General features: G+C 69.6%; 193 protein-coding genes and 13 pseudogenes (1 of these 206 cut by a window edge). 94 read left to right on the plus strand and 112 right to left on the minus strand.

Annotation, left to right across the window (positions count from 1 at the left end; genetic code table 11):
• Positions 1-265: 265 nt before the first annotated feature.
• Positions 266-754 (minus strand): Uma2 family endonuclease, encoded by a 489-nt coding sequence (locus tag ACIRRY_RS18505; protein ID WP_403973670.1) that lies wholly within the window; start codon positions 752-754, stop codon positions 266-268.
• 567 nt (positions 755-1,321) lie between these two features.
• On the opposite strand from ACIRRY_RS18505, the gene ACIRRY_RS18510 reads away from it, so the two are divergent.
• Positions 1,322-3,664, plus strand: a complete 2,343-nt coding sequence (locus tag ACIRRY_RS18510) for an alpha-L-fucosidase (protein WP_403973673.1) — start codon at positions 1,322-1,324, stop codon at positions 3,662-3,664.
• 129 nt (positions 3,665-3,793) lie between these two features.
• On the opposite strand, the gene ACIRRY_RS18515 is transcribed toward ACIRRY_RS18510, so the two are convergent.
• Positions 3,794-4,669 (minus strand): transposase, encoded by an 876-nt coding sequence (locus ACIRRY_RS18515; RefSeq protein WP_403973676.1) that lies wholly within the window; start codon positions 4,667-4,669, stop codon positions 3,794-3,796.
• Positions 4,670-5,056: 387 nt separating this feature from the next.
• On the opposite strand from ACIRRY_RS18515, the gene ACIRRY_RS18520 reads away from it, so the two are divergent.
• The gene (locus ACIRRY_RS18520; RefSeq protein WP_403973678.1) at positions 5,057-5,266 is read left to right on the plus strand and encodes a hypothetical protein; all 210 of its coding nucleotides are present in this window, start codon (positions 5,057-5,059) and stop codon (positions 5,264-5,266) included.
• Positions 5,267-5,402: 136 nt separating this feature from the next.
• Here ACIRRY_RS18520 and ACIRRY_RS18525 read toward each other — a convergent pair whose 3' ends face one another.
• Entirely contained in the window at positions 5,403-5,558 is a 156-nt protein-coding gene (locus tag ACIRRY_RS18525; RefSeq protein ID WP_403974610.1) for a hypothetical protein, read from the minus strand.
• A gap of 81 nt (positions 5,559-5,639) precedes the next feature.
• A pseudogene (locus ACIRRY_RS18530) lies at positions 5,640-5,792 on the minus strand (hypothetical protein); the annotation flags it as partial.
• Between the two features lie 90 nt (positions 5,793-5,882).
• Here ACIRRY_RS18530 and ACIRRY_RS18535 point away from each other — a divergent pair.
• Positions 5,883-6,593, plus strand: a complete 711-nt coding sequence (locus ACIRRY_RS18535; protein ID WP_403973681.1) for an SDR family oxidoreductase — start codon at positions 5,883-5,885, stop codon at positions 6,591-6,593.
• A 921-nt stretch (positions 6,594-7,514) separates the two neighbouring features.
• Here ACIRRY_RS18535 and ACIRRY_RS18540 read toward each other — a convergent pair.
• Positions 7,515-10,715: an NACHT domain-containing protein gene (locus tag ACIRRY_RS18540; RefSeq protein ID WP_403973683.1), complete on the minus strand. Its 3,201-nt coding sequence runs from the start codon at positions 10,713-10,715 to the stop codon at positions 7,515-7,517.
• Positions 10,716-10,725: 10 nt separating this feature from the next.
• Positions 10,726-11,025 carry a trypco2 family protein gene (locus ACIRRY_RS18545; RefSeq protein ID WP_403973686.1) on the minus strand — a complete coding sequence of 100 codons (300 nt, stop codon included), beginning with the start codon at positions 11,023-11,025 and terminating at the stop codon, positions 10,726-10,728.
• A gap of 647 nt (positions 11,026-11,672) precedes the next feature.
• On the opposite strand from ACIRRY_RS18545, the gene ACIRRY_RS18550 reads away from it, so the two are divergent.
• A complete protein-coding gene (locus tag ACIRRY_RS18550) occupies positions 11,673-11,966 on the plus strand; it encodes a hypothetical protein (protein WP_403973688.1) in 294 nt (97 codons plus the stop codon).
• A gap of 849 nt (positions 11,967-12,815) precedes the next feature.
• On the opposite strand, the gene ACIRRY_RS18555 is transcribed toward ACIRRY_RS18550, so the two are convergent.
• The gene (locus ACIRRY_RS18555) at positions 12,816-13,373 is read right to left on the minus strand and encodes a TetR/AcrR family transcriptional regulator (RefSeq protein ID WP_403973690.1); all 558 of its coding nucleotides are present in this window, start codon (positions 13,371-13,373) and stop codon (positions 12,816-12,818) included.
• 214 nt (positions 13,374-13,587) lie between these two features.
• On the opposite strand from ACIRRY_RS18555, the gene ACIRRY_RS18560 reads away from it, so the two are divergent.
• From ACIRRY_RS18560 to ACIRRY_RS18575, 4 genes are all read left to right on the plus strand, one after another.
• On the plus strand, positions 13,588-14,583 hold the full coding sequence (locus ACIRRY_RS18560) for an NADP-dependent oxidoreductase (protein WP_403974568.1): 996 nt from the start codon (positions 13,588-13,590) through the stop codon (positions 14,581-14,583).
• Positions 14,584-14,633: 50 nt separating this feature from the next.
• Complete coding sequence (locus ACIRRY_RS18565; protein WP_403973693.1) at positions 14,634-15,497, plus strand: alpha/beta fold hydrolase; 864 nt, start codon at positions 14,634-14,636, stop codon at positions 15,495-15,497.
• Between the two features lie 352 nt (positions 15,498-15,849).
• Entirely contained in the window at positions 15,850-16,680 is an 831-nt protein-coding gene (locus ACIRRY_RS18570; protein WP_403973696.1) for an enoyl-CoA hydratase/isomerase family protein, read from the plus strand.
• A 100-nt stretch (positions 16,681-16,780) separates the two neighbouring features.
• On the plus strand, positions 16,781-17,527 hold the full coding sequence (locus tag ACIRRY_RS18575; RefSeq protein ID WP_403973699.1) for a haloacid dehalogenase type II: 747 nt from the start codon (positions 16,781-16,783) through the stop codon (positions 17,525-17,527).
• Between the two features lie 273 nt (positions 17,528-17,800).
• On the opposite strand, the gene ACIRRY_RS18580 is transcribed toward ACIRRY_RS18575, so the two are convergent.
• Entirely contained in the window at positions 17,801-18,514 is a 714-nt protein-coding gene (locus tag ACIRRY_RS18580; protein WP_403973701.1) for an SDR family oxidoreductase, read from the minus strand.
• 167 nt (positions 18,515-18,681) lie between these two features.
• Here ACIRRY_RS18580 and ACIRRY_RS18585 point away from each other — a divergent pair, with 167 nt between their 5' ends.
• Positions 18,682-19,284: a TetR/AcrR family transcriptional regulator gene (locus ACIRRY_RS18585; RefSeq protein ID WP_403973704.1), complete on the plus strand. Its 603-nt coding sequence runs from the start codon at positions 18,682-18,684 to the stop codon at positions 19,282-19,284.
• Positions 19,285-19,825: 541 nt separating this feature from the next.
• Here ACIRRY_RS18585 and add read toward each other — a convergent pair.
• The 6 genes and pseudogenes from add to ACIRRY_RS18615 form a co-directional block, all read right to left on the minus strand.
• Complete coding sequence (gene add, locus ACIRRY_RS18590; RefSeq protein WP_403973707.1) at positions 19,826-20,851, minus strand: adenosine deaminase; 1,026 nt, start codon at positions 20,849-20,851, stop codon at positions 19,826-19,828.
• A gap of 72 nt (positions 20,852-20,923) precedes the next feature.
• Positions 20,924-21,382, minus strand: a pseudogene (locus ACIRRY_RS18595) (2-oxoglutarate and iron-dependent oxygenase domain-containing protein); the annotation flags it as partial.
• A 93-nt stretch (positions 21,383-21,475) separates the two neighbouring features.
• Positions 21,476-22,366, minus strand: a complete 891-nt coding sequence (gene mmuM, locus ACIRRY_RS18600; RefSeq protein ID WP_403973710.1) for a homocysteine S-methyltransferase — start codon at positions 22,364-22,366, stop codon at positions 21,476-21,478.
• On the minus strand, positions 22,363-23,112 hold the full coding sequence (locus ACIRRY_RS18605; RefSeq protein ID WP_403974570.1) for an amino acid ABC transporter ATP-binding protein: 750 nt from the start codon (positions 23,110-23,112) through the stop codon (positions 22,363-22,365). The genes mmuM and ACIRRY_RS18605 overlap by 4 nt, the downstream gene beginning before the upstream one ends.
• The gene (locus ACIRRY_RS18610; protein ID WP_403974573.1) at positions 23,112-23,939 is read right to left on the minus strand and encodes an amino acid ABC transporter permease; all 828 of its coding nucleotides are present in this window, start codon (positions 23,937-23,939) and stop codon (positions 23,112-23,114) included. Before ACIRRY_RS18610 ends, ACIRRY_RS18605 begins: the two co-directional genes overlap by 1 nt.
• Positions 23,939-24,844 (minus strand): ABC transporter substrate-binding protein, encoded by a 906-nt coding sequence (locus ACIRRY_RS18615; protein ID WP_403973713.1) that lies wholly within the window; start codon positions 24,842-24,844, stop codon positions 23,939-23,941. Before ACIRRY_RS18615 ends, ACIRRY_RS18610 begins: the two co-directional genes overlap by 1 nt.
• A 170-nt stretch (positions 24,845-25,014) precedes the next feature.
• On the opposite strand from ACIRRY_RS18615, the gene ACIRRY_RS18620 reads away from it, so the two are divergent.
• The gene (locus ACIRRY_RS18620) at positions 25,015-25,785 is read left to right on the plus strand and encodes an IclR family transcriptional regulator (RefSeq protein ID WP_403973715.1); all 771 of its coding nucleotides are present in this window, start codon (positions 25,015-25,017) and stop codon (positions 25,783-25,785) included.
• A gap of 264 nt (positions 25,786-26,049) precedes the next feature.
• Here the strand turns inward: ACIRRY_RS18620 and ACIRRY_RS18625 are convergent, their stop codons facing one another.
• Together ACIRRY_RS18625 and ACIRRY_RS18630 are read right to left on the minus strand one after the other, a co-directional pair.
• Positions 26,050-27,255: an IclR family transcriptional regulator C-terminal domain-containing protein gene (locus ACIRRY_RS18625; RefSeq protein ID WP_403973718.1), complete on the minus strand. Its 1,206-nt coding sequence runs from the start codon at positions 27,253-27,255 to the stop codon at positions 26,050-26,052.
• 271 nt (positions 27,256-27,526) lie between these two features.
• On the minus strand, positions 27,527-28,222 hold the full coding sequence (locus ACIRRY_RS18630; protein WP_403974575.1) for a DUF4142 domain-containing protein: 696 nt from the start codon (positions 28,220-28,222) through the stop codon (positions 27,527-27,529).
• Between the two features lie 294 nt (positions 28,223-28,516).
• Between ACIRRY_RS18630 and ACIRRY_RS18635 the strand changes: the two genes are divergently transcribed.
• From ACIRRY_RS18635 to ACIRRY_RS18650, 4 genes are all read left to right on the plus strand, one after another.
• A complete protein-coding gene (locus tag ACIRRY_RS18635) occupies positions 28,517-28,801 on the plus strand; it encodes a cellulase-like family protein (RefSeq protein WP_403973721.1) in 285 nt (94 codons plus the stop codon).
• An 86-nt stretch (positions 28,802-28,887) separates the two neighbouring features.
• A complete protein-coding gene (locus ACIRRY_RS18640; RefSeq protein WP_403973723.1) occupies positions 28,888-30,921 on the plus strand; it encodes a fibronectin type III domain-containing protein in 2,034 nt (677 codons plus the stop codon).
• 297 nt (positions 30,922-31,218) lie between these two features.
• Positions 31,219-32,034, plus strand: a complete 816-nt coding sequence (locus tag ACIRRY_RS18645; protein WP_403973725.1) for a pectate lyase — start codon at positions 31,219-31,221, stop codon at positions 32,032-32,034.
• Between the two features lie 11 nt (positions 32,035-32,045).
• Entirely contained in the window at positions 32,046-32,852 is an 807-nt protein-coding gene (locus ACIRRY_RS18650; protein WP_403973728.1) for an endo-1,4-beta-glucanase, read from the plus strand.
• Between the two features lie 704 nt (positions 32,853-33,556).
• Here ACIRRY_RS18650 and ACIRRY_RS18655 read toward each other — a convergent pair.
• The gene (locus tag ACIRRY_RS18655; RefSeq protein WP_403973730.1) at positions 33,557-34,489 is read right to left on the minus strand and encodes an aldo/keto reductase; all 933 of its coding nucleotides are present in this window, start codon (positions 34,487-34,489) and stop codon (positions 33,557-33,559) included.
• Between the two features lie 85 nt (positions 34,490-34,574).
• Between ACIRRY_RS18655 and ACIRRY_RS18660 the strand changes: the two genes are divergently transcribed.
• The gene (locus tag ACIRRY_RS18660; RefSeq protein WP_403973732.1) at positions 34,575-35,198 is read left to right on the plus strand and encodes a TetR/AcrR family transcriptional regulator; all 624 of its coding nucleotides are present in this window, start codon (positions 34,575-34,577) and stop codon (positions 35,196-35,198) included.
• Positions 35,199-35,742: 544 nt separating this feature from the next.
• On the opposite strand, the gene ACIRRY_RS18665 is transcribed toward ACIRRY_RS18660, so the two are convergent.
• Both ACIRRY_RS18665 and ACIRRY_RS18670 read right to left on the minus strand, forming a co-directional pair.
• Positions 35,743-36,909: an acyl-CoA dehydrogenase family protein gene (locus ACIRRY_RS18665; protein ID WP_403973734.1), complete on the minus strand. Its 1,167-nt coding sequence runs from the start codon at positions 36,907-36,909 to the stop codon at positions 35,743-35,745.
• Positions 36,910-36,952: 43 nt separating this feature from the next.
• Entirely contained in the window at positions 36,953-38,143 is a 1,191-nt protein-coding gene (locus ACIRRY_RS18670; RefSeq protein WP_403973737.1) for a CaiB/BaiF CoA transferase family protein, read from the minus strand.
• A gap of 147 nt (positions 38,144-38,290) precedes the next feature.
• Between ACIRRY_RS18670 and ACIRRY_RS18675 the strand changes: the two genes are divergently transcribed.
• The 3 genes from ACIRRY_RS18675 to ACIRRY_RS18685 all read left to right on the plus strand — a co-directional run bounded on the left by ACIRRY_RS18675 (position 38,291) and on the right by ACIRRY_RS18685 (position 41,113).
• On the plus strand, positions 38,291-39,244 hold the full coding sequence (locus ACIRRY_RS18675) for a LysR family transcriptional regulator (protein ID WP_403973739.1): 954 nt from the start codon (positions 38,291-38,293) through the stop codon (positions 39,242-39,244).
• A 163-nt stretch (positions 39,245-39,407) separates the two neighbouring features.
• Positions 39,408-40,277 (plus strand): MaoC family dehydratase N-terminal domain-containing protein, encoded by an 870-nt coding sequence (locus ACIRRY_RS18680; protein WP_403973741.1) that lies wholly within the window; start codon positions 39,408-39,410, stop codon positions 40,275-40,277.
• Positions 40,274-41,113 (plus strand): HpcH/HpaI aldolase/citrate lyase family protein, encoded by an 840-nt coding sequence (locus ACIRRY_RS18685; RefSeq protein ID WP_403973743.1) that lies wholly within the window; start codon positions 40,274-40,276, stop codon positions 41,111-41,113. Before ACIRRY_RS18680 ends, ACIRRY_RS18685 begins: the two co-directional genes overlap by 4 nt.
• A gap of 36 nt (positions 41,114-41,149) precedes the next feature.
• On the opposite strand, the gene ACIRRY_RS18690 is transcribed toward ACIRRY_RS18685, so the two are convergent.
• The 4 genes and pseudogenes from ACIRRY_RS18690 to ACIRRY_RS18705 all read right to left on the minus strand — a co-directional run bounded on the left by ACIRRY_RS18690 (position 41,150) and on the right by ACIRRY_RS18705 (position 44,457).
• On the minus strand, positions 41,150-41,899 hold the full coding sequence (locus ACIRRY_RS18690; RefSeq protein ID WP_403973745.1) for a hypothetical protein: 750 nt from the start codon (positions 41,897-41,899) through the stop codon (positions 41,150-41,152).
• 3 nt (positions 41,900-41,902) lie between these two features.
• Positions 41,903-42,565 (minus strand): transposase, encoded by a 663-nt coding sequence (locus tag ACIRRY_RS18695; protein ID WP_403973747.1) that lies wholly within the window; start codon positions 42,563-42,565, stop codon positions 41,903-41,905.
• A 300-nt stretch (positions 42,566-42,865) separates the two neighbouring features.
• A pseudogene (locus tag ACIRRY_RS18700) lies at positions 42,866-43,053 on the minus strand (ferredoxin); the annotation flags it as partial.
• Between the two features lie 171 nt (positions 43,054-43,224).
• Positions 43,225-44,457, minus strand: coding sequence for a cytochrome P450 (locus tag ACIRRY_RS18705; RefSeq protein ID WP_403973749.1), 1,233 nt, complete (start codon positions 44,455-44,457; stop codon positions 43,225-43,227).
• A 906-nt stretch (positions 44,458-45,363) separates the two neighbouring features.
• Between ACIRRY_RS18705 and ACIRRY_RS18710 the strand changes: the two genes are divergently transcribed.
• The 4 genes from ACIRRY_RS18710 (at position 45,364) to ACIRRY_RS18725 (ending at position 47,822) form a co-directional block, all read left to right on the plus strand.
• A complete protein-coding gene (locus ACIRRY_RS18710; RefSeq protein ID WP_403973752.1) occupies positions 45,364-45,972 on the plus strand; it encodes a TetR/AcrR family transcriptional regulator in 609 nt (202 codons plus the stop codon).
• 289 nt (positions 45,973-46,261) lie between these two features.
• Entirely contained in the window at positions 46,262-46,450 is a 189-nt protein-coding gene (locus ACIRRY_RS18715; protein ID WP_403973755.1) for a hypothetical protein, read from the plus strand.
• Positions 46,451-46,695: 245 nt separating this feature from the next.
• Positions 46,696-47,271, plus strand: a complete 576-nt coding sequence (locus ACIRRY_RS18720) for a helix-turn-helix domain-containing protein (RefSeq protein ID WP_403973757.1) — start codon at positions 46,696-46,698, stop codon at positions 47,269-47,271.
• Positions 47,268-47,822 carry a transposase gene (locus ACIRRY_RS18725; protein WP_403973760.1) on the plus strand — a complete coding sequence of 185 codons (555 nt, stop codon included), beginning with the start codon at positions 47,268-47,270 and terminating at the stop codon, positions 47,820-47,822. Before ACIRRY_RS18720 ends, ACIRRY_RS18725 begins: the two co-directional genes overlap by 4 nt.
• A 575-nt stretch (positions 47,823-48,397) precedes the next feature.
• Here the strand turns inward: ACIRRY_RS18725 and ACIRRY_RS18730 are convergent.
• Complete coding sequence (locus tag ACIRRY_RS18730; protein ID WP_403973763.1) at positions 48,398-49,177, minus strand: DUF3050 domain-containing protein; 780 nt, start codon at positions 49,175-49,177, stop codon at positions 48,398-48,400.
• A 208-nt stretch (positions 49,178-49,385) separates the two neighbouring features.
• Between ACIRRY_RS18730 and ACIRRY_RS18735 the strand changes: the two genes are divergently transcribed.
• From ACIRRY_RS18735 to ACIRRY_RS18760, 6 genes are read left to right on the plus strand one after another with little or no spacing between them, the layout of a single operon-like run.
• A complete protein-coding gene (locus ACIRRY_RS18735; RefSeq protein ID WP_403973765.1) occupies positions 49,386-49,964 on the plus strand; it encodes a hypothetical protein in 579 nt (192 codons plus the stop codon).
• 29 nt (positions 49,965-49,993) lie between these two features.
• Positions 49,994-52,183: an aminodeoxychorismate synthase component I gene (pabB, locus tag ACIRRY_RS18740; protein ID WP_403973768.1), complete on the plus strand. Its 2,190-nt coding sequence runs from the start codon at positions 49,994-49,996 to the stop codon at positions 52,181-52,183.
• Complete coding sequence (locus ACIRRY_RS18745) at positions 52,180-53,703, plus strand: benzoate-CoA ligase family protein (protein WP_403973771.1); 1,524 nt, start codon at positions 52,180-52,182, stop codon at positions 53,701-53,703. The genes pabB and ACIRRY_RS18745 overlap by 4 nt, the downstream gene beginning before the upstream one ends.
• A 23-nt stretch (positions 53,704-53,726) precedes the next feature.
• Entirely contained in the window at positions 53,727-55,289 is a 1,563-nt protein-coding gene (locus ACIRRY_RS18750) for a class I adenylate-forming enzyme family protein (RefSeq protein ID WP_403973773.1), read from the plus strand.
• The gene (locus ACIRRY_RS18755; RefSeq protein WP_403973775.1) at positions 55,286-56,455 is read left to right on the plus strand and encodes an FAD-dependent monooxygenase; all 1,170 of its coding nucleotides are present in this window, start codon (positions 55,286-55,288) and stop codon (positions 56,453-56,455) included. Before ACIRRY_RS18750 ends, ACIRRY_RS18755 begins: the two co-directional genes overlap by 4 nt.
• Positions 56,456-56,472: 17 nt before the next feature.
• The gene (locus tag ACIRRY_RS18760; RefSeq protein WP_403973777.1) at positions 56,473-57,267 is read left to right on the plus strand and encodes an aminotransferase class IV; all 795 of its coding nucleotides are present in this window, start codon (positions 56,473-56,475) and stop codon (positions 57,265-57,267) included.
• A gap of 67 nt (positions 57,268-57,334) precedes the next feature.
• Here the strand turns inward: ACIRRY_RS18760 and ACIRRY_RS18765 are convergent, their stop codons facing one another.
• From ACIRRY_RS18765 to ACIRRY_RS18785, 5 genes are all read right to left on the minus strand, one after another.
• A complete protein-coding gene (locus ACIRRY_RS18765; protein WP_403973780.1) occupies positions 57,335-57,820 on the minus strand; it encodes a carboxymuconolactone decarboxylase family protein in 486 nt (161 codons plus the stop codon).
• Between the two features lie 315 nt (positions 57,821-58,135).
• Positions 58,136-58,549 (minus strand): cupin domain-containing protein, encoded by a 414-nt coding sequence (locus tag ACIRRY_RS18770; RefSeq protein ID WP_403973783.1) that lies wholly within the window; start codon positions 58,547-58,549, stop codon positions 58,136-58,138.
• A 17-nt stretch (positions 58,550-58,566) separates the two neighbouring features.
• Positions 58,567-58,968 carry a PPOX class F420-dependent oxidoreductase gene (locus ACIRRY_RS18775; RefSeq protein WP_403973785.1) on the minus strand — a complete coding sequence of 134 codons (402 nt, stop codon included), beginning with the start codon at positions 58,966-58,968 and terminating at the stop codon, positions 58,567-58,569.
• 60 nt (positions 58,969-59,028) lie between these two features.
• A complete protein-coding gene (locus tag ACIRRY_RS18780) occupies positions 59,029-60,186 on the minus strand; it encodes an epoxide hydrolase family protein (RefSeq protein WP_403973788.1) in 1,158 nt (385 codons plus the stop codon).
• Between the two features lie 77 nt (positions 60,187-60,263).
• Positions 60,264-60,839, minus strand: a complete 576-nt coding sequence (locus ACIRRY_RS18785) for a PadR family transcriptional regulator (protein WP_403973791.1) — start codon at positions 60,837-60,839, stop codon at positions 60,264-60,266.
• A gap of 242 nt (positions 60,840-61,081) precedes the next feature.
• Between ACIRRY_RS18785 and ACIRRY_RS18790 the strand changes: the two are divergent.
• Positions 61,082-61,311 (plus strand): annotated as a pseudogene (locus ACIRRY_RS18790) (hypothetical protein); the annotation flags it as partial.
• Positions 61,312-61,449: 138 nt separating this feature from the next.
• Positions 61,450-62,072: pseudogene (locus ACIRRY_RS18795) on the plus strand (transposase family protein); the annotation flags it as partial.
• Between the two features lie 505 nt (positions 62,073-62,577).
• On the opposite strand, the gene ACIRRY_RS18800 reads toward ACIRRY_RS18795, so the two are convergent.
• Entirely contained in the window at positions 62,578-64,050 is a 1,473-nt protein-coding gene (locus ACIRRY_RS18800) for a sensor histidine kinase (protein WP_403973793.1), read from the minus strand.
• Positions 64,037-64,717: a response regulator transcription factor gene (locus ACIRRY_RS18805; protein ID WP_403973794.1), complete on the minus strand. Its 681-nt coding sequence runs from the start codon at positions 64,715-64,717 to the stop codon at positions 64,037-64,039. The genes ACIRRY_RS18800 and ACIRRY_RS18805 overlap by 14 nt, the downstream gene beginning before the upstream one ends.
• A 128-nt stretch (positions 64,718-64,845) precedes the next feature.
• Between ACIRRY_RS18805 and ACIRRY_RS18810 the strand changes: the two genes are divergently transcribed.
• The 3 genes from ACIRRY_RS18810 to ACIRRY_RS18820 all read left to right on the plus strand — a co-directional run bounded on the left by ACIRRY_RS18810 (position 64,846) and on the right by ACIRRY_RS18820 (position 67,467).
• A complete protein-coding gene (locus tag ACIRRY_RS18810) occupies positions 64,846-66,372 on the plus strand; it encodes a glycosyltransferase family 39 protein (protein ID WP_403973796.1) in 1,527 nt (508 codons plus the stop codon).
• A gap of 120 nt (positions 66,373-66,492) precedes the next feature.
• A complete protein-coding gene (locus ACIRRY_RS18815; RefSeq protein WP_403973799.1) occupies positions 66,493-66,945 on the plus strand; it encodes a hypothetical protein in 453 nt (150 codons plus the stop codon).
• A gap of 162 nt (positions 66,946-67,107) precedes the next feature.
• Entirely contained in the window at positions 67,108-67,467 is a 360-nt protein-coding gene (locus tag ACIRRY_RS18820) for an SDR family NAD(P)-dependent oxidoreductase (RefSeq protein ID WP_403973801.1), read from the plus strand.
• 181 nt (positions 67,468-67,648) lie between these two features.
• On the opposite strand, the gene ACIRRY_RS18825 is transcribed toward ACIRRY_RS18820, so the two are convergent.
• From ACIRRY_RS18825 to ACIRRY_RS18855, 7 genes are all read right to left on the minus strand, one after another.
• Positions 67,649-68,314 (minus strand): response regulator, encoded by a 666-nt coding sequence (locus ACIRRY_RS18825; protein ID WP_403973803.1) that lies wholly within the window; start codon positions 68,312-68,314, stop codon positions 67,649-67,651.
• Positions 68,311-68,670 carry a sensor histidine kinase gene (locus ACIRRY_RS18830; RefSeq protein WP_403973806.1) on the minus strand — a complete coding sequence of 120 codons (360 nt, stop codon included), beginning with the start codon at positions 68,668-68,670 and terminating at the stop codon, positions 68,311-68,313. The genes ACIRRY_RS18825 and ACIRRY_RS18830 overlap by 4 nt, the downstream gene beginning before the upstream one ends.
• Before the next feature lie 25 nt (positions 68,671-68,695).
• Entirely contained in the window at positions 68,696-69,367 is a 672-nt protein-coding gene (locus ACIRRY_RS18835; protein ID WP_403973808.1) for an ABC transporter permease, read from the minus strand.
• The gene (locus ACIRRY_RS18840; protein ID WP_403973810.1) at positions 69,364-70,287 is read right to left on the minus strand and encodes an ABC transporter ATP-binding protein; all 924 of its coding nucleotides are present in this window, start codon (positions 70,285-70,287) and stop codon (positions 69,364-69,366) included. Before ACIRRY_RS18840 ends, ACIRRY_RS18835 begins: the two co-directional genes overlap by 4 nt.
• A gap of 148 nt (positions 70,288-70,435) precedes the next feature.
• Complete coding sequence (locus tag ACIRRY_RS18845) at positions 70,436-71,428, minus strand: TAXI family TRAP transporter solute-binding subunit (protein ID WP_403973812.1); 993 nt, start codon at positions 71,426-71,428, stop codon at positions 70,436-70,438.
• 73 nt (positions 71,429-71,501) lie between these two features.
• Complete coding sequence (locus tag ACIRRY_RS18850) at positions 71,502-72,932, minus strand: sensor histidine kinase (RefSeq protein WP_403973815.1); 1,431 nt, start codon at positions 72,930-72,932, stop codon at positions 71,502-71,504.
• Between the two features lie 11 nt (positions 72,933-72,943).
• A complete protein-coding gene (locus ACIRRY_RS18855; RefSeq protein WP_403973818.1) occupies positions 72,944-73,612 on the minus strand; it encodes a response regulator transcription factor in 669 nt (222 codons plus the stop codon).
• A 176-nt stretch (positions 73,613-73,788) separates the two neighbouring features.
• Between ACIRRY_RS18855 and ACIRRY_RS18860 the strand changes: the two genes are divergently transcribed.
• The 5 genes and pseudogenes from ACIRRY_RS18860 (at position 73,789) to ACIRRY_RS18880 (ending at position 78,434) form a co-directional block, all read left to right on the plus strand.
• On the plus strand, positions 73,789-74,814 hold the full coding sequence (locus tag ACIRRY_RS18860; protein WP_403973820.1) for an amidohydrolase family protein: 1,026 nt from the start codon (positions 73,789-73,791) through the stop codon (positions 74,812-74,814).
• 5 nt (positions 74,815-74,819) lie between these two features.
• Positions 74,820-75,740 (plus strand): amidohydrolase family protein, encoded by a 921-nt coding sequence (locus ACIRRY_RS18865; protein ID WP_403973822.1) that lies wholly within the window; start codon positions 74,820-74,822, stop codon positions 75,738-75,740.
• Between the two features lie 46 nt (positions 75,741-75,786).
• Positions 75,787-77,145 carry an MFS transporter gene (locus ACIRRY_RS18870; RefSeq protein WP_403973825.1) on the plus strand — a complete coding sequence of 453 codons (1,359 nt, stop codon included), beginning with the start codon at positions 75,787-75,789 and terminating at the stop codon, positions 77,143-77,145.
• 609 nt (positions 77,146-77,754) lie between these two features.
• Positions 77,755-78,072, plus strand: a pseudogene (locus ACIRRY_RS18875) (IS256 family transposase); the annotation flags it as partial.
• Complete coding sequence (locus ACIRRY_RS18880) at positions 78,072-78,434, plus strand: hypothetical protein (RefSeq protein WP_403973827.1); 363 nt, start codon at positions 78,072-78,074, stop codon at positions 78,432-78,434. The pseudogene ACIRRY_RS18875 and the gene ACIRRY_RS18880, both read left to right, overlap by 1 nt.
• Positions 78,435-78,489: 55 nt before the next feature.
• Here the strand turns inward: ACIRRY_RS18880 and ACIRRY_RS18885 are convergent, their stop codons facing one another.
• The 4 genes from ACIRRY_RS18885 to ACIRRY_RS18900 all read right to left on the minus strand — a co-directional run bounded on the left by ACIRRY_RS18885 (position 78,490) and on the right by ACIRRY_RS18900 (position 82,046).
• Positions 78,490-79,431 (minus strand): SMP-30/gluconolactonase/LRE family protein, encoded by a 942-nt coding sequence (locus ACIRRY_RS18885; protein ID WP_403973830.1) that lies wholly within the window; start codon positions 79,429-79,431, stop codon positions 78,490-78,492.
• An 84-nt stretch (positions 79,432-79,515) separates the two neighbouring features.
• Complete coding sequence (locus ACIRRY_RS18890) at positions 79,516-80,166, minus strand: NADPH-dependent F420 reductase (protein WP_403973833.1); 651 nt, start codon at positions 80,164-80,166, stop codon at positions 79,516-79,518.
• 36 nt (positions 80,167-80,202) lie between these two features.
• Complete coding sequence (locus tag ACIRRY_RS18895) at positions 80,203-81,216, minus strand: SMP-30/gluconolactonase/LRE family protein (RefSeq protein ID WP_403973835.1); 1,014 nt, start codon at positions 81,214-81,216, stop codon at positions 80,203-80,205.
• Positions 81,217-81,266: 50 nt separating this feature from the next.
• Complete coding sequence (locus ACIRRY_RS18900; RefSeq protein WP_403973837.1) at positions 81,267-82,046, minus strand: MBL fold metallo-hydrolase; 780 nt, start codon at positions 82,044-82,046, stop codon at positions 81,267-81,269.
• A gap of 129 nt (positions 82,047-82,175) precedes the next feature.
• On the opposite strand from ACIRRY_RS18900, the gene ACIRRY_RS18905 reads away from it, so the two are divergent.
• A complete protein-coding gene (locus ACIRRY_RS18905) occupies positions 82,176-83,084 on the plus strand; it encodes an AraC family transcriptional regulator (protein ID WP_403973840.1) in 909 nt (302 codons plus the stop codon).
• Positions 83,085-83,173: 89 nt separating this feature from the next.
• On the opposite strand, the gene ACIRRY_RS18910 is transcribed toward ACIRRY_RS18905, so the two are convergent.
• Positions 83,174-84,520, minus strand: coding sequence for a jacalin-like lectin (locus ACIRRY_RS18910; protein WP_403973842.1), 1,347 nt, complete (start codon positions 84,518-84,520; stop codon positions 83,174-83,176).
• A gap of 277 nt (positions 84,521-84,797) precedes the next feature.
• Here ACIRRY_RS18910 and ACIRRY_RS18915 point away from each other — a divergent pair.
• Positions 84,798-85,604: pseudogene (locus tag ACIRRY_RS18915) on the plus strand (MBL fold metallo-hydrolase).
• Position 85,605: 1 nt separating this feature from the next.
• The gene (locus ACIRRY_RS18920) at positions 85,606-86,016 is read left to right on the plus strand and encodes a nuclear transport factor 2 family protein (RefSeq protein WP_403973845.1); all 411 of its coding nucleotides are present in this window, start codon (positions 85,606-85,608) and stop codon (positions 86,014-86,016) included.
• Positions 86,017-86,207: 191 nt separating this feature from the next.
• Here ACIRRY_RS18920 and ACIRRY_RS18925 read toward each other — a convergent pair whose 3' ends face one another.
• On the minus strand, positions 86,208-87,038 hold the full coding sequence (locus tag ACIRRY_RS18925; protein WP_403974577.1) for an oxidoreductase: 831 nt from the start codon (positions 87,036-87,038) through the stop codon (positions 86,208-86,210).
• Between the two features lie 101 nt (positions 87,039-87,139).
• On the opposite strand from ACIRRY_RS18925, the gene ACIRRY_RS18930 reads away from it, so the two are divergent.
• The gene (locus ACIRRY_RS18930) at positions 87,140-87,739 is read left to right on the plus strand and encodes a TetR/AcrR family transcriptional regulator (RefSeq protein WP_403973847.1); all 600 of its coding nucleotides are present in this window, start codon (positions 87,140-87,142) and stop codon (positions 87,737-87,739) included.
• 144 nt (positions 87,740-87,883) lie between these two features.
• Here the strand turns inward: ACIRRY_RS18930 and ACIRRY_RS18935 are convergent, their stop codons facing one another.
• The 3 genes and pseudogenes from ACIRRY_RS18935 to ACIRRY_RS18945 all read right to left on the minus strand — a co-directional run.
• Positions 87,884-88,279: a hypothetical protein gene (locus ACIRRY_RS18935; protein ID WP_403974613.1), complete on the minus strand. Its 396-nt coding sequence runs from the start codon at positions 88,277-88,279 to the stop codon at positions 87,884-87,886.
• 87 nt (positions 88,280-88,366) lie between these two features.
• Positions 88,367-88,621: pseudogene (locus tag ACIRRY_RS18940) on the minus strand (ATP-binding protein); the annotation flags it as partial.
• A gap of 29 nt (positions 88,622-88,650) precedes the next feature.
• Positions 88,651-88,794: pseudogene (locus ACIRRY_RS18945) on the minus strand (Mu transposase domain-containing protein); the annotation flags it as partial.
• Positions 88,795-89,043: 249 nt separating this feature from the next.
• Between ACIRRY_RS18945 and ACIRRY_RS18950 the strand changes: the two are divergent.
• From ACIRRY_RS18950 to ACIRRY_RS18960, 3 genes and pseudogenes are all read left to right on the plus strand, one after another.
• Entirely contained in the window at positions 89,044-89,880 is an 837-nt protein-coding gene (locus tag ACIRRY_RS18950; RefSeq protein WP_403973850.1) for an FkbM family methyltransferase, read from the plus strand.
• Positions 89,881-90,458: 578 nt separating this feature from the next.
• Positions 90,459-90,602, plus strand: a pseudogene (locus ACIRRY_RS18955) (IS5/IS1182 family transposase); the annotation flags it as partial.
• 201 nt (positions 90,603-90,803) lie between these two features.
• Positions 90,804-91,025 carry a hypothetical protein gene (locus ACIRRY_RS18960; protein ID WP_403973852.1) on the plus strand — a complete coding sequence of 74 codons (222 nt, stop codon included), beginning with the start codon at positions 90,804-90,806 and terminating at the stop codon, positions 91,023-91,025.
• A gap of 566 nt (positions 91,026-91,591) precedes the next feature.
• On the opposite strand, the gene ACIRRY_RS18965 is transcribed toward ACIRRY_RS18960, so the two are convergent.
• On the minus strand, positions 91,592-92,608 hold the full coding sequence (locus ACIRRY_RS18965) for an LD-carboxypeptidase (protein WP_403973855.1): 1,017 nt from the start codon (positions 92,606-92,608) through the stop codon (positions 91,592-91,594).
• A gap of 272 nt (positions 92,609-92,880) precedes the next feature.
• Here ACIRRY_RS18965 and ACIRRY_RS18970 point away from each other — a divergent pair, with 272 nt between their 5' ends.
• Entirely contained in the window at positions 92,881-93,900 is a 1,020-nt protein-coding gene (locus ACIRRY_RS18970) for a DNA-directed RNA polymerase subunit alpha (protein WP_403973857.1), read from the plus strand.
• Positions 93,901-94,108: 208 nt separating this feature from the next.
• Here ACIRRY_RS18970 and ACIRRY_RS18975 read toward each other — a convergent pair whose 3' ends face one another.
• From ACIRRY_RS18975 to ACIRRY_RS18985, 3 genes and pseudogenes are all read right to left on the minus strand, one after another.
• Positions 94,109-94,327 carry a hypothetical protein gene (locus ACIRRY_RS18975; RefSeq protein ID WP_403973859.1) on the minus strand — a complete coding sequence of 73 codons (219 nt, stop codon included), beginning with the start codon at positions 94,325-94,327 and terminating at the stop codon, positions 94,109-94,111.
• Positions 94,328-94,667: 340 nt separating this feature from the next.
• Positions 94,668-94,820: a hypothetical protein gene (locus ACIRRY_RS18980; RefSeq protein WP_403973861.1), complete on the minus strand. Its 153-nt coding sequence runs from the start codon at positions 94,818-94,820 to the stop codon at positions 94,668-94,670.
• 323 nt (positions 94,821-95,143) lie between these two features.
• Positions 95,144-96,109: pseudogene (locus ACIRRY_RS18985) on the minus strand (ion transporter).
• Positions 96,110-96,273: 164 nt separating this feature from the next.
• Between ACIRRY_RS18985 and ACIRRY_RS18990 the strand changes: the two are divergent.
• Positions 96,274-96,432 carry a twin-arginine translocase TatA/TatE family subunit gene (locus ACIRRY_RS18990; RefSeq protein WP_403973863.1) on the plus strand — a complete coding sequence of 53 codons (159 nt, stop codon included), beginning with the start codon at positions 96,274-96,276 and terminating at the stop codon, positions 96,430-96,432.
• Between the two features lie 89 nt (positions 96,433-96,521).
• Here the strand turns inward: ACIRRY_RS18990 and ACIRRY_RS18995 are convergent, their stop codons facing one another.
• Positions 96,522-97,754, minus strand: coding sequence for a cation:proton antiporter (locus tag ACIRRY_RS18995; protein ID WP_403973864.1), 1,233 nt, complete (start codon positions 97,752-97,754; stop codon positions 96,522-96,524).
• 5 nt (positions 97,755-97,759) lie between these two features.
• A complete protein-coding gene (locus ACIRRY_RS19000; RefSeq protein ID WP_403973865.1) occupies positions 97,760-98,245 on the minus strand; it encodes a cation:proton antiporter regulatory subunit in 486 nt (161 codons plus the stop codon).
• 515 nt (positions 98,246-98,760) lie between these two features.
• Here ACIRRY_RS19000 and ACIRRY_RS19005 point away from each other — a divergent pair.
• Complete coding sequence (locus ACIRRY_RS19005) at positions 98,761-99,114, plus strand: hypothetical protein (RefSeq protein ID WP_403973867.1); 354 nt, start codon at positions 98,761-98,763, stop codon at positions 99,112-99,114.
• A 67-nt stretch (positions 99,115-99,181) separates the two neighbouring features.
• Complete coding sequence (locus ACIRRY_RS19010) at positions 99,182-99,670, plus strand: hypothetical protein (protein ID WP_403973868.1); 489 nt, start codon at positions 99,182-99,184, stop codon at positions 99,668-99,670.
• A 114-nt stretch (positions 99,671-99,784) separates the two neighbouring features.
• On the opposite strand, the gene ACIRRY_RS19015 is transcribed toward ACIRRY_RS19010, so the two are convergent.
• The 3 genes from ACIRRY_RS19015 to ACIRRY_RS19025 form a co-directional block, all read right to left on the minus strand.
• Positions 99,785-100,225 (minus strand): SRPBCC family protein, encoded by a 441-nt coding sequence (locus tag ACIRRY_RS19015; RefSeq protein WP_403973870.1) that lies wholly within the window; start codon positions 100,223-100,225, stop codon positions 99,785-99,787.
• A gap of 113 nt (positions 100,226-100,338) precedes the next feature.
• Entirely contained in the window at positions 100,339-100,959 is a 621-nt protein-coding gene (locus ACIRRY_RS19020) for a TetR-like C-terminal domain-containing protein (RefSeq protein WP_403973871.1), read from the minus strand.
• Complete coding sequence (locus tag ACIRRY_RS19025) at positions 100,952-101,788, minus strand: alpha/beta fold hydrolase (protein WP_403973873.1); 837 nt, start codon at positions 101,786-101,788, stop codon at positions 100,952-100,954. Before ACIRRY_RS19025 ends, ACIRRY_RS19020 begins: the two co-directional genes overlap by 8 nt.
• 182 nt (positions 101,789-101,970) lie before the next feature.
• On the opposite strand from ACIRRY_RS19025, the gene ACIRRY_RS19030 reads away from it, so the two are divergent.
• Positions 101,971-103,671, plus strand: a complete 1,701-nt coding sequence (locus ACIRRY_RS19030) for a molybdopterin-dependent oxidoreductase (protein ID WP_403973875.1) — start codon at positions 101,971-101,973, stop codon at positions 103,669-103,671.
• Positions 103,672-105,037: 1,366 nt separating this feature from the next.
• Here the strand turns inward: ACIRRY_RS19030 and ACIRRY_RS19035 are convergent.
• The 6 genes from ACIRRY_RS19035 to ACIRRY_RS19060 form a co-directional block, all read right to left on the minus strand.
• Positions 105,038-105,364, minus strand: a complete 327-nt coding sequence (locus ACIRRY_RS19035) for an XRE family transcriptional regulator (RefSeq protein ID WP_403973877.1) — start codon at positions 105,362-105,364, stop codon at positions 105,038-105,040.
• A 187-nt stretch (positions 105,365-105,551) separates the two neighbouring features.
• Positions 105,552-106,232, minus strand: coding sequence for a hypothetical protein (locus ACIRRY_RS19040; RefSeq protein WP_403973880.1), 681 nt, complete (start codon positions 106,230-106,232; stop codon positions 105,552-105,554).
• Positions 106,229-106,753: a SigE family RNA polymerase sigma factor gene (locus ACIRRY_RS19045; protein ID WP_403973882.1), complete on the minus strand. Its 525-nt coding sequence runs from the start codon at positions 106,751-106,753 to the stop codon at positions 106,229-106,231. Before ACIRRY_RS19045 ends, ACIRRY_RS19040 begins: the two co-directional genes overlap by 4 nt.
• A gap of 101 nt (positions 106,754-106,854) precedes the next feature.
• Positions 106,855-108,741: a Xaa-Pro dipeptidyl-peptidase gene (locus ACIRRY_RS19050; RefSeq protein WP_403973884.1), complete on the minus strand. Its 1,887-nt coding sequence runs from the start codon at positions 108,739-108,741 to the stop codon at positions 106,855-106,857.
• 1,162 nt (positions 108,742-109,903) lie between these two features.
• Positions 109,904-110,593 carry a response regulator gene (locus ACIRRY_RS19055; protein WP_403973886.1) on the minus strand — a complete coding sequence of 230 codons (690 nt, stop codon included), beginning with the start codon at positions 110,591-110,593 and terminating at the stop codon, positions 109,904-109,906.
• Positions 110,590-112,254 (minus strand): ATP-binding protein, encoded by a 1,665-nt coding sequence (locus ACIRRY_RS19060; protein ID WP_403973888.1) that lies wholly within the window; start codon positions 112,252-112,254, stop codon positions 110,590-110,592. Before ACIRRY_RS19060 ends, ACIRRY_RS19055 begins: the two co-directional genes overlap by 4 nt.
• A gap of 245 nt (positions 112,255-112,499) precedes the next feature.
• Between ACIRRY_RS19060 and ACIRRY_RS19065 the strand changes: the two genes are divergently transcribed.
• Genes ACIRRY_RS19065 through ACIRRY_RS19075 form a run of 3 tightly spaced genes read left to right on the plus strand, consistent with a single transcriptional unit; the run spans position 112,500 to position 115,383 of the window.
• On the plus strand, positions 112,500-113,360 hold the full coding sequence (locus ACIRRY_RS19065; RefSeq protein WP_403973892.1) for an ABC transporter ATP-binding protein: 861 nt from the start codon (positions 112,500-112,502) through the stop codon (positions 113,358-113,360).
• Positions 113,357-114,235: an ABC transporter permease gene (locus ACIRRY_RS19070; protein WP_403973894.1), complete on the plus strand. Its 879-nt coding sequence runs from the start codon at positions 113,357-113,359 to the stop codon at positions 114,233-114,235. Before ACIRRY_RS19065 ends, ACIRRY_RS19070 begins: the two co-directional genes overlap by 4 nt.
• Before the next feature lie 59 nt (positions 114,236-114,294).
• Entirely contained in the window at positions 114,295-115,383 is a 1,089-nt protein-coding gene (locus tag ACIRRY_RS19075) for an ABC transporter substrate-binding protein (protein ID WP_403973897.1), read from the plus strand.
• A gap of 72 nt (positions 115,384-115,455) precedes the next feature.
• Here ACIRRY_RS19075 and ACIRRY_RS19080 read toward each other — a convergent pair whose 3' ends face one another.
• Positions 115,456-117,105 (minus strand): alkaline phosphatase family protein, encoded by a 1,650-nt coding sequence (locus tag ACIRRY_RS19080; RefSeq protein WP_403973900.1) that lies wholly within the window; start codon positions 117,103-117,105, stop codon positions 115,456-115,458.
• Positions 117,106-117,427: 322 nt separating this feature from the next.
• Here ACIRRY_RS19080 and ACIRRY_RS19085 point away from each other — a divergent pair, with 322 nt between their 5' ends.
• Positions 117,428-119,179: a hypothetical protein gene (locus ACIRRY_RS19085; protein ID WP_403974579.1), complete on the plus strand. Its 1,752-nt coding sequence runs from the start codon at positions 117,428-117,430 to the stop codon at positions 119,177-119,179.
• A gap of 228 nt (positions 119,180-119,407) precedes the next feature.
• Complete coding sequence (locus ACIRRY_RS19090; RefSeq protein WP_403973903.1) at positions 119,408-120,475, plus strand: sodium-dependent transporter; 1,068 nt, start codon at positions 119,408-119,410, stop codon at positions 120,473-120,475.
• Positions 120,476-120,519: 44 nt separating this feature from the next.
• Here the strand turns inward: ACIRRY_RS19090 and ACIRRY_RS19095 are convergent, their stop codons facing one another.
• Positions 120,520-122,259 (minus strand): phosphatidylglycerol lysyltransferase domain-containing protein, encoded by a 1,740-nt coding sequence (locus ACIRRY_RS19095; protein ID WP_403974582.1) that lies wholly within the window; start codon positions 122,257-122,259, stop codon positions 120,520-120,522.
• Positions 122,260-122,637: 378 nt separating this feature from the next.
• Positions 122,638-123,075 carry a hypothetical protein gene (locus ACIRRY_RS19100; RefSeq protein ID WP_403973905.1) on the minus strand — a complete coding sequence of 146 codons (438 nt, stop codon included), beginning with the start codon at positions 123,073-123,075 and terminating at the stop codon, positions 122,638-122,640.
• An 82-nt stretch (positions 123,076-123,157) separates the two neighbouring features.
• Here ACIRRY_RS19100 and ACIRRY_RS19105 point away from each other — a divergent pair, with 82 nt between their 5' ends.
• Positions 123,158-124,651, plus strand: coding sequence for a hypothetical protein (locus tag ACIRRY_RS19105; RefSeq protein WP_403973907.1), 1,494 nt, complete (start codon positions 123,158-123,160; stop codon positions 124,649-124,651).
• Positions 124,652-124,687: 36 nt separating this feature from the next.
• On the opposite strand, the gene ACIRRY_RS19110 is transcribed toward ACIRRY_RS19105, so the two are convergent.
• Together ACIRRY_RS19110 and ACIRRY_RS19115 are read right to left on the minus strand one after the other, a co-directional pair.
• Complete coding sequence (locus ACIRRY_RS19110) at positions 124,688-125,098, minus strand: GtrA family protein (protein WP_403974585.1); 411 nt, start codon at positions 125,096-125,098, stop codon at positions 124,688-124,690.
• 491 nt (positions 125,099-125,589) lie between these two features.
• Positions 125,590-126,912 (minus strand): sensor histidine kinase, encoded by a 1,323-nt coding sequence (locus tag ACIRRY_RS19115; RefSeq protein WP_403973910.1) that lies wholly within the window; start codon positions 126,910-126,912, stop codon positions 125,590-125,592.
• Positions 126,913-127,067: 155 nt separating this feature from the next.
• Here ACIRRY_RS19115 and ACIRRY_RS19120 point away from each other — a divergent pair, with 155 nt between their 5' ends.
• From ACIRRY_RS19120 to ACIRRY_RS19150, 7 genes and pseudogenes are all read left to right on the plus strand, one after another.
• Positions 127,068-127,703: a hypothetical protein gene (locus tag ACIRRY_RS19120; protein ID WP_403973912.1), complete on the plus strand. Its 636-nt coding sequence runs from the start codon at positions 127,068-127,070 to the stop codon at positions 127,701-127,703.
• Positions 127,704-127,708: 5 nt separating this feature from the next.
• Positions 127,709-128,413, plus strand: coding sequence for an ABC transporter ATP-binding protein (locus ACIRRY_RS19125; protein WP_403973915.1), 705 nt, complete (start codon positions 127,709-127,711; stop codon positions 128,411-128,413).
• Positions 128,400-128,570 (plus strand): hypothetical protein, encoded by a 171-nt coding sequence (locus ACIRRY_RS19130; protein ID WP_403973918.1) that lies wholly within the window; start codon positions 128,400-128,402, stop codon positions 128,568-128,570. Before ACIRRY_RS19125 ends, ACIRRY_RS19130 begins: the two co-directional genes overlap by 14 nt.
• Entirely contained in the window at positions 128,557-129,219 is a 663-nt protein-coding gene (locus tag ACIRRY_RS19135) for an ABC transporter ATP-binding protein (RefSeq protein ID WP_403973920.1), read from the plus strand. The genes ACIRRY_RS19130 and ACIRRY_RS19135 overlap by 14 nt, the downstream gene beginning before the upstream one ends.
• Entirely contained in the window at positions 129,216-131,864 is a 2,649-nt protein-coding gene (locus ACIRRY_RS19140; RefSeq protein ID WP_403973922.1) for an ABC transporter permease, read from the plus strand. Before ACIRRY_RS19135 ends, ACIRRY_RS19140 begins: the two co-directional genes overlap by 4 nt.
• A gap of 56 nt (positions 131,865-131,920) precedes the next feature.
• Positions 131,921-132,649: a response regulator transcription factor gene (locus tag ACIRRY_RS19145; protein WP_403973925.1), complete on the plus strand. Its 729-nt coding sequence runs from the start codon at positions 131,921-131,923 to the stop codon at positions 132,647-132,649.
• 507 nt (positions 132,650-133,156) lie between these two features.
• Positions 133,157-134,035, plus strand: a pseudogene (locus tag ACIRRY_RS19150) (ABC transporter permease).
• 363 nt (positions 134,036-134,398) lie between these two features.
• Here the strand turns inward: ACIRRY_RS19150 and ACIRRY_RS19155 are convergent.
• The 3 genes from ACIRRY_RS19155 to ACIRRY_RS19165 form a co-directional block, all read right to left on the minus strand.
• On the minus strand, positions 134,399-135,328 hold the full coding sequence (locus tag ACIRRY_RS19155; RefSeq protein ID WP_403973928.1) for a M48 family metalloprotease: 930 nt from the start codon (positions 135,326-135,328) through the stop codon (positions 134,399-134,401).
• Positions 135,325-135,687 carry a BlaI/MecI/CopY family transcriptional regulator gene (locus ACIRRY_RS19160; protein ID WP_403973930.1) on the minus strand — a complete coding sequence of 121 codons (363 nt, stop codon included), beginning with the start codon at positions 135,685-135,687 and terminating at the stop codon, positions 135,325-135,327. The genes ACIRRY_RS19155 and ACIRRY_RS19160 overlap by 4 nt, the downstream gene beginning before the upstream one ends.
• 196 nt (positions 135,688-135,883) lie before the next feature.
• Entirely contained in the window at positions 135,884-136,684 is an 801-nt protein-coding gene (locus ACIRRY_RS19165) for a hypothetical protein (protein WP_403973932.1), read from the minus strand.
• Positions 136,685-136,801: 117 nt separating this feature from the next.
• On the opposite strand from ACIRRY_RS19165, the gene ACIRRY_RS19170 reads away from it, so the two are divergent.
• Positions 136,802-137,965 carry a sensor histidine kinase gene (locus tag ACIRRY_RS19170; protein ID WP_403973935.1) on the plus strand — a complete coding sequence of 388 codons (1,164 nt, stop codon included), beginning with the start codon at positions 136,802-136,804 and terminating at the stop codon, positions 137,963-137,965.
• Complete coding sequence (locus tag ACIRRY_RS19175) at positions 137,962-138,624, plus strand: response regulator (protein ID WP_403973937.1); 663 nt, start codon at positions 137,962-137,964, stop codon at positions 138,622-138,624. Before ACIRRY_RS19170 ends, ACIRRY_RS19175 begins: the two co-directional genes overlap by 4 nt.
• 688 nt (positions 138,625-139,312) lie before the next feature.
• On the opposite strand, the gene ACIRRY_RS19180 is transcribed toward ACIRRY_RS19175, so the two are convergent.
• Positions 139,313-139,756, minus strand: a complete 444-nt coding sequence (locus tag ACIRRY_RS19180) for a hypothetical protein (protein ID WP_403973939.1) — start codon at positions 139,754-139,756, stop codon at positions 139,313-139,315.
• A 340-nt stretch (positions 139,757-140,096) separates the two neighbouring features.
• Between ACIRRY_RS19180 and ACIRRY_RS19185 the strand changes: the two genes are divergently transcribed.
• Entirely contained in the window at positions 140,097-140,759 is a 663-nt protein-coding gene (locus tag ACIRRY_RS19185) for a response regulator transcription factor (protein ID WP_403973941.1), read from the plus strand.
• 209 nt (positions 140,760-140,968) lie between these two features.
• Here ACIRRY_RS19185 and ACIRRY_RS19190 read toward each other — a convergent pair whose 3' ends face one another.
• From ACIRRY_RS19190 to ACIRRY_RS19200, 3 genes are read right to left on the minus strand one after another with little or no spacing between them, the layout of a single operon-like run.
• Positions 140,969-142,249, minus strand: coding sequence for a hypothetical protein (locus ACIRRY_RS19190; RefSeq protein WP_403973943.1), 1,281 nt, complete (start codon positions 142,247-142,249; stop codon positions 140,969-140,971).
• Positions 142,250-142,287: 38 nt separating this feature from the next.
• Positions 142,288-143,556, minus strand: a complete 1,269-nt coding sequence (locus ACIRRY_RS19195) for a sensor histidine kinase (RefSeq protein ID WP_403973945.1) — start codon at positions 143,554-143,556, stop codon at positions 142,288-142,290.
• A complete protein-coding gene (locus ACIRRY_RS19200) occupies positions 143,547-144,200 on the minus strand; it encodes a response regulator transcription factor (RefSeq protein ID WP_019065258.1) in 654 nt (217 codons plus the stop codon). The genes ACIRRY_RS19195 and ACIRRY_RS19200 overlap by 10 nt, the downstream gene beginning before the upstream one ends.
• A gap of 118 nt (positions 144,201-144,318) precedes the next feature.
• Between ACIRRY_RS19200 and ACIRRY_RS19205 the strand changes: the two genes are divergently transcribed.
• The gene (locus ACIRRY_RS19205; protein WP_403973948.1) at positions 144,319-144,558 is read left to right on the plus strand and encodes a hypothetical protein; all 240 of its coding nucleotides are present in this window, start codon (positions 144,319-144,321) and stop codon (positions 144,556-144,558) included.
• 952 nt (positions 144,559-145,510) lie between these two features.
• Here ACIRRY_RS19205 and ACIRRY_RS19210 read toward each other — a convergent pair.
• Together ACIRRY_RS19210 and ACIRRY_RS19215 are read right to left on the minus strand one after the other, a co-directional pair.
• Positions 145,511-145,804 carry a DUF1330 domain-containing protein gene (locus ACIRRY_RS19210; RefSeq protein WP_403973950.1) on the minus strand — a complete coding sequence of 98 codons (294 nt, stop codon included), beginning with the start codon at positions 145,802-145,804 and terminating at the stop codon, positions 145,511-145,513.
• 190 nt (positions 145,805-145,994) lie between these two features.
• Positions 145,995-146,669, minus strand: coding sequence for an NADPH-dependent F420 reductase (locus ACIRRY_RS19215; protein ID WP_403973952.1), 675 nt, complete (start codon positions 146,667-146,669; stop codon positions 145,995-145,997).
• Positions 146,670-146,796: 127 nt separating this feature from the next.
• On the opposite strand from ACIRRY_RS19215, the gene ACIRRY_RS19220 reads away from it, so the two are divergent.
• The 5 genes from ACIRRY_RS19220 to ACIRRY_RS19240 all read left to right on the plus strand — a co-directional run bounded on the left by ACIRRY_RS19220 (position 146,797) and on the right by ACIRRY_RS19240 (position 151,735).
• A complete protein-coding gene (locus ACIRRY_RS19220) occupies positions 146,797-147,840 on the plus strand; it encodes a GlxA family transcriptional regulator (RefSeq protein ID WP_403973954.1) in 1,044 nt (347 codons plus the stop codon).
• Between the two features lie 518 nt (positions 147,841-148,358).
• Entirely contained in the window at positions 148,359-148,556 is a 198-nt protein-coding gene (locus tag ACIRRY_RS19225) for a hypothetical protein (RefSeq protein ID WP_403973956.1), read from the plus strand.
• 117 nt (positions 148,557-148,673) lie between these two features.
• The gene (locus tag ACIRRY_RS19230) at positions 148,674-149,036 is read left to right on the plus strand and encodes a winged helix-turn-helix transcriptional regulator (RefSeq protein ID WP_403973958.1); all 363 of its coding nucleotides are present in this window, start codon (positions 148,674-148,676) and stop codon (positions 149,034-149,036) included.
• Between the two features lie 420 nt (positions 149,037-149,456).
• Complete coding sequence (locus ACIRRY_RS19235; protein WP_403973960.1) at positions 149,457-150,212, plus strand: SDR family oxidoreductase; 756 nt, start codon at positions 149,457-149,459, stop codon at positions 150,210-150,212.
• Positions 150,213-150,802: 590 nt separating this feature from the next.
• Positions 150,803-151,735, plus strand: coding sequence for an alpha/beta fold hydrolase (locus ACIRRY_RS19240; RefSeq protein WP_403973963.1), 933 nt, complete (start codon positions 150,803-150,805; stop codon positions 151,733-151,735).
• Positions 151,736-152,144: 409 nt separating this feature from the next.
• On the opposite strand, the gene ACIRRY_RS19245 is transcribed toward ACIRRY_RS19240, so the two are convergent.
• Positions 152,145-152,339 (minus strand): hypothetical protein, encoded by a 195-nt coding sequence (locus ACIRRY_RS19245; RefSeq protein WP_403973965.1) that lies wholly within the window; start codon positions 152,337-152,339, stop codon positions 152,145-152,147.
• A 1,184-nt stretch (positions 152,340-153,523) separates the two neighbouring features.
• A complete protein-coding gene (locus ACIRRY_RS19250) occupies positions 153,524-154,366 on the minus strand; it encodes a DUF6461 domain-containing protein (protein ID WP_403973968.1) in 843 nt (280 codons plus the stop codon).
• A 205-nt stretch (positions 154,367-154,571) separates the two neighbouring features.
• Here ACIRRY_RS19250 and ACIRRY_RS19255 point away from each other — a divergent pair, with 205 nt between their 5' ends.
• Positions 154,572-154,907 (plus strand): DUF3455 domain-containing protein, encoded by a 336-nt coding sequence (locus ACIRRY_RS19255; RefSeq protein ID WP_403973970.1) that lies wholly within the window; start codon positions 154,572-154,574, stop codon positions 154,905-154,907.
• Positions 154,908-155,184: 277 nt separating this feature from the next.
• On the opposite strand, the gene ACIRRY_RS19260 is transcribed toward ACIRRY_RS19255, so the two are convergent.
• Positions 155,185-156,084, minus strand: a complete 900-nt coding sequence (locus ACIRRY_RS19260) for an NAD-dependent protein deacetylase (RefSeq protein WP_403973973.1) — start codon at positions 156,082-156,084, stop codon at positions 155,185-155,187.
• A 226-nt stretch (positions 156,085-156,310) separates the two neighbouring features.
• On the opposite strand from ACIRRY_RS19260, the gene ACIRRY_RS19265 reads away from it, so the two are divergent.
• Positions 156,311-156,853, plus strand: a complete 543-nt coding sequence (locus ACIRRY_RS19265) for an EF-hand domain-containing protein (protein WP_403973976.1) — start codon at positions 156,311-156,313, stop codon at positions 156,851-156,853.
• Between the two features lie 182 nt (positions 156,854-157,035).
• Here ACIRRY_RS19265 and ACIRRY_RS19270 read toward each other — a convergent pair whose 3' ends face one another.
• Together ACIRRY_RS19270 and ACIRRY_RS19275 are read right to left on the minus strand one after the other, a co-directional pair.
• Positions 157,036-159,582, minus strand: coding sequence for a discoidin domain-containing protein (locus ACIRRY_RS19270; RefSeq protein ID WP_403973978.1), 2,547 nt, complete (start codon positions 159,580-159,582; stop codon positions 157,036-157,038).
• Between the two features lie 271 nt (positions 159,583-159,853).
• A complete protein-coding gene (locus tag ACIRRY_RS19275) occupies positions 159,854-160,162 on the minus strand; it encodes a hypothetical protein (RefSeq protein ID WP_403973981.1) in 309 nt (102 codons plus the stop codon).
• A gap of 971 nt (positions 160,163-161,133) precedes the next feature.
• Here ACIRRY_RS19275 and ACIRRY_RS19280 point away from each other — a divergent pair.
• Complete coding sequence (locus ACIRRY_RS19280; protein WP_403973984.1) at positions 161,134-162,468, plus strand: glycoside hydrolase family 16 protein; 1,335 nt, start codon at positions 161,134-161,136, stop codon at positions 162,466-162,468.
• Positions 162,469-162,543: 75 nt separating this feature from the next.
• On the opposite strand, the gene ACIRRY_RS19285 is transcribed toward ACIRRY_RS19280, so the two are convergent.
• From ACIRRY_RS19285 to ACIRRY_RS19295, 3 genes are all read right to left on the minus strand, one after another.
• Entirely contained in the window at positions 162,544-163,401 is an 858-nt protein-coding gene (locus tag ACIRRY_RS19285; protein ID WP_403973987.1) for an endo alpha-1,4 polygalactosaminidase, read from the minus strand.
• Between the two features lie 597 nt (positions 163,402-163,998).
• Positions 163,999-165,135, minus strand: a complete 1,137-nt coding sequence (locus ACIRRY_RS19290) for a serine hydrolase domain-containing protein (protein WP_403973990.1) — start codon at positions 165,133-165,135, stop codon at positions 163,999-164,001.
• Between the two features lie 93 nt (positions 165,136-165,228).
• Positions 165,229-166,677 (minus strand): amidohydrolase family protein, encoded by a 1,449-nt coding sequence (locus tag ACIRRY_RS19295; protein ID WP_403973992.1) that lies wholly within the window; start codon positions 166,675-166,677, stop codon positions 165,229-165,231.
• 271 nt (positions 166,678-166,948) lie between these two features.
• On the opposite strand from ACIRRY_RS19295, the gene ACIRRY_RS19300 reads away from it, so the two are divergent.
• From ACIRRY_RS19300 to ACIRRY_RS19315, 4 genes are all read left to right on the plus strand, one after another.
• Positions 166,949-167,770, plus strand: coding sequence for an IclR family transcriptional regulator C-terminal domain-containing protein (locus ACIRRY_RS19300; protein WP_403973994.1), 822 nt, complete (start codon positions 166,949-166,951; stop codon positions 167,768-167,770).
• 80 nt (positions 167,771-167,850) lie between these two features.
• The gene (locus ACIRRY_RS19305; RefSeq protein ID WP_403973997.1) at positions 167,851-169,041 is read left to right on the plus strand and encodes a CaiB/BaiF CoA transferase family protein; all 1,191 of its coding nucleotides are present in this window, start codon (positions 167,851-167,853) and stop codon (positions 169,039-169,041) included.
• The gene (locus ACIRRY_RS19310) at positions 169,034-169,876 is read left to right on the plus strand and encodes a citryl-CoA lyase (protein WP_403973999.1); all 843 of its coding nucleotides are present in this window, start codon (positions 169,034-169,036) and stop codon (positions 169,874-169,876) included. Before ACIRRY_RS19305 ends, ACIRRY_RS19310 begins: the two co-directional genes overlap by 8 nt.
• A gap of 63 nt (positions 169,877-169,939) precedes the next feature.
• A complete protein-coding gene (locus ACIRRY_RS19315) occupies positions 169,940-170,797 on the plus strand; it encodes a dioxygenase (protein WP_403974001.1) in 858 nt (285 codons plus the stop codon).
• A 128-nt stretch (positions 170,798-170,925) separates the two neighbouring features.
• Here the strand turns inward: ACIRRY_RS19315 and ACIRRY_RS19320 are convergent, their stop codons facing one another.
• Positions 170,926-171,714: a TetR/AcrR family transcriptional regulator gene (locus ACIRRY_RS19320; RefSeq protein ID WP_403974003.1), complete on the minus strand. Its 789-nt coding sequence runs from the start codon at positions 171,712-171,714 to the stop codon at positions 170,926-170,928.
• A 205-nt stretch (positions 171,715-171,919) separates the two neighbouring features.
• Between ACIRRY_RS19320 and ACIRRY_RS19325 the strand changes: the two genes are divergently transcribed.
• Positions 171,920-173,632: an MFS transporter gene (locus tag ACIRRY_RS19325; protein WP_403974005.1), complete on the plus strand. Its 1,713-nt coding sequence runs from the start codon at positions 171,920-171,922 to the stop codon at positions 173,630-173,632.
• 540 nt (positions 173,633-174,172) lie between these two features.
• Entirely contained in the window at positions 174,173-175,285 is a 1,113-nt protein-coding gene (locus tag ACIRRY_RS19330) for an aminotransferase class V-fold PLP-dependent enzyme (protein ID WP_403974007.1), read from the plus strand.
• 178 nt (positions 175,286-175,463) lie between these two features.
• On the opposite strand, the gene ACIRRY_RS19335 is transcribed toward ACIRRY_RS19330, so the two are convergent.
• From ACIRRY_RS19335 to ACIRRY_RS19355, 5 genes are all read right to left on the minus strand, one after another.
• Positions 175,464-187,448, minus strand: a complete 11,985-nt coding sequence (locus tag ACIRRY_RS19335) for a hypothetical protein (protein ID WP_403974009.1) — start codon at positions 187,446-187,448, stop codon at positions 175,464-175,466.
• A gap of 1 nt (position 187,449) precedes the next feature.
• On the minus strand, positions 187,450-187,785 hold the full coding sequence (locus tag ACIRRY_RS19340) for a hypothetical protein (RefSeq protein ID WP_403974011.1): 336 nt from the start codon (positions 187,783-187,785) through the stop codon (positions 187,450-187,452).
• Positions 187,782-188,273, minus strand: coding sequence for a YbaB/EbfC family nucleoid-associated protein (locus ACIRRY_RS19345; protein WP_403974013.1), 492 nt, complete (start codon positions 188,271-188,273; stop codon positions 187,782-187,784). Before ACIRRY_RS19345 ends, ACIRRY_RS19340 begins: the two co-directional genes overlap by 4 nt.
• A 409-nt stretch (positions 188,274-188,682) precedes the next feature.
• The gene (locus ACIRRY_RS19350; RefSeq protein WP_403974016.1) at positions 188,683-189,639 is read right to left on the minus strand and encodes an ornithine cyclodeaminase family protein; all 957 of its coding nucleotides are present in this window, start codon (positions 189,637-189,639) and stop codon (positions 188,683-188,685) included.
• Positions 189,636-190,397 carry an IclR family transcriptional regulator gene (locus ACIRRY_RS19355; RefSeq protein WP_403974018.1) on the minus strand — a complete coding sequence of 254 codons (762 nt, stop codon included), beginning with the start codon at positions 190,395-190,397 and terminating at the stop codon, positions 189,636-189,638. The genes ACIRRY_RS19350 and ACIRRY_RS19355 overlap by 4 nt, the downstream gene beginning before the upstream one ends.
• Positions 190,398-190,527: 130 nt before the next feature.
• Between ACIRRY_RS19355 and ACIRRY_RS19360 the strand changes: the two genes are divergently transcribed.
• Positions 190,528-191,841, plus strand: a complete 1,314-nt coding sequence (locus tag ACIRRY_RS19360) for an amidohydrolase family protein (RefSeq protein WP_403974021.1) — start codon at positions 190,528-190,530, stop codon at positions 191,839-191,841.
• Positions 191,838-192,923, plus strand: a complete 1,086-nt coding sequence (locus ACIRRY_RS19365; protein ID WP_403974023.1) for a dipeptidase — start codon at positions 191,838-191,840, stop codon at positions 192,921-192,923. Before ACIRRY_RS19360 ends, ACIRRY_RS19365 begins: the two co-directional genes overlap by 4 nt.
• Here ACIRRY_RS19365 and ACIRRY_RS19370 read toward each other — a convergent pair.
• Both ACIRRY_RS19370 and ACIRRY_RS19375 read right to left on the minus strand, forming a co-directional pair.
• Positions 192,896-194,134: an MFS transporter gene (locus ACIRRY_RS19370; RefSeq protein WP_403974025.1), complete on the minus strand. Its 1,239-nt coding sequence runs from the start codon at positions 194,132-194,134 to the stop codon at positions 192,896-192,898. The genes ACIRRY_RS19365 and ACIRRY_RS19370 overlap by 28 nt on opposite strands.
• 266 nt (positions 194,135-194,400) lie before the next feature.
• The gene (locus ACIRRY_RS19375) at positions 194,401-195,282 is read right to left on the minus strand and encodes a GyrI-like domain-containing protein (RefSeq protein WP_403974028.1); all 882 of its coding nucleotides are present in this window, start codon (positions 195,280-195,282) and stop codon (positions 194,401-194,403) included.
• A gap of 134 nt (positions 195,283-195,416) precedes the next feature.
• Between ACIRRY_RS19375 and ACIRRY_RS19380 the strand changes: the two genes are divergently transcribed.
• Both ACIRRY_RS19380 and ACIRRY_RS19385 read left to right on the plus strand, forming a co-directional pair.
• A complete protein-coding gene (locus ACIRRY_RS19380) occupies positions 195,417-196,532 on the plus strand; it encodes a serine hydrolase domain-containing protein (RefSeq protein ID WP_403974030.1) in 1,116 nt (371 codons plus the stop codon).
• A gap of 300 nt (positions 196,533-196,832) precedes the next feature.
• A complete protein-coding gene (locus ACIRRY_RS19385; protein ID WP_403974032.1) occupies positions 196,833-198,455 on the plus strand; it encodes a cellulose binding domain-containing protein in 1,623 nt (540 codons plus the stop codon).
• A gap of 167 nt (positions 198,456-198,622) precedes the next feature.
• Here the strand turns inward: ACIRRY_RS19385 and ACIRRY_RS19390 are convergent, their stop codons facing one another.
• Entirely contained in the window at positions 198,623-199,078 is a 456-nt protein-coding gene (locus ACIRRY_RS19390) for a hypothetical protein (protein ID WP_403974034.1), read from the minus strand.
• A gap of 280 nt (positions 199,079-199,358) precedes the next feature.
• On the opposite strand from ACIRRY_RS19390, the gene ACIRRY_RS19395 reads away from it, so the two are divergent.
• Entirely contained in the window at positions 199,359-201,380 is a 2,022-nt protein-coding gene (locus tag ACIRRY_RS19395) for an ATP-binding protein (RefSeq protein ID WP_403974036.1), read from the plus strand.
• Here the strand turns inward: ACIRRY_RS19395 and ACIRRY_RS19400 are convergent.
• Positions 201,296-202,081, minus strand: a pseudogene (locus ACIRRY_RS19400) (methyltransferase); the annotation flags it as partial. The gene ACIRRY_RS19395 and the pseudogene ACIRRY_RS19400 overlap by 85 nt on opposite strands.
• 74 nt (positions 202,082-202,155) lie before the next feature.
• Between ACIRRY_RS19400 and ACIRRY_RS19405 the strand changes: the two are divergent.
• Positions 202,156-203,079 carry an alpha/beta fold hydrolase gene (locus ACIRRY_RS19405; protein ID WP_403974038.1) on the plus strand — a complete coding sequence of 308 codons (924 nt, stop codon included), beginning with the start codon at positions 202,156-202,158 and terminating at the stop codon, positions 203,077-203,079.
• On the opposite strand, the gene ACIRRY_RS19410 is transcribed toward ACIRRY_RS19405, so the two are convergent.
• The 5 genes from ACIRRY_RS19410 to ACIRRY_RS19430 all read right to left on the minus strand — a co-directional run bounded on the left by ACIRRY_RS19410 (position 203,052) and on the right by ACIRRY_RS19430 (position 209,386).
• Positions 203,052-203,696 (minus strand): LysE family translocator, encoded by a 645-nt coding sequence (locus tag ACIRRY_RS19410; protein ID WP_403974041.1) that lies wholly within the window; start codon positions 203,694-203,696, stop codon positions 203,052-203,054. The genes ACIRRY_RS19405 and ACIRRY_RS19410 overlap by 28 nt on opposite strands.
• The gene (locus tag ACIRRY_RS19415; protein WP_403974043.1) at positions 203,693-205,444 is read right to left on the minus strand and encodes an FAD-binding protein; all 1,752 of its coding nucleotides are present in this window, start codon (positions 205,442-205,444) and stop codon (positions 203,693-203,695) included. Before ACIRRY_RS19415 ends, ACIRRY_RS19410 begins: the two co-directional genes overlap by 4 nt.
• A 196-nt stretch (positions 205,445-205,640) precedes the next feature.
• The gene (locus ACIRRY_RS19420; RefSeq protein ID WP_403974045.1) at positions 205,641-207,131 is read right to left on the minus strand and encodes a B12-binding domain-containing radical SAM protein; all 1,491 of its coding nucleotides are present in this window, start codon (positions 207,129-207,131) and stop codon (positions 205,641-205,643) included.
• Between the two features lie 387 nt (positions 207,132-207,518).
• A complete protein-coding gene (locus ACIRRY_RS19425; RefSeq protein ID WP_403974047.1) occupies positions 207,519-208,199 on the minus strand; it encodes a response regulator in 681 nt (226 codons plus the stop codon).
• On the minus strand, positions 208,196-209,386 hold the full coding sequence (locus ACIRRY_RS19430; protein WP_403974049.1) for a sensor histidine kinase: 1,191 nt from the start codon (positions 209,384-209,386) through the stop codon (positions 208,196-208,198). Before ACIRRY_RS19430 ends, ACIRRY_RS19425 begins: the two co-directional genes overlap by 4 nt.
• Positions 209,387-209,533: 147 nt before the next feature.
• Between ACIRRY_RS19430 and ACIRRY_RS19435 the strand changes: the two genes are divergently transcribed.
• Positions 209,534-211,138, plus strand: a complete 1,605-nt coding sequence (locus ACIRRY_RS19435; protein WP_403974051.1) for a multicopper oxidase family protein — start codon at positions 209,534-209,536, stop codon at positions 211,136-211,138.
• Between the two features lie 10 nt (positions 211,139-211,148).
• Positions 211,149-213,278, plus strand: coding sequence for an MMPL family transporter (locus ACIRRY_RS19440; RefSeq protein ID WP_403974053.1), 2,130 nt, complete (start codon positions 211,149-211,151; stop codon positions 213,276-213,278).
• Here ACIRRY_RS19440 and ACIRRY_RS19445 read toward each other — a convergent pair.
• From ACIRRY_RS19445 to rutA, 3 genes are read right to left on the minus strand one after another with little or no spacing between them, the layout of a single operon-like run.
• A complete protein-coding gene (locus tag ACIRRY_RS19445; RefSeq protein WP_403974056.1) occupies positions 213,251-213,880 on the minus strand; it encodes an isochorismatase family protein in 630 nt (209 codons plus the stop codon). The genes ACIRRY_RS19440 and ACIRRY_RS19445 overlap by 28 nt on opposite strands.
• Positions 213,877-215,388, minus strand: coding sequence for an MFS transporter (locus ACIRRY_RS19450; protein WP_403974059.1), 1,512 nt, complete (start codon positions 215,386-215,388; stop codon positions 213,877-213,879). The genes ACIRRY_RS19445 and ACIRRY_RS19450 overlap by 4 nt, the downstream gene beginning before the upstream one ends.
• A gap of 31 nt (positions 215,389-215,419) precedes the next feature.
• Entirely contained in the window at positions 215,420-216,493 is a 1,074-nt protein-coding gene (gene rutA, locus ACIRRY_RS19455) for a pyrimidine utilization protein A (RefSeq protein ID WP_403974061.1), read from the minus strand.
• Between the two features lie 264 nt (positions 216,494-216,757).
• On the opposite strand from rutA, the gene ACIRRY_RS19460 reads away from it, so the two are divergent.
• Positions 216,758-219,694, plus strand: coding sequence for a SpoIIE family protein phosphatase (locus tag ACIRRY_RS19460; RefSeq protein WP_403974063.1), 2,937 nt, complete (start codon positions 216,758-216,760; stop codon positions 219,692-219,694).
• A gap of 43 nt (positions 219,695-219,737) precedes the next feature.
• On the opposite strand, the gene ACIRRY_RS19465 is transcribed toward ACIRRY_RS19460, so the two are convergent.
• From ACIRRY_RS19465 to ACIRRY_RS19495, 7 genes are all read right to left on the minus strand, one after another.
• Positions 219,738-221,000 (minus strand): hypothetical protein, encoded by a 1,263-nt coding sequence (locus ACIRRY_RS19465; RefSeq protein ID WP_403974065.1) that lies wholly within the window; start codon positions 220,998-221,000, stop codon positions 219,738-219,740.
• 122 nt (positions 221,001-221,122) lie between these two features.
• A complete protein-coding gene (locus tag ACIRRY_RS19470; RefSeq protein ID WP_403974068.1) occupies positions 221,123-221,827 on the minus strand; it encodes a TetR/AcrR family transcriptional regulator in 705 nt (234 codons plus the stop codon).
• A gap of 109 nt (positions 221,828-221,936) precedes the next feature.
• A complete protein-coding gene (locus ACIRRY_RS19475) occupies positions 221,937-222,782 on the minus strand; it encodes a mycofactocin-coupled SDR family oxidoreductase (protein WP_403974070.1) in 846 nt (281 codons plus the stop codon).
• Positions 222,779-223,198 (minus strand): hypothetical protein, encoded by a 420-nt coding sequence (locus ACIRRY_RS19480; RefSeq protein ID WP_403974072.1) that lies wholly within the window; start codon positions 223,196-223,198, stop codon positions 222,779-222,781. Before ACIRRY_RS19480 ends, ACIRRY_RS19475 begins: the two co-directional genes overlap by 4 nt.
• 4 nt (positions 223,199-223,202) lie before the next feature.
• Positions 223,203-224,036: an IclR family transcriptional regulator gene (locus tag ACIRRY_RS19485; RefSeq protein WP_403974074.1), complete on the minus strand. Its 834-nt coding sequence runs from the start codon at positions 224,034-224,036 to the stop codon at positions 223,203-223,205.
• 120 nt (positions 224,037-224,156) lie between these two features.
• On the minus strand, positions 224,157-224,729 hold the full coding sequence (locus ACIRRY_RS19490) for an SDR family NAD(P)-dependent oxidoreductase (RefSeq protein ID WP_403974076.1): 573 nt from the start codon (positions 224,727-224,729) through the stop codon (positions 224,157-224,159).
• Between the two features lie 74 nt (positions 224,730-224,803).
• Positions 224,804-225,826, minus strand: coding sequence for an SGNH/GDSL hydrolase family protein (locus tag ACIRRY_RS19495; protein ID WP_403974079.1), 1,023 nt, complete (start codon positions 225,824-225,826; stop codon positions 224,804-224,806).
• A 278-nt stretch (positions 225,827-226,104) separates the two neighbouring features.
• Between ACIRRY_RS19495 and ACIRRY_RS19500 the strand changes: the two genes are divergently transcribed.
• Entirely contained in the window at positions 226,105-226,926 is an 822-nt protein-coding gene (locus ACIRRY_RS19500) for an SDR family NAD(P)-dependent oxidoreductase (protein WP_403974080.1), read from the plus strand.
• Positions 226,927-227,124: 198 nt separating this feature from the next.
• Here ACIRRY_RS19500 and ACIRRY_RS19505 read toward each other — a convergent pair whose 3' ends face one another.
• The 3 genes from ACIRRY_RS19505 to ACIRRY_RS19515 all read right to left on the minus strand — a co-directional run bounded on the left by ACIRRY_RS19505 (position 227,125) and on the right by ACIRRY_RS19515 (position 228,972).
• Positions 227,125-227,592: a hypothetical protein gene (locus ACIRRY_RS19505; RefSeq protein WP_403974083.1), complete on the minus strand. Its 468-nt coding sequence runs from the start codon at positions 227,590-227,592 to the stop codon at positions 227,125-227,127.
• Between the two features lie 12 nt (positions 227,593-227,604).
• Positions 227,605-227,874 carry a hypothetical protein gene (locus tag ACIRRY_RS19510; RefSeq protein WP_403974085.1) on the minus strand — a complete coding sequence of 90 codons (270 nt, stop codon included), beginning with the start codon at positions 227,872-227,874 and terminating at the stop codon, positions 227,605-227,607.
• A gap of 303 nt (positions 227,875-228,177) precedes the next feature.
• Positions 228,178-228,972, minus strand: a complete 795-nt coding sequence (locus ACIRRY_RS19515; protein ID WP_403974087.1) for a FadR/GntR family transcriptional regulator — start codon at positions 228,970-228,972, stop codon at positions 228,178-228,180.
• 160 nt (positions 228,973-229,132) lie between these two features.
• On the opposite strand from ACIRRY_RS19515, the gene ACIRRY_RS19520 reads away from it, so the two are divergent.
• The 3 genes from ACIRRY_RS19520 to ACIRRY_RS19530 form a co-directional block, all read left to right on the plus strand.
• Positions 229,133-230,071 (plus strand): cyclase family protein, encoded by a 939-nt coding sequence (locus tag ACIRRY_RS19520; protein ID WP_403974090.1) that lies wholly within the window; start codon positions 229,133-229,135, stop codon positions 230,069-230,071.
• A gap of 139 nt (positions 230,072-230,210) precedes the next feature.
• Positions 230,211-230,564, plus strand: a complete 354-nt coding sequence (locus tag ACIRRY_RS19525) for a carboxymuconolactone decarboxylase family protein (protein WP_403974092.1) — start codon at positions 230,211-230,213, stop codon at positions 230,562-230,564.
• A gap of 43 nt (positions 230,565-230,607) precedes the next feature.
• Positions 230,608-230,686, plus strand: the 5' end (the start) of a protein-coding gene (locus ACIRRY_RS19530; protein WP_403974094.1) for an SDR family NAD(P)-dependent oxidoreductase. 650 nt of this gene lie beyond the right edge of the window; 79 of the gene's 729 nt are visible here — the first part of the coding sequence; its start codon is at positions 230,608-230,610; its stop codon lies beyond the right edge, outside the window.

Below are 230,686 nucleotides of genomic sequence, written 5' to 3' on the forward strand. Positions count from 1 at the left end.
CCGCCTGGTCATCGGCGGTCGCGGACTTGGTCACGGTGTCAGTCACTTGATGTCTCTTCCATGATCATCAATTACACCGGTGAGCGTACAGACCCCGTCCCGGAGAGTTCGGCCAGCCGTGTCTGGGACATGCCTCGCTGCTGGCGCCAGGACCGCACCAGAACGGCGGTGTCGTTCACCGTCCGGCGTCCGCGGTGTAGCGAGGGAGAGCAGCGGTGTCGATCTTCCAGCCCGTGATGGTGACGGTGTCTCCGAAGGCGTAGTGCTACCTATTGTCGTACGTGGGTTCGCCATTGCGGCGCACAGGCGCCCAGTGATGGACAGCGGTCCCGTCCCGGGGGTCGACGATCAGGTAGTGCGGTACGCCCATGGCCGGATAGTCGCGCAGCTTGCCCTCGTAGTCGTTGCCCGGGTTGGACCGAGAAACGATCTCGATCACCAGGTGGCAACGGCGCGGATCGATGGCATCAGTGTCGGCCGTGGCCTCTTCCTCGTCGATCACGACAAGGTCGGGAACCCGCAGGATGCCAAGCCCCACATCCTCCATGTCGGTTTCGAGCATGAGGACCAGATCCGCGTCCAACTGAGGTTCCAACTGGGTACGCAGGCGATGGGCAACGAGCTGGTGCTGCTTCTTCGAGCTCATCGTCATCAGCAGCTGGCCATGACTGATCTCCGGCCAGGCCAGCGGCTCAGGCTTGTCGAAAGCCTCACGGAACTCACGAAGATGCCCGTAAATACGCTGCTCCGTCACACCATCACCCCATATGACGAAATCGTCATGCCCATATGAATTCCCATCACCCCGACTCGCCAGGCACACACCGCATCCGCAGACTCGTAAGGGAACCTGCACGACGGTTCCCACGAGGCGACGCTGCGCCCGCGCACGTGCCCGCTGACCACCTACGACTGCCACACCGGCTGGTCCTCTCTGGAGTCACTGCCGTTGTACGACGTTTCCGCGGGCAGTGTCCCGGAGCGGATGCCGTCCACCCGAGCCACCACGACACACATCGCCTTCCGCCTCCGCCCCCTCATTCAATCCGGCGTGCGGCCAGCGGGCCGCTCCTGAAGAGATGACAGAACTCTTCCATCGCCAGAGGCGGATCCGGAGGGGAACGGCCCGGTCCAACTCGCGAGGATGCAGGGCCTTCCGCCATGGCGCGCGGTGATACGCCCGAGATCCACCAGAAACCGACCGAGCAGGACATGCAGTCGAGTCATCCTATGAATCTCTCCAACTTCCCTCGCTGTCCGCACCATTGACAGTATCGCGGCCCCATTCAATCATCAGACATCCGAGGAATTGGAGCCGCTCATGAGTACGTATCCGAGACGTCAGGTCCTGGGCACCGCGGCCGGAGTCGCCGCAGCAGCAGCCCTTCCCCTCACTTCAGCCACCGCCGCACACGCCGCCGAACTCGTCGCCACCGCGTCCGGACCATGGGTCCCCGTCCCCGAGCCGGTCCCCGTCCCGCTCGACGGCCTCTACGACAACGACGGCATCGACACCGCCTCCGCGCGCGGCGGCGACTTCGACGGCTCGGGCTACACCTTCCCGGGCGAGGAACTCCCCACCGGCCGCGTCGAGGTCGGCGGCATCCCCTTCCTCTTCCCCTCCTCGGCCGCGGGCGCCAAGAACAACGTCGTCGCGATGGGCCAGCGCGTCGAACTGCCCCAGGGGCGCTACCTGTCGGCCGTCTTCCTCACCTCGGGCAGCTACGGCAACGTCTCCGGCAACGCCACCGTCCACTACGCCGACGGCTCCACCACGACCGGCGGTCTCGGCGGCGCCGACTGGTACGCGGCCGGCGGCTCGCTCTTCGCCCCGTACCGCTACCGGCCGGACGGCACAAAGGACCAGCACAGCGTCGGCATCGGGACCTCGGAGGTCTGGCTCGACCCGCAGCGCGAGGCCGTCGCCCTCACCCTCCCGGTCACCAACCCGGCCGAGGCGGGCCGTACTTCCCTGCACGTCTTCGCCCTCTCCCTCCAACCCGCGGCCCAGGGAAGGGCGTTGGCCCTGCGCGACGCCCACTCCACCAACTCACTGCTGGAGTCGTCCGGCGCGCAGAGCATCGAGGCGACGGTCGTGAACGCCGGTACCGTCGCGATCCTCGCGGGCGACGGAGTGTCCGTGCGCGTCGACGCCGAGGGTGCCCGTACGGTCGAGCCCGCCCGCGTCCGTCGACTCGACCCCGGTGAGCAGGCCCGCGTCCGCGTCGGCATCCGCAGCGGTGCCAAGCCCGGCACCGTGCGGGACGGCACGGTGACCGTGACCGGACGCGGAGCCCAAGCGGCGGTCTCCCACGAGCAGTTGACCCTCGGCGTCGCCGACTACCAGCCCACCGAGACCTCCCTCGCCGGCCACCAGGCGCCGTACTGGTTCCAGGGCGCCAAGTTCGGCATCTTCATCCACTGGGGCGTGTACTCGGTGCCCGCCTGGGCGCCGGTCGGGCAGCAGTACGCCGAGTGGTACTGGGACCAGATGCAGGACCCGAACAACCCGACGTACGCCTACCACCGGGACACCTACGGCGAGGGCTTCGCGTACGACGACTTCATCCCGCGCTTCACCGCCGAGAAGTTCGATCCGCGGGCCTGGGTGGAACTGTTCCGGGACGCGGGCGCCCAGTACCACGTGCTCACCTCGAAGCACCACGAGGGCTTCGCGCTGTGGGACACCAAGGTCTCCGACCGCAACGCCGTGAAGATGGGCCCGAAGAGGGATCTGGTCAAAGAACTCTTCGACGCCTCACGCCGTCACACGCCCGAACTCCACCGCGGGCTCTACTTCTCGATGCCGGAGTGGTTCAACCCCGACAACCCGTGGATGGGCCACGCCCCGCGCAATCCGTACACCCTGGAGCCGGTGCCGTACACCGGATACACCGCGGGCAAGGACTTCGTCACGGAGTATCAGGCCCCGCAGATGCTCGAACTCATCCACGGCTACGACCCCGAGCTCATCTGGTGCGACATCGGCGGCGCCAACGACAGCCTCGATGTGCTGGCGGAGTACTTCAACCACGCCAGGAACCGCCGCCGTCCGATCGACGTGACCGTCAACGACCGTTCGGGAATCGCCTTCCACGACTTCACCACGCCCGAGTACACGACGTACGAGAACACGGTCGTCGCCAAGTGGGAGTCCAGCCGAGGCCTCGACCCGTTCAGCTACGGCTACAACCGGGCGACCCCCGACGACGGCTACATGACGGCCGAAGAGGTCGTGCGCAACCTCGTCGACATCGTGTCGAAGAACGGCAACTTCCTTCTCGACATCGGTCCTCGGGCCGACGGCACGATCCCCGAGATCATGCAGGCCCGGCTGCACGAGACCGGCCGCTGGCTGCGCGTCAACGGCGAGGCGATCTACGACACGACGTACTGGTCGAGGATGGCTCAGCTCGGCGACGACCTGAGGTTCACGGTCCGCCCCGACGAGGCCTTCTACATCCACTCGCTGGCGAAACCCGGCGCGAAGCTCACCGTCGAAGCGCCGATCCCGATCCGAACCGGCGACAAGGTGACGATGCTCGGCCACGGCCGCCCTTTGACATGGACGCTCAGTAACGGGGCCCTGGTGATCGACGTCCCCGAGGCTGCGCGCAAGGCGGGGCAGTACGCGTGGGTGTTCAAAGTGCATTGGCGTGCCTGAGACCCGACGGACACCCGGGCACGACCGGTGGTCGCGAAGGCATGACGCCGTTCGCGACACCGACGGGCACAGGTCCTACAAGGCAGGGGCGTAGTTGTCAGGGAAACGCGGTCACACCGCCTGCCGTGCTCAGGGACAGTAGGCGGTGGATCTGGACGGCCGACGATCCGAACCGGTCGTCGTGGCGTGGGCGCCGTCATGGAAGGAGCCGGCACGGTCGCGGCAGACGATCTCGACCTCAGGGTGCTCGCGAAGCCAGGCCGCGAAGGTGCACGCGGTGCGGTCCGCGAGGACGTCGACGGGACGGTGGGTGTTCATGTCGACGAGGATCGTCGCGTAGGTCCGACCGCGGCGCACGGCGAACTCATCCGCGCCCGGACACGGGACGGATTCCGGCGCCGGGACGGACGGTGCGCGCAGCAGGCGGAGCAGTGTGTCCTTGCTGGTGGTTACCGCCAGGCGCCCATGCAGATCGGCTCCCGCTCGTCCGCCCAGAAACAAGGCGATGTCGGTGAGTTGAGTGGTGAGCGCGTTTGTGCGGCGGGCATGTCGACGCGTCAGGTCCGGTATCTGCTCGGCGACCGTCCGACGCCCGCAGCTGCCGTGACCGCACACGAGACGGCGTGCCCGCAGATCGAGTCGCACCTGACGGCCGGCGACGGGACGCTCCGCCAGACACCGCTGGTAATAGCAGTGCAGACGCGAGGATCTCCATCCACATCCCGGACAGGCGGCCGACCCCACCGTCGACCGCACGGTAAGCCGGACCGCGGTGTCCCCAAGAACGACTGCATCGGCAGACGCCCAACCCCCGGAAGAAGAAGGTCGGCGAGGCGAACCACATCCCCCACGCCCAGGTGATGCCCACCTCCTCTTGATCGCCACCACCTCCAGATCAGCGACAGAGCCTCCTCGCGGACTTCGCTCGCCACGGTGTCGTACACCGTGGCGAGCACCTCCGAGTTGCGCACCCGCACTGCGCGGGCGTGCCGATCCACACACCATGACCGAAATGGCCGACTTGGTCCCCGCCTGCCGTCCGGTTCGAGGATCAGCAGCCCCTGCTCCACGCGCCCGCGGGGAGCATCTCCCGGTCGTACGCAGCCGCTACGACAACGTCTTCTGCTCTCCGCACCCATCTGGGCAGTCTCGATGTCGGGCGCTTCCGGCGTGCTGAAGCGCAGGTCCTCTCTGTGGAAGCAGATTCGACAGCAATGTGATCCGTGGCGCGCGGCCCCTTGTGTCAGTTCCCCGTTTCGCGGGTGCGGGTGGTCAGCCCGGAGGTGACCAGGGTGAGCCGGCGGGCGCGAGGTGCTGTCGAACCTCGTGAACAAGGCCAGGACGGGCTGATGCGGCGGCACGGCAGGTGAACTGTCGGCGGGATCACGGGAGTTGACGGGAGGACGGGGTGCGGACCCGGTACCGGAGGCTTCCGGGAGGAGACAGGAACCGAACGACGCGCAGGTCACGCGCATCGACGCGGCCGGCAACGTAGTCACCACCGCGACCACCGGCGAGAACGGCAGCTACGCCTTCACCGACCTGGACGGCGGCGAGTGCACGGTCATGGCGGCCGACCGCCCCCGAAGGCCACCAACCTGACCGTGCGCGGCTCGGGCGTGCAGAGCCACGGCATCGGCCTCTCCCACCCGAGCGGGTGACAGACACCGGGCCGGACGCGCCGGAGGGGAAGGGCCGGGCGACAAGCACTGCCGCACGCCTGGGGAAGGCGCGCTGCTCAACGAGAGCAGGGCCGGCCCGCACTCCTGGCCGTGGCTGCCGTGGTGGTGATGGCGTCGAGCCGGTCCCGGGTTTTCACAAGAATGCCGATGCCGACCTGCGCGTCGATGCGGTCCCGCTCGGCCGACAGCCGGTCGAGCAGTTCAGGGGGCACGTCACCGGTCTCGACACACGGCAGCCGCTCCAGGATCGCCCTGCTCGACAGTCCTGCGGAGTACAGCTGCCGAATCAGCTGGACTCGGTCGACCGCGCTGTCCGGGTACCTCCGCCGGCCGCTGGGGCTGCGAGGCCAGCAAGGTTCTGCTCTTCCTAGCAGCGCAGTGCCCGCACGCTCACGCCCACCCTTGAGGCCAGCTCGCCGATGCGCATCCCCCGTGACCTGGATCACATCACTTGCCTCTGACGTCAATGTCAGGTTCTAGCGTGGCCCGCGAACAACCCGCACAGGAATCACCTCAACACCGCCAGGAGACTCCCCATGAAGATCACCGGTTCCGTCGCCCTCGTCACCGGCGCCAACCGCGGCATCGGCAGGCACTTCGCCCAACAACTCCTGCACCGGGGCGCCACCAAGGTCTACGCGACCGCGCGCACCCCCCACCTCGTCGACCTCCCCGGTGCGGAAGTACTGCGGCTCGACATCACCGATCCGGCTTCGGTCGCCGCCGCGGCGGGCGCGGCCTCGGACGTCACCCTCCTGATCAACAATGCCGGCGTCTTCACCCAGCAGAACCTCGTCACCGGAGATCCCGAGAAGATCCGGCTGGAGATGGACACCAACTACTTCGGCACCCTCAACATGGTCCGCGCGTTCACCCCCGTCCTGGCCGCCAACGGCGGCGGGGCCATCCTCAACGTCCTGTCGGCGATGTCCTGGCTCGCCTACGACGGGGCCAACGCCTACAGCGCGGCGAAGGCGGCGGCGTGGAGCCTCACCAACGGCATCCGCCTCGAACTCGCGGGCCAGGGAACCACGGTGACGGGCCTGCACCTGGCCAGCACCGACACCGACATGATGGCCGGGTGGGACGTGGAGAAGAACGACCCCGCCGACGTCGTGCGCGCCGCCCTCGACGGTATCGAGGCCGGGAAGATGGAGATCCTCGCCGACAACAACAGCGTCCAGCTCAAGGCGGCCCTGTCCGCCGACCCCAGCGTGCTCTATCCGCAGGCGGTTCCCGCCACCTGACCCGTCAGCAGCCGCCCGCCCGGCACGGGGCATGACTGCGTCCTCATGGCCAAGGTGCTGCCGAAAGTAACTGCGGTGGAGCTCCATTCGGCTCTTCCGACCGCTGCTTCACTCACCTCGCCACGGAGACACGGCAGTTGGCGGGGACAGGACGCCTCCTGCGGCGTGCCAGTCGGGTTGCCCTCGACGTGACCGGCGACCAGGAACCGTGGTGATCGCGCCGGCAGTACAGGGCGTCCGCGGTGACCGTGCCGCCGGTCAGGTCGTCGGGCGCCAACGAGGCGTCGAAACAGGTGATTTCATTCGTCTCATGCGGCACCCGCACCTGGATGACGGTGAGGCCGGCGCCTGTGACCGCGGCCAGCAGGTGTGCGGCCGGGACATCCCCGTGGCGCGAGCCGCAGGCGCAATTGCCGTCCGCCTCGAGGGTGTCGCCCAGCCGGATCCGCGCCGAGCAGATCGGCCAGCCCGTCGGGGCAGGCGGCGTTCAGGACCCGGCGGAAGGTCGCCGCACTCGGCACGATGCACACATGGAAGACCGTCGTGGCGCGGGTGCCGAGCCGGGCGAGAGTGTCCTGCAGGGCACTCGCTGCCCATGGGCCGATCGCGGCGAAGGATCAGGCTCCGGTCGGCACCGCCGAGCAGGCCACCAGCCGCGCACTGACGAACTAGTGATGTTGTCCGCGCCGGTGCCGGGGCGGACAGGGTCAACGGTCCGGTCAACCGGTGCTGACGGGTGAGCGACTTGATCGGTCACCGGCATGGACCAGAGCTCCGTCGTTCAGGGACCGGGCCGACCACGCACCGCCATACCGACGTGGCCTGCACACTCATGCGATCACCAGGACCTTGAAACCGCCCTGGGGGTCCGGATCGGACGGCGGAACGCACGAAACGCACGGACTGACGCAGCCGTACGCCTCAGTCCGTCGTCGGGCGCACGGCCGGGCAGACCGTGGTCCGGATGCCGGGAAGCGTGGGGACGGAAGTGCCCGGCGGAACCTGGCGCAGGACGAGTCGGCGCAGGTCCGGCAGGGTTGCGGTCATGGCCGGCAGGTCCGCTTCCGGCGACCAGTCGAGGACGACCGAGCGGACGCCGTCCACCTCGTCGAACCGGACACTTCGCGCACCGGACACCAGGCTCAGATGACGTACCCTCAGCCCGGCCGGGAGGCGGGCCAGGTCGCGCGGGCGTGATTCCAGGCGCAGGCTGTCCAGCCGTACGCCGGACAGACCGGCGAGGTCCAGGCGGGTGGTGATGCCTGCGATGACGAGCCGGGAGAGCCGCAGTTCGCGCAGCGGGGACAGGTCCACGGGCAGGGCACCGGCGTTCCTGGCGCACCGGTCCAGGACGAGGACCCGGAGCGAGCGGCATCCGGACAGGGGGCGCAGGAAGGTCATGTCGTTGTCGCGCAGGGTGAGGCGTCGCAGGTCCGGCAGGGCGGTGAGCGGGGTCAGATCGAAGACGCTGTTGCGCAGGGTCAGAGTGACGATGGACTTCAGGTGGTTGATGTGGTCGATGCGTCGGCCGTTCTGCAGCTCGACGTCGAACCGGCTGAAGTCGATCTCACTGAGCACGTCACGCGCGTATGCCTCGTAGTCCCCGTGCCTGCCCCACGCCTCCAGCAGTTCGTTGATCATCCGTCTCGGGGCGCCGGCCACGGTGTACTGCAGGATCTTCTCCACGGCGCCGGGCGGATTCTCCCAGCGGGCCGCGATCCGGGCCGCCGCGCGCACCACCAGTACGGCCTGCTCGTCATTGACGTTTCTCGGGTCGGGCAGCAGGTCGAGAACGAACGGCCCGGCCGCGGCGAGCTGGTCGGCGGCGGGCCGGTCGCGGGGCGGGATCAGCTCGGCCAGGTCCTCGTTGACCTGGTCGCGTACATCGGGCGAGTCGCCGTCCTGCTGCGGGAGGACGTCGGTCTGCTCCAGGATGGCGGCCGCGAGCAGGAAGAGGGCGTCCTTGTGGGCGGGTTCGGTCCGGCCCCGTTCCAGCAACTGCCGCAGCAGCCAGATCCGTTCGGAGGGGCGTGCGTGCGCGCCCGCCATGACCGCCACGTCGTGCCAGTGCGGCTTGTCGGCGCTGTCCACCAGCAGCGGCAGGTTGTCCTCCTCGACGACCTCCTTCGCCGCGAGGTGGTCCCGGAAGGTCCGGTGGACGAACTCCAGTGAGCCGTCCGGCAGTTCGCGTACGACGCCGCTCTGGTGGGCCAGGTACTGCAACACCTGTTCCGGGTCGCCGTCGCCGCGCAGGCCGAGCATGGACGACTCGACGCGGCGTCGGGCGAGCGCGGGAGTCAGCACCAGCTGGCGGTTGGTGACCAGCCAGAACGCGATCCGCTGGAGGAGTTTCGTCATCCCCTCACCGCGCAGCGGGGGTTCGGGGTCGGTCTCCGGCGCGAACCCGGAACCGGGCCGCTCGCTGTCGTCCGCCGCGCGGTGCCGGCGCCGCAGATGCGGCCAGCGCACCAGGAGCAGGTCGAGCGCGGCGTCGTAGACCTGCTTGCGGTTCTCCGGCAGGTGCTCGGCGCGTTCCAGGTGCAGTGCACACAGCAGTCCGCACAGCAGGGGGTTGGCGCTCATGCCGCGCAGGGCGGGGCGGTTGGAGAGAGTGATGAGCAACTGGCGTTCGCAGCGCGTCAGTTCTCTGCGCACCTCGTCGCCGAGGGCGGTGGCGGGCTGGTCCTCGCGGGCGGCGTCGTGCCAGGAGTGGACGTACTGGTCGATGCTGTGGCGACTCATCGGCAGCAGGTCGTAGCGCTGGAAACCGCGGTCCGCCCACCACTGTTCGGCCACGACGGAGGGGCGGGTGGTGACGATGCACCGGGTGCCGGGGTGCGCGTCCACGTGCTCGTCGACCCAGTCCTCGACGTGCACCCGTTCCCGCGGAGGTATCTCGTCCAGGCCGTCCAGGAGCAGCACCACGCGGCCGGCCGTCAGCATGCGCCGTACCCAGCCGGCCGGCATCTCCGGGCGCAGCACGGGGGCGATCAACTGGTCCAGGGAGGGCGGCCGGCCGCCGCCGAACCGGGCCAGTTCGAGGACGAACGGCACGGGTGCCCGGTCGCCCGTGTCGCCCGTGTCGTCGGCGGGCCGCGCGGCCCGCACGCCCAGCCAGCGCAGCAGTGTGCTCTTGCCCGAGCCGGCCACCCCGCGCACCAGGGCACGCTCCTGGTCGCCGAGGGCCTGGTCGGCGCGGACTCCGGCGGACACGGCGTTCTTCGGCTCGTCGCCGGTGTCCCGCGGGCTCACCGTCAGGGGGACGTAGCCCGTCGCGAAGGTGTGACGGCGCGGTATGCCGCGCGGGTCGACGCCGAAGAACTCGAAGCGGTTCAGGGTACGGGCCATGAAGGCGCGGTACCTGGCCGCGAACTCCTCGTCCGCCCGGTCGGCGGCGGGTAGGACGTCGGGCAGTTGGGTGGACCGCTCGGGGACCGGCAGCAACTGCCGTATTCCGGGGGCGAGTCCGTCCAGCGCGAGGTCGAACCGCGCGGCGGTCAGGACACCCAGGTCGTCCCCCGGGTGGTGCTTGGTGACCACGCCGACGATCCGGTCCTCCGCCCACAGCGCGGCTCCGGACATGCCTTCCCACGGCGACACCGCGCCGCCCGTCCCGGGGGCGAGGAGGGCGGGCCGGGCGGTGACGACGATCTCCAGGGTCCGCTCCCGCCAGTGCGACAGGAGCGCCACCGACCCGACGACGTGCGCGCTGTCCCGGAACCAGGTCGCCGCGGCGGGTCCCGTCGGCCCTGTGACTCCCGCTCCGGTGTTCCCGCGCAGCTTCCACCGGGGGAACCCCACTGCCTGCACCGGAAGTTGAGCGGCCCGCGTCCCGATCCGCCCGAACCGGGCAGCCACCGGCGGCGGTTCGCCCGGACGGGGCGCGATGGTCACCACGGCGATGTCCGAGGCGGCGTCCACAGACCAGGACAGCGCGTCCGCGGTCCACTCCCCCGGCAGGTCGGGCTCGAACCGTACCTGCACGGATGCGGCGCCCTCCAGTACGTGAGCGGCGGTCAGCACCACGTCCACGGTGACCCGGTAACCCGAGCCGCGCCGCCTGCCCGCGTGGGTCACCAGCAACTCGGCGACGCGGGCACGGTCGAGGCCCTCGGAACTCATACGCCCGCGCTCATCGCTCGCCGTCGACTTCCTCGCCGGAGATCAGCGGTCTGCGATCCGGCACGCCGGCCTGCCGGGGATCCAGCACCAGCTTGATCCGCTGGGTAGAGATGCGGGACGCCTTGCCCTCGGCGCCGAGTTCCGCGACCCAGAACCTGACCTTGCCCCCGGCCCCGCCCTCCTTGGCCACGGAGAGGGCCAACTCGAGCTCGACCGGGCCGAGTTCGAACCGCAGCCCGGCGTTCTCACCGGCCCGCATGGCCTCGGTCAGCTCCGCCCGCAACTGTGCTATCAATTCCGCCAGTTCCACGCCCGCCATCACAACCATCCCCGTTCCCAGCAGTGTTGAGCTTGACGCGTCACCATGGGCCCGAATTCAACGTACAACAATCCGCCGTCGGACACCGGTGATCGTCCATCCAGCTTTCGGGAGGGGTCCCGCGAGACGCTCATGACGCACCTCGCGCCACAGCGAACGACACCTCCGCGCAGGCAAGGCGTACGGCCAGATCGCCGCACCGATCTCCTCGGGCGTGCCGGGGCAGTCGGCAGCCGGTCGATGACCGTGCCCAGGACAGCGCCCACCAGGAGGACATCGACCGCGTCGTGGGGGTGTCGATGGCGTGGCCGACTCCGGCGGGCGGGGGCTCGTCGGCCAGGCCGCGGGGCACGGCATACGGCGTGGCCGTGCGCCCTGGCGGCGAGTTCGGCGCCTCGGGCGAGAGGCATCCGCGGTTACCGTACGGTGCCGCCACGGAGTCCATCACCGAGGGCGTCCGCCGTCCGGCGCACGGTCTCGCGGCCCTCCGGTGAACACCGCCGCCACGCAAACCGGGCGTCAACCCATGCGCGGTGACACCCAGCGCAATCGCAGGCAACTCATCGCGGCCGCCGCGGAGTTGTTCGAGATCTCGCCGACCCTGGTGAGCCTGGCCGACATCACCAAACGCGCCGAGGGTGTCCACCGCCACCACCGCCGCCGCCTACCGACACTTCTCCCCCGTCGAGGAGGTCCTGCACGCCTTCCGGGCCCAAGTCGGCTCCGAACTGCGCGACTTCAGCGCCGCGCAGACCACACGCGGCATGCAGCGGCTGGAGACGGTGTCCCGCTACTTCGACCCCTGCGACATCCTCGACCTCATCAAGAGCGGACGCACCGAGGACGACACCGCCTCCCGCCTGGTGGCCGCCTCTAGGCACGGGGCCCGAGCGGGCCGAGTGGTTGCAGTACAGAATGTGCCGTCGCGATGAGGCTTGCCCGAGTGGGCCCGCCCCGCCGACTTTCGAGTCGATGCCACCGGCTGCGGCGTGCTTGACGGCGACTGGTGCGCTGGGTGACCGTTCACACACGAGGGCGGCCACCGACAACGCCCCGCACGTCATGCGGAAGGGCCATCCACGCAGCACTCTCCCGAAATCCCAGATCCGGGCCGGGCGACACCCTGGCCCAGCAGGCAGACCGGCCATGTTCACACCGCGAGTGTGTCAAATGTGTGCTCAATTCTGTCCGCTTCGCCTCGCCTGTCGACCGCGATGAGCTGGCCCTCGAAGGCGAATCGGAACGCAGGTCGGCGACGAGTGACTTCCTTGAGGGCCGTGGTTTCACCGGGTCGATGGCGTTCGGATTGAAAACTGAGTGGTGGACGGCGAGTTGGTGAGCCTCTGGGTCGATCAGGGCATTCTGCGCCTTCATCTTCCACGCAACACACCACCGCACGAGGCGTGGCGGTAGCCGGCCTCACTGCTGGACTGAACTGGGGTCACCCTCCGACGAGCCGCACCTTCCCCAACTCCTGCTGCAACACCGCGGCCAGTACCCCGGCACAGGTCTCCGCCTTGCGGCTCTCGTCGCGGTAGACGAACCTGTCGCCGACGACCATCTGGGCAATGTCCCGAGCATGGGCACAGCTAGGGCTTGGGGTCGATCACGGTGGCACCGGCACGGAGTGCGCCCTGCCGGTTGGCCTCCCGTCGACGGATCCAGGGGCCTTGACCCAAGGCCCGATCGCGGGGACCCGCTCGCCCGGACCGAAGACGACATCGTTGCGTTCAGGCGTTTCCTCTCCAGGGTGCTCGACAGTTCGCTCGTGGAACGAGTGGTCATGCGGCACGGTGGCAGGGCGACAGGGTGGCGCGGATCTGGTCGCGGATGTCGGCGAGGACGACTTCGTCGCTGCGGTGCAGGTACACGGTGGCGGTGGTGCTGATGTGGATGATCGCGGTGATCACCCGTGCCAGCGTTGCCGCGTCGGCGGCATCGATGTAGCCGTCGCGAGTGAGCAGGCCGGTGATGCCGTCCTCGAGGCGGCCGGCAAGGGCGAGACCCGCATGCCGGTAGGGCTCGGCGGGGTCGCCGAAGACGAGTTCGTGCAGGTATGTGCGGCCGTTCTCGATGTGCTCCCTCAGGCACTCCACCACAGGGCGGATGAGAGCGGCGACTGGCTTCAGCACGTCATGCCCGACTGCGGCGTTCGCGGCGGTGAGGCCGTCGTCGATGGCGGCGGCGAACTTCTCGTTCTGCACCATGATCAGCAACTCGGCCTTCGTGGACGCATACAGGTAAAGGGTGCCGATCGCGACATCGGCCCGGTCGGCGATCTGCCGCGTCGTGACCCCGTTGACGCCGTGTTCGACGAACAGTTCGCGGGCTGCGGTCATGATGCGCTCACGCTTGGCCCGTTTTGCCTGCTCGCGGCGCCCGACTGGCATGTGACCGCGCCTCACTGGGACCTCCCTTGACAATATTTCTGAGTGCACTCATGATTGAGTCTACTCGGATTAAATGAGTGAGGCGAGACCCCAGGTACCCGCAGAATTGGCTGATCTGTTGACAAACCTGGATAACCAGGATGAAGGCAAGGAGCGACGCCCCATGAGAGCGTTCGTCGTCACCAAGTACAAGGAGCCGCTGCAGAAGGCGGACGTCCGCGAGCCCACTGTGGGCGAGCACGACGTGCTCGTGCGGGTGGAGGCAGCCGGGCTGAACCCGCTGGACGAGAAGATCCGCGCCGGTGAGTTCAAGCAGATCCTGCCCTACGAGCTGCCGCTGATCCTGGGCCACGATGTCGCGGGCACCGTCATCAGCGTCGGGACGGCAGTTCGAGGCTTCAAGCCCGGCGATGAGGTCTACGCCCGGCCCGGCAAGGACCACATCGGCACGTTCGCCGAGCGCATCGCCGTCCCGGAGAGCGACCTGGCGCTCAAGCCGACGTCGATCAGCATGGAAGAGGCGGGCTCGCTGCCGCTGGTGGCGCTCACGGCGTGGCAGGCGCTGGTGGAACGCGGGAAGGTGCGGCCGGGGCAGAAGGTCCTCATCCACTCCGGTGCCGGCGGGGTCGGTTCGATCGCGATCCAGCTCGCCGCGCACCTCGGTGCGAGCGTCGCCACGACCGCCGGCGCTTCCAACGCGGACTTCGTGCGCGCGCTCGGCGCGGACACGGTGATCGATTACCGCACCCAGGACTTCGAGCAGCTCCTCACCGGCTATGACCTGGTGTTGGACAGCCTCGGCGGGGCGAATCTCGAGAAGTCTCTGAGCGTGCTGAGGCCCGGCGGCAAGGCCATCGGGATCGCCGGTCCCCCGGACCCCGCGTTCGCCCGCGAGGCCGGCCTGAACCCGCTCCTGCGCCTGGCGATCGCAGGCCTGAGCGGCAAGATCCGCAAGCAGGCCAAGAAGCTCGGCGTGACCTATGAATTCCTGTTCATGCGCGCCAGCGGCGACCAGCTCCGCCAGATCACCACCCTCGTCGACCAGGGCGTTGTGCGCCCGTTCGTGGGGAAGGTGGTCGGCTTCGACCAGACCCCACAGGCGCTGCAGTCCCTGTCCCAGGGCGGCATCCGCGGCAAGGCCGTCATCGGCAACAGCTGACCCGCCGCGACCGCGACGGGCGACACAAAGACACCCAAGGAGAACCCATCATGAGCAGCACCACCCCGAACGAAGCCGTCGTCACCTCCTACGCGAAGGCCCCGGCCCGCACCGTCAGCGCCGGTGGCGTCACCTACGCCTACCGCGAGCTGGGACCGCAGGGAGGCATCCCCGTCGTCTTCTTCGTCCACCTCGCCGCGACCCTGGACAACTGGGATCCGCGCATCATCGACCCCATCGCGAAGGGCCGTCATGTCATCGCCTTCGACAACCGCGGTGTCGGGGCGTCCACCGGCCAGGTGCCGGACAGCGTCGAAGCGATGGCCGACGACGCCTACACCTTCATCAAGGCCCTCGAGTACGACAGGATCGACGTCTTCTCCTTCTCTCTCGGCGGCATGATCGCCCAGGCCCTGGTGGTCAAGCACCCCGAACTCGTCCGCAAGCTCGTCCTCACCGGCACCGGCCCCAAGGGCGGCAAGGACATCGACAAGGTCGCCGGCACCACCTACTGGGACATGCTGCGCGCCACCTTGACCCGGTCGGACCCCAAGGAGTTCCTGTTCTTCAACCGCAACGCCGCCGGCAAGCCCGCCGCGCGTGCATTCGTGAACCGACTCGAGGAGCGCACCGCCGACCGCGACGCGAAGATCAAGGTCAAGGCGTTCCGGACACAGCTGAAGGCGATCAAGAAGTGGGGTCGCTCGGCCCCCGACGACCTGTCGGCGATCACCCATCCCACACTGATCGCCAACGGCGACAACGACCGCATGGTGCCCTCGGTCCTGTCGGAGGATCTGCACCGGCGCATCAAGGGCAGCAAGGTGATCATCTACCCCGACTCCGGTCACGGCGGCATCTTCCAGTACCACGAGGAGTTCGCTCCCGTGGCGGTCGAGTTCCTCGCTCGATGACCACGGCCTGACCAGGAGATCGCTCCCGCGCCCCCTGGCACCTGAGTGCTGAAGGAACCGCGTACACAGAGCATCCCGTCCTGGATCGAAAGGTCGCCGACACCCCTGACCTCGACTACGAAAACCCCCACGACCAGCGCTTCCATGCCTCGGTCAGCCTCGGGTTCACGTCACCGGCACCCTCACCTGCGCCAACGGCGACAGCCTCCCGCTCGACCACGAGTGAGCAGGGCGGGTGGGGCGGGTGGGAAGCGGGACCGCCAGTCCCCCTTGGCACTCCCTCCATCCCAGCATCCCGACCCTACTCACGCCGCCGTCGCCATCCGATACCCATCGCATCTGGAGCCAGACCATGAGCGAGCAGAGCACCATCCACTACGAGCGCACCACGCCGCAGATCGCGAAGATCACCTTCGCCAATCCGCCCGTCAACCTCATCGTCGGCGAGACCGTCCTGCGCCTCACCGAGATCGTCGAGGAACTGGCCACCGACCCTGACATCCAGGTCGTCCTGTTCGACAGCGCCACCCCTGACTTCTTCTACAACCACTTCGACCTCGCCGCCGCCGCGGACTTCCCCGCGCCCGAGGACCAGGACGCGGTGCCGGCATGGACGAATCTGGTCCTGACACTCTCCAGGGCGCCCTACATCACCGTCACGGCCATCCGTGGACGCACCCGCGGCGGCGGCAACGAGCTCGCCCTCGCCCTCGATCTGCGCTACGCAAGCCGGGAGAAGGCGATCTTCGGTCAGCCCGAGGTCGGTAGCGGACTGCTGCCCGGCGGCGGTGGGACCGAACGTCTCCCCCGCGCCATCGGACGCGACCGCGCCCTGGAAGTCATCCTCACCAGCGACGACTACGATGCCGACACCGCCGAACGCTGGGGCTGGATCACCCGGGCCCTTCCCGACGGCGAACTCGACGCCTTCGTCGGCAACGTTGTCACCCGGCTCGCCTCCTTCGACCGCACCTCACTCGCCTCGGCCAAAGCCCAGATCAACCGGGCGTCTCTGCCCCCGGACGCGGATCTGGTCGCCGCGTACGGCGAGTTCGCCCACTCCCTCACCCTTCCCGGTTTCCTCACCCGCGCCGCCGGCACGCAGGCCGTCGCCGAACAGGCGGGCATCGACTTCGAATACCGTCTCGGGCACTACATCGGCTCCGCCAACCAGCAACGCTGACACGCGTCAGGAAGCGATCACGAACGCAGCGGCCGTGCTCGTTTGCCGCAGCGTCCACCTGGTTCGTCGTCGTATCCGTGCCCGACAGGAGAGAGGAACAATGGCGCGAAGCCCTGCCACGACCGAAGACGGCCGGCGGATCGGCGCCGGTGTGGACGCGGTGGTGTTCGACGTCTTCGGCACCGTGGTCGACTGGCGCACCGGCGTCGCGAGCGAATTCCAGCGCGTCGGCTCCCGCGTCGGGGCACAGGCCGACTGGCCAGGACTCACCACCCAGTGGCGCAGCCTGTATCCGCCGACGCTGCTACGGGTGGTGTCGGGTGAAGTGCCCTGGCGATCGCTGGACGAACTTCACCGGATGACGCTCGACACGGTGCTCGCCGAGCACGGCCTGTCCGGGTTCACCGACACCGACCGGGCCGAACTCGTCGGTGCCTGGCACCGCCTGAGCCCCTGGCCCGACAGCCGCGACGGTCTGGCTCGGCTGCGCGAAACCCATGTCACGGCAACCCTGTCCAATGGCAGCACCGCGCTTCTCATCCGTCTTGCCCGTGCGGGCGGACTGCCGTTCGACACCATCCTGTCCGCCGAGCTGATCCACAGCTACAAGCCCGACCCGAAGGTGTACCTGATGGCCGCCGAACTACTCGAAGTCGCACCGCGACGGCTGCTGATGACCGCCTGCCATCTCGATGATCTGCGTGCTGCCGCAGACGCCGGACTGCGCACCGCATACATCCCGCGCCCGCTGGAGTGGGGCCCCGACCACCCGGCGCCACCGGCGCCGGACTGGGTCGACCTCATCGCCACGGACATCCCCGACCTGGCCCGGCAACTCACTCCGTAGCGGCCGATTCGCCGCGGTCGGCCAATTCTCGGAATCGCGGTCCGAGGAAGTTCCCTGCCGGCCAGATCGGCGATATGCCGTCCATCGGTGCGGATGTGCTCTGGGCCGTCGACCTCAACCACGGCGGTGCGGTACTGCCAGGCCGACCGTCGACATCGCCGACGGCTCGACGACCGCGACGGCGCACGCCTCCTCGACGCCGGCCAACCCTTCGACCGCCATGGATCGCGCGGTTGCGACGTGAAGCGATCACGTCGGAACCGCGCAACCAGTTCAGACGTTCGTGCTGGGCAGGTCCGGGTAGAGCGCCTCGACCGGGCCGCTCAGGGTCGCCTTGACCTGCGCGGTCAGCTCGTCGGCCAAGACCTCGTACGCACCCGCCTCGACGGCGTCGTAGACCGTCGTCACCAGCTGCGCCGGCAGCATCTTGGGTCCGTCAGCGTGAGCGGCCATACGGGTGTCGACGTAGCCCATGTGCACACCCGTCACGTGGACACCCTTGGGCGCGAGCTCGACGCGCAGCGAGTTGGTGGCCGACCACAGTGCCGCCTTGGCCGCACTGTAGATGCCGCCGAAGGCGTACCAACTGGCAACGGAGTGCACGTCGACGAGGATCGATCCCTGCTGGGCGGCGAGGATCGGTGCGAAGGCTCGGGCGAGGAAGACCGGTCCGAAGAAGTTCGTCTCCATGTTCGCCCGGATGTCCGCCTCGGTGATGTCCAGCAGGCTCGCGCTCGGTGGGTTGGCACCCGCGTTGTTGATGAGCACGGTGACATCCGCCGCGGCGGCGACGGCCGCGTCGATCGACGCGGACTCGGTGACATCCAGAGTCAGGAGGACGATGCGTTCATCGTCCCAGGTGCGGGGAGAACGGGCGGTGGCGTAGACCTTGGCGGCGCCGCGTGCCAGGGCTTCGTGGACGAAGTGGGTGCCGATACCGCCATTGGCACCGGTGACGAGGACGACTGAGCCATCGAGAGAGGGCATTGGTGTTCCTTCTTGTCAGGAGGATGTGAAGTGCGTGGCTTGCACGGATGGAGCAATGGCTCCTCGCCCCGCCATGGGAGAATGAGCGGAGCCACATCCGAGCCCACACGGTAACGACTGCCATCATAACTGAGTACAGTCATATTTCATTCCTGGAGGACACCGCCATGCCTGTCGCCTCCCAGCCGGTCGGACGGCGCGAGCGGAACAAGCAGGAAAAGCTCGACCGCATCGTCGCCGCTGCCGGCGAGCTGTTCGCCGAACACGGCGTCGACGAGGTCACGACCCAGCAGATCGCCGACAAGGCCGACATCGGCACCGGGACCCTGTTCCTTTACGCCAAGACCAAGGGCGAACTGCTCCTGCTTGTCCAGAACGTCAAGTACGCCGAAGCTCTCGAGCAGGGCCGGGCGGACGCCGAGACCGTTCCATGCGTACTCGACGCCGTGCTGGCCATCATCCGGCCGATCGTGGAGTGCAACCGGGCGCAGATCGACAACGGACGCACCTACCTGCGCGAGATGGCCTTCGGTGACCCCGAAGAGCCCCGGCACAGCGAAGCACTGGCCATCGTCGCGCAGTCCGAGGAGGCCATCGCCGCCGTACTGCGCCGAGACGAGCGGGTCACGGAGGGCGACGCCGCGACGCTGGCACATATCGTGTCCGCCGTGATGTTCCTCAGCATGGCGGCGAGCGTGAACATCGCCCTGAGCGTCGAGGAGACCACACAGGACATCCGGGGGCAGGTTGCCGTCCTACTGCGTCGCTGAAGCGCCGTCCAGCTTCACGCCCCATACGACCACCAGGGTGGTCTTCGGCTGCGTCATGACTCTGATCCTGGCTGCGGCGAGTCATGTCTCCTTGACCGGCGGCGGCTGTTCTCCGCTGTTTGCGATGCCTGTCCCGGCTGCCGTGCGGCGGGTTTCGTTCCTGTGCCGGTGGGCGATTCCGGTGATGACGTCGCGTCCGCCTTCCATGACGTCGATCAGGACGAGGCATCGACGGCACCCATGGGAGGTCGGTCCCGGACACCCCCCGTGGTCCGGGCCTGCCACGGCTGTTCCCCGCTTGGTGCGGTTGATGATCCGAGGGGTGGTGCCACCGGGCCCGAAGACATCGACGTCTTCCTCGGCCCGGACGCCGGGCAAGGGCGAACACCACGCCACCGCCGTCACACCCGCGGGAAGACGGCCTTCGAGAAGCGGCTGCCCAACGCCGGACCCGAACCCCGCTAGCACTTGGCGAAACCTCAGGCTGAAGATCGGTCCCCAGTATCTGGCCGCCTGTGCCCGGGGGCTGCCTACGGGTGCGTCAGTCGCCACACTCCTTGGAGCGAGGAGGCATCGCCCGGTCGGGGGTGTGCAGCCATTCCTCGATGCGTGTGGCCGCGTCTTCCATGGTCGCGCGCGGGGCGCCGGAGGATTCGACCGAGGTGAGGGCTATCGCGGCGAGTTGGAGGTCGGTGAGGGCGAAGGTCGTGCGGGCTGTCTCGTACTCGTCCAGCAGGCCAGGGCCGAACAGGAGAGGGTCGTCGGCGTTGAGGGTGCACCGGACGCCGGCTTGCAGCAGCAGCGGGAGGGGGTGGACGGACAGGGATTCCACGACGCCGAGGGCGACGTTGGAGCTGGGGCAGACGTCGAGGACCACGCCTTCCGCGGCCAGGCGGGCGACGAGAGCCGGGTCCTCAACCGCCCGTACGCCGTGGGCGATCCGTCGCGCGCCGAGTACGTCGAGTGCGGCGCGTACACCGGCCGGGCCGGCGAACTCCCCGGCGTGCGGGGCCGGAATCAGTCCGGCGTCACGGGCGACGGTGAACGCCTGGGCGAACGGCTCAGGAGCATATTGAGCCTCGTCCCCGGCCAAGCCGAAGGAAACCACTCCGTTGCCTGCCCGCCGGGCCGCGAGGCGGGCGGTCCGGACCGCTTCCAACGGGTCCGCGTTGCGCCGGGCGTACACCAGGACGCCGAAGCCGATGCCTAACCGCGCAGCAGTGCGGCGGCCCTCGTCGATCACCGTGTCCAGCAGGTCGAGCGCGGCGCCCGGATCGTCCTCGTAGGTCAGGGGGTTCACCTGCGGCTCGACCCATACCGCTCCGTCCGCCGCGGCATCCTCGACCACTTCGCGCACCAGCCGCAGAAGGTTCTCCCGCGGACCCTCGCGCACCAGCCGGGCAGCGACGCGATACGAGGACATGAAGTCCTCGAACGAGTTGAAGCCGCCGAATTCCGGCGGTTGCTCGCCATGCTCGCCTGTTAGTTCCGCGAGCGTGGCGGGGCGCATGGCGCCTTCGAGATGAAGATGGAGATGCGCCTTCGGCAGTCGGGCCAGGCTTCGCATGCCGCATCACTCTACGGCGAGCCCTGTGACGGTCCTTCGGAGATACAAGGATCGCAACGCGGCTGATCCGATGCCGGTGAACGCGAGCAGTTCGTGCAGCAGCCGGTGGGCGACGGTGCTGAGCCGGTCCATCCACTCCAGCGAGACCTGCCGCAACTCGGGCAGGGCCGTGGGCCACTGGTTCGGGCCCTCCAGCCACCAGTACGGCGGCTCGCCCGAGGCGGGGGCATGACGGGGAAGCTCGTTGCTGATGTCGAGTTGGTCGCGCCAGTCGCGGCGGCCCCGGGTCCGCTCGTTGCCGATGCGGGTGTAGCCGCGGAAGTGCGGGGAGTTGAGGTTGTCGATCGCGTGGCGATCGGCCTCGGGCAGGGCGAAGAAGGCGCGGGTGGCGCCGAGCAGCCGGGCCTGCTCGGCGGGGGTGATGCCGTGGCCGACCAAGTGGAAGAAGCCGACGTCGCGGGCGGCCCGGTGCAGCGCGTCGCGGTCCAGGGCAGCGAGGTCGATCACCGGGAGTGAGGTGAGTTGATCCATGGATGGCGTTTCCTGAGTGGAGTGTGCGGGAGAAGGGAGCGGGGCCGGCGGTCGGCCGTGGTGCGGTGCCCGGTGCCCACGATGGGCGGGGGCTCAGCCTGCCGTTGAGGCGCTGAGGCGGGCGGCCAGTCTCTTGATCTCGGCGGGGCCGACCCGGCAGCAGCCGCCGATGAGGGACGCGCCGGCGCCGAGCCAGGAGGGGGCCAGGTCCGCGATCTCGTCCTCGGCGCCCAGCCAACGGCGCGCCTCGGGCTCCCAGACCCCACCACCGTTCGGATAGGCGACGCCGGGGAGACCGGTGACCAGGGCGAGGGCCCGGGCCGTGTCGGCGGCAGGGGCGCAGTTGACTCCTGTGGCGACGACGGCGTCGCTGCTGCGGGCCAGGGCGAAGGCCTCGGTCAGGGGCTGGCCAGCGCTGGTGGTCGTACCGCGGACGCTGTAGGAGAGCCAGGCCGGGATGCCCAGGCCGTCCAGGGCGTTCAGTACGGCTTCCGCCTCCCGCAGGTCGGGGATGGTCTCGATGGCGAAGACGTCGGGGGCGGCCTCGGCCAGAGCCTCCAGCCTGGGGCGGTGGAAACGGGTGAGTTCGGCCACGGTGAGGCCGTAGTCGCCTCGGTATTCGGAGCCGTCGGCCAGCATGGCGCCGTAGGGACCCACGGATGCCGCGACCCAGCCGGTCCCGGCCGCGGCCTCGCGGGCGAGCCGAACGCTGCGGTGCAGGAGTTCCGTGGTCTCGGCGCGGGTGATGCCGATGCGGGCGAAGCCGTCGTAGGTGGCCTGGTAGCTGGCGGTGATGGCGACCTGCGCGCCTGCCGCGTAGTAGGCGCGGTGGACGGCCGCGATCGCGTCGGGGGCGTCGCGCAGGAGGCGGGCGGACCAGAGCGTGCCGCCGAGGTCGTGGCCCTGGGCTTCGAGTTCGTTGGACATGCCGCCGTCCAGGACGAGGGGCCCGGCGGCGAGGGCGTCGCGGAAGGTGGTCGTCACAGCACTCTCGTCACGAAGTCGCGGGTTCGGGGATGCTCGGGGGCGGTCAGGACGCGGGCGGGCGGCCCTGATTCCAGGACGCGGCCGTCGTCGAAGAAGACGATCTCGTCGGCGACTTCGCGGGCGAAGCCCAGTTCGTGGGTGACGACGAGCATGGTCATGCCGTCGGCGGCGAGGTCGCGCATGACGTCCAGGACCTCGCCGACGAGTTCCGGGTCGAGGGCCGAGGTCGGTTCGTCGAACAGCATGAGCTTCGGCCGCATCGCCAGGGCGCGGGCGATGGCGACGCGTTGCTGCTGGCCGCCGGACAGTTGGGCGGGGTAGGCGTCGCGCTTGCCGGCCAGGCCGACCCGGTCCAGCAGGGCCATGGCCTCGTCGGTGGCCTCGGCGCGGGGACGGCCGGCACCGACCGGTCCCTCGACGACGTTCGCCAGTGCCGTCAGGTGCGGGAAGAGGTGGAAGCGCTGGAAGACCATGCCGATCCGGCGGCGTTGCCGGGCCAGGTCGCGGGGGCGCAGCTCACGCAGCCCCTTGCCGTGCACCTCGTACCCGATCGGTGAGCCGTCCACCAGGATCCGGCCGCCGTCGGGCCGCTCCAGGTGGTTGACGCAACGCAGGAAGGTGGACTTCCCGGACCCTGACGGGCCGATCACACAGGTGACCGTCCCGCGCGCTACGGACAGGTCGATGCCGCGCAGCACCTCGTTCCCCGCGAAGGACTTGCGGACCCCGGTGGCCTGGACCATCATCGGCGGCTTCCTTTCGCGAAGTGGCGCTCCAAATGGTGCTGGCCGATGTTGAGGAGGGTCGTGACGGCGAGGTACCAGATGCTGGCGACGATCAGCAGCGGGATCGTCTGATAGGTGCGGGAGTACACGATCTGCACGGAGTACAGCAGCTCCGCGTAGGCCAGCACGCTCACGAGTGACGTCGTCTTGAGCATGGAGATGGTCTCGTTGCCGACGGGCGGGATGATCACGCGCATCGCCTGGGGCAGGATGATCCGGCGCAGGGTCCTGGCCCGGGACAGGCCCAGTGCCTCCGCGGCCTCGGTCTGTCCCTCGTCGACCGAGACGATCCCGGCCCGGATGATCTCGGCGAGGTAGGCGGCCTCGTTGAGGCCGAGGCCGAGCAGGGCCGCGGTGAAGGTCGTGACGACGGAGTTCGCGGGGACGTCGCCGATCGCCGGCAGGAAGGGCAGGTGCAGCGACAGCGTCGGGTACAGCGCCGAGATGAACCCCCAGAACAGCAGCTGGACCAGCAGCGGTGTCCCCCTGAAGAGCCAGATGTACGCCCAACTGACAGTTCTGGCAACGGTGTTGTCCGACAGACGCATCAGCGCCAGGGCGATGCCCAGCGCGAGCCCGATCACCATGGCCGCGGCGGTGAGCTCCAGGGTGGCGAGCAGGCCGCTCAGCACGGTCCGGCTGAACAGCCACGCGCCGACCGTGTCCCAGCCGAAGTGCGGGTTGGTGACCAGCGACCGCACCAGGGCCGAGGCCAGCAGCACGACCACCAGGGTCAGGATCCACTGGCCGGGCCGGCGGCGCCGGAGTATCGGCAACTCCTCCATCACGAGGCCGCGTTGATCTCGAACGTGTCGAGAGCCCCGGACTCCAGACCCCACTTGGCGAGGATCTGCCGGTAGCCGCCGCTCGCCTTGAGCTCGGCCAGGGCCGACTTCAGCAGACCGGTCAGCTCACTGTTCTTCGGTACGGCGATGCCGAACGGCGCGTCGCCGTAGGAGTCGCCGGCGACGTCGAGCTTGCCGCCGGACTGCTTGGCGGCGTAGGCGGCGACCGGTGAGTCGGCCAGGGCGGCGTCGGCACGGCCACTGGTGACGGCGAGGTTCACGCCGGTGCCGTCCGGATACGTACTGACCTTGATCGGGGTCTTGCAGGTCTTGGCGCGGGCCGGCAGGTCTACGAGCGCCTGGGTGGAGCCCTTCGCCACGGCGACGGTCCGGCCGCACAGGGAGTCGCCCTCGGCCTTGAGCGCCTCGGGGTTGCCCGCCGGGACCAGCAGGGACGTACCCGCGTTGAAGTAGGTGACGAAGTCGACGACCTTCTCCCGCTCGGCGGTGTCGGTGAACGAGGAGACGCCGAGCTGGTACTTGCCCGCCTGGAGCCCCGGGATGATCGAGTCGAAGGGCACGTTGGTGATGGTGACCTTGACGCCGAGGACCGTCCCGAGAGCCTTGTCGAGGTCGGCCTCGGCCCCGATGACCGTCTTGTTGTCGGAGGCGAAGAAGTCCATCGGGGGATAGCTGACGTCGCTGGCGACCGTGATCCCGCTCGCTTTCACCGCGGCCGGGACTTTGGCGGAGAGTGCAGGGTTCTCCGCGATCGGGGCGGCGGAGGCACCGGCTGACGCGGACGAGGAACCGGACGAGGAACCGGTCGTCGTGGAGGGGTCGGCGCAACCCGCCAGGAGCAGCGTCGCGGAGCCGAGGAGTACGAGCGGGCGCAGAGCGGGCAAGGGGAACTCCTGAAGAACCTGATTTCTGAAGGATTGGCTGGAGACTATCCAGTGGTGCGTAATAAACAAGTCCTGTTGTCCATGATGCACGAGTGCTGCCACGAACCTGCAATGTTTCCGCAACGAACGCGCGGGATGGCACCGACGCCCGGCGCTAAGCTCGGCACGCGATGACCACCGACAGCAGCCTCAAACGCGGCCTGGCCGTACTCAGCCTCTTCGCCCGGCACCCACCGCAGGATCCGCGCGGCCACACCGCGGCCGAGGTCGCCGTACTGCTGGGCCGGGAGCGCAGCCAGGTCTCCCGCATACTGCGGAGCCTGGAGGCCGCCCGGTTCCTGCGCCGCGACCGCGCGTCGCTGCGCTACTCCGTTGCCTGGGAGCAGTACGCGCAGGCTCAGCAGATCACCGAGGCGCGGCTGCGCCGGGACGGCCGGACCGCGCTGGAGGGCATCGCCGCCGACACCGGGGAATGCGCCTATCTGGGAGTCCTGCGAGGCGCCAGCTCCGTGACGGTCCTCGAGTCGATGCCGCCGGCCCTGTCGTCGTTCGTGTCCTGGGTGGGCCGTGGTTATCCGGCGTACTGCAGCGACGCCGGGCAGGCCCTGCTCTTCGACGCCGACGACACCGAGATCGCGGCCGTCTTCTCCCGCACGGCCTTCGTCCGGCACGGCCCCAACACCCCGGCCGACCTCGGCGACTTCCTGTCCCGGCTCGACGCCGCCCGCAAGCGGGGCTACTCCATCGTCGACCAGGAAGCCGAGCCCGGCCTCTACTCGCTCGCCGCCCCGGTCAGGGACTTCCGCGGCGAGATCGTCGCCGCCGTCCAGGTCGTCGGCCCCCGCCACCGCATCGAGCCCGCGACCGCGGCCTGCGCCGAATCGGTGGTCCGCTGGAGCGACTGGCTCACCGCTGCGCTGTGTTCGGCGGGCGAGGAGTGAGGACTCTGCCCGGCGGGTGGGGCAACCGGCTTACCGGCGCGGTGCGTTCGGCGAGCCAGGAGTGAAGGGTCCGCCCAGCGGTCGGAGCAACTGGCTCACGGCTGCGCTGTGTTCGGCGGGCGAGGAGTGAGGACTCTGCCCGGCGGGTGGGGCAACCGGCTTGCCGGCGCGGTGCGTTCGGCGAGCCAGGAGTGAAGGGTCCGTCCAGCGGTCGGAGCAACTGGCTCACGGCTGCGCTGTGTTCGGCCGACCAGGGCTGAACGCTCAGCCCAGCAGACGCTCCAACCGCGACGCCGCGTCACCGATCGCGGCGACGAGCTCGTCCCGGTCGTCCCGGGCCGCCGCGTGCGGCACTACCGCGCTGACCGCCGCCACGATGTCCCCGCGCGGATCCCGCACCGGCGCGGCGACCTCCAGCACGTCCTCGTCGTACTCGCTCTCACACACCGCGACGCCTCGCGCGGCGTCGGCGGTGACCCGCAGCAGCAGATCGTCCACCGTCCGCGGCGCGTAGGGGCCGCCCGCGCCGATGAAGTCCTCGCCACCGAGGAGCTCGGTGATTCCCTCTCGGGACTGACCGAACAACAGGGCCCGTCCCGCTCCGGTGCACCAGACCGGCGTCAGCCGCCCCGCCCGCGCCCAGGAGAACTCGGCCCAGGCCGCCAGTTCGGCACGCACCGAGAGCACCATCGCTCCGCGGAGCACATCCACGTAGGCACACGCCCCGAACCGGATCACCAGCTCCCGCAGCAACGCCCGGCTCTCCACCCCCCACGGCCCCGCCTCGGCCGCGACGGCCAGCAGTTCCGCGCCGGCGCGGAACTCATGCCCCTCCCGGACCAGCACCCCGGACTCGACCAGATCCCGCAGCAGCCGCGACGCCTGCCCCTTGTCCAGCCCGCCCTCCTCCGCCAGCCGGACCACACCGGGCCCGCCTCGGGGATCCAACTCCCCGCGGACAACCCGCTCCACCAGCCCGAGCCCTCGGGGCAGCGCCCCCATCACCACGTCCACCTGGCGGATGCTACAGATTCCGGGCTGGATCTTCAGGACCCGCAGCCGGGTGCAGTCGTCGATCGCTGTGAACTGGTAGTACCTATTGCGGCCGCCGCGCCGGCCTTGCGGCATGGAAGCGAGAGGTTCGATGAACCTCACGTCGATCTGCACGCGGTGGCCGGGCAGTTGCTTCCCATAACGCTTCCCTCTGCGGTCGTGGCGCTGATTGCCCTGTAAGGCGGGCAGGCGGCCCATGTCCCGGCGCTTGAGTATCCGCCACATGCCCGACTTGCTGATCGTGACGTCGTGGTACCGCTTGAGGTACATCGCGATCTCCTCGGGTCCGAAGGGGTAATTCTGGCGGAGGTAAATGATCTTCCCTACGACCTCGACGTGCGCATCGTTCGGGCTGCGCTTGAGCGCCTTCGAGCGAGTGCGCAGCACCTCGATGCCTCGGCTTGAGAGTGGCGACACCAGAGGCAGTAAGCCTGCCGACTGATGCCGAATTACCGGGCAACCCGTGGCGACGTGCCGGCGGCCTCCGACATGACGTAAGTGATCGGAGACACAGGTGTCAACGATGATCGGCAGTTTTAGATGGCACAGCTCGGACTCTTTGGACAGACGCGGGTCGCCATAACCCGCAACAACCAGCTTGAAATGTCTCAGAATAAACCGGTCATGGCGCTGTTACAGGCTCTCAGATTTTGGGCGAGGTCGAGCTGGGACCTTCCCCAAGCCCGACTCAGCCGATTGCATCGATGTCTACCGGAGTGGAAGTGGCGCTAGGCGGCGGGGTGAGGACCGTCATCGACTGACCAAGGGCCGGAGGCGGTGGGGTCAGGTCGTACGAAGGCAGATTAGGCGGAGTGGTCTGCCGCAAGAGGGTCTGGTCGAAGTTGACCAGGCCCGTTCTTTCCATAACCGTGATGTGATCAAGAACAGTGTCGTTGGCCTGATCGGCCAGGGCGCGAACGAGTGTGTTCTTCGTGGTAGAGCGGATTTTCGCCACCGTGTTGAAAATCGATCCGTGAGTCATTCGCAGAATGTTGGCAAAGTCCGAATCAAACTGCTCGCGAGTGTCTGCCGTCAGTGAGGAAACAAAGCCTTGCTGCTGAGGGCTCGCAACATTGGGCAGCATGATGTTCAACATCGGCGCTATCTTGCGGCAGGTAGAGTCCAGCGCGGAGTGCCCGTCAATGAGGTGCCGACTCGCGATGACCACGGCCTGTGTTGTGCCTTTCTGCAGGCCGAGCTGGCCTACAGGGTATTCCCACAGCCCGGCCGCGCGGACCTTCACAACGAAGTCCCGGTCCGACTCGGTCAGAGGGCCCCACGGTGTTTGCGCAATGATGATGTCGTGCGAGGCGGGGACAGCACTGGCACCCGATGTGCCCGGGTAGACGAGAGCCGCGACCGTAAGACTCACGGCGCCGCCGATAATGAAGGCCCCCGTCATGTTCCACGAGAAACGCACTGTACCTCCTGCAGGTCGTAGATCCGTCCACGGACGGCTGCAACCAGCGGTACGCACGTAACACGCACGTGACTCGACGACTTTGGCAAAAAATTTGCGGATTCTGGCTGAAGTTGGTGCCGTGCTCTGGCGGCGTGTGCACCCTGGCGCCTGGCCGCCACCGGAATCCCCCGCGAACTGTTCTACGCCCACGACTGGGTCGACCCCGACCGCTGGGACCTGTGGCTCTACGAGAACTATCCGACGCACCGACAGGCCATGCGCGAGACGCTTGCCCGGTGGGTCGACTCCGTCGCCGAGTTCGCCCGCCACCGCGGCATCCCCGCCGTCCTCGGCGAGAGCGCCGTCGGCTACACCCCCCTCCTCACCCGCTTCGAGGAGGACGCCGTCGGCAAGGACATCGCGGAGTACGTCGTCGACCGCTGCCTCGCCGCAGGCTTCCACGGCGTCGTACTCACCTCCAACGCGGCCCCGCACCACCCCATGTGGCACACCGACCGGGACTGGATGCGGCGCGTCAACGCCCGCATCACCGGAGCCTGAACGCAGCTCGACAGCCTGAGCAATTGATCCGATGTCTTGCCGTCGCTTTCATTGACGTCTCATCTCAACACCCCTACCTTTCCAGCATGTTTCCCACAAGAGAGCGTGCGCACGTCACGAGACTCGCGAAGAAACTCCGGTTATTCATCGGGTCTTACCGTGTCATCGCGGCCTTCGTCTGCGCCCTTCTGCCCATCGGGGTGCTGACCCTGCCCGCGCACGCGGCGACCGCGGTCACCTACTTCGTCTCGCCGAGCGGCAGCGACGACAACGCGGGGACCAGCGCCGCCGCCCCCTTCCGGACGCTCACCAAGGCGCAGACGTCGGTCCGGGCGATCGACACATCGACGTCCGGCCCGATCACCGTGACCCTGGCCGGCGGCGTCTACCGGCTGACCAAGACGCTGACCTTCACCGCCGCGGACTCAGGCGGCGGTACGGCCGGCACCATCTGGTGGAAGGCGGCGCCAGGACAGACCCCGGTCGTCAGCGGGGGCGCCCACATCACCGGCTGGGCCAAAACCAGTACGAACAGCGACATCTGGTCCGCTCCGGCCCCCACCGGCCTGGACACCCGGCAGTTGTACGTGGACGGCGCGCGCGCCCAGCGCGCGACGGGCACCCTGCCGGTGTCGGTGACGCAGACGGCAACCGGGTACACCACAGCGTCCGGTGACCCCATGGCCGGCTGGCGCAACCCGTCGGCGATCGAGTTCGTCTACCGGGGCGGCCTGGGACTGTGGACCGAGCCGCGTTGCCCGGTCGCCTCGGTGACGAGTACGGCCATCACCATGGCCCAGCCCTGCTGGAACAACTCGACCCAGCGGGTCATGCGTACCGACGACTCCGGCCGCACCTACAACCTGGTTGGCCGCAAGTCCATCACCGAGAAGCCGACGGCGGTGGAGAACGCCTACGAACTCCTCGACAAAGCGGGCGAGTTCTACCTGGACAAGAGCGAGCACCGGTTCTACTACATCCCGCGTTCCGGGGAGAACCTGACCACCGCTGACGTCGAGGCGCCTTCACTCGACACGCTGGTGGCGTCCTCCGGCAAGGCCTCGGACACACCCAGCCATGTCGGCTTCCAGGGCATCCAGTTCAGCTACGCGAACTACACCACCTCCAACACCGGCACCGGCTTCTCCGAGATCCAGGCCACCTACCAGGTCACCGGCACCAAGGGGTACGCCACCCAGGGCCTGTGCGACTTCGTCTCCGGCGGCACCTGCCCCTACGGCAACTGGACCAAGATGCCCGGCGCGGTGCGCTTCACCTACGACAAGAGCATCCACTTCGACCACGACTACTTCGTCCACCTCGGCGCGGCCGGACTGGACCTCGGCGACGGCTCACAGAACGCCACGGTCACCGCCTGCGTGTTCACCGACATCTCCGGCAACGGCCTCGACCTGGGCGGCGTGGACATCCCCCAGCCCAGCAGCGCCGCCCAGCACACCAGCGGGATCACCGTAAAGGACAGCCACTTCTACAACACCGCCGCCGAATACCGCGGCGGGATCGCCATCGACGCCGGCTACATCGAAACCTCGACCATCACCCACAACCAGATCGACCATGTCCCCTACACGGCGATCTCCATCGGCTGGGGCGGCTGGCCCGACAAGGTGAGCCTGCCCGCACAGCCCAACTACTCCCACAGCAACACCATCTCCAACAACCTGATCTACGACCACATGTCACTCCTCGGCGACGGCGGAGCCGTCTACACGAACGGCATCACCGGCACCTCCATGGCCACCGGTGAACACGTCAGCGGCAACGTGGTCCACGACCAGCTCAACACCTCCGGCGGCCACGTCCTGTACACCGACAACGGCGCCACCTACGTGTCCATCGTCGGCAACGCCGTATGGAACATCAACGTCTCCCCCTGGGGCAGCAAACACGGCAACTACACCGCAGGCGACGGGACATACGACCCCACGGACATCGAAGGCAACTACTGGCCGAGCGGCCCCTCGGACTACAACAGCAAGGGCGTCCTGATCCAGGACAACCACAACATCACCGCAGCGGACCAGGTTCCGTCGGGCATCCTCGCGGCCGGCGGCATCGAGGCGCAGTACCAGGCAATCCTCTCCTGGCAGCCGGCCTGACCTGAGAACGTCCCGGCTGGGGCCATGCGCCGGGCACCGCTCAGTTGCAGGGCCCCAGTCGTCCGGGTGCGGCGGCGGTCGGCGATCACTTCGAGGCTGCCACCGAACGGGACGGCCCAGTTCGGCCACTCCCCCGGCCATCGCGCGGTGCTCGTACTCCAGGTACATCGACCATGCCAGGGCGCCACGCCCTGTTCACACCACCAGCGTACGATCAGGCGTCCGTTCGAGGGTGACGGCCATACGTTCGGACGACACCGCGCGCGCCGGGACCGGACGTCTGCCAACGATCCAACCATGCAGAGCAGAAAACGCATCCTCATGCCTCTCGCCGTCTTCGCGGCGGCGGCCCTCGTCCCCTCCCTCCCGACCACCGTCGCGGCGGCCGACCGCCCGGCCGCCGCCGACTCCGCGCGGCCTACTGCCGACTGGCCCGCCGCGAAACGCGTCCAGCCGGTGTCCGCCACGATCAAGGTGACCGGCAACCGGGACTTCGACTTCACCCGCTTCGTCGGCACCGGCGCACTCGGCGGCGGGGACCAGACCGAGAACCAGCCACCGATCCTGGAACTCGCCGACAAGGCCACCGTCTCGAACGTGATCATCGGCTCCCCCGCTGCCGACGGCATCCACTGCCGGGGCACCTGCACGCTGAAGAACGTTTGGTGGGAGGACGTCGGAGAGGACGCGGCCACCTTCAAGGGCACCGCCGCGAACCAGACCATGACGATCGACGGCGGCGGCGCCCGCAAGGCCGCCGACAAGGTGTTCCAGCAGAACGGCCCCGGCACGTTCGTCATCAAGAACTTCACGGTCGAGAACTTCGGCAAGCTCTACCGCTCCTGCGGCAACTGCAAGACGCAGTACCAGCGGCACGTGGTGCTCGACAACGTCACCGTGAAATCCCCCGGCCTCGACGTCGTCGGCATCAACTCGACACCGTACGGCGACACCGCGCGCCTGACCCGCATCACCATCCAGGGCGACCCGGCACGCAAGATCGTGGTCTGCCAGAAGTTCCGCGGGGTCACCTCGGGTGAACCCGCGAAGGTCGGATCCGGACCCGACGGCCGCAACTGCATCTACAAATCCTCCGACATCACCTACAAGTAGGAGCACTCACGATGTCCACCCTCAGAACCTTCACCGCCGCGGTCGCGGCCGCCGTCGCCGCACCGCTCCTGCTCATCCCCTCCACTGCGCAGGCCGCCGACAACTGCACCGCCTTCAACACCATCAAGGCGTCCCCGTACTACCTCAACAACAACGTCTGGGGCGCCAGCGGCGCCACTGGCAAGCAGTGCACCTGGCTCAACTCCCACCAGGGCGGCAAGGTCAACTGGGAGACGTCCTTCGACTGGTCCGGCGGCAACCCGACCGGCGTGAAGGCCTACGGCAGCATCGTGCTCGGCTGGCACTGGGGCTGGAAGGACACCACCACCAAGCTGCCCGTCCAGCTCAACAGCCGCCGCAAGATCACCTCCAACTGGACCTTCGGCATCACCCAGAACACTCCCTCCGTCCTGAACGTCTCCTACGACGTCTGGTTCCACCAGAAGTCCAACCCGGACTGGAAGGACCAGCCCCACGACGAGATGATGATCTGGCTCAACCGCCAAGGCGGGGCAGGCCCGTTGGGCACCAAGCGGGAGCGGGTCACGGTCGGCGGCACCGCCTGGGACCTGTACGTCGGACAGATCGTCAACAAGGACACTGCGGGCAAGGTCGTCAGTAGCTGGAACGTCTACTCCTACGTCCGCGTCGCCAACACCAACTCCGCGACCACCGACATCACCGCCATGGCCGACGCCCTGGTCCAGCGCAGGCTGCTGGCCAACAACGCGTATCTGACGAGTGTGGAGGCCGGCACCGAAGTCTTCCGAGGAAAGGGCAAGTTGAGCAGCAGTTCATACTCGGTGAACGTCGGCTGATCCCAACGGCTTGACGGATAGCGCCGATGGCGGTTTCCGGGTGCGGGGAGGGCGTCCGACAGCAGGCTGCGACGACCGGAGCGGACACCCTCCTGCACTGCATGTGCACGCTCACGACCATCTGATTGGGCGGTTGGCAGTCGAGAGCGTGAAGCTCACCCAAGTACCCAAAGGTGCCAGGGTGATCGGGTACCCGGTCTATTCCGTCGACGACACCGACGGATACATCCTGGACAACCAGGACGGGATCAAGGACCCGCGCGACATGACCAAAACGCCCAACTACGCGGGCAAGCCCATCACGGTCGAACCGCACAAGAGAACAGTGCTGTGGCGCCATCGTCACGAGGGTCCTGGCCACGAACTCCGTGGGGACACGGGCGTGGCGCATGCCCTCAAAGCCACGCACGCCGCGGACCGACTGACATCGTCATGCTGTCGCGATCGGCAGGTTCAGGTGACCGCGGCTTTGCCATCGCCCTGCCGCAGTAGTGCGGGAAGTCCAAAGCCGATGCGACGTCCCGGTGCGTGTCCGCTTCCGCAGTCCACCGACTTGGCCGTCGTGATCGCCCAACCAGGCAGTGGCCTCCTCCAGCAGACTCCGGCGCCAGCACGGAGTGACGAACGAATCCGTCATCAGGCGTAAGGCGAGGTCGTCGGAAAGGTCGGCGTCACGTGGAAGGGGTCGGGCCGGCCGGGGCTTGTCAGGACTCGATGTCGCCGGCGCGTGTGGGGACGGCGTCGAGCGCGGCGAGCGTCGCCTCGTCGAGGGTGATCGCGCCCGCGCCGACGTTGGCCCGCAGGTGGTCCGCATCGGCGGTGCCGGGGATGAGAAGGGTGTGGGGGGTGTGGTGGAGCAGCCAGGCCAGGCCGATCTGCGCGGTGGGAATGGTCAGTGCCTGCGCCGCGGCGATGACGGCGGGCTCATCGGTGACCTTCGGCAGGCCGGCATAGGCACCGCCGAGCGGGAAGTACGGCACCCAGGCGATGCCCTCGGCCAGGCAGAGCCGCACCATGTCCTCGTCGTCGCGTGCCACCAGGTTGTAGGCGTTCTGCACGCAGGCGATGCCCGCCGGAAGGGCCTGGCGCAGTCCGTCGAGAGAGACGCCGCTGAGACCGATGGCACCGATCTTGCCCTCGTCACGCAGGTCGGTCATCACGGCGAGCTGGTCGTCGAGGTCGACGATCTGGTCACCCTCGGGGCGCAGGCCAGGGCCGTGGTCGGCCCGGCGAAGGTCGACGAGGGGAAGTTGTTCGAGTCCGAGGCTCTTGAGGTTGTCCTCGACGCCGGCCCGCAGCTGTTCGGGGCGTTGGGCGAGGCGCAGCGGGATGGGCCCGGTGAGGTCGGGTTCGGCGCCGACCTTGGTGACGACCAGGACGTCGTCCTCGGGACGGAGTGCGGCGGCGATCACCTCGTTGACGAAGCCGTTGCCATAGAAGTAGGCGGTGTCGACGTGATCGACTCCAAGGTCGACGGCGTGGCGCAGCAGCGAGATCGCGGCGTCGCGGTCCAGGCGCCGCAGTTGCATGGCGCCGTAGCCGACACGGGAGACAGTGCGGCCCGACAGTGCGCCGGGCCCGCCGGGTCGTGCCACTCCGCCGGCAGTGAGCTGGTCGGATCGGATGGTGGACGGCATGACGGGCTCGCTTTCATGAGACGATGGAGGTAAACGGAGGGACTCCGTTAATGACCACCGTAGCACTAACCGGAGGGCCTCCGTTTTGAGTGTGTCCGACTCTCCCACTCCCGGCCGATCAGAGAAAACGGCCGGACGCCCGGCCCGTGCAGATGCACAGCGCAACCGCGAACGGCTGCTCGGCGTAGCCATCGACGCCTTCGCCGCGACTGACGGCAAGGCCACCCTCGACGCCATCGCCCGCGAGGCCGGCGTCGGGATCGGCACGCTCTACCGCCACTTCCCCACCCGCGAAGCACTCGTCGAAGCCATCTACGCCGCCGAACTCGACGCCGTCGTCACCAGCGCCCCCGCACTGCTTTCCGAGCTACCACCCGAGGCCGCGCTGCGGGCATGGATGGACCGCTACGCGGCGTTCGTCGCGGTCAAGCGCGGCATCGCCGACACTCTGCGCGCGGGGTGGGCCACGGGCACCATCGCCACACCTGCCACCCGAGAGCGGATCACCGCGGCGATCGCGGAGATCCTCGACGCCGGAGCCAAGACCGGCTCCCTCCGGGCGGACGTGGAACCGGAGGCAGTCACCATGATGCTGCTCGGCGTATTCATGTCGACGACGGCCGGCAACAGCCCGGAGCTGACAGAACGGCTGCTGGATCTCGTGGCGGATGCGCTGCGGCCGACAACGGACAGACGACCGCTGGACTGACCCACCCAGGCCGTTCCTGATGGTTCTTGGGCGGTGTCTCGGAGCCGGATGGCGATCGCGGTGGGCGGAGCCAGGGCGCGGCTCCGCGCGGGTGGGGCCCGGCGGGCACGGGCATGTGGGCCCATCACGTGATTCCCCTCACACACTCTTGGAACGCGTCGCCACCGCAGCCGACCGGCGCTGCCGCCCGATGGTGTTCATCCTGGTCCCCGGGCAGGCCGCCGACAGCCCCCGGTTCGTCGGCAAACACGACATCAAGGCCGTCATCCCGTACATGAAGGCCCCACGACCCCGACCGCGGCGCGGTCGGGCGCGCGATCAACAAGATGTCCGCTGGATCCGCAACCTCGGAGCCACATCGTGATCGCGACCAAAGACAGGCACTGGCAGCGAGGAACCGCTTGCCGAAGCCCTGTAACTGTCGCACTCGACTCGAATCCGTCGGACAGGGGGCGGGATGCGGCGCGTGGCCATCGCCCTTCGGCCTTCGGTGAAGTGCCGGTCGCCCGGAGTGTCGGGCACGTGCTTCAGCGAACGACGGTCCTCATGCGTCAAGTCCTCCCCGTTTCACCAACTGGCTCGCGATGACGTTCCGCTGGATCTCGTTGGTGCCCTCACCGACGATCATCAGCGGGGCGTCACGGTAGTAGCGTTCGACGTCGAACTCCGTCGAGTAGCCGTAACCGCCGTGGATGCGCACCGCGTTGAGGGCGATCTGCATGGCTGTCTCCGAAGCGAACAGCTTCGCCATTCCGGCCTCCATGTCCACCCGGCGGCCCGCCTCCGCCTCCCGGGCCGCGTGCAGGGTCAGTTGGCGGGCCGCGGTCAGTGATGTCGCCATGTCGGCCAGGTAGTTGCCGATGGACTGGTGCTGCCAGATCGGCTTGCCGAACGACTCTCGCTCCTGGGCGTAGGCGAGGGAGTCCTCCAGCGCGGCCCTGCCGACGCCGAGGGCACGTGCCGCGACCTGCAGACGGCCGGTTTCCAGGCCCCTCATCATCTGCCCGAAACCCTCCCCCGCGGTCCCGCCGAGCACGGCATCGACCGGAGCGCGGTAGTCCTCGAAGGATAGTTCGCAGCTTTCCACGCCCTTGTAACCGAGCTTGGGCAGGTCGCGCGAGACGGTGAGCCCTTGCCCGTGTTCGACCAGCAGGATCGACATTCCCCGGTGCGAGGGGCTTGCGGCCGGGTCGGTCTTGCACAGAAGTGCGATCAGCTGTGAGCGACGCACGTTGGTGATCCACGTCTTCGCACCGTTCACGACGTAACCCTCCGCGTCCCTGCGAGCGGTGGTCAGCATGGCCTGCAGATCCGAGCCGCCGCCCGGCTCGGTCAGCGCCATGGTCGCCCGGATCTCCCCCGTGGCCATGCGCGGCAGGTAACGGCGTTTCTGTTCCTCCGTACCGAAGCACAGCAGCAGTTTGGCGACCACGGTGTGGCCGCCCATGGCACCGGCCAGGCTCATCCAGCCGCGTGCCAGTTCCTCGGTGATCAGGACGTAGCAGGGCATGGAGACGGGGGTGCCCCCGTATTCCTCGGGGACGGCGAGGCCGAAGATGCCGAGGCCCTTCATCTGTTCGATCAAGGTCTCCGGGTAGGTGTTGGTGTGTTCCAGCTCCCGGGCTACGGGTTTCACGTCCTTGTCGACGAAGTCGTGCACGGTGCGGACGATGAACCGCTCGTCCTCGGCCAGCGTGTCGAGAGTGCTCATGCGCGGCGTTCCCTCCGGGGTGGCGGCGTGGCCGCCGGTTGGTTCAGATGGCGTGCTGGTCCCGCAGGGCGTCGATGTCGGCGGCTCCGTATCCGAGTTCCGCCAGGACGCTGAGGGTGTGCTGCCCCGCCGCGGGGACGGCGTCCATGCGCGGGACCGTGCCCGCCAGGCCGACCGGCGGCAACAGGCTGGACACGGCCGTCCCGTCGGGCAGGGAGACGTCCTGCCAACGGCCGCGGGCCTGGAGCACAGGGTGGGCCAGGAACTCCTGGATGTCGTAGACCTCCGCGTTGGCTATGCCTGCCCGCTCCAGGTGTGCCAGTGCCTCTTGGCTGTCGAGTTCACCGAAGCGGGCGGTGATGATCTCGTTCAGCTCCCGGCGGTGGGCCACGCGGTCGGAGCTCGTGGCGAAGCGAGGGTCCTCGACCAGGTCGGGCCGCCGGAGGAACTGCTCGCACAGAGATGCCCACTCGCGCTCGTTCTGCACCGTGAGCAGGACGTCCCTGCCGTCGGACGCCGTATAGGCGCCGTACGGTGCGATCGTGGCGTGCTGGGTGCCGATGCGCGGTGGCTGAGTGCCGCTGTGCCGTGTGTAGTGGGCGGGCTGGCTGACCCACTCGGCCAGCGCCTCGAACAGCGAGACCTCGACGGCCCGGGCGACACCGGTGGTGGCCCGGGTGTAGAGGGCCGTGAGGATCCCGGAGTAGGCGTACATGCCGGCGGCGATGTCGGCGACGGACACCCCGACGCGGGCGCTGCCGTGCTCGTTGCCGGTGAGGGAGACCAGGCCGGTCTGGCACTGCACCAGCAGGTCGTAGGCCTTGCGGTCGGCCCACGGCCCGGTGGACCCGTAGCCGGTGACGGAACAGGGGATCAGAGTGGGGAAGCGTTCCGCCAGGGCCTCGGCGCCGAGGCCCAGTCGCTCGGCCGCGCCCGGCGCCAGGTTCTCCACGAACACGTCGGCCGTGGGGAGCAGTCGCTCCAGGACTGTTCGGCCCGCGGGTGTCTTCAGGTCGAGCGTCACGGACTCCTTGGAGCGGTTGAGCCACACATAGTAGCTGGATTCCCCGTGCACGGTCGTGTCGTACCTACGGGCGAAGTCGCCGCCTCCGGGGCGTTCCACCTTGATGACGCGCGCACCGAGGTCGGCCAGTTGGCGAGTGGCGAAGGGTGCGGCCACGGCCTGCTCGACGCTGACGACGGTGATGCCGGAGAGCGGCAGAGGTTCGGCCATGCGGATGCCTCCAGGGGATGGGTGTCCCGAGCCGGAGGTTCCATCATGGATAGTTATTCGGTGGGAGGTGAAATACTATTTCGTGATGGCCCCATACACACTGCGGATGTGGGCCGTGCGCACGGGAGCGGGAAGAGGCGGACCTTCATGGATCTCAAGCAACTCAGGGCCGTCGTCATGGTGACCGAGGTGGGTAGTGTCACGCGCGCCGCGGAGCTGCTGCGCCTGGTCCAGCCCGCCGTCACCCGGCAGATCAGGAGCCTCGAACAGGAACTGGGTGTCGACCTCTTCGAACGCACCGGGCAGGGGATGCGGCCCACGGAGGCCGGCACGGTGATCGCGGACCGTGCCCGGCGCGCCCTGAACGAGTTGGAACGGGCCCGCGCCGAGGTGCAGCCGCCCCCGGGCCAGGTGGCCGGCATCGTCACCGTGGGTCTGCTGGAGAGCACCGGCGACCTGCTCGCCGAGCGACTGGTGACGGCCCTGGCCCGCGACCATCTCGGTGTCGAACTGCGGTTGACGATCGCCTACTCGGGTCATCTTCAGCAGTGGCTCGACGACGGTGACCTGGATCTGGCCCTGCTCTACGACCTGGAGAGCGTGCCGCCGCTCAGCGTCCGCCCGCTGCTGCGGGAACGTCTGTGGGCGGTGGCCCCGGCGGCGGCCGGTCTGCGTGCCGACCGGCCGGTGCCGTTCGCGCGGGTGGCCGCGCATCCTCTCGTGCTGCCGACACCGGGGCACGCGCTCAGGCGGCTGATCGACACCACGGCGGCACGCGCCACATGTGTCATGAACGTGGTCGCGCAGACCAACTCCATGCGCGTGCAGCAGCAGTTGGTGCGGGCGGGGCACGGCTGGACCGTCCTGCCCGGCGTCGGTATCACCGACGAGGTCACCCGGGGTGCCCTGAGTGCGGCACCGCTGAGCGAGCCCGACGTGTGGCAGTCCATCGCCCTCGGCACCGCACGGTACGGACGAACGCCTCCCGCCGTGGAATCCGTCGCCCAGGAGCTGATGCGCCAGGTCAGGACGGCCGTTGCCCGGGGCGAATGGCCTTCCGCGCAGTGGGAGGGCGCGGGAGGAACGGCTGAAACCGGATGACCACCGGCGCCCCCCGACCCTCCGCGGGCCGCCGCGTCCGACGGAGTCATGCGTGACCTGCATGCCGGTATCACATATCTCTATTTCTTCCGCCCTCCCATGACCCTCCATGATGAAGAGGAAGAGGCCAGTCGAGCAGCATCCCGCACATCAAGGACAGAACATGCCTTCCTCTCCCCTCCCGCTCGGCTCGTACGTCGGTTCCTGGGCCCCCGGGCCGGTCACCGCCGTCGACGATCTGCCGGCCGGCCCCGTGGCGGCGCTCTCGGCAGTACTCGATCTGCCCGGCGCGGCTGCCGAATCCGGCGCCGCCCTTCCCCCGCTGTGGCAGTGGCTCTACTTCCTGGCCTGGCCGCCGCACCAGGCTCTGGGCGTCGACGGACACCCCGCTCACGGCCACTTCATGCCGCCCCTGCCCGATCGACAGCGCATGTGGGCCGGTGGCCGGTGTGAGTTCGTCCACCCGCTCCGGCTCGGCGACGCCGCCGAACGCGTCAGCAGCCTCAAGTCGGCCACCGTCAAGGAAGGGCGCACCGGCGAGATGCTGTTGGTCACCGAGCAGCACGAGTTCCGCCAGCACGGACGCCTCTGCGTCGTCGAGGAGCAGGACATCGTCTACCGGTCCGGACGCGCCGCAGGACAGCACCCCGCCGGTCCCGACGCCACCACCATTCCCTCCCCCGCCGATCCCTGGCAACTGCCGCTGCAACCGGATCCCGCCCTGCTGTTCCGCTTCAGCGCCCTGACCGCGAACGCGCACCGCATCCACTACGACAGCCCGTACGCCCAGCACGAGGAGGGGTACCCCGCACCCGTCGTCCACGGTCCTCTGCTGGCCCTGCTGATGCTCGAACTGCCCCGCCGCCACGTCCCGGGCTCCCGGGTGCGTGCTCTGTCCTACCGGCTACGGCGGCCGGTGTTCGCCGGTGAACACCTGGCGGTCTGCGGCACCCCGGCCGACTCTCGGGCCGACCTGCGGGTCGCCACCGGGCGGGAGCAACGCCACGCCACGGCGAAGGTGACCTACGCGTGAGAACCGGCATCGAGCGCGTCGCCGCGGCCAGGAGTCTCCTCTTCGTCCCGGGCGACCGGCCCGACCGCTTCGGCAAGGCCGCCACCTCCGGCGCCGATCTCGTCATCATCGATCTGGAGGACGCGGTCGCTCACCCGGACAAGGACCGGGCGCGGGACAATGCCGGCGCGTGGCTCGCCTCGGGCAACCAGGCGGTCGTACGGATCAACCCGCCCGGCACCCCCTGGGCCGAGGCCGATCTGCGGATGGCGGCCGAGGACGCCAGCCCGGTGCTGGTTCCCAAATCCGAGGACCCCGCCGCCCTCGCAGACCTCGTCGCCGACGCGAGCGGACGGTGCACGCTCCTCCCGCTCACCGAGACGGCACTCGGCGTGGAGCGGGCTCATGCCGTGTGCGCCGTGCCCGACGTCACCCGGGCCGCGTTCGGCAACGTCGACCTCGCCGCCCAACTCGGCGTCGCTCACGACGACTTGACGGCGCCGATCTACGCCCGGTCCAGACTGGTCGTCGCGTCGGCCGCAGCGGGCATCACCCCACCCGTCGACGGCGTCACCACCGCCGTACGCGCTACGGCGGTCCTGAGCACCGACACGGCACACGCGCGCCGTCTGGGATTCACCGGGAAACTCTGCGTCCACCCGGCCCAACTCGCCGTGGTCGCCGAGGGTTTCGCCCCCTCCGAACAGGATCTGCACTGGGCCCGTGCCGTCCTGGGCGCCGGTGACTCCGTCACCACGGTCGACGGACAGATGGTCGACAAGCCGGTGCTGGAGCGCGCCCGGCGCCTCCTCGCAGCCGACACCGGTTCCCGGTCCGCCAAGAGAAAATGCGTCTAGCGGTGGTTTGTTGACGGCGGATCGGGACGGTAGAGGTCAAGTGGTCTGCCGGTGGCGACGGCGTCGATCAGTGCCTGGAGTTCGCTGGGTGGAGGCTGGGCTGTCCAGGCCTGCCAGCAGCGTTGCAGCATGTTCCAGGGCACCAGCCAGCCACGGACGGCCCGTATTGCCCGGGGCCAGCAGGGCAGTTGGGGCGGATGGTGTTCTGTCCCGCCCCCTCTCTGCCGATCCAGATGGTGTGTCAGGATCGGGTACTGGGTCGGCCGATGCCGGTGGCGGTGGGGCGAACCAGGTGTTCCAGCAGAAGCTGAACGCGCAGTTGACGAGGGTCTGGTGGCGTCGGATGGCGGTGTCGGAGCGGACCTGGAAGTCGGCCTGGCCGAGTTCGTCCTTGCCCTGTTTGCAGCTCTGCTCGACCCAGTGCCGCAGTCCGTAGATCCGCACGGTCTCGACGAGGTCGGCGGGCTGGTAGGGCGAGTCGGCGACGCGCGGGGAGCCGGGTCGGGGCAGGTCGGTGACCAGGTACCAGGTCGCCTTCGTCGGCAGGGTGGCCGGGTCGGTGGTGGCCACGACCAGGCGGACGTTCCCGTCCGGGCCCCACCAGCCGAGCCGGGCCTCAGCCGCCCACCAGGTGGCAGTGTGTCCGTCGCGGAAGGTGCGCTCGATACGTGTCCAGTCCCCGGAACGGTCGGCATCGGCCCAGGTCAGGCCGCGGGCGGCATCGACGGGGGTGTACGCGCCGGTGCCGTAGGACCAGGTACCGTGCCGGGGTTTGAGGGCTATCACGAACTACAGGCCGGCTGCGTGGAGGCCGGCACGGAAGCTGTCGTGGTCGCCGTAGGCGCAGTCGGCGGCCACCGCCCTACAGGAGAGCCCGGCCGCCTTGGCCTGGGCGGCCAGGGCCACCGCGATCTGCAGTTTGGACCGGAAGCCCGGGTCCGTCTTTCCCAGTGGGAAGTGGTGAGCAGGGGTGTAGGGGCAGGCGTGCACGGGATAGTAGACGCGCTCGTCCGCCCAGCAGGTGGTCACGGTGACCACCCCGCGGTCGATCTTCCCGACCGAGCCCAGGTACTGCTTGCCCACGTGCGCGGTCGCCGTCCCTGACGTGCGGTCCCCGGAATCATCGATCACCAGCTCCCCGCTCCCGTGCGGCGCGGTCGCCGGATCGGCCAGCAGCAGCTCCAGGCGACGCCCATTGACCTGATGGTGGTCCCAGGTCGACTCCGAGAGGAAGAACTGCAGCCGCTGCACCGCCGCATGCTGGGCACCGACCACCGGCTCGGTACCTGCCAGGCAGGTCAGCGTCTTGTTCCGGTCCCGCGGAAGCAGCAGCCCGGCCAGATACTCACGAAACCCACGCCGCTGCGCCAGCGTCTCGAAGAGATCATCGAAACAGGCGGCGTAGGCTTCCAGCGGACCGGGCGCGGGCGGGCAGGGCAGCCGCTTCGTCATCTCAGGCTCCACGAAGCCCAGTTGAAACTCTCACCTCCGGCGTACTACCGCCCCGACCCGCCGTCAACAAACCACCGCTAGCTGATCGTTTCGAACCTGCTGACGGCTACCGACGCGGCTGCTCAACTCGCCAAGTGGAGAGCTCAGTCACAGCATCCCGCAGCAGGGTGGATGGCCCTGCTGCGCTGGGTCATGGCGCTGCCGGATCCGCAGTCCACCGCGCAGCGGGTGTACGGGCTGACCGCAGGGAATCAGGTCCCTGGTCGAGAGCCCTGCGGTCGCTATCTGTCGCATCGTCACCATGAGCCGGATCGCGGCGGCCTGACAAGCGGTCACGATCTCTCGTACCCCGTCGATCATCTATTTGCGAGGGCATCCATCCAGCAAGAAGGCGTGGCCGGCTTCGTCCCGCTCATCAAAGACCTGGGGGCGGCAATGACGCACTGCCCCGACGCCACGCACTTCGGCTCTTCCCGTTCCACGCGCATGGGAGCACCCGTTGCCTTTTGGGGGTGCCCCAGCGAATCGATTACGCGTCCTGCGCCGCCGGTTGCCCGGACCGGGCAGACAGTTCCCCATTCGCGATGTCGTGTTGGGAAACCCTCTGCCCGCTCCTGTTATGCGGCACCGATCCGCGTTCGGCACCAGAATCGGCGGCGTTACCAGGTGACCGGCAGCTCGTAAACGCCGTAGACAAGGCCGTCGTTCTTGAACGGGAGTTTCTCCATCTCGGTGGCCAGGCGCAGTGTCGGGATACGGCGGAAGAGCGTCTGGTACGCGATCTGGAGTTCCAGGCGGGCCAGTGGCTGTCCCAGGCACTGGTGGATACCGAAGCCGAAGGCCATGTGGCGGCGGGCGTCCCGGGTGACGTCGAGCCGGTCGGGGTCGGGGAACTGGTCGGCCTCCCAGTTGCCGGTGGCTCCCGGGATGATGACACCCTCGCCTGCACGGATGAGCTGTCCGCCGACCTCAACGTCCTCCAGAGCGAGACGGCGCTGGCCCATGTGCACGATGGTCAGGTAGCGCAGCATCTCCTCCGACGCATTCGCGAGCACTTTCGGATCGTCGGTGTCGCGGATGATCGCGAGCTGGTCGGGGTGCTCCAGGAGTGCGAGGACACCCAACGCGATCATGTTGGCAGAGGTCTCGTGTCCCGCGCCGAGGAGCAGGACGCCGAGCATGGAGGCTTCCGAGCGGGTGAGGTCACCGGCGTCCATCCTGGCCGCGATGTCGGAGAGCATATCGTCGGCGGGGGTGACGACTTTCGCGTCGAGCTGGCGTTCCAGGTATGCGAGTTGCGCCATGGTGGCGGCCCGCACCTCCTCCGGTTTCACATCCCGGCGCAGCCCCACCGAGCTGTTCTCCTGGAAGAAGTCGTGGTCCTCGTACGGCACCCCGAGCAACGCGCAGATCACCAGCGATGGCAGCGGCAGCGAGAATGCCTCCACCAGGTTGGCCGGCTTGGGCCCGTCCAGCATCGCGTCGATCAGGCTGTCGGTCATCGCCTGGATCGCAGGGCGCAGGGCCTCGATCCGCTTGATGGCGAACGGGGCGGTCACCATGCGGCGAATCCGCGCATGGTCCGGGTCGTCCATGTTGAGGAAGGACGGTGGGGCCTTGATGACGCTATTACGGAAGGCCTCGTTCGCGTACGGAAAGCCCTGCCTGCTGGTGTCGACGCTGAGGCGCTGGTCGCCGTACAACGCCTTCTGATCGTCGTAGCGGGTGACGAGCCAGTGCACGCTCCCGTCCCAGAGCCGAACTTTGGAGACAGGCTTCTCGGCGTGCAGTTTCAGCATCTCGGGGGGCGGGGCGAACGGACACCCCGCTGCCCGGGGCATCGGAAAGTCTGGAAGGGTCTCGTCCGATGTGCCGGCAAGAGCGTTGGTCATGCCACTCCTCGTTGTGGGGGAAGATCCGTTGGATTCATGGAGCGCGGCGAGTCAGCCAGGCGGGGCTGGTGACGGCGGGTCAGCAACTGTCTTGGGAGCGGTGCAGACGAGGCGAGTCTGCGAGATCTCCCGCATCTCCTTCTCTGCTCGCCAGCCGCCGCGCGCGATCGGAGTACTCGTGCGCGTACGGTGTCGGCGCCGTCCTGGCAACGTCTGGGTCACCGACGTGGTGTAGCAACGTGTCGACGCCGAGGAAGGGAACGAGTTCGAGTTCAGGAACTCGGTCGGCCACAGCCGGTGCTCACATGTCGCCACGGATATCGCCGATGCCAGGTGTCGCCAGGTCAGCGGGCTCGCCGACGCCGGTCAGCCACTGGTGCAGAGGTCAACCCGGCCTGCCGCGATTGCGGGGCGACCGACTGGTCACCCGTCCGCCGTGACCACCGCCGTACACAAGGAGGCCGGCGCGACACTCCCCTAGGCTGGCGCCGGCTCTCCCCGGTTCCTGTGCCAAAGTCCGGGATGCCCACTTCCGGTGGACAGGGCGAGATAAGGGGCCAATCAAACGAGTCGAGCAGAGGACGAGTTGCCCTGTCTCCGGTCTGGAGACATCTTCGGGCAGAAGGCCCGCACGGCCCGCACGGCTCGGTTCGCGTTCGCATCCGTCGTGTCCACACTCAACGTGCTGGTCATCGCTTCTCCGACTCCTCAGCGTCTTCGGCCGGTACCACCGTTCAACCACTCAGTCCCGCCCATCAGATTCCGCGGCCCGTCCACCTGAACAACGGAAACCAGAGCTCCGGTCCCCGGGCGGTCGACTGCGCGTCATCAGCCTCACAAATTGATGCCCATTGCGCAAGTTTTCCCGTTGGGCAATTTTTCTCGTCCCGCGTATGCTCGCTGGCGATGACTACTGGCCTGCGTGAACGCAAGAAGGCAGCCACTCGCGAGGCGCTGCACGCCGCCGCGGTGCGCCTCGTCCTGGCTCACGGCATCGAGAACCTCACGGTCGAGGCGATTGCCGACGAGGCCTTCGTCTCCCGACGTACCTTCTCCAACTACTTCGCCAGCAAGGAGCAGGCGCTGATGCACCACGACCGGACGCGCGCCGTCCGGCTGGTGGAACTCGTCCGCGCCCGCCCCGCCGAGGAGGCCCCAAGGACCGCGCTCATCCGTGCCGCCGAGGAGCTTCACGCGGAGTACGCCGAGGTGCGCGAGGTGCAATATCGCGCGCTGCGTCTCCACCCCACGCTGCTTCCCGAACTCGCCGCCGCCTACACGGCTGTCGAACGGCACCTCGCCGACGCCGTCGAGCAGCGGTTGCCGGACCGGCCCGATCGGACCCTGCGTGCCCAGGTACTGGCCGCGACTTTTCTCGTCGCCCTGCGCATCGCCGGGCAGACCGTCCTCGAAAACCCCGGGCGGGACTTCATGGACCTGACTCGCCAGGCCGTCGCCTTCGCCTGTGAGGATTTGCGCCAGGAGACGCAGCAGACTGGGGACGTAACTCGGTAGCAACCGATAGCGACGCCGACTGTTCAAGCTATCGCTTCCTGTTCTCGAGGCAAGCAGGAACGAAGCACAGCGACTCCTGGGGGACCGACACGGTGGCTGTGCCACTCCCGGCGGACGGTTGTCGCTGCGGATCGGCTGCATTGCACACCGGCCACGGGGGTGGAGCCTGCTACACCATCAGTTGGGGAGAGCACTCCCTCGTTGTGTCGTGCCGATCCCGGGATCGTTGATCTCACAAGGTCAACGGCTCCCCGTCAGGGAGTTACCTCCCCAAGAAAGGCACTCTCCCGTGAAGGCGCTGCTCTCCTCCCGGCCCGTCCTGTGGTTCCTGTTCCTGTTCAACCTGACAGTCGCCCTGGCCGCGCCGCTCATCGACGACAGCGCCAAGGGAATCGCGACCAGCATCGGCATGGCCGTCGTCTCCCTCGGCGCCGGAATCGCCTTGTACAAGGACGGCGCGACAACTCGCCAATCCTGACGGGGTCGGCCAGACCGAGCCCTCATCACCTTGCGGATGAGGACTCGGCATCCGTCCGGGGCGTCGATGTCGAGCACCGTGCCGTACAGCCGGTCCACATTCATGTGGGTGACCAACCGGCGCTCGGCAACCAGCTCGTCCAAGAGCGCAGCTTCGTCCTGGGGCCTAGTGCTGGGTTCCTCTTTCGCTGGGTGTATGTCCTGGTGGCGGGGTAGTTGATGGTGCTCGGGGGCGGGTGCTGAGCGATGGTTTTACGGGCACGACGGGGGCGTGACGAGGACGAACGGGCCGTCGTTCGCCGGTTGTCGCGGGCACGGAAGGCTCCGCGGGATGCAGTGACGCGGGCCCGGATGATCGAGCTGAGCTGGTCGGGGCTACGGGTGCCGGCGATCGCCGTGGAACTGGACTGCAGCCAGAAAACGGTCCGCTGCCGGCTGCACCGCTTCAACCGCTCGGGCCTGGAAGGGCTGGAGGATCTGGGCGGGCAGGGCCGCAAGCGACGGATCACCGAGGAGGAACGCTCCACGATCATCGCCCTGGTCAAGACCGTGCCGCCCGGGCGGCTGCGGTGGGAACCCGTCGGGGAGCTGTGGGCCTTCGACGAGTCCGGTCCGCCCGAGTGGACTCTGGACTCCCTGGCCGCGGCAGCGCGGGCCGAAGGGATCGAGGTGGGCCGTTCACAGGTCCGCCGCATCCTGCTCACCGAGGGTGTGCGCAGGCGCCGCACCCGGTCCTGGACGCGCTCGAAAGACCCGGACTTCGTCCCAAAAGGACAAGGATCATCGGCCTCTACACCCACCCGCCCGACGACGCGACGGTGATCTGCGCCGACGAGCTGGGGCCGGTGATCCCGCGGACCTTCCCGCCCGCACCCGCCTGGTCACCGGACGGGCACCGGATCAAAGCGGAACTCGACTACAGCCGCGGACCCGAGAAAACCTGGGTCTACGGGGCCTTACGCGTCCGGGACGGCCAGCAGATCACCATGGCCGCATCCTCCCGCAACAGCGTCTTCTACCAGCAGTTCCTGCAACTGGTCGAGGACGCCAACCCGACCGGGGAGATCTGGATCGTGACCGACAACCTGTCCTCCCACAACAGCCTGTCCACCCGCACCTGGCTGGAGGACCACCCCCGGATCCGCCACGCGTTCATCCCGGTCGGGGCGTGCTGGCTGAACCTGCAGGAAGGCTGGTGGCGTATCTTCCGCAAGACCGCCCTGGCCGGGCGGTCCTTCGCCAACCCCGACGACATCACCCAGGCCACGGCCCTGACCACCCGGCAGCTCAACGCCCGTGCCAGGCCCTGGATCTGGGGCCGCCCTGCCCCGCCCACCCGCCAACTACGACGCCGATACGTGTACATCCAATGACGAACCCAGCACTACTCGGTCGTGAACGGTGCGGTGACCGTCCCCGTGAGCGAGGAAACCTGCGGCGCATACCAGTTGGTCCTCACCGCCCAGTGAACCGATCCGGGGGCCGCTGATCAGCGCGCTGCCGTGAAGGCCGCGAGGTGCGCTTCGACTCGGTTCGACCGACTCGTCCGCCGAACCACGGGACAGTCTTAGTTTCGTCCCCGTCGCGGAGTCTGATGACGATGGCGCCTTCACGGGAGAGCTGGGCCAGACGCAGGGCGGTGCACTCGCGATCGTGGCGTAGCCCGGCTTCGTCGTCGCACTCCCAGCGTCGGCCCGGACCACAGGACGGTGCGGGCACCGGCAAGGTTACGGCGAGGGAGGCCTCACCACGGATGCCGCACAGCGAACTCACCACACGGTGGCGGCAGTTCATACGCCGCGTGCGCCACTCCAAACGGCGGCCCGGCATCCGAATCAGATGGGGTGCGACGGGCTGAAGGCGAAACGGGCCGCGACGATCACCGCAGAGACGGCGATCAGGGTGCGGCTGAGAGGCGTGCCGGTCGGGCCGGGTACGGCCGTCACCCTCACCCCATCGCCGCCAGAATGCCGTCCCACAGCCGGGACCGCGCCTCCAGTGCCAGCGTCGCCGTCTCCACCGCCTCCTGCCATCGCGTGTCGTCCGTGCCACACAGGTCGGCGACCATCTGCATCGCCATGGGGGTGTGTTCCTCGCCGTCCACCTCGATATGACGGGCGAGGTAGTCGCAGAACAGCGGAAAACGTTCCGTACCCTCTTTCTTGATCACCTGGTCGAACATGTCCGGGATCAGGTCCTCGCGGGAGAAGGCGAAGGCGGCGGCTCGGCAGTGCAGCGGGCGGTTCTCGATGATGCCGAAAGTGGTGCGGACGAACTCGGAGGCGGGGTCCGGGACTTGGGCCCCGCGCAGCGCCGCCGGCACACCGTGCCCCTCGATCAGCAGCGCGAGAAACGCGTCGATCCGGGTCGTGTCGGCCCCGGCCTCGGTCATGCCGGCGCGGTACAACTCGAAGTGACTCGTGAAACCGCCGTTCAGTTCGTCGCTCTCCTCGACCAGCACGATGTCGTTGATGAGCCGTCGGCTGACCTCCGAGCCGCGCGGTGTCCAGGGGACGTCGACACAGGTCAGTTCACGTTGCAGGGACTTCAGCAAGGACATGAAGTCCCATACCGCGAAGACGTGGTGCGCCATGAACGTCGCCATGTTCTCGCGGCTGTCGATGCGCTGGTAAATCGGGTGCGCGGTCACTTCTTTCCGCGCAGATTCGATCGCCGAGCGAGCCCTGTCGATTCCCTCGTGCCGCATATCCCAGTCGTACCTGGACATGATTCTCCTTCGATCGGGAGAGCGATCGTGCAGCCATTGAAGACCGGCCCGCAAGCGCTTCCCGGGATTTAGCGAAAGTTACCCCGAGTACGGTTTGACAGAGTGCACGAAGGCGGGCAAAAGGCCGATAAAGGGTCACGATACGGGCAATCAAAAAAGACATCGTTAATATTTGAACGTGTCGTGAAGGTTCTGCGTACCTGTCCGTGTGACCAGTAATCACGTCACCGTCACCATGGCCTATCAAGTGGTGCCGGGCCGCGGGCCCGACTTCCAACCGTGGGCGTGGGCGATGTTGAACGCGAGTGCCCGGCAACCAGGTTTCCTGGGAGGCGGCGTACTTGTCGACGGAGAGGCGGAGTGGCATGTCGTCTATCGCTTCGCCAGTGAGGGAACCGTCCGGGCCTGGGAGGACTCCACCGCACGGGCCCAGTGGGACGTACAGGCCGCGGACTTCGCCCGGCAGACCGGGCGCAGGAGCGTGCGGGGTTCCAAGGTGTGGTTCGACTCGCAGACCGCCGCACCGAAGACCCCCACTCCGCCGGCGAAATGGAAACTGTGGTTCGTGAACATGAGCGCGGTGTTTCCGCCGGTCCTCCTGTTCAATCTGATCATTCTTCCTTATCTTGGCGGCCTCAATCCGCTCGTCCGCACGTTCCTGTTGTGCCTCTGTGTGACGGCTCTCGTCACCTGGATTCTCATGCCGCGACTCCAGCGTTTCCTCAAGAAATGGCTGTATCCGCCGCTCCAGGCATTTCGTGGACGACATAAGAGACGGACCGCATAGGTCCGCCGCGAACCAAGGGAGGTGGGCGGGTGAAGACCCTGCTCATCGACAATTACGACTCGTACACGTACAACCTGTTCCAGCTGATCGCCGAGGTCAACGGCGTGGAACCCCTCGTGATCCGCAACGACGCCCCGGGCGGGATTCCGGATCTCGCGGAATTCGATAATGTCGTGGTCTCGCCCGGCCCCGGGCACCCGGGCGAGCCGCGTGACTTCGGCATCGCCTCCGCTGTACTCGCCGACTGTCCGCTCCCCGTACTCGGTGTCTGCCTGGGCCACCAGGGCATCGCGCTCGGCGAGGGCGCCCTGGTGACGGCCGCGCCGCAGCCTCGGCACGGGCATCTGTCCCGGGTCCGGCACGACGGGCGCGACCTGTTCCGCGGGTTGCCGCAGGACTTCACCGCGGTCCGCTACCACTCGCTGGCCGTGCCCGAGCCGCTGCCGGACACCCTGGAGGCCACCGCGTGGGCCGAGGACGGTGTCCTGATGGGGCTGAAGCACCGCAGCCGGCCGCTGTGGGGCGTGCAGTTCCACCCGGAGTCCGTGCTGACCGAGTACGGCCACCGCATGCTCGTCAACTTCCGCAATCTCACGGCGGAACGGGCCGGCAGACCCCGTACGAAGAACACCGCCGTCACGCGGGCCGGCGCGGCGATGCCCCGTCCCCGGCAAGCGCCCCTCCCCGCCTACCGGCTGCACACCCGACGCATCGCCGGCGCGCTCGACACGGAGGCCGCCTTCACCCGCATGTACGGGGCGTCCCACCGGGCCTTCTGGCTGGACAGCGCCCTTGTCGAGGAGGGCCTCGCGCGATTCTCGTTCTTCGGCGACGACAGCGGTCCGCTCGCGGAGTTCGTGCGCTACGACGTCGAGGCCGGAACCTGCGAGATCGAGAGGTCGGGACGACCGACGCGCAAGGTCACGGCGAGCGTCTTCGACTACCTGAAAAGGCAGTTGACCATGCGCCAGGTTGACGCGGGAGACCTGCCCTTCGACTTCACCGGTGGGTACGTCGGCTACTTCGGCTACGAGACCAAGGCCGACTGCGGGTCACCGAACCGGCATTCGTCCGACATACCGGACGCCTGCTGGCTGTTCGCGGACCGGCTGATCGCGGTGGACCATCTGAAGGGGTTCACGTACGCGGTCTGTGTCGCCGAGGACACCCCTTCCGCCACATGGGAGGCCACCGATTGGCTGGACAGCGCGCTGGCCCAGCTCAGCTTCGTCGCCCCCGAGACCGAACGCCCGTCGCTGCCCACCCGGACCGAGGCCGACCCCGGTGACGCCGAGCCGTGGCTGGTGCGGGACCGGGAGAGGTATTTCGCGGACATCGAGTCCTGTCAGCGGGAGTTGCGGGCGGGCACCAGCTACGAGATCTGTCTGACGAACGCGGCCCGTTTGCCCGCGCCGCCGGACCCCTTCGCCTTCTACCGCGAGTTGCGTCGGATCAACCCGGCACCGTACTCCGCCTTCCTGCGGCTGGGTGTCGTGGACGTGGCCGGTTCATCCCCCGAGCGGTTCCTGCGGATCACCCGCGACGGCATCGCGGAGGCCCGCCCCATCAAGGGCACCGCGCCACGCGGCGACGGACCGGAGGAGGACGCCCGGCTGCGGGACGCACTCGCCGCCGACGCCAAGACGCGTGCCGAGAACCTGATGATCGTCGATCTGCTCCGCAACGACCTGGGCCAGGTCTGCCGGACCGGGTCGGTGCGCGTGACCCGGCTCATGGCCACGGAGACGTACGCGACCGTGCATCAGCTGGTGTCGACCGTGGAGGGTCGGCTGCGGGAGGGCACGAACGCGGTGGACTGTGTGCAGGCCTGTTTTCCCGGCGGTTCGATGACGGGGGCACCGAAGCTGCGCACCCTGGAGATCATCGACCGACTGGAGACCGAGGCCCGCGGTGCCTACTCCGGTGCCCTCGGCTATCTGGGGTGCAGCGGCGGCGCGGATCTCAACATCGTCATCCGTACGGCCGTCCTCGCCGACGGCTTGATGCACCTGGGGGCCGGGGGCGCGATCGTGCTCGACTCCGACCCGGTCGACGAGTACGACGAGATGCTGCTGAAGACGGCGGCCCAGATGCGAGCCCTGCGCCGATACACCGGAGACCGGATCCGTGAGCAGCGGGACGATTCGGCGGCCCGAGCAGCCCTCCGCGCGGAGCCTGCCCGCGGCGAGCACACCGCCACAGAGGAGCCCGTGCGATGACGACTCCGCAGACCGTGCTCACGCCGGCCGAAGCCGACGCCCCCGGCAACCTCGCCGCCCAGCTCGCCGGGCTGGCCGAGCGGCGCGGGTGGTCCAGGCGGGCCGCCTTCCACCAGGGCCATCGAACCTGGACCCACGGTGAGGTGCACGCACTCGCCACCCGGGCCGCCACAGTGCTCGCCAGTCACGGGGTACGGCCGGGTGACCGGGTGCTGCTGGTGCTGCCCGACGGCATCGCGTGGGTGACGGCGTTCCTCGCGACCGCCCGGCTCGGAGCCGTCGCCGTGTTGGTCAATCCCGAACTCCCGGCGGCCGACCAGGAGTTCATGGCTGCGGACGCCGAGGCGGTGCTCTGCGTGACCGGACCGGGCCTGGAGAACCGTTTCCCCGACCGATCCTGCCTGGGTGCCGACCAGCTGCTCGCACTCACTGCCGCAGCCGGGCCGACTCTCGCCCACCCGGTGGACGCGCACGCGCCGCTGTACGTGCAGTACACCTCCGGCACCACGGGCCGTCCCAAGGGCGCTGTTCACACGCACGGCGACCCGAAGGCCTACCACGACCTCATCGGGCGCCGACTGCTGCGGATCACCGTGGACGACGTCACCCTGTCGGTGTCCAAGCTGTACTTCGCCTACGGCTTCGGCAACGCCTTCGTCTTCCCGCTCTTCTCCGGCTCCTCCGCCGTCCTGGTGGACCGACGCCCCACCCCGGCGGCCGTCGACGAGCTGGTGACCCGGCACCGCGTGACCATCCTCTACTCCGTGCCGTCCGCATACGCCGCACTGGTCGCCGACCGAGGCAGCGGGCACCGGACCTGTTTCGCCTCGGTACGTGCCGCGGTGTCGGCGGGCGAGGGCCTTCCGGAGCAACTCGGCGCACAGATTGCCGAGTTGCTCGGCGCACCGGTGCTGGAGCAGATCGGCTCCACCGAGGCCGGACACGCCTTCTGCGCCAACAGCTTCGGGCACAACCACCCCGGAACCGTCGGCCGGCCCGTGCCCGGCTTCGAGGTGGAACTGCGCGACCGCGCGGGCCGCCCGGTGCCGGACGGCACCGAGGGCGAGCTGTGGGTGCGCGGCCCGACCGTCACCCCCGGCTATCTGAACCGGCCCGAGGAGAGTGAACGCACCCTGGTGGGCGGCTGGTTGGCCACCCACGACCGGGCGGTCCGCGAGCCGGACGGCGCCTTCCGGCACCTGGGCCGCGCCGACGACATGGAGATGGTCGGCGGCATCACCGTCTCCCCGCTGGAGGTGGAGGCCGTCCTGCGCACCCACCCGGCGGTGCGGGAGGTCGCGGTCGCGGCCGTCACCGACGGGACCGGGGCCGGCCGGCTGCGTGCCTTCGTCGTCCCCGTCACCCGGGCCCCCGAGGGCCTCCAGGACGAGCTGCTCCGACTGGTCCGCGACCGGCTCGCCGCCTTCAAGGTGCCGCGCAGCGTGAGCTTCGTCCCCTCCCTCCCCCGCACCCCGACCGGCAAGCTCCGCCGCCACCTGGTCCGCCGGGGCGCCTGGTGACCACGACAGAAAGGAACGGCCAGATGCGCGAGCAGTACTCCCCGCTCACCGACCGCGGCTTCTACCTGGGCCCGCTCTTCCGGCGCGCGGCCGAGCGCCACGGAGCCGTCCACGTCACCCTGGACCGCCCGCTGGACACCCATCCCGACCTTGGCGTCGACCTCACCTACTCGGCTCTCGCCGACGTCGTCGAGGAGTTGTCGGGCCTGCTGTGGGAGGCGGGGGTACGGCCCTCGGAGCGGGTGGCCGTACACAAGACGGACAACGTCGACATCGTGCTGCTGACCTGCGCGATCTCCCGGATCGGCGCGGTACCGGCGCTGCTCTCCCCCGGACTGGCCGGACCGGTCGTCGCGGAATTGGTGGGCCGACTGCGTCGGCCGTGGCTGATCACCGACCGGGCCAAGCTGGACGGCCCGCTCAAGGAGACGGAGCTCCCGGTGCGGGGTGTCCTGTCGGTGGACGAGGCGCCCGGGGCCGAACCCCTCGCGAAGTACGCCGGCGGTGAGCGTCCCGCGGCCGTGCGTCTGCATCCCCGCGAGCCCGCCCTGATCACGCACAGTTCGGGTACCACCGGCGTCCCCAAGCTCGCCGTGCACTGCGCGAACACCATGTGGAACCGGCTGATCCCGCAGCAGGCGATGGGCTGGCCCACGCGCGGCGAAACGGCGGCCCTGCACATGTCGTTCGTGCACTCACGCTTCTACCACCTGCTCGGCGTGCTGCTGCGCTTCGGCAGCCCGCTGGTACTCATCACCGACCCCGACCCGGCCGCGGTGGCACCGTTGTTGGCCCACCACCGCCCCGGCATCGTCGAGACCCACCCCAACACCTTCGTCCTGTGGGAGGAGTTGGCCGACGCGCCCGGCGCCCCGCTGTCGCGGGTGCGGTCGTACGGCTCGACGTTCGACGCGATCCATCCGCGCACGGTACGACGACTGCTGGACGCCTCCCGGCGCCGCACTCCGTGGCTGCTCCAGCTCTACGGGCAGAGCGAGACGGGTCCTGTCGCCTTCCAGTGGTTCACCCGGCGCAGCGCCGCGCGGGCCGACGGGCGACGGATCGGCATCGGGATACCGGGCTTCACCCGCGTCCGGATCACCGGCACCGACGGCCGCCCCGCGACACCCGGGACACCCGGCCGGATCGAGGCCCGCACCCGCGGCCGCATCCTCACCTACCTCGGCATGCAGGACCGCTACGACCGTCAGGTCCACGACGGCTGGTGGGAGATGGGCGACATGGGCTACCGCAGCCGGCTGGGCGCGCTGTACCTGATCGACCGCGAGATCGACCAGATCGACTCCGTGCACAGCAATCTGGAGGTCGAGGACGTCCTCATGGACCGGCTGGAGGAGCTGCGCGAGGTGGTCATCGTGCCCGGCGCGGACCGGGAGCCCGTGCCCGTGGTGTGCGTGCGCGGTGAGCGCCCCCTGGACGCCGAGCGCTGGCGGCGGGCCACGGCCGATCTGCCCGCGATGGCCGAGCCCCGGCAGTGGCGGTTCGAGGAACTGCCGATGACCGCGACCTGGAAGGTGAAGCGGGTCGAGATCACCCGGATGCTGGCGACGGGCGTGCGCGCGTGAACCCGGTCGTGGTGGTCGGCGCGGGACCGGTCGGTCTCTCGGCCGCGCTCGCGCTACGGGCGCGCGAACTGCCGGTCGTGCTGCTGGAGGCCGACGCGAAGAACCGTGAACGCCCCGGCAGCCGCGCCCTGTTCGTGCACCGGGAGACCCTCGCGCTGCTCGACGGCATGCAGCCGGGGCTCGCCGCCGAGATCAGCTCCTACGGGCGGACCTGGCACACGAGACGGACCCTGTACCGGGGCCGCGAGGTGTACTCCCGTACCTTCCCGCCTCCGTCCGGCCCACCGCCCTTCACCAGCCTGCGCCAGGTGGACACCGAACGCTTCCTGCGGGCCGCCTGCGAGCGGGCCGGGGTGGAGTTCGCGTGGAACGCGCGCGTGAGCGACGTCCGCACGACGCCGACGGGCGTCTCGCTGAGCTGCGCGGACGGACGGGAGTGGAACTGCGGCTACGCGGTCGCCGCGGACGGGGCCCGCTCCACGGTCCGGGGCTCGTTGGGCATCGCCATGGAGGGCAGCCGGGGCGAGGGCTTCCATGTGGTCGTGGACGTGGCCGATGTCCCGGGCGCCGAACTGCCATTGGAGCGGGTCTTCCACTACGAGCATCCGGGCGTCGGCGGCCGTAGCGTGATGCGGGTGCCGTTCACCGGGGGCTTCCAGGTCGACCTGCAGTGCCGGGACGACGACGCCCAGGAGGAGTTCGGAACCGAGGAGGCCGTACGGAGGTGGCTGCCGTCGATCGTGGGCGACGGGTACGACGAACGTGTCCTGTGGGTGTCGACGTACCACTTCCTGCGCAAGGTCGCCGCCACGTTCACCGATCCGCACCAGCGGGTGCTGCTCATCGGCGAGGCGGCCCACCTCTTCCCGCCGTTCGGGGCACGCGGCATGAACAGCGGGATCGCGGACGCGGCGGCAGCAGCCGAGGCGGTCGCCACCGGATCGGTCGAGCCGTTCGCCGAAGTACGGCGCTCCGCCGCGCTGTTCAACAGTGAGGCGGCCGGAGCCGCCCTTGACCACCTGCGACCGCGGCGCGGGATCGTCCGGGTCAGGCAGCGCACGGCGGCGGCGCTGGCGCCTCTGCTGCCGTGGTGCGGGTCATGGCTGGAGCACGCGCCGTACGGGCCGCGGCACGGCGCGCCGGCCGTCGCGGGCCACAAGTACTGAACAGATAAGGGGTAGTTGTGACTCAACCGGTCATCATCGAGGGGTTGTCGGCGTGGTCTCCGGATCGGGGACTGACCCCTGTCGGGGCATCTGAGGGAAAGCTGCTCGTCGCGGACTCCTGGCTGGTGCGGGACGGCAGGGTGCGCGGCCTCGAACGGCACCAAGAGCGGTTCCTGCGCTCCTGCGGTGAGGTCGGCGGACCGCCACCGCACCACCTGCTGAAGTTCTGGCGGGACATGACCGACGCGCTGCCGCGCACCGGCGAGTGGTTCCCGCGGGTGGAACTCGCCGCCGACTCCATGGAGTTGCGCCTCCTGATGCGGCAGGCACCCCCGCTGGACACCGGTGTGCGGGTCTGGGCCACAGGTCAGTCCGATCCCCGGGTCGTTCCCCGTCGCAAGGGACCAGACCTGGACACCCTCGCCAAAGTCCGCCGACGCGCCTCACACGAGGGAGCGGAGGAAGCAGTACTCGTCACACCCACCGGCGTCGTATTGGAGGCAGCCACCGCGAGCGTGCTGTGGTGGGAGGACGACACCCTGTGCCTGCCTTCCCCCATACTGCCCGTCCTGCCCGGAGTGACCCTCGCCCTCCTCCAGGAACAGGCCCTGCACACCGGCATCCGCGTCGCCCACCGCGAGCGAACCGTGACCGAGCTGGACGGCCACGAAGTGTGGCTGGTGAACGCGCTGCACGGCATCCGCCCCGTGACGGCATGGATGGGTGGGCTGCTCCGCGCAGCGCCGGCGGAACGCGCACCGGAATGGCGGGCATGGCTGGAGAAAATAATGGAATCACTGCCGGACAATTAACGCACCAAGGACAGCGGCAAAAGAATGCGGGCATCGGCCGCTGTAGCCGATGCCCGCATTCCGCACGCTACTTCTTCACCGGCTGATACCCACCCGGCGCCATCCGCGTCGCGATGGCGATCCGGTTGTAGGCGTTGATCACGGTCGCCGCCCAGATCAGCGCGGCAATCTGAGCCTCGTCAAAGACTTCCGCGGCCTCGGCGTAGACCGCGTCCGGCACATGCCCGTCGTGCACCAGGGTCACGGCCTCGGTCAACGCCAGTGCCGCACGCTCGCGTTCGGTGAAGAAGGGGGTCTCGCGCCAGGCATTCAGGGCGTAGATGCGCTGTTCGGTCTCGCCCGCGGCGCGCGCGTCTTTGGTGTGCATGTCGAGGCAGAAGGCACAACCGTTGAGCTGCGAGGCACGAATCCTGAGCAGTTCCAGGATTTCCGTCTCGACCTTGGCGTCCTGGGCCGCGGTCACGGCGGCGGCGTGCAGAGAGCCCATTGCCGCGGATACATCGGGGGTTGTCTTCTTCAGGGCCACACGGGATATGGAATGGTCATTGCTCATGAGACGACTCTATCCGGCCCGCTCTATTCATGAATGACAATCAGTACGATTGGGGGTGCCACATTCGGACCGGCATGACAAGTGACACTGGCCACCAGGATGCCTGGCGTACGAGCAGGCCAACGGCCACGGCAACTCACAGCCACCCACGAGACAGGAAAAGGTGAGCGTGCATCAAGAGTTGGCAGCACCCGACGGAATGATCCTCACCCGTGCGAGGGGGCGGCCCGGACCACCGTGAACGGCGAGGACGGCGACGTGCACTCTGCGCGCCGAGCCCACTGTTTTCATCACATACAGCCAATCCGAGGCAAGTTATGTGGACTGATCACCTTTGCACGAACTGCTGAGGTGTCGACGAGCAGAGCAGGTGGCGGGAGGCTTCTGACGAATCGGTGGGGCATCGGGCACCCGCGAGCCTGTCGAGTCCCTGACCGAACTCGGGCAGAGGATGTCGCTGCCGGGTCCGGCCGGGATCTCCTCGTCTCCGACGGTGAACACGAAATCACCATCGAGGACGAAGAACGCCTCTTCCTCCTTGTCGTGGACGTGCGGTGGGGCGACGAGTCCTTGCGGACACAGTTCCTCGAACGTGCAGGACCGGCCGTCGGTCTCGCTGCCGTCGGCGAGCACTCTCCCGTACGTGGCGACGTTCCAGTAGGCCGGGGACTGGTCCGGCGCCCAGACATAGGGGCGGGCGGTGCCGGCGCTGTGGGGGAAGTTGGTCATGACCGTCCCCTTGGTCTTCAGTGCATGGGGGAATGGATGACGGAGTCGACGGTGATGGTCAGCAGGAGCCGGGTCTGGCCCGGGCCGCCGTACGAGGCGTAGGGGCGGCCTGTGTACTTCTGGGCAAGGTGTTCGATGCTCTCGGCGGCGCCGTCGGTCGTGGCGCTGGTGACGCGTCCCCGTACGGAGAAGTAGCGGGAGGTGTCATCCGGGTCGGCGATGCTGACGGCCACACGGGGGTCGCGTTGAACGTTTTTGGTTTTGCGGTAGCCCGCGACGGTGTTGATGAGGATGTGTTCACCATCGGTGTCGACCCAGGTCTGGGTGAGCTGAGGCGAGCCGTCCGGCATGGTGGTGGCGATGAAGCAAGGGCTGGGCCGGTTCAGCAGTTTGAGGAGTTCGCCGGGCAGGGGTGTCATGAGGTATCGCCCTTCCTGGGGGGGAGCTGTCGGTCGGAGGTGCCGATGCCGGCGGTGCGCTCAGCGCAGGGAACGGAAGGTGGTCCGGACTTCGTCAACGAAGAGTGCCGGTTGTTCCAGGGCCGCGAAGTGCCCGCCCACCTCAAGCTCGTTGAAGTGGACGACGTTGCTGTAGCGGCGTTCCACCCAGCGCCGGGACTTCCGGACGTGCTCCTCCGGGAACATGCTGAATCCGGTGGGCAGTGTGATCGGTGCGGCGGCGTTCGGCGCGGAGGGCCGTGCCGACCGTGCCATTTCCCAGTAGGTCCGCGCAGCGGACGTCCCGGTGTTGGGAAGCCAATAGAGCATGATGTCGTCGAGCAGCTCGTCCAGGGTGAAAGATGCTTCCGCGTCCCCCGGCGTGCCGCAGGTGTCCTGGAACATCGCGTAGATCCAGGCAGCCAGGCCGATGGGGGACTCCGCGAGCGAGTAGCCAATGGTCTGAGGGCGAGTCGCCTGCTCCTTGGCGTAGCCTGAGAGGTTCTCCCAGAAGTAGGCGGCGCTGTCGAGCATTGCCTGCTCATGCTCGGTGGCGTCCCGGATCTCGTCGGGCGTTGGCGGGAACATGGCGAAGTTGAGGTGCAGCCCGACGCATCCGTCGGGGGCCTTGCGGCCGATCTCGTCGGTGACCGCGCATCCGAGGTCGCCGCCCTGGGCGCCCCATCGCCGGTAGCCGAGCCGGTCCATCAGCGTGATCCAGGCATCGGCGACCCGGGAGAATCCCCAGCCGGGTTCCGTAGGCCGGTCGGAGAACCCGAATCCCGGCAGCGACGGCACCACGAGATGGAAGGCGTCCCGCGGGTCACCGCCGTGGGCCGCGGGATCGGTCAGTGGGCCGATGACCTTGTGGAAATCGAGGACGGAGCTGGGCCATCCGTGGGTCATGACCAGCGGGAGGGCGTCCGGCTCAGGCGAGCGCACATGGAGGAAGTGAATGCCCAGACCGTCGATGACGGTGCGGGACTGGCCGAAGGAGTTGAGGCTCTTCTCGCACCGCCGCCAGTCGTAGGTGTTGAGCCAGTAGTCGTGCAGCGCGCGGAGCTTCGCCAGCCGGGGTCCCTGGCTGGTGTCCGGAACGGTCTCTGGATCGGGCCACCGGGTGCGGGAGAGCCGCTCACGCAGGTCGGTCAGCTGTTCCTCCGGCACGGACAGGGTGAAGGGTTCGATGAGTTCGGACATGGGGCGTGCTCCTTGCCGGGCGATACCGCGCCGACCGCGACGCGGGTGGATTCAAGGCGGGGGCGGAATCCGGTGATTCAGAAGGTGTCGGGCTTACGGGTCCGTTCATCGATGACAATCTCGGGCACCGCGTCCAGAACCTCCTGGAGCCAGGCGATCTCGGCGCGCAGCCTGTGCGCACCGTGACTGACCGCCAGCGCCTCACTCACCGTCAGGTAGCCGCCGTCGATGGCGTTGGCGTTCAGCGCCTCGGTGTCCGAGAGCATGGAGGCGAGTTCATCCAGCCGGGATGCGATCACCGTGTGGAGCTCGTCCAGCTTCTCCGGGTCCAGGCGGGTGAGGGCCAGGTCGAACGGGTCCGACTTCATCCAGATGTGGCGCAGACTCTCGGACTGGAGCTCCTTGAGACGCAGCCGCCCTTCGCCGGTGATGCCGTACACCTGGCGCTCGGGCAGATTGCCCTCCTTCTCGGTCCTGACCTCTTCGAGCAAGCCCTCAGCCAGCAGGCGCTTGATCGCCTGGTACAGGCTGCCCACGGACACGTCCGTCCACAGGTGCAGATGTTCCCGCTCGGCCTGGAGACGCACCCTGTGCCCGTGCATCTCGCCGTTCCTCGCGAACGTGTCGAGGATGAACAACCTGATCGATGACATGCGACTACTCTTGCATGAGTACTCGCCCGTAGGCAACCGGCCGATGTGCTGAACATCGGCTCCGGGAGCGACCGCGTCGAGGTCACGAACGGGATTCATCGCCGATGTCACCGCCGTGACTGAACGGTGAGCGATTTCCAGCATCCCGATGCCGACCACACGTTGGACGCCCCTGCGCAACGACAAAACTCCTGGTAGACGGGTTGTAGACCAAGATCACCCGTGCCTGCCAGGAGCTTCGCATGCTTGTCCGCTCATCCTCGATCGATCTGTCCAGCCGAACCCTGCGGTTCCTTACCGGTCAACTGGCCGCGCGACGGGCGAAGATCGGTACACGGTGGCGACGTCTGGCCGTCGGCCGCCAGGCTCTGCTCGCCCTCGCGCGCCTGCGGTGCGGTTATACCTGCGCCCAGCTCGCTGGGTCGTGTCCCGCGTCGTGGTGTAGGGGATCAAGCGTGACGCATTCCGGTACGGGGCTCCTGACGATCTCTGCCGACGCAGTGGTCCACGAAGCGCCCTGCTGAGGCGAGTTGAACACGCGACCGGACTGAGCCACCGCCCCCGACCTGCGGATTCCGACGCCTTGATCGGCTACACCACTCGGCGGGACGCCACCGCTCGCTGCCGGATTCGACATCGGGATCGCTACGGTCTACCGCTGTATACGCGAAGTTGTAGAGGCCCTGGCCGCGCTCGCGCCTTCACTCGCCGAGGCGACGCGGACGATCCGCGAGAAAGCGTTCGTGATCCTGGACGGCACTCTGCTGCCGATCGACTGGGGGCACCTCCCGGCCGAAGGCTGGGGGAGATCGCTGCGGACTCCCCGTACCACTCCGGGAAACACAAGCGCCACGGCATGAAGAACATCCAGGTCCTCGCCGATCCGTTCGGACGCCTGCTCTGGGCCTCGCCCGCCCTGCCCGGATCGACCCACGACCTCACTGCTGCCCGACACCACGGAATCATCGACGCGCTCACCGAGGCGGGCCTGAAGTGCTGGGCGGACAAGGCGTATCAAGGCGCCGGCGGGCCTGTTCGAGTCCGTTCCGCGGTCGCCGTCCGAAGGGGTGGAAGCGCCGCCACAAGACCAGTCACGCCAAGATCCGATGCGTCGGCGAACGAGCTATGACCACGCTCAAGGACTGGCGTCTTCTGCGGAAGCTCCGCTGCAGCACCAATCGGATCACCGACATGGTGAAGGCCGTCCTCGTCCTTCACCACGCGTCAACGTGAGGTTGGAAAACGCTCAGTGCCGCGCGCGATCCTCACCTCGGAAGTAGGCACTCAGTAAGGAGGCTGGGTGGCGACGGGACGCCCGCGCAAGGATCCACGTGATCCGGCTGGGCAACATCGCTGCGGGCAGGCAGGGCGGCCGCTACTGCTCAGGCACGGCGCCGATTCCTCCGGAGGAGGCGGTGGCGTTGATGCGCTCGGCAGCCCTGGAACCGCTAGAGCCGTATCCGGGGGCGACACCCCCTTGGCCCAGGGGCCGCTCTCTCCTGCGGGACGCTCTCAACTCCGGTCGGGAATCCGGTCCTTGAGCAGCTGCTCGAAGTCGTCGAGTTGCCTCGTGATCCGCGCCGTCCTGGTGCGGCACGCCCTCGCACCATCCGCGGGCAACCGCACAGGTCAGCCGGGTGGCGGGTTAAGTGGATGAACGCTTCTGTGGCAGTGGCGGTGGGCGGCCGTCGTCATCGGTTGGTCTGCCGGTCGCGAAGGGCTTCCGCAGTGAAGCGCGTCATTTCTCGGCCGGGGTCGGGGTTCGGGGAAGACGTAGCTGGAAGCATGCTCCGAGGGTCCGCGGGGTGAGGGTGAGGGTGCCTCGGTGGCGGTGGGCCAGGTCGCGGGCGATGGCGAGACCCAGGCCTGTGCCGCCGTGGTCGCGGGAGCGGGCGTCGTCGAGCCGGACGAAGCGTTCGAAGATGCGCTCGGCGTCCTCGGTGGGCACGCCCGGTCCGTCGTCGTGCACGGTGAGGACGATCCAGTCGTCCTCGTTCCGGATGGTGATCTGGATGCGGTGTACGGCGTGGCGGGCGGCGTTGTCGACGAGGTTGCGCAGCAGTCGTTCGAATTCGTCGGCGTTTCCGTGTGCGGGTGCGGGCGCGGTGCTGTCACAGGTGAGGGTCAACGGTCGTTCGGTGAGGGGGTATTGCTCGGTCAGCTGAGAGGCGAGGGCTGTCAGGTCGACGGTTTCGGGACTGGTCGTGGGGGTGCGGGTGTCGAGGCGGGCGAGGAGCAGCAGGTCTTCGGCGAGTGCCTGGAGGCGGCGGGTCTGTCGTGCGGCGGTGGTTGCCGCGGCGGGCCAGTCGGTGCGCTGCGGGTAGGCGAGCGCGACTTCCAGGCTGGCCAGCAGTGTGGTGAGGGGGCTGCGTAGTTCGTGGGCGGCGTCCGCGACGAAGCGGCGTTGCTGGGCGGCGGCGTTGTCGAGGCGTTGGAGGGTGGTGTTGATGGTGGTGGCCAGGGCGGTGATCTCGTGTCCCGTGGCGGGGACGGTGACGCGTTCGCGGGGATGGCTCGCGGTGACCGAGGCGGTCAGGACGCGGATGGCTTCGACCGGCCGCAGCGCGATGCGGACGGCGAAGTAGGTGACGGCGGCGATCAGTACGAGGCTGACGAGCCCGGCCCGCAGCAGCAGGAGGTCGGTGGTCCTGGCCATTGCCTCGGCCGTGTGCGGGAGCACCACCGCATAGACCCGCAGGTCGGCGTCGGCGGCCACACCCAGAGCGGCGACTTTGTCACTGCTGAGCTGATCGGCGCTGATGTCGGCGAACATGACCGTGTAGGTGTGGCCGGCCATATCGGATCTGTCCCCGGTGGGGTTGTCGCGCACCGGTATACGGCGGGGAACGATGGTCAGGGTTCCGGGCTCCCTGGCCTCCGACGGGGCGGGCAGCACGTGGCGGGTGCCGGGATCGAGGGCTTCCATGCCTCCGCCGTAGGCGACAGCGGCGCGTCGGCCGGTCGCGACGACCTCGTACGGCACCGGGTTTCGCTCAACGGGAACCACTCCCCCGTTCAGCTGATCCACGAGAGTCCAGAGCTGTTGCTCGGTCTGTCCTTCGGTGATCTGCGTCCCCTGGCGGTAGACGTCACTGTGCATCCACCAGCCGATGCCGACCATGACGACGGCAGCGGTCAAGGCGGCGGCCAGGGCCGCGCGGGCCCGTACCGAACGCGGCCACCAGCTGCGTCGTACCTCAGTCGCGTTCACGGTCGTCCACCAGCCGGTAGCCGGTACCCCGTACGGTCTGCAGGGACTGCCGGCCGAACGCGGCGTCCACCTTCTTGCGCAGTGCGCTCACGCGCGCCTCCACCAGGTTGGGATCCAGCGCCTCGTCGGGCCACGCGTGATAGAGCAGATCCGCTTTGGAGACCGCCTGGCCAGCCCGGCGGGCCAGTAGTTCAAGGACGGCGAACTCCCGGGGGGTGAGTTCCACCCGGGCCCCGGCCCGGCGGCAGACCCGGCCGGCGACGTCCAAGGAGAGGTCGCCCACGGCAAGGACGGGCGGGGCGACCGTGGCGGCTCGTCTGACCAAGGCCCGCAGCCGTGCGACGAGCACCATGTAGGAGAAGGGTTTGGCCAGGTAGTCGTCGGCCCCCGTGTCCAGGGCCTCTGCCTGGTCCCAGTCGCCGTCCTTGGCGGTGAGTACCAGGATGGGCGTCGCGTTGCCCTCCCGGCGCAACTGGGCGCAGACCTTGTAGCCGTTGAGTCCGGGCAGCATCAAGTCCAGTACCACCAGGGCGTATTCGCCGCTCCGGGCCATCCACAGTCCGCGCCGGCCGTCATGGGCGAGGTCAACGCTGTAGCCCTCGGCGGTCAGACCGGTGTGCAGGGTGTGGGCAAGGTCGACCTCGTCTTCGACCACCAGGATGCGCATGCGGTGCAGCTTCGCACAGCGTCGGCCCGCCTTCCTGATCGGCCGGTCAGGTTGGGTCAGCCTCCGGTCAACGAGGTCCGGGCACGCTGACGGCGCTTCTCCGTCGCTGCTGAAAGGCCCTGTCGCCGATGTCCGTTGATGAACGTGCCCCCGCCGTGGCCGGGACGGTCGCCCCTCCCGTACTCGCCCCTCGGCAGTCCCCCGGCCCGGCCAAGGCCGTTGTCGTCGTCGCGCCCTTGGCGCTGAGTATCGCTCTGGGGCTCTGGGGCATCCGCAGGAAGAACACCATGTGGGGGGACGAGGCCGTCACCTGCCAGCTCGCGCACCGCGACCTTTCGCGGATATGGCTCACCGCTCAGCATGTCGATCTGGTCCACGCCCTCTACTACGCCGTGATGCACGAGGTCTTCGCACTCTTCGGCGGAGGGCTGCTGACGTTGCGGCTGCCGTCCGTGCTGGCCATGTCCGTGGCGGCGAGCGGAGTCGGGCTTCTGGGGCTACGGCTCGCGGGACCCCGTGCCGGGCTGCTGGCCGGGCTGGTGTTCGCGCTTCTCCCCCAGGTACAGAAGTACGCGCAGGAAGGCCGCTCCTATGCCATGGTCTGTGCCCTGGTCACCTGGGCCACCTATGCGCTCGTGGCCGGCGTCCCGCATCGCGCCCGGTGGCGGTGGGCGGTCTACGGCTCCACCATGCTGCTGGCCTGTCTGCTCCACGAGTTCGCGGTCCTCGCCCTGGTCGCACACGGCGTCACACTGGTCGTCTCCCGTGCTCCACGACCGGTGCTGAGGGCCTGGAGTGCTGCTGCCGCGTGCGTGGTCGCCGGACTGTTGCCGCTGGCGATCCGCAGTGCGGGGCAGTCGGGACAACTGTCCTGGATCGACGGACCGGTGCGGCTTCCCCGATTCCTGGCCACGGCGGTCGTGGGCGTGGCGTGTGCCCTGGCACCCCTGGGAACCAGAGGACCCGTGCGGCTCTCCGCGCTGGCTGTACCGATGGTTGTGCTCCCGGGGCTTCTGCTGCTGATCGCCTCGCTGGTCAAGCCCGTTTTCGTCGACCGGTACGTGCTCTACAGCAGTACCGGAATCGCTTTGCTGCTGGGCGCCTGGATGGATCGTTTCCTCCGGCGGCAGCGGTCTTTCCGCTACGTGTGGATCGCGGCGGTTGTGGTGCTGGCCGTGCTCGTCCCGACGAGCGTTTCGCTGCGGACGCCCCAGAGCCGGAGCAATGACGTCACCGCCATCGGCGCCGCCATACGGACAGAGGGTCGTCCCGGCGACGGGCTGCTCTATCTCTCCGACCAGTACCGGGCCTGGACAGCGGCCGACCCCGTAGACACCCGCTTCCTGACAGATCTCGCCCTGACACAGGACCCCGTTTCGTCGAACACACTCGCAGGTGTCGAGCTTCCCGCCCAGGACATAGCGGCACGCATGCTGGAATTCGACCGGATCATCGCGGTCCGCGACCCGGCGGGCGCGCACGCGCCGACCAACCCGCGGGAGGAAGCCAAAACAAGCACCCTGCGACGCCACTTCCGCGCGTACGGAACAAGCCAGGTCAGCGGGGCGCGAGTCACCGTCTACGTCCGAGACCACGACCCGTCTCCGAGGCCGGACCTTGATCCGGCAACCCGGGAGCGAACGGTGGGGCGATGAGGTGACCGCGACAGGTGCCCGCCGGCACCACCGCCTCACGCGGGTGGCAGCGTCGTCCTGACCGACGGATCGCTGACACCCGCCCAGCGCCGCACCGCACCGCGCCGCACCGGCCACCCGATGAGACGCCGCTGGCCGGCCAAGCACAAACGGCACGAGCTGCTCGTCATCGCCCTGACCGATGCCAAGGGGTGGCTGCTGCGGACATCCATCACCCGACCCGTGCGCGGCTCGGGGATCACCACCTGCCGCCACGACGACATGGTCGGCCGACTCCCCGCGGCCGGCCTGGCCGCGATCGCCGACCTTGGCTTCGTCGGCCTCGACGGTGACGGCGCCGACAGCAGCGACCCGGCAATCACCACCGGCTGCGAGAAGCCCAACGGCAAGAAGCCCCCAGCCGCGAAGAATCAGGTCACCCAGCTGATCACCGCGGAACGAGCCGTCTGCGCATACGCCTTCGCACATCTGGAGAATCGGCGCGTACTGACCCGGCTCCACCCCGACGTCACATGGGCCACCCGGCTCGTCCGCGCGCCGATGGTCCTCGACCCGCACGAGATCGCCCGCTGATGGACGACCCTCACCGCAGACAACTACCGCCGCCCAGCACGAACATGGCCTCATCCACCCATGCCACCCTGCGCGTCCTTGACCGGGGAGAGAGTCTGAGTGAGCGGTCCGTGAATCTACGACTGGTTCTGGTGTCGCCTGAGGCTGGACCAGGTGGAAGCCATGAGCGGACGGGCCGACGCCACGATCGTCAACATCTCGTCGTCCGCGGCCTACGCGAACCGCAATGCCTACGCCGTGTCCAAGCTGGCCGTCCGTGGCCTGACCGTGGCGTTCGCGCGCGAGTTCGCGGGTGACGGCATCCGGGTGAACGCGATAGCGCCCGGACTCGTCCTCACCGACACGATCCGAACCGAACTGCCTCGTGCCGAGTTAGAACGCGCGCTGGGCGAGCAACTCGTCCAACGCGAGGGTAGGGAGCGGGACATCATCGGGACCTTGCTCTACCTTGCCTCGCCGAAGGCGTCCTTCCTCACCGGGGAGACACTGCGTGTGACAGGCGGCTTCGGACTGTCCGTCTAGCACTCCAGCACGACCCCGGATTCATTCACGACTGCGGACTGCGGATGGACGGCCGCACCGTGCTTGTCGACCCGTCCCCGCGCAACGGCCGTACGGGCAGAGGGCCTTACTTCGACGGACCGGACGCGCCCTACCTGGACCGGCTCGCGGCTGCGAGCGTGACGTCTTAAAAGGGCGGCGCTCACTGCCGGGGAGCGACCAGTCCCGCGTCGTAGGCGAGGATGACCGCCTGGATACGGTCCCGGGCACCGACCTTGGCCAGCACCCGGCCCACATGCTTCTTCACGGTGGACTCGGTCAGCACGAAGCGTTCGGCGATCTCGGCGTTCGTCCAGCCCGTACCGATGGCCACGAGCACCTCGTGCTCGCGTTCGGTGAGCGCCGCCAGCCGTGGGTCCTTACGAGGCCCGGCATCCGGGGCCAGGACGTCATGGGCGTGGGCGTCGAGCAGGCGGCGGGTGAGCCGGGGGGCCACGACGGCGTCGCCGGTCGCGACCGCCTGGATCCCGGCGAGGAGTTCCTCCGGCCTGGCGTCCTTGAGCAGGAAGCCGCTGGCCCCGGCGCGCAGTCCGGCGTAGGCGTACTCGTCGAGGTCGAAGGTGGTCAGGATGAGCACGCGGGTACGGCCGCCCGTCGCCACGATGCGGCGGGTCGCCTCGATGCCGTCGAGACCCGGCATCCGTACGTCCATCAGGACCACGTCGGGGCTCAGTTCGGCCGCCATGCGCACGGCCTGCGCGCCGTTGTCGGCCTCGCCGACCACGCTCACGCCGGGGGTGCCGTCGAGCAGCATCCGGAAGCCCATGCGGGGCAGCGGCTGGTCGTCGGCGATCAGGACGGTGGTCATGGCGCGGTCTCTCCGGAGGTGGCGGGGGCGGACAGTTCCAGCAGGACGTCTACGATCCAGCCCCGGCCGTCGGTACGCGGTCCGAGGGTGACGGTGCCGCCGTAGAGCGCGGCCCGCTGGCGGATGCCGACCAGGCCGTGCCCGCTGTCCGGGCGGTGAGCCGTGGCCGGTCTCCGCGCGAGTGAGCCGGTGTCGGCGATCCGGACGCGCAGCAGCTCGTCCTCGACCGTGAGCGTGACCTCGGCCGTGGTGCCGGGGCCGGCGTGCTTGAGGGTGTTGGTCAACGCTTCCTGCACCACCCGGAACGCCGTGAGCTGCACGCCCCGGCCCGAGTGACCCGGCTTTGTGTGATCCATCGGCTCCATCCTCGCGGACGGCCCCTCAGACGTCACTGCGACGCAACCGGTAAGCGGCACCAGCCACCAGCACTACGGCCCACACCAGCAACGCCGTCAGGCCCGCCCCCGGGCCCACCAGGGAGTCACTGGACTCGTGCAGGGTCATCACCGACTGCCCCGCATTACTGGGCAGATAGCGGCTCACCGTGTCACCCAGCGAACTGGGCAACAGCCCCGTCAGGCCGGGCAGGACGAGCACCGCGCCCGCCAGGATCGCGATACCCCCGGCGTTGTTGCGCACGATCAACCCGACCGTCACGCCGTACACACCCACCAGACCCAGATACACACCCGCACCCAGCAGACACCGGAAGACCCCGGCATCCCCCAGGGACAGGGCGATCCTCTCCCCGTGCAGCGCGGCGCTCCCCAGCAGGAAGGAGACCAGCGCGCCGACGGCCAGGGCCGCGAGGTTGGTGCCGGCCAGCGCCAGGGTCAGCGCGGCACCGGACGCCGCGTCCTTGCCGCCCAGCGGGCCGTCCGGAGTGTAGACAGCGGCGGCGATCACCCCGATCGCCACCAGGAACAGCACGGCCACCCCCAGCGTGATCCAACTGGAGCGCAGCGACCAGAACTTGGACCACTCCGAGCGGACCACCCGCCGGCCGGTCACCCGGTACGTCGGTGGGGTGGCGGTAAGGGTGCTCGCGGTCATGAGGCGGCCCTCCGCACGTCGCTGCTCTGGTACTCCACCGCGTCCTGGGTCAGATGCATGAACGCCTCCTCCAACGACACCGACTCGGCGGCCAGTTCGTACAACGGCACCCGGTGCTCGGCCGCCACCTCCCCGATCCGGCGGGTGTCCAGACCGGAGACGACCAGCCGCTCGGCGCCCGTCGAGGTGACGGTGACACCGGGAGCGGCCAACAGCGCGCGCAGCCGGGCGGGTTCGCCCGTGGCCACCCGCACACCCTTGTCCGCCGACCGCTCCACCAGCGCGTCGACAGTCGTCTCCGCCAACAGCCGCCCCCGCCCCACGACCACCAGACGGTCCGCGGTCTGCGCCATCTCGCTCATCAGATGCGAGGACAGCATCACCGTGCGCCCCTCGGCGGCCAGCCCGCGCAGCAACTCCCGCACCCAGCGCACGCCTTCGGGATCCAGGCCGTTGACCGGCTCGTCCAGCATCACGACCGCGGGGTCACCGAGGAGCGCCGCGGCGATGCCCAGCCGCTGGCCCATCCCCAGCGAGAACGCCCCGACCCGCTTGTGCGCCACCGCGTGCAGACCGGCCAGATCGATGACCTCCTCCACCCGCCGCTTCGGCACACCATGGGTGTACGCCAACGCCATCAGATGGTTGAAGGCCGAGCGCCCCGGATGCACCGCCTTCGCCTCCAGCAGCACCCCCAACTCCTGCAAAGGCGCCCGGTGCTGGGCATAGCGCCTGCCGTTGACCAGGGCCGTGCCGGCGGTCGGCGCGTCCAGACCCACGATCATCCGCATGGTGGTGGACTTGCCCGCCCCGTTCGGCCCCAGGAACCCGGTCACCTGCCCGGGCGGGGCAGTGAACGTCAGGTCGTCCACCGCCGTCCTGTCCCCGTACCGCTTGGTCAGCCCGCGCACTTCGATCACTGTGCCGCTCCCCGCTCGTGCCCTGCCCGGCAGCCCGCCGGGTCACTGCTTCGAGGCTAGGAGCGGCTACGGCGCGACCCGTGGGCCCGCAGGGGACAAACCCCGCTGGTCACTGGTACCGGGGTACACCGGCAAGGTCGTCCCGGGCTCAGCCGTGCAGCGCGCGGTATGCCGCGACCGCCCCTGGGTGGAGCGGGACGGCGCCCGTCCCGATGAGGCTGCGGACGTCGAGGAACTGGGTGCCGACAGCGTTGCGGGGAACGAGTTCGGTCGCGCGCAGAACCAGCAGGCGGGTGATCGCCTCGGCCACACCGCGGGGCAGTTCGGGGCGGCACACCAGCAGGTTGGACACCCCGATGGTGGCGACCCCGCCCGCCGCCCGGTACGCGCCCTGCGGCAGGGAGACCTCTTCCAGGCCCGAGGCCGCCTGGCCGCCCGGTCCGCCGAGCCGGGGCAGCAGACCGGCCAGCGGCAGGAACCGCAGACCGAACCGGTCGTCGAGTTCGGACAGAACCGGCAGCGGTACGCCGCCGGCCACCAGCAGAGCGTCGACCGAGCCCGTCCGCAGGGCATCGGCCGCGTCGGCCAGCGGGAGATGGCGTACGACGGTATCGGTACCGGGCGACAGACCCGCGGCATGCAGGATCTGCTCGCCGAGTACGGCCGCGCCCGATCCGGCCGCGCCGAGCGACACGGTGCGTCCGGACAGGTCGGCCACCATACGCACGGATGAGTCGGCGCGGACGACGAACTGGAGGTAGGTCTCGTACAGCCTGCCGATCGCGCGCAGGGGCACAGGGTGCGGGAAAAGAGCGGTGCCCTGGGCCGCCCGCGCGGTGTCGGTGAGGACGAGCGCGAGGTCGGCGCGGTGGTCGCGGAGCAGTTCGATATTGGTGAGGCTGCCCGGTGTGGTGCGGACGCGGCAGCGCAGGCGCGGGTACGCCGCCGTGAGTTCGGCGGCGAGGAGACGGCCGAACGCCTCGTAGAAGGCGGTGGGTTCTCCGGTCGCGAAGCGCAGGACACCGCTCGGTCCGGGCCGCTGCCCGGAGACGTCGCCCGTGAGCGCGCCGCCGAGAACGGCGGCGGTCGTCGCGCCGAGGGCGGCGTGGAGAAGGGTGCGGCGGGCGACAGGGCGGGTCATCGTGCACCGCCGCGCGGATCACGGCGGACCGCGGTCACCTCGTGCGGCGCGCGACGGGAATTGCCGTGGCCGTTCATCCGGCCCCGCCGGCGCCGCGGTCGGCCGCGTCGGTCACGGCGCACGGCAGGAGCGCGGTGGCCCGCAGTCCTCGTGGTCGCGCGGGCTCCAGTTCCAGTCGGCCTTCCCGGCCCGCCAGCAGTTGTTCGACGATGGCCAGCCCCAGGCCCGTTCCCGCCGTCCCGTCCTGCCGTTGCCGGCCGGAGCGCCAGAATCTCGTGGTGGCCTGGGCGATTTCCTCCGAGGTCAGACCGGGTCCGTCGTCCGTCACCGTGAGGGCGGCGTGCCGGCCTTCGACGGTGCAGCGCAGGGAGATCTCGGCGTCCGGGCCCGCGTACTTGATGGCGTTGTCCAGGAGGATGTCCGTGATCTGGGCTAGCTCGTGGTCCGTGCAGGCGGCCATGACCGGGGTCGCGGCGGCGTCGAGGGTGAGGCGGGCGCCGGCGCGGTGGGCGACCGGCTCCCACAGCCGGTACTGGGCGGTCGCGACCGCCGTGGCGTCGCAGTGGGCGCCGGAGTCGTCGGTCACGGCGAGTTCCCCGGCGCGGTGTTCCGCGGTGGCGAGGGTCAGCATGTCGTCGAGCAGGGTCTCCAGGCGGTCGAGTTCGGTGGTCACGCCGGTGTACGTGCGGTCGGCGGACGAGGGCAGGTGGCGGTGCAGGGCGTCGACGCGCAGCCGTAGCGCGGCCATGGGGTTGCGCATCTGGTGGGAGGTGTCGGCGACGAGCCGGCGCTGCTGTTCCAGGGCCGCCGTGACCGTACGCGCCATGCGGTTGAAGCCGGTCGCGAGCTGGCGCAGTTCCGGTGGGCCGCCGGCCCTGGTCTGTTCGGGCGGGAGTCCCGCGGCGAGTTGTCCGACCGCGCGGTCCAGACGGCGCAGCGGGCTGACCACCCACCGCGTGGCGGCCCGGGCGAGGACCGTGCAGGCGACGGCGACCAGGGCGGTTCCCGCGATGACGGCGGCCCAGCGCCGGGTGACGTCCTCCGCCGCGGTCTCGACCGAGGCCCGCAGCACGACGGCACCGGAGACCCGGGTCCCGGTGCCCGCGGGCTCGGCGAACATCCGGGACCCCTTCGACCAGGGACGCAGCGCGCCCGAGGGATGCGCGGTCTGGTTGCGCAGCGCCGCGTCGAGCAACCGGCCTACGGCGGGGTCGGCGGCCCGCATCCCGCCGGTCTGCACGATCGGGCGCCGGCGGGTGTCGGTGACGACGAGCGGTTCGCCGTACAGCTGGGTGTAGCGGCGGGCCTCGGCGGTGACGGCCGAGGTGTCGCCGGTCTGCGCGGCCTGGTCCATGAGGGAGGCGAAGCGGTCGAGGTCCGCGCTGCGGGCGAGGACGAGTTGCTGGGTGCGGTCGGACGCGGTGAACAGCAGCAGCGGTACGGCGAACGCGGCCACCGTGATCACGACGAACAGCAGCATGGCGGCCTGGACCCGGGTGCGCACGCGTCGGTTCCTCAGTTCCCGAGGTCCCCGAAGCGGTAGCCGAAGCCCCGGATCGTGGTGAGCAGTTCGGGGCGGGCGAGCTTGGCACGCAACTGGGTGAGGTGGACGTCGAGCGACCGGGACACGGCGTGGTAGGCGTCGCCCCACACCTCGTCCAGGAGCTGTTCACGGCTGACCGCGGTGCCCGCCCGTCCCGCGAGCACGGCGAGGATGTCGAACTCCTTGGTGGTCAGCTCGACCTCGGCCCCGCCGACCCGGACCCGGCGCGCGTCCAGATCCACCTCGACGTCACCGGCACGGACCGTCCGTACCGTGGAGCCGCCCCGCGCCGCGGTCCGCCGGGTGACGGCGTCGATCCGCGCGAGCAGTTCGGCGAGGCGTACCGGCTTGACGAGGTAGTCGTCGGCTCCGAGCCGCAGTCCGCGCACGACCGAGCGTTCGTCGCCGCGGGCGGTGAGCACCACGACCGACATGTCACTGACCGCGCGCAGGGCGCGCAGCACGTCCAGGCCGTCGGTGTCGGGCAGGCCCAGGTCGAGAAGGAGCAGGTCGGAGCTGCGGTGGTAGGTCAGGACGTCCCGGCCGTAACGGACGCGTCGGGTGACGTGGCCGTGGTCGTAGAGGACCTCCACGAGCGCCGCGGCGACCCCGTCGTCGTCCTCGGCCAGCAGTATCTGCACTCCGCCCACCTCCTTTCGGCCACTTCGATGACTCCGTCCAGCCGAATGTAGACCACACCGACCGGCTGCTCGCCGGAGTGTTAAGGGGAGGTTAGTTCTGTGTTCGGCCCTCTCGTCCGCCGGTGCGGGGCGGGGCCAGGCTGCACGGCACCCAGCAGCCTGAGAAGGACGCCGTAATGATCATTGACTGTCACGGTCACTACACGACCGCCCCGCCGGCCCTGGAGGCATGGCGCAAGCGGCAGACCGCCGCCCTCACCGATCCGTCGGCGGCCCCCGCCCGCGCGGATCTGCGCATCGGGGACGACGAGCTGCGCGAGAGTGTCGAGCCGAACCAGTTGCGGCTGATGGACGAGCGCGGCATCGACATGACGGTCTTCTCGCCGCGCGCGTCGTTCATGGCGCACCACGTCGGAGACTTCGAGACCTCCGCCGCCTGGGCGGCCATCTGCAACGAACTCTGCTTCCGCGTCAGCCAGTTGTATCCGGAGCGCTTCGTGCCCGCCGCGATGCTCCCGCAGTCGCCCGGGGTCGACCCGGCCACCTGCGTACCCGAACTCACGCGCTGCGTGGAGGAGTTGGGCGCCGTCGCGGTCAACCTCAACCCCGACCCCTCGGGCGGCCACTGGACCGCCCCACCCCTCACCGACCGCTCGTGGTACCCGCTCTACGAGAAGATGGTGGAGTACGACATCCCGGCGATGGTCCACGTCAGCACGAGCGTCAACCCGGCCTTCCACACCACCGGCGCGCACTATCTCAACGCCGACACCACGGCGTTCATGCAACTGGTCCAGGGCGACCTGTTCGCCGACTTCCCGACCCTGCGCATCGTCATCCCGCACGGCGGCGGGGCGGTGCCGTACCACTGGGGCCGCTTCCGTGGCCTCGCGATGGCACTCGGGAAGCCGCCGCTGGAGCAACACGTCCTGGGCAACGTCTACTTCGACACCTGCGTGTACCACCAGCCCGGCTCCGACCTCCTCTACGACGTCATCCCGGCCCGCAACATCCTCTTCGCCTCGGAGATGATCGGCGCCGTGCGGGACATCGACCCGTGCACCGGCCACCACTTCGACGACACCCGGCGCTACGCGGAGGCGGCCAAGCTGCCCGCGGACGACCTGGCAGCGGTCCAGGAATACAACGCCCGCGCCGTGTACCCCCGCCTCGACGCGCTGCTCAAGCGCCAGGGCCGGTGACGCGCATGAGCGCCCTCTCCCCCAAGTCCCCCGGCTGGCTGGACTGGTACGAGAACCCGTCCGAACCGGCCTTCCGACTGCCGCCGGGCACCGTCGACACCCACTGCCATGTCTTCGGCCCGCAGGCCGAGTTCCCCTTCGCGCCAGAACGCAAGTACACGCCCTGCGACGGCGGCAAGGACGAACTCTTCGCGCTCCGCGACCAGTTGGGCATCGCCCGCAACGTCATCGTGCAGGCCACCTGCCACGGTGCGGACAACAGCGCCATGGTCGACGCCGTCCGGGCGGCGGACGGCCGGGCACGCGGCATCGCGACCGTACGACCCGACATCGACGAGAGCGAACTGCTCGCACTCGACGCGGCGGGCGTGCGCGGTGTGCGCTTCAACTTCGTACGCCGCCTGGTCGACGCCTCGCCGGAGGACGACCTCCAGACGATCGCCAAGAAGGTCGCCCCACTGGGCTGGCACGTCGTCCTCTACTTCGAGAGCGTCGATCTGGCCCAACTGGAGGGATTCTTCAAGTCGTTGCCCGTGCCGTTGGTGGTGGACCACATGGGCCGCCCGGATGTGACGCGACCGGTGGACGGGCCGGAGTTCACCCGGTTCCTGAGCTTCGTCGAGGACAACGACGTCTGGGTGAAGGTGACTTGCCCCGAGCGCCTCAGTGTCACGGGGCCGGCCGCCCTCAACGGCGAACATCACGCGTACACCGACGTCGCCCCCTTCGCCCGCCGCGTCGTGGAGGAGTTCCCCGACCGGGTCCTGTGGGGCACCGACTGGCCCCACCCCAACCTCACCGACCACATGCCGGACGACGGCCTCCTCGTCGACCACGTCCCGCATGTCGCAGTCACCGAAGAACAGCGCCACAAGCTCCTCGTCGCCAACCCGATGCGCCTGTACTGGCCCGGCGAGGACTCCTGACTCCCCAACTCCCCTCTCCGCTATCCGACTTCGACAAGGGCCGCTCATGCAACACGCCAACGCACTGAACCGGCTGGACCGGCTTCCCATCTCCCGCTTCCACAAAGTCACCCTGCTCGCCGTCGCGTTCGCGTACTTCTTCGAGTTCGCGGACATCAACAGCTTCGCCACCACCGCGCCGAAACTGATCAAGCTGTGGGGCGTGACGGTCGACCAGATCGCCTACGTCACCTCGCTCTCGTTCGTCGGCATGTTCATCGGCGCGATCGTCGCCGGATCCATCGCCGACCGCTGGGGCCGCAAACGCGCCCTGCTGTGGACGACGCTCTTCTTCGGCATCTCCTCGTTCGCCGCGGTGTTCTCCTGGGACCTCGTGTCCCTGGGCGTCTTCCGCGTCCTGACCTCGGCCGGCCTGTCGGCGATGACCGTCGTGGGGGTCGTCTACGTCAACGAGATGTACCCGTCGGCGACCCGCGGGAAGTACCAGGCGTACGCCATCGCCATCGGCATCTGCGGCACACCCGTCACCAACCTCATCGCCAGCGCGGTCGTACCGCTCAACGACTGGTCGTGGCGGCTGGTCTACCTCTGGGGCTCCCTGGGCATCCTGCTGGTCCTGTTCACCCGGCACCTCAAGGAGTCACCGCGCTGGCTCGAAAGCAGGGGGGACCACGCGGCGGCGGACGCGATCCTGCGGGAGATAGAGACACGCGTCGCCGCCGAGAAGGGCCCGCTTCTCGAACCCGCTCCCCCGGTCGACGAAAAGCCGTCGGCAAAGGCACCGCTGCGACTGCTCCTCCAGCGCAAGTACCTGCTCCCGACGCTCCTGCTCACCGCGCTGTGGATGACCCAGACCATCGGCTTCTTCGGCTACTCCAGCTGGGCACCCACCCTGCTGGCCAAGGAGGGCTTCAGCGTCGAGAAGTCCGTGTTCTACGTCGCCCTCACCACCGTCGGCGCACCACTCGGCTGCTACCTGGCGTCCCTGGTCACCGACCGCTTCGAGCGCAAATGGTGCCTGGTCGCCTTCGGCACGGTGATCGCGGTCTGCGGCCTGCTGTACGGCCTCACCTTCAACCCCGTCCTCATCGTCGTGTTCGGCTTCCTGGTGAACCTCTTCGAACGCGGCTACACCGCCCTCGCCTACGCCTACTCCCCCGAACTCTTCGACACCCGCAGCCGCTCCCTGGGCACAAGCGTCTCCTACGGCCTCGGCCGCCTGTCCAACGCCGCCGGCCCCCTGATCGTCGCCGCGCTCTACAACGGGCACGGCTACCAGAGCGTCTTCTACTTCATCGCCGGCACCTGGCTGCTCGGCGCGATGATCCTGGCCGCCTTCGGCACCCGGACACGCTCGGCGCGCCTCGCGGAGGCGGAACGGCAACGGGTGAGCGTCCCGGCCTGACCAGGGCCGACACAACCGACAGCCACGCAGATCGGCGTGCGCAGTCGCGACGGCGCCTCGACGGCGGGAGAGGAAGGCGGCATGCCCTGTCGGAAACGCGTCACGCACGACCGACCGGCAGCGGCACGTACCACGACGACCACGAAAGCGAGTTCGTCGCCTTCGGCCGCACGCAGGGGTCCTTGGCGCCGATGCCGCCACACGAAGCGGGTGTGGGGCGAAAAGCCGAGCTACTCGGCCGTGTCCTGCACGTTCAGGAACGCTCTGCCAGTGGTGGCGCCCCGGTCGGGTGCCGCGAAGCGATCAGATGGCGAGCGTGCGGACATGGGTGGCTCCTTGACGATGAAGGTGGATGAGCGCCCGGGATATAGAAGGCCGGGCCAACGGGCAGTCCAGGACGAAGGTCGACCAGCCGTGTCGGGCAGTGGGACCGCGCCACAGAGGGGCGCCGACGACAAGGACGCTGATCACGTGACGGCTTCGTTGGGGTGAGGACCACCGGGAGCAATGCTCAAGACCCGTGCTGAACGGCTCCCTGATCGACGATATGGTCCGTGAGGGCGCCTGGCGGATGCCGGCCGACGCGCTGGAAGCGGAAGTGAGCAGGTGGAACACCCAAAGGTCGTGAAACGGATCACGGACGACGAGGACGGGCTGCCGGCGTTCTTCGGCTTCACCGCCGAGCACGGGATCCACCTGCGGACCACGAACCCGATCGAGTCGACCTCCGCGACCGTGCGGCTTCGGACCAAAGTCACCCAGGGCGCGGGCAGCCGCGAAGCCGGACTGGCCATGGTCGTCAAGCTCATCGAGTCAGCCCAGGCCCGCCGGCGAACCGTGAACGCGCCCCACCTCGTCGCCCTCGTCCGTGCCGGAACCCGAATCGAACGCGGTCAGCTCGTTGAGCGCGAGGAGCAGGCAACCTGATGGACACACCCAATCCCCTGACTGACGAGGAACTCTCCAACATCGAGGAGCTTGCCCGTGCTGCGACTCCCGGCCCCTGGCACATGCGCCAACTGGACGACGACTTCGCCATGAGCCTCGTAGCCATCAGCACTGTCCCCGACACCGGGGCCGGCGAACGCTGGCCGGACTTCGACCACCGCCACATCGTGGCCGCCACCCTGGTCCAGCAGCCACGATACGTCGACGTCGCGGACGAACGCTGGGACGAGAACGCCCACTTCATCGCCAACGCCCGCCAGGACGTCCCCCGCCTGATCGCCGAGATCCGACGTCTCCGCCGCCTCCTCGCAGCCAAGGAGCAGAAGCCCGAGGGAGGCTGAACGGCACCGCGGATCCACGGGAATTGACAATTACTCGTCGTCCTTCGGCTCCCGGTCAGCGGTCGAGGTGGGCGAGGAGCAGGTTGGGGTCGTTGTCCGTGAGGTAGGCGGCGCTGGGGACGTACACCGTGCGGTCGTGGACCGCGATCGAGGTCGGGGTCCGCAGGCCGTCCTTCGCGGTGAGCACGGTGATGTGGGTGCCGTCCGGGCGGACGAGGTCGACCTCGTTGTCGCCGCGGGCGGCGAGGAGGGTGTCGCCGCGGCCGGTGAAGGCGAAGTCGTCGATGGAGGGCATTCCGGTGGCGCGGACCTGGATCCTTCCTGCCGTACCGCGTGCGGTGAGGGGAATGCGCAGGACGGTGCCCTTGTCGAGGTTGGTGGCCCAGACGGCGCCGTTGTGCAGCTTCAGACCGTTGGCCCCGGCGAACGTGCTGGGCCGGAGGGCCTCGCCCTTGGCCCACACGGTGGCCTTGCCACCGCGCGCGGGGACGCGGTAGACGACGCCGTGCACGGAGTCGGTGGCGTAGAGGCGGCCGGTGTGCTGGTCCAGGGCGAGGCCGTTGGGCAGTCCGTCGGCGGGCAGGGCGGCGACGCGGTGCGGGTGGCCGCCTGGCGGCAGGGCCCAGATGCCGGTGAGGTCGGCGGTGCCGGTGGCGTAGGTGACGTAGAGGGTGCCGTCGTCGGCGCGGGCGGTGCCGCCGACGAACGCCTTGCCCAGGTTGGGGGTGTTGGCCTTGGCCGGGGCCGGGAGGGTGGCCAGCACGCGCGTCCGGCCGCCGGGGGTGAGCCGGACGATCTGCCGGGCGAAGGAGAAGGTCAGGTACGCCGTTCCGGTGCGGTCGACGGTGATGTTCTCGGGCTGCTGCGAGGCGGACAGGTCGAAGTGGGCGGCGATGCGGGGCGCGGAGAGCGGGGTGGTCGCGGCGGTGGCGGTGGACGCGGAGATCAGCAGAGCGGCGGTGGCCGCGAGCGTAGTGAGGGTGGTGCGCACGTGCATGGGGTGCTTCTCCAGGTGGGGAATCGGTGAACGGCCGTTGCGCGGCCGACGGGCTGCGCGGCGAGGGGGCTCTGTCCGCGTGGCTCAGGGGGTGACGATCTTGATCGTGCTCGCCCAGCCGTGGCCGCCCTCCCTGATCTGGAGTGCCATGTGGAGGAGTTGGAAGCCCTCCAGTTGGCGCGCGTGTCTGAGCGCGCCGACATCGACGGGGTTGAGGCCGCCGGAGGTGACGAGGTCGGCGACCTGTTTGCGCGCGGTCTCGTCGTCTCCGGCGATGAAGACGTCCAGCGGTATGCCGTCCACCTGTCCGGCGGCCAGGGTGGTGGCGAACGTGGTGTTGAACGCCTTGACCACTCTCACGTCCGGTGCGGCGGACTCGGCGATCTGCTCGGCGGCGGAGGTCCCCGGCGTGACGACGAGTTCGTCGAGGGAGGCGTCGACGGGATTGCTGATGTCGACCAGCACCTTGCCGCTCAGCCGCGTTCCGTAGGAGGCGGCGAGTTGCCTGGCCGCGTCGAAGGGCACCGCGAGGACCACGAGTTCGGCGGTGTCCACGGCCGAGTCGTCGGCGGCACCGATGAGGCCACCGCGGTGGTCGCGGGTGCGGAGTTCGTCGACAAGTCCGACGGCCTTGCCGGCGTCTTTGGCGGTGACGGTGACCGTGTGCCCGCCGAGCAGGGCGCGGGTGGCGATGCCTCGGGCCATGTTGCCGGCGCCGACGATGGTGATCTGCATGGGGGATGTCGTCCTTCCTTGCGCTGTGCCCGGTCGCTACCAGGCGTGGACGCGTACGACGTTGAACGGCAGGTGCGGGTCGACGATCTGGAACTGGAAGTTGACGATCAGGAGGTCACGGCCGTCGACGGCGGCCGTGGACGGGCTGTGCATGCCATGGCCGTGCACGGTGCGCACGAGGCGGGCCCTGGTGTAGTCGTGGCTCAGTTCGAGGGTGCTGAGCTGCCCTTCGGGGTGGTCGAGTTCGGTGACGGCGGTGAGGGTGCGGCCCCGCAGCAGCAGTCCGTCGCCGGAGACGCCCCTCGCGCCGCCGAGGTCGATGCGGACGACCTGGTGGGTGCGGACGTCGACGCGGTAGAAGGCGTAGTCGTTGTAGTCGGCGAGCAGGACATAGCGTCCGTCGCCGGTGACGACCAGGCCGTTGCCGTTGAACCCGGCGTCGTAGACCATCGGGGAGCGGCTCAGGTCCACACCGACGCGCAGGGGCTGCTGGACGTGCTTGCTCTTCAGCTCCGCGGCGGTGATGTGCCACAGCGCGGGGTGGGTGGAGTCGGAGATGTAGGCGTCGCCGTCGGGGGCCAGGGCGACGTCGTTGAGGAAGACATCGGTGCGGCCGGTGTCGAAGACGTGGAGCAGGGCGCGGGTACGGGTGTCGTAGACGAAGACCTTGCCGGTGGCGCCGCCCGCGACGATGAGCCGTCCGGCGGGGTCGGTCTTCATGCCCGCGACGGAGGTGCGCCCGTCCTGGCCGCCCGGCAGGAACACCGTGGTCGCGCTCTGGTGGACGTCGCCGCGGTAGACGGTGCCGTCGCTCGTGCTGCCGACGTAGAAGAAAGGTGCGCCCTGCTGGCGGGCGATGCCCTCGGGGTAGGTGTTGCTGCCGGGAATCGTGTAACTGGTGGGCAGGGGTGTGCGGTGGCGTGCAGAGGCGACGGTGGGCTTCCCGCTCGCGTGCGGCGTGGCGAGAGCCGGGGCGGCGGCGCCCGTCACGAACAGCGAGGCCACCGCGACGGCCGTGACGCGGGGGTGGCGCAGACGAACTGACGGCATGACAAGTCCTTCTGGATGGACGGAAGTTGGAGGAAGAGGAAGGCGGGCGCTCAGTTGCCGGCGGGGAAGAGGGACCGGTTGGCGATGTCGATGATGAACGGGCCGACGTGGGAGGGATAGCGGTCCACGATCGCCTTCTTGTACGCCTGGCCGTCGTCGCCGAGCAGTTCGCGGGCGTCGTCGAGGTAGCGGTGCACCTGCGCGTAGACCTCCGGCCCGGTGGGCAGCCCGTGGCCGGCGAGGATCGTGTCGTAGCCGGACTCGGCGGCCAGCGCGTCGACGGCCTGCTGCCAGCCCGTGATGTCGTTGTTGCCCAGGTAGAGGTGGACGTCGTTGTAGACGAGGTCCTGGGCGATAAGGACGCCCTGCTCGGACAGCTTGACGAGGAGTTCGTCGGCGGCCTCGCCGCCGGAGACGGCCTCGAAGACGAACGGGACGCCGTCGATGACCTCGGTACCCGGGACGAGGGCCACGTCCGGGGTGAAGTCAGTGACCGGGATGACCTGGCCGGTGGGCAGATGGCTGTCGCCGCGCGCGAGGATCTGCTCCCGTACTTGGGCCAGCGCGTGCACGGGGACGCCGAAGCGGGCGGCGCCGTTGTAGTGGTCCGGGTGGGCGTGGGTGACGATCAGCCGGTCCAGCGGCTTGCCGAGTCCCTTGGCGTAGGCGACGGCCTCGTCCGCGTAGGCGGGCAGGAGCTGGGCGTCGATCGCGATGATCCGGGTCGGCGTCTCGATCAGCTGGGTGGTGGTGTGGAAGGTGTCGGCCGGGGACATGTAGCTGTGGATCCGCACCGTGCCCTTGTCGAGGACCGTGACCGTGCCGTTCATGGGAATGCTCCTTGCGGTGGATGACGGTCTTTCGCCGTCTCGATCTCCTCCACTCTTGCCGTAAAGCCGCAGGCAGGCGAGATACCATGAAGACACGGCATGGTAATTCGAGGACATGTGGAGATCGCGATGTTTCCCGCGGACCCTGACACGGCCGATCTGCCGGGAGCCGGTGCCATCCTCCGGCTCGACTTCAATCCGCCCGAGGAGCGCGTCCCCGGCTTCGAGATCATCGATCTCGCGACCCTCCACGAACGGCGGCGGATCCGTCGCACGCGGCCCGACCTGGTGCACCGGGTCGACTTCCACACCCTCACCCTCGTCACCGAGGGCAGCGGCGAACACGCCATCGACTTCGTGACCTACCCCTGCCGCCCCGGCACCCTGTTGTGGGTCCGCCCCGGTCAGGTCCAGAGCTTCGTACGGCCGGGCACCACCGACGGCACGCACCTGCTGTTCACGCCGGCCTTCCCGTCCCACACCAGCAGCGCCGACCGGCTGGTGAACGAGTGGTACGGGCCGTCGTGCCGACAACTGGGCGCGGGCCCCGCCTACGCCGTACTGTCCACCCTGCTGGGCCAGTTGCGCGCCGAGTACGACCGGCCGGAGCAGACCGTTTCGGCGGAGATCCTGCAACTCCTGCTGGCCACCGTGCTGTTGCAGATCGACCGGCTGCCGCAGCCCGACAGCGGCGCCGACCCGCACGCGGGCGGCGAGGTCTACGCCCGCTTCCGCGCCGAACTGGAACTCCGCTACGCCGCCACCCGCCGCGCCGCCGACTACGCGCACCGCCTCGGATACACCGTCAAGACCCTCACTCGCGCCTGCTCCGCCGCCACCGGTCAGCCCGTCAAGCACGTCATCGACGGCCGCGTCGCCCTGGAGGCCCAGCGCCTGCTCGCCCACACCGACGAACCGGTGGCGACCATCGCCCGCCGCCTCGGCTTCCCCGAACCCACCAACTTCGGCAAGTTCTTCACCCGGCACACCGGTGTCACCCCCGGTACGTTCCGTCAGGCGCATCGGAGTCAGCCGTGACGGCGGTGGCGCGCACGGTGATCTCCAGGGCCACCGTGCGGCGACGGCCCTGAGGCCGCCGCCGCACGGTCGGTACCGGGTGGGGCGGGTCAGCGCTTCGTGTAGATGAAGCCGAGCTTGTCGATCTCGTCACCGGAGCGTCCGTGGAAACCGGCGATCTGCCAGCCGGACGGGGCGGTGCGGGTCACGCAGTCCGACGTGGTGGATCCACCGGCCAGGGTGTTGCCGAGGTTGGTGGTGAACCTGGCGTAGAAGATCCGGGTGTGGCCGCTCTTCTCGCCCTGGCACAGCTGGGCGGATGTGACGTACTCGCCGCTGCCCAGCGCCAGGGACGACGCCGTGCCGCCGGTGCCGCCATGGGTGAGGACCGTGCCGTTGCCGAGTGTCAGGCCGACGGCGTCGACGCGGGAGCCGCTGCGCAGCGAGAGGCCGACCGGACGTGCGGCCGAGGGTACGGCGTCGATGTCGGTGTAGTAGTCGCCGTGCGGGCCGCCGAACTGGTCGCTGAGCTGGAAGTCCGGGTTGCGCGACCAGGTGAAGTCGACCGTGACCGGGTCGTGGTCGGAGAGCATCTGCCCGTCGTCCGTGAGGAACTTGGCGTGCTCGTTGTTGTACGACGTCGCGTTCAGGGACACCAGCTTGCTGCTGCGGTAGAGGACCTTGTCCACGACCTCGCAGGTGTTGGGCACGGTGGTCCCGGTCTGGTCGCACACCAGCGCGTCGCTGCCCTTGACCGGCGCGACGCCGCCGCGGATCAGCTTGACCCAGGCGTCGGTGAGTCCGTTGGCCGCGCCGAACTCCGCGATGGTGTCGGCGGATCGGGTGTAGCGGGTGTTGGTGTCGCCCATGACGACGACCGCGTTGCCCGCGGAGTGCGACTGGATGAACGAGGTCAACTGGCTGAGGTTGTCGGCGCGGGAGGCTTCGTCGCCGTCGTTGGTACCGGCGTTGGTGTGCAGGTTGTAGAAGTCGACGTACACGCCCTCCGCCAGCCGCTCACGCATGAACGTGAACCCCTTGGGGGTCAGGCAGTCCCCCGAGTCGAGCTGGCAGGAGTTCCAGTGGACGCGCTCGAAGTCGTCAGTGTCGTAAGGGAGTTTGGACAGGGTGTTGAGTCCGCTGCCGATGCCCGCGCCGCCGCTGGTGGGGGTGCGGTAGGGGTGCGCGGTGTCGCCCGCGTAGAGATAGGCGTGGTAGTTGAAGTCCTCCTCGACGTTGACGATGTCATAGGGCGCGATGCGCTGGCCGATGGTGGTGGTGCTGGACTCGCGGGGCGTGGAGGCGCTGGAGAGGATCTCCGGCAGGCCCGCAACGTTGTAGGTCAGGGTGCTGAAGGACCCGGAGGACGGGTCCGCGGCGGCGGCCGGGAACACGCTCGCGACGAACCCGCCGCAGGTGATGGCCGCGGCCGTGAGGCACGCGAAGAGACGGCGCATGTAGCGGAACTCCTGTGAAGTGGGGTGGGGCAGCGGGAACTTACCGCCGGTAACCCGCTTCTGCCCCCGGCCCGGACCGAGGAGATCGAAACTTGACCGCGTGGTCCAGGCCAGGGAGCTCCGCGCGGGGCCACTGCCGGCACGCATGTCGCCGTTTAACCATGCGGAGTCGCCCTTTCACCTTGCTGGCAGGGACCTGCGTGGCAAGAGTGACCATGTCACCGACTCCCCCTGCCTTGCCCTTGTCGCAGCCTCCGACCTCTCCAAGAAACCACCGATGAGCACCCTCTCCTTCACCGTCTTCGATCTGGACTTCCCGGCCGGCAGCAGGAACAAGACCGCGACACTGGTCACCGGCGAGAAGGAGGCGCTGCTGGTGGACGCCGGCTTCACCCGTGCGGACGGCCACCGCCTGGCCGCCGAGATCCTGGACGCGGGCAAGACGCTCACCACCGTGTTCGTCTCCCATGCCGACCCGGACTTCTACTTCGGCGCCGAGGTCATCGCCGACACCTTCCCCGAAGCGCGCTTCGTCGCCACCCCGATCGTCATCGAGCACATCGCCCACTCCTACGAGGGCAAGCTCACGGCGTGAGACGCCCTGGGACCGAACCTGCCCACCCGCCTGATCGACTTCGAGCCGCTGACCGGGGACCTGGTCCTGGAGGGACACCGCTTCGAACTCAGGGGCGGCCAGGCCGAGTTGCCCGACCGCCACTATCTATGGCAGGCCGAGCACCGCGCCCTGCTCGGCGGAGTGCTGCTGTTCCAACAGGAGCACGTGTGGGTGGCCGACACGCCGACGCCCGGCGACCGCGCCTCCTGGATCGGCCTGCTCGACGAAATGGCCGCGCTGCGGCCGGAGTTGGTGGTGCCCGGACATCGGCTGCCCGGTACGGCGGCGGATGTCTCCGCCATTGCCGCCACCCGCGACTACCTGCTCGCCTTCGAGGAGGAACTGGCCAAGGCGGCCGACGGGGCGGCCCTGACCGGCGCGCTGGTGGCGCGCTACCCGGATCACGGCATGCTGATCGCCGCGCAGATCGGAGCCAAGGCCGCCAAGGGCGAGATGAAGTGGGGCTGACATGAACGAGTTCGCCACCTCCACCGCGCCCGCCGACGTGGTCCGACGCCAGTATCTGGCCTCGGCCGCAGGTGATCTGCAAGCCCTGCGCGCGACTCTCGCCCCGGACGTGGAGTGGACGGAGATGGCCGGCTTCCCGCTGGCCGGCACCTACCGCGCCCCGGAAGGGGTCACGGCCAACGTCATGGAGAAACTCGGCCAGGACTGGGACGACTGGACCGCGCACGACGACACCTACGTCGTCGACGGCGAGAACGTCGTCGTCCTGGCCCGCTACACCGCGGTCAACAAGGCCACGGGAAAATCCGTCGACGCCCGCGTGGCCCACCGCTTCGTGGTCCGTGGCGGTCTGGTCGTCCGCTTCGAGCAGTTCGTCGACACCGCCCTCGTCCGCGACGCCATGAGTGACTGAGCCGCCCGCATCCGCGGGTCCTTCCGAGGAGCCCACCGTCGCGTTGGTGCACGAAGCGATGCACACTCCGTGGATCTTCGACCCGGTGCGCGCGGCTCGCCGCCCGCGATGTCGCTACGTCGGCGCGGCACTTGGGCCAGTTCCGGAAGCCGTGACCATTGGCGGCGCGGACCCTCGGGATCGGCGCAGGTTCAGCGGGGCAGGCCGGTGGCGCGGGAGATGACGGTGTCGAAGGCCCGGTCGGAGACGACGCGGCGCAGGGCGATGAGGGGGCGGGCGCCGAAGCCGGTGGCATAACGGGTCCTGGGGCGGCGGGTGGTGACGGCCTTGCCGATCGCGTCGGCGATGACCTGGGGCGGGGAGTTGCGTTTGGTGTTGGCCTCGGAGCGCAGGGAGGAGGCCACGGCGTCGGCCTGGTCGGCGTAGGCGCCGGCGGTGGAGGACTTCTCCAGTTGGTCGGCGGCGATGGCGCCCCACTCGGTGGCGATGCCGCCGGGTTCGATGACGACGACGTCGATGCCGAAGGGCTTGGCCTCCAGGCGCAGGCAGTCGCTGAGGGCTTCGAGGGCGAACTTGGTGCCGTGGTACCAGCCTCCGAGCGGGGTGTAGATCTTCCCGCCCATGGAGGTGATGTTGACGATCGTGCCGGAGTGCTGGGCGCGCATGTGCGGCAGGGCGAGCTGGGCCAGGCGCATGGCGCCGAAGACGTTGACCTCGAACTGGCGGCGGGCCTCCTCCATCGGTACGTCCTCGATGGCGCCGTAGGAGCCGTAGCCGGCGTTGTTGACCAGCACGTCGATGCGGCCGGTCTCGGCGACGATCCGTTCGATGCCGGCGCGCATGGAGTCGTCGTCGGTGACGTCCATGGCCAGTGGCCGGACGCCGCGGTCGGCCAGGGCCTGGAGACGGTCGGTGCGGCGGGCGGCGCCGTAGACGGTGTAGCCGATGGACTGGAGCTTGACGGCGGTGGCCTCGCCGATGCCGGAGGAGGCACCGGTGACGAGAGCGGTCTTGGGGGGCACGGCGGGCATGGCGGAGTCCTCACGAGTAAGATGAACGGTGGTTCATTATTTATAGTGAACCATGGTTCATCTTGATGCAAGCGGAAGGGCAGACACCTCTCGTGACCCCGGACAGGGCACCGCGCGCCGACGCGGTCCGCAATCGGAAGAAGATCCTCGACGCCGCCGGCGAGCAGATCACCGCGCACGGTCCCGAGGTGGGCATGGACGAGATCGCCGCCGCGGCGGGCGTGGCCGTGGGCACCCTCTACCGGCACTTCCCCACCAAGACCGACCTGGTCGCGGCCGTCGTCGCCGCGTACGTCGCCCGTGTCGCCGACGACGCCGAGACCGCGCTCGGCCGTGCCGAGGCCGGGGCCCGCGCCGTGGACGAACTGACCGCCTTCCTCGGCCGTGTCGTCGAGGCGTCCGTGACCGACCGCGCCGTCAAGGCCGCCGCCCAGACCCTCGGCGCGGACCCGGACGACCGCGCGGACGAGGACCGCGCCGGTGCCGCTGTCTCCGCCCTCATCCGGGCCGGCCAGGCCGACGGCGACATCCACCCCGACGTCGCCGTCAGCGACATCTACCTGCTGTTCTCCACCGCGCCCACCGACCAGCCACCGGCGGCCCGCGCCCGCTGGCTCGCCCTGGTCACCCCCGGGCTGACCACCCGCACCCGGGAAGCAGGGAACTTCGGATCTCGCGACCAGAGCCGGTGAGGCCAACGGCAGGTGCGGCCGGTCGTCGATTGCAGCGCTGGAACGCTGCCCGGCTCACCGCGAAGCCACCATGATCTACCTGTCCGACGGCGTCGACGAGACCCGCTTGTCAGGGTGGGAGACGACCAACGGACCGATCGATGGTCAGAGCTCGTAGGGGTGGAGAGCGATCTTCTCCCGTTCGATGAAGAGCTCAACCCAAGTGCCGGCAACGCCTTCGGGCATCGGATCGGCAAAGTCCAGCAGGACAGTGGTGCCGTCCAGGTCCAGCAGGGCGGCACCATCCTCCGTGAGGCTGAGCCGGCCCTGCAGGACAACGCAATGCCCGCCAGTTCGAACCCCAGGGCCGATACGAACAGCCGGCTTGGCGTTCCGCCCCCAGACGATGTCCTCGTCGATCGTCCACCTGACGTGGTACTCGCCAGGCTCTGCGGCCAGGTCCCCGCACCAGCGGACTGCGGTGTGACCAACCGAGGTTCGGACATCAGCCGGCCAGGAGGTTCCGGGAAATCTCGCGACCTTCACCAGTTCGATCAGCACGGGTCGATCATGCAGCATCCCCGGAGCCACCGAACCTGCGAAGTTTGGGCGCTGCCTGGCACAGGTCCACCGGAACATTTGCACTTGCCCGAACGATTCGTTGAAGGCGATGGCGACGCTGCTCTTCTCCTCGCGCTCGGTCAGGACCTGGAACAGCAACTCGGTGCCGCGCCGCTCCAGTTCCAGGTGGCTGAGTTCATCGATGCACAAAAGTTCGACGCGACCGTAGCGGGTGATGGTCTTGTTCAGCTGCTTCTCGTCGGCGGCCTAGACCAGCTCGTCCACCAGCTTCGTGGCGAGCGTGCAGCGGACCCGGTAGCCGTCCGTCGCGGCCTCGGTGCCACTTCCCCGTTCCTGTCGTGAACCACGAGGTGAGAGGCGTGCAGTATCACCCTGACCCGCTTGCCGATCAGCCTCACCAGCACCGAGTAGTGGTTGGTGCGGACCGCGATCCGGCTGTAGCGGTCGACGCGCGGTGCGCCGGGCACGCACCGAAGCGACTCCTCGCTCGTCACAGTCGGTGGTTCGCCATGACCGGGCTGCCTTACAGGTCATCCGCTTTCCGAACGTGACGGGTCGGTTCGGGCCGGGCGAGCATGAACTCTGGTCGGTGGCGGGAGAGATGGGCGTGATTCGTCCCAGTCGTCCGCTCCCTGTGCCCACTGCGGTCGACCGGTGACGACCACGATCCACGGCCGCGGCCGAAGTGAAAAGTACGGGCTGGATTGTTGGCTCCGACCCTGATAAATCACCTTGTCATGGCCATGAGTGCGATGGAACTGCACAGCATCAATCGCTGGGAGGCGTCCTTCCTCCGCGAAGAGGTGGACGGCTACTTCACCCACGGCATCGAGTGCACGCCGGGCGCGACAGTACTCGACGTGGGCGCCAACATCGGTGTGTTCTCGGCCGCCGTCTACGAACGGCTGGACGGAGACGTACGGATCTACGCCTTCGAACCGCTGCCGCCGCTCCACGCGACACTCGAACGCAACGCTCGCGAGTTCTTCAACGGACATCTGACCGCGCTCCCCTACGGCCTGGCGTCCCAGGAGGCCGAGCTCGACTTCAGCTACATTCCGGCCGCCACGATCTTCTCGTCCTCCGCGCGGGATCAGGGGAACATCGAGGACGAGCGGCGCCGGGTCACCGCGAGCGTTGTCGAAATGATCCGCCAGGGTGGCCTGGGACCGGTTCTGCGCCGCGTACCAGCCCCAGTCCTCACTCTTCTCATCAGCCGAAAGCTGCGGGTGCTGCGCCAACTCGAGACGCACCGGGTGAAGGTCAGGCCCCTGTCATCGGTGCTCGACGAACAGGGGATCGACCACATCGACCTGCTCAAGGTCGATGTGGAAGGCGCCGAACTTGAGGTACTCAGAGGCATCGAGGAACGGCACTGGCCACTGGTCCGCCAGGCCGTCGTCGAGGTGGAGCGCTGGCAGCACAACCGCGCCACGGTCTGCGAGATGCTCCGCACACACGGCCTGACAGTCAGCACCGAGCAGAACTCGGTGCAGCAGGCCGGCGACATCGGCATGGTGTTCGCGGTCAGGACGTCACCACACGCAGCACCCGGCACTCGAGGCGGCACCAACGACTGACGCAAAGAGTTGGATCGGTCCTGATGGGTGTGTCCGGGGCGGGAGTTGGGCGTTCGGTCCGATGTGGGAGCGTCGCCGTGGATCGTGTCGGATGATGTGTGGCAGCGTCTCGAGCCGTTGCCGCCCATCCACAACCGGGATGTCCAAACCGGATGGGTGCGCCGCTTCTGAAGTGACTTGCCGGCTGGTGTAGTTGTGGGTCGGCCATCTGCGATGGCGCTCCAACAACACTCATCTCGGTTGGATGCAGATCCCCTCGGGGGATGGATTGAGCTGGAAGGAATGCCCTTCCGTAGACGGGTGCGGATCCTCTGGAGGGGTGATCAGCAAGCCCTTTCCAACCTCAGCTTGAGCAGCTGACGTGGCTGGGACGGCTGCCGCCGGTGTCGCGGCACTTGCTGTGTCCCGCGCAGGTCGTGTCGCTTACGGGCGGGCCGAGCCTTGACGCCGTGTCGCGTTGCCGTAAGCCATCGTGTTCCCTTCCCGGCCCTTCTTGTGACTGACGTCACCCGGTGGGTGTCGGGTGGAAGGGGCTTCCACATGCGGATTCCGAATCTGACCATACGTTCGTGGACCGCTACCGGCGGCTGGTCCGCGACTACGAACACCGCCCGGCCTCCTCCGCCTCACGCGTCTACTGGGCCATGACCCACGTGATGGCCCGCCGACTCACTGACGCGAACACGCTCACCTGGCGCGATCCACAAGTGGCCGGCGCATGAACCTCAGCCCCTCCTCCAGGCACTCAACCTTCAGGAAGACGCCGCCCGGGCCCTGGCCGACGATCTCCGCAACCGGATCGACGCCCCGCAGACCCAACTGCACGAGGCCGAACTGCGTCTGGAGCACCTCCCCATCACCGGCCTCTCAGACATGCGCCGATTGTGCCTGCCCGGTACGACAGGCGTCCGCACGAGGTGTCGGTGCCCGCCGATTCCACGGTGAACAGGGCTGGGGGCAGGCCATGCCTGACCGGGATACCGGCTCCCGCTCAGCGAATCGAGGTCGGTGAACCCGGTGGGCAGGTCCACGCTGCCGTCGGCCTTGAGTTCATCGAGCACCCCAGGGCCGCCGAGCGCGACGCGCTCACCCAGCAGCTCGCCGACTGCCCCGACCTGCCGGTCACCGTCACTCACGCCCGCTGAACGCGACTCCGGCCCGCCGCTACGGGGGGAAGCGACGGGCCGGAGGACTCTACCGTGCCACAGTCGCGGGCCGGACGTACGGTGTGCCGGCGAAACTGGCCGACGGGCAGACATGGTTCACGGCGTCGGACGCAAAACGGTCTTCGTCCCCGCACAGTGTGGGGGGACGAAGACCGTTGTTCGAGCGCCGGGCAGGCCTTGCACCTGCATTTCCCCACAGGAAGCGGGGCGTCTTTCCTTGGACCACCAACGCAGCGCCAGCCGACCGGAGTTGCGGCGACCAGCTCAAGATCCACTATAGCCGATGGAAGGTCGGCGAGAAACTGGAGCCGGACGCCGCCGGGTTCCGAATCTCTTCCCGAATCCGGAGGGAGCTTGCGAAAGCGCCTCGGCGCCCGGCCCGGGCCACCGCCTTGGTCCAGCTTGCTCAGGACATGACTCCGGCCGTCCTCCCGCCCCTGCTCTGCCTCCACCTCCGCACTGTCGCGCGATAGCGCTCCCGCGCCGTCACCGGACTGGACCGCCTACCCCGCTGCCCGAGCCGGCGACCGCAGCACCACCGTCCCTCACACCCCGGCGCCACGCAGCGGGCGTACCGCCGGCTCAAGCAGCGACAATGTCCGCTGATGCGCGTCGAGGTCGACACGGATGCCGACCGGCATCGGCAGATTCGGGCCGGTGTGTCCGAACTCGACGTTTCCCAGGACCGGGATGTCACGGTCGCCGAGGACGTCGAGGACTAGCTCTTGCAGGGTCGGGGACGCGTCGGGCGAAGCGAGTCCGTCGATCGCGGCCGGGATGCCCACGACCATGCCGGCGATCCGGTCAAGGATGCCGGCGTGCCGCAGTACCTGCAGATAGCCCCATACATGCGAGGTGTGGCAGCCCGCCTCCTCCCAGAACAGCACCGCGCCGTCGAACCGTTCGGGCGGCAGCGCGTACGACGTAGCCTGCGCCAGCACGATGCGATTGAGCAGCCCGCCGATCAGCCGGCCGTCGGCGTGACCGGCACGCCAGCATTCCCACGACGTGGTGGCCGGCAGCCCGCCGATCGGCTCCGTACCTGTCAGGAGCCTCAAGTAGAGCTTCTCCAGCACCGTTTGGTGTGCTGCGGGTGCCGCCTGCCAGTGTCCGCCGAGCCCTGAGGTGGCCACATCGGCGTGGAACCCGACCAGACCTGTGCGCGCGTGGAGCACCAGGTGCAGCAGCGAGATGTCGCTGTAGCCGAGGATCGGCTTGGGGTCGGCAGTGACCGCTTCGATGTCGATCAGGTCGAGGTAGCCGAGGACTGTCTGGCCGCCGTCATGGGCGATGATCGCGCGCACCTCGGGGTCACGCAGAAGAGCGTTGAATTCCCTGGCGATCTCGGCCGGTGCAGCCGCGCTCCACCAGTGGTGCCGTCCTGCTTCGAGGAGCGGTGCCCGACGCACGCGGAATCCCATCCGCTCGAGCACGGCCACGGCCTGCTTGAGGCCGGGCTCGTACACGGCATGGAGCGGCCCGGACAGCGATGCGATCACAACGAGATCTCCGGGCCTCAGGGCAGAAGGTCGAAGCGGTTGAGGCAGTGCGGGCCGGGTCACCGAGCGAGTATCCCGACACCCCTCAGCGACATGCGACACATTTACCGACCGACCAGCCGTGGCCGTATGCCCGCGCTGCACCCGAGATTTGGGCGCTGCCAAAGCAGAAACGGCCGTGGGGGCTACCGCAGGAGGGAGGCCCGAAGTCTCCTCGCCGGGTTGGAGTCGGGCGACTCGGCCGATGCGGAGACCGCATCGCCTCGCGGCGCCCCGTACCCTTAGTAGTGTCTACGGCGTCAAATAGCGGGCGCCCAAAATGGAGGCAACACCCCGTGCTCATCGCTCAGCGTCCGTCCCTGACCGAAGAGGTCGTCGACGAATTCCGCTCCCGGTTCGTGATCGAGCCGCTGGAGCCGGGCTTCGGCTACACCCTCGGCAACTCCCTTCGCCGTACGCTCCTCTCCTCGATCCCCGGTGCGGCGGTCACGTCCGTCCGGATCGACGGCGTCCTGCACGAGTTCACCACCGTGCCGGGTGTCAAGGAGGACGTCACCGACCTGATCCTCAACATCAAGCAGCTCGTCGTCAGCAGCGAGCAGGACGAGCCCGTGGTGATGTACCTGCGCAAGCAGGGCCCGGGTCTGGTCACCGCCGCCGACATCGCGCCCCCAGCCGGTGTCGAGGTGCACAACCCCGACCTCGTCCTCGCCACGCTCAACGGCAAGGGCAAGCTGGAGATGGAGCTGACCGTCGAGCGCGGTCGCGGTTACGTCTCCGCGGTGCAGAACAAGCAGGTGGGCCAGGAGATCGGCCGTATCCCGGTCGACTCCATCTACAGCCCCGTGCTGAAGGTCACGTACAAGGTCGAGGCGACTCGTGTCGAGCAGCGCACCGACTTCGACAAGCTGATCGTCGACGTCGAGACCAAGCAGGCCATGCGTCCCCGTGACGCCATGGCGTCCGCCGGCAAGACCCTGGTGGAGCTGTTCGGTCTGGCGCGTGAGCTCAACATCGACGCCGAGGGCATCGACATGGGCCCGTCCCCGACGGACGCGGCCCTCGCCGCCGATCTCGCCCTGCCGATCGAGGAGCTGGAACTCACCGTCCGCTCCTACAACTGCCTCAAGCGCGAGGGCGTCCACTCCGTGGGCGAGCTGCTGGCGCGTTCCGAGGCCGACCTGATGGACATCCGCAACTTCGGTGCGAAGTCCATCGACGAGGTCAAGGAAAAGCTCGCCGGCATGGGCCTCGGTCTCAAGGACGCCCCACCCGGATTCAACCCGACCGCTGCCGCCGACACCTTCGGCGCCGACGACGTGGACGCGAGCTTCGTGGAGACCGAGCAGTACTGACCGCTGCGCGGTACCGCCCGTGGAGACTCTTCACGGGCGGAGAAAGGGAACCTCCACACTGTTCCCTGCCGGAGGTTGTGCGCGGCCGGGCTGCGAGGCCGCGCACAAACCCTGAAGAAGGCCGGTCCCTGCCGACACACCGGGGTCGGTGGCCCACTCCTTGATCTGCTGGACCCTGCCCGGTTGCGGTTGCCGAGGGCGGGACGTGTCAGTGGTGGTCGCTCGCGTGGCCGAACTCCAGGAGTCGGCAGCCGACCGTAGACGGCGTGGTCTCACAGGTCGACGCCGTGTCCGCCGAGATGAGGGCCATGGCGTACTCCGGCCGGGCCGGCATGCTGCTGGGGGAGGTGATCTTCTCCGAGACGACCTTGGTGGTGGAGTTGTCGGTCGCGACCCGGGCCCGACTCGGCCGGGACTCACCGAACACTTCAGCGGACCGGCAGGACGGTGGTGTGTTCCGCGCGTACGGCCTGCAGTCAGCGGAGGTCGAGGCCCGGCAGGCTCAGGATCGTCGGTGCGATCTGCTTCTGCTTGGTCTGCACGTGCGCGGAGTCACGCACGCTGGCCGGGACGGAGGCTCCCGGCTCCACACGCCATGACCAAAATGACCGGCTCGGTTAAAGTCCCCCAGAACCACGCTCGGCCGTCATAAAACTGCAGCTCACCGAGCCTGCTCCCCCTACCCGCAGGGATTGTCCGGGTGCTCGTGCTCCCCACACCCGCAGGGAGCATCTCCCGGTCGTGCCCAGCCTGTACGACAACGTCCCTTACTCTCCGCACCCAGGATGGTTGAGCGGCGTACGGCCGAGGGCGTCGGCCTTCCCCTCGCCGCCCGCGCTGTCGTCGAGCGCGACGCTGTTGATGTCGCCGTTGAGGTGCTGCCAGAGCCAGGTGCCAGCTCCCGCCGTGACCAGGATCAACGCCGAGGCCGTGAAACAGGGCTATGGGGGCGATCCGTCAGCGCCGGGCCACCGGTCCCGCCCGGCGGCGCGACGGTGGCCGCTCGCCCGCGCGGCCTGGCGCGCGGCGGCTCGGCCGGCCGATGGGCGGTGGGCCGACCCGCCGTCCGTCCTGCGCGGCTGAGGTATGGCGGAGCGCTCTCGCGTGGCCGCACGGCCGGATGCCGCGCTCCGCCGGTCGCCCATCCACCGCTCCCCGTCGCTATCCCTACGTCGACACCGGCACCGGCCGCCGGCACCGACCGCCCGCACGGCGCGGATGCGGCAGCGGGTCGACCGGCACGTCAGGGCGTGCCTCTCGGAGCAGATGCTTGCGCAATATAGAAAGTGTCAGCGTCTGCGCCGGTGGGCTCTCCTCCTTCCGGGGTCCACAACTCCGAACGCTCAAGGTCCTGTTCGAGCTCCTCCAGGGCCTGGCGGACCGTGGCGATCCGGTCCAGGAGGAGCTGGCACCCCTCGCCCTCCCCTGGCCGCGCGCTGTCGTACGGCGGCTCGTGCCGCTTCGTGGCGCGGGCGTCGTCCAGGGACGTGAGGACCACGCCAATCAGGACGTTGACCGGGACGAACGAGGCGAGGAGGACGTAGGGGCGTAGGAGAGCAGGCTCCTGCGGGAGATCTCCAGGCGGGCGTGGACGGCGTCGCCGATGCCGTCCAGCCGTCCAGGGGCATCAGCAGGAACAGGGTGAGGACCGCGCGGCCGATGGAGCCGCAGTGCTGGGGGGCCTGGTGGCCGAAGAAGACCCAGCCGACCATGACGTAGACGTACAGCACCAGCCCGCCGACGAGCAGGAAGCTCAGCGTGCCGGGCGGGCTGCGGCGACCAGGGCGACCCGTAGTTGGGGCAGGAAGCGGGCGGTGCGCAGGACGCGGGCGAGGCGCAGCAGTCGTAGGACCGTGGTGTTCTCGCGTACGACGGGCAGGAAGGCGCACAGGACGACGGCGAGGTCGAAGAGGTTCCAGGGGTCCTTGGCGAAGTCCCGGGGATGGTCGGCGCAAGCCGCCAGGCGCTGCAGGATCTCGACGGTGAACCCGGCCAGGCAGGCGTGCTCGGCAAGCCGTAACCAGCGGTGGCAGTCGACGGCCAGTCCCGGGTATGGCTCGATGCCCAGCAGGGCGGCGTTGGCGAGGATGACGGCGAAGACGGTGAGGGCGAACCAGCGGGCCTTGGTGATGGTGCGGCAGCGGTGCGCAGGTTGATCGCGGGCCGATCGTGGCAACGCCTCGGCTGCGTTGTCGTGTTGGTCCGGCATCCCGCTGTCTTCGCTCCCTCGCGCAGGCTCTCGACCCCGCCAACCGGGGTGGACGGCGGGGTGGTTGAGCGATCACACTTCAGGAGAGACTTCTACAACACTGTAGATTGCAGTGTGCGGCCGGTACTCCGTAACGGCCTGACCCCCGGGAGAAAGCAGACCTGATGTTCGGCTTGAGTGAACTGGCCGTGATCCTCCTCGTCGTGGTGGTTGTCCTCGGGATCAAGAAGCTGCCGGAGCTGACGCGCGCGGCGGGCAAGGCGACCCGGATCTTCAAGAGCGAGGCCAGGGCACTCGTGAAGGACACCTCCCGACGCCCCTGACGGCCGGATGCACGACTGAGGTCGGGACGTGCGGGCCCGGCGATTGGCTGCCGTTGAGGACAGGGTCGCGGCGATCGACCAATACGGGCCTACGCGACCTCGTGGCGCTCCTGAGCGGCGTCGGTCGGTGTCTCTTCCGCGTCGGCCGGCGGGACGCGCTTGTCCCGTCGGCCGGTCAGGCGGGAGGCCAGCGGCTCGGTGTAGCGGGCGGTGAGCGGCCCGACGACGACCAGGATCAGCACGTACGCCGTGGCCAGTGGGCCGAGAGAGGGCTCGATGCCCGCGGTGACGGCGAGTCCTGCGATGACGATGGAGAACTCGCCCCGGGCGACCAGAGTGCCGCCCGCCCGCCAGCGGCCCTTGGCGGAGATCCCCGCGCGCCGGGCCGCCCAGTATCCCGTGGCGATCTTCGTGCCGGCGGTGACCACCGCCAGGGCGAACGCGGGCACCAGCACGGGCGGGATGCTCGCTGGGTCGGTGTGCAGGCCGAAGAAGACGAAGAACACTGCGGCGAACAGATCTCGCAGCGGGGAGAGCAGGTTGTGGGCGCCTTCCGCGGCCTCTCCGGACAGGGCGATGCCGACCAGGAACGCGCCCACGGCGGCGGACACCTGGAGCTGCTGGGCGAGGCCGGCCACCAGCAGGGTCAGGCCCAGCACGACCAGCAGCAGCTTCTCGGGGTCGTCGCTGGAGACGAAGCGGGAGATGTGGCGGCCGTAGCGGACCGCGACGAGCAGCACCAGTGCCGCCGCGCCGAGTGCGACGACCAGGGTCAGGCTGCCGGACGCCAGGCCCGTGCCGGCCAGCAGCGCGGTGACGATCGGCAGGTAGACGGCCATGGAGAGGTCTTCCAGGACCAGGACGCTCAGGATGACGGGGGTTTCGCGGTTGCCGAGGCGGCCCAGGTCGCCGAGGACTTTGGCGATGACGCCGGAGGAGGAGATCCAGGTGACCCCGGCCAGCACCACCACGGCGACCGGACCCCAGCCCAGCAGCAGCGCCATGGCCGCGCCGGGCAGCGCGTTGAGGGCGGCGTCGACGAGCCCCGCGCTGTACTGCGTCTTGAGGTTGGAGACGAGGTCGCTGGCCGTGTACTCCAGGCCGAGCATCAACAGCAGCAGGATGACGCCGATCTCGGCGCCGATGGCGACGAACTCCTCGCTTGTGCCCAGCGGCAGCAGCCCGCCCTCGCCGAAGGCGAGCCCGGCCAGCAGATAGAGCGGTATCGGGGAGAACTGGAAACGCGCGGCGAACCGGCCCAGCAGTCCCAGGGCCAGGATGATCGCACCGAACTCGATCAGGAACCTTGCGGAGGAGTGCATCGGGTTCACTCCCGCCCAAGTATCGCCACGGCCGACTCGATGCCCTCGCGCGTGCCGATCACGATCAGGGTGTCCCCGCCCGCCAGCCGGAAGTCCGGCGTCGGGGAGGGGATGGCATCGGCCCGGCGCAGCACGGCCACGATCGACACGCCGGTCTCGGTGCGCATCCGGGTCTCCCCCAGCAGCCGGCCGTTCCAGTGCGACAGGGCCGACAACTGGACGCGTTCGGCCACCAGTCCGAGTTCGGTCGTGGACAGCAGATTCGGGCTGTGGTGCTCGGGCAGGAGGGCGTCGACCAGCGCCGCGGTCTCACCTGTGGTCAGCCGTACGGACAGGGCGCAGGCGTCCGGATCGTCCGAGCGGTAGGCGTTCACCGTCCGCTCACCGTCCCGGTGCGCGACCACTGAGAGGCGGCGCCCCTCGCGTGTCGTCAGGTCGTAGCGAACGCCGATCCCCGGCAACGGCGTACTGCTCACGCGTGGCGTACCCATGTCTGTCTGCCCGTTCCTCTCTCCTGCGTTCCGATGCGGTGGCCCTACTCGGGCCGACCGATACGCACGCGAGGCCGTCGAGGGTGCGCGCGATCGGTGAGTCCGTGGAACCGCGGGCGGCGACAGGAACCACGGCACCGGGCCCGTCAGAAACGGGAGGACGAGCATCATCACGAACGCCCCCGCCCGGAAGTCGGAAGCGAGAGTGATCTCCTGCTCGGCGACCAGACTTCCCGGCACATCACTGAAACCTTACACGTCCTTGGTAATTCCTTTAACAGACCTTGATGATGGGCGGCCGGGACACAAGGAGTGCCACCTTCGGCCGGAGTCCTCGCCTCTCCCCCGAAGGATCGGTATACCGTCGCTACGATCACTGGCCACGGACCGGCTCGAGCGCACCGCGAAGCTGAGGCAGTGGACCCGAAACGGAGCACGCGTGCCCCACCCGTCACCGCTACCCCCTCAAGAAAACCGCCGTGCCGCCGAACCGCTGTACCCGGTTGTGGTGTGCGGTGGCGGGCACCCTGACCGCCGAGACCGGCCGCGCCCTGCACGCCGAACTGACCGACCGCTGCGCCGAGGTGACCGTGGCCGGGCTGGATCTACGCCAACTCCGGCTTCCCGTTGCCGAGTTCCTGCCTGATCCACCGTGGCCGGACAACCCCCACACCGTGCATCTCCTGGCGCCGGACCGACTGCGCTCCCGCGTCGCCGACGACAAACGCCTGCACTGGCACACCGACTTCATCGAGCCAATGGCGTATGCGGTCACCTTGAGTCACTGTTCGGAGTGGAGCTCGGAACGTACGACTGGCTGCCCTTGCCGTGATGGCTGCCGGCTTGGGAAGCTGTTTCGTCTCAGCTAGCAGGCGCATGTGATGAGGCCGTACCTCTACTCGCACAGATCAGGAGACGGCCCTGCAAAGTGAGACCTTGCTCGGCGTTGTCGCGGCAGCAGCCGGCGTCGTCGGTGCAGCTATCGGAGCTGGTGGAGCGGTAGCCGCTGCCCGTTCAGCAGGGCGCACGACGCACGATCAATGGTTGCGACAGGTGCGCCGTGAGGCGTGCAGCGGGTTCATATACGAGTGTGAAGCTCAGTGGCGCAGTCTCGATGCGGCACTGGACAGGATCAGCCGGGGATACTCCGGTGAGGGGCAGGCGCTGCTGGCCGAGATGAGCTTCGAACAGGCTGAGTTGCGTCTGGGAACCGTCAAATTGGAGGCGTCCAGTGCCTTCGTCGAGAAGGCGGAGGACATGCTCGGCACGCTGCGCGACGTGCATCGCCGCGCAGGCACCCTGGTAGACGACGATCAGCGTTCAGACGGGTCGGTATGGGGTGACGTGCAACGCATGACCCATCGGCGAACTGGCGACAGGGCAATGGACGAACTCATCGAGTTGGCACGGAAGTCCCTGCACTGAGACGCGGACTCCTGGTGAGCCACCTATTCACGAGGACCTTTGCGACGACGGGGTCCGTGCGAAGAGTTGCTGCGCTGGAGTTCCGATCCCGCGACCACCCTGGCCACCGGCACCTCACGCATCTGGCCCGAGCTTGGTGCGGGCTTCCACGCGCTGCTTGAGGCCGGTGTTGAAGGCGGCGTACCCGTCTTTTTTGGGTGTTCTGAGGAAGGGCCGGATCAGGGTGACCAGGGCGCCGGAGAATTCCTCGTGGTTGGTCAGGCGGGTGGTGCCGTCGGGGTTGGGGGAAAGGACGAAGGAGTGCCGGCCGTGGAACAGTTGCTTGATGCCGAGCGTGCCGACCCACCGCAGTTCCTGGCCTGGTGTCGCGACGGTGACCGTGGGCCTGAAGGTCATGCCCGGCATGCGCATCGTGAGGCGGCTTCCCACTTGAGCGGTTCCCTCGGCTGCGGAGAAGGTGCTCCACTCGCCGTAGGCGGCGAAGTCGGTGAGGACGTCCCACACCGCTCGCGGGGTGGCGTCGATGTCGATGACGGCGGTGAGGACCGGCTTCATGGTGGTTTCCACTTCTGGCTGGTGCGGGAGACAGGGGCGGGGGTTCGGCGAGCGGTTGGTCAAGCGGTGGGCGGTGGGGGCGGGGAGTGGTGTGGAGCGCAGTCCACGCCGGGTCAGAGCGTCCCGCCCTGCGCAGTCCTGTGGGAGGGGGCGCTGTGGGTGCCGGCGGCCGTGGTCTCCCGCAGGCCGTGGTCGATGAAGTCGATCATCCAGGTGAAGCTGTCGTCGATGTCGGTGGCGAACCGGAACCCGCCGGCTGCTTCCAGGGACGCGTATCCGTGCAGGACGGTGCGCAGCATCCGCAGCGCGTGGATCTGCTGGTCGGGGTCGATCCGGTAGCCGTGCAGCATGGCCGCCCAGGAGTCGACCACCCGGTTGAGGGCGTCGATGAGGGGGTCGTCGGGTCCGGTCGGGCGGGCGGCGTTGGCTGCGGCGTATCGGCCGTGGTGGTCCTTGACGAACGTCCGCATCGCCTGTGCGCCGCCGACCAGGGCTTCGGTTCCGGCCCGGCCCTGGATGGCGTCGCGGATGGCGTCGGCGCACTGGTTCATGGCCAGGATGGCGATCCGGTGGGCGAGTTCGGTCTGGCCGGTGACGTGCTTGTACAGCGAGGGGGTCTTGACCCCGAGCCGTTCGGCGACCAGGCCCATGCCGAGCTGGTCGAATCCGACCTCGTCGACCAGGGCGGCGGCGGCTTCGGTGACCGCCGCGGCGGTGAGTCCGGCCCTAGGCACCGGAAACCGTCTTGGCCAGGAACGGCAGGGCCAGCGCTAGAACCTGGTCGGGGGTCTGGGCGTGCGGGTAATGGCCGGCGCCGTCGATCACGGCCAGCTCGCCGAGGCCCGCGGGCAGGTCGGCGATGATCTTCTCCCCTTCGGCGCGGGGGTCGGCCCAGTCGGGGTCCAGGCTGCCTTCGACGATCAGGACCGGGCAGGTGACGTGGGCGAGTTGGGCGCCGGCGTCGGTGGGCTTGGACTTGCACATGTCCTGCAGGGCCTTCATCCGGCCGGGCTCACTCAGCGTGGCCTCGATGCGGGCCAGTTCGCTGTCCCAGTCGGCGGGCTTGGCCGGGTAGGCCACGTCGAGGTACTTCTTCCAGTCCGCCAGGCGTCCCCGGACGATGACCTGCGCCATCCGCGTGTACCCGGTCCGGAATCGCTTGACCCGGATCAGCCCGCCCAGGTCGACCGGCTGCGCACGGGTGAACGGAGCCAGCTCGATCACTCCGCTGATCACGTCGGGCGCGGTGGCGGCCGCGATGGTCGCGGCGCCGCCGCTGATCGACTGCCCGATGATCACGGCCGGGCCGCCAAGGTGACGCACGACGGCGACCAGATCTCCGGCGATGTCGGTGCGGCTGTAACCGTCCCAGCCGAGGCTGGACTCGCCGCACCCGCGGATGTCGACGTTCGCGACGCGGTAGCCGGCGGCCACCAGGCCGGGAACGAGGAAGCGGTAGGAGTGCCGGCTGTCGCCGATTCCGTGCGCCAGCACGACCAGGGGACCCTCCCCGGTCACGTCGAAGGCGATGGTGTTCTTGCCGATTCTCAGGTGCTCGGTCATGTCGTCCTCCATCAAAATGGCTAACGTGATTAGCCATAGACTAGTGACGTTAGCCTTAGGGGTCAACACCGGGTCGGCCCGGGCATCCGACACCGGCGAGGCTCCTCTCGCCCGATCCGAAGGTTGGGCACCGCCAGGGCATCCACGCCACGGAGAACTTCGGGAGACGGGGCACCGTACGGATGCGTGACCGATCACAGGGGGACCGATCACGGGAGGGACCGATCACGGGAGGGACCAATCCGCCAGGCCTTCGGAATCGGATTCCCCGCGTGACCGAGAACGAGAGAAAACCCGCGAAGCAGGCCAAAGCGGCGAAACCTGCGAAAGTACTCTTTCTGTTGGGTGCCCTCAGCGGCGCTCTGGCGGGCTTCGCCGCGCTCGCGGTCGCCGAGGCGGTGGCGGGAGCCGTGCGTCCTCAGGCCGGTCCGGTCGTCGCGGTCGGCGGTGCGGCGATCGACCGTACGCCCGCCGCCGTGAAGGACTGGGCGATCCGCCATTTCGGCACGAACGACAAGCTGTTCCTCCAGCTCGGTATTCTCGCCGTCCTCGCGCTCTTCGCCCTGGCGCTGGGAATCGTCGCTCTGCGCTTCCGGCGCACCGGCGCCACCGGTGTCCTGCTGTTCGGAGTCGTCGGCGCGCTCGCGGCGACAAGCAGGCCCGACTCGACCAGCGCCACCGACGCCCTGCCCTCCGTGGCGGGCGCCACCGCCGGAGCCGTACTGCTGTACGTCCTCGCCGGCCGGCTCACGCCCCGGACCCCCGCGCCCGACGGACCGCCCTCCGAGGAGGGATGGGACCGGCGCGGCTTCGTGATCGCGGCGGGCGCCGCGGCCGTGGCGTCGGCGGGGGCGGGCCTCCTCGGCCGCTCTCTCAGCTCGGCCGGCGGGCAGGACGCGGTCGCCTCCCGCCGGAACGTGGTGCTCCCCCGGCCCGGCTCCCCGGCCAGGCTCGTGCCCAGGGGCGCCGGGCTGCGGATCCCCGGAGTGAGCCCCTTCATCACCCCCAACGGCGACTTCTACCGCGTCGACACCGCCCTGGTGGTACCCAAGGTGAACGCCACGACCTGGCGGCTGCGCATCCACGGCAAGGGCGTCACCCGGCCACGCGTCTTCTCCTACGACGACCTGTTGCGCCGCGAGCTGATCGAGCGGGACATCACCCTCACCTGTGTGTCGAACGAGGTCGGCGGCCCCTACGTCGGCAACGCCCGCTGGATCGGCGTACGACTGGCGGATCTGCTGGCCGAGTGCGGGGTGAAGCCGCCCGCGAAGGGCGGCCCCGCCGACCAGTTGGTGGCCCGTTCCGTGGACGGGATGACGATCGGCAGCCCGGTCGAGGACGTCATGGACGGCCGGGACGCACTGCTCGCCCTCGGTATGAACGGCAAACCGCTGCCCTTCGCGCACGGCTTCCCGGTGCGCATGGTGGTGCCCGGACTGTACGGCTTCGTCTCCGCCTGCAAGTGGATCAAGGCGATCGAGCTGACGACGTTCGACGCGTACGACCCGTACTGGGTCAAGCGCGGCTGGGCGCGCCGCGCGCCCATCAAGACGGAGTCGCGGATCGACACGCCGAAGCCGTTCGCGCGGCCAGGGACCGGGACGGTGATGGTCGCAGGGGTCGCGTGGGCCCAGCACCGGGGCATCGGGAAGGTCGAGGTCCGGGTCGACGACGGCCTCTGGCAGGAGGCCCGGCTCGCCGCCGAGGACACCAGCGACACCTGGCGCCAGTGGTCCTTCCCGTGGCGGGCGACGAAGGGCGGCCACACCCTCACCGTGCGCGCCACCGACCGCACCGGCGCGCTCCAGACCGAAAAGCGCGCCCACACGATCCCCGACGGCGCGAGCGGATGGCACTCGGTGGTCGTGACCGTCGACTGAACACCGAGCGGGCCCACCCCTGCGTGAAATCTTCTCGGACGGTCCATCACAGACCCGCCCGGGACGGGTCGAAGAAGTGAGCGAGCAAGACGGAGCCATCGGCGCAGGTGGCGGTAGTCGTAGCCCTTGTCACCATGCAGCTTGCCGGGCCGCCGACGTCGCGGGCCGCGAGGAGAACCCGAGACTGATCGCAGCTCAGCAAGCCCATAGCGGCAGCCACATGGCCAGGAACGGCAAGGGGCAACAGCGCGCCGACCATCGAGACCCATACGCCGCTCGACTCCAGCGCCTACCTGGACGGCGGCTGCACCAGTTGGTGACAAGTCATCATCAGCCGTGGGACCGCGCCACGACACTCCCTCATCGCATGGAGGGGAAAACGCAGGTCACAGACACGTAGGCGTCGTCCTGGCCGTACGCGAGCAGGATCCGCTGAACCACGCGCAGCGTTCGCTGCACGCCACGCACCCTCGGAAAACCGCGTTTTCGCAGGTCAGAAAGTTTCTGCCGCGTAGCGAAGGTGGTGCGGGTGGGACTCGAACCCACGGCCGACGGATTATGAGTCCTTTGAGGATCTTGGCGACCCTTGTCGATCATTGCTCATCTTGGCCGTTTTCCCAGTTCAGGCGAGGTTTGATGCCTCATCCCTTCCCTGCCCTTGTCGGTCTTTTCCGATCCTTGTGTCCAACCTGCGTCCAGAACGGGTCGTGGAAGACAAGCCCAGCCAGCTTCCGAGACGATCGACCCAGCCCGGGATTGCGCCTCGAACTCGCCCGCAGCGGATTCCCCTTCCAGCGCGCAGAGGCTCCGCACCTCTACTCACGTCCACTTGGGCCGGAGTCTCTACAGCTGGAGAGATCCGACGGGTTGCCGCTTCGGGCACATGGTGCCGCCGGGGGCTCCTCAAGCCTCGTGCCGACCAAAGCATTCGGGAAACACAACGCCTCGCCGACGCCGGTACGTCGGCGAGGCACGGGTTGGGAGTGAGGTCTACACATGCCCTCTTATCAGCGAAACCAACGCCTCTATCGATACGGCCACCCCTGCGAGGATCAAGAAGCCCGGTAGGACCACTGTCATCTAAATCCTCTGGTGACGCTTGTTCCGGACCGCTTGGGCCTTTCCTTCAGCTGTCCCGGCCATAGGCGGTCAAAGACATCCGCGCACCAGCTACTGGCCGGTGCTGTGGGGGGGCGCTGCCCACGGGCACTCTTCATCATGGGAGGGCGGAACCTTCGCTCAGCGGAGTCCCCTACCGACGCGATGGTGTTCCACCCCTCTACCGGGGTGGAACATCGCCTGAAGTCACGACGCGAATCTGTCCATCGAACTGCGCATCGACCTGGGTAACGGCGCGTCGCTCGTGTCAGCCGAGTACGTAGCTCTCGTCACCGAAGTCGGCGACGATCTTCAGCTCGCCGCCGAGCGCCTTGACATAGGCGGCGAGGGTGTCGACCTCGCTGCGCTCCAACTGACCCTTCTCGATGCGCGAGACACGGGCCTGGGTGACGCCCATGGCTTCTGCAACCTGGGCCTGTGTGGTGTGCTGCCGCTTCCGCAACTCGGCGAGGCGGTGCACACAGGAGGCCAGGACCATCGCCTGCGCACCCTTCTGGATCTGATCCTTTTCAGCGTCGGTGAAGGCTAAATTCTCAGCCGGGTCTCCCCAGGAGATGCGGCTCGCCCCGGTCATCCGCAGATGTCGACGGGAGAGGGTCGAGTACCCATCGGGGCTGTTTCCTCTTCGGGGTTTCCTTGCCCCTCAGCCATCGCCGGGACGCTCTCCACAGAATAGTCCTCCACAGCACAGACGACAGCCGACGCCTCCCTACGCGCACCCGCCGTGCCGTTGTCTGCACTGCCACCGCTGCTGGCCGCACTCAGTTCCTGCTCGCGCCCACCGCGGTGGCGGACGTCCGGGTGAGGATCTCGCTCGCCTGGTCGATCACTGCCCGCGAGGCGTCGTTCAGGCAGGCGTAGCCGCCCCGTGCCTCTCCCCCGTCGTCGGCCCGCGGCCGGACGGCGACCAGTTGCCGGTTCCCTCCCGCCCGTTCGCACCAGTCGTCGACCGGGTACACCTGACGCACCGTCACGCGCGCGTCGGTGTCATCGCTCCGGACGTAGAACACCAGCACCGCGCCCATGCTGAGAGGGGTCAACGGGGACCGGGAAACCGGACTGAACGAAACGATGGCACGGGCCCCTGAACGGGCGCCCGCCGGCAGGACGACCTGCCACCCCCGACTCGGCTCCCGGGACAGACCGGCCCGCGGGATGTCGGTGAACCCGGGCGGCGCCCAGGATGCCGGCGGTGCTGCCGCAGTTTGCTCCGGAGGCGGGGAGGAAGGCCAGGTCTGCACCACCACGCCGACCGCCGCGACGACGACTGCGGCGGTGGCGCCCGCCAGCCAGATACGACGACGGCGCCGGTACGCCGTCACCCGCTGCCGGATCTCCTGGACCCGCCGGGGATTCGGGGCCGCCGGAGTGGCCCGGGCCAGCATCAGACGCAGCAGTTCCTCTTCCGGCCCCTGTGCCGTCTCTTCTTCCTGACGCGTCACGGCTGTTCACCGACTTCCAGGAGATGTGACGGCGTGAGCTGGTGGCGCAGGAGCCGAAGTGCTTTGGCGGCCTGGCTCTTGACCGTGCCGGGACGGCAGCCCAGCACCTGGGCGGTCTCCTCCACACTCAGGTCCTCGAAGTAGCGCAGTACCACCACCGCCCGCTGCCGTGGCGGCAGTTGACGGATCACGGAGGCCAGCGACTGCTCCAGATCGATGTCGGCGAAGACGTCCCGGGCCGGGGAGACCTCCGGGAGGTCCCGCATGGGTGTCTCGCCCCGCCAGCGCCGTCGCCACCAGGTCGCGTAGGTGTTGACCAGCGCCCGGCGCGTGTACGCCTCCGGGTTGTCCCCCGCAATGCGCGACCACTTGGGCCACACCCGGGCCAGAACCGTCTGCAAAAGATCCTCCGCCGCGTGCGCGTCACCCGTCAGGAGCCATGCGGCCCGGTACAGACGGTCCCCGCGGGTGGCGACGAAGTCCTCGAATCCCGGCTCGCCGTCCGCCGCCGATTGGTTCACTCCGTCGCGCCCCTGCCCTCGTCGTCCCTCCCGTACCCCGTCAACCACACGGCGTGGCCGAACGGTTGCCTGCTCGGGCACAGTGAACTGTCCGGTCGCCATCAACCTAGCGCCGCCGTGAGGGCCTTGGATCCGCCGACAGCCGCTGCCCGCAGGGAGGTGCGGGCCAGGTCGAGGGTGATCGTCGGCCGGTCGGCGGCCCCCTGGGCGAAGCCGCGGTCGGTCCCCGCGATGATCAGGGCGAGTCGGTGTCCTGCCGGGACGACGTGGTCGGTGGCCGCGAGGTCGAGAGTCAGAGTGCAGGGCTTGCCGGGCACCAGCGCCGCGACCTTGTGGGCGTCGGCACAGGTTCCCAGAGCGGCCCAGCCCCGGCTGAAGACGGTGGAGGTGACGTGCGTGGTGTCGGCCTCCGTCTGCTTGTAGCAGGCGCTGTCCGCGGTGGTGCTCGCGCCCCAGCAGGTCCGGCCGACGAGTGTGGTGATGCCCAGGCCACCGGAGCCGTACTGCCGGATGGTCGCCGGTCCGATGTCGACGAGGACGGCCGACAGGTTGGCGGTGGGCGTCGTCGAGGTGGCGGTGACGGTCAGCTCGGGTGAACCCGTCAGGTGCAGGGCCTTGCCGAGCGGCTGGGTGAGGAAGCCGGCCTTGTCCGGGGTCGAGGTGGCGGCCTGCTCGGCCCAGTCGAGTTCGCTGTGGCCCCGGTCGTCGGTGAAGGTCGCGGTTCCCGTGCCGGGTGACGTGCCGAGGGTGCCCACGCCTTCTTTCGCGCCCCTGCCTGGGCTCAGCGTCACGGACGCGGCTGCCCTGGGTGGCCAGGCGGTGTCCGTGGTCCAGTGGTCGGGGGTGCGCTCCACGTCAGCCATCGGCGCGCGGTCGATTCCGTTGTCGTAGCCGAGGAGTTCGTGGTCGAACCAGCGGTGCAGCGTGTCCACCCACTGCGCACGACGGTAGTCGAAGGGGTCGACGTGCCCGGTCTGGCTGAGCCAGATCTTCCGGTGCACCCCGACCTTGGCGAGGGCGTCCCACCACCGGCCGAACTCCTTGGGACGAACGGCGAGGTCCTGCAGACCGTGCACGACGAAGACACTCGCCCTGACCTTGTCCGCAGCGGCAACGTAGTCCCGTTCGCTCCAGATCTGCGACCAGTCACCGGACCGGGCCGCATGGTCGCCCAGCGGCTTGTTCACGGCGGCGCAGCGGGCGCCGGTGGCGTCGGTCTCGACCGTGCGGATCAGCGTGCCAGGGGTCGGGGCGCTGCCGACCAGTTGGACCCCCTGGGAGAAGTAGGCGTCGTACCAGGAGGAGATGGAGCTGATCGGGACGATCGTCTTCAGCCCGCGTACACCGGTGGCGGCGACGCCGTTGGCGACGGAGCCGTCCCAGCTCTTGCCGATCATGCCGGTGGCGCCGTTGGTCCAGGACGCGGCGGCACGCTGGGATCCGGTGCGGGTGGTGTAGGCGTGGGCACGTCCGTTCAGCCAGTCGATGACGGCCTTGGCGGACTGCACGTCGATACGTCCACCAGCGTCGGTACAGCCGTCGGAGCGGCCGGTGCCGGGGAGGTCGACGGCGACGAAGGCATAGCCTCGGGGCACGAAGTAGTTGTCGTAGAACAGCGGCATCCGGATCAGACGGCCCTTGGCGTCGTACGTCTTCTTCTGGCTCTCGTTTCCGCGGCCGCAGCACGAGTAGTAGGGGCTGGCCTCCATGACGACCGGGATCTTGCGGCCCTTCGCCGCGGGTTCGCCCGGACGCACGATGTCGACGGCGACCCGGTCCTCCTTCCCGTCGCCGTCTGAGTCGAGTCCGGTGCCGACCCAGACGCTCTCCCGCACGGCCTTCTGGTACGAGTACACCGGTTTACTCTCCCCGGACAGGCCCGGCTCGCTCACCGCCGGAGAGGCCGACCCGCCCGTCTCCGCCGTCGACGGACCTCCCAGGAAATGGACGCCGGCCAGCAGCACGGCGGCCACCGTGGCTGCGATCACCGCCACGGTCAGCGGCGCGCGCGGCCCGCGTCGGCGAGGTGACGCATCAGATCGGTGGGAACGCATGGACGCAGCCTTCGGTCGCTCGGCATTCGGACACAGGGCAGACGACTCCGCACGATCGCGGGGCCACCGCCTCCATGCCGTCAACAACCTGGGTACCGTTGGAGGTTGCCCTGTTCCGGAAACGTCTGCCGGCCACCCCTGCTGCAGCCGCGTGCGGTACGGCCGGCCCCGCCTCCCGCGGGACCGTGCGCGGCAGCGGGGGGGGGGGCGCCGCACTCGCCGCTGTCAGGCCCGAGAAGCCGAACGCCGGGCGGGCGGCGAGGAGCGTGGCGTTCGTGCCGTCGAAGTGCAGGGTGTCGGCGAGGTGGAGCAGGCCATGGGTGCGGCGGCGGTCAGGGACGGACGAAGCAGTCGCGCTACCCGTGACGACGGCGGCGAAGCTCGCGCCGGGCACGGCGAGCGTCACGAGAAACAGGAACCTCATGAGTCATCCAACCCGGTGTTCCGCGGAACGCTACGAGCGGCCAACTCGACCGGGCCGACCTCGTCCTGCCCGCGCCGCGCAACCAGCGAATAGGACAACGAATCGGCTCGGAGACACCGTCAACCTGCACGGCCGCGCCCTCCCGGCCCCTGTACGGCCCCTGTACGGCCCCTGGATCTTGGTAGCGAGCCTCCAGACAACCTCTCGGACACCCGGAGCCAACCTCGATCACCTACTCCGCCGCAGGTCAGATGAGTTAGAGCTCCCCCGAGTGCCGCCGGACTCCGAACTCACGAGCAGCGGATTCAGTCCGTCCAGGCGAAGTTGACGACCCGGCAGGACAAAATGAACGTTTCCTCAAGTCAAGAGCCTGCACAGGTGGGGCGGGTGGGACTCGAACCCACGGCCGACGGATTATGAGTCCATTGGGGATCTTGGCGGCCCTTGCCGATCAGTGCCGATTCACGCCGTTCTTGCAGGTCAGACGTGCCGATCAGCGTCAGCCCTGTGTGGTGCTTGTCGGTCCGTTCCTGTCCTTGTGGCCCCTCAATGGCCCCTGGAGGGCGATGAGTTGGACGCTTTCTACCTTGTCGGGCGTGTTCCGAACACCGTGTCACTGAACTGCTCTCTGCACGCTGGCGAGCTGCTGTCAGGGGGGTCTCGGCACCCACCTCATCGGGCGATCCGGTAGCGGTGTTCGGGGCGGCCGGTGGCTCCGTAGCGGAGTTCCAGCCGGACCATGCCCTCCCGTACGAGGTAGGAGAGGTACCGCTGGGCCGTGGCGCGGGAGACGCCGGTGAGTTCGGCGGCCTGGGCGGCGGACAGGGGGTCGTGGACGGTGCGCAGGACCTGGTGCAGGAGGGCGAGGGTGGGTGCGGAGTGCCCCTTGGCCGGGACCCGGGGGACGGCCGGTGGCCGGGCGGCGCTGAAGAGGGCGTCCACGTCGGCCTGGTCGGTGCGTGGGGCGAGGCCCAACGCGGCTACGCGGTGCTGGAGTTCGCGGTAGGCGGTGAGCCGTTCGGCCAGGTCGGCGGAGCCGAACGGCTTGACCAGGTAACCCACGGCGCCGAGCTTCATGGCGGTCCGTACCGAGGTGATGTCCCGGTCGGCGGTGATCATGATGACGTCGGGGCGGGCGCCGCCCTCGTCCGAGCTGAGCCGCCGCAGCACGTCGAGTCCGCTGCCGTCGGGCAGGAAGACGTCGAGCAGCAGCAGGTCGGGGTGGAGGGTGCGCACCGCGTCCAGCGTCTCGGCCACGGTTGCCGCCCGTCCGACCACCTCGAAGTCCTCGATGCGGGACGCGTAGTCGCAGTGGATGTGGCTGACGCGGAAGTCGTCGTCCACCACCAGGGTCCGGATCATCCGCGGTCACCTCCGGTCGTCGAGGCCGTCGTGAGCTGTGCGTCGCGTGGCACGGGAGTGGCGTCCGGCAGCGGCAGTACGACGGTGAAGACCGCGCCCGGTCCCTCGCTGACGGTGATCGTCCCGCCGTGTCGCTGGGTGAGCCGGTGGACGAGGGCCAGGCCCAGACCGCGCCGAGCGGTGCCCCGGTCGGGCCGGGTCGACCAGCCGTCCTCGAAGATCGACTCGGTGGCGCCCGGCGGAATCCCCGGGCCGCTGTCGGCGACCCGCACCATCACCAGGTCGACGGCCTCGATCAGCGAGAGCTCGACCTCGCAGCCTCCCGCCGGGGGCGGTCCGCCGGAGGCCGCGTCGATCGCGTTGTCCAGCAGGTTGCCGATGATGGTCAGCAGCCGGCGCAGATGCGGCGGGTCCTCGCCGAGCGCGGAGTCCTCACTGAGCACCATCCGTATCCCGCGTTCCGCGGCCACCGTGGTCTTGGCGACGATCAGCCCCACGAGCAGCGCGTTGCCGATCCGTTCGCGTACGGACTCGGTCAGCGCCTGGTCGGCGCCGGCCGACTCGACGGCGTACTCGAAGGCGGCGTCGTGGTCGCCGATGTCCAGCAGCCCGGCCACGGTGTGCATGCGGTTGGTGAACTCGTGCTGCTGGGCGCGCAGGGCGTCCGTCAGCCCGCGCACCGAGTCCAGTTCGCGCAGCAGCCCGATCAGTTCGGTGCGGTCGCGTACGGTGACCACCGCGCCCAGTTCACGCCCGTGCAGCGTCACCGGCATCCGGTTGACCACCAGGCAGTGGTCGTCGGTCAGCACGTTGAGGTCGGTGCCGGTCAGGGTGCCGTCCAGGGCGCGGCGCAGCCGCCCGTCGGGCAGTACCTCGTCGAGCCGGCTGCCCAGCGCCGTGCCGAGGCCGAGCAGGGTGCGGGCCTCGTCGTTGACCACGGTGATCCGGCCGTCGGGTGCGAAGGCGAGCACGCCCTCCCGGATGCCGTGGAGCATGGCCTCGCGGTCCTGGAACAGTCCGGCGATCTCCTCCAGTTCCAGCCCGAAGGTGGACCGCTTCAGCCGCCTGGCCAGCAGGAACGCGGCGGCCGAGCCGAGTGCGACGGCGATCGCGCTGTACAGGCCGAAGGTGGGCAGCTCCCGCCACAGTTCGCCGAGCACGTCGTGTTCCGGGATGCCGGCCGAGACCTCGCCGACCAGCTTGCCCGAGGGCCCCTTCAGCGGGGCCTTGCCATTGGCGGACCGCCCGGTCGCGCCCTGGTCGGAGCCGACGTGGGGACGGCCGTCGAGGACCACGATCGGATCGCCCACCGGCTCGCCGATCAGCGCCGGGTCGGGGTGCGAGTGGCGGACGCCGCGCAGGTCGATCACGACCACGTACGACGCCCCCGACGCCTTGCGTATGCGTTCGGCGACCGTCTGCACGACGTCGCCGCCACCGCCGTACTCCATGGTGTGCCGGATCTGCGGGTCGGCGGCCGTCGTCTGCGCGATGTCCAGCGCACGCTGCTCGTAGGCACGGTCGATCTCGGCCCGTTGGGCGAACGCGAACAGAACGAAGCCGATGGCTCCGGTGAGGGCCAGGATGGCGAGCTGGTTGGCCAGGATCCGCGCGGAGAGCCTCCCCTTCCCGCCGCGGCCGATCCTGGTTCGGAGGGGCATCACAGGTGCTTTCGCCCTTGTCATACGGCCGGGCCCGGCCCCTTCGCCGTACCCGTGGTGGCGTGATTGTGTCCCACCGCGGACATTCTGCCCACCCCCCGAACTGCTGAGCAGAATGCGCAGAACCCCTGTTAACACGACTAACGCGGGATACGTCTGAAACAGCGACGTAACACCGCGTGGCCTCTAGCGTCTGCCTTCCTCGAACTCCGAGGACCTCCGAGAGAGGAAGGAGACAGCCTCAGATGGCTTCGCGAAACGACGTTGCGACGGGCCCCGTCGCCGAGACGACCGGCCAGGACAGCGCCCGAGTCGAGATCTCAGGGCTCACCAAACGCTTTCTGACTCCCGCGGGTGAGGTGTTCACGGCACTCCAGGACGTCTCGTTCACCGTGGAGCCGGGCCAGTTCTGCGCGGTGGTGGGCCCGACCGGCTGCGGCAAGTCGACGACGCTGAGCATGGTGTCCGGGCTCGACCGGCCCAGCGAGGGCTCGGTCAAGGTCGGCGGCCGTGAGGTGGACGGCGTCACCGACGGCGTCAGCTTCATGTTCCAGACCGACGCCCTGCTGCCCTGGAAGACGGTCCTCGGCAACGTCCTGATGGGCCCCGTCTTCCGCCGGGTGCCCAAGCAGCGGGCCCAGGCCTCGGCACGCGACTGGCTGCGCCGGGTGGGCCTGACGGGGTTCGAGGACCGCTACCCGCACCAGCTCTCCGGCGGCATGCGCAAGCGCGTGGCGATGGCGGCGGCGCTGATCAACGAACCCAAGATCCTGATCATGGACGAGCCGTTCGGCGCCCTGGACGTGCAGACCAAGGCGATCATGTCGACCGAACTCCTCGGCCTGTGGGAGCAGATCCGTCCGTCGGTCATCTTCATCACCCACGACCTCGACGAGGCCGTGGCGCTCGCCGACCGGGTCGTCGTCATGACGTCCAGCCCCGGCTCGGTCAAGGCGGTCTTCGACATCGACCTGCCGCGCCCGCGCGGCGCGGTCCAGGAGATCCGTTTCCAGCCCCGCTTCATCGAGCTCCAGCACCAGATCTGGGACTGCCTGCGCGAGGAGGTGGAGCGCGCCTACGCCCGCACCGCAGGAGGTACGGCATGAGTACGACGTCCACCGTTTCCACCGCCCTGGCCGCGAACGGCTCCCAGGTCTCGGCCACAGTCGCCGCCAGGAGTGCCGTCCGGCGGCGCACCGCGCTGGTGTGGGCCGGTCGCGTCGGGCTCGCGGTCTTCGTCCTCGGCGGCTGGCAGGCTTTCACCGCCTGGGGGATCGTCGACCCGTTCTTCTTCGGGCAGCCGTCCGGCATCGCCAAGCGACTGGTCGACCTCTTCCGGCACGGCACCGAGTTCGGGTCCTTCTACTCGAACATCTGGACAACGATCCAGGAGGCGCTCGTCGGCTTCGCCCTCGGCGCCGTCACCGGAGTGGTCTTCGGCGTCGCGCTCGGCCAGAGCCGCTTCCTCGCCGACGTGCTCGGCCCCTACATCAAGATGGTCAACGCGATCCCGCGGATCGTCCTCGGCTCGATCTTCATCGTCGCGTTCGGTATCGGTGTGCTGCCGAAGATCCTGCTCGCCGCGGTGCTGGTGTTCTTCATCGTCTTCTTCAACGCCTTCCAGGGCGTCCGCGAGGTCGACCGCAACATCCTCGCCAACACCAGGGTCCTCGGCGCCTCGCAGATGCAGATCATCCGGCACGTCACCGTGCCCTCCGCACTCACCTGGATCATCGCCAGCCTGCACAGCGCCTTCGGCTTCGCCATCGTCGGCGCCCTGGTCGGCGAGGTGCTCGGCGCGCAGAGCGGCCTCGGCCTGGTCATCAAGACCGCGCAGAACAACTTCGACCCCAACGGCGTGTTCGCCACGATGCTCGTCATCTCGGTCATCGTGCTCGGCGCCGAGTGGCTGATCGGCAAGCTCGAACACCGGCTGCTGTCCTGGCGACCGCCGGCCCCGACCGAGGCGAACTCCCTCTGAAACCACCGCACTTACCCCCTCTTCGTCCCAACACCCTCAGCAAAGGAATGTGATCAGCCATGTCCAGACGACCCGCCGCCGTCGCCGCGTCCGTCCTCACGGTTCTCGTCCTCGGCGCCGTCAGCGCCTGTTCCGGCAACTCCTCGGCCTCGACCGGCGGTTCGGGCTCCACGCCGACCGTCAAGCTCATGGCCGGCGGCCTCGACAAGCAGATCTATCTGCCGTACCAGCTCGCCAAGCAGCTCGGTTTCTACAAGAAGTACGGCGTCAACGTGCAGTTGAGCACCGAGCAGGACGGTGGCGTGGGCGCCGAGGAAGCCATGGCTTCGGGGCAGGTGGACATGGCGGGCGCCTGGTACAACCACACGATCGAGTTCCAGGCCAAGGGCAAGGCCGTCGAGGACGTCGTGCAGCTCTCCGGCGCACCGGGCGAGCGCGAGATGTGCACCACCAAGTCGGGGGTCCACTCGGCCGCCGACTTCAAGGGAAAGACCCTTGGCGTCACCGACCTGGGGTCGGGCACCGACACCCTCACCCAGTTCCTGGCCGCCAAGAAGGGCATAAAGACCAGCCAGTTCCACCGGATCGGGGTGGGGGCGGGCTCCACCGCCATCGCCGCGCTACAGAACGGCAAGGTCGACTGCGTGATGACGACGCAGCCGACGGTGGCCGCGATCCAGAAGAAGGGCGTCGGTACGTCCGCGATCGATCTCGCCACCACGGCCGGCGCCACGGCTGCGATGGGCGGCGCCTATCCCGCCGCCAGTGTGCTCGCCCGCACCGACTGGGTGAACTCGCACAAGGCCACGGTGCAGAAGGTCGTCGACGCGCTCGTCGCCACCATGCACTGGATCAACACGCACAGCGCGGCCGACATCGCGAACAAGCTGCCGGCATCGTTCGTGTCCAACCAGCTGGTGACCAAGGCCGACTACGTCTCGGCCCTGAACGAGGACAAGGGACAGTTCCTCCCGGACGGCATCATGCCGGCCGGCGGCCCCAAGACCTCTCTGGCGACGGAGAAGCTGGTCGGCAACGTGAAGGGGGCAGTGGACCTCAGCAAGACGTTCACCAACGACTTCGCCGTCCAGGCCAACAAGACCGAAGGCTTCAAGACGACCACGACCCCGGCCGGACCGAACGGCTGAGCCCGCGCCATGCCCAAGGCCGCCCAGCTGACTGCCAGTTGGACGGCCGTCCGGCTCTCCCGACCGAAGGACTCAGCGGACCGGCAGCACGGGGGTGTGTTCCTCGCGTACGGCCTGTAGGGAGCGGGGGTCGAGACCGAGCAGGCTCAGGATCGTCGGTGCGATCTGCTTGGTCTGCACGTGCGCGGAGTCGCGCACGCCGTCCGGGACGGAGGCGCCGGAGATGACGAGGGGTACGGCGAGGTCGTCGGAGTGGCCGCCGCCGTGCTCGGCGATCTTCTTGGTGCCGCCGGTGTAGACGACGCCGTACTGCGCGACTCCGAAGAGGTCCGGGACGCGGGCGTCGCCGGGCTTGACGTGGAAGTAGTCGGCGGCGGCCCGGCCGGCGTAGACCTTGCTGAGCCCGCTGCGGGTGTATGCCTTGGGCTTGGCGTTGATGTCGGTGCCGATGCCGTTCTGGGCGAGCAGGTACTTCTTGGCGAAGGCGGTGGCGGCCGGGGAGCGGTCGGAGAGCCAGAGCAGCATGGCGTCGTCGTCCACGGCGTGTGTGACCAGGTCGGGGGCGCCGGGGTGGAGCTTCTTCCAGGCGGCGTTGAGGCCGTCAACCAGCGGGCCGTCGTCGATACGGGTGAGCGCGGCGGGGTCGGTGGGCGACTGGCCGTGCTTGGCGGAGAGGATGACGGTGGTGCTGCCGGCAAGGTGCCGCTTGGTGATCTCGGCGGTCAGGGCGCCGATCTCCGTGTTGACGAAGTCGAGGTTCTTCACCAGCAGGGGGCCCGGGACGTTCTTGGCGGTGTAGCCGCCGGTGAGGCCGTCCGAGGCGGGCAGCTTCTGTGCGGTGGAGACCGACTGGAAGTTGAGGCCGAAGATCGCCGGGGTGCCGACCTTGTGGGTGCGGCTGTGGTCGTAGCCGTCGATCTCGTTGAGGACGGCCTTCACCTTGTAGCCGTCGTACTGCTCGGTGGCCTTGTTGTCCGTGGTCCAGTCGTTGCCGGCGGCGTAGCCGAGGGCGTCGCTGTTGATCTCCGGGGCGAACAGGTCCTGGACGCCTGTGCCCGAGGGGCCGTTGAGGATTTCGTAGGCGGCGTGCTTGTCCGACCACGCGGTGCGCAGACCGGCCTGGCGGGCCACCTCGAAGATGGTGTTCACCTTGAGGTAGGAGTGCGGGTAGACCGGCTTGCAGGTCTTCGGGTCGACGGGCAGCTTCGACGCGTTGATCAGGCTCTGCGGGTGGCCGGTCATCGACAGGATGCTGTCGGGCAGGCCCGCGAGGCCCTGGCCGACGTCGATGGAGGTCTGGTTCTTGTCGAGGTCCTCGGTGAGGTCCACCTCGACCCCGGGCTTGACGCCCTTGCAGCTGGTGGTGCCCGCCGGGAGCAGGGCCGCGTTGTAGGTGTCGTCGTAGTAGACGCCCGTGGTGCCGGGGCTGCCGCCGGTCGCCTGGGCGGCCATGCCGGGGAAGGAGTCGGACGGCGTGGTGGTGCTGGCGTGGGTGAACTCCACGCCGCCGCCGACCAGTTGGGCCAGCGCGGACTTCGGGTGCCGGGCGATGTACCAGGCCAGGTCCGACTGGTGCAGCCCGTCGACGGAGATGAGCAGGACGTGTCGGGTGGCGGCCGGGTGGTGGGAGGCGGCGAACGCGGTGGGCTGGGCGGCGGTCACCCCGGTGAGAACTCCGGTCGCGGCGAGGAGGGCCGCGGGCCTGACGTTGCGTCTGGGCATCTGGATTCTCCCGGGTGTTCGGAGTGGGCCGCGGGGGGTCGGGTTCATCAGAGGCCCGCCTTGTGTACCGGAAACGGCACATGTGTGAACACACCCGGAATGAGCGGTCGGGTCTTCACCAAGCAGGCCCGGCTTTCCCCAAGACGGAGAAACGCACGCGGACCGGAAGAGTGAGCCCGGGTGGCGCAACGAAGCACCTGAAGATCAAGTCCGCGAGCGACCCGGCACCCCTGAACACCGGACCAATTTCTTATGACCCTCTCACCTCATCCGGACGAATCCGGAGCGCCAATCTTTCTTCTACATGATGTAGTAGATGAGTATGGAGAAGGTGGACAAGGCAGCCCATACCGTCGACACCGGAGGCTGGCGGCGCTACGCACGCCCACCCGCGGCCGGTCGGCCGCGGGCTTCCGAAGACGCGGACAACCCCCAGCAGTGGCACCGGGGTATGACGCTGATCGGCACGATCAGCCTGTTCATCGGTACCCGCTCGGCCTGGACCCAGGCGATGCTCTCCGATCCGCCCGTCGCCGCGGTCATCTCCGTCTGTTACGCCGGAATCCTCATGTGCGGGGTACTCGCACTCGCCGTACGGGGACGTCGGGCCCTGGTCCGGGTGGACGCCGGAGTTCTCGTCCTCGCGGTGGCCCTGGTGGTCTGCGGTTACTGGCTGAACCACGCCGGTACCGACGAGGGCGTACTGACCGCGCAGGCCGCGAACCAGATCGCGCACGGCCGCCCCGTCTACGGACAGCCCTGGCCCTGGCTGTTCGGCACGTCCCATTCCGGCCTGACCAAGACCATGTCCGGCTCGGCGGACTACACCTACGGCTATCCACCGCTGACCGCCCTGCTCGCCGCGCCGGTCCACGCCCTGCTGCACACTTCGGCAGCCGCCACCCTGATCACCACGGGCGCGCTGATCGCCGGAACGCTCACGCTGTGGCTGCTGCTGCCCGCCCCCTGGCGGTCGGCGGCCACCGCCGTGTGCCTCGGCTTCGGCATCCTCCCGGGCTACGCCCGCTCCGGCTACCCGGCGATCGTCGCCCTGGCCCTGTTGATCCCGGTGACGGTCTACTGGCCGACCACCGGAGGGGGCGGACGCCTGGAACGGAGCGGGGTGCTGCGGGCCGTGTGCCTGGGGGCCGCCTGCGTCGCCCAGCAACTGGCCTGGTTCTTCGCCCCGTTCCTCCTGATCGGCCTCTACGCGGTACGGCGCGGCGAACTCGGCGCCCGCCCCGCGGCGGCCGTGCTGGCCCGTTTCGCCGGAGTCACCGCACTGACGTGGGCAGGCATCAACGCCTACTTCGCCGCCCAGGGCTTCTCCGCCTGGCTGCACGGACTCCTGCTGCCCCTCACCCAGAAGGCGATCCTGCACGGCCAGGGCCTGATGGGCATCTCCTACTACTTCACCGACGGCAGCAGCCGCCTGGACTACTACTCCTACGCCAGCGAACTGCTCCTCGTCGGCCTGCTCGCCGCGACCCTGCTGTTCGCCCGCCGTCTGGGTACGGCGCTGACCGTGCTGCCCTGGCTGTCGTTCTACCTCGCCACCCGCTCCCAGGACGGCTACTTCCTGTTGATGACCCCGCTGTGGCTGGCCGCCGCCGCGACGGTCCCCTCCTCGGCCCTGGCCCATGCGTGGCAGCCCCGTATCCCCCGCCTCACCGGCCGCCCGGCGAAGGCCGCCGTGGCGACGGCGCTGGTGACCCCGGCACTGCTGTGCGCCTGCATCGCCGCAGCCAGCCCGCCGCCCCTGCGCATGGCCCTCACCACTCACCTCACCGGTCGGTCCCACCCCTCCGTCACCGCCGTCACGGTACGCGCGGCCAACACCACCGACACCGCCCTCACCCCGCACTTCGCCAGCCGCCTCGGCCAGGGCGCCTCGAACTGGTGGACCATCACCTCGGGCCCCGCCACCCTCGCCCCGCACAGCACGGCCGTGTACGTCGTACGACCGGCCGGCGGCCACCGCGCACTGCCCGGCGGGCAGCGGCGCATGTACCTCATCGCCGTGACCGGTACGCCCATGACCATCAGCACCGCACGCATCGAGGCCACCAAGTAGGCCGTGAGCCGGTGACGGGCAGCCGAACGGGGAACTCGGACAGTTCGTAGGTCATGAGACCCGACCCGACCGTGCCACCGGTCACCTGAACGCATCCTGACTGCGTGTGCTGATCACCTGTCCCACCCGTACCGTCCGAGAAGGATGCCCTCATGTCCATCCACCTGTGCCACCTGCGCATATCGGCGTCCCGTCCCGCCCCTGCCCTCGTGACGGAAGAAGGCCGCCGTGAACCCTGCCGCTGTTTCCCACTCGCCTGTTGACCGTGCGACGAACTGGCTGCGCCGTCGGCTCGGCCGCGCCGTCCTCGTCTCCTACGCCGCCGCCCTGCTCCTGCCGGGGCCCGGCCTGTGGCTGCGCCGCCCGCACACCCTGCCGCTGGGCGGACCGGCCCACCTGACCCTGCACACCACCTCGCTTCTGCTGTCCCTGGTGCTCCTCTCGGCCGGGCTCCAGGTACCGGCCCGCGCGCTCGGCCGCGTGCTGCGGCGCCCCAAGGCCATGCTGGCCGGGCTCGCCCTGCATCTGGCGATTCCGCTGCTCGTCGTACCGTTCGTCGCCTTCCTGCTGCGCCGCACCCCCGACTCCGACGGCGGCAGTGGACTGCTCACCGCGATGATCCTGATCGTGGCCATGCCCGTGGCCGCCGGCGCCACCGTATGGACCAGCAAGGGCGAGGGCGACCAGCCGACCATGGTCGGACTCGTTCTCGCCTCCACCCTGCTCAGCCCCCTCACCACACCCCTCCTGCTGGCGGCTCTGGCGCCACTCCTCAGCGGCGGCTACGCCGAGACGCTCACCAGTACGAGCGGCTCCGCCCAGAGCGGATTCACCCTCGCCACCGTGGTCCTGCCCTGCGCCGCGGGTCTCCTGTGCGCGCTCGTGCTGCCGCCGTCGTGGCAGGGCCGTCTCCTGCGGACCGTGGTGCCCGCGGCCCTGGCCGGCTCGCTGGTCCTGACCTACGTCAACGCCAGCGGCGCCCTCGGCACCTTCCTGACCCAACCACGTCCGCTGCTGTTCGCCGCAGCCCTCGCCGTGGCCGCCCTGGTGTGCGTCCTGTCCTTCGTGCTGGGCCGTCTGGCCGCCCGCATCCTGCGACTGGACGCCCCGGTGGCCTCGTCTCTGACCCTGGCCTGCGGCATGAACAACAGCAGCGCGAGCGCGGTACTGATCACGACCTCGCTGCCCGACAAACCCCACCTGCTGCTGCCGGTGCTCGCCTACGGGCTGTTGCAGAAGACGGCCGCCAACCGGGTCGTCGCCAGACTGCGGCCCGCGTCCCCCGCGGTGTCGTAGCACGTCACGCTCCGCATCTGGTGCCCGTACGCTGTCGAACCGCCTCACAAGCTGTGGGTCGCCGCGACCGGTTCTGCCTCGGAGGCGGAGGAACCCCCGCGGCGCCGGAGGGCGGGCAGGGGTGGCGGGGTGAGGAATCCCTCGGCGCGGGCGCTGGCCAGGCCGATGCGGGGGATGTCGCCGCTCTTGGCGAACAGCAGGAAGCGGGGCTCCCACACGGGCCGGTACTTGGCGTTGGCGCGGTAGAGCGACTCGATCTGCCACCAGCGGGAGAAGAACGTGAGCATCGAGCGCCACAGCCGCAGTACCGGCCCCGCACCGAGGCGCGCGCCGCGTTCGAAGACCGAGCGGAACATGGCGAAGTTCAGCGACACCCGCGGTACGCCCAACTCCTGGGCACGCAGCAGCAGTTCAACCACCATGAACTCCATCAGGCCGTTCTCGCAGGCGCGTTCCCGGCGCATCAGGTCCAGGGAGAGTCCGTGCTCGCCCCAGGGAACGAAGCTGAGCAGGGCACGCGGTTCACCGTCGGCGTCGCGGCATTCCAGCATCACGCAGCGGCCGTCGCCGGGGTCGCCGAGCCGTCCCAGCGCCATGGAGAAGCCGCGTTCGGTCGGTCCGTCGCGCCAGTGGTCGGCCTTGTCGATCAGCAGCGCCATCTCGTCGTCCGCGATGTCCTCGTGGCGTCGGACGCGCACCGTGTATCCCGCCCGGCGCACCCGGTTGTGGGCCTGCCGTACACCCCGCATGGCACGTCCTTCGAGGGTGAAGTCGGCGATCTCCACGATGGCCTCGTCGCCCAGTTCCAGGGCGTCCAGCCCATGCCGGGCGTAGATGGTGCCGGCCTCCTCGCTCGCGCCCATCACCGCCGGGGTCCAGGCGTGCCGGCGGGCCTCCTCCAGCCACGCGTCGATGGCACCGGGCCATGCCTCGGGGTCGCCGATGGGGTCCCCGGAGGCCAGGCTGACGCCGCCGACCACCCGGTAGGTGACAGCCGCCTTGCCGCTGGGCGAGAAGATGGCGGCCTTGTCGCGGCGCAGGGCGAAGTAGCCGAGGGAGTCCCGCTCACCGTGCCGGGCCAGCAGGTCACGCAGCCGCTGTTCGTCGTCCTCACCGAGCAGGGCGCGACCGCGCGGGGCACGGAAGCAGGCGTACAGGACGAGCAGGAAGGTCGCGGCGATCAGGATGTTGACAAGGATGTCGACCCAGCGCGGCGCGTGCACGGCGTCGACGCGGTCGGCGAGCGGGCCGACGCTGATGCCGCGCAGCAGGGTGTAGGCGATCTCGTCGGTCAGCGTGGCGCCGGGCAGCTTGTTGGTGGCGGCGACCAGCAGCGTGCCGATCGTGCCGCTGACGAGGAGACCGCCCGCTCCCGCGGCGAGGGCCAGCTTCGGGTTGGAGCGGTCCCCGACGGCCGTGAACTCCCCGCGCCCGAGGAGCAGCGCGGCCACGAACAGGCCGGTGAGCAGCAGGGAGCCCCAGTTGGTGACGTGCTCGCGGTACGCCTCCTGGGTCATGGCCAGCGTGTAGAGCGCGAACAGCCCGCCGGCCAGCAGCAGGTTGAAGATCCACGCGGCCCGTTTGCGGCGCCGCATCACCATGGCGAGGAAGAGTGCCAGCGCCGCCGAGACGAGCCCGGCGGTGGCCAGATACGGGGTGAAGTACTCACCGACGTTGTGCTCTTGGACCTCGTCGCGGAACGACAGCGAGACCACCGCGGCCAGGTTGAGCACGGCGAGCAGCCGCAGGTACCAGACCGTGGCCGAGGCCGCGCCCCCACGCAGCCGCGCACGTGGGCGCGGTGTCCCGGTCGGGGAGGGAACGCGGTCCGTGGGCGTGTGCTGTCGGAGGTTCGAGGGCGAAAGGCGTGCGGGCACCGTGGGGGTTCACCTCGGAAGGATGGCCGGGGTCACCGGCGCGGACGGGGGCGGAAGAGAGGCGGGTTCGGGTACGCGGATCTGATGCGTGACCAGGGTTCTTCGCTCGGCGGCGCATCGTACGGCTTCCGCGCGACGAGGGACTCGATCTGCGGCTCACGCCGCGTTGTCGCTTCTCCTGGTTCTGCGGGCGCGTGGTCACGGCTGTCTCGCCGAGTCCCGTTCGCCGAAGAGGCGTCACGCCGGGCGGAGTCGCGGGCCCTGGAGCGGACACCGCAGCGGATCTCACCGGTTCTCCTCCCGCGCACAGGCGATCGACACGTTGTCCGAGACCGTGCAGTACAGCTGCATCCGCATCCCGGCCGCGTGCTGCGCCGGGCAGAGGAAGACGTTCTTCTCGCCGTCGATGCCGTCCGTATGCCTGCCCAGCCGCAGCGGCGCTCCCTCCGTCCCCGCGTCCAGGTAGAGGTCCCAGACCCATTCCCGAGCGGTGCACGCGGTGGCGAGGGCGTCCAGCGGAATCCGTACCTGGAACCGGCCGCCGTAACTCTCGGCGGGCAGCCGCATCTCGGCTCGGCCTCCGTCGCGGGCCCGGAGCACGAGGGCGGCCTGGTCGGCGACAACTCCGACCAGGGACAGCCGCAGCACGATCCGTCCCTGGCGCGGCCGGACCTCGTCGACCTTCGCGGTGCGCTCCGGGGGCGTGCGAGCTAGTTTGACCATGTTTGGCCCAGCTCCTACAGGTGACCCTACAGTCTGTAGGGTCATCAGCACTTTACATCCCGTCAGGGGCGAGGGACGGACGATGACCAGAGCCGTGCACACCGTGACACTCGACCGCGTCGGCGGCCAGGAGCCGCCGCTCGGGCCGGCCGCGGGCTGGAGCCGCAAGGGCCAGTGGTGGCTGGCGGCGGTGGCGGGCGCCTTCGTCCTGGCCCAGTTGGTGGTCGTACGACCGGGCATGGGGCCGGGCTGGGACGAGTCGGTGTACGTCAGCCAGGTCAGCTCCCACGCCCCGGCCTCGTTCTTCAGCGCCCCGCGCGCCCGCGGCATCTCACTGCTGGTGGCACCGGTCGCCGCATGGTCGTCGTCCACCCCGCTCCTGCGGGTCTACCTGGCGCTGCTGGCGGGTCTCGGGCTGTTCCTGGCGCTGCGCACCTGGCGCGGCCTGTTCCCGGTCCGGGTGCTCGCGCTGGGCGGCGCCCTGTTCGCGAGCCTGTGGGTGACCGTCTTCTACGGTCCCCAGGCCATGCCCAACTACTGGGTGGCGGTCGGAGCCCTGGCAGGTGTCGGCTGCTTCCTTCAGGCCCAGACCGACCGCACCCGCCGCGGTCCGGTGTGGGGGCTGGCGGCAAGTGCCCTGCTGATGGCGTGGATGCGGCCCACGGACGCGGTGTGGGTGACCTTGCCGCTGCTCTTCGCCCTGGTGGTTCTTCGCCAGTGGCGGCACTGGCGGCTGCTCATCGCTCTGGCGGGCGGTTTGGCGGCCGGGGCGGCCGAATGGGTGACAGAGGCGTACGTCCGCTTCGGGGGCCTCGGCCAGCGGCTGTCCGAGGGATCCGACATCCAGGGCGGTCTCGGCTGGCACGTGGCCATCGGTGACCAACTGCGCAGCCTGGGTGGGCGTTCGCTGTGCCGCCCGTGCACCGGCGCGATGCCGAACCCCGCGGTGACGGCCTGGTGGTTCGCCCTCCCGGTGCTGGCGGCCATCGCGCTGGCAGTGGCCGTGCGGGGCGGACGCACACCGCCCACCGCACTGCCGTTGGCCTGCGCGGTGACGGCGGCGATCCCGTATCTGTTCCTCATCGGATACGCCGCGCCCCGTTTCCTGCTGCCCACCTACGCGCTGCTGGCCATCCCGGTCGCCGACGCGCTCGTCCGGCTGGTCACCGCGCCGGGCAGAGCCTGGCGCCCGGTCACCGTGACGCTGGTGGCGATGGGCCTGGCCGGGCATCTAGCGGTGCAGTACGCGGTGCTGGCACACACCGTTCAGCGCACCACCGCCGCCCACAAGGGCTGGGAGCGCACGGCCGCCGCACTGCGCCGGGCCGGCGTACGCCCGCCGTGTCTGCTCACCGGGCCGTCGACCCTCCCGATCGCCTTCTACGCCGGGTGCGGCTCCGCCAGTACCAGCGGCCCCAACGCCAACGCCGACGCCGCGACCATCACCCACGCGGCCCAGCGGATGCCGGTCGCCGTCCTCACCACCGGCGCGACCCGTCCGCCGTCCTACGCCCGCGGTTGGAGGCTCGTCCGGCTGGAGAGCGCCGTGTACGCCTACATCGCCCCCACCTCATGACCGCTCCACGCAGGCATTCGGCACACGGAGCCGCTCTCAGCGCCGTACCCGGAACACCCAGGTGCGGTAGGACCAGAAGCGGAAAAGGGTCCCGCACACGATCCCCATGACCTTGAAAAGGTTGCTCTGGAGGGCCGAGTCCCAGCCGAAGTCGTACGTCGCGACGTACAGCACCCCGTTCTCGATGACCAGGCCGACGACGCTGAAGACACAGAAGAGAGCGAACTCCACGGCACGGCCCCGCGGGTCCCGGTGCCAATAGGCGAAATACCGGAAACCCAGGTAGTTGAAGACCATCGCCACGCTGGTCGCGATGACGCTGCATCGCACCACGGGCATGGACGTGACCGCTCGGCTGAGGTTGAACACCGCGAGGTTTACCCCGACACCCAGTCCGCCGACGGCACCGAACCTGACGACCTCCCGAAGCAACGCGGAATGCTCCATGTGCTTCGTGTCTGCCTCATCCGCTGTGTTCACCGGACGCACAGTCCTCCAGAGATGGGCTTCGCACGGTCGCCCTCAGGGGGTGGGGTGCCGAACCTCATAGCTCTCCGACACCACGAAGCGGTTTCGGACTGGTCCACGGCCCCGCGCGTCCCAGAAAACCTGCCGTTCGTCAGGCTTGGCCATGACCATGCGGACGGGCCAGTCGGCTGCCGGATCGCCCCACCAGGTCCGGCGTGATCTCGCCGGGTTGCCGGTGGACGGCCGGCCACGAGCGCCGCGGGACGTACGCGGACGCGCCTTGGAAGCGCGTGGGATCCGCCGGAACTCCATGAGCATCCTCCCTTGGCGTGATCTTCCGTGGCACCGTATCGCGGACGTCTGCGCGGGACAGTGACGTCACGCCCGCGTCCCGACAGGTGTGGTTTGCCGTATCGACTCGCACACCTGAACTTCGTCGTCGGGTGTACCACCTGGTCGTCCCGGCGTCCTCAGTCGTCGCCGTCCCCGGTCCTGCCTCCGTTCTCGTCCTGACGAACCGGTACCAGCACGGTGAAGGTGGTGGGGCGTCGGCCGGTCAGGGAGAGTCTGCCGCCGAGGGTGACGGTGAGGTCCCGGGCGAGCGCGAGGCCGATGCCCTCTCCCTCTCCGTCCCCGGTGTGTCCGCGCTCGAAGGGCCGGGTCGTCTCGATGGCGCCCTCGTCGGCGACGTCGAAGGCGAGGGCGTCGCCGAGGTCGCGGACCGTGAGGCGGACGGTGCCTCGGCCGTGCACGCGGGCGTTGTCCAGCAGGATGCCGAGGATCTCGGCGAGCGGGGCACCGGGGACGCGGGCGTCGTCCGGCGTGTCACCCGTCGTGCACAGCAGCCGCCTGCCGTCGCGGGCGAACAGCCCGTGCCAGTGGTCCTCGGTCTCCCCCAGCAGTCCTGCGACCGCCACGGACGGAGCCCGAGTGCCGGGCAGGCCGGGGGAACGTGACAGCCGTAGTACCTCCTCCACCGTGCCGTGCAGGCGGCGGTTGGTGGCCAGCGCCTCCTCCAGCGCCGGGCGCAGCAGGGCGTCGTCGTCCTGGGCGAGGGCCGCCTCCAGGGTGAGTTGCAGTCCGGTCAGCGGGGTGCGTAGCTGGTGGGAGGCGTTGGCGGTGAAGTCCCGTTCGTGGCGCAGGAGTTCGGTGAGGCTGTGCAGCATCTCGTTGTGGGTGCGGGCGACTTGGTCGATCTCGGCGATGCTGCTGGGCGCGGCGCGTGCGCTCAGGTCGCCGGCGGTGACGGCCCGGCTGTGACGGGAGAGGTCCTCCAACGGGGCGGCCAGCACCCGCGCCTGGCGGCGGGCGACCAGGACCGCCACGGTCAGAGCGAGGGCACAGGCGCCGGCCAGGACGGCCCACACGGCGAGGACCCGGACGCGTACGGCGTCGGTGGGCGAGGAGGCGCGTACGACGCCGATGACCTGCTCGGCGTGCGACACGGGCACGGTGACGGTGAGGTCACCGCCCGAGTGACCGCGCACCACCGTCGCGCCGAAGGCCCGCCGCACCGCCGCGTCAGGGGTCCTGGGGCCGCTGCCGGCCCGCAGGCGCAGGTGGGTGTCGTACAGGCCGAGCTGTCCTCCGGCCGACGGTGCGGGCAGTTCGACGGGATCGCCGGTCGTGTAGTCGGGGCTGACACGCACGGCGCCCGACAGGGCCGCGCGTTCCAGGGTGTCGCGCTGGCCCGCGTACAGGGACGACCTGATGGCCAGGGCCAGCGGGACGGCGAGGAGGACCACGGCGACCAGGGCGGCGGTGAGGGCCACACGCACGACACGCTGTCTCATGCCCTCATCCTGCGGGCCGCCGGCCTGCCCGGAGGTGGTGCGCCACGCGCTTTTGCCGTCGTCTAACCGTCGGCGTGCCGGGCGTTAACCGGCCGCCTCCTAGCGTCGGTGCCATGACCGATCTCCGGTCGCAGGCTTCCGGGAGGGCAGTGGCCATGGCTCCTGTACGCATATCCGCCGCCGTAGGGCTGGTGCTGGTCGCGGCGGTGATCAGCGGGTGTTCGGGCTCCGGCTCGCACTCGGGTTCGGGCTCGGCCCCGTCCGCTTCGGCAGCCGGGGGTGGCGGCAAGCAGGCGAATCCGGCGCCCACCGAGTCGAATCCGCCCGGCGACATCCCCGACAACCAGGTGTACGTGGTCTACCGGCCCGCCGCCGGCTTCACCGGCTTCACGGTCAAGGTGCCCGAGGGCTGGGCCCGCACCGGGCAGGGCGCCACGACCGTGTTCACGGACAAGCTGAACACCGTCCGCGTCACCACGGCCACCGCTTCCGCCGCGCCCACGGTCGGCTCCGTCACCAACACCGTCGTGCCCCAACTCAAGGCGCAGGTACCGAAGTTCGCGGCACCGAAGGCGACCGAGGTGACCCGGCACGCAGGCCCTGTCGTCCGGCTGACCTACCAGGGCGACTCCGCCAAGGACCCGGTCACCGGCAAGGTGGTGCGGGACGCGTTCGAGGGGTACGCCTTCTACCGGCAGGGCCACGAGGTCGACCTGACGTTGTCCGGGCCGGTCAACGCCGACAACGTCGACCCCTGGCGGATCGTCAGCGACTCCTTCGCGTGGCGGTGACCGTCATGCCCACCGGGTCGTACGACGACGCGCTCACCGCCCGCGAGCTGTACCGCTTCTACCGCGCGGGCGAGGAGGAGACCCTGGCCCTGCGCGGGGTGTCGCTGACGGTGCGGCGCGGCGAGACGGTCGCCGTCGTCGGTCCCTCGGGAGCGGGCAAGTCCACCCTGCTGGCGTGCCTGGCCGGACTCGACGAGCCCTCCGGCGGTGACGTCCATGTGGACGGTGTCCGTATCAGCCACCGGCCGGAGACCGAGCGGGCCCGGCTGCGCGCCCGCCACATCGGTGTCCTGCTCCAGAGCCGCAACCTGCTTTCGCACTTGACGGTGCGGGACAACATCCGCCTGGCCCAGCGGGCCGTGCGCGGCCGTCCCGCTGTCGCGGCGGAGGCGCTGCTGGAGCAGGTGGGGCTCGGCCGGCGGACCCGCGCCCTGCCGCGGCAGCTGTCCGGCGGTGAACTGGCGCGCGCCGGACTGGCCGTGGCACTCGCCAACTCCCCGGCCGTGCTGCTGGCCGACGAACCGACCGGCGAACTCGACGGAGGTACTGAGCAGTTGGTGCTGCGGATGGTGCGGGAGCGGGCCGCGGACGGCTGTGCGGTGCTGATCGTCACGCACAGCGCGGAGGCGGTCCGGATCGCCGACCGGGTGATCACCCTGACCGACGGACGGGCCCGGGAAACACGGGAGGTGAGCGATGTCCGGCACTGATCTGCTCGTCGCCTGCGAGGACGCGGCGCTGACCTTCGGGCGGGACTCGACGGCCGTGGTGGCTGTGCACGGGACCGACCGGAACGCCAACCAGGCGATCACCCCGACCGACCAACAGGCCCAACAGACACCGGAGTTGAACGATGTCCGGCACTGACATCCTCGTCCTCTGCGAGGAAGCGGCACTGACCTTCGGGCGGGACTCGACGGCGGTGGTGGCCGTGCACGGGGCCGACCTGAGCATCCGGGCCGGCGACCGGCTGGCGATCGTAGGCCCGTCCGGGTCGGGCAAGTCGTCCCTGCTGCATCTGCTGGCCGGGCTCGAACGCCCCACCAGCGGTGCCGTCTCCTGGCCCGGGCTCGGCGGGAGCGCCGACATCGGGCTGGTGTTCCAGGCCGACAGCCTCGTCCCCGCGCTGGATGTCGCGGAGAACACCGCCCTTCCGCTCGTCCTCGCCGGCCAACCCGAGGCGCAGACACGTCGTCCGGTCGCCGAGGCCCTCGGTCTGGTCGGGGCGGCGGACCTCGCCGACCGGCTGCCCGAGGAGATCTCCGGCGGCCAGGCCCAGCGGGTCGCCGTGGCCCGCGTTCTGGCCCAGGAACCACGGCTGATCCTCGCCGACGAACCCACCGGCCGCCTCGACCACGCCACCGGCGCCCGCGTCCTGGACGCCCTGCTGACAGCGGCGGACCACACGGGCGCCGCCCTCGTCGTCACCACCCACGACCCGGCCGTCGCCGCCCGGCTCACCGTCCGGCGGGCCATGCACGACGGACGGCTGCTCGCACCGGAGGACACGCCATGATCACCTCATGGGCCAGGAGTCTGGCCCGCCATCGCGCCGGACGGCTGCTGGCGGCCATGACCGGTATCGCGCTCGCCGTCGCCCTGGTCGCCGCCCTCGGTTCCTTCCTCACCGCCTCGAAGGCGACCATGACCCAGCGCGCCGTCCGCTCCGTCGCGGTGGACTGGCAGGTGGAGGTGCAACCCGGCGCGGACCCCAACTCCGTTCTGCGACAGGTCCGCACCGACCCCGGCACCCGAGCCGCCCTCCCGGTCGGATACGCCCGCACCACCGGCTTCACCGCCCAGGTGCAGGGCAGCACCCAGACCACGGGCCCCGGCATCGCCCTCGGTCTGCCATCCGGCTACCGCCACCTGTTCCCCGACGAAATCCGCACTCTCTCCGGCTCACCCGCCGGCGTACTGCTCGCCCAGCAGACCGCCGCCAACCTGCACGCCGCCCCCGGCGACACCGTCACCGTCCAACTGCCGGGCGCAGGACCGCGCCCGGTGCGCGTGGACGGCGTGGTCGACCTGCCCCAGGCCGACTCCCTGTTCCAGAAGGTCGGCGCCCCCACCCAGTCCCAGCCGACCGCACCCCCCGACAACGTCATCCTCCTGCCCACCGCTCAGTTCACCTCGCTCACCCACGGCGCCACCTCCCTCACCACCCAGATCCATGTCGCCCGCGACGCCAATCTGCCCGCCGACCCGGCCGCCGCCTTCAGCACCGTCACCGGCGCCGCCCACCACCTCGAAGCCAGGACCGCGGGCGGCGCACTGGTCGGCGACAATCTCGGTGCCGCCCTCGACTCCGCCCGCCAGGACGCCCTCTACGCCCAGATCCTCTTCCTCTTCCTCGGCGTCCCCGGCGCCGTCCTGGCCGCCGCGCTGACCGCCGCCGTCGCCTCCGCGGGCGGCCAACGGCGCCGCCAAGAACAGGGGTTGCTGCGGCTGCGCGGGCTGCGCCCCCGTCAGATCACCACGCTCGCGGGCCTGGAAGCCGCACTCGTGGGCGGCGTGGGCGGAGCCGCCGGTCTGGGCATCGCGGCACTGACCGGGCGCCTCGCCTTCGGCGCCGCCTCGTTCGGCGCGAACGCGGGCACCTGGGTGATCTGGTATGGCATCGCCTTCGTCCTCGGCGCCGCCGTGGCCGCCTGCGCCGTCCTCGTCCCCGCCCTGCGCGACCTGCGCGCGGTGACCGTCACCGACACCCGCAAGGAGACCGGCGTCCGCGCCACCCGCTCCCCCTGGTGGCTGCGCTACGGCCTCGACTTCGCGCTGCTCATCGGCTCCTGGCTGGTCTTCCGCGCCTCCTCCGGCAACCAGTACGCCCTCGTCCTCGCCCCCGAGGGCGTGCCCACCCTCTCCGTCTCCTACTGGGCCTTCCTCGGCCCGGCCCTGCTCTGGATCGGCGCCGCCCTGCTGCTGTGGCGCCTGACCCTGCTCGCTCTCACCCACGGCCGCCCGGCCCTGGCCCGCCTCGCCCGTCCGCTGACCGCCACCCTCGCCGGCACCACGGCCGCCGTACTGTCCCGGCGCCGCCGCCCGCTGGCCCGCTCCGTGGTGCTGCTCGCCCTCGCGGTGTCCTTCGCGATCTCCACCGCCGTCTTCAACTCCACCTACCACCAACAGGCCGAGGCCGACGCCCGGTTGACCAACGGCGCCGACGTCACGGTCACCGAACCCCCCGGCGCCCACGTCCCGCCCGCCGCCGCCAACACGCTGAAGGTCTCCGGCGTACGGCACGTCGAGCCCGTCCAGCACCGCTTCGCCTACGTCGGCTCCGACCTCCAGGACCTCTACGGCGTCCGCCCCGACACCATCGCCCACGCCACCTCGCTCCAGGACGCCTACTTCTCCGGCGGCACCGCCCACCAGCTCATGCGGCGCCTGGCCCAACGCCCCGACAACCTCCTGGTCAGCGTGGAGACCGTCCACGACTTCCAGCTCTCCCCCGGCGACACCGTCAACCTCCGCGTCCAGGACGCCCGTACCAAGGCCCTGCGCACCGTCCCCTTCCACTACGCCGGAATCGTCAAGGAGTTCCCCACCGCCCCCAAGGACAGCTTCTTCGTCGCCAACGCCGCTTACGTGGCCAGGGCGACCGGCAGCGACGTGGTGGGCGCGTTCCTGCTCGACACCGGCGGGACCCACCAGCAGCAGATCGCCGCCCACCTGCGGAAGCAGCTCGGCACCGGCGCCACCGTCACCGACCTCACCCAGACCCGCGGCAGCGTGGGCACCAGCCTCACCTCCGTCGACCTGGCCGGCCTGACCCGCATCGAACTCGCCTTCGCCGTCCTCCTGTCGGCGGGAGCGGGCGGACTCGTCCTCGCCCTCGGCCTCGCCGAACGCCGCCGTACCTTCGCCATCGCCACCGTGCTCGGCGCGAAACCCGCCCAACTGCGCGGCATGGTCCTCACCGAGGCCCTGCTGCTGACCACCGGCGGACTCGCGGGCGGCGCGCTCATCGGCTGGGCGCTGTCGGAAATGCTGGTGAAGGTCCTCACGGGCGTCTTCGACCCACCCCCGGCCAGCCTGTCGGTGCCCTCCGGCTACCTGCTCCTGACTGCGGGCGCCGCCGTGGCCGCCGTACTGGCCGCCGCCCTCAACGGCATCCGCAGGGCCGGACGCCCGGCCGTCGAGGAACTGCGCGACCTGTGACCGCGCCGTACCGGACCGGCGAGCGGCCCGCTCCGCCCGCTTCTAGGCTGTCGCCCATGCGCCTGCCCGCCACCCCAGACCGCAGCCGACCGCGCGTCCTGGTCGTCGAGGACGACGACACCATCGGCCGCCACCTCCAGACCGGTCTGCGCGGCAACGACTACGCACCCACCTGGAGCCGCACCGGCTCCGGCGCCCTGGCCGAGGCCGCGCGGTCCTCGTACGACGTCCTGCTCCTCGACCTGGGCCTGCCCGACATGGACGGCCTCGACGTCGCCCGCGCCCTGCGCGCCCGCCGGCCCGACCTGCTGATCATCATCCTCACCGCGCGCACCGACGACATCGACGTGATCGCGGGGCTGGACGCCGGAGCCGACGACTACCTCGTCAAACCCTTCAGCCTCTCCGTCCTCCTCGCCCGCCTCCGCGCCCACCTGCGCCGCCGTACCGTCGCCGTGCCACCACCGGAACCCGTCGACCTGGCCGACCTCGTCCTCGACGTCTCCGCCCGCCGCTGCACGCTCCACAACGAGGAAGTCCCGCTCCGCCCCAAGGAGTTCGACCTGCTCGCCGTCCTCGCCCAGCACCCGGGCGAGGCCGTCTCCCGGGAGACCCTGATGGCCGAGGTCTGGGACGAGAACTGGTTCGGCTCCACCAAGACCCTCGACGTCACCATGGCCGGCCTGCGCCGCCATCTCACCGAGGCCGCCGACACCTCGGCCCGCTCCAGCAACCTGCCCCGCATCACCACCCTGCGGGGGCACGGCTACCGCCTGGAACTCTGACGGGGCGCGGCCGAGCGACGACCATGGGTCCCGTCAACTGCGCACGCAGGGGGGCTGAGCAGGTGCGAAGTCCCGGGCAGGTTGAGGGTTCGGCGTGGCCGACGGTGGCGGTGCCCTCATCGGCGGCCCGCTCGGTGGTACGTCGGGACGGCAGAGACTCCGGATCGGTCGCCGTCATGAGCAACGATGTCGCGAATCTCCCTGGCGGTACGGGCAAGTTCGGCCGCTGTGGCCCCACCCCTTTCAACTGTGCGTTAGGGCAGGCGCCTATAAGCGTCTACAGATCTGTAGACTGTGTGGCCGTGCCGCTGCTCGTGGGCACCGTTCCTTGCGTGACGACGGTCATGTCGCTTTCAAGGTGCAGACAGGAGGACCCGGGGTCACGGACGCTTCCGGACCGCACCACGCCCCAAGACGAGGGCCGAAGGATCACCCTCTGAGCAGCCCTCCCGTACAACCGACTCGACCCCAGCACGGTCGCAGCCAGAGCCGGACCCTTCCACGGTGATGCCATTGCTGACAGCCTCAGCCGCTTTGCTCCCGGTCAACGCGACTCTCGCCTGGGTCCTGGCCGTCCTTCTCGCCGCCGCCGTCGCCGTGGCCGCCCTCGCCAAGCTGACGCCCGATCAGGGCACCAGCCGGGCCAGGGAGATGGTGACCGCCGGCCTGCGCGCGGCCGTCCAGCTCGTGCTGGTCTCCGTGGCCATCGGCTGGGTCGCCCACTCCCCCACCGGACTGCCCGTGTTCCTGGCGCTGATGTTCACCGTCGCCGTGCGTACGGCCGGCCGCCGCATCACCTCCGACAGCACGTGGTGGTGGACGGCCGTGCCGATCGCGGCCGGCGTGGTCCCCGCTGTCTCGCTGCTGCTGTCCACCGGTCTCGTGCCGGTGACCGGTATCACGATGATCCCGGTCACCGGCATCCTGATCGGCGGCGCGATGACGGCCACGGTCCTGGCCGGACGGCAAAGCCTGGCAGTGCTGAGGCTGCGTCACGGCGAGGTCGAAGCCGCGCTCGCCCTGGGCATGATCGATCGCGACGCCAGGGTGGAGATCGCCCGTTCGGCCGCTTAAGGGGCGCTCGTGCCGGGGCTCGACCAGACCCGAACGGTCGGGCTGGTCACACTGCCCGGCGCGTTCGTCGGCATGCTGCTCGGCGGAGCCGACCCCGTCACCGCAGGCGCAGTGCAGTTGTTCGTTCTCGTCGCTCTGATGGCCGTTCAGTCGGTCGCCGTCGCCACCACCTTGGAGCTGATCGCACGGGCCCGGATCACCGATCTGCCGCGCCGTGAGAAAGCACCCGACGCACGTTCGTCGCGGGTCCCGTGGCTCACTCCTCGGCGACGGACCGGACCCAAGCAGCCGGGCCGGACGCAAGCGCCGTGAGAGGCGACTGGCCCAGTCGGCCGCGCCGCGCGCACAGCGGCAGGATGCAGTCGAGCTTGGAGAACGGTGTGTACGGAGCAGAAGAGGCCGACGCCAGGACGGACCCAGCGGTCATGGCGGTCAGGGCGGTCAGGGTCGTGTCGCGGCTGAGCGCCCGCGAACAGGTCGAACTCGGCCCGTCACCGGCCTCGCCGCCACCGCGACCCTGCTGCTGCGCGCTACGGCACCGCCCTCACGGTCACCCGGCCCCTCACGGCGACACCCGCGTGAACGGCGGTGGGCAGGTGGACACCGACGATCTGGCCGCCGTATCAGGAGAAGCCGAGAAGGAGCGCGCCGGTAGGCCGCCGGGCCAAAGTTTGGTCATGGGCCCTCCTCTCCCTGGGCGATCTCCACCTGGTGATGAAAGGCGACGACGCCGGTTGTTCCGGCAGCGACGGACAGGACCGTGCAGGCCACGAGGAGGAACGCGGTCCAGCGCGTGGGGCGCGAGCGCCCCTCGGAGAATTCGAGGAGTGCGGTGACGCGCTGCGGAACCGGGCCGGTCGTCGCCGCGGGCGCGAAGTCCGGACGGGCGGACCGCGTGGCATGGCCGGCCAGAGCGGCGCGGGCGATGGCCGTGGCGATCAGGCGCCGGTCGCCGATGGCGCCGGCCGCGGCCTCGTCGGCGGCCCGCTCGGCGGCGAGCCGAATGGTGTCGCGGACGGCGCGCAGCGCGGGGTGACAGTGGGCGGAGAGTTCGGCGGCGGCCAGGAAGTAATGGTGACCGGCCCGGTTGTGGGCGCGTTCATGGGCGAAGAGGGCTTCGCGCTCGGCAGGTCCCAAGCTGCGCAGCATCGCGGTGGTGACGACGATCCGGTGGGGCCGTCCGGGCAGGGCGTACGCGTCCGGATGTGGCGAATCGACGACGCACAGGTCGCCGGCGGCAGGGCGGCGGTCAGCTTGCGTTCGAGCGGTACGGAAGGCACGAGTCTGGAGGAAGGCCGAGCGCACAAGGGTCCAGGCGCCGAGGGTGAGCACTCCGGTGGCCGCCGCGGCGGCGGGAAGGACGAGGTAGTCCGAGGGGGTGCGCAGGGGGTGAACAAGCTCGCCGAGGGCTGCGAAAGCGGGAAACTTCAGCAATCCCGTCAGAACCAGGGCGCCGAGAGCTGCGACGCAGGCCCCCGCCAGCGCCAGGGCCGAGGCGGTAAGAACCCACAGCGCGTTGGCGGGGGCCAGACGGTCGAAGGTTCGGCGGGCCAGCCTCGGCGCAAGGAAGGGCAGGACCAACGGTACGAGCAGCAGAGCCGTCATCGCTCGTCACCCTCCAGAAGCCGACGCAGGAACTCCTCGTCGCCGGGGTTGAGCTGGGCGACGAAACGGGCCAGGACCGTCTCCCGGTCGGCATCCCGGTCGAGAACGGTGTGCATGCGCCGGGCGGTCAGACCGGGAGCGTCCTGCACGGGAAAGTAGGCGTATCCCCGGCCCTGCCGTTCACGGCTGACGACGCCCTTCTCATGCAGCCGGGTCAATATCGTCGTCACCGTCGTGCGGGCCAGTCCGAAGCCGAGCCCGGTCTGCACCCGCCCTGGCGTGAGCGGGAGACCGGCGGTCAACAGCACAGCCATGACGGCGGCTTCGAGCTCACCCGCCGGCCGCCTCTCGTCGGTCATGGGAAACGTCCTCACTCCGCCAACGCCTACAGTTCAGCAGACCGTCTACAAAATTGTAGTCGGTTAACCGGCGCTGCCTATGGACGGGACACGTGTCGGGGGCGAGGCGGGCGAACGGATCCCGCTCTCCCCTCGCCATCCTGGACGCATCCGACGGCGCAGGCCGTTGCTGGGGCAAGGCAGGCGCCCACTCCAGTCAACGCTCCTCGGCGGCCGCCTCCATAGGCGCCGCTTCCACGGAATCGGCCCGGCGGTGTCGTGATCCGATCATTCCGACGACTGCCACAAGGAGAATCCCGAGGACGAGGCTGATGGGTCCGGTGCCCCATTGAAGTCCGTCTCCGTAAGGGGCAGGTACGGAGAGCCAGTCCGCGACGGAGGCACCCAGGGGGCGGGTGATGGTGTAGGCGAACCAGAATGCCAGGACTTCGTTGAGACGGAACCAGCGATAGCCGGCCGCTGGGATCAGAATGATCCCCAGGAAGACGAAGGACGAGGCCAGGGTGCCGAGGCCCAGGGTCACGGCGGCGAAATCGCCCGCGGCTGTTCCCAGAGCGAACGTGAACAGGACGGTCAGCCAGTAGAACAGCTCCCGCAGACGGTTGTTGATGCTGTGCACGTCCAGGGTTCGCTGTGTCGCGTACCAGGCCGTGAAGACGGCGGCCTGGACGGCCACCAGCATCAGCGTGGAGGCGTAGAGCGGCATCCCCAGATCCTTGTTCAGGAAGTCCGCCGACATCGTCCCGAAGATGCTCACCGCCGTCACCGCGAGCCAGTAGACCCACGGGGTGTATTTGGTGGTGGCGAACTGTACGGCCAGGCATACGAGGAGCAGGCCGAGGCCCATGAGCATGGCCGCGTGCTGTCCGATGTAGTCGTTGAAGAAGACGTAGTCCGAGAAGGACTCACCGAATCCGGTGGTGCAGAGTTTCGCGATCCAGAAGATGAGAGCGATCTCCGGCACCTTCATGGCCATGGCCGCTGGTCGTTTTCTCATGTCGCGACGCTAGAAGCGCCACCAGGATCGGCACATCCGACAATGGTGGTCCTTTTCCGGCGGATGTAAGACCTTCGATTGACGCCTCCAGCAGCGCCCGTCCGTAATGTCGGCGGGGTGAAGCACCTCCCGCCGACGCACCGACTCTCCCGGGACCGGCCGCCGCTCTCCCTGGTCCTGCTGCTCGGGCCGCCCGTCCTGTGCGCCGTCGCCGCGTCGCACGAGTTGCTCTACAACCGGTCCGGAGCACTGAACTGGGTGCTGGCGATCGCGGTGATCTGTCCCTTGGTGCTGCGCCGCAGGGCTCCGGTCGTCGTCTTCTGGTTCTGCTGGACCGTGGCAATGGTGACCTGGGCGCTCGGTACGGTCTCGTTCTCCGAGTTCGCGGTGCTCGTCGCGCTCTACACCGTCGCCGCCCACCGCGGCCTGCGGCACTCGCTCGGCACCGCGGCAGCCGTCGAACTCGGCGTCGTCCTGGTCGCGGTGCGGTTCGCTCCGACCGCGAGTATCAACGACGCCTTCGTCATCCTCAGCGGCCTGGGCGCCGCGGCGTTCTTCCTCGGCACCACCGTGCGGGCCCAGCGCCGCTACCTCGCTTCCATAGAGGACCGCGCGCAACGCCTGGAGCAGGAGCGCGCCCAGCAGGCGCAGCTCGCCACGGCGGCCGAACGTACCCGGATCGCGCGGGAGATGCACGACATCGTCGCCCACGGCCTGGTGGTCGTCGTCGCCCTCTCCGAGGCCGCGGCGGCGACCACGGCGACCGATCCGGAGGGCGCCCGCGGGAAGATGCTCCAGGCGGCGTCGACCGGCCGCCAGTCCCTCGCCGGAATGCGCCGCCTCCTCGGTGTCCTGCGGGCCGACGACGGTGGCGAACGGGCCCCTCAACCCGACCTCGGCTCGCTCAAGGCCCTGGTGGACGAGGCCCGCGGCACCGGCCTGGACGTCAGGCTGACCGAGACCGGCAGCCCGGAGACCCTGAGCGCGGAGGCGCAGACGACGCTCTACCGGATCCTCCAGGAGTCGCTCACGAACGTCGTCAAGCACGCCCGGGACGCTTCGTCGGTGGATGTCGTCCTGCACTGCGGCGGTGACCTGGTCGGCTTCAGCGTCACCGACGACGGCAGACCGGCCCCCGGAACCGCCACCGCGAGACGTGCCGGCAACGGGTTGACCGGGATGCGGGAACGGGTCGCGATGTTCGACGGGGACCTCCGGGCGGGACCCACCCCGTCCGGGTGGGCCGTGTCCGCCGAACTGAAACTGGGAGAACCGCGATGACCATCTCGGTCCTGCTCGCCGACGACCAGGCACTCGTCCGCATGGCCTTCCGCAGCCTCCTCGACACGATGCCGGACATCACTGTCGTCGGCGAAGCCGCCAACGGGGAGGAGGCGGTCGCCCTCGCGCGGCGCACGCTGCCGGACGTGGTGCTCATGGACGTACGCATGCCGGTCATGGACGGCATCGAGGCGACCCGGCGCATCACCTCCCACACAGCCTCCCGCGTTCTCATCCTCACCACCTTCGACCTCGACGAATACGCCTTCGAGGGCCTCCGCGCCGGTGCCTGCGGGTTCCTCCTCAAGGACGTCGTCCCGGCCGTGCTGCAAGCGGCGATCCGGGCCGTGGCCTCCGGCGACGCCGTCCTCACCCCGCGCATCACCCGAGGTCTCGTCGACCGCTTCGCCCAGATCTCCCCATGGCCCCGCGCGGACGACGCGGGCGCACTCTTCGCCCGACTGACGGCCCGCGAACGGGAGGTGTTCCATCTCATCGCCGCCGGCCTGTCGAACGCCGAGATCGCCGAACGCCTCTTCCTCACCGAGGCCACCGTCAAGACCCACATCACCCGCATCCTCACCAAATTGCAGCTCCGCGACCGGGTCCAGGTCGTGATCTTCGCCTACGAACACCAGCTGCGCACACATGGCGACTAGCGGGTGCGAAGTCCGGGCAGGTGGAGGGTTCGGCATGACCGGCGGTGGCGGTGAGGTGGCGAGGAGACGTCGGTCGCCGACGGCCGTGGCGACACCCTCGTCGGCGGCCCGCTCGGCAGTAAGGATGGTGGCGCGGGCGGGGCGCAGCACTCGATGGCAGTGGGCGGCGAGTTCCACGGCGGCCAGGAAGTAGGGGCGCGCTTGGGTGCGCTCATGGGCGAAGAGGGCCTCGCGTTCGGCTGGTTTTGGCTGCGCAGCATCGCGGTGACGACGATGCGGTGGGGTCGCCCGGGCAGGGCGTTACGGCGGCAGGCGCCACGAGGCAGCCCGCGAGGCTGAGCAGCGGGTAGATGAGTTCGCCGTGGGCGGCGAAGGCGGGGAGCTTGAGAAGTCCGGTCAGAACCAGAACGCCGAGGACGGCGACGTGACCACAACCGATAGATGGCCATCACGATCGGTAGTCGGCCAGTCGGCCAGTCGGTCGTGTCGGCGTGGCATCGGCCGCTGGCCCGGCTCAATCGCGTACTGCTCCCAGCAGTACTTGCTGGGATCTCTCCCGGCAGAACGCCTGCGGTTCCTGCCGTGAGGCAAATTACAAGGTCACAGTTCATTTTGGCTGCCGTACGAACACGACGGCATGGCACACAGGTGGACTGGTGCTGGCCTCCATCTCGGACCCCGGTTCAGATCATGTTCTGCCGCTATGCCGAGGTGCGGCCTGCGGCGGCCCGGTGGTAGGTGCCGTAACTGATGACCGGCCCGGTTCGGTGAAGAACAGCCGCCCGTCATCGGCCGTGCCGAACGTCGCGACATGCTCGCACCACATGGCCACCAGATGCAGAGGCAGCGGCACCACCCGCGTTTCCCCCGGCGGACGGTTCTTCAGCCCACGCTTGTCATGGAACTCACCGCTGTCAGTCCAGCGTTTGCCCGCCTGCGGCCGAGTGCGATACAGGATCAACCACCCCCAACCGGTGCTGGGCAGCCGGCAGTCCGGCAACGCCACCGCGACCGCTTCCTCTGGGCGCAGGCCGCGTAGTACCTGCCCGGCGGTCCGTACCGAAGTGATGTCCCGGTCGGCGGTGATCATGATGACGTCGGGGCGGGCGCCGCCCTCGTCCGAGCTGAGCAAGCCTGACGCCGCCGAGCCGACGGACAGGTCAAGGGCACACAAGCCCGGGAACGCGTCCCACTCGCCAATCGTCTACAGTGCGACGAACGTCTACACCCTTGTAGTCATTCATATCCGCCCGTTCACCTACGTCAAGTGGTCCAAGGGAAAAGGGGCGCTGTCAGTGGATGGGCGCTTCCCTTGGGGCACGGCACCACGGTCACTCTGGCGCGCTCCACGCGGAGCGCCGCCGCAGCGACTCGTCGTCGGCCGCCTGGCAGCGTGTCCGTCGGCCATGGCCCACCGGCCGCCCGAATCGCTCATCTCGGACACGACCCGCCCGGAGCCCCTAAGGGAGACCATGCGTCACAAGATATTGGTCGTTGAGGACGATCACGTGCTGCTGGACGTGCTGCGCCGTGGGCTGTACGAGGAGGGCTTCGAGCCCGTCCTCGCCGCCGACGGTGCGACCGCCCTGCGGCTGGCCACCGGCGACATCGCGGCGGTTGTCCTGGACATCGGGCTGCCCGACGCGGACGGCCGGGACGTGTGCCAGGCGCTGCGCACCAACGGCTTCCTGGCCCCGGTCATCTTCCTGACCGCCCGGCAACAGCTCGCGGACCGGCTGTCGGGGTTCTCGGCAGGCGGTGACGACTACCTGGCCAAGCCCTTCCATCTGGCCGAACTCACCGCCCGGCTGCGTGCGTCCGTGAAGCGGGCTGCGCCGGCCGCGGCGATCGCGGTCGGGGACCTGATTCTGGACGCGGTCGGCCACCGCGTCACCGTGCACGGCACGGCCGTCGCCCTGTCCCCCACGGAATTCCGGCTGCTGGCCACCCTCGTGGCCGCAGGCGAGAGCGTCGTTCGGCGCCGCGAACTGATCGCGGCGGGCTGGCCGGAGGGTGCCCAGGTCAGTGACAACACGCTGGACCAGTACCTGACCCGGCTGCGGCGGAAGCTGCGTGAGGCCGACAGTGCGCTGACCATCGGCACGGCGCGCGGGATCGGACACCGCCTTTCATGAAGCGCCTTGTCCTCGATCGGCTTGGAGGAACAGCGGGCGGCCGAAGCCGTTGAGACGCCGGCTTCGACCGCCCATGTGAGTCCCCGGACATGCCCGGGCTGGCACAGACGGCCGCCTGCACTGACCACAGCTCGTCGGCGTGTGCCGAGGCGGCGCGGTTCTCGGCGCGGCCCCGCGCACTCGACCCGTCGCCGGGCGCAGGGGGTCGGTCAGCCCATGTCCGTGAGGAGGGCGTTCAGTTCCTTCTCCTGCTGCGCAGGCGGCATCGCCGGATTCGAGTGGTCGATGCCGAAGGTCCCCAGCACCTTGTCCATCTGGGCGTCGATGGAGGTCCAGCCGGTGTTGTCCAGCGGCTGTAGCGATGCCTGGTCGGCGTCCCACAGGTCACGCAGCGACTGGGCGGCCGTGTGCGCTCCCTTCGCGTTCCCCGAGCGTGCGTCCTTGAGCGAGGTGGAGGCGAGGTTCTTCAGCGCGGCGACCTTGGCGGGCGGGAACTTCTTCACCGCCTGGCCGGGAGCCATCTGGACGGCGGAGGTGTTGTCGGCCTCCGGTGCCGGGCCGGTGTGCGGCTGGCTGTGGGCCCAGATCAGCAGGCCCATGGTGGCGACGGCGAGCAGGCCGAAGCCGGCCAGCCCGACGCGCTCCTTTCGCGGGTCGCCGGTGGCGTGTGCGGTAGGTGCGGCGTGGGCGGCCTCGTAGGTCTCGGTCACGTCCGAGCGTGTCACCGTCAGGTAGGCCACGGTGGCCAGGATCAGGCCGAGGAAGATCAGGCTGGTGGTGAAGGTGCCCAGCGCGAGGCCGGTCGGCTCGCCCGGCTGAGCGACCTTCGGGGAGGCGAGCCAGTCGCCGATGTTCGCGCCCAGCGGGCGGGTCAGGATGTAGGCGAGCCAGAAGGACAGCACCGGGTTCGCGCCGAACTTCCACAGCAGCGTGATCGCCGCGATGAGGCCGAGCGGCAGCATCACCGAGGCGCCCGGGCTCCAGCCGGTGAGCTCCAGGGTCCAGTCCCCGGTCGCGGTGCCGAGCGCGAAGGTGACGAGAACCGCGAGCCAGTAGAACGACTCACGCGGAAGCGTCGTGACCGAGTGGATCGAGAGGGTGCGCTCGCGCAGCCACCACACGCCGAAGACCACGGCGAGCAGAACCGAGAACACGGCGGAGCTGATCCACAGCGGCACATTGAGCTGGTCGGTGAGGATGTCGGTGTACAGGGTGCCCGTGACACTGACAACGACCACGGTCAGCCAGTACGGGAACGGGACGTACCGCTTGAGCCGCATCTGGACGGCCAGGACCACGACGAACACTGCGGTGAAGATCCAGGCCGTGTTCACCAGGCCGACGCCCAGCTTCATGTTGATCCAGTCGGCGAAGCTCTCACCCACGGTGGTGCACAGGATCTTGATCACCCAGAACCAGACGGTGACCTCGGGGACCTTGTTGAGCATGAGGCGCCCGCTGCGTGGGCGTGCTTCCGTTGTCGTTGTCATGCAGGGAGCCTTACGGAGAGAACCTGCAAGCAACCTGACTACGTGGCCGCCTTCGCGGCCGGGAGTGTCACCTGGACGTGACCGCGGCCGTCCGCGATCGCCCGGACCTCCACACCGGCCGAGGCAGCGATACGCCGGACCACCGGCAGCCCCAGCCCGTACCCGCCGCCGCCGGTCACGCCCGCTTCGAAGACCCGGTCGACCTCAGCGGGATCGAACCCCGGGCCGTCGTCCAGGACATCCACCAGGATGGCCTCGCCCTGGCTGCGTGCGGTGATCCACACACGGGACTTCGCATGCCGCAGGCTGTTCTCCAGCAGGGGTGACAGCAGTGCCACGGCGACGTCGGGCGCTACGGCCACCTCGACCTTCGCCGGGAAGGCGACCTCGATCGCGCGGCTGCCGATCGCCTGCCGCGCGGCGGAGCGCAGATCACACCGGGTCCCCTCGTCCGTCCGTGCGCGCGCTGCCCGCAATATCGTCGTGATCGCCGCATTGAGGCGGTCGACCTCGCTCAGCACCACCTCCGGCACCACCGGCTCGCCGGACAGCTGCGCCAGCTGCGCCTCGCCTCGCAGGACCGTGAGCGGTGTCCGCAGCTCGTGGGCGATCTCGTCGGTGAGCCGGCGCTCGTCCGCCAGCGCGTTGTCAACCCGCTCCAGGAGGCGATCGAGGGTCTGTCCCAGTTCCCCGAACTCGTCACGGGGGGCTCCGAGGTTGAAACGGCGCCCGGGCTCGTGATGGCCCCAGTCATCCGCGAGGGCGGCCATCTCGTGCACGACGCGCAGAGCGCGGTGCACCACGAGGTGCGCGACACCGCCGGCGAGGAGGATCGTGAGGCCGCCCAGAATCAGCGACAAGGTCAGGCTGCGCTGCTCGGACGTCTCGTAGGGCGTGAGGTCCACCCGGACGATCACCATGACGTTGTGGCCGCCGGTCGGAACCGGCCGCGCGAACAGGAGGTAGTCGCCGACGGTCGCGGTCTGCGATCGCCCCGAGGCCGCCAGCTCCTCGACGCGCCCGACCACGCTCGGCGGCACGTCCCCGTCAATAAGACGGCCATCGGCATACACCCAGGCGACCTCGTCCAGCGCCTCGCTGCCGTTCTCCGTAAGCACGACACGGCCGCCCTTGGCGCTGACGTTCGCCGCGACCGCCTCGGCGCGCGTACGGGCCAGATCGTGCGCGTCGGCGTCCGTCACCCTGCTCAGCAGCACGTGCGAAACCACCACCAGGATCGCGACCACTGCGGTGGCGATCAGCACGGTGAGCGCGACGACGCTTCGGCGGAATCCCGTCACTGCCATCGGTAGCCCACGCCGCGGACGGTCGCCAGCCGCTCGGCCACACCCAGCGGACCGAGCTTGGTCCGCAGCCGGCGCACATATGAGTCGAGGGTGTTGTCGCTGACCTGGGCCCCGTGCGGCCAGCCGGCGGCGACGAGAGCGTGGCGGCGTACCGCGTCGCCCTGCGAGGCGATCAGGCGGCCCAGTAGCCGGAACTCGGTCGGGGTCAGGCTCATGCTCACCGCATCGTAGGTCACCACGTGCTTCGCCGGATCGAGGACGACCTCGTGCGGTGCGGACGCCACGGTGGCCCGGCGCAGCAGCGCCCTGACACGGACCAGCAGTTCCGGGATGTCGAAGGGTTTGGTCATGTAGTCGTCGGCGCCGGCCTCGAAGCCGCCCACCTTGTGATGCAGGCCGTCCAAGGCGGTGAGCATCAACACCGGCACGTCGACGCCGCGAGCCCGCAGGGCCAGGCAGACATCGCGACCGTCGGCGTCCGGCAGCCCGAGATCCAGGACGACCAGCTGGGGCGCCGGTGCGAGCTGCCGCAGCAGGCTGTCGGCCGTGGCGGCGACGGAGACGGTGTGGCCGTCGTGCTCCAGGGCGCGCTTGAGGATGCCGCGGACCGCCGCGTCGTCTTCGCACACCATGATGAAAGCCACGTGCTGACCCTAGATACTCGCGTTCCAGTTCTCCATCTGCCCTGATCAGCCACGCGACGCTCGGGCACGACCGGCCGAGCCGCAGCAGGGGGCTGCCGCGGGAGGACCACCATGGGACATGGACCGTATGCAGGAGTACATCGACGCGATTCCGCCGCGTCACCGCCCGCTCTTCGCCCGGGTGAGCGGGCTGATCCTCAAGGAATTCCCGCAGGCGAACGTGGCACTGTTGTACGAAATACCCACCTCACGGGTCGAAAAGCGCAGGCTGCCCATCGCGGCCCACACACGGGCTGGACGCCCTGCCGACGATTCTCTGTACACCGGGGCGGGCCGCCAATCCCAACCTCACTTCTGAACTCTCTGTCGGTCGCTGCCGGCCTTCGAAGCCGCGGGACGGCTCCTTGACGGCCTTCTCGACGGTCTCCTTGTGGGTGCGCCTACCACCGGCCTGCTGCTGCAGACGCCCTGACCGCAGACCGCACAGACCGCCTCTCGGGGCCGTTTCCTCTTCGGGCCGTTTCCGTGACCTCTTGACTCATCGCCAGAACGCCCGTAGACACCGGCGGTGTGGACACGACCGCGCCGTCCCGGCCCCTGTACGCCCCTGGATCTTGGCATCGGCCTTCAGAGCAGTCGACCGGACCGCGAACGACAACCACGAACACCTACTCCGCCGCAGCTCAGAAGGGTGGGACATACCCCGAGCGTTACCGGGCCCCAAACCCACGAGCAGCGGATTCAGTCCGTTCAGGCAAAGTTGACGATCCGACAGGACAAAATGAACGTTTCCGCAGGTCAGGAGCCTGCACAGGTGGGGCGGGTGGGACTCGAACCCACGGCCGACGGATTATGAGTCCATTGGGGATCTTGGCGGTCCTTGCCGATCAACGCTCATCCTTGACGTTTTCGCAGGTCAGATGCGGTTATCCATGTTAGGGCTAGTCAGCCCTTGTCAGTCTGTTCCTGTCCTTGCGGCCTCAACTCGGCCTCAATGAGGCCCGACAGGATCGTGCCGAAGGCATGAAGGACGATCGCGCCAGCTGAAGGACGGGGGCCGAACCCCCGCGCAGCGGATTCCCCTTCCGAAGCGCCGGGAATCAAGAACGCCCAGCGACCGGAGCGACTCCCCGCCAAGGACCAGCGTGTCGGGATCCTGTGCGGCCGGAAAGGCCCCCTTCCATGATCGGAAGGGGGCCTTGATCTGGTTGTCTGCGCTCGATCGGGTGTTGTCACGCAGTTGGTCACGTAGCGGACCGACCCGGCGCCAATGAGAGCTGGACGCCGGGCAGGTCGCCGACTGAGCCCGGTCAGTCGATGCTTTCTATGATGCGGAAGTCGCGCTCGACGCTGTCGGAGAGGGCGACCAGCGCCTCCTGGTAGGCCGCACTCTCGTGTGTCGCGACGGCCTGCTCGAAGCTGTCGAACTCGATCAGGACGGTGCGCTCGGCGATTCCGGCGTCATGCGCCTTGACCCGACCGCCACGGACGAGGATTCGACCGCCTCCAGCCGCGACGGCCCGAGCGGTCAGCTTGCTGTAAGCAGCCAACTTCTCAGGGTCTTTAATGGTGCGGTAGGCGCTGACCCAGTAGCCCTTGGGCATGGAACCTCCAGTGTTCGGACGCACGTCTGACTTCGAATTGGCAATGTGGATGAACGCACCCAACGACGGGTCAACGCGGCGTCGTCGTCCCGTGCCCCGACGAACGCAGTCGTGAGACCCGGTCGGCATAGTCGCCGCGGCCGGCCCGGACTTCCGCTCGGCCGGGCTGGGCCTGGAGCCGAGGAGCGTCTCAGGCGGCGGGCTTCGCCGCGGCGAGCGCCTCACGTATGACCTGGGCGCTCGCCGGTGTGCCAGGAAGCACCCCGTAAGCACCGTAGGGATTCACGTAGGCCGGGGTGTCCACTTGGGTGCGCCAGTTCTCGGCGAGCGGGCCGGCGTCCACGGTGTCGAAGCCGAGGCTGTCGAACAGCTCAGTGACCGCCTGCTTGGCGGCCGCGTCGTCACCGGCGATCGGCAGCACCGACCGGTCCGCGCTGCCCGCCGGCCGCGCCAGGGATCGCAGGTGCTCGAACCAGATGTTGTTGAACCCCTTCACCACGCGGGCTTGCGGGAGGTGCTTCTGCAGCAGCTCACCGGTGGTGCTGGAACCGTCCTCCAACTCGTCGAAGGCGCCGTCGCGCTGCGGGTAGTAGTTGTTGGTGTCGATGACCACCTTGCCCGTCAAGGGCTCCGCCGGGACGTCCCGGTACGCCCGCAGCGGCACGGTCACCACCACGATGTCACCGGCTGCGGCCGCCTCCGCGGGGGTCGCGGCGCGTGCCTTCGGCCCCAGCTCGGACACCAGGTCCTGGAGGGTCTGCGGGCCGCGCGAGTTGCTCAGCACCACGTCGTGACCGGCGGCGACCGCCAGCCGCGCCACAGTGCTTCCGATATTGCCACTACCGATGAAACCGATCGTTTTCATGCCATGCTCCACGACCACTGGATCGGATGCGCCACCCGGGCCGTTCCCGGGGCGACGCACTCCACGATCCGGTATCCACACCCTCAACGGCGTTGGCCGTTTGGCCACTATGTGACAGGATCTGGCCATGACCCAGAGCCAGTGGCCGTGCACCGACTCCCACCCCGAGCGGGTCGGCGAGGCGCCGGAACCGCACCGCATCGCGGTCCTGGCCCTGCCCGGCGTCCCACCCTTCGAGCTCGGCATCCCCTCCCGGGTCTTCGGCAGCGTCCTGGACAGTGGCGGACGCCCGCTGTACGAGGTCACCGTCTGCACCGCCGACGGCGCCCCCGTCCTCAGCGACGCCGGTTTCACCCTGCAACCCGCGGCCGGCCCGGAAGCCCTGGCCGCCGCCGACACCGTGATCGTCCCGCCCACGCACGCCATGCCCGAGCTGGCCCGCGGGGGTCCGCTGCCGCCCGAGGTCACCGCGGCCATCGCCCGGATCCGGCCCGGCACCCGCCTGGTGTCCATCTGCGCCGGCTCCTACGTCCTGGCCGCAGCCGGACTCCTCGACGGCCGGCCCGCCACCACCCACTGGCACCTCGCCCCCGAGTTCCGTCGCGCCTACCCCCGCGTCAAGGTCGACGAGGAGGTCCTCTTCGTCGACGACGGCGACGTCCTGACCTCCGCGGGCGTCGCCGCCGGCGTCGACCTGTGCCTGCACATGATCCGCCGCGACCATGGCGCTGCCGCCGCCAACCACGCCGCCCGCGTGTGCGTCGTACCGCCCTGGCGGGACGGCGGGCAGGCCCAGTACATCGACCGCCCGGTCCCCGAACCCACCATCGCCTCCACCACCGCCACCCGAGCCTGGGCCATGGAACACCTTGGCGAACCCCTCTCCCTCAACCGCCTCGCCGAACACGCCCGGATGAGCCTGCGCTCCTTCACCCGCCGTTTCCGCGACGAGGTCGGCATGACCCCGGTGCAGTGGCTCACCGCGCAACGGCTCGAACTGGCCAAACAGTTGCTGGAGACCACCGACCTGTCGATCGATCTGGTCGCCCACCGCTCCGGCTTCGGCTCGGCGAACTCCCTGCGCTCCCATATGAGAGCAGCCTTCGCTGTTTCACCCGCTGCCTACCGCCGCACCTTCAACCCCAACGACCCCGTCGAAGCCAACACCTGAGGGCACGCAGACGGAGCACCCGCAGCACGCCGAAGTACGCGGCAGGAGGCGGATCGCCCCGGCGGCATCCGGCAGGGTTTCCATGGAGCCGATGGCAGAGGACGGGGACCACTGGCCTTCATCCGCTCGTGCGGGAACGCGAACCTGTGGCCGGCCATCTGCTCGGCGAACTCCCCGACCCCGGCTCCCCCGTCAGCTGCTCCCACTCCTTAAACTGGAAACGACTCCCGCTCCCGGGCTCTGGTCCACTTCTTGTGGTCGCGTACGCAGCGTGACTGTCGATCTTCGGGGGGCGGAGGTTGAGATCGCCCGAAAATCGCCGGCCCGGAGGCTGCGTGGTCGACAGTGCTGCGCCGTGAACGAAGTACGGCCGCAGCTGCATGAGCTGCTGTTCTCCTCAGTGGAAGGCATGTCCGCGGAGTCCGTCGACGTGGCCGGCGCGGTTGCCCAAGTCGAGGCCCGGAGCACGGCCATGCGGGCGGCCTGTCCGGGCTGCGGGCGCTGGGCGGGGCGAATACATGGCTCCCATCTGCGGTTTCCTCGTGATCTGTGATCCGCAGCCGGGAATCGACGACGAGCGGTTGCGTCTTCTGCGGCGCGAAGTGTTCCGGGCCGCTGGGGGCAGCCACCACGACCGAGACGCCTACGACCAGGTCATGACCGAGCAACAACGCGCCCTGGTCCTGGTGCTGCCGCCGCGCATCTACAGCAACTGACGGCCCCCGTCGTGCGAGGCTGGCGCGTGGACGGCTGCCGGCCTCGTCGGCATAGCTCTGCACGTGCCGCCGGGCCAGCGGATCGGTGCGCGTCGCGGGTCGCGTTACAGTGATTGTGTGAGTTCGCCGACCAGACCGACCCCCGATCAGGGGTATGGGCTTGATGTGCCCGGAGCGCCGCGAGTCTGCTCGATCGCCAACGCGCTCGGCGTCCTGGGCGACCGTTACTCGTTGCTGATCCTGCGAGAAATCCGGCTTGGCGTCCGGCGCTTCAGCGACATCCGCAGTAACACCGGAGCACCGCGCGACACCCTGACCAACAGGCTGCGCGACCTGGAGAACGCAGGCGTCATCGAACGCCGCCAATACAGTGAACGCCCTCCCCGCGACGAATACTTCCTGACCGCGGCGGGCAACGCCATCGGGCCCGTACTGGGGGCGTTGCGGGAATGGGGCGATCAGTTCGCTCCACCTGCCTGACCTGCATCCACCGGCCACAGTAGCCCTGCACCCGCGACGCGTTGACGGATTTGGTCTTCGCCGCCCGCCGGCGGCGTCGTCATGAGAGCCGGCCTTGCGCAGGGGGTGGCCGGGCGGAAGTGATCGACCGAGACGCTGCCGCCGGGTGATGCGCTGAGTCTGCGGGCGGGTCTTCCCAAGGGACGGGTCGTACCCCGAATCGGGAAGGCGGCACACCGGTAACCGCTGCTCGACGGCTGCCGGTTCTTGTCCAACATCGAGCCACCACTGGTGCGGTATCCCGCTGTGCCCCATCACTAGTCGGTTGGATTTTCGGACTGACTCTGTTACGGTCCTTCCAGTTGGTCCGAAAAGCAGACCGACAAGAGGGCGACCGTGACCGCGCGCCACTCGCCTCAACGTCTCGCTAGGAGCCGTGCCATGTCTTCGATCCTGATCACCGGCGCATCCAAGGGCATCGGCCGTGCCACCGCCGTCGAACTGGCCCGGCGTGGCCACCGCGTCGTCGCAACCGCCCGCGATCCGCAGGCGCTCGCCGACCTGCAGGTGGAACGCCGGCTGCGGCTGGACGTGACGGACCAGGCCAGCGTCGACGCCGCGATCAAGGAAGCCGGCGGCATCGATGTGCTGCTGTCCAACGCCGGCGCGGTCTTCGCCGGGGCCGTCGAGGCGAGCCCGCCGGACGAGATCGAGCGTCTCTTCCGCCAGAACACCGTCGGGGCGATACGGGTGGCCCAGGCCGTCCTGCCGCAGATGCGCGAGCGGGCCTCGGGTCGGCTGCTCTTCGTCTCCAGCATCGTCGGTCGCACCGTGATGCCGGGCAACGGCGCCTACGCGGCGACCAAGTGGGCCCTCGAGGCGTTCGCCGAAACCCTGGCTATCGAGGTCGCCGGGTTCGGCATCGACGTCACGCTGGCCCAGCCCGGCCCGGTCAGCTCCGGCGCCCTGGACAACGTGCTGACCTACGACCTGCCCCACGACCCCTACGCCGCCCTGTTCGCCGGCGAAGGCCTCCCGGCCGAGATGATCATTAGCCCCGAGCAGGTCGCCGAGGCACTGGCCGATCTCGTCGAGCAGCCCACCGTCCCGCTGCGGGTACCCGTCGGCCCGGTTGCCCAACACATCATCAACAGCCGGGACAACGCCCCGTACGACAAGCCGTTCCTGATCGCCTGAACCACACCCGGTCACGTTCCCGCCGAACGCGGCATGCGCGGCACCGGTTGGTCATATCGCCGTAGGTTGCCGCAGCCTCACGTTCGCTGGCGAGGCTGGCCTCGCCACCGGGCTACAAATCCGGCTACTGCTGGCCCTCTGCCCCGCCGGCGAGGACGTCCTGGTCCGTACCTGAAGGACCGCACGGCCTTCATGCACACCGTGCGGCGACCGCTCCAGGACCAGGAAGAGACCTCGTACGTCCTACGCGCTCACCTGCGCGGCCATACGCCCAGCGCCGTTTTCCTCACAAACCCGTCAAGAAGGTCGCCGGCCGGTTGTAACCGCCGACGCAACGCCCCATCTCATCGTGGCAACGTCGGAAGCACCGTGGCACGGCTGGCGGTCGCTGCCGGTCACGACGTGGTGCTGGAGTGCCTGGAACCTGGGCCTCGCCGACGAAGCGGCCCGGCTGATCGAACATAGGCGGCACGCCGCTGACGACCATTGATGGCGGGGCAATGAGCGCCGGAAACGCAACCCGCGCACGGACTGCAAGCCGTAACGAGCCCGCTCACCAGGTTCGACGTTCCGATCAGGAAGAGAAACCAATGCCCACCAACCGCACCCTCACCGTCAACGGCCTGTCGATCCACATCGCCGAGCAGGGTGAAGGCCCGCTCGTCCTGTTGCTGCACGGCTGGCCGGAGACATCGCACTCCTGGCGCCACCAGATGCAGCCGCTCGCCGACGCCGGATACCACGTCGTGGCGCCCGACCAGCGTGGCTACGGACGCAGCGACCGCCCCGAAGAAAGCGACCAATACACCATCCTGCACCTCGTCGGTGACGTCGTCGGCCTGATCGACGCGCTCGGCGCCAAGGAAGCGATCATTGTCGGCCACGACTTCGGCGCACCAGTCGCGTGGACCACCGCAATGCTAAGGCCCGACCTGATTCGCGGAGTCGCGGGAATCAGCTTTCCACCCACTCAGCGGTCCCCGGTTCCCCCGACCAGCGCATTCCGCCAACACTTCGGCGACGACTTCTATTTTCTCTACTTCCAGCACCCCGAGATCCCCGAAGCCGAGTTCACCCGCGACCTGCGCACCACGTTCCGGACACTGCTCGGCGGCGACAACACCCAGCCCGTCAGCACCCAGGTCCCGGCCGGCTCGGGTTTCCTCGACCTGTTCACCGAGCCCGACGTGCTTCCCGACTGGCTGACCGAACAGGACATCGACGTCGCGGTCGAATCGTTCACCCGCTCCGGATTCACCGGCGGACTGAACTGGTACCGCAACTTCGACCGTAACTGGTCACTGCTGGCACCATGGCAAGGCGCGACGATCACCCCGCCCGCCCTCTACCTCATCGGCGGAGCCGACCACATCAGCCGCGCGTTCACCGACCCCGCGGCAATCGCCGACTTTGCCTCCGACCTACGCGGCATCATCGACATCCCCGAGGCCGGCCATTGGGTCCAGTTGCAACGCCCTGACGACGTCAACACGGCTCTGCTGGACTTCTTCAAGCAGCTCTGAGGGCCTGGTAAACAACCGGTCGCGGGTGGGTGGAGGAACGTGATCATCGATGCGTCGCCGGGTGCCCGGTGTGTCGGACGGAACCAAAAGAGGGCCTTCGAGTAGGAGTAGTAGCGACCAAACCCCTACGCCAGACTCGAAGACCCAGCCTTGAGTATCGACGTCCTTGCCGGGCAGGCCGCACCCGAGGCCCCCGCCACCGGCGCCCACGTCCAGGACCGCGACGCCGGCCGGCTGCTGGCCTGGATCATCCGGACCGTGTTCCCCACGATTCGTCTGATCTGGGCCGACGGCGGCTACGCCGGCAAGGTCTGGCCGAACGTCCACAGCCCAGCTCCCACAGCCACCCGCGAGATGACGCCCTGGGGTACGCGGAGCCGCCGCACGCTCGGTTGGATCAGAGGTTGCATCACTCAGCACGCCCGGTCTCGGTCTCGGTCTCCAGCCAGCGGAGCGGTACAAGGTTGCGGTGCTCCATCAGGGCCGTTTTCAGTACGGGCCGTTTCCGGTGCGGCGCTCCCGTCAGATGACCGTTGCGTGCCGGTCCTCCGGCGAGCAGCACCTCGAACGTGATCGTGCCCAGTTCAGCAATTACCAGCCCCACGCACGGAACCTGCTGCCGGAGCAGCCCAGAACGGGCGCAGCGGAGGAAGTTGCACGTCCTTCCCGACACCCTGCGGCCTCAACACGGCCTCACGATCTTGAATTGAAGCCCGAGAGACGCGACTCAGACGATCGACGACAACCGCCATCGCTCACATCGCCGCAGGTCACAGGAGCCCTCTACTCCCCGAGTCGCACCGTGCCCCAAACTTACGAGCAGCGGATTCAGTCCGTCCAGGCAAAGTTGACGCCCCGACACCCAAAAACGAACGTTTCCGCAGGTCAGAAGCCTGCGCAGGTGGGGCGGGTGGGACTCGAACCCACGGCCGACGGATTATGAGTCCGCCGCTCTGCTCCACAGCGAGATTCGCTCCTCCGACACCCCCGGTCGCCAACATCCAGCGGGCCACACCCGGACCAAGCATCCCGGCGCTACGCCGCCCGCCGAGCCCGCGCCACTCGACAGCAGGAGGCGTTGAAAAGCCTGCCATCCATCCTGGGCTCCCAGGATGGTGTGAGGCGCGCCCCAGTCTAAGATCCGGGCCATTCCCGGGCCGATGCGTCCTCCGCCGACAGCAGCAGCCCCGTTTCCACAGGTCAGTGCAGGAACCGCACACGTACAACCATGAGACCAAGAATCTGCTCGGGTACACCCTTCAAGGCCACAGCCTCAGCAATCGGTCTCGCACTGCCTGCCATCACGCCCTCCCACCCCGCTCCTGACCTGCAACTACGCGCTGGAGAAGCGAAGGAACGCCCAAAGCTGCCACATAACGCAAAGCGGAAGCGCCAAGGTTGACGCAACCCACCGACGGAAACGCTCAGCGAAGTCGCCGGCCCAGCGCACTCCAAATCTCACTCCCACAGACGAGCACCCACCCTGAACAGGCAGTTTCCCCTGTCCCTTCTGTGAGGCAGATTGCGCCAGAACCCAACGGTCCGCCGCAGTCCTGCGGCTCGTCTTCCAGCCCCGCCCTGCGAGACGGGATTCCACCTCCGAATTGACCGGGCCCGCCCAACGTCCCCTACTGAACCAGGTCGACCATGGACCGCCGGGGGTTTCGGCGACATGCGCAAACACGTCATCGAGAACTGCGGCGGACAGGCGGACATAGAAGCCCGGTGGCGGCAGTTCCCTTGTAGAGGGTGGCGAGAACGCCGGGGCCCTCTGCGCGCGCTCGTTCGCTACTCACCTGTCTCGTGTTCCGAATGATCCATGGCCGGCGGGCCGTTGTAGGTGATCACCACCGGCGCGTTTGCCTCCGCCCGTGCTCGGTCCGACGCCGTCGCGATCTCCTCGTAGGTCCATTCCCTGTACAGGCGCTCCCCATGGGCGTCGGTGATGTCGATGACCACGCCGGTCCACTCCTCGGCGGGCTGTTCGGGGACGAGCCCCAGCTCGTAGGTAGCGTCATGGAGGAGGGATTCGGTGACGCGTACGCCGGTGAGTCTCTCGGCCAGAGCGAGGACCGCCGCCTTTCGGTCGACGTCCGGAGCGCTCTCGTCGTGCTCTCCCTCGAAGGTCAGAGGGAAGCCGACCTCCCGCAGCAAGGGGACCAGTTCATCAGGGGTGTTGCCGTCACGCGCCGAGGGGCCCTCGAACGTCGTACGGAGTTCACCGTCCTCGAACCAGTGGAAAAGATGGATGGGTTTGCCGCCGTTGGTCGAGTGCGCCACGACCCGGCCGCCCTTCGACAGCGTCTCCACGCACGGTGCCGCGATCCCCAGGCCACCGTCGAATCCGAGGACGAGTGTCCAGTCGCCGTTCTCGCCCGGAGCGCTGAAGGCTCCCGCGATGTAGGACTCGTCCCAGTAGTCGTAGTCCAACTCGTCGCGGTGAGCGTCGTTCGCCTCGATCAGCCCGGCCGTTCCCTCCCCGGTGCCGCGCGATTCCGCCTCCATCACGCGCAGCACCTCGCGTGGAGCCCGCCCCCTTATCAGGGTCAGGGTGTATCCACTTTCCGTCATGTGGCGGAAGACCGGCGAGGTGCGGATCCAGGCGTAGTCGTGCGCAGTCACCAAGTTCATACGGCGCAGTGTGCCCGATACCTCTGACAACACCCCGTGCAAGCTGGCTCTTACATCTGGAGCTGGTCGGTCGCACTGCCGAGTCCGCGTCGGCAACATGATCGTGTTACGAGCTCCAAGGGAGGCGCCCAGGAGAAGGTCGGGTTCTGGGTGGTCGAGTGGAGGGCCGATATCGCCCTGGCACGCACAGCAGTGCCGGACTTCCGTGTCGTACCGGCGAGTCCGTGATCTCCGTGGACGGCGCCGGCACGACACGGAAGTCCGGCACTCGGCGCCGGCCGGCGTCGTCAAGGGCGCCCAGATCTACGCCTGCACCAAGCAGGACGACGGCTCCTACGCCTTCACCCAGGACAACGCCGACGCCACCCTCCACTGCGACATCCAGCACAGCCTCGCCAAGCACGGCCCCGCCGGCGCGCCGCAGTGGACCGCCACCGACGGCTCCTCGGTCACCGGCACCGTCCTCAACAAGTTCGACAACGGCACCGGCAACATCCCCCAACTCCTGCTCCGCGCACACCAGACCGGCAAGACTGAGTGAAGGACTCCTGTCCAAGACCACGTCGGTCCTGCGACTCAACACCACTGTCGGCGTCGCCCCGGCCGGCACCTGCAACCCGGCCATCTACCCCATCGCCCGCGTCCCCTACACCGCCGACCACCTCTTCCTCGCCACCAAATGACACCCACCGAACCACCCTGCCCGAACACCACCACGTGCTTGCGACAGCCCACGCCCCACACCCCGGCACACCACTTCCGTGCCAGAACATCCCGCTCGTCCGTGATCTCGGGCTCGGCACCCGTCGGACAACGGCTCAGTCCGCCGCCTCGCCAACCTGAATGCCCAGCCGGTCGGCGACGGTCGTCAGGGCCGTTCCCAGCGGCAGCGCGACCCGGGTGCGGGCGTGCGGGTCGCCCCGGGTGGGGTCCCGGTTGACGATCAGCACCGGCTTGCCCTCCTGTGACGCCTGACGGACGAACCGCAGCCCGGACATCACGGTCAGCGACGAGCCGAGGACCAGCACCGCGGTCGACTCGCGGACCAGCCGCCGGCAGTGCTCGACGCGCTGCGGCGGAACCGCCTCTCCGAAGAACACCACGTCCGGTTTGAGGACGCCCCCGCAGTCGGCGCACGGCACGACGCGGAAGTCCCCGACCTGCGCGTCGGTGAGGTCCGCGTCACCATCCGGGTTGATCGCGGCGGCGACCGGAGCGAAGCCCGGGTTCTCGGCCTCCAGGCGCCGGGCGAGTTCGCGGCGCGGGCTGATGGCGCGGCAGGAGAGGCAGACGACCCGGTCCAGGCTGCCGTGGAGTTCCACGACGCCCTCGCTGCCGGCGGCCTGGTGCAGGCCGTCGACGTTCTGGGTGATCACGCCCGAGACGCGGGCGTCCCGAGCAAAGGCGGCCACCGCCAGATGTCCCGCGTTCGGGCGGGCCCGCCCGAACGTGCGCCAGCCGAGGTGGCTGCGCGCCCAGTACCGGCGCCGCGCCTGCACACTGCCGGTGAAGTCCTGGTAGGTCATCGGGGTGTGCCGGCTCAGGCTCCCGCCCTCGCCCCGGTAGTCGGGGATGCCCGACTCCGTGGAGAGGCCCGCCCCGCTGAGCACCAGCACACCGCCGGCGCTCAGCGCGTCGACGACCGGCTCCAGGTCGGTGGTGCCCGGCAGCAGGTCCGCCGCCGCGGGGGTCCAGCTCAGGGTGGGGCGCATACGCATGCCGCAAGGGTACGAAACGGCGGCGGCCCTCGGCGGGAGTAGAAGGTTGCCGGGGAACGGTCCTCCATCCGGCGCAGGCAAACCGGCGCCCGGCGCGCCGGGCGGGCTCACGGGCGCGCGGGTATCCGCTGCGGTGAGCGCGAGCGCCGTTGCGCAGCGGCCGGCGGCGGAAAGCATGTCCTCAGTACTGCGAGCGACCTCAGTGCTGCGAGTGAGGAGGCATGTGATGTCCAGCGAGTTCCAACGGATCAAGCTCCAGGCCATGTTCGAGGCGTTCGACGCGGACGGCAACGGCTATCTGGAGGAGGCGGACTTCGTGGCCCTGGCGGATCGCTGGGGCCGGCTGCCGCGAGTGCGAGAGGGATCGGAACTGGCGGCGCGCGTGGACGGCGTACTGAAAGGCTGGTGGCAGCATCTGTCGGAGACCGTGGACACGGACCGGGACGGCCGGATCGACATGAACGACCTCCTCGCCATGGTGGACCTGCTGCCGACCATCCCCGAAGCCGTCACCACCACCGCCGACACCATCTTCGACGCGGTCGACGAGAACGCCGACGGGCGCATCTCCCGCGGCGAGCACCAGCGCCTCGTCGACACCTGGCACGGGCGACGCGTGGAGACCGGTGGCGCCTTCGACCGGCTCGACCACGACGCCGACGGCTACCTCAGCCGCCCCGAGTTCGCCGCCCTGTGGACCCAGTTCTGGACCAGCGACGACCCTGCCGAACCCGGCAACCTGATGTGCGGCCCGATCGGCGCCGGGTGAGGCACCGGCAGCGGCCGTTCAGAGCCGGCTGCGGCCGACCTCTTGCCAGTTGATCTGCCTACGGGGTGTGCCCCCCCCCATGCGCGACGCGCGGGTGCCAAGTCCTCTTCCCGGAGGGGGACTTGGCACCCGCGCCCTGTCATCGAGCCGCGTCGGCGGTCAGCCCACCGACACGGTCACCGTCAGGGGAACGACGTGATCTTCGAGGGAACGGTGTCCGTGCCCGACGTGGGTGTGCCGGTCTCGTTGACGACGTGGGCGTACTGGCCCTTGCCGCCCAGGGAGATCACCAGGATGTCGTGCAGTTTGATCCCGGTCTTGACCGGCACCTGGAAGCCATGGGCCTGCACGATCGACGGGTCCGAGGTGAAGTTGCAGTAACTTCCCAGGCCCCATGCCTCGTGCACGTCGACGGAGTCGGCGACCTTGTAGGCCGCGTAGCCGACGATGCCGTCATGGGTGATGGCGGCGGCGTTCGGGACGTCGTACGCCTTCTCGTTCTGGAAGAAGATCGTGCGTCCGCGTTCGCCGTTCCAGAGCACGTCGTACCTGTTGAAGTGCTCGACGAACAGGCCGGTGGTGAGGACGTCGTCGCCGTTGACCACGAGGCCGTAGTCGGCTCGGTTGGTCTCCCAGCCGACGCCTTCGCCGTGGTCGGCGCGCCAGAGCCAGGTGTGGTCGATGATGACGTCGTCGCTGTTGACCACGACGGAGTTGGTGGCAAGGCCGGGGCCCGCGCCGCCGATGCGCACGAACACGTCCTGCATGGTGGTCGGGTTGGCGGCGTGGTCGGCGGAACTGCCGGCCGGGCCGATCTGCAGCAGGGTGTTGGAGTTGGAACTGCCGGCGTCGATCAGGAAGCCTGCGAGCTTGACTCCGTCGACGTCCGCCACGTGCATGGCGTCCACGCCGTTGTCCGGAACGATGGTCGCCAGACCGAGACCGAGGACGACGGTGTTCGCCCGGGTCACGTTAATGGTCTGGTCGAGGTGGTAGACGCCCGGGGTGAAGAGCAGGTTCAGGCCCTGGGCGAGGGCGGTGTTGATGGTCGCCGCGGTCGCGCCGGCCTTCACCACATAGAACTGGTCCAGCGGAATCGACGAACCGGGCGTGTTGGGCCAGGAGACGCCGCGTGCGTTGGTGCGCTCGGCGGGCACGAACACCTTGTACGCGTCGCCGTCCAGGTAGAGGTACGGCTTCTCGCGCGAGACGGGGGTGTTGTCCAGAGTGGTGTACGGGCCGGAGTCGAAGTTGGTGGCCGGGGCTCCCTGCACGCCGGAGAACGTCATGTTCCAGACGCCGTTGGTCCAGCCGCCGACGGAGCTGTCGCGGGTGTACCACTGCTGCTGGGAGTACGGGCCGACCGTACCGTCGATCTTGGAGTCGGCGATGTAGCCGCCGGAGGCCCAACCGTAGCCGTTCGGGGCGAGGTTGAGGCCGCCCTGCACGTGGATGCGGCGGAAGGGGGCCGCTTGGGCCACCGCCCAGCGGTCGGTGCCGTTGGAGGGGGTGATCGACAGGTTCTCCGCCGAACGCCAGAAGTTCTGGGTCGCGTTGCCGTTGAACCAGCCCGCGTCGACAGTGATGTCTCCGTTGATGTGGACGTCGTCGGGGTTGAGGCCGAGGCCCGAGATCGAGGTGTAGAAGCCCAGTTGGGCGTTGATCCCGTTGTAGGTGCCGGGCTTCATCAGGAACTGGTAGCGACCGGCGCCGAACTGGTTCGACTCCTGCTGCGCGAAGACCTGGTCGAACTTGGCCTGGAGGTCGGGCGTCGACGGGTCTACGACAATCACGTTCGGGCCGAGGTCGCCGCCGCCCTGTACGGGACCGCTGCCGTCGCCCGAACCGGTGTGGACGGCCACCTCCCAGAGCGAGTAGCCGTAAACGGTGCCGCGTGTCGTGCCGTTGATCCGCACGAAGCGTCCCTGGCCGGAGACGTCGTAGGACGTCGAGCCGACGGTGCCGTCGGTGACGGACTTGAGCGTGGTCCAGGTCTGGCCGTCGGCCGAGGCCTGGATCTGGAAGGACTTGCCGTACGCGGTCTCCCAATTGAGGTCGACCCGGCACAGGTCCTGGGAGGTCCCGAGGTCGACCTGGAGCCACTGCGGGTCGGAGGCCGCGCTGGACCAGCGGGTGCCGGTGTTGCCGTCGAAGGCGGCCGACGCCGGGGTGCCGGCGTTCTCGGTGGAGGAGGCCGTCGCCGTCTTGCCCTGGGCGGCGTTGGCGGTGTCACAGCTCGCGGGCGGGGTGGTGCCGTCTGTGCTGCCGAAGACCTGGAACTCCCAGAGGGAGTAGCCGTATTGGGTGGCGCGGTGGACGCCGTACATCCGGAGGTAGCGGCCCTGGCCGGAGACGTCGAGGGTGTCGGTGCCGCCGTCACCGCCGGTCACGGACTTGATGTCGGTCCAAGTACTCCCGTCCGGGGACGCCTGGATCTTGTAGTCGCTGCCGTACGCGGTCTCCCAGTTGAGGACGACCTGCGTGATGGTGGCCGAGGAGCCGAGGTCGACCTGGAGCCACTGGGTGTCGGTGGCGCCGGAGGACCAGCGGGTGGCGGTGTTGCCGTCTACGGCGTTGGCGGCGATGGTGCCCGCGTTCTCGTCGGAGGACGACGTGGCCGTCTTGCCCTGGGACAGCGGCAGGTCTGCCGCGGCGGCCGGGCTGTGCAGGGGCAGGGTGACGAGCGCGGCCATTGCGGCCAGCGCGACACCCAAGGATCTGAGTTTCATGCCGTGACTCCATGCGGGTGGGGTGACGAGCGGAGCGGACACACGCAACCGGAACGCGGGGGCAGGCTCCGTCCAGCGTCCGGCGTGCATGAACTGGCCTTACGCCATGCTTAGTTCACGGTTTGATTTAAGTAATGAACCATTGGGGTGACAAGAGTCGTGACGCGAGTTTCTTCAACTTCCTTTCACAGGCGCCCGGTCGGCGTACCACTACGAACGGCGCGACCTGGACAGAGGCGCGGCGGATGGACCGGACACGGCGAGGCTCCCGTCAAGCCTTGAAGGCGCGGCAGCGGCGAAGGCAGCTCCATGGCCCTTGGGCATCCAGGGCGACACGCGCAAGGGTGGTCACGTGACCGCCAACTCCAGCCGTCGGGGAGCTCTGGTGCCGTATGGAGTCGGTCGGCGCGAGCGCGCCCGCGGGCGGGAAACGCCCGATGCTCACCGGGGTGCGCCAGTCGGAACGGATCGGGGAGCTGGTCTGCGTCTCGACCGCCTCGATGTCGAAGAAGCCAGGGCCCTGCGGGGTGGGGATGCCGCCGACATCCAATAGACGCTCCGGGACTGCGGTGATCAGCATGCCCGGCTGCGGCGTCCCGGTGCGGCAGCAGTGCCCTCAGAGCGACCTACTACGAAGCCATGGCGTGGCTCCACATTCCCGGCCGACGGTCCTCGAAAAAGAGCAGCCGTCGATGCCTTCGACGCTCTGCGTCATGCGCCCCCATGCCCCACTCCCCCACCCGCATCGCGCCGCCGGGTCCAAACTCGGACCCGGCACTTCCGATTCCGATCGGAGATCAGGTCACGGTGTGTCCAAACGCCCGCGCGCATCGCGGCCACCGTCCTCCTGAGCCTGGCCGCACTCACCCCCACCGCCCCGCAGTCGGCTGCGCCGGCCCCAACTCCCAGATCCCGCCCGGCAGAACGACCAGCCGGACCCTCGCCGTCGGAGACCTCCAGCGGACCTACCGGGTCGACACCTCGCAGACAGATCCCCCACAGCATTTTCCTTCGACTACTGAAGGCGCTTCACGAGGTCCGCGAGCGGCGCCAGGGGGCGTCCACTCGACAACAGGAGCGACTTACCGACGCGGTATTCGCAAAATCCCAGCTCAGCACGGTGATAGGGCGTAGACCCGGCCGCTGGAGAGCGCTCCACAAATCGACGGTGCTTGGTTCGGACCTTTACCGGGACTCCATACGGCGTCGCCAAGAGGCCTGCTTTTCAACCTGTCGTGTTGAAGCCGTTGACGCATGGAGGGTCGCGCCGGACACTCCTGCATTGAACGGCGATCCCTGCCCGGCCCACAGCCAACTCAGGCCCACGGCAGCCGACATGACAGATCGTCCGGAATCAGGAGGACAACCAGGAACCGCAGATTCACGATCACCCTGAGAGCGCTCTCAGACTTGACTTGCCTTGACCTGACTCGACTTGACCTGCTCCCCAGTCCCACCAGGAGCCAGGCCCCCTGCACCACTCCCACTCCCCACCCCCCACTCCCCACTCCCCACTCCCCACCCGCCAGCTCGCCAGGGAGAACCCACACGATGACAACCTCCCCACCACCTGCCGGTGCGCCCGCAGGCAGCCAGAGAACCGTCCCCCTCGTTCTGGGCAGCACTCTGCTGCTGCTCATCGGCACCCTCGTAGGCCTGATCGGAACCGGTGGCAGCGCCTCGGCGGCTGTGCCGGGCGCTCCCGCAGGCTGGACCACCGTCTTCTCCGACGACTTCAACGGATCGTCCGGCAGCGCGCTGAACCGGGCCGACTGGCTGTACGACCTGGGCACCGGATACCCCGGAGGTGCCGCCAACTGGGGAACGGGCGAGATCGAGTCGGCCACCGACTCCACGAACAACGTGTACCAGGACGGGCAGGGACACCTGGTCATCCGGGCGCTCCGGGACGGCTCCGGCCACTGGACCTCGGGACGCATCGAGACTCAGCGCACCGACTTCGCCGCCCCTGCCGGGGGTCAGCTCCAGATGAGCGCGTCCATCCTCCAGCCCAACCCGGCCAGTGGGCTGGGCTATTGGCCCGCGTTCTGGGCGATGGGCGGCGCGGCCCGCCCGGTCGGCGCGACGAACTGGCCGAGCATCGGCGAGTTCGACATCATGGAGGACGTCAACGCGCTGAGCAAACACTCCACCACCTTCCACTGCGGGGTGTGGGCGGGCGAGTGCCACGACCCCGACGGCATCACCAGTGATCTTCAGCCGTGCGCGGGCTGCCAGACCGGCTACCACACGTACTCCGCGATCATCGACCGCACGAACACCGCCGCGGAGCAGCTCCGCTTCTACCTCGACGGCAATCTGACCTTCACCGTCGACGAGAACCAGGTCTCGGTCGCCACCTGGCAGGCCGCCGTCGACCACGGGTTCATGGCCATCTTCGACCTGGCGATCGCCGGTTCGTACCCCGACAAGGTCTGCGGTTGCAGCTCGGCCGCCCAGGCGGGCAGCATCACATCAGGTGCGGCCATGAGCGTCGACTGGTTCGCGGTCTACCAGCAGGGCGCCAGCGGCAGTACCACCGGCGGTACGACGACAGGTGGTACGACGACCGGTGGCACCACAGGTGGCGGCACGACCGGCGGAAGCACCGGCGGGAGCACGACGACGCCCGACTACACCGCCGGGGTGACGCGCCTGAGCGACAGTCAGGCGCAGATCACGTTCCGTCCGACCACACCCGCGGCGTACGTCGATGTGCACTACCTCGTCAACAACGCCGGCCAGCAGAACTTCCGTATGACCAACAGCGGCGGCACCTGGACGCAGAACGTCACACTCACCGCCGGATCCACCCTGACCTATTGGTTCACCTACGAGAAGAACGGCCCTCAGTACGACAGTCCGCACTACACCTACACCCAGTGAGCCTCCTGGGCCGGTCCCGTAGGACCGGCCCAGGTACCACTGCCGCGGCAACGGCCGTGCCCTGAACGAAATTCGTCAGTAGCGGTCGCAGGTCTCGCGGACATAGCCGTCGTGGCCGGCCGGGGTGACGTCGAGGTCCCGCCGTACGATGCTGATCCGGTCGCCCCAGCCCGCGCAGGCCTTCTTCATGCCGTTCTCGGTGTACTCGACGACGATGACGTGGTCGCCGAACGCGTCGACGTAGGACCCGCATTCGTCGTACTGTCCGCACTCCTCCACCACCGCGAAGTCGAGGCCGACCCGCTTGCGGTCCTTGGCGAGTTCGAGGGTGTTCTTCTGGGCGATGGCGAGGTGCCGGGCGTGCGCGTGGCGGGCGAGCAGGGTCTGGAACGCCTCGGCGTCGGCCGCGGTGAGAAGTCCGTGTGGGGCGCGGGTGTAGCTGTCGTAGTTGTCCGGCTCGACGGCGTCGAATCCCTTTTCGGCGCACGCGTCGATCCAGTCGTCCACCTTCTCCGCGATCCGCGCGCGCTTGGCCGGGGTGCCGATGTCGAGCATCGCCTCGCCCCAGTCCTTGTCCATGACGACCTTCCCGGAGCGGTCCCGTAGCAGGAGGTCGGCGTCCCACTCCCCCTGCGCGTCGGGCTGGGCCTGGAACGCGTTGACGTAGCAGATGTTGTAGACGCCGGGGGCGGGCGAGGCCGTGTGGTCGCGGGAGACGACGGAGACGCCCTTCGGCGGGGTGTAGGCGCCGCCGAGTTGGTAGTCGACGCCTGCGTGGACGGGCGGTGTCGACACCTTCGCCGTCGGGGTCTTCGGCGAGCTGTCGGCGTCGGTGGCGGAGCCGGAGCAGCCGACGGCGGCGAGGGCCGTCGCTGCGAGGACGGCGGAGAGGGGCACGGTGACGCGGCGGGAGCCGGCCCGGGAGTTGCGCATGACGGTCTGCCTCTGGATGCGAGAGCATGCCCCGCCTCGGACACCCTGGATCCTGGCGACTGGGGCCGGGCTGACGGCTCGAAGGCCTGTGTTACCGGCTGGGAATGCCTTGGTTGTGCGGACCGTGGGGGGGTGGGTGGTCCGGTGCCGTGACGATATCAAGGCGGCCGCGACCGATTTGTGCCGCCCCAGTACCTGGCCGGTCGGCGGGTGTCCGGGGTCTGCAAGGGATGCGGTCGGGTGGAAGGCCGCACCGCCCGACGTGACCCTGGTGACGGTGTGCCGTTGGGAGTTGCCCAAGAGGGTGCGGACAACGCGGGTCAATTGGCCCCGGCTGCCCAGGACTTGCGGCACGTCCTCGTCGTCCGCCCGTACCTCCCGCTCTCTGAAACCGGTCGCTCGGAACCAAGTCGTACGAACAGGAGTCACCGAAGACCCCCAGCGGGGCGGGACCGCTGTATCAACGCACGCACCCGCACCCGCACCCGAGCCCGCAGCCGCAGAGCGGGCATCGGCGCCGCCACACCCGCCTCCCGTCCGGAGCCGTAGGCCGCGTACACCGCTTCAGAACGGGCCGAGGACCACCCGACGGGACACTCAGGCGGTCGCGGCGTAGGTCCAGAAGTCCCGCATCCACGAGGGAAAGGCGGGACCGGACAGACCGCAGGGGGTGAAGAGGACGGTGACCGTGTCGGTCGACGGGTCGATGTGCGCGGCGGTGCCGGTGCCGCCCACCCAGCCGTAGCGGCCGGGAGTGTTCCACGGATCCGCCGAGGTGACGTCGACCGAGCCGCCGTAACCCCACCCCTGGCCCTGGAGGAAGAGGTCGCCCTCGGCGCGCTGGTCCGCGGTGAGGTGATCCGTCGTCATGAGGCGTACGGACTCCGGGGAGAGCACCATGCCGCCGCCGGACAGCAGCATGCGGCCGAAGGCGTGCCAGTCCGCGACGGTGGACACCAGGCCTCCCGCGCCCGAGGCGAAGGCGGGCGGGGTGGACCATGCGCCGTCGGCTGCGTCGGCGAAGGTGTGAGTGCCGTCAGGGGCTGTCAGGTAGTAGGGGGTGAGTCGGTCGCGTTCCGGTGCCGGTACGGCGAAGGCCGTGTCCTTCATTCCTAGCGGTTCGAGGATCCGCTCGGCCAGGAACTCCGGCAGCTCGCGCCCCGCGGCCCGTGCCACCAGCACGCCTTGCAGGTCGGAGCCGGCGTTGTACAGGAACGCCTCTCCGGGCTGCCGCAGCAAGGGGATGTCGGCGAGCGCGGCGACCCACTCGTCCGGGGTCAGCGGCGACCGCGGACCTCCGTTGTACACGGCCACGTCCGCGAACAGGGGCTGAAGGGCGGGCGCGCTGAAGTCGGCCCCGAAGCCCCATCCCGAGCGCGACGACAGGACGTCCTCGACCGTGATGGGACGGCTGGCCGGCACCACGTCGTCCAGCTCGCTCGCGGGGGTGCGGACGACCTTCGGGGACGCCAGTTCCGGCAGCCAGCGGGCGATCGGCGCGTCCAGGGTGAGCACGCCGTCGTCGACGAGCGCCAACACCGCGGCGGCGGTCACGGGCTTGGTGACCGAGGCGAGCCGGAACAGGGTGTCGGCCCGCATCGGCGCCGAGCCTCCGGGCTCCGTCGATCCCACGGCCGCGATCTCCACCTCGCCGGCACGGTCCACCAGGGCGACCGCTCCGGGGAAGGCTCCCTCGGCGACGTACTTCTCCAGCAGTGCGGTCAGATCGCTCATCAGGTTCTGCCCCTCGTGTCACGGCCGACGGCGGATATGTCTCTAGGACCGTCCGCCGGCCCGGAACTCATCGGCGCGGAACCTCACGCCTCCTCAGCGGCCGTGGGTCGAGGTGCTGCGGTAGTCGGTGTACGTGTAGGGGTTGTCGAGGATCTTGGTCTCGGGGACGTCCGGGTTCATGCCCTTCGCCCAGGCCTCCTCACCCATCGTCGACCGCAGATGGTCCACCGTCCGCTCGACGGTACGCCGCAGCGCGGCCAGGTCGGTGTCGAGCAGACGATGCTCGTGCTTGACCACCCGGCCGTCGACGATGACGGTGTGCACGTCACCCCGCTGGGCCTGGAAGGCCACATGGCCGTACGGATTGAGCAGCGGGAAGGAGACCGGTGAGTGGTCGTTCTTCAGCAGGACGAGGTCGGCCTTCTTGCCCACCTCGATGCTGCCCAGGTCGTGTTCGCGGCCAAGTGCCCTGGCACCGCCGCGAGTTGCCCACTCCACCACCTGGTCGGCGCGCAGCGCGCTGTGGGTGACGGTCTCCCCCTGGGCGTGGGCCTCCAGGTGCTGGCGGGCGCGGTCGGCGCCGAGGGTGGTGCGCATGGCGGAGAACAGGTCTCCGCTCCACCACACGCTCGTGTCCATCGACAGGGAGACGGGGATGTCGTGGGAGCGGACCGCCCAGGTCGTCGGATAGCCCTGGCCGGCGCTCTGCTCGCTCTCCGTGGACACCGAGACCGAGCCGCCGGTGGCCGCGATGCGGTGGTAGGAGTCGGCGGACAGGGTGGAGGCGTGGACGTAGACCGTCTCGGGGGTCATGAATCCGTGCTCGTGCATGAGCCGGATGCCGTCGTCGTCGGTGGCGCCCCAGACTCCGGCGTGGGTGGTGACGGCGACGCCCAGGTCGCGGGCGACCTCGAAGGCGGGCTTCTCGGGGAAGGCCGGATCGCCGGTGACGTCGAAGGCGATCTGGAAGCCGAGCATGTCGTCGCCGGTGATGCGGCGGCGCACGAAGTCCCGGAACTGCGGTGCCGCGGTCCATTCCGCCGGAGCCTGCTGGATGTTGCCGTAGGCGAGGACGAACCGGCCGGGTACGGACCGCAGCGCGTCCACCGCCGCGTCCGCGTGGTCGACGGTCTGGAGCCCGTGCGACCAGTCGACGACCGTGGTCACCCCGGCGTCCAGCGCCTCGACGGCGGCCAGGAGGTTTCCGGCGTGCACGTCCTCGGGCCGGAAGGCGGTGCCGTGTTCGAGGTAGTACCAGACGAAGTACTGGGTCAGGGTCCAGTCGGCGCCGTAGCCGCGCATCGCCGTCTGCCACATGTGCCGGTGCGTGTCGATCATGCCGGGCATCACGATGCCGTCGGACGCGTCGATCTCGGCGGTCCCCTCCGGCACGGCGAGCCGTGGGCCGACCGCGGTGATCCGGTCGCCCGTCACGAGCACGTCGGTGTCGCTCAGCACCCGTCGTGTGCGGTCCATGGGCAGGACGGTGCCGCCGCGCAGGACGACGGGTCGTCCCGCCTGGAATGGGGTGGACTGGCTCATCACTGGATCTCCCACTCGACATCGGACGACTGTCCGCATGACGGCTCTCGGTTGGTGACCGATCGTCGTCAGGGTGCTGTCCGGTGTCAATACTCCGCGGTTTCCGAATTCCGCCCGGCAATGTCCCCAGCCGTCCGCTCTGCGGTCGGCCTCAAGTCGCCGCGTCCGAGCCATCGCGACGGATGCCTGTTCCGCTGCGTAGAGTGCCCTCGGCGGGTGTCCGTACGGCGGACACCCGGGAGCGAAGCCGACGGCGACCAGAGGAGCCACCATGCCGCGCGAAGGAACCGGACCCGATTTCATCGAGGCGCTGGCCCGGGGCCTGGAGGTCATCACCGCCTTCCGGCCCCGGCAGCCGGTGATGTCGCTGTCCGACGTGGCGACCGCGACCGGGCTGGCCAGGCCTACCGCGCGCCGGATCCTGCTGACCCTGACCGAACTGGGCTACGTACGCCAGCAGGCAGGCGGTTTCGTGCTGACCCCGCGCGTCCTGGACCTCGGCGTCGCCTACGTCCGCTCGACGGGACTGTGGGACGTGGCGCGCCCGCACCTGGAGTGGCTGGTGGAGCGCACGAACGAGTCCTGCTCGATCGCCCAGCTCGACGGCTCGGACATCGTCTACGTCGCCCGGGTCTCGGTGCCCAAGATCGTGACCCTCGCCGTGCAGATCGGCACCCGCTTCCCCGCGCTGCCGACCTCGCTGGGCAAGGTCCTGCTGGCCGCGCTGCCGCCCGACGAGGCGGCCCGGGTCATCGCCGAGCCCAGCCGCTCGGGCCTGGAGTCCGTGTGGCACCCCGGCCGGGCCGAATGGGAGGCGGAACTGCGGGAGGTGCGCGCTCGGGGCTGGGCGATGACCGACGAGCAACTGGCCAGAGGCATCCGCTCGGTGGCGGCTCCGCTGCGGGACGGCTCGGGCCGCGTCGTCGCGAGCGTCAACGTGAACGCGCACGCCGCCGAGACCTCGCTGGAGGTGCTGCTCGACGACCATCTGCCACTCCTCCTCCAGGCCGCCGGCGAGATCAGCGTGGACTTCGCCCGCCTGGAGTCCGCGCCCCACACGGTCCGGCCGTCCGCCCGTGCGGTGCGATCGTGACGTCTTGACGCCTCCGCCGTCCGGGACAGAGAATTACTCTCCGGACGACTGTCCGGTGTACGGACAGAAAGGCAAGGTTCATGTCGCAGAGCGCCAAGCCCACTCCGCCGGGCACCGCGGGCCCGCTCTCCGGGGTGCTGGTCGCGGACTTCTCACGGATCCTTGCCGGGCCGTACGCCACGATGCTGCTCGCCGACCTGGGGGCCGACGTCGTCAAGGTCGAGGGACCGGGCGGTGACGACACCCGTGCCTGGATGCCCCCGACACGCGACGAGGTCTCGACCTACTACCTCGGGATCAACCGGGGGAAGCGTTCGATCGCCCTCGACCTGCGCGACGAGAAGGACGCCGCGGTCGCCCGGAACCTCGCCCGCCGGGCGGACGTCCTGATCGAGAATCTCAAGCCCGGCGGTATGGCGAAGTACGGACTGGACTACGACTCGGTGCGGCAGGACAACCCCGGGCTGATCTACACGTCGATCACCGGCTTCGGTGCCGGACCCGGCCGGCACGTCCCCGGCTACGACCTCATGGTGCAGGCCATCTCGGGGCTCATGAGCCTGACCGGCGACCCCGACGGGCCGCCGTACCGGGCCGGGATCTCCGTGTTCGACGTGATGGCCGGCAACCACGCGACGATCGGCATCCTCGCCGCGCTGCGCCACCGCGACACCACGGGGACGGGCCAGCTCGTCGAGGTGAACCTGCTGTCCTCGGCCCTGACCGGACTGGTCAACCACAGCTCGGCCTACGTCGCCGGCGGCACCGTGCCCTACCGGATGGGCAACGCCCACCCCAGCGTCTTCCCCTACGAACCGCTGCCCACCGCCGACAACGACCTCATCGTGACGGCCGCCAACGACGGCCAGTTCCGCAAGCTGTGCGAGGTCCTCGGCATACCGGAGGTGGCCGACGACCCGAGGTTCGCCCGGAACGCCGACCGCACCGCCCACCGGGACCTGCTGCGGCCGTTGCTGGCCGAGAGGCTGAAGACGCGCGGGGCCACCGAGTGGTTCGAGGCACTGGTGGAGGCCGGTGTACCGAGCGGCCCGATCAACACCATCGACGGCGGCTTCGCCATGGCCGACCGCTTCGGACTCGACCCGGTCGTCACCGTGGGCGAGGGGGACCGCGCGGTGCCCACCACACGGCATCCGATCCGCTTCTCCGCCACCCCCGCCTCCTACCTTCTGCCGCCGCCCGAACTCGACGAACACGGCGCGGAGTTGCGCACCTGGCTGTCCGGGCCCGAGGAGGCCGACCATGTCTGAGCCGACACCGCGCCCCGCCTACCCCACGGCCCTCGGCGCCTCCGACCTCAGGACCATCACCCTGCTCGGGCACGACCTGGCCGAGGACATCATGGGCTCGGTCGGCTTCGGTGAACTCGCGTTCTGGCTCGCCACCCAGCGGCGGCCCTCCTCCGGCGAGACACGTGTCTTCGAGGCCGTGCTCGCGGCCCTGGCCGACCACGGCTTCACCCCCACGGCCATCGTGACCCGCCTGACGTACCTCTCCGCCCCGGACTCGGTCCAGGGCGCGCTCGCCGCCGGACTCCTCGGCGGCGGCTCCCGCTTCCTCGGCGTCACCGAGGACACCGGCCGCTTCCTGCACGACGTACTGGCCTCCCTCGACGGGGACCTGCCCACCGACGAGGCCGGCTGGGACGCGGTCGCGCTGCGCACGGTCGAACGGCGGCGCGCGGCCGGGGAGTTCGTCCCCGGCCTCGGTCACCACGTGCACAAGGAGGGCGATCCCCGTACGCCGAGGCTGATCCAAATCGCTCAGGAGGAGGGCGTCTTCGGCCCGCACCTGAGCCTCTTCGCAGCCATCGGCCGGGTGCACCCGAAGGTGCTGCACCGGACGCTCCCCCTCAACGGAGCGGGGGTGTGCGGTGCCGCCCTCGCCGACCTCGGCCTCCCGCTCCAACTGCTGCGCGGCTTCGCGCTCTTGGCCCGTACGGCCGGTCTGATCGGGCAACTCGCCGAGGAACTGCGCCACCCCGTCGCACAGGACGTCTTCCTGTCCGTCGACCTCAACAACACCCCGGTGCCGCCGGAGCCCTACACTCCGGACCCGCTCACGAAGGACCGGCGCGAGGACTGACCCCCGCGCCCACCGTCCGACCATCCATCCGCACACACGCACGCAGACCAAGGAGCCGCAACCGTGTTCGTCGACGAGGACAACATCACCGAGCTGGCCGTCGAGCGGTGGGCCACCGCTCACTCACCGCGGCTGGGTGAGCTGATGACCGCGCTGGTCCGTCATCTGCACGCCTTCTCGCGTGAGGTGCGGCTCACCGAGGACGAGTGGATGGCCGCGATCGAGTGGCTGACCGCGGCCGGCGGGATCAGTGACGACAAGCGCCAGGAACTGATCCTCACCTCGGACGTGCTCGGACTGAGCACGCTGGTCGTCCAGTTGAACAACGAGTTCACGCCGGAGGCGACCCCTGCCACGGTGCTCGGTCCGTTCCACATCGACGGCTCGCCGACCGCGCCCCACGGCTTCGACATGTCGGACGGCATCCCGGGCACACCGATCTTCTTCACCGGCAGGGTGACCGACACCGAGGGCAAACCGCTCGCGGGCGCCGTGCTCGACGTGTGGCAGGCCGACGCGGAAGGCGCCTACGAGGCCCAGCTCCCCGAGATCGACGAGGCGCGCCTGCGGGCCAAGTACCGCACCCGCGAGGACGGCGCCTACTGCATCCGCACCATCGCACCGCGCGGGTACGCCATTCCCATGGACGGCCCCGTCGGCGACCTGATGCGCAGGACGGACATCAGCCACTTCCGGCCGGCACACGTCCACTTCCTGATCGACGAGCCGGGCTACCGGAAACTGATCACCCATCTGTTCCAGGCGGACAGCGACTATCTCGACTCCGACGTCGTCTTCGGCACCAAGGACGAGCTGATCGTCCCGTTCACCGAACGACCGGCCGGTACCGCGCCCGACGGCAGCACGCTCGAAGTGCCGTACCTGCACGCCGAGTACGACTTCGTCCTGCAGTCCCGCTGAGTCCCGCCGTCCCGCTGACCGTCGGACGGAGAACGCGCCAGCACGACCGCGGTGAGGGAGAAACGGCCGGGCTTCGATCGCGGCGCCGACGACCTGGAGCAACTGACCGTATTCCGCGGCCTGTTCGGTCAGGCCGGGTCGGTCGGCAGATAGCTCGCGAGGCCGCGCAGGATGATCTCCAGGCCGATGTCGAACCGCTCGTCGGAGGAGTCCGTCACCATGACCCCGGCCAGGGCGCGCAAGTGGGGGAAGTCCGCGGCGGGAAGGGCGGCGAAGTAGTTCTGCATCTCGCCGGCCATCTCACGCCAGTCGGGGCGGGCGGGCGAGGAGGTGTCCGCGTTCTGCTGGGCGGCCCGGTCCTGCCACATGCCCTCCTCCAGGACGAACCCGTCGATGTACGTCGAGATGAGGTCGCTGGCCTCCGCCGCGATGCGGTCGGGCAGTCCCGCGGTACGGAACACCCCGAGCAACGCCTCGACATGGGGCAGAAGTTCGGCGGTGAAGGGGACGTGGGCCATGGAAATCCTGGCCATGTCCCGGTGCGCCAGCAGGCGCCGCCGCCCCTCAAGGGCGTAGTCGCGCACCTCCTCCTGCCAGTGCTCCGGGTCGGCCTCGGGCGGCTCGAAGCCGTCGAAGAGGCGGGTGTACATGAGCTCCAGGACGTCGTCCTTGGAGCTCACGTGGGCGTAGAGGGCGGAGACGGTGACCTCGAGTTCGGCCGCGACCTGACGCATCGACAGGCCGTCGAGCCCTTGGCGGTCGAGCACGGTGAAGGCGGCGTCGACGACACGTTCGCGTGACAGGGGGGTGCGGGCCGGGGTGACGCGGGCGGGGGTGACGCGGGCGGGGACCGGCCGCTCACGCTCCCAGGGGGACGGCGGGAGCTGTGCGGGGGTGTCGGCGGCCGCGTCAGTCATGGGGACAGTCTAGGCGCCGGGAGAGCGGTGTTCTCTCCGGGTGAGCGGCGTTCACCCGGAGAAACGCGATATATCTTGTGTGCGTCGCGGAGTTGCGCTATATCTTGATGAACGCCGTTCTCTTGGTGAGCACTGTTCCGCTAAGGTGAACGGCGTTCTCCGGCCGTCACCGCGCGCGGCCCCGTCCCGATTCCGAGGAGTTCCGATGTCCACCACCGGTGTCGCGTCCACAGAGACGCCCATCGACTCGACGGCGCCCTACCGGTGGCGCTGGGCGGCGCTCTTCGTGATCCTGGCGGCCGAGGTGATGGACCTCCTCGACGCCGTCGTCACGAACATCGCCGGTCCCTCCATGCGGGCCGACCTCGGCGGCGGCGCCTCCACGCTCCAGTGGCTGGCCGCCGCGTACACCCTGTCGATGGCGGTCGGGCTCGTCACCGGCGGACGGCTGGGCGACATCCACGGCCGCCGCCGGATGTTCCTGGTGGGAGCCGCCGGATTCACACTGGGTTCGCTGCTCTGCGCGATATCTGTGTCGCCCCAGATGCTGATCGGCGCGCGGATCGTGCAGGGCCTGTTCGGCGCGGTGATGCTGCCGCAGGGCCTCGGCATGATCAAGGAGATGTTCCCTCCGAAGGAGTCGCAGAAGGCGTTCGGCATGTTCGGTCCGGTCATGGGGCTGTCCGCGGTGTGCGGGCCGATCCTGGCGGGCTGGCTCGTGGACGCGGACTACTTCGGGACCGGCTGGCGCATGATCTTCCTGATCAACCTGCCGCTCGGGGCCGCCGCGATCCTCGGCGCCCTGCGCTACCTGCCGCGGGGACGCTCCGAGACCAAGCCGCGCCTCGACATCCCCGGCATGCTCCTCGTCTCGCTGGCCGCGCTGCTCCTCATCTTCCCGCTGGTCCAGGGGCGTGAGTACGACTGGCCCGTGTGGACGTTCGTGATGATGGCCTCGTCGATCGCCGTCTTCGCCGTGTTCTCCCGCTACGAGTCGTACCGCAGCCGCAACGGCCAGGACCCGCTCGTCGTCCCGAGCCTCTTCCGCAAGCGCGGCTTCAGCGGCGGCATGGTCCTCGGGCTGGTCTTCTTCTCGACCATGCAGGGCTTCATGCTGGTGTTCAACCTCTACACCCAGATCGGCCTCGGCTACTCGCCGCTCAAGGCGGGCCTGGTGATGGTGCCCTGGTCCGGCGGCATGATCGTCGGCTTCGGGATCGCGCAAGGGGTCGTCCGATTCGGACGCGCCGTGCTCCAGGCGGGCACGGTAGTCATGGCGCTCGGAGTGTTCGGTGTCTGGCTGACCCTCGACCAGGTGGGATCCGGCGTCGGCCCCTGGCAGCTCCTGCCGTCGCTGCTCGTCACCGGCATCGGCATGGGCCTGCTCATGGCGCCCTTCTTCGACATCGTCCTCGCCAGCGTCGAACAGCACGAGACCGGTTCGGCGGCCGGCACGATGACCGCGGTGCAGCAGCTCGGAGGCGCCTTCGGCGTGGCCATCCTCGGCACCGTGTTCTTCGGTCTGCTGGGCGGCGGGATCGCCGGCGCGGTCGACCACCGCTCGGACGACCTGCGTGCCCAGCTGAGCACTGCACACGTCGCTCCGGCGGTGCAGGACCGCGTCGTGGCCGACCTGCGCCGCTGCGCCTCGGACCGCGCCACCGCCAAGGACCCCGCGGCGACCCCGGCGTCCTGCGCGCTCCTGGAGAAGGACACCCGGTCCGCGGCGACCACGTCCGAAGCGGGCGCCCGCATACCCGCCGCCCTGGAGGCCACCGCCTCGTCGGCCTTCCGCAGCGGCTTCGGTTCCGTCATGCAGACGCTGCTCTGGATCGTCGACGGGATGCTCGCGCTGACCTTCCTGCTCTCCTTCCTCCTGCCGCGCCACGCCCGCCCCGAAGAGGCCACCGGACACTGAGTCCCGGCCGACAACCAGCGCGCACGGGACGGTCGTAGACCCATTCGGGAGGGTCTACGACCGTCCCGTGTCCCGTGGCCCCGTGGCCCGTGTCCTACGGCGGCGCGGCAAGCGGTCCGGGACCTGGTTCTGCGCTGCTCAGCCCGAAGCCTGGGTGCTGTGGCAACGGGCACATTTTCAAGTGCTCTTACGGCCTGCCACGAGCCCAGTCCTGACAGCCGCCCGAACCCGTCCGCGCCGGCGGGCACGCGAGACTCACGCCGACCATTCACCGGCCGCAACCCTCCGGGCAGCCCCTCCCGCCGGCGCCACCGGCAACTCTCCGGGAGCCGGTGCGTCACGACCGCCGCTCGTCCCCGATAGGCCTGGTCACCGGGCACGCCACGCGCGGACTAGACGGTTCACCCCGGTCAGGCCCGCACGGGGCGCGCCGCGTACCGTGCGGGCAGGCCGGAACGCGCACGCGCACGCGCCGACCATGAGCGAACACCGCTCGCCGTCACCCCACAGCCTCCGCCCCCTCCCGGAAGGACGAGCCCCGTGCTCACGTCGTACGCCGACCACTTCGACACGCCTGCGGGATATCTCGACTTCGCGCGGTTCGGTCCGCCGTCGCGGGACGTCGTGGCCGCGACGGCACGGGCCATGGAGGAGTCCGCTCGTGCCGACCACACCACCGTGGACGGCCTGATGGACGCGGAAGCAGTGGCACGCGACACGGCCGCCCGCCTGGCCGGTACCGACGGCCGCCACACGGTGCTCCTCCCGAACGCGTCCACCGGGCTGTTCCACGCCGCTCTCGGAATCCGTGCGGGCGTGGTCCTCGCACCCCGCACCGACTTCCCGGCCAACCACTATCCGTGGCGGCGCAGCGCCGACCTCGGCCGGGCCACACCGCGCTGGCTCGATCCCGCACCCGGTGCCGGAGTCACCCCCGGCCTGGTCCGCGCCGCGCTGACCGACGACGTCGTCGGTGTGTCCGTCAGTGCGGTCGACTTCCGCACCGGCTTCCGCGCCGACCTCGCCGCGCTGCGCGAGGCGATCGGACCGGACCGGCTGCTGATCGTGGACGCCATCCAGGCGTTCGGGGTGGTGCGGATGGCGTGGGACGCGGCCGATGTGGTGGTCGCTGGCGGCCAGAAGTGGCTGCGCGCGGGATGGGCCACCGGCTTCGCGACGCTGTCCGATCGCGCGCTGGAGTCCCTGGAGCCGGTGCTCACCGGTTGGACGGGGGTCGAGGACGTCGGTGTCTTCGACGGGACGGAGCACATGCCCGCCATGGACGCACAACGGTGGTCGATCACCAACCTCAGCCCGGTGACGGCCGCCGCCTTCGCGACCGCTCTCGGCCTCGTCGAGCGGTACACGGTCGCCGCGATCGAGGCCGCGATCGCCGTGCGGGTCGCCGAGTTGACCGAGGTCGTCGAGAAGCACGGCGGTCGCGTCCTCTCCCCCGCCGACCCGGCGCGGCGGGCGGGCGTCCTCTCCTTCGCGATGCCGGGTCACGATCCGTCCGTCGTCGCGAAGGCACTGCACGGCGAGGGGGTCACGCCGACCGTCCGTGCCGACTCGCTCCGGTTCTCCCCGCACGCCTCGACTCCACCAGAGGTGTGCGGACGGGTGGCGGCGGCGCTTGCCTCTTTGGGGAGTTGACCCCGCCGGGCGTCGGTGAACCTCGCGGAGCCGGCGCCGAACGGTCCTGGCCGGCTGCCCAGCGGTCCTGCCGACTCGGTACGGTTATCGCCGGTTTCGGTGAGCAGCCGGGCACGGGTCGGCACGGCGAGACCCAGAGGGCTCGTGCTGATCTCCGCGTCGGGACGGGGGACGGCCCTCACGGCTCGAAGCGGCGCACCGTCCCGTCGCCGGTGACCAGTGTCAGGACGATTCCCAGGTCGCGGGCGGCGGTGCCCGCGGCGATCTGGGTGAGAAGCTCGTCGCGGTCCGCCCAGCGGCGCAGCAGTCGGTAGCGCTGCGCCAGGGTCAGTGTCAGGTCGCCCAGCGGGAGCGCACCAGTCAACGCCGCGAACGCGGCCTGGTCGGGCGTCGGGGTCATGCCCACCGCGGCGAGGTCGTCGAGCGACACCGTCGTGTGCGCCGGACCCGCCCAGTCGGCGGCGGCCAGGCGGGGCACCCGCGCCGCCGCGTCCGGGGCCGCGAGCCGGAACTCGGTCCAGCGGTGCAGCGCGTCGGACGGGTCCGGGCCCCCGAGAAGAGCGCCGAGTCCCGGCCGACTGAAGGGGCCGGACCCCTTCTTCCTCAGGGCATCGACCAACACGGCCGGCAACCAGTCGCCGCCGTCCGCGGGCTGACGCAGCAGCAGAGGCACGGAAACGGACCGGCTTTCGGTGTCTCCGGCCTGCGGCTCGGGAGCCTTCGTGGCGCTCGACTTCACCTGGTCCGGGGCGACTTGGACGCCGAGACGGTCGGTGAAGAGTCCGGCGACGTTGTCCAGCCAGCCGGCCGCGACCGCCGGGTCGACGCCCGGCCGTACCGACTTGCTCATGTAGCGGCCGGACTTGTCGTTCACGGTCCACGACCGCAGGCTCTCGTTCCAGCGGAACTCGCCCGACACCCGGCTCGCGCCGGGCCGCGTGCGACCGCCCTCCTCGAACACGGCGGCGATGCCGGTGTGCCCGAGGCCGTCGATCTCCGCCCGCAGCGACTCCGCCGTCACCTCGGGGCGTCGGGTGCGGACGCCGGCGAGCAGCGCGTCGAACCGGTCCTGAGCCATCACCTGCGAAGGGGCCTCGCTGCCGAGCAGCACACGCCCGTCGTCGGTCACCGTGTACAGCCACACCGCGTCGCGGTTTCCGGTGATCAGCAGGTCGGGGTCCACCTCTTCGAGGGGGATCCACAACGGGTTCGCCCGTACGTCGCCCTCGTCGTCACGCTCCTCGTCCTTCACCCGCTTGGGCATCACGGGGTCGCCGAAACCGGCGGTGAGGTCACCGCCCGGACCGGGCTGCGGCGCCGTCGGCAGCAGGGTCTCGTAGTGGTCGACGCCGTTGTAAGCGACGTACACGGTAGGCCCGTTGGCGTCCTCGGAGAGGCGGTGCAGGATGGATCCGCCGCGGCCGTCGGACTGGACGACGACGAGGTCGATGCCCAGCGACTGGGTGAGCAGCAGGGGTACGTCGTCGTAGAAGGGCGTGTGCCACAGTTCGGGCGAGCGGATCGCGCGGTCGACCAGCCCACGCTCCCCCAGCGTGACGGTCAGCGCCGGGGTGGCGGGCACGACGGCCGGCAGGTGGCTGCGGATCTCCCGCCACAGCGCCCGCGACCTGACCGTGGCGGGGTCGTGCAGGGTACGCAGGACCAGTTGGCGCACGTTGTCCCCGTGCACCCGGTCGGTCAGCGCACGCCGTCGGGCGTTCGCCTCCCGCCCCGTGCCGTTCTCCAGCCCCTCGGTCCTCAACTGGGCCTGGATTCCCGCCTGTTGCGCGTCGGTCAGCGGGGGGTATCTGCGCAGGCCCAGCGGGGCGAGCAGGGGGTGAAGGCTGCGCAGGTCCGGGTACCTGTCGTGGACGATCGTGTCCAACGGGTCCCGTGTGGCGTGCTGGTGGGCGGCGGCGGACGTCCGGTACCAGTCGGCGGTGTCGTTGCGCAGGTCGGCGACCGTCATCGTGTGTACGGTTCTGCCCCGCACGGTGTGGCCGGGGTGCTGTGCGCCGATACCGGCGATGATGGCGGTGAACAGGCAGTTGCCGTCGGGACGCACGTTCTGGAGGGCCATCTGACGGCCGTCCACGAGGACGGTCCGGGCGGGCGGCGGGTGTTGCTGCTGCTTGTCGCCGACGGATTTGCCCTGTGTGTCCGAGTCGGGCTTGTCCTTGGTCTTCGTCTCCTTGCCCTGACCTTCTTTGCCCTGACTCTCCTTGCCCTGTGTCTCCTTGCCCTTCGTGTCCTGGTCGCCCTTCGCTCCCTTGCCGTCGCCGCCCTCGCTGCCCTTGCCCTTTCCCTTCGTGTCGTCGGCGTCCTTACCTCCCGGCGGTTCCGGGCCCCGAACGGGCGGCGCCGGTACCGGTGTTGATGACCGGGGACGGGCCGACAGATAGCTGTCACCGCGCCGATAGACGGTCACCTGCCGGAGCGGGCCGACCGTCGGGTCGGCGGAGCCCGGGAAGAACCGGTAACTGCCGTCCTCCCCCACGACCGCGATGTCCACCCCGAGGGAACGCGCCGTCAGGTCCGCCGCGAGGTCCGCCGTCGCGTCGTCCCAACGGCGGGCCCGCTGCACGTGCAGCCGTACGAGACTCTGCCGCTGGGCGGGGGTGAGTGCGGTGAGCAGGGCGTCGGGCAGTCGGCCGCCGTTCTCCTCGGCGGTGCCGGACAGGGCGGGATCGCGCCGGAAGTGCTCGCCGAGCCTGCTGGTCAGTTCGGCCGCACGGAACACCGCTTGCGGATCGAGCGTCACGTCGCGGGGCATGTCGACGCTCCGGGCCACGCGGCCGGCCAGTCCGGCACGTCGGGCTTCCGACACCGCCGTCGGCCCGCCGCGCTCCGCGACACCGAGGACCGCCGTGAAGAACCCGTTGCCGTCGCCGTCCGGTTCGTGCAGGTCGTAGACCCAGTTACTGCCGTCGGGATCGGTGGCGGTCAGGGTGCGGTGGTCCTGGGCGGCGTCGAACCGGCGCAGCGACGGGTCCGGGGTGCCGTCCGTCTCCCACGGCGGGCGGCTGAACGCGGGGCGCAGCTCGGCGTTGCCCGCCGCCTCGTCCTGCTCCCCACCCTCTTTCTTGTCGCCGTCCTTCTTGTCGCCGTCCTTGTCGCTGGCCTTCTTCTCCGCGCCCTTCTTCTCCGCGTCCTTCTTCTCCCCGTCCGTCTTCTCCGCGTCCTTGTCGCTGGTCTTCTTGTCGATCGTCTCGCTGGTCTTCTTGTCAGTCGTCTCGGTGATCTTCTTCTCTGTCACCGATGCCTTCGCGGTGCCCGGTGCCGGTGGCACCCGGAAGACGACCTCGTCCGGTTCAGGGGTCGTGCCGAGCCGGGCGCGTCCCGCCGGTGTGACCGTGAGTTGATGCCAGCGGGTCAGGCGGTCGGCGGCTTCCCGGACGCTCGCGTACTCGTCGGCGAGCGCCTCCGCGAAAGCACGTCGTTCGCCCAACTCCGCAGTGAAGGCGTCCAGTTCGTCGCGTGCCGTGTCGCGGGCCGCACGGGCCGCGGTGACCTCGTCGGCGGCCGTCCGCAGCAGGGCCGTGACGCGGTCGTGTGCGGCGTCGCGTTCCGCGTCGTGCAGTTCCGCCCAGCCGTCGTGGGCGGGTTCCGCACCGTCGTTCTCGTGTTCCAGGCGGGCGAGTTCGCCCCGTGCGGCGATCACCTGGGGCTGGGTCTCGGGGTCGCGGGCGGTGAGGGTGGTCAGAAGGGTCTCGGCGTCCGTGAGCGCGGTCTCGCGGCGCGGGCCCTCGTCACGGCGCAGCTCCCAGTACTTCTTGTCGGCGGCCGTCCACTCCTTGTCGGCCTTGGTGACCGCGTCCCAGGCCTTGGCCGCCGCCGGCGGGAATCCGTCGTCCTCGATGAGGCCCAGTTCACGGGCGACATCCTCGCGGACCCAGGCCAGGACGGTGGTCTCGGTCTCGCGCGCCTGCGGGGCGCGCTGCGGGTTGCCGAAGGGGCTGCGCATCGCCCGCACCGGCGCGGAGTCCTTCACATGGTGGTGGACCGCGGCCACGCTCAGCCAGGTCGTGGGGATGGCGAACAGGAACGAACGGGTGGTGTTCGGCTTGACGTTCACCGACGCGAGGCGGTCGCCGCCCGAGGCGAGGGTGTCGGACTCGGTCGCGACGTCGCCCGGTCCCGAGGCGCCCATCTGGTTGGTGCCGGTGGCGGCGGTCGACGTGGCGGGACCGCCGCCGAGCGACGACTCGGCCTGTCCGACGCGCCCGGCGCTCGCGCCACCGCCCTGCACATGGCGCTTGGGTGCCTCGTGCTTCATGCCGTCGGTGACGGCGAGCAGCCGGGCCTGCCGGAACTGCGGCCGGGAGTACAGCCGGAGGTCGGCGTCCGCGCCGCCGAAGAAGCCGCGTTCGGTCAGGCCGGCCACCTCGTAGCCGCCGGGGTCGAGGGTGCGGTCGTAGAAGGCGCTGAGGGCGCCGTTGCCGGTGCCGTCCTCCAGGTTCTGGGCGGGCCCGGTGCCGGCGCGGGTGAGCGGGGTGTCCTGGGCGCGGGCGATCAGGTCGTCGTCGACCGCGTCGGTGAGCGGGAAGGACGTGTCGTAAGCGGCGGCGAGGGCAAGGGAGCTGGCGGTGTGGAGCTGGTCGACGCCGACGATCCGACGGACCTTGAACCCGTCCGGCGGCATGGTGAACGGCTTCATGCTGTCGTCGGGGTGAAGTGTGTCGAGCCAGCCGCCAAGGCCGGTCGTGGCGGGCGGTGCGACGCGGCGGGAGGGTCCGGGGGCGTCGAGGGAGGGCGGGGCCAGCGGGTCGTCCCGTTCGGCGGCGGGGTCGGCGGGGTCGGGGCGCATGAGGCTGAGCGGGTAGTGCTCGACTAGTTCCCCGACGTCGCCCTCGGAGCGGATGCGCAGCAGGCGTCGGCCGGAGACACCGCGCCAGGTGCGGTGCGCGGCCCGCTTCACCCAGGCGGAGGCGCCGGTGCCGGTCCTCGGTTCGCGGGTGTCGGTGACCTCCAGGGTGAGCCGCATCCGGTAGCGGGTGACGTACTCGGCGTGTGCCTGGGTCGTCGTCGCGGTGGCGATCCGCACGCTGCCCTCGGACTGGTTCTGGGCGGCGGTCTGCTGGGTGGAGCCGACCTCCGCGTACGTCGGTCCGGCCATCCGCACGGTGTCGTTGCCGGTGTGCGCGCCCTGGGCGACGGTGGTGCCGACGCTGGCGCCGGAGGCGCGGCCCCGGCCCTCCTGTGTGGTCTCCGCGGCGCTCCGGTGCTCCTCGAACTCCACGCTGTGCCCGAGGCCGCCGAAGCCGCTGCCGTCCGGTGCGGTCCTGTCGACGGGCACCTTCACCGGGATCAGCTCGGCGCGCGCCCGTACCTTGCGGCTGCCGATCCACAGGTTGGCGGTGGACGAACCCCAACGGCCCACGCGGGCGGGCACGGAGGAGCTGCCGCCGGTCATCTCCTTGCCGAGGGCGCGCACGACGCGTTCCGACATCAGCCGGTGCACCGTGTCCCGGTCGCTGCCCGTCAGTCCGAGCGGCCTCAACTGCCGGTCGAAGTCGCTGAGTACGGTCGCGGTATCGAGCGCGGTGAGCGGGAAACTGCCGAACGGGTTGTCCAGGAGCCAGGGTTGGGGCGACCACCGACGCCTGGTGTAGAGCGGTACGTCGCCCCAGCGGTCCCGGAGCAGTCCCATCCGGTAGGCGCTCTTCTCCGGAACGTGCCCGACCCAGCCGTCGTTGACGAGGACCCGCCGCCCGGCCGCGCCGGCGAGCCAGCGGGGCAACCGCCGTACGCCCGTGGCGCGTTCGCCGACGAGGGTGGAGGTGGCCGCGATCTCGTGGTCGACGTCGGCGGTGACGAGGACCTGTCGGCCCTGGTCCTTGCGGTTGATCTCGGCGAGCGCGGTTCGGGTGACGGCCCGGAAGCGGGACTTGTCGAGGCGGTAGGGGCTGGCGACGAGACCGTAGTTGCCGGTGGTCCCGGTGCCGGTGTCGTGCGAGTGGAGGTAGACGAGCTGGCCGCCGAAGAACAGCGTGCTGGTGCTGGTGCTGCGTCCCGAGGCCTGGGTGGCACCGCCGACGGTCGTCTCCGCCTCGATCGGGACGGCGCCCGTCACGGCGGTGAGGCTCCCGGGGCGCAGACGGCTGCGGTGGGCGAGGACCGAGGAGCGGTCCAGGTAGGGGGCCTTCGCCCACAGCCCGGAGGCGCGCCAGCCGGTCGGGGCGGACGACTGGTCGAAGTTCGCGGTCAGGAACTGGCTCTGGAACACGCGCAGTGCCGCGTCGTGGACGGGGGCGCCCTGGTGGGTCAGCATCCAGGAGTTGCCCGACGACTCCTTGAGGACGTCCTCGGCGGCCTGGCCGAGGGCGGGGTCCGCGACGACCGCGAGGGTCAGGTACGGGTGGCGCCGGTACTCCTCGCGACCCCGGCGGCCGGCCCGCTCGAACAGACCGCGCCTGGCGAGCGCCAGGTCCCGTGCGACCTGCCCGGTGGTCGCGAGGGGTACGCCGTGCAGGCGGTGGTGCGGGCGTGAGGTGTCGCGGGCGGGCGTGTGCTCGACGGGCACACCGAGCAGCACCCGTCCGACGGAGGGCCGCTTGATGTCCGGTCCGGAGCCGGCCGGGCCGATGAGGTTCTTCTCCCGCTCGGTGAAGACGAACGGCCGCGTGCCGAGCAGGTTGAGGAAGAGGACACCGCGCAGCAGCCCGCGGAACCGGCGGAAGCCGCCGCGCCGCGCGGTGAGGGCGACCTCGTAGCTGTACAGATGGGTGCCCTTGGTGCCGATCGACATGGCCTCGTGCGTGGCGGCGGCCCCGTAGCCACTCTCCGAGTCGGTACGGCCGCCCCAGCGCACGCCCAGCGAACCGGTGCCCGCGTGCAGCGGGCCGCCCGCCTCGTCGGTCGCCGCGTCCCGCAGCGACAGCAGCCCCTCCGCGCCGACGTGCGCGCCGCGCGCGCTGTTCTGCCGCCCGCCGAGGTTCTCGCTGCCGGGTGCGCTGAACCGTAGCCGCAGGTCCTTCTGCGTGCCCTCGAAACGCCGGTCGGTCAGGGCGGCGTCCACCCACACGTACCGGTGTGCGCGGGTGGCACGACGGGAGTCGACCAGGGAGATCCGCAGCCCCGAGGTCATCATCGTCTCCAGGTTGCCCGCCATGCTGTGGAAGGCGAGGGTGTTGAGCACCTCCAGGGTGTTGGAGACCGCCATCTGGAAGTGGTCGGCGTTGCGCCAGCGGGGATTGGCGGGATCGAGTTCGGACAGGGGCGCGACGAGGTCCGGGTAGGCGCGCGCGACCTCTTTGAGGACCTGGTCGCTGAAGTGGTCGAGGAACGTGCGGTCCTCGCCGTCGACATCCCGTACGTAGGAGCCGTCGGCGAACGTGAACTCCTCGACCCGGCTCATGCCGAGGGTCGGCGGCGCGTCCTGGGTGAGATACGGCGGCACCCTCGGCGGGGTGCCGGGCGCGGGGCTCGCCTCCCCGGCGAGGCGGCGGGCCTCGGTGCGGGTGAGCCGTTCCACGGCCCAGGTCTGGAACGTCTGGGTCCGCGGTGCCTCGCTCCAGGTCCGCGGCGGGTTCTTGCGCAGTTTGCCGGCTGTCGAACTCGCGTCGTCGCGCCTGCGGTCGGGCAGCGGTGCCTTGGTGTCGGGCGGCGCCGTGACCGTGACGGTCTTCTGGACCAGGTAGAGGCCCGTGGGGTCGCCCTTCGCCTGTCCGGCCGACTTCACGGCGCCGGTTCCGCCGGTGACGGAGGCGCGGTTGCGGGAGGAGCCGTAGCGGAAGTTGAGACCGGCGAGCATCCTCAGGTCGAACTTGCCGTGGTCGATGCCGAGAAGCTGGAAGGCGGGTCCGAGGGCACCGCCGATGTCGACGCCCGAGGACCTGCCGGTGGTGCGCTCGTTTCGGACCGTCGTCTGGGAGATGTCCCGGAGTTCGGCGGCGGTGGTCTCGCTGATGAGGACGGCCTCGCCGGGCTCCACCCGGACCGAGAAGACACCGAGCGGTTCGCGCCCCGCGTCGTCCTTGAACAGCGGCGGCGACGTGACCGTCCCGGCCGCCATGACCCGGCTCATGCGGTGGAACCCGTCGGTGGAGAAGAACGAGTTGAGCTGCTTGCCGGCCATGCTGTCCGTGTCGGTGCCGATCTGCTGGAGCGCCCAGTCCCGGATGTGCGCGACGGGGCCGAAGCTCTCCGTGTTCATCATGCGGTAGTTGGAGCCGCGGTCCAGCCGCATCCGCGGCGGCAGCCGGTCGGCGGGCGGCTTGGGCCGGGTGAGGCTGTCGGCGATGCGCACGAACAGCCCGTCCCTGACGGCGAATCCGAAGGCGACCTGAGCGCGCGTGCCGGACCTGGGCCCGATCGCCTTGCCGGTCCTGTCCACCGGGCGTCCGGCCGGATCGGTGACCTTGAACTCGTACCAGACGTCGTCGAGATGGGCGTGCGAGCCGTCGGTCGTACGGGTCTCGTTCTGGTTCACGACGAGGTTCTGCATGTTGTACTCGACCCGCTTGGTCCAGGAGAACTGCGCGAAGACCCGTCCCCAGGGCGCGAACAGCGTCTTCACCGGTCCGAGCGGTGCGGTGGGCGTGAGGGAGGTCGAGGTGCTGTTGACGGCGACCCGGCCGGTGAGCGCGGTGTTGCGCTGCATCGTGTCGATCTTCACGGGGTTGGCGTAGCCGAAGGTGAACCTCTCCCACTGCCCGTACGGGCGGGCCGTGACCGTGATAACCCGCGACTTGCCGTCCACCGTGCGGTAGTTGAACTGCTGCCCGTCGCCGAAGAAGCCGCTCGGGTTGTGGACGAGGGCATGTCGTACGTCGTCCAGGAGCCCGTCACCGGCCCGGTTGCCGCCGGGGCGCGCGGGCCGGGGGCGAACGCCGGGCGGCTGCCGGAGGTTGAGATCGAGCTGCTCTACGACGCGGTCGGCGCCGCGCAGGACACGGTCACCCTGGCCGAGGGTGTACGAGCGGCGCAGCAGATTGCGCGGCAGCCCGCGCAGCAACTCGCCGATGCCGCCCATGTAGACGGGCAGTCTGGCACCGTCGGTGAACGACGCGGGTCCGCCACCGCTGTACGGCGCGGGGGGCAGGTCGAGATCGACACGCGGCGGCCGACGGGAGTCCAGGTCGTGCACCACCCAGGTCGGCCCCGGCGTGGCGGGCTTCTTGACGGGCGGTGGGGTGAACTCGGCCTCGGCGTCCTCGTCGATGGGTTCGAGCGGAGCGGTACGGCGGTTCGGCGGGGCGCCCTTGCGGAGCGTGCGCTGTCGACGAGGCTTCTCCGGGGGTTCGTCCGAGCCGCGTGGAGGCACCGAAGTCGACTTGTCGTCAGCGGACTTGACCACCCCCTCGACCGGCACTTCCGTGATCGTGGTCGTCGAATCGGTTGTCGCGTCGATCGTCGAGTCGGTCGTGGTGGACGTCGTCGCGACGAGCGGTGTCCCGGTGCCCAGGGTGACCACGGGCTGCGGAACGTCGGAGGACTCCTCGGGCTTGGGGCCACCGCCCCGCAGCCGCTGCGGCAGCCCGAGCCCCTTGCGGAGACGGTCGGCGAGCGAGGTCGCCTCCGCACGCGTCCCGCCCGCGGCCAGCACGTCGGCGACCTGACGTACCGCGCCTCGGTACGACTCGATCGCGTGCCGCGAGTCCGCGAGCACGGGGTGCAGTTCCAGGGGCAGTACGAGCAGGGTGGCGGTGTCCCACGACTGGCGTGCGGTGTCCGGAGCCGGCCCGGGCGTGCTCAGCGCGAAATCCGTGAACGCGTCGTCCCACAGGCGCCTGCTCGCCGTGGCGGCGGCGATGTCGACGTGCCCGGCCCATGGACCGGGTTGCAGCATCAGCGCCTTGGCCTGCTGCAAGGGCGTGAGTCCGGTGTCCAGCAGGGACAGTCTGCCGCTCCCCATCACTGCCTGGGTCTGCTGCTCGACGGTGAGGGCGGCTCCGGTGGAGGACAGGGCGGCGACGTCCACGTCGGCATCGCCGGTCGTCAGGTCGGCGGCGGAGAAGTCGTGGGGCAGGTCGTCCTCGGTCAACTGCGAGGCGATCCAATGCCGTTGGGCATCAGAGCGGTGCACCACGGGGACGATGGCGGAGGGCTGCGTCGACGGGTCGGAGCCGAGATCCAGAGCGGCGTCGGTGTGGGAACGCGGCACCTCGCCCAGTTCGCGCAGCCGCGTCTCCGTCCGCGAAAGGTCCGCCTGCGCGTGCCGCACCCCGTCGTCCGCATCGTGCAACGCGGTGACGTCGCGGCTGTTCCCCTCGCCTGTCTCGACACGCACGCGGAGCCGTTCGGCGGTGTCGACCGCGTGCTCCAACGACCGTACAGCGTCGGCATGGGCGTCGTGGGCGGCGCCCACGAGCGGGGCCGGGTGGGAAACGGTGCCCGGGTCTGGGTCTGTGGCGTCCGTTGTCGGTGGAGCCACGGCCTTTCCCTTGCCGGTACCCGTTCCCGTACCGGTGTCCGTAGTCGGAGTACGGGACGGAAGCGGGGCTTGGACAGGGTGCGGGGTCGGATTGCCGGTGGGCGTGTCGTTGCTCGAACTCCCCTGGACAGGAAGGTTGTTGTGGGTTATTGCGGGAGGGACAGTGGTCCCGTCCGTTGGCCCCACTGGGGTCGACGTCACCACAGGCGGCGGCAACTCCGTGGCGGGCGGCTCGACAACAGGGTCCTGGTCCAGGGTCGAGGGCGGGTCGAACCGAGTTGTTCCGACCGACTCCACCTCGGGGGAGTTCAAGTCGTCCGTCTGCGGCGGGGGTTCGGTGCCGTTGTCGTTGCCGCTGCTGCCGTGCGTCACGACGGGCGGTGCGGAAGTCCCAACCACTGGCGGAACAACCGGCGTTGAAGCCATCGTTGACGTGTCGGCGTCCGTGTCGACATGGATATCGGTGTCCGTGTCCGCGCCCTGGCCCGATTCCGGATCCGCGTCAACAGGCGTGTACGGACCGCTTCCCGCACCGGACTTGGGGCCGCCGCCCACCGTCGTGGTCGGCGGGTACGTCCCAGGGCTCTCCCCTCCCCCGGAGGACGTGTCGCCGCTCTTGCCCGAGCCGGGGTTCCGACTACCGGAATCGGCGTCTCCGATGCCAGTGCCGGAGACCGGCATGGAGATCGTCGGCGGGCTCCCGAAGTTCTTCAGCCAGTCGGCACTGTTGGTGACCGCGTGCTCGGCCCCCGCCTCGAACCGCTCGCTCAGGCCCGCCCCGACGAACGTCTGCCAACTCGGTGTGAAGTCACCGAAGAACGCACCCATCACAAGGGACTCGGCCAGCGTCTCCGAGGCACCGTCCGCGACGAACTCACCGCTCTGGTCAAGCACCTTCGCGGAGAAGCTCTCGTCGCCGTGAGGTGTCGGCGTCACATGCGGGGTGACCGTGGGGGTCGTCTTGGGGACATGCGTTCCGGGTCCCGGAGTAGGACCGGACTTCGGCTTGTTCGTCAGGTTCAGGTCGGTGTCGTTCGGCTTCGGCGGCTTCGCCCCGCCCACGTGGATGTCGTCGAACTTCTTCCCCAGGTCACCGATGTTCTTGACGTTGTTCGTGAGGTTCTTCATCGTCTTGGTGAGGATCGGCGCGAGGAACCCCGCGACGGCGCCGAACGCGGCACTGAGAGCGATGTCGCCCCAGTCGATCGACTTCGGCCGTTGCCCCTTGGGGGCGCCCACCATCATGGCCAACCGGACCGCGAGCGTCATGAAGGCCTCCTCGACGGCCTCCAGGAAACTCGGCAACAGATGCGTGCGGCGCGAGAGTTCGAGCAGGACCTCCAGGATGAACACACGGCTGCGGGCACGTGCCACCGCCGCCTCACTGGCGCTGGCGCCACCGGTGAAGAAGGACATCACCGCGAGGATCGCCAGCTCGATGAACAGGCGGATGAGTTCGGCGATGATGTTCCACTTCGCCTCGCGGATCTGCATGGCGATGTTGACCTGGTTCTTGGTCACCTTGTCCAGGTCGGCCTCGAACTGGTCGAGATAGGGCAGTACTTGGTTGATCGCCCCGATGAACTGGTCGGCGGTCCCCTTGGGGAGGCCCTCCCCCACAGCCAACACCGCTTGATTCGCCCGTGACTTGAGCGCGCCGACGTGCTGATGGAGCTGGTCGAACGACCGGCTGGTGTCGTAGGCGTGGTCCTCGTTGGCCTCCAGGAACTTCTCCCCGATGAGGATGAAGAACAGCCAGTTGAGCTTGGGCGAGACGACGATGGCCACGTTACGGTCGGCTCCCGGTCCGCCCTTGTTGTTCGTGGATGGCGTCGATGATCCCGCTCTGGTTGCTGCGGATCGAGCGGAGGTTGTCGAGCGTGCCGTCGCCCACGGCGGAGATGCCGGCGGCGATGGCGTCGATGGTGGCGAGGACGGAGTCGCGGGTCTGGACGAACTCCTTCCTGAGCTGCTGCCCGTAACTGTCGTCGCCGGTCCAGCTGACGTCGGCCAGGGCGGCGTGGGCCGACGCGCCGACGTCGTTGGCGTAGCTGCCGAGGTCCTTGATGACCCGGGTGCCGCCCATGATGGCCTCGGGGCTCGATGTGTAGGACGGGCCGGTCATCGAGTGCCTCCGTCTTCCTCGTCGTCGGCGATCTCGTCGTGCAGCCGGGTGCGTGCGGCGGGCCTGGTGGAGCTGTTCCGGGCATGGGCGGAGGGGCCCACGAAACGGGCCCAGTCGATGTCGAGTGCGGCGAGTTCGGGCACCTGGGGGCCGGGGGTGTCGAGCGGCCGGAAGCGGCGGGCCGCCTCGTGCCGTGCCTGCTCGCGGCCCGCTTCGACCGCCTCGATGATCGCCGCGCCCAGTTCCGCGCTCGACATCTCACGGAACTTGGCGCCCAGGAACCGCAGGTCGCTCAGTTCGCCCCGGGGTCCGACGGTGACCTCGACGGAGCCGTCCTTGGAAACCGTGGGCGAGGATAAGTCGCCCATGTCGGCTTCCGCGCGTGCCACGTCCTGCTCAGTCGCCGCCAGTTCGGCTCTGGCCCGGGCGAGCCGTCGCTCCAGCTGCTCCGCGTAACCGTCCGGGCCGGACTCGGGCTCCTGGGTCATGCGGTCTCCATCTTCCTCGTACTCCACTCACCGGACGTGGCCATGGCACAGGCCGACGCGAACGCCGGGCCGTTCGTACCGGCGGGGCCCGCGTCGGTGGCGGTCACGTACCGGCGGCGGTCACGTCGGCGCGCACCGGAGGTCCCGTCCGTACGCACCCGGGGCCCGTGTCACTCGCCCTGAGTCAGGACGCGCGCGGCTCGGGCCCGCAGACCTCCGATCATGGCCGGGCTGGTTGACGTCCGCCCCAACGGCACATGACGTGCAATGGATGAAGATCCGCATCCGGATTAACTTCGCCCGAACCAGGGCGACTTGAAGCGGCCGCGCGACCGTGGCGAGAGACCCTGCGCCGGCCCGACCGTGGGAAGACGATGGCCTGCCGTTACGTGAGCGGGGTCACCGTCCCTCACAGGTCCACGCGTACTCCCCAGCCCCGTTCGACCGCCACGTCATACGCCACCCTGACCGCCGCGACATCGAGGGCGGCGTGGCCCGTGGACTTGAAGACGGTGAGGGCGCCGGTGTCACCGCCCCGGCCGGGATGAGCGCCGTCGAGAACGGACCCGAGCAGGGGCACCGGCCGGCCAGGGGCGAGGTCCTGGAGTTCATGGGCGCCCGCCGGTGGTGGCGCGGTGGCCGCGCCGGTCCACTCGGCGAAGAGGACCGCGTCCAGGATGGTGCCGGGGTCCAGTTCGGGCCCCTGGGAGCCGCCGACCGACGAGACATGGACGCCGGGAGCGAGCCACTCGCGTCGGACGACGGGCGCTGTGGCGCCGGTACAGCAGAACACCACATCGGCCTGGCGTACCGCCTCCTCGACACCGGCGGCGACCCGCGCGCCGGGATACAGCGCGGCAGCCGCGCCGGCCCGTACGGGATCGCGGCCGGCCACCGTCACCTCGGCCTCCGGCAACACCGTCGCGAGCAGCGCGAGTTGGGCGCGGGCCTGGGCGCCTGTCCCCACCACAGCCACCCGGCCGAGACCGGGGCGGACGGCCAGGGCCAGCGCGCTCCGGGTGGCGACCGCCGCCGTGCGGACCTCGGTCAGCGACTCGCCGTCCACGAGCGCCAGCGCCCGCCCGTCGTGTTCGTCGAACAGCGCCACCAGCCCCCGGTGGAAACCGCGCCCGGGGTGCCGTGGATCGGCGGTCACGGTCACCAGCTTCGCGGCCAGCCCGAGTCCGGGAACGTACCCGGGCATCGCGCCCAGCAGACCGGTCGGGGTCAGGGCGGCGATCCGCGGCGGGACGGAGACCTCGTCGCGGGCGACGGCGACCAGGGCCCGGCCCACCGCGTCGAGGACGGCGTCGGGCCGCAACGCGGCGGCCGTCTGCCGACGGTCCAGCACCAGCAGGCCGCTCACCGGCGGACCTGCGGCGTGCCGGCGGTCAGGGCCGCCCCCAACTCGTCCGTCGCGGCGCGCAACTCCCGCTCCACGGAGGCCAGTTCAGGCCCGTCGAACTCGGCGTCCGGTCCCACGACCGTCAGTGCGCACACCGGAGCGCCGGGGTCGGGCACCACCGCCCGGCTGACGGACGCCACCAGCTTGTCGTTACGACCGCGCTCCACCGCGACACCGGCCCGTTCCACCTCGGCCAACTCCCGTGCCACGTGCACGGCTTCATCGTCGAGTCCGTCCAACCACCTTGTCCTGGCGTCCGGTTCGAGCGCGGCGACCAGGGCCAGTGGCCCGGCGAACCGCCCGACCGGCAGCAGCTCGCCCCGCAAGTGGCTGATCATGGCCAGCCGTTCGGGCCTGACCACATCGATGACCCGGGCGCCGCCCTCCTCCAGCACCTGGAGGTTGACCATCATCGAGGTCACGGCGGACAGCCGTTCCAGCACCGGACGGGCCAGCGCGGTCAGCGAGTTGCCCGCGGCCGAGGCGGACATCCGGAGCACGGCGGCACCGGGCAGATAGCGGTCACCGGCCCGCAGCACCCAGCCCCGCCGGACCAGGTCCAGCAGGATCCGGTAGGCGGTGGCGCGGTGCAGGCCCACCTCGGCGGCCAGCTCGGTCAGCCGCACCGGGTGCGGTGCGCGCGAGACGGCCTCGACCAGGTCGAGCGCCTTGTCCACGGCCGACCTGGGCGGCGCCGGGGTACGGGGTGCGACGGGCATGGCAGCGGTTCATCCCTCTCGTCCGCGGTGCGGCCACGGAGTACAGTGTCTGCGTTTTCATCAAACGATACAGTTGTTACATAGAGCGTAACAACTTGACAACTTACGGCCTCGCGCCCTGAAGGTGACCATGACCGATCTGCCCCCGGGTGCCCCGACCCCCTGGGCCGCACCGCCCGCCGGAACCGTGACGGTCTACCGCGGCGCCACCCTCTTCGACGGCACCGGTGCCCGGCCCCGCCCGGACACCACGATCGTCACGGACGGCGCCCGGATCCACACCGTCGTCGGCGACGGCGACCCGTTGCCCCCGCTCGCGGCCGACGCGCCCCGCGTCGACCTCGACGGCAGGTTCGTGCTCCCCGGCCTGATCGACACCCACCAGCACCTGGCCACCCCGCCCGACCGGCCCGTCGCCGAGGCGGTGCTCCGGCGCCTGGTGCACAGCGGAGTCACCGCCGTCCGCGACATGGCCGACGACCTTCGGCAGATCGGCGACCTCGCCCGGGCCACCCTGGTCGGTGAGATCCCCGGCCCCGACATCCGCTACGCGGCGCTCATGGCCGGGCCCTCCTTCTTCGACGACCCGCGCACCCATGAGGTCTCCCGGGGCGCGACGCCCGGCGCCGTGCCCTGGATGCAGGCCGTCACCCCCGACACCGACCTCACCATCGCCGTAGCCCTGGCCCGTGGCACCCACGCCGCCGCGATCAAGGTCTACGCCGACCTGGACGCCGCGACCGTCGCCGCCGTCACCGCCGAGGCGCACCGCCAGGGCATCGCCGTCTGGGCGCACGCCACCGTCTTCCCGGCCGCGCCCGGCGAGGTCGTCGCCGCGGGCGTGAACAGCGTCTCCCACGTCACCCTGCTCGCCTTCGAGAACCCCACCGAGCCGCTGAGCAGCTACAAGACCAAACCTCCCGTGGACTACGACCGCTTCGCCACAGGCGACGACCCTCAACTGGCCGCGCTCTTCGCCGAGATGGGCCGCCGCGGCACCGTCCTCGACGCGACCGCGTCCATGTGGACCAGCGACGAACTCCGGGGGGACACCGCCGAGTCCGCCGAACGGGCCCGCCGCAACACCGAGTTGGCCGCCGCGGTCACCGCCCAGGCACACCGTGCCGGAGTCGACGTCTGCACCGGCACGGATTTCGAGAGTGCCCCCGACGACCCGTTCCCCGCCCTCTACGGCGAACTCGCCTTCCTCGTCGACCGTTGCGGCATCCCCGCCGCGGACGTCCTGCGCTCCGCGACCCTGGTCGGCGCCAGGGCCGCCGGCACCGAGGCGGACATGGGCAGCGTCGAAGCGGGAAAGCTCGCGAACTTCGCCGTCCTGGACGAGGATCCGCTCCGCGACATCGCCAACCTGCGCACCATCACCCTCACCGTGAAACGCGGCCACCGCTTCGACCGCGCCGACTTCGAGAAGGACGCCAAGTGACCACCGCCGCCCACCCGATGATCGTCAACGCGCTGGGGCAGCTCGACAACCCCAACACGCCCGCCGCCCGGGCCGCCGCCACGCAGCTCAACCCCGACAGCGGCCAACTCGCCGTCGACGCCCGGGCGATCGCCGAAGCCCGCGCCTCCGGCCTGACCGCCGTCAACATCACCCTCGGCTACACGATGGGCGACCTGCCGCCGTACGAGCACACGTTGGACGAGATCGCGGTCTGGGACGGGATCCTCGACGCCCACCCGGCCGACCTGCTCAAGGTGCGTACGGCCGACGACATCCGGCGCGCCCACCGCGAGCGGCGGATCGGCGTCATCTACGGCTTCCAGAACGCCGTCGCCGTCGGCGAGGACCCCGCCCTCATCGCGAGCCGCGTCGCCGGGTTCGCCGAGGCCGGCGTACGGATCGTCCAGCTCACCTACAACCAGGCCAACCACCTCGGCGACGGCTCCATGGCCACCGCCAACCGGGGACTGACCCCGTTCGGCCGTGAGGTCGTCGAGGCCCTCAACGACCACCACTTGATGGTCGACCTCTCGCACAGCGGAGAGAACACCTGCCTGGACGCGGCCCGGCACTCCCGCCGGCCCGTGTCGATCAACCACACCGGCTGCCGTGCCCTGGCCGACCTGCCGCGCAACAAGACGGACGAGGAACTCCGCCTGGTCGCCGACCGAGGCGGGTTCGTCGGCATCTACTTCATGCCCTTCCTCAACCCGACGGGCCACGCCACCGCCGCCGACGTCGTCGACCACATCGTCCACGCGGTCGACGTCTGCGGCGAGGACCACGTCGGCATCGGCACCGACGGCAGCGTCACCGCCGTGGACGACCTCGACGCCTACCGCGCGACTCTCGCCGAACACGTCGCCGCCCGCCGGGCGGCCGGCGTCGGCGCGGCGGGCGAACGGGCCGACACCTACCCCTTCGTCGTGGACCTGCGCGGAGTCGACCAGTTCCGCGATCTGATCCGCCTCCTGGAGAAGCGCGGCTACCGCTCCGGACGCATCGAGAAGATCCTCGGCCGCAACTTCCTCGACTACGCCGACCGCGTCTGGACGTCCTGAGGGTCCGCGTCCCGTACCGCCTCCGACGGGGTCCGGGCCGGTGAGGAAGTGATCAGTGCGGAGCTGCCGGTTTCGCGGTCCGTGAGGCCCGCGAGGAGGGCGAGGCCGAGGCCTGCGGCGGCGAGCGTCGCGCCGACCAGGGCCGGTGAGGCCCAGCCCCATCCGGCGGAGATGGCCAGGCCGCCGAGCCAGGCTCCGCCGGCGTTGGCCAGGTTGAAGGCGGAGTGGTTGGAGGCCGCGGCCATTGTCGGGGCGTTCTTCGCCTTGGACATGAGCAGCATCTGCACGGGGGTGGTGACCAGGGCGCCCATCGCGCCCATGAACACGAGGGTCACCAGGGCGGGGACGGTGCTGTGCACGGTGAAGTAAAACGCCACGAGCGTCGCGCCGAGCAGGAAGAGGCCCCCGTACAGCGTCGGGCGCAGGGCCCGGTCGCTGAGCGGACCCGCGATCAGGGTGCCCAGCGTCATTCCGATGCCGTAGAGCGCGAGGACCCAGGTGGTGGAGGAGTCGGCGAGGCCGGTCACGTGGGTCAGGATCGGGACCAGGTAGCTGTAGACGGCGAAGAAGCCGCCGAATCCCACGACGGCGGTGGCCAGGCCGAGGGCGACCTGCCGGTTGCCCATCGCCCGCAGTTCGTGCCGGATGCCGGACTGGTTGCCGCGGGGCTGATGGGGGACGAAGGCGGCCAGTGCGGCCAGCGCGACAAGGCCGATGACGGCGACGCCGCAGTAGGCGTACCGCCAGCCGAGGTGCTGGCCGAGGGCGGTGCCGGCCGGGACGCCGACGATGTTGGCGATGGTCAGTCCGAGGAACATCTTCGACACGGCCCGCCCGGCCCGTTCGGGGGCGACCAGTCGGGAGGCCACGACGGCGCCCACGCCGAACAGTGCTCCGTGGGGCAGGCCCGCCAGGAACCGCGCGGCGAACAGCAGGCCGAAGTTCGGAGCGAGAGCGGAGGCGACGTTGCCGACCACGAACATCGCGGACAGCAGGAGCAGAAGCCGTTTGTGGGCGATGCGCGCGCCGATGCCGGTCAGGACGGGCGCCCCGACGACGACACCGAGCGCGTAGGCGGAGACGAGGTTGCCGGCGTGCGGCACGGACACGCCGACGCCGTCGGCGATCTGGGGCAGCAGCCCCATCGTGGCGAACTCGGTCGTACCGATACCGAACGCGACGAGGGCAAGGGCCAGCAGGGCCAGTGGCATGGGGCGCGGGTACCTTTCACGGGCTGTGCTCTGCGTGCGGATGCGGGGGAAGTGGGCGGGACCGTGATGCGTCCCGTTCGCCCTGTTTCTGTCGCCTGTCGCGCCGGCCACCGTTGCCCGATGCGCCCCTGAGGGCAGGGAAAGTCTACGGGCGCCTCAACCGCGGCCCGTACCCGCGCGTTTCAGGATCGGACGACGAGAGTCATGGCCTGCGTCACAGTGGGCCCATCGAGCTGAAGCAGCCTCGCCGGCCGGCACACCGGTGTTCACGCGCCGGCGTCACCACCGCTCCGCTCGATCGGGATCCACAGCTGGGAGTGGGTCTCTTCGCCGATCTCCACCGGCCGCGTCCGCAGGAGTTCCGGACCTGGCCGGCTCGTGTACGGGTTCGAGGGGAACCACTGTGTGAACACGTCCCGCCACAGTGCCTGGAGCGCGCTCGGATAGGGCCCGTCGTTGTCGAAGACCGCCCAGGTCCCGGCCGGCACGTCGAGGGTGTCGAGTTCCTCGACGACCGTCTCCGGGCCGGTGGCCACGCCGATCCAGTAGTCCGCCTCGGCCCCCTCCTCCCGGCTGTCGGTCAGATACACCGCTGCCGACAGGATCCCCTCGGGTTCCCGGTCGGCCAGTTCCTTCATCCGTACGACCGCCCACTCGTCCAGACTTTTCAGGTGGGCCGTGGCGGCCGCGTTGGCCCCCTCGTGGACCAGCGGTACCCGCGACTTCCTGCCGACGATCCGAAACGCCTCCTTCGCCACGATCCGGTAGCGCATCGTCGTACTCCCTTCGACTACGACGCGGAAGGACATCCGCGGCTGTGCCGTGAGCACTGCGCCCGTGCGCCGGGCCTCGCCCGGACCGATGCCGTGCACCGACCGGAACGCCCGGGCGAACGCCTCACCCGAGCCGTAGCCGAACCGCACCGCGACATCGAGCAGCGTGCGCTGCCCGGCCAGCACCTCGGCCGCGGCGAGCGTCATCCTCCGGCGCCGCACGTAGGCCGGGAGCGGCATCCCGGCGAGGGCGGAGAACAACCGCCGGAAGTGGTACTCCGACACCGCGGCGATCCGGGCCGCCTCGGCCACGTCGACCTCCCGGTCGAGGCAGGCCTCCAGGTGGTCCAGCGCCTGATTCAGCCGCTCCAGCACGTGTGTCCGTACCTCTTCCTGCCGCTACAGCCGGGCCGTCTTCAGGTGTAGGCGAGTTCCTCGCGCCCCGCCCGACAGAAACCGTGCGGGAATTGTCGGGCGGGTGGCGCCGGCGTTGCCCGAGGCTGGCGCACATGACTGATGTTATGGGGATGTGCGAGCCGCGGTTCGCCGCGGTCGAGACGGCCCTCGCGGCGTCGCTCGGCAAGGACGACGTGGGCGCCTCGGTCGCCGTCTACCTCGACGGCGAACCGGTGGTCGACATCTGGGGCGGGTACGCCGACGCGGACCGCACCGTCGGCTGGGAGCGCGACACCCTCACGGGCGTGAACTCGACGACCAAGAACATGACCGCCCTGTGCGCGCTCGTCCTGGCCGATCAGGGCCGGCTCGATCTGTCCGCGCCGGTCGCCGCCTACTGGCCCGAGTTCGCCGCGGCGGGCAAGGAGCGTCTGCTGGTACGCCACGTGCTGTCCCACACCGCGGGGCTGCCGGACCTGTCCGGGCCGAGGGCGGTAGAGGACCTCTACGACTGGCGGAGCGTGACGGCTGGGCTGGCCGCGCAGGCCCCCGAATGGGAACCGGGAACCGCCGCCGGGTACCACGGGCTCACCTTCGGATACCTGATCGGCGAGATCGTCCGCCGCGTCACCGGCCGCTCCCTCGGCGACTTCTTCGCGCAGGAAGTGGCGAAGCCGCTGGGCGCGGACTTCCACATCGGGCTCTCCGCCGCCGACGACCACCGCGTCGCACGGCTCGTCCCACCGCCGTCGCTGACCGACGAGTACACCGCCAGCGCGCCGCCCGGACCGGACGGCACACGCCGGGAGTACGACGGTGTCACGGTCCGGGTCAGGGATGCCAACTCCGTGGCCTGGCGCCGTGCGCAGATCCCCGCGGTGAACGGCTTCGGCAACGCCCGGTCCGTCGCCCTCGTCAAGTCGGTACTGGCGAACCGGGGTTCCGCAGGTGGCGTACGGCTGCTGTCCCCCCAGGGCTGCGAACCCGCGTGGCAGGAGGTGTTCCGCGGCGAGGACCGGGTGCTGCGGACCCCGATGTCCTGGACCGTGGGCTTCGGCAAGTTCGGCAACATGTTCGGTTGGGGTGGATGGGGCGGCTCGCTGGTCGCGAGCGACCCCGACGCGCGGATGACGGTGGCCTACGTGATGAACCAGATGCTCGACCGGGAGCAGCAGGAGGACAGCCGCGGCATGGAGATCATCATGGCCGCCTACAGCGGACTGCGATGACAACCCGCAGCAACTACCGCCTCCAGGGCCGAAATTGGTCTAGACGAATCTTTCGCGGATCCCTTGACGCCAGCCGACGCGGACGGCCACGCTTCATACCGCAGGCAGATGTAAGGAAAGTTTCCGATTAACTTCACGACTCGCCGTTCGACGGTCTTCCCCTGCCTCACCCCGCCCTGATCACGTCGCACGGCTCCTCCCCACCCGCACCTCCGCACCGTGCGACGGGCGTGCAGGGCACCGCAATCCGCGTACCGGCGCGACGCCGTGCGCGACCTCGCCCCACGGAGGAGCAACCGCATGAGACGTGCGTCGCTGCGCGCCGCATTGACCGCCGCCCTGATGGTCGGCGGCATGGCCACGACGGCCGCCCCGGCCGCTCACGCGGCCGACAACACCGGCCTGATCGCCGCCTTCGGCGTCACCTCCACCTGGGGTGCCGGCTTCGAGGGCGGCTACACGGTCACCAACAGGTCGACCCACACGGTCACTTCATGGACCATCACCTTCACCCTGCCCGCCACCGAGGCCGTCACCAGTTCGTGGAACGGCACGGTCACCCACAGCGGGACGCAGTACACGATCACCTCCCCCACCTGGGAGGCCCCGCTCGCCCCCGGTGACTCCGCGCCCGTCGTCGGCATGGACTTCGGCTACACCGGCTCGGTCCTCCTGCCGAGCGCCTGCCTGATCAACAACGGCCCCTGCGCCGGCGTCCCCGCCGACACCGCCGCACCCTCGACCCCCACCGGCCTCGCCGTCCGGGCCACCGGGCCCGGCAGCGTCACGCTGGGCTGGAACGCCTCGACCGACAACGTCGGCGTGGTCGGCTACCGGGTCTACGAGGGCAACGACGTCATCGCCACGACCTCGGGCACCGGTACCACCTTCAAGGTGATCGGCCTGCTCCCCAGCAGCAGCCACAGCTTCTCGGTGACCGCGCTCGACGACTCGGGCAACCAGTCGGCGCACTCCGCGACACTCACCGCGACCGCTGGCAGCGGCACAACTCCCGGCGTGGCGGCCCCCTTCATCGACCTCGGGTCCTACCCGACGCCGAACCTCACGCAGATCGCCACGGACACCGGGCTGCGGCAGTTCTCGCTCGGCTTCATCACCGCCGGGTCGACCGGTTGCTCGGCGAGCTGGTTCAACTCCTATGACCCCGGCGCGGCTTGGGACCGGGCGGACTTCGACTCGCTGCGCGCGATGGGCGGTGACGTCCGGCCGTCCTTCGGTGGCGCGTCGGGCACCGAACTGGCCCTCGCCTGCACCAGCACGACCGCGCTCCAGGCGCAGTACCAGAAGGTCGTGGACGCCTACGCCCTGGACCGCGTGGACTTCGACATCGAGGGCGCCGCTGCGGTCGACCACGCCTCGATCGACCGGCGCTCGACGGCCGTCGCCGCCGTCCAGGCCGCACAGCGCGCCAAGGGCCGCGACCTCAAGGTCACGCTCACCCTCCCGGTCCTGCCCAGCGGTCTGACCGCGGACGGCGTCTACATCCTCAACTCCGCCAAGTCCCACAACCTGAACGTCGACACCGTCAATCTGATGGCCATGGACTACGGCGACAGCGCCGCGCCCAACCCGGCCGGGAAGATGGGCACGTACGCCATCCAGGCCGCTACCTCGACCCGTGCCCAGATCGCCTCGGTGTGGCCCAGCCTCACCACCGCCCAGACCTGGGCGATGGTCGGCCTCACCCCGATGCTCGGTCAGAACGACACCGCCAGCGAGGTGTTCACCGCCGCCGACGCACAGCAGGTGCTCACCTTCGCCAAGCAGAACCACCTCGGCGAACTGGGCTTCTGGGACGTCACCCGCGACCGGAACGCCTGCACCGGCGCCCTGAGCCAGTGCACGAACATCCCGCAGACCCCGTACCAGTTCTCCAAGCTGTTCGCGCCCTACGCGGGCTGAGCCCTCGAGACACCGTGTGCGGGCCGAGAATCAGCTCGGCCCGCACCAGTTGGGGACACGTTCAGCGTGTGGACGGACAGCACGGACCGACCGCCGGGCGATGAGCCAGTAGACGAGTCCCACAGGCGGCGACACGCACACCAGGACGCTCAGCAGGCGGGAGTCGATCACGCGGGCAGGTGGCGCGGGCTGTTCAACCTCACCCGGCAGGTCCGCCAAAAGGCCGTGGAGTTGCTCGCGGGTGCGCGCTTCACAGGCCTCGACCACACTCCCGGAGCGTCGCGGTCCCCGAATCGCGAAGCGAGCCGTTCGATGTGACCGCGCAACTCGGCAAGGGCCTCGTCCGTCAGTCGCAGCACACCACGATGCAGATCGACCTCCCGGCGGCCGCCGCCCTGTCTGGACCGGTAGGCAGCGTTGATGTCGGCCCGGGTCGCGTCCAGCATCGCGCCGAGCAACTCAGCCATCTCCGCCGGGTTCGCAGCATCGCTCGGGGGTTCCGTGACCACCGGCGTATAGACCCGCTCCACCTTGCCGCGGGCCAGCGGCCGATATTCGGCGATCTCGATCAGCCCGGCCCGTTCGAGCTGATCGAGGTGCCGGATGCGCAGAGGATCGGCCAACGCATCTCACCCTCCGGAAATCCGTGCCCCTCATCCGCCCCCCTCAGAGTCCGCCCGACTGCCCAACTGCCGACGTGCGTCCACCGCCGAACACCACCGAAAGCCCACCCGCCAGCCCGCCGAATCGATACACCCACCACCGCACTTCACCCCGTCGGCCACAGGAACCGTCCGATCGAACAGTTGCCAATTTCGATCAGTTGTGACCGTTTCCGATGAGGGGGTTTAGCCCCTCGTCCAGGCCGTGCAGGATGGGACCGTGTCAGGCAACCTCCCAGTCATGACGACCAGCTTTGTCGGCCGCGAAAGCGAACTCGACACAGTCAGAACGGCGTTGGCCCAGCGGCGCTGCGTCACGCTCACCGGTGGTGGCGGTGTCGGCAAGAGCCGGCTGGCGCTGCGCGTCGCGGAGCAGCTCCGGGGCCGTTACGCCGACGGGGTCTGGTGGGTGGACCTGTCCAACCTCTACGACGACCGGTTGTTCACCGCCACGGTCTGCGACGCGGTCGATCTGCTGGACCACAATCCGCGTGACCCGGTCGAGGCGCTGTGCGAGTGGCTGACAGATCGACAGGTGCTGCTCGTCTTCGACTGCTGCGAACGCGTGCTGGCCTCCTGCCTCCTCCTGGTGAGCGAACTCCTCGCCGCCGCACCCCAGTTGACCGTTCTCGCCACCAGCAGGCAGGCCATCGGGGTCCGGGGTGAGCACCGCATCGAGGTGTCCCCGCTCTCCGTGGACGACGAGGGCGGCAGCGGAGACGCCGTACGCCTGTTCCGCGAGCGCTGTGCCACGGCCGCCCCCGCGGTGTCCCTCGACTCCCCCGACTCCGCCGAGGCCGTCCAGGCCATCTGCCGCCGCCTGGAGGGCATCCCGCTCGCCGTCGAACTCGCCTGCGCGCGCCTGCGGGAGAGCAGTCTCCCGGAGATCGCCGAGCGGCTCGGCTCACGGCTCGACACGCTCGTGGACGAGACGGTGTGGCCCAGGCGGCACCGAGCCCTTCGTACGGCGATCGGCTGGAGCCATGAACTGTGCTCCCCGCTCGAGCGGTTGCTGTGGGCCAGGCTCTCCGTCTTCCGCGGCCTCCTGGAGACGGCCGACGCGCAGTCCGTCTGCGCGGGCGGCCCGCTCGACGCCGACGACATCCCCCGGCTTCTGGAGCGGCTGGTCGACCAGTCGGTCCTCCAACAGGTGGGCACCCGCTACCGGATGCTCGACACGCTCTGCGAGTACGGCGCCATGTGGCTCACGGAACTCGGTGAGAAGGACACCCTCGCCCGGCTCCACGCCGCGCACTTCGCCGACATGCTGGCCGACGCCGAGGCCGGCTGGCTCAGTGAACGGCAGGTCGCCTGGTACGCGCGGATCGCGGCGACCCACGCCGACGTGCGCGCCGCACTCGACCACCTCATCGAGACGGATCCCGACGCCGCCGTCGAAATGGCCGGTCGTACGGGCCTGTTCTGGCCCTGTTGCGGGCACCTGCACGAATCCCGCGACTATCTCGAACGCGTCCTCGCGCTCGACACCCCTACGGGCCCCTCCCGCACCCGCGCGCTCTGGGCCCTGGGCATCACGCTCACCCTCCAGGGCGACCACCGGACCGCCCTGCGCATCGGGGAGGAGTGCACGGAGGCGGCGCGCGAGGACGGCACGCCGCAGTCCGAGCTGTTCGCCGCCCACACCCTCGGTCTCACCCACCTCATGGCCGGCCGCCCCCAGGACGCGTTCGACGTGAGCGACCATGCCCTGATCACCCACGGCACGTCGCCACCGTCGGGCGCGCCCCAGCTCTGCTGCATGGTGATCAGGGCCTTCGCCCACTCCGCGCTGGGCCGACTGGCCGAGGCCTACGAAGCGGCCATCGCCCTGCGCCGGCTCAGTGTCCGGTACGGCGAGCACTGGGCGCGGTCGTACGCGTTCCACCAACTCGCCTTCATAGACCTCCTCCAGGGCCGCGCGCACGACGCCGAGCTCCATGCCCGGGCCATGCTCACCAGCAAGCACAACCTCAACGACAACCTCGGGATCGCGCTCGCCCTCGACCTCCTCACCGGGGCGAACGCGGTCCAGGGCAACGGCATCGCGGCCGCGCGCACCTCCGGCACCGGAAACACCTTCTGGCGCATGCTCGGCCACCCGAACCACGGCACACCCGAGCTCTCCGAGGTCCGCGACCAATGGGAGCTGCAGGCCCGCAAGTCGGTCGGGGACGACGCCTACGACAAGGCCTTCCACCACGCGCTGAACGACGACGCCGAGCAGGGCCTCGCCCTGGTGATGCAGGGTCCGCTCCCCTCCTGACCGGCCGGGCGCAGCCGCCAGAGAGACGTGGTCTCGGCGCCGCGTGCCGTATGGAGGGGGTCGGGGACCCTTGGAGCGTGGGCGGCGGGGCTTGGTGTCGACCCTGTCCACCACGCGGAGATGTGCTGCCCGGATGGCGTCGAGCAGGTGCTGACGTGTCCGGAGACCGAGGTGCTCCGCCAGATCGGACAGGATGAGCCAGCCCTCGCCACCCGGCCGGAGGTGGGCCGACAGTCCGGCGAGGAAACCGTGGAGCATGGTGCCGTCCGGGTCGTAGACACCTTGCTCGACGGGGCCGGTCGGACGGGCGGGCAGCCACGGCGGATTGCACAGGATGAGATCGGCGACGCCTTCGGGGAACAGGCCGGGAGGACCCGCCACCTCGATACGGTCGGTCAGTCCGAGCCGGTGAGCGTTCTCCCTCGCGCAGGCCAGGGCGCGTGGGCTGATGTCGGTCGCCACGACACGGTTGACTCCGCGTCGGGCCAGACCGCGGCGAGGACTCCGGTTCCCGTGCCGAGATCGAATGCCGTAGTGGTGGCGGGACTGCGGAGCACCGCCGCCGGCAGGGGCGCACGGGCGACGAGATCGACGTACTCGCCCCTGACCGGCGCGAACACGCCGTAGTGCGGATGGACATGGGCACCGAGCGCCGGCACGTCGACCCCTTTGACACGCCACTGGTGAGCGCCGATCACTCCGGCAGGGAAACCGAAGGCGACCGGCAGAGCCGACGAAGCGTCATGCTCGGCCTGGGCGCTGGAAGACTGGTGACATGTTCACCGAGGAACTCATCGCCGTGTCACGGCAACCGCGTGTCGAACTGTTCGTCGCCCTGTCGGCAGGGCCTTCGCACCGCACCGTGCTCGTGATCCACGGCGGTCCCGACTGGGACCACACCTACCTTCGGGAACCTCTGAGCAAGCTCGCCGGAACACACCGACTCGTCATGCCCGATCTGCGGGGGTGCGGACGCTCCACCCGCGGTCTGTCCGACGAGCAGTACACCCCGGACACAGCCGTCGACGACCTGATCGTCCTCATGGACACCATCGGGGTCGACCGAACCGACGTCCTCGGCTTCTCCTACGGCGGGCTCCTGGCTCAGCGACTCGCCCTCGCGGCACCCCACCGAGTGCGGCGTCTCATCCTCGCCTCCACCACGGTCGAGGCCGTCCCCGCCGACGCCTTCGACGACTGGCCGGATGCGAGGGAACGTCGCGCGGCGGGAGCCCGCGTCTGGTCGAACCCGCACCTGGCCGGACCGGAACTGACCCGCGCGGCAGCCGTCGCGTCCGCACCGGCGAACCTCTGGCGCCACGAGATGCTCCCCGCCTACCTGCGCCGCTTGGAGTCCGTCCGCTTCTCGGCAGAGTGGCTGAGGCCCCTGCGCGCCGGCATCCTGCCCCACGCACTCCTCGAAGACGCCGTGCCCCGTCTCACGGCCCTCGCGATCCCCACGCTCTTCCTGCATGGCCGATACGACATGACGTTCCCTGCCCGCTCCGTCCGCCGGGCCGCCGACACGATCCCGTCCGCCGACGCCGAGATCCTTCAGGCGGCTGGGCACATGGCCCATGTCGACCAACCGGACGCATGGCTCGCGGCTGTGTCCCGGTTCCTTGACTCAACACCCGGGTCGTCGTGTGACGAAGGAATCCACCATCAGGTTCAGGCCGAGCCGCCCGGGTGCGACTGATCCGTCACCAGCAGCAGGGCGAGAACGGCAAGTGCGGACCCCGTGACGTACCGCTGCACCCGCAGCCAGGCAGGTCGCGAGGCGAGGAACTCCGACAGGGTCCCCGCGGCCATGATGATGACCAGGTTCGCGCAGACGCTCACCACGACCTGGATGCCGCCGAAGGCGAAGCCCTGGAGCAGTACGTTGCCCGCGCGGGTGTTCACGAACTGTGGAATCAGCGAGAGGTACAGCAGGGCGATCTTCGGGTTGAGGAGATTCGTGACCAGCCCCATGGTGAAGAGCCGGCGGGTGGACGTGTCGGCCACCGCGCGCGGGGCGAAGACGGACGCGCCGTCCGATCGGAAGGCCTGCCAGGCCAGCCAGCCCAGATAGGCGGCGCCCACGATCTTGAAGGACGTGTACAGCACGGGGACGGTTCGCAGCACGGCCATCAGGCCGAGGTTCGTCACGACCACGAAGACCAGGGCGCCGACCGCGACCCCGCCCAGCGACACCACGCCGGCGCGGCGGCCCTGGGCGATGCTCCGCGACACCATGTACATCATGTTCGGCCCGGGAGTGACCACGACGCCGAGGGATATCGCGGCCACGCTGATCCCGTCGTTCAAGTTCACCGTCGGTGCTCCCCCACCTGGCCGGAGGAGTGTTCCCCCGCCCGGCCGGAGACGTGCTCCCCGTCACCGTCGTAGGCCCCTGCTCCAGCACGGGGAACGGGCTTCCAGACGAGTTTCCCGGAGTCGTGCACGACGGCGTTGCCGGTGATGTGAGCGGCCGTCGAGGGAAAGTCCTCGCGGTAGTGCGCCCCGCGTGACTCCTCGCGGAGCAGTGCGGACTCGACGATCAGCCGGGAGGCCGGCAGGAGGTTCTCCAGGTCCAGGCACGTCTGTACCTGGCTCGCGGCCCGAGGCCCGGAGGCGATGTCCGGTTTCTCCCGGCGCTCGTCGAGCGCCGCGATCGTCTCGGTCATCGCCAGGAGGTCGCGGGCCGTACGGATCGGACCGGCCTTCAAGTACATCTCCCGGCGCAGGAGTTGGAGCAGGGCCTCGGGGCAGGCGCCGTCCGGGGAGACGTCCATGCGGTAGGGGCCTGTGACCCGGATGTGCTGTTCCCCCTGCGCTGCCGACGGCCCCGTACCTGCGCTGACGGTCGCCGCGTGCCGGCCGGCGATCCGGCCGAAGACGAGGGCTTCCGACAGGCCGTTCCCGCCGAGGCGGTTGGCGCCGTGGGCGCCGCCCGCGGCCTCGCCCGCCGCGTACAGGCCGGGAATCGTGGTGCGGGCCGTGCTGTCGATCCGGAGTCCGCCCATCAGGAAATGGGCGGTCGGGCGCACAGCGAGGACCGATGTGCCCGCCGCACCGAATCCCGGCCTGAGCAGACGGAGACGTTCGTACAGCGCGGGATAGCGCTCGGGTATGACGTGCGCGCAGACACCGAGATCGAGTCGGACCGTCGCGTCCGGGAATCCGCGGCCCTCCATGATCTCGCGGTAGGCACCACGCGACACCTTGTCCCGGGTGGCCCGTTCACCCAGCGGGTCGTAGCGCAGCATGAACCGCTCGGCGTCACGGTTGAGGAGGGTCGCACCGTCGAACCGTACGGCTTCCTCGACCGGCATCCCGTCGTACGTCGGTACGTCCGACGCAAGCCCGGTGGGATGGAACTGCACGTACTCCATGTCGATGGCCTCGGCGCCGGCCCGCAGGCCGAGTGCGAGGCCGTCGCACGTCTTGTCCGTGGAGGCGGCCGAGGGTGCGTACATCGAGGTGCCGCCGCCGTCCGCGAGGATCACGGAATCCGCGGCGATCTCCAGGATTTCCAGGCTCTCGACGGACAGCGCCTGGAGCCCGCGCACCTCTCCGTCGGCGTCGAGCAGAACCTCCGTGGCCCGCAGCCCCGAACGGACCTCGACCCGGCCCTCCTCGACAAGTCCCGCCAGTCGTCCACCGAGCACACGCTGGATGTGGAAGCCGAGCCGGTCCTCCAAGTGGACGGCACGCGGTGCGCCGTTGCCGCCGAACGGGCGGGTGGCGAACTGTCCGTCGCCGCCCTTCTCGAAGCGCAGCCCGAGGCCTTCCAGCCACTCCACCAGGCCGTACGCGCCCTCGCACAGCGTCCGTACGATGTCCTCGTCGCCCGCGTACGCCCCACCCGCGAGGGTGTCCTTGATATGGGCCGCGACACTGTCGTCCGGCGCGACGGCCGCGTTGAAGGCATGGGTCTTCCAGGTGCAGCCGCCGGCCGAGGCCCAGCGGTGCCGGTCATGCTCGTAGACGGCCTTCGTGACGAGTACGACGTGTGCGCCCTCGGCGGCGGCCTCGATGGCGGCGGCCAGGCCCGCGCCACCCGCGCCGACGACGATCACACGAGGGGCCCGTGACGTGCGTACGGACCTCGTCCCAGCCGTATTCACCGTCGTACGCGCTGACTTCACCGGTGCCGTCGCCCTCTCGGCCCGCGTCCTCTTCGTCCTCATCAGCCCCCCACGCTGTTCCGAAAGTCCGTCGCAAAGTCCGTCGCAAAGCCCATCGCTCAGCCCGTCGCCAAGTCCGTCGCTCGTGTCAGAGCCGGGCGCAGATCTCGTCGAGCAGTCGTCGCTCGGCCGCCTCGTCGTCGTCGACTCCGCCGAGCATGTAGCCGCCGAACTTCATGTGTCCGCGCTCCCGGCCGAGCGCGATCACACCCCGCCCGACATCGGCGATGGCGGCTTCCACGTCCGCGAGTTCGACCTCGGTGTTCTCGCGGACGTACAACTCGGTGAGGCGCCGGGCCGGAATGATCTCGCCGTGCGCGGCGCGTACTTCGGGGTGAGTGCGGAAGCTGTCCCAGTACATCCGCGAGCCCGGGATCACACCGGGTGCCGCGACCGACACCGTGGTGATGGTGTCCCGGTAGGTCTCCGCGAGGGAGAGCCAGGAGTCGACCTCTTCGTGGAGTTGTTTCCGGGTGGTACCGGGCAGACCGAGAATTCCCGAGGCATAGATCTTGTAGTCCAGTTCCTGAGCGAGTTCGAGTGCCTCGTAGACCCGGTCGGGCCCTTTGTTGATGCCCTTGGAGTCGCCCTTGAGGAGTTTGGGGTCGAAGGCCTCCAAGCCGACGTTCCACGTGCGTACGAAGCCCTGGCACAGCTTGGCCGACTGGAGGAACTCGAAGACCAGGCCGTAGGCGAGAAGGAACCGGTGCTCCCGGAGAACCGGTGAGTCGGCGCAGCGTTCGGCGAGTTCGTCGAGGTAGCCGATGTCGCCGGACCACTGCGCCCGCGAGAAACCGAGGGTGGAGTCCCCGGCGGCGTAGACATTGGCACCGAGGCCGCCGACCGCCTTTTCGAGTGCGGGAACGATCGTGTCGATCCGGGCGAATTTCGGAGTGAGCCCCTGGATCGAGCAGTGTTTGCACCGGCGTCCCGGCCGCGTGCCCCAGGTGCAGCCGGCGTCCAGGGGGAGGGTGACCATGCGTTTCAGGTCGTAGTGATGGGCGTACCAGACGTCGAACGCCTTGTCGTAGTACCGCTCCAGTTGGTCTTCGATGAGTCCGTAGTCGGGGAGCATGCGACGGTCGAGCGGATACGTGGGGGCCGGCTGATTGACGACCTGAAGGTGGTCGCGATAGGCAAGCGAAGGGACGCGTTTCAGGTCGAGTTGCCCCTGTAACGCGTACAGGAGGCCGAGCATGGTGAACGGTCCGTTGTTGCCCGTGCTGACGAAATCGACGAGCCGGTGTCCGTAATGGCCGGTGAGGATTTCGCGGTGGAGGATTCCGGCATGGTCGTTGCCGAACACGACGACCGCGTCGGGGTTCACCCGCTTGATCTCCGCGGCGACGATGAAAGCCCACAGCGCGGTGGCCGTGTAGACGGTGAACGCCGCCACGTCCGGGGGATCCGCGGCGATGGCGGCGCGTACGTCGTCCCACGGGACATGGCTCAAGTCGAGGTATTTCCAGGCGAGTTCAGGGAGGTACCGCTCCTGGTAGGTGATCATCTCGACCAGACCGGAGTGGGGGTAGACCGTCCCCTCGTTCCGGTACCGCTCCTGGCCGTCCACACCGTCCACGAGGGCACCGCCACCGGAGTGGCCGCCGCGGTGGGCGGAGGTGAGCGGCAGGGCGAAATACCAGACGGACCGGGGAGGGGAGGCGGGGCGAGGACCGGAACCTAATCGCGGACCCGAACCGGGTCCGGTAGCGCCGGGCGGAGGGAACGTCCACTGGAACCGACCATCGACGCCGACGACTTCCTCGGTCGGCTCCAAGCTCATCTCCATGACGTCTCCCACCGCTGTCGGTACCAGGAGCACCCCAGCGTCATCGCCCGCTCCGGGCCCTGTCACGCGCGGTTCCGCTGAGCGGACCGGCCTCCGGGCTCGTCCGAGTGCCTGGTCCGACTCGGCTGACGTACCGTCAATTACCCTCGTGGACCTTGGCGTTGAGCTGCCTCACGGTCACAGCACAGGCAGATCACCAGGACTGACCAAGCCGCTCCGGAAGGCGAGGACGACGAGTTGGGCGCGGTCGCGCGCGCCCAGTTTCATCATCGCCCGGTTGATGTGGGTCTTGGCGGTGAGCGGAGAGACGTAGAGCCGCTCCCCTATCTCGTCGTTGGAGAGCCCGGCGGCGACCAGGGCCATGATCTCGCGCTCCCGCTCGGTGAGGCAGTCGAGCTGGACCGGGCTGGGCAGCGGGCCCGGGTTCGGCTGGGAGAGGAAGCGGGCGATGAGGCCGCGGGTGGCCTTCGGCGACAGCAGGGCGTCGCCGCGGGCGACGACACGGATGGCCTCCTGGAGGTCGGCCGGTTCGACACTCTTGCTGAGGAACCCGCTCGCGCCGGCGTGCAGCGCGCGCAGGACGTTCTCGTCGAGTTCGAAGGTGGTGAGGATCAACACCCGTACGCCTGCGAGGTCTTCGTCGGCGGTGATGAGCCGGGTCGCCTCGATGCCGTCCAGTTCCGGCATCCGGATGTCCATCAGGATCACGTCGGCGCGGGTGCTGCCGGCGAGGTCGACCGCCTCGCGGCCGGTCGTCGCCTCGCCCACCACCTCCAGGTCAGGCGCCCCGCCGACCAGGACCCGGAAACCGGCCCGGATGAGTGTCTGGTCGTCGGCGAGCAGCACGCGGATCGTCACGTGGGGGTGTCCTGTCGGTCGGGTGCCGCGGGAAGGAAGGCGTCGACGGTGAAGCGGTCGGCGTCGCGCCCGGTGCGGACGCTCCCGCCGACCGAACTGACGCGTTCCCGCAGGCCGATGAGTCCGTGGCCGCAGCCGTCGGCGTCCGGCGCCGGGCGTCCTGCGGCGTTCTCGACCAGGATCTTGAGGCCTGCCGGAGTGTAGTCGAGCCGCAGCCTGGCCGCCGGTTCGCTGCCGTGCTTGTGGGCGTTGGTGAGGGACTCCTGGACGATGCGGTAGGCGGCGAGGTCGACCACGGAGGGCAGGGGGCGGGCCTCGCCCTCCTGCCGGTGGTCGACCCGTAGTCCGGCCGCGGCCAGTGAGTCCAGCATCGACGCCAGCCGGCTGAGGCCCGGTGGCGGTTCGGTCGTGGAGTCCGTGCCCTCGGCGTCCCGGTCCTCGGAGCGCAACACGTCCAGCACGGTGGAGAGTTCGGCCAGTACGGTGCGGGCGGCCTGCCGGACGTGGGCCAACGCCTCCTCCGCGTCGTCGGGTTGCTCACGCAGCAGGTGGGCGGCCACACCGACCTGCACGTTGATGACGGCGATGTGGTGCGCGACGACGTCGTGCAGGTCACGGGCGATCCGCAGCCGTTCCTCCACGACCCGGCGGCGGGCCTCCTCGTCGCGGCTGTGCTCGGCCTGCCGGGCGCGGATCTCGACGGCCTCCAGGTTGGCCAGCCGGATCCGGGTGGCGTCGCCGACGACGACGGCCAGCGTGCCCCACACCACGATCGCGGCGTTCTGCGGGTCCAGCCAGGTCCGGCCGGCGCCGATGACGACCGCGACGTACACGGTCACGACGGTGATGGTGCCCGTCACCGCGGCGATCCGCCGGTCGGTGCGGGAGGCGACCGTGTACGTGCAGATCACGTTCGCGGCGAGCAGCGGGCCGACGAGTGCCGCGTGCAGGTTGAACGCCGTGCTGGCCACGGTGACCGCCGCGAAGACGGGCAGCGGCCATCTGCGCCGGGCGGCGATCAGCGCGAACGCGAGCGTCCCCGCGAGGAAGTCCTCGGCGCGCAGCGGGCGTCCGGCGCGGACGGCGAGGAGGATCACGGTGACGACCAGGAGGCCGAAGGCGACGTCCACGGCCTGCGGGTGGGACGTGACACGGCCTCGGATGCGGGACAACCGGTAGTCAGCCATGGGCCGCACGGTATCGAACGCCCGTCCGCGTCCACGTCGTCCGGGCGCGGTACGGGCTCCGGCGCCGGTGTACCGCGTCCGCGGTATGCCGGATCCACCGCGTCCGGACGACGTGGACGACGGACCGTGTCACCCATCGTCTGCGCCATGACCGAACCACCTGGACCCGAGCGCCGACGCATTCTCCGCACCATGGCCGCGCTCACCGGCGCCGTGACACTCGGCACGACGGCCGGCTGCAAATCCCCGGGATCGGACGCGGCCGCCTCCGGCGCTGCCGGTGCCGAATTCGGCGGCCGTACGCTCACGTCCGCCGCCGCGTTACCGAAACCGTTCACCATCCCCCTTCCGATCCCCCCGATGAAACGGCCGTCCCGGAGCACCGCCGACACGGACTACTACGACGTCACCGCCCGGGAAGCGAGCGTGGAGATCCTGCCCGGCCTGCGCACGACGATCATGGGCTACGACGGGATCTTCCCCGGGCCGACGATCGCGGCACGGCGCGGACGCCGGACCGTGCTGCGCTACCGCAACCAGCTCGCCGTGCCGACCGTGGTCCATCTGCACGGTGGGCACACCCCGCCGGAGAGCGACGGTTTCCCGACCGACCTCGTGCTGCCCGCCAACGGCGGCGCGCGCTTCGCGGACCAGGCCGTCGGCGGTACGGCCACCACCGGCACCCGCGACTACACCTATCCGCTCGACCAGCGGGCCGCGACGCTCTGGTACCACGACCACCGGATGGGCTTCACCGGCCCCCAAGTCTGGCGCGGGCTGGCCGGGTTCCTGCTGCTGACCGACGACGAGGAGCAGGCGCTGCCGTTGCCGCGCGGCGACCGTGACGTCCCGCTGATGATCGCGGACCGCGCGTTCGACGCGCACGGCGCGTTCAACTACCCGGCGATGGACCCCGACTTGATCAGCATGGCCGGCGTCGACGCCGACCATATGGCGGGCGCGGCCGGTGACGTCGTCCTCGTGAACGGGGCGCCCTGGCCGGAGTTGGAGGTCGACGCGGCCCGCTACCGGTTCCGGGTCCTCAACGCCTCCAACGCCCGCCGCTACGAGCTCGCGCTCGACCCGGCGCCCCCGAGCGGCCCCTCGTTCACCCAAATCGGCTCGGACCAGGGCCTGTTGGCGGCGCCGCTGCGGCATACCGTCGTCCCCGTCGCACCGGCCGAACGGTTCGACGTGGTCGTCGACTTCTCCCGCTACCCGGTCGGCACCCGGGTGACCCTCACCAACAGGGCAGGCCAGGACGGCACTTCACGGGTGATGCGGTTCGTGGTCGCCCGCAGAGCGACCGACGACAGTCGCATCCCCGCCCGACTGTCCACCGTCGAGGCCCTGTCGACGACGTCGGCGACGACCCGGCCGTGGATGTTCCGCAAGGGCAAGGTCACCGACATGGGCAAGAACACGGCCGGTTGGGTCATCAACGGCCGCGAGTTCGACCCCCGGCGTATCGACGCGGCTCCCCGCCTCGGCGAGGTCGAGATCTGGCGCCTCGCCACCGACGCCTACCACCCCGTGCACATCCACCTCTCGCCGTTCCAGGTGCTCTCCCGCAACGGCGGCCCGCTCGATCCGGGCGACCACGGGTGGAAGGACACCATCGACCTCCGCCCCAAGCAGTACGCCGACATCGCGATCCGCTTCGACGACCACGCCGGCCGCTACCTCCTGCACTGCCACAACCTCGAACACGAGGACATGGCCATGATGGCGACCTTCCAGACCACCCGCTGAGGAGCAACTCGTGTCCACATGCGCGCACTTAGTCCTGCGCCACCGGTGGTGGGTGATCGCGTTCTGGCTGGTCGTCCTGCTGGCCGGCGGCACCGCGGCCGGCCATCTCCCGTCCCGGCTCTCCTCCGACTTCTCCCTCCCCGGCCAGGAGGGCTCCGAGACCCAGGCCCAACTCGCCCGCAGCTACGGCGTGTCCGCCGACCTCGGCTATCTGCCGGTCCTCACCGCACCCGCCGGACACCTGATCGACCGCGCGGACGTCACCGCCGTAGCGAACCGGATCCGCACCATCCCCGGCGTCCGCGTCCTCGACTACGGCACCACCGGCGACCCGGCCTTCCTGACCGAGGGCGGACACAGCACCTTCCTGCTGGTCTACGGTCCCCAACCGGCGGGTTTCGCCGACCCGTTGGCGGCGACGGTCGACCGTACGGTCAAGGCGGCGGCGCGGCGACACGGCCTGAGCGCCGCTGTCACCGGGTACAACCAGCTCGCGGCGGGCAGTGACAGCGGTGACGACGGCGGGCTCAGCGTGCTGGGCGAGACCCTGATCGGCGCGCTCGGCGCGCTGCTCGTGCTCGCCTTCGTGTTCGCGTCGTTCCTCGCCCTGCTGCCGCTGCTGATCGCGGGTGTGTCGATCCTGGCGACGTTCCTGGTCGTGCTCGGTCTGACCACGTTCACCGAGGTGTCCTTCGTGGTGCAGTTCCTGATCGCGCTGGTCGGGCTGGGCGTGGCGATCGACTACTCGCTGCTGGTGGTCTCCCGCTGGCGCGAGGAGCGGGCCCGCGGCCGGTCGAACGACGAGGCCGTGATCACCGCGGTGACGACCGCCGGGCACGCGGTGCTCGCGTCCGGGATCACCGTCGCGATCAGCCTGGTCGCGCTCGTCGTGGTCGACGTGCCGCTGATCCGCAGTATGGGTTTCGGCGGCATGGTGATCCCGGTGATCAGCACGCTGGTCGTCCTCACCCTGCTCCCCGCCCTGTTGAGCCTGGCCGGCCCCCGGATCGACCGGCCCAGGATCCGCAAGGAGGCGCGGGTCTCCCGGGCCTGGTCGGCCTGGGCGCGCGGTGTCGTCCGCCACCGCTGGGCCGCAGCCGCCACGGCCTGCGCCGGGCTCGCGCTGGCGATCGTCCCGGTGTTCGGCCTCCAGATCGGCCAGGCCGGGTCCGCTTCCCTCGCCCACAGCGGTGTCGCCCACGACACCCTGGCCGCACTCCGCTCCGGAGGGGTGGGCAGCGGGGTGCTGACACCGATGCCGTTGCTCGTCCGGTCGGGTCCGGAGGCGTCCGCCGTGGCGGCCGCAGTGCGGCGCGTACCCGGTGTGCGGATGGCGGTCGCGGCCCCGCCCGGACGGGACGGCGTCACCGAGGTCGTCGTCGTACCCGTCCACGAGACGGTGGACAACTCCAGTGTGGCGGTGGTGAGTTCGGTCCGCGAGGCGACGAGGAAGCTGCCCGGGTACATCGGCGTGACCGGCCGGGGCGCCGTCGTCCTCGACTACCAGCGGGCGGTCTTCGACGACTTCCCCTACGTCCTGGGCCTGATCGCGCTGGTCACCTACGTGCTGCTGGTCCGCACCTTCCGCTCCCTGCTGCTGCCGCTGAAGGCGGTGCTGCTGAACCTGGTCAGCGTGGCCGCCGTGTTCGGGATGATCACCTGGTTCTGGCAGGACGGACACGGCTCGAACGCGATGTTCGGGATCGCGGCGACCGGCGCGCTGACGTTCTGGCTGCCGGTGCTGATCTTCGCGTTCCTGTTCGGACTGTCCATGGACTACGAGGTTTTCATCCTGGCCCGGATGCGCGAGGAGTACGACCGCACCGGCTCCACCGCGTACGCCGTGGAGCACGGTCTGGGCCGCACGGGGAGGCTGGTCACGTCGGCGGCGCTGATCCTGTTCTTCGCCTTCGCCGCGCTCGCCTCCGCGCCGGGCACCGACATCAAGGTCCTCGCCACCGCGCTCGGCGCCGGCATCCTGCTGGACGCCACCGTCGTACGGGCACTGCTGGTGCCGGCGACGGTCGCGCTGCTCGGCAGGTACAACTGGTGGCTGCCCGCCGGGATCGCCGGGCTGCTGCGCGTCGAGCCGTCACCGCTGGCCCCCGACACTCAGCCGCGAGACGCGAGGTACTCCTGAACCCGCGCGAGCGGCCAGACCTCGCCGATCTTGTGCTTGATGTCGAAGAGGTTCGCCGCGTGGATGTCCGGGTCCCGGTCGCCCACCGCCTCCTCGACCACGATGGGTACGAATCCGTGCTGCATGGCGTCGAGGGCGGTGGCACGGACGCAGCCGCTGGTCGACAGTCCGCCGATGAGCAGGGTGTCGATGCCGTCGGCGGTGAGACGGTCGGCCAGTGCGGTGCCGAAGAAGGCGCTGGGGCACTGTTTCGTGACGGTGATGTCGTGCGGTGCCGGGGCCAGGCCGTCGATGAACTCACCGAAGGGGTTGCCTTCGGCGAACACCCGCAGCACGGGCACCTTGCGGAGGAAGAGTCCGCCGTCGCCGCCGTCCGCCCGCAGCAGCACCCGCGTGACGATCACCGGGATCCCGGCCCGGCGTGCGTCGGCCAGGAGGAGCCTCATCGCGTCGGCCGCCGGTTCGACCCCGGCGTAGAGCGGGCAGTCCGGGTCGACGTAGGCGCGGGCGGGGTCGACCAGGATGAGGGCCGGGGAGGTGCCGGGAGTGAGCTCCCCGTCGAAGCCGGCGCGCTCGTAGTCCTCCTGCGGGGAACCGGTCATGGCGACGTCCTTCCTGAAGTGGCGGACTCCGGTGGGGTGTTCACGGTGGCGGCCTCGGCGGTACGGGGTGCCCGCAGCGATGTGGGGAACGCCAGGCAGACGACTCCCCCGATCACGGCGATGCCCGTGAGGAGGAACCCGGTGGCGCGGAGGTTGGCGACGAAGCGGTTCAGTTCGCCGGACGCGAGCACGTTCAGGGTGTTCAGTGTCCCGTCGTAGGCGGCCTGTCGGGCCGGTTCGCTCAGTCCCGTCGTGGTGAGCGCGAGGGCGAGAGCCGTGCTGAGCAGGTAGCCCACGTTCTGTGTGGTGGAGCGCAGGCCGTTGGCCGTTCCGCGGCGGTCGGCCGGTACGCCGAGCATCAACGCGCTCGTGCTCGGCGTCATGAACAGTCCGGTGCCGGCCCCGACGAGGAAGAGGAAGGGGGCCACCACCAGGAACGGCACCGCCGTCGTCGAGAGCGTCAGGGAGAAGCCGAGCAGTCCGCACGCGGTCACCGCCATGCCGGTCGTCGTGAGCGCGCGCGGGGTGAAGCGGTCGAAGAGGGAACCGGCGGCGGCCGAGGTGATCAGGGTGCCGGCCGCGACCGGTGTCACCAGTACCCCCGCCTCCAGCGAGGTGGCGCCGCCGACCGCCTGCTCGTGCAGCGACGCCAGGAGGACTACGGCATAGCTGCCGACCGCGTTGGCGAGCACGGCCGCGAGCACCAGGGAGATCGCGCGGGTGCGCAGCAGCGCCACGTCGACCAGGGGGTGCGCGCGCCGGGTCTGGACGACGGCGAAGACCGTGAACAGCGCGAGGGTGGCGGCGCCGCAGACCCACGGCAGCCAGTCGGCGACGGTGGCCGTGGCGCCGGGGGTCAGGGTGAGGACGAGGGCGGTCAGCATCGCCGTGGACAGCAGCGCGCCCGGCAGGTCGAACGGTTCACGGGCTCGGCCGACCCGCGTTCCGCTCGCCGGAACGGCCAGGACCGATGCGCCGATCGCGACCAGCCCGATCGGTACGCAGACGACGAACAGCCCACGCCAGCCGAGCAGTTCGGTCGCCGCGCCGCCGACGACCGGCCCGGCGACCTGGGCCGTCGCGGCCACCGTGACGTTCCAGCCGAGGGCGCGGCCCAGCGTCCGGGCGGGGAACACGTCGGTCAGCAGGGCCGTGTTGTTGGTGATCACGGCGGCGGCGCCGACGCCCTGCACGACCCGGGCCGCGATCAGGAACCCCGCCGACGGGGAGAGCGCCGCGAGCCCGGTCCCGGCGGTGAAGACGACGAGCCCGGCGAGATACAGACTGCGGCGGCCGACGATGTCGGCGATGCGGCCGAAGACGAGGATCAGGGCGGTGGTGACCAGCATGTAGCCGAGCAGGATCCACTCGGCCTGCCCGGGCTCCGCCCCCAACTCCCGGGTGATCGTGGGCAGCGCGACAGCGAGACCGCTCATGTTGAGGAACACGGCCACCACCCCCACGGCGGTGGCCGCGAACACCCGCCACGGACGTCGGCCGACGGTCACGACCGCACGTCCTGCTCCTCCCGCGCGACGCTCACTCCGCCCGCGACCGCGACTTCATCAGGGGCTGGATGCGGGTGCCGAAGTTCTCCAGTCCTTCCAGGAAGTCGTCGAAGACGAGCATGATCCCCTTGGTGCCCTCGACCTCGGCGACCTCGTCGAGCAGCTTCGCGACGGTCTCGTACGAGCCGACCAGTGTGCCCATGTTGAAGTTCACCGCGCCCTCGGGCAGCACGATGGTCCGGGCGGTGGAGGTGTCGTCGGCGGTGGTGTCCGTGGCCGACTCACCCGCCATGTACGCCAGCGCGGCGTGGTCCGCGTTGTCGTGGTAGTCCTGCCACTTCGCGCGGGCGGCCTCGTCGGTCTCGTCGGCGATGATCATGAAGAGGGAGAGCGCGCCGACGTCACGGCCGGTCTCCGCCGCCGCGTCCACCAGGGTGGCCGTGGTGTCCGACAGCGCGAGCGGGGTGTTGACGCCGCTGCCCAGGATGAAGTTGTACTCGGCGTGTTCGGCGGCGAACCGGATGCCGGTGTTGCTCTGTCCCGCGGCGACGATGGAGATGTGCCCGTCGGCCGGGCGCGGGGAGAGCACGCAGTCGTCCATCTCGTAGAACTCGCCCTTGAAGTTGCTGACGCCCTCGCTCCACAGCTCCTTCATCACGGTGACGTACTCGGCGGCGCGCGCGTAGCGGTTGCCGAAGTGCTCGTCGCCGGGCCACAGGCCCATCTGGGAGTACTCGCCCGGTGCCCAGCCGGTGACGATGTTGATGCCGAAGCGGCCGGGGGCGATGGAGTCGATCGTCGTGGCCATGCGCGCGACGATCGCCGGGGGCAGCACGAGGATCGGGGTGGAGGCGTACAGCTTGATCCGCTCCGTGACGGCGGCCAGGCCCGCCATCAGCGTGAACGACTCCAGATTGTGATCCCAGAACTCGGTCTCGCCGCCGAACCCCTTGAGTTTGATCATCGACAGCGCGAAGTCGAGCCCGTGCTCCTCGGCCTTGCGCACGATGGCCTTGTTCAGCTCGAAGCTCGGCCGGTACTGCGGTGAACTCTTCGATATGAGCCAGCCGTTGTTGCCGATGGGGATGAATACACCGATGTCCATGCAGCTCCTCGTTGAGGGGTGGGCGGGGGAGGTGAGTCTGACGGGGTGACAACGCGCGGACATGATCAAGGGGTTCCATACCCGCTGACGACACCCCGTTCCCCCGGATGCCGAGTATTGTCACCCGAGCGGACAGGGGTGGGACTCCGATGCAACTCGGTCTGGAATGCTGCCTGTTGGGAGCCGTGTGCGAGAGCCGGCGGCAAAGCTGTGAGTCCTGCGCAGCACCGCGTTATGTGAGGCGGGAACGGTAAAATTTACGGTATGAACGCACGTCTGGCCCTGCTCGGCTCCGTGGACCCCGGCGTCACCGAGAGCGAGGTCTTCCGGCTGGCCCTGCAGCACGCGGTGGGTGAGCTGGGCGCGCTCGGTGGAGCGATTCATCTGCGCGGGCCGATGTCGGCGCTGCGGCTGGTCTCCTCGACCGGTCTGCCGCCCGCCCTCACCCGCCCGTGGGAGATCATCGACCAGGAGGGACCGACGGCCCCGGCCAAGGCCCTCCACCAGGGCAGCGGTGTGTGGGTGCCGGTGTCGGCCGCGCCCACGGGGCAGGTCCTGGCCTGGCCCGGCACCGGTCTGGCCGCCGTACCGGTGTCGAGCGGCCGACGCAGCATCGGCGCGCTCACGGTCCTGATGGGCGAGCAGGGCGAGCCCACCCCGTTGCAGTGGGGCTTCCTGCGGGATCTGGTCGCGTGGACCGAGGAGCGCATGCGCCAGGCGCCCCCGCCCTCCGGACCCTCCCAGACGGATCCGGGCGGCAACCGTGAGCGGCTCCGGCACGCGCTGAAGGAGGTCAGTGTCGGCTCGTGGGACTGGGACATCCAGGGCGGCGAGCTGCTCTGGGACGAGGCGGCCCTGGAGCTCTACGGCACCCGCCCCGAGGACTACACCGCCCGCGTCGAGAACTGGATGGCGTGCGTCCACCCCGACGACCTGCCGCCGACGCTGGACGCCGTGGACCGGGCGATCCGCGAGCACGGCGTGTTCGAGGCCGAGTACCGGGTGCGACGCCTGGACGGCACGTACGGCTGGACGCAGGCGCGCGGCAGGGCGACCTACGACGAGCAGGGCGAGCCCCTGCGGATGATCGGCGTGGGCTGGGAGAGCAACGAGTCCCGGTCCGCCCGGGACGCGCTCAGCCGGGCCCTGCGCCACATGAGCGACGGTTTCCTCGCGGTGGACGAGGAGTGGCGGATCACCTTCGGCAACCTGGAGGCGGAGCGCATTCTGGGCCTCTCGGAGGAGGAGCTGTTCGGGCGCCTCCTGTGGGGGCTGCCCACGGCACGGAACGTCCCCGGCCTGGAGGATCGCTGCCGGAAGGCCGCCGCCGAGGAGACGCCCGTCGGCTTCGACGCCCAGTTGGGGGACGCGGGCCGCCGCTATCACCTGCGGCTGGTCCCGGGTCCCGACGGCGTCACCCTCTACCTCACCGACGTCACGGAGAAGCGGCAGCACGAGGAGGAGCGCCGGGCCTCCGAGCTGGCGGTGGCCCGACGCGCGGTGCGGATGGGCGAGTTGACGGCCGCCCTCGCCAAGGCGACGACCTCGCAGGACGTGGTGGCCGCGGTCGCCCGCCGGGTGCTGCCGCCGTTCGCCGCCGCCGGACTCCTGGTGCAGGCCGTCGAGGGCGACCGGCTGTACACCGTGGGCGCGGACGGCTACCCGGACGACTTCCTGACCACCGTCGACGGCCGCGCCCGGACCCCCGGCGAGCCGTCCTGGGACGTGATCGCGTCCGGTCAGCCCTTGTTCCTGTCCTCGGTCGAGGAGTACACGGCCCACTACCCCGAGCTGGCGGGCAGACCGGCCCGGGCCGAGAAGCAGGCCTGGGCGTTCCTGCCGCTGACCGCGTCGGGGAACACCTTCGGCGTCTGCGTCGTCGCCTTCGAACGCGCCCGTCGGCTCACCGACGAGGAACGCACGCTGCTGTCCACGATCAGCGCCCTCGTCGCCCAGGCCCTGGAGCGGGCCCGGCTCTACGACGCCGAGCACACCCGGTCCCGCGAACTCCAGCGGAGCCTGCTCCCCCGGGCCCTGCCCGAGCTGCCGGCGTGCACCGCGGCCGCCCGCTACCTGCCCGCGGGGCAGGGCATGGACGTGGGCGGCGACTGGTACGACATCATCCCGCTCTCCGGCGGCCAGGTGGCCCTCGTGGTGGGCGACGTGATGGGCCACGGCCTCCCCGAGGCGGCGACGATGGGCCGCCTGCGCACCGCGCTGCACACGCTCGCCGACCTGGAGCTGCCACCGGACGAGATCATGAGCCACCTGAACGAACTCGTCGCCGGCATGGGCGAGGAGTCGTACGTGACGTGTCTGTACGCGCTCTACGACTCGACGACCCAGATCTGTTCCATCGCGGGGGCCGGGCATCCGCCGCCCGCGGTGGTGTACCCGGACGGCACCGTGCACTTCCCGCAGCTGTCGGCCGACCCGCCCCTTGGCGCGGCGGAACCGCCGTTCGAGACGGTCGAGTTGAAGGTGCCGGAGGGAAGTCTGCTGGTGCTGTACACCGACGGTCTGGTGGAGTCGTCGAAGCGCGAGATGGACGAGGGCATGGCGGACCTGGCCCGTCTCCTGAGTACGGCGCACAGGACCGAGTCCGGTGAGGAGGCGGACCTGGAGCAGCTCTGCGACATCCTCACGTCGGGCCTGCTCCCCGTCGAGCAGTCGACGGCCGACGACGCCGCCCTCCTCGTCGCCCGGCTGCACGCCCTCACCAGCGACAACATCGCCTCCTGGCCGCTGCCCGAGGACCCGCGGGCGGCCGGTCAGGCCCGCCGTCACGTCCGGGAGCAGTTGCGCACCTGGGGCCTGGAGGAGCTGGCCCCGACCACGGAACTCCTGGCCAGCGAGCTGGTCGGCAACGTCGTACGCCATGCCAAGGGCCCGGTCAGTCTGCGTCTGCTGCACGGCGCCGAGCTGATCTGCGAGGTCTTCGACGGCAGCCTGACGATGCCCCGGATCCGCCGCGCCACGGAGACGGACGAGGGCGGTCGCGGACTGCAACTGGTCACCGCCCTCACCCAACGGTGGGGCACGCGCTATACGCCGACGGGGAAATGCATCTGGACGGAGCAGGCGCTGAGCGCGCCCGGCGGTCGGCAGGAACTCCCTGACGACGCCTTGGAGTTGATGTTCCCGAACGTGGAGGACTTCACCGGGGACCTCGACGCGCTGCCTTTCGGGGACGAGGACTGACGGTCCGAGTCGGGCATTACGACGCCGTGGCGGCGAGGCCGGGTCAGGCCGCGTCGTCCGCGCTGGAGAAGATGAACCCCGCGTACTCGTAGTCCGCGATCGCCACGGCCATCTCGCGCAGGCGGGACCACCCGGCCCCGTTCGGGGAGGAGTGCGTCGGACGGGATTTGCCGTTCTCCATCAGGTTCGTCCATTCCTCCTCCGCCGCGAGTTCCACCTCGACGACGTCGTGGCCGTGATCGCGCGCGTACACGAGTGCGCCGGTGACGAGATCGACCTGGTCTCCCGCGCATTGCGGGTTGTCCCGGAGAATGGTGTAACGACCGCCGGGAAAGAAGAAATTGGGGAATCCCGCAGTCATCACTCCGAGGTAGGTGCGGGGGCCGTCCGCCCAATAGCCCCCCAGTTTGAGCCCTTCCCGGCCCCGGACCCCCATCCGTTTCAACGCATCGTCGTCGAGATCGGATTCGGCTGCCCGAACAGTGTCGAAACCGACGACGTCGGTTCGTTCCGCCGCCTCGGGATCCTTGACCAGTCGGCGGGCATTCGGGCGTGACGCCTTCCGCCCTTTCATCATGTCGACCACGGCATTGCGTTCATGCCCGCCCTGCGGGAATTCATTCCGCGGCGCGGTATATCGCGTGCCGCTCAAGCCCGTTTCGATCAGTGCGACGCGCATACAGATGAAGTCACGCGTTCTCCTCGTCGGCGGCGACAGGACACCGGTGGTGGCCACGAGGAAACGAGCGCGGTACTCGACCGCGTCGGTGGTCGTCACCACCCAGGTCCCAGAAGGGTCGTCGTACACCGCCGACCGCACTGCGGCGCCGAACCGCATTCCACGGCGTACGCCGGAGCGGTCGACGACATGGTTCAGATGGTCCAGGCAGCGCCCGATCTCGGGGAGCCCGGGCACCTCGTCGGAGCGCGCCTGTTCTTCCCACCATTTCCCCGGGAAAGAGCGGCCCCCATCGACGCGTACCCCTTCGGACGCCGCTTGGAAAGAGCGTTTCCACGACCAGATTCCGCCGACTCCGTGGCCGGCCTCCAACAACAGCGCGGAGAATCCCTCTTCGCGAACGCGGCAGAGCTGGTAGATACCTGTGGCGCCGGCTCCGATCACCAGCACGTCCACCTCGTTCGGCGCGAACGCGATCCCCGCTCGATCATGTACGGCGTCTGGATGTTCTTCGCCCGAGGCGTTCGTCAATTCACTCAAGAGCCCCTCCAGATGTCGAGCAATCTCCCGCTCCGGCGCGGGACTTCGGAGGTTGTACCGATCGGTCAGCGAATCAATCGCCGTCACGGTAACGGACGCGGATACGGCGGGGCAATGCTCCGAACACAACACACCGTCGGTGGAGCACTCACACCCGACGGACGTACCGCGATCGCGGTAGACCGAGCCGACCGGAACCCGGCTCGGGTTCAGGGGCGGTCGAGGTCGGAGAGAGGCAGCGGATCCGGGGCGGCGGACTCTCGCACGGCAAGGTACTCCGCCATGCGGTCCTCGATGTCGTCGAACTGCCGCCCCGGGCTGCCCAGTCCGCGGAAGAAGGCGGTGCAGTACTCGCTCGACAGGTACCGCGCGTTCCACGCGCCGTCAACCTTCACCCACTGGTAGGTGTGGTTGTGCAGGTTGAGGAACTGCAGCGTGGCCAGCCTCGGGTCGAGCTTGCGGAACGAACCGTCGTCCATCGCGGCGACGAGCAACTCCTGGACGATGTCCTCGAATTCACGGCGCTGGTCCAGCAGCCGGGCGAGGTTGGCGCCGCGCAGGTTCCGGTAGTCGTGCTCGTAGACCCGGACATGATCGAGTCGGGCCAGGATGTTCTCCAGCAAGGTCTGCGACAGCATGCGCAGCCGCAGCACCGGATCGACGTCCTCCAGGTCGGCGATCCGGTGGGCGGAGGCCAGCATGGGCCCCATCACCCGGTCCTGGATCTCGACCAGCAGGTTCTCCTTCGAGCCCATGTAGTAGTACAGGGCGCCCCTGCCGAGACCGACCACGTCCCCGACCTCGGCGATGCCGGTGGCGGCGTAGCCCTTGCGCGCGAACAGCGCGGCCGCCTTGTCGATGATCTGCTGACGCCTGATCTCGAAGTCCGGCCCGTGCCCTGGTGATCTTGGCATGGTGAGATTTTAGGCCTTCCGGGGATCAGGGCGGGTGGTGGGGATCTTGGAGTCCTCGGAATCGGCCCGCCGTCCCCCTGCGGGATCGAGAGCGCCGCGCTGCCGCCGATCAGCGATTGGTGCGGCCGAGGTCCACGGGGAGCTGGATTCCGGTGATGTGGCGTGCCTCGTCCGAGGCGATCCAGGCGACGGCCGCCGCGATGTCCTCGGGCCGGCTGACACCGTCGGGCAGGACGCCCTGGTAGAAGGCGCCCAGCTCCGGATCGCTCTCGATCAACGCGCGGATTCCGGGGACGAGTTGGGTGGCCACACCGTGCGGGTGCACGGAGTTGACCCTGATCCGGTACGGACCGAGTTCGTTGGCCAGCGTCTTGGCCAGTCCGGTGACTCCGTGTTTGGCCGCCACATAGTCGGCGAGCAAGGGAAGTCCCCGGAGGCCGGCCACCGAGCTGGTGAAGACGATCGCTCCCCCGGTGGCCTGCTCGATCATGAGCGGGACGGCCGCCTTCACGGTGTGGAAGGCGCCGGTCAGATTGATGTCGATCGTCGCCTGCCAGTGCTCCAGGTCGATCTCCCAGGCACGGCCCGCGGTCGTCATGCCGGCGTTCGCCACCACCACGTCCAGACGCCCCAGTTCGGCGACGCTCTCCTCCAACGCCGCCTGTACGGCGGGGAAGTCGCGTACGTCGGCCTTGTGGGTGCGGACCCGCCGGCCGAGTTTCTCGACGAGGCGTGCGGTCTCGGCGAGGTCCTCGGGGGTGGCGCCTGGGTAGCTGGTGGTGGGCAGGTTCTCGCAGATGTCGAGCGCGATGATGTCGGCGCCCTCCGCGGCGAAGCGCACCGCCTCGGCGCGGCCCTGTCCGCGGGCCGCGCCGGTGATGAAGACGACCTTGTCCTGGAAACGGCGGGCGGTCGGCGTGCCCGGTACGGGTGCCTCGGGGGCGGTGCCGGTCATCGTGCGCTCCTCGTGTCGTCCACCGGTTCGGCGATGCCGTTCGGCATGTACGGGGACGCGGTCCACGTCTCCGGATTCGCCCCCCAGATCTCCTGGGAGAGCCGCGGGTCCATCTGCGCGACCTCCCAGGGGTGGACGCCGACGACACCGCAGACCCAGTCGGCGGCACCGTCGTAACGGGAGACGGCCATGACCGCCTCCGCGAAGTCCCGGGGGTGCGCGGCGTAGCCGCCGAACTTCGTGTCCTGCAACAGGCGCAGCACACCGGCCGAGCGCAGCAGACCGACGGTCTCGTCGCTCAGCCTGCCCAACTCCTCGTTCCCGGAAGCCAGTTCCGCCAGCTTCGGACCGTACTCCCCGACTCGCCGGACAACCTCATGGCCATGCCGCCCGCCTTCCGCCCCCTGGTCCGTCACGCGTTCACCGTCCGGTCTCGGACACGACGGCCGAGGCGACGTGTCCGCTGAGCGGAACAGAGGTGATCAACCGCCGTGGGCGGGGCCGCTGACGGCGGGAGGTGACCATCAGCTTGCGGGCGATCTCGGCGGCGATCCACCTGACCTGGAACCTCAACTCGTCGACCCGGACGCGCTCTTGGGGGCCGCACACCGAGATCGCGGCGACCGGCTGGTCCAGCACGAGGATCGGCGCGGCGACACAGGCGACGGAGGCCGCGGCCTCCCCCGTCTCGGTCGCGTATCCGGTGCTGCGGATCCTGGCCAGGGCCGTCTCCAGCGCCTGCGGGGTGGTGATGCTCACGGCCGTACGCCGGGACAGGCCGCTCCAGAGGTACTCGTCCACGACGTCCTTGGCCGAGTACGCGAGAAGCGCCTTGCCCAGTGCGGTGCAGTGCGCCGGGAGGCGGCCTCCGACCCTGGACGGAAGGGTGCTCGCGAACGAGCCGCCGACCCGCTCCAGGTAGACGACGTCCTGCTGGTCGAGCACCGCCATGTGGACCACATGCCCGGTGGCCACGTGCAGTTCCTGGAGCAGGGGCCTGGCGGCCTCGCCCATCCGGGTCCGGTGCGGGACCAGACTGCCGATCTCGAACATGCGCAGTCCGAGTCGGTACTCGTTGTCGTACCTGCTGAGCAGGCGGGCGTTGACCAGCTGCTGGAGTATCCGGTGGACGGAGGAGCGCGGCAGCCCGCTGCACGCGCTGATCTGCCCCAGGTTGAGCGGTCCCGCGGACCGCTCGAAGACACCGAGGATCACGACGACCCTGTCGACCATGCTGGACGGAGATTCGGACACTGTGACCTCCTGAGCATCCCTGGGCGGCCGGCCGTCTCGTGCCGGTCGTCCAACGGGTCCCTCGTCGGAGAGGACTTCATCGGCTCTGCATCACGAAGCAGGAACGGAGTTGACGGCCCGTCAGGCCATGGAGGCGACGCCGTTGACCCGGATGCCCCGCGGCCCCAGTTCCACGGCGAACGTGCGGGTCAGCGCCTCAGCGCCCTTCTTCGCCGCGGCGTAGGAGCCCGTGCCCGCGGTGGCGAAGTCGATGATGGTGGAGAGGGTGTTGACGATGCTCGACCCGGGCGCCATCACGCGGGCCGCGGCCTGGCTGCCGTAGAGGACGCTCTTGAGGTTGGCCGCGAGGACGCGGTCGAATTCCTCGGGCGGGAGCTCCGCGAGGGGGCGGCGGATCATGAGGCCGGCGTTGTTGACGAGGATGTCGAGGCGGCCGAGGCCGGAGACCGTCCCGTCGACCAGTACGTTCACGGCGGCCGGATCGGACACGTCGACCTGGCGGGCCAGCGCCTCACCGTCCTGTTCCTTGATGGCCGACACGGTTGTCTCGGCGGCCACTTCGTCGAGATCCGCTACGACGACCCGGGCGCCGGCGGCGGCCAGTACGGAGGCGCTCGCCCGCCCGATGCCGCTCCCGCCGCCGGTGACGATCGCTACCCTGCCGTCCAGTCGGAACACGTTCGCCGGATTCATCTCGCTCCTCTCCCGCCGCGAACGGCGGTGCTGCACAGGTGCGTTCACCGGTGTGCCGGGCTCTGCCGTCGGGGTCATCGGACACCGGCCGCCGTACGCCGCGTACTCAGCCCCAGTCCGGCGGCGACGTGAGCTGTCACCCCGTCGGCGAGAGCGCGGTGGCCCTCGTCGCCCGGATGGATTCCGTCGACGAGCTGCCCGGCGGGCACCAGGTCCAGTCCCGGTACGAGAGTGATCCGGGGGTCCCCGGTGTCGGCGGCGAAGGCGCGCACCGCCGATTCAAGCGCCTGCCGCAGATCGGTCAGGCGGGCCCCGAACCGGTTCGGGGTGTCCTCCGCGTCGGGACGCACGATGGGGCTCACGACCGTGACGGGTGCGTCGGGGAGTCCTTGGCGTACGGCGGTGAGGAACAGCCGCGTCGTCTCGGCGATCTGGTTGGCGCCGGCCGGCAGGGACGACCAGGCGTTGGTGCCCCAGGCCACCGTCACGGCCGCCGCGCCCGAGCCGACCACGACGTCGGCGACGGGGAGTTCACCGCGCGCCGCTCCGGCGAAGCCGAGGTTGACCAGGTCGAGGCCGAGGTGGTCGGCGACCAGGGAGGGCCAGGTGAGTCCGGGCTTCGAGACCGACCAGCCCTGGGTGATGGAGTCGCCGTACACGAACCACAGCGGGCCCTGCGGGGCGGGCTCCAGACAGGCGTCGGCGGCGAGGCCGTCGATCACGGTCCCGAACGCCTCGGGGAGGAAGACGCGCACGGTCCGCGCCGGATCGCGGTCGGGCAACTCGATGTGTACGGTGCCCGGGCCCCGGAACGGCACGGGGACCGTGGTGGCCGGACTTCCCGGTACGTGGACGACGAGTGCCTCGGGCAGGGTGGGGGCGGGCACGGTCGTCCGCGCCCCCGTCCGTACCGTGAGCGCGATCGTCGACACGGCACCGGTGAAGGCGAGATGCAGTCCGGCCGGCACGCGGGCGGCCCGCACGGTGTCCGCCGTCAGTTTCTGGCAGGCGGACAGGGGAAGGCGCGAGCCGCCGGCCGACCACGACAGGTCCGGCAGGGTGCCTCGGAGGAAGCGCTCGGGCTGCACCCGGATCATTCGGGGATCACCTCTTCAATCGACAGCGGAGGCCGAACCGCGCGTCGGCGCGGTCGCGTTGAGCCCCCGTCTCGGCGCCCCGACTCGCACCGGGGCCCATGGACGCGTCGCCTCGACTCATCTAAATTACCTAACTGATTTGACTATGTTAGCGAGCCTGTTTCGTCTGGCGTCAAGGAAGCGTCGCGACCTTTCCGGACACACCACCCGGACGGCGCCTCGACCGTGAGGAAGAAACGACGATGGGCATCACCGAACTCACCCCCGACTAACGGGGGTTGCTCGATCTGGCGGGCCGGCACGTCCTCGTCCTCGGCGGCGGACAGGGCATCGGTCGCCAGACGTGCCTGGCCGCCGCGGTTGTCGGCGCGCGGGTGTCCGTGGTGGACCCGGACGCCGTCCGCGCCAAGGCGGTGGCCGAGGAGATCGACGGCCTGGCGGTCACCGGCGACGCGACGAACCGCGCGGAGGTGGAGCGCGTGATCGAGGAGGCCGTCGAGCGCTTCGGCCCGGTGCACGAGCTCGCGGACATCATCGGTATCTCGGACTGGGGCCCGCTCAGCGAGATCACGGACGAACTCTGGGACCGGGGCCTCGACCTGAACCTGCGTCACGCCCTCCTCGCGCTGCAGATCGGCGCACGAGCCATGACCGAGGGCGGCTCGATGGTCTTCGTCGGCTCCATCTCGGGCCTGCGGTCCTCCCCCAACCACGCCGTGTACGGCGCCACCAAGGCCGGTCTCGGCAACCGGGTCGCCACCGCCGCGCTCGAACTCGGCCCCGACACCGGCGCCGATGACCGCCACGCGGAAGCCTTCGAGGATGGCCGGCTCGGCGTCCGTCCACTGCGCCAGTCGGGGGTGGTCGTCGAACGCGGCGAGGTCGCGTCGGTAGGACCAACTCCGGTCGGAGAGTTCTTCGTTGCGGAACGACTCGTACATACGGCGCGGTTCGGGGTCGGTCGGCTTGACCTCGGTGAAGTCGGCGGGCTTGCTGGTGAGGAACTCCGTCGCCCGGGCCCGGAGGGTCGCCACGGCTTCGTCGGCCACGACGGCCTGCATGAGCGCGCCGCCGTACATCGGGACGGTTTTCAGCGGTAGTTCGAGCAGGGACTCGTCTCCGGTGGCCTGATAGAGCGCGAGCCTCAGCGCGTTCAGGTCGGCGTCGTCCAGTGCCCGGTCGATGAACGCCTTGTCTGGATTCAAGGTCATTGAGTCAACTCATTCCACTCATGTACTTGGTTCACGATGCATCCGGTCCGTCGTGGAGCCATCGGTGGAGTCACCGCCCGCGACGCGTCATCCGGCGACGGGAACCGGCAACTCCCGCTCCCCCAGGGCCTCGCGCTCCTCGGACCTGACCGCGCGCAGCAGCAGCACGATCATCGCGATCTTCCAGACGACGAACACGACGGACGGCACCACGACGGTGAACACGCCGTCCCAGGCGAACGGTCCGTCGGTCGCCACATAGACGAAGACGCCGGGGAAGAAGGCGATCGCGAGCACGAAGTTCAACCAGGCGAACCAGCGCGGGAACACCGGCTCGGGCCGGCGGTCCAGGAGTGCCGAGAGGCCGATCACCGCGACGTTGACCACGAAGATGACGGCGACGCCCACGTACGTCAACCAGAACTGGTCGCTGAGCAGTTGCATCAACGCCGGGTCGCGGTGGGGCCGGCAGGCGGCGGTGGCCAGCACGGCCAGCACGGCCAGCGGGTAGACCCAGCCCGTCGGGGCGACGACGGCCGTCGTCAGCTGGATCATCGACAGCAGGCCCTAGCCGCCCTCGATACGACGGATCTGGAGGCTGGTGACGACCGCGAACGCGTAGAAGAACGGGGCGAACACGCCGATGATGACCGCGGCCCACAGGATGCCGGTGCGGTGATCGGTCAGGAAGTCGGCGACCTGTTGGGGAGTGGCCGTCGGCGAGATGGGTGGGGTCAGTTTGCCGACGACCGAGAACGCGAACGTGTTGGCGATCAGCACCACCACACCGCACCAGACCGACATGCGGTAGAGCTTGAACTTCACCTTTTCGTCCATGGGGATCTCTCTTGCTCCGTGAACCGTGGTCCGTCGCGCGCCGGGAAGCCTCCGCCGTCCGGGAGGCACCGGTCGGTCCGTCAGGATGCCGACCGGGTGGGTCCGGTCGGGGACGAGGGCGCGGCTGCGAACCGTGCCGACAGGCACGACGCCTTCTCGGCCGGACGCTGTACGAGGACGTTAGGGCGCGGAAATCGGGGTTCGACCGCCGATTCCGCTGACCGGAACACATGTCGGGAAAGGCCCGGGCCACGATTCATCGGGCGTAGGGACGGGTTCAGGAGCGCGTGCGGACAGCGTCTCTCAGAGGAAGAGGTCGACGACGGTCTTGTTGTGGAGGCCGTCCCCCAGCAGGTAGGTGCCCGCCACCTTCATGTGATTGCGCCAGTGCCGCTCGGCGCCCTCGGCGTCCCGGGCCTCGACCAGCGCCACGAGCCGCTTGTAGGCCTTGGCGGCACGCTGGAAGCGCTCGGGCGACTCCGTCCTGTCGAAGTTCCGCGCTACGCGCATCTCAAGGTGGGTCGCCACGATCGCCTGGAGTACGGCACCCTGGACCGCCAGCGTCTTGTTGCCCGAGCGCTGCATGACCAGTTCGTGGAACCGGTAGGTGAGTCGCGTCCAAAGGACCACGTCAGGAACGTCGTTGTCCTTCGACTCCACCGCGGATTCCAGTTGCGCGGCGACCGCGGTCAGATCCGCGATGTCCTGCTTCGTGCGGCGCTTGGCGAGCAGCCGGGCGCAGGCCGGCTCCGCCACCGTCCGGGCCTCGTAGACGTCCTCGACCGTCGTCCCCTGCATCTGCAGGAGCAGCCCCACATGGCGGGCCGCCACCGAGAAGTCCGGTGCCACGACCAGAGCGCCGTCCCGGCTGCCGTGGCGGACGTTGATGAGCATCTCGGCCTCGAGAATGCGGAAGGCCTCGCGCAGCGTGGGCCGTGAGACGCCGAACTGCTCCATGAGCTGGTTCTCCGGCAGGAGGGTCTCACCGGGGGTCAACTCGCCGAGGACGATCCGGCGGCGCAGTTGCGCGGCGATCAACTCGGCCGCCTTGGGTGCGCGGACGGTCTGACCGACTTGCGACCCGGGAGTTGCGCTCATGGCAATGAGTGTACTTGATGAGACATCCGGTCACGGGCCCGTTTGCCGATCACTCACGTCAATCAGTGTACTGATTTACCTGACCCCTGCTAAGGTCGACGGGCGTCGGACACGACCGCGGCTCCCGACCCGGGCCGCGGCGGACGAGAGGCGGAAAACCGTGCTGAGCGTTGCCGAGTTCGACGTCCTGGCGGAGCAGGTCAGCAACTGGAAACGCTGGGGCGCCGACGACCAGTTGGGCACTCTCAACCTCATCACTCCGGACGTGGTCAGGAGGGGAACGGCCGCGGTGCTCACCGGGGAGAGCTTCTCGCCGGCGATGTCACTGTCGCTGAACGGCCCCCAGAACGGCACGGGCGTCCCCGGGCGCATCAACCCGGTCCGCACCATGCTCGCGGTCAACACCCCGATGTCCGACGCCCCGGACGCCTGCGCGTACAGCGACGACATCGTGGTGACGCCCACTCAGGCGGCCACGCACTGGGACGCGTTGTCGCACCGCAGCCACCGCGGCGTCATGTACAACGGCGTTCCGGCGGACGCGGTCGACGCCTCCGGCGCCACCCGGCTCGGTATCGAGACGGCCGGCACCATCGTGTCGCGCGGCATCCTGCTCGACGTGGCCCGGCACCTGGGCGTCGACCGCCTGCCCGGACGGTTCGGGGTAACGCGCGCCGTCCTGGAGGCCGTTGAGGAATCTCAGGGGGTGCGCGTAGAGGAAGGGGACATCGTTCTCGTCCGGACCGGACAGGTCTCGTACTTCCTGGCGGGAGACGTCCCGGGCTACCGCCGGCCCGTGCCCGCCCTCGACTACGACGCGCCGCTCTTCTTCCACGAGCGGCGGGCGGCGGCCGCGATCGACAACATGCCGATGGAGCTGCTGCCGTCGAACGTCGAGGACCTGATGCTGCCGGTACACGTCCTGTGCCTGGTGATGATGGAGATGATCCAGGGGCAGAACTGGATCCTCGAAGACCTCGCGTCGGCGTGCGCGAAGGATCGCCGCTACACCTTCCTGCTCAACTTCCTGCTCAACGCGACACCCGAGCGTTTCCTGCGCAGCACCGGCGGTCTCGTGAATCCCGTCGCCGTCCGCTGAGGGCCGTACGAAGAGAAGGGACTGACACATGCGGGAAGAGGAAACCGTCCGAGGAACCGTCCCGGTGAACGGGAGCCACGGTGAATCCCCCGGCCGTCTCACGAGAACGTCGGAGTTGCGCGCACTCGGACTCCGGACGATGGCTTCGGTCGTCAACACCTCCCTGTCCGAGGACGCCGACCTGCGTGACGACGGTGTGGGCGGGGACCTGGTCGAGATCGGCCTGGTCAGCGTCTGGGCCGAGCTCTGGGCCCGGGAGGGCTTGGCGCGCAGGGACCGCAGTCTGGTCACCCTGGGGATCCTCATCGCGCTGGGCGCCGAGGACGAACTCGGCAGCCATGTCCGGATCGGGCTGAACAACGGGCTGACGGAGGACGAGATCTCCGAAGTCCTGTACCACGCCGCCGGATACGCGGGCTTCCCCCGCGCGATGGCCGCACGGAAGGCCGCCCGGAAGGCGCTGGCCCCCGACCCCGGACCCGGCGACGGGTGACGCCCTGACAGAGCCGTAGCGACAGCCTCACATGGAGTCCTGAATGACGTCACTGAACGGGAGAAACGCGGTCGTCACCGGTGGCGGCCGGGGCATCGGGCGGGCGATCGCCCTCGTGCTCG

Origin of the sequence: Streptomyces sp. NPDC101776, from assembly GCF_044766845.1 — a bacterium.
Classification (GTDB): domain Bacteria; phylum Actinomycetota; class Actinomycetes; order Streptomycetales; family Streptomycetaceae; genus Streptomyces.

Coding starts and splice junctions, on each gene's coding strand:
- ACIRRY_RS18655 (WP_403973730.1), bottom strand. CDS start 34,489: ATGCCGTCCACCATCCGATCCGACCAGCTCACTGCCGGCGGAGTGGCA.
- ACIRRY_RS18560 (WP_403974568.1), top strand. CDS start 13,588: ATGAGAGCGTTCGTCGTCACCAAGTACAAGGAGCCGCTGCAGAAGGCG.
- ACIRRY_RS18995 (WP_403973864.1), bottom strand. CDS start 97,754: ATGCACTCCTCCGCAAGGTTCCTGATCGAGTTCGGTGCGATCATCCTG.
- ACIRRY_RS19260 (WP_403973973.1), bottom strand. CDS start 156,084: ATGCGTATGCGCCCCACCCTGAGCTGGACCCCCGCGGCGGCGGACCTG.
- ACIRRY_RS18785 (WP_403973791.1), bottom strand. CDS start 60,839: ATGTCATCGATCAGGTTGTTCATCCTCGACACGTTCGCGAGGAACGGC.
- ACIRRY_RS19155 (WP_403973928.1), bottom strand. CDS start 135,328: ATGACGGCTCTGCTGCTCGTACCGTTGGTCCTGCCCTTCCTTGCGCCG.
- ACIRRY_RS19405 (WP_403974038.1), top strand. CDS start 202,156: ATGTTCACCGAGGAACTCATCGCCGTGTCACGGCAACCGCGTGTCGAA.
- ACIRRY_RS19175 (WP_403973937.1), top strand. CDS start 137,962: ATGACCATCTCGGTCCTGCTCGCCGACGACCAGGCACTCGTCCGCATG.
- ACIRRY_RS19305 (WP_403973997.1), top strand. CDS start 167,851: ATGTCGCAGAGCGCCAAGCCCACTCCGCCGGGCACCGCGGGCCCGCTC.
- ACIRRY_RS19125 (WP_403973915.1), top strand. CDS start 127,709: ATGCCCACCGGGTCGTACGACGACGCGCTCACCGCCCGCGAGCTGTAC.
- ACIRRY_RS19070 (WP_403973894.1), top strand. CDS start 113,357: ATGAGTACGACGTCCACCGTTTCCACCGCCCTGGCCGCGAACGGCTCC.
- add (WP_403973707.1), bottom strand. CDS start 20,851: ATGCGAAGCCTGGCCCGACTGCCGAAGGCGCATCTCCATCTTCATCTC.
- ACIRRY_RS18865 (WP_403973822.1), top strand. CDS start 74,820: ATGAGCGCCCTCTCCCCCAAGTCCCCCGGCTGGCTGGACTGGTACGAG.
- ACIRRY_RS19025 (WP_403973873.1), bottom strand. CDS start 101,788: ATGACCGAGCACCTGAGAATCGGCAAGAACACCATCGCCTTCGACGTG.
- ACIRRY_RS19430 (WP_403974049.1), bottom strand. CDS start 209,386: ATGGCTGACTACCGGTTGTCCCGCATCCGAGGCCGTGTCACGTCCCAC.
- ACIRRY_RS18710 (WP_403973752.1), top strand. CDS start 45,364: ATGACTACTGGCCTGCGTGAACGCAAGAAGGCAGCCACTCGCGAGGCG.
- ACIRRY_RS18890 (WP_403973833.1), bottom strand. CDS start 80,166: ATGCAGATCACCATCGTCGGCGCCGGCAACATGGCCCGAGGCATCGCC.
- ACIRRY_RS19510 (WP_403974085.1), bottom strand. CDS start 227,874: ATGGACGAAAAGGTGAAGTTCAAGCTCTACCGCATGTCGGTCTGGTGC.
- ACIRRY_RS18810 (WP_403973796.1), top strand. CDS start 64,846: ATGTCCGTTGATGAACGTGCCCCCGCCGTGGCCGGGACGGTCGCCCCT.
- ACIRRY_RS18780 (WP_403973788.1), bottom strand. CDS start 60,186: ATGTCCGAACTCATCGAACCCTTCACCCTGTCCGTGCCGGAGGAACAG.
- ACIRRY_RS18580 (WP_403973701.1), bottom strand. CDS start 18,514: ATGCCCTCTCTCGATGGCTCAGTCGTCCTCGTCACCGGTGCCAATGGC.
- ACIRRY_RS18620 (WP_403973715.1), top strand. CDS start 25,015: ATGACCACCGACAGCAGCCTCAAACGCGGCCTGGCCGTACTCAGCCTC.
- ACIRRY_RS18815 (WP_403973799.1), top strand. CDS start 66,493: ATGAGACGCCGCTGGCCGGCCAAGCACAAACGGCACGAGCTGCTCGTC.
- ACIRRY_RS18950 (WP_403973850.1), top strand. CDS start 89,044: ATGAGTGCGATGGAACTGCACAGCATCAATCGCTGGGAGGCGTCCTTC.
- ACIRRY_RS18920 (WP_403973845.1), top strand. CDS start 85,606: ATGAACGAGTTCGCCACCTCCACCGCGCCCGCCGACGTGGTCCGACGC.
- ACIRRY_RS18835 (WP_403973808.1), bottom strand. CDS start 69,367: ATGACCGCGAGCACCCTTACCGCCACCCCACCGACGTACCGGGTGACC.
- ACIRRY_RS19460 (WP_403974063.1), top strand. CDS start 216,758: ATGAACGCACGTCTGGCCCTGCTCGGCTCCGTGGACCCCGGCGTCACC.
- ACIRRY_RS18555 (WP_403973690.1), bottom strand. CDS start 13,373: ATGACCGCAGCCCGCGAACTGTTCGTCGAACACGGCGTCAACGGGGTC.
- ACIRRY_RS18845 (WP_403973812.1), bottom strand. CDS start 71,428: ATGACCCGCCCTGTCGCCCGCCGCACCCTTCTCCACGCCGCCCTCGGC.
- ACIRRY_RS18540 (WP_403973683.1), bottom strand. CDS start 10,715: ATGAGTTCCGAGGGCCTCGACCGTGCCCGCGTCGCCGAGTTGCTGGTG.
- ACIRRY_RS18730 (WP_403973763.1), bottom strand. CDS start 49,177: ATGTCCAGGTACGACTGGGATATGCGGCACGAGGGAATCGACAGGGCT.
- ACIRRY_RS19165 (WP_403973932.1), bottom strand. CDS start 136,684: ATGAGAAAACGACCAGCGGCCATGGCCATGAAGGTGCCGGAGATCGCT.
- ACIRRY_RS18990 (WP_403973863.1), top strand. CDS start 96,274: ATGTTCGGCTTGAGTGAACTGGCCGTGATCCTCCTCGTCGTGGTGGTT.
- ACIRRY_RS18860 (WP_403973820.1), top strand. CDS start 73,789: ATGATCATTGACTGTCACGGTCACTACACGACCGCCCCGCCGGCCCTG.
- ACIRRY_RS19435 (WP_403974051.1), top strand. CDS start 209,534: ATGACCGAACCACCTGGACCCGAGCGCCGACGCATTCTCCGCACCATG.
- ACIRRY_RS18670 (WP_403973737.1), bottom strand. CDS start 38,143: ATGGCCGAACCTCTGCCGCTCTCCGGCATCACCGTCGTCAGCGTCGAG.
- ACIRRY_RS18905 (WP_403973840.1), top strand. CDS start 82,176: ATGTTTCCCGCGGACCCTGACACGGCCGATCTGCCGGGAGCCGGTGCC.
- ACIRRY_RS18635 (WP_403973721.1), top strand. CDS start 28,517: ATGCGCGAGACGCTTGCCCGGTGGGTCGACTCCGTCGCCGAGTTCGCC.
- ACIRRY_RS19470 (WP_403974068.1), bottom strand. CDS start 221,827: ATGCCAAGATCACCAGGGCACGGGCCGGACTTCGAGATCAGGCGTCAG.
- ACIRRY_RS19065 (WP_403973892.1), top strand. CDS start 112,500: ATGGCTTCGCGAAACGACGTTGCGACGGGCCCCGTCGCCGAGACGACC.
- ACIRRY_RS18695 (WP_403973747.1), bottom strand. CDS start 42,565: ATGACGAAGCGGCTGCCCTGCCCGCCCGCGCCCGGTCCGCTGGAAGCC.
- ACIRRY_RS19290 (WP_403973990.1), bottom strand. CDS start 165,135: ATGAGCGATCTGACCGCACTGCTGGAGAAGTACGTCGCCGAGGGAGCC.
- ACIRRY_RS19295 (WP_403973992.1), bottom strand. CDS start 166,677: ATGAGCCAGTCCACCCCATTCCAGGCGGGACGACCCGTCGTCCTGCGC.
- ACIRRY_RS18895 (WP_403973835.1), bottom strand. CDS start 81,216: ATGCCGTCAGTTCGTCTGCGCCACCCCCGCGTCACGGCCGTCGCGGTG.
- ACIRRY_RS18570 (WP_403973696.1), top strand. CDS start 15,850: ATGAGCGAGCAGAGCACCATCCACTACGAGCGCACCACGCCGCAGATC.
- ACIRRY_RS19210 (WP_403973950.1), bottom strand. CDS start 145,804: ATGCCCAAGGGCTACTGGGTCAGCGCCTACCGCACCATTAAAGACCCT.
- ACIRRY_RS19110 (WP_403974585.1), bottom strand. CDS start 125,098: ATGGAGCATTCCGCGTTGCTTCGGGAGGTCGTCAGGTTCGGTGCCGTC.
- ACIRRY_RS19525 (WP_403974092.1), top strand. CDS start 230,211: ATGGCTTCGGTCGTCAACACCTCCCTGTCCGAGGACGCCGACCTGCGT.
- ACIRRY_RS18885 (WP_403973830.1), bottom strand. CDS start 79,431: ATGCACGTGCGCACCACCCTCACTACGCTCGCGGCCACCGCCGCTCTG.
- ACIRRY_RS18825 (WP_403973803.1), bottom strand. CDS start 68,314: ATGACCACCGTCCTGATCGCCGACGACCAGCCGCTGCCCCGCATGGGC.
- ACIRRY_RS18705 (WP_403973749.1), bottom strand. CDS start 44,457: ATGACCAACGCTCTTGCCGGCACATCGGACGAGACCCTTCCAGACTTT.
- ACIRRY_RS18900 (WP_403973837.1), bottom strand. CDS start 82,046: ATGAACGGCACGGTCACGGTCCTCGACAAGGGCACGGTGCGGATCCAC.
- ACIRRY_RS19145 (WP_403973925.1), top strand. CDS start 131,921: ATGCGCCTGCCCGCCACCCCAGACCGCAGCCGACCGCGCGTCCTGGTC.
- ACIRRY_RS18675 (WP_403973739.1), top strand. CDS start 38,291: ATGGATCTCAAGCAACTCAGGGCCGTCGTCATGGTGACCGAGGTGGGT.
- ACIRRY_RS18830 (WP_403973806.1), bottom strand. CDS start 68,670: ATGGATCACACAAAGCCGGGTCACTCGGGCCGGGGCGTGCAGCTCACG.
- ACIRRY_RS19220 (WP_403973954.1), top strand. CDS start 146,797: ATGACCCAGAGCCAGTGGCCGTGCACCGACTCCCACCCCGAGCGGGTC.
- ACIRRY_RS19495 (WP_403974079.1), bottom strand. CDS start 225,826: ATGATCCGGGTGCAGCCCGAGCGCTTCCTCCGAGGCACCCTGCCGGAC.
- ACIRRY_RS18870 (WP_403973825.1), top strand. CDS start 75,787: ATGCAACACGCCAACGCACTGAACCGGCTGGACCGGCTTCCCATCTCC.
- ACIRRY_RS19140 (WP_403973922.1), top strand. CDS start 129,216: ATGATCACCTCATGGGCCAGGAGTCTGGCCCGCCATCGCGCCGGACGG.
- ACIRRY_RS19370 (WP_403974025.1), bottom strand. CDS start 194,134: ATGCCACTGGCCCTGCTGGCCCTTGCCCTCGTCGCGTTCGGTATCGGT.
- ACIRRY_RS19395 (WP_403974036.1), top strand. CDS start 199,359: ATGACGACCAGCTTTGTCGGCCGCGAAAGCGAACTCGACACAGTCAGA.
- ACIRRY_RS19060 (WP_403973888.1), bottom strand. CDS start 112,254: ATGCCCCTCCGAACCAGGATCGGCCGCGGCGGGAAGGGGAGGCTCTCC.
- ACIRRY_RS18805 (WP_403973794.1), bottom strand. CDS start 64,717: ATGCGCATCCTGGTGGTCGAAGACGAGGTCGACCTTGCCCACACCCTG.
- ACIRRY_RS19085 (WP_403974579.1), top strand. CDS start 117,428: ATGGAGAAGGTGGACAAGGCAGCCCATACCGTCGACACCGGAGGCTGG.
- ACIRRY_RS19490 (WP_403974076.1), bottom strand. CDS start 224,729: ATGAATCCGGCGAACGTGTTCCGACTGGACGGCAGGGTAGCGATCGTC.
- ACIRRY_RS19235 (WP_403973960.1), top strand. CDS start 149,457: ATGTCTTCGATCCTGATCACCGGCGCATCCAAGGGCATCGGCCGTGCC.
- ACIRRY_RS19075 (WP_403973897.1), top strand. CDS start 114,295: ATGTCCAGACGACCCGCCGCCGTCGCCGCGTCCGTCCTCACGGTTCTC.
- ACIRRY_RS19280 (WP_403973984.1), top strand. CDS start 161,134: ATGACAACCTCCCCACCACCTGCCGGTGCGCCCGCAGGCAGCCAGAGA.
- ACIRRY_RS19205 (WP_403973948.1), top strand. CDS start 144,319: ATGGACCGTATGCAGGAGTACATCGACGCGATTCCGCCGCGTCACCGC.
- ACIRRY_RS18820 (WP_403973801.1), top strand. CDS start 67,108: ATGAGCGGACGGGCCGACGCCACGATCGTCAACATCTCGTCGTCCGCG.
- ACIRRY_RS19310 (WP_403973999.1), top strand. CDS start 169,034: ATGTCTGAGCCGACACCGCGCCCCGCCTACCCCACGGCCCTCGGCGCC.
- ACIRRY_RS18510 (WP_403973673.1), top strand. CDS start 1,322: ATGAGTACGTATCCGAGACGTCAGGTCCTGGGCACCGCGGCCGGAGTC.
- ACIRRY_RS18535 (WP_403973681.1), top strand. CDS start 5,883: ATGAAGATCACCGGTTCCGTCGCCCTCGTCACCGGCGCCAACCGCGGC.
- ACIRRY_RS19195 (WP_403973945.1), bottom strand. CDS start 143,556: ATGGCAGTGACGGGATTCCGCCGAAGCGTCGTCGCGCTCACCGTGCTG.
- ACIRRY_RS19385 (WP_403974032.1), top strand. CDS start 196,833: ATGAGACGTGCGTCGCTGCGCGCCGCATTGACCGCCGCCCTGATGGTC.
- ACIRRY_RS19250 (WP_403973968.1), bottom strand. CDS start 154,366: ATGAACTTGGTGACTGCGCACGACTACGCCTGGATCCGCACCTCGCCG.
- ACIRRY_RS18645 (WP_403973725.1), top strand. CDS start 31,219: ATGCAGAGCAGAAAACGCATCCTCATGCCTCTCGCCGTCTTCGCGGCG.
- ACIRRY_RS19340 (WP_403974011.1), bottom strand. CDS start 187,785: ATGACCGGCCCGTCCTACACATCGAGCCCCGAGGCCATCATGGGCGGC.
- ACIRRY_RS18680 (WP_403973741.1), top strand. CDS start 39,408: ATGCCTTCCTCTCCCCTCCCGCTCGGCTCGTACGTCGGTTCCTGGGCC.
- ACIRRY_RS18720 (WP_403973757.1), top strand. CDS start 46,696: ATGGTTTTACGGGCACGACGGGGGCGTGACGAGGACGAACGGGCCGTC.
- ACIRRY_RS19115 (WP_403973910.1), bottom strand. CDS start 126,912: ATGAGACAGCGTGTCGTGCGTGTGGCCCTCACCGCCGCCCTGGTCGCC.
- ACIRRY_RS18565 (WP_403973693.1), top strand. CDS start 14,634: ATGAGCAGCACCACCCCGAACGAAGCCGTCGTCACCTCCTACGCGAAG.
- ACIRRY_RS19055 (WP_403973886.1), bottom strand. CDS start 110,593: ATGATCCGGACCCTGGTGGTGGACGACGACTTCCGCGTCAGCCACATC.
- ACIRRY_RS19160 (WP_403973930.1), bottom strand. CDS start 135,687: ATGACCGACGAGAGGCGGCCGGCGGGTGAGCTCGAAGCCGCCGTCATG.
- ACIRRY_RS18765 (WP_403973780.1), bottom strand. CDS start 57,820: ATGAGCAATGACCATTCCATATCCCGTGTGGCCCTGAAGAAGACAACC.
- ACIRRY_RS18775 (WP_403973785.1), bottom strand. CDS start 58,968: ATGACACCCCTGCCCGGCGAACTCCTCAAACTGCTGAACCGGCCCAGC.
- ACIRRY_RS18770 (WP_403973783.1), bottom strand. CDS start 58,549: ATGACCAACTTCCCCCACAGCGCCGGCACCGCCCGCCCCTATGTCTGG.
- ACIRRY_RS19360 (WP_403974021.1), top strand. CDS start 190,528: ATGACCGATCTGCCCCCGGGTGCCCCGACCCCCTGGGCCGCACCGCCC.
- ACIRRY_RS19345 (WP_403974013.1), bottom strand. CDS start 188,273: ATGACCCAGGAGCCCGAGTCCGGCCCGGACGGTTACGCGGAGCAGCTG.
- ACIRRY_RS19080 (WP_403973900.1), bottom strand. CDS start 117,105: ATGCCCAGACGCAACGTCAGGCCCGCGGCCCTCCTCGCCGCGACCGGA.
- ACIRRY_RS19120 (WP_403973912.1), top strand. CDS start 127,068: ATGGCTCCTGTACGCATATCCGCCGCCGTAGGGCTGGTGCTGGTCGCG.
- ACIRRY_RS19320 (WP_403974003.1), bottom strand. CDS start 171,714: ATGACTGACGCGGCCGCCGACACCCCCGCACAGCTCCCGCCGTCCCCC.
- ACIRRY_RS19185 (WP_403973941.1), top strand. CDS start 140,097: ATGCGTCACAAGATATTGGTCGTTGAGGACGATCACGTGCTGCTGGAC.
- ACIRRY_RS19240 (WP_403973963.1), top strand. CDS start 150,803: ATGCCCACCAACCGCACCCTCACCGTCAACGGCCTGTCGATCCACATC.
- ACIRRY_RS18880 (WP_403973827.1), top strand. CDS start 78,072: ATGGACACACCCAATCCCCTGACTGACGAGGAACTCTCCAACATCGAG.
- ACIRRY_RS19300 (WP_403973994.1), top strand. CDS start 166,949: ATGCCGCGCGAAGGAACCGGACCCGATTTCATCGAGGCGCTGGCCCGG.
- ACIRRY_RS18610 (WP_403974573.1), bottom strand. CDS start 23,939: ATGGAGGAGTTGCCGATACTCCGGCGCCGCCGGCCCGGCCAGTGGATC.
- ACIRRY_RS19380 (WP_403974030.1), top strand. CDS start 195,417: ATGACTGATGTTATGGGGATGTGCGAGCCGCGGTTCGCCGCGGTCGAG.
- ACIRRY_RS19270 (WP_403973978.1), bottom strand. CDS start 159,582: ATGAAACTCAGATCCTTGGGTGTCGCGCTGGCCGCAATGGCCGCGCTC.
- ACIRRY_RS18750 (WP_403973773.1), top strand. CDS start 53,727: ATGCGCGAGCAGTACTCCCCGCTCACCGACCGCGGCTTCTACCTGGGC.
- ACIRRY_RS19225 (WP_403973956.1), top strand. CDS start 148,359: ATGGCTCCCATCTGCGGTTTCCTCGTGATCTGTGATCCGCAGCCGGGA.
- ACIRRY_RS18640 (WP_403973723.1), top strand. CDS start 28,888: ATGTTTCCCACAAGAGAGCGTGCGCACGTCACGAGACTCGCGAAGAAA.
- ACIRRY_RS19215 (WP_403973952.1), bottom strand. CDS start 146,669: ATGAAAACGATCGGTTTCATCGGTAGTGGCAATATCGGAAGCACTGTG.
- ACIRRY_RS18515 (WP_403973676.1), bottom strand. CDS start 4,669: ATGGTGTGTGGATCGGCACGCCCGCGCAGTGCGGGTGCGCAACTCGGA.
- ACIRRY_RS19515 (WP_403974087.1), bottom strand. CDS start 228,972: ATGAGCGCAACTCCCGGGTCGCAAGTCGGTCAGACCGTCCGCGCACCC.
- ACIRRY_RS19135 (WP_403973920.1), top strand. CDS start 128,557: ATGTCCGGCACTGACATCCTCGTCCTCTGCGAGGAAGCGGCACTGACC.
- ACIRRY_RS18665 (WP_403973734.1), bottom strand. CDS start 36,909: ATGAGCACTCTCGACACGCTGGCCGAGGACGAGCGGTTCATCGTCCGC.
- ACIRRY_RS18585 (WP_403973704.1), top strand. CDS start 18,682: ATGCCTGTCGCCTCCCAGCCGGTCGGACGGCGCGAGCGGAACAAGCAG.
- ACIRRY_RS18910 (WP_403973842.1), bottom strand. CDS start 84,520: ATGCGCCGTCTCTTCGCGTGCCTCACGGCCGCGGCCATCACCTGCGGC.
- ACIRRY_RS19000 (WP_403973865.1), bottom strand. CDS start 98,245: ATGGGTACGCCACGCGTGAGCAGTACGCCGTTGCCGGGGATCGGCGTT.
- ACIRRY_RS19190 (WP_403973943.1), bottom strand. CDS start 142,249: ATGACAACGACAACGGAAGCACGCCCACGCAGCGGGCGCCTCATGCTC.
- ACIRRY_RS18575 (WP_403973699.1), top strand. CDS start 16,781: ATGGCGCGAAGCCCTGCCACGACCGAAGACGGCCGGCGGATCGGCGCC.
- ACIRRY_RS19035 (WP_403973877.1), bottom strand. CDS start 105,364: ATGACCGGGGCGAGCCGCATCTCCTGGGGAGACCCGGCTGAGAATTTA.
- ACIRRY_RS19100 (WP_403973905.1), bottom strand. CDS start 123,075: ATGGTCAAACTAGCTCGCACGCCCCCGGAGCGCACCGCGAAGGTCGAC.
- ACIRRY_RS19355 (WP_403974018.1), bottom strand. CDS start 190,397: ATGCCCGTCGCACCCCGTACCCCGGCGCCGCCCAGGTCGGCCGTGGAC.
- ACIRRY_RS19275 (WP_403973981.1), bottom strand. CDS start 160,162: ATGCTGATCACCGCAGTCCCGGAGCGTCTATTGGATGTCGGCGGCATC.
- ACIRRY_RS19505 (WP_403974083.1), bottom strand. CDS start 227,592: ATGATCCAGCTGACGACGGCCGTCGTCGCCCCGACGGGCTGGGTCTAC.
- ACIRRY_RS18745 (WP_403973771.1), top strand. CDS start 52,180: ATGACGACTCCGCAGACCGTGCTCACGCCGGCCGAAGCCGACGCCCCC.
- ACIRRY_RS18650 (WP_403973728.1), top strand. CDS start 32,046: ATGTCCACCCTCAGAACCTTCACCGCCGCGGTCGCGGCCGCCGTCGCC.
- ACIRRY_RS19030 (WP_403973875.1), top strand. CDS start 101,971: ATGCGTGACCGATCACAGGGGGACCGATCACGGGAGGGACCGATCACG.
- rutA (WP_403974061.1), bottom strand. CDS start 216,493: ATGGACATCGGTGTATTCATCCCCATCGGCAACAACGGCTGGCTCATA.
- ACIRRY_RS19285 (WP_403973987.1), bottom strand. CDS start 163,401: ATGCGCAACTCCCGGGCCGGCTCCCGCCGCGTCACCGTGCCCCTCTCC.
- ACIRRY_RS19445 (WP_403974056.1), bottom strand. CDS start 213,880: ATGACCGGTTCCCCGCAGGAGGACTACGAGCGCGCCGGCTTCGACGGG.
- ACIRRY_RS19265 (WP_403973976.1), top strand. CDS start 156,311: ATGTCCAGCGAGTTCCAACGGATCAAGCTCCAGGCCATGTTCGAGGCG.
- ACIRRY_RS19105 (WP_403973907.1), top strand. CDS start 123,158: ATGACCAGAGCCGTGCACACCGTGACACTCGACCGCGTCGGCGGCCAG.
- ACIRRY_RS19475 (WP_403974070.1), bottom strand. CDS start 222,782: ATGACCGGCACCGCCCCCGAGGCACCCGTACCGGGCACGCCGACCGCC.
- ACIRRY_RS18605 (WP_403974570.1), bottom strand. CDS start 23,112: ATGGTCCAGGCCACCGGGGTCCGCAAGTCCTTCGCGGGGAACGAGGTG.
- ACIRRY_RS19130 (WP_403973918.1), top strand. CDS start 128,400: ATGTCCGGCACTGATCTGCTCGTCGCCTGCGAGGACGCGGCGCTGACC.
- ACIRRY_RS19325 (WP_403974005.1), top strand. CDS start 171,920: ATGTCCACCACCGGTGTCGCGTCCACAGAGACGCCCATCGACTCGACG.
- ACIRRY_RS19015 (WP_403973870.1), bottom strand. CDS start 100,225: ATGAAGCCGGTCCTCACCGCCGTCATCGACATCGACGCCACCCCGCGA.